We start from the raw sequence: 230,686 nt of genomic DNA, 5'->3' as shown, positions 1-230,686 counted from the left end.
CGCCTTCGTTAAACCATGGGAATATGCCTTGACTGTAAGCGCTTAATAAACGCGCAGCATTTAAATCGCTACCAATCGCAATTAAGCCATTGGGTTCGGTTAATGCCTGGTTTAATGGTGGAAAAGGGCAGTCGTTCTCAATCGCCGCGACTTGTCCAGTCTCTAGTTGGTAATAGCCGATACTCAATTTAACCAAATCCTAATAAATGGACATGCTTAAAGTAACATCCAAGCCGCCATCACTGCCATTAATAGATCTTCAATAATCGTGACAGTAGTCATGGGTAAATTAAAGCCCGTGCCTAAGCAAGCGCAGCGGATTTTCTGTTTATTCATCACAGCTTTAATCACACCAAAGCTAGAGAACAGCATAACGATTAACGTGATTGCATTGACGAGTAGCGGTTTGAAATTGATTAGGTAAGCGATGCCAAGAGCTAGCTCAATAAAGGGATAAATAAAGCCGTAGTTATATACACGTTTTGCCAGCAAATCGTACATGGCATAACTGCTGGCAAAGCCTGCTAAATCCAACATTTTGAAAAACGAAAACACAAGAAAGAAACCCGCCATAAAGTTGGGCATAAAACGATGTAATATAAATTCACCATGCGTGTATTCCACTGCCAAAGTGACTAATAAAATATAGGCAAAAACCAGTATTAAAGGTTTATAAGTGGTAAACCAATTAGTCTTTTCGACCTCAGTTTGCGTGGCTGCTATTGTTGATTTGGCAGCAGGTTGTTCAATCGGATGCAAAACATAATGCCCGACTTTTGCTAGCGCACTATTCAATGTAGTCAAATCTGCAGTTGTACTTTTTAGCACTGCCTGTGGTGGTTCAAGTGTTACTTGGACGGACTCTGAAAATGGCGCCAAAGTTGCTTTAACGCGATTAACGCAACCGCCGCAGGTCATACCTGTTACTGAATAAACAGTTTTCATTGTTTTAATTCCATTGTCTTAAATCTATTGTCAAAATTTTTAATTTGATCCATTGGTGATGATATAACTGTCACAGTTTAGTCAACTATTACCAATTTTTACATCAAACTTACAAATAATAGCTTTTTAATCAAGCAATTAGAGCGTAAAATGCGCGCTTAATATTTGTCTGGCCTATTACTTAGCCCATCATGGAAGTCTACACCAATAATCTAGCGAAACCGATTCATACCTACCGTCCTTATTGGGCGAAGCGTTTTGGCACGGCCAAAATGTTGCCGATGACGCGTGCGGAAATGGATGTATTGGGTTGGGATTCGTGCGACATTATTTTGGTCACAGGCGATGCGTATATCGATCACCCCAGTTTTGGTATGGCTTTAGTGGGCCGCCTGTTAGAAGCACAAGGGTTTCGAGTCGGCATTATCGCGCAGCCAGACTGGCAAAATGCCAGCGCATTTAAAGCATTAGGCAAGCCAAATCTCTATTTCGGCATTACAGCCGGCAATATGGATAGCATGGTGAATCGTTATACCGCTGACCGTAAGATTCGTAGTGATGATGCGTACACGCCAGATGCTGCGCCCAATAAACGCCCCGATCGCGCAGTGCTGGTTTATAGCCAACGTTGCCGCGAGGCATACAGTCAAGTGCCACTGGTTGTGGGCAGTATTGAAGCCAGTTTGCGCCGTATCGCACATTATGATTACTGGTCTGATAAAGTGCGCCGCAGTATTCTGGTCGATTCTAAAGCCGATATTTTGCTTTACGGCAATGCGGAACGTGCGCTGGTTGAGTTGACGCATCGCATCGCTAAAGGTGAAAAAGTCGCGGATATTCAAGATATTCGCGGAACCGCTTTTTTGCGCAAACAGATTCCTGAAGGTTGGGATGAGATTGAAAGTACTAAATTAGATCGCCCTGGCACCATCGACAAACCGATTGACCCGTATGAAATGAAAATGGGCAAAGCGGATGCCAGTTGCGCGACAGAAGAGAGTAGCGCAAAACCAGTATTACCAACAGGCACTAATGTCATCACTGTAGTACGTAAGCCAAAAGCCGATAGAAGCAAACAAGTCGTGCGTTTGCCCGATTATGAGGCTGTATCACGTGATCCGATTTTGTATGCGCATGCCTCGCGCGTGTTGCACTTAGAAGCCAACCCAGGCAATGCGCGTGCGCTGGTGCAAAAACATGGCGATAGGGAAGTGTGGCTGAATCCGCCGCCGATTCCGCTGACGACCAAAGAAATGGATTACGTCTACGATATGCCATATGCGCGTGCGCCGCATCCGATCTACAAAAATGCCAAAATCCCTGCGTGGGAGATGATTCGTTTCTCAGTCAATATCATGCGCGGCTGTTTTGGCGGTTGTACATTCTGTAGTATTACCGAACATGAAGGCCGCATTATTCAAAGCCGTAGTGAAGAATCTATTCTGAAAGAAGTAGAAGAGATTCGCGATAAAGTCGATGGTTTTACTGGCGTCATTTCTGACCTTGGCGGGCCGACTGCCAATATGTATCGCATTGCTTGTAAGTCTGAAAAAATTGAGCAGTCGTGTCGAAAACTGTCCTGCGTTTATCCGGGCATTTGCGAAAACTTGAACACAGATCATAGCGCGCTGATTCAGCTATACCGTAAAGCTCGCGCCATTAAAGGCGTTAAAAAGATATTAGTCAGCAGTGGGTTACGCTACGATTTGGCGGTTAAATCGCCAGAATATGTCAAAGAATTGGTGCAACATCATGTTGGCGGCTATTTGAAAATCGCGCCAGAACACAGTGAAGAAAACGTGCTAAGCAAAATGATGAAGCCAGGCATGGGCGCGTATGATGAATTTAAAGCCATGTTTGAGAAATTCAGTGCAGAAGCGGGCAAAAAGCAGTATTTGATTCCATACTTTATTGCAGCGCATCCTGGCACGACTGATGACGATATGCTTAACCTTGCGCTTTGGCTAAAAAAATACGATTTCAGGCTAGATCAAGTGCAAAACTTTACACCAACGCCAATGGCGATGGCGACTGCGATGTATCACAGCGGTAAAAATCCATTGCGTAAAGTGACGGCAGATTCTGAAGATGTGCCGATTCCAAAAGCGGGCGGCGTACGCAAATTACACAAAGCGTTTATTCGTTATCACGACCCTGCAAACTGGCCAATATTGCGCGAAGCTTTGAAAAAAATGGGGCGCGAAGATTTGATTGGTAATAGCAAAAAACATCTGGTGCCAGCATTCCAACCTGCTGTCATGGGTGCTATCCGTCAATCAGATGGCAGTACGTTTAAATCCAATAAACCCTTGCCAGCCAAGAAATACGGTAGCTTACCGAAATCATTTAACAATATGAAAAACGCGGCAAGGCCAGCGCGTATTAAATAAACCATTGTTAAATAGTTTTTGGGTAGAACAGTTTAAATTCAGCAAACATTGAATCAAGCAGGTTTTTTATCTTGAGCAAACGAAAAGTTAACCACTTTTTAAGCACAAGAAAAGTGTTAACCTTAAGTTTGCTTTGATATTTTAAACTGGCGAATCATGCCAAATCTGAACCAAATGCTGTATTTAAAAGTCTTTAAAGAGCGTTCACTTAAAGGGTTTTGCATGTTTCGCTATCAATCCGCAGCCAAATCAATCGTTATCGGCTTTCTACTCAGCGCATCATTAACATCGCAAGCCACCGAAAAAGGCTTGTTTTGGAAGATGGAATCACCGACTGGCATTGTCAGTTATCTTTTCGGCACTATGCACACGGATGACAATCGCGTGACCGACTTCTCACCTAGCGTGATTGATGCAATCAACAGTGTCGATACTTTCATCATGGAAACCAAGCAGGATAATAAAGACCCTAATGCGTTGCTGATGCAAGACGCTACTTTGCGCGAAATGTTGACTGAGCAAGAGCTTGAACAAGTACGTGAGTTGGCAGATTTTCATGTGATGCATCTGGATGCGGCGCTGCGTATGAAACCCTGGTTGCTGGCGGTGATATTTGATCTGCCCAAACCGCAAACGCCTTTTGCGCAAGATAATTTATTGATGACAAAATCCGAAGAGTTATTAAAGGATGTTGAAGGATTAGAAACCAGCAAAGCGCATTTTGGTGTGATGGATGATTTTAGCCGTGAAGAGCAATTGGTGATGTTGCGCGCCGTGTTAAAACGCACGCAAGCACAAAAAGAAGCAGATTTTGAGCGATTGATAACCGCTTATTTGAATGGCGACTCTGACAAAATTAGTGCGCTGGATGAAAAAATCACTAGCGGCATGTTGCCTAAACCTATTTGGACAAAGATGCGCACTAAGTTACTGGATGAACGCAATCTGGTGATGGCAGAAGGTAGCATTCAAGCGGCAAATGAAAAGCCAGTATTTGTGGCGGTTGGTGCATCACATTTGGCGGGGAAAACGGGTTTGATCAATGCGTTTAAAAAAGCAGGTTTTAAGCTAACTAGAATGACCAAGTAGCGCAATTAATTACCAATATCGCTATTAACTATAAAAAACTTAACTGATTTAATTGAGTAACTTTTAAAACGAATCATTAAATTACTTTGCAAACAATTAAGTCACTGGCAATTTAATGTTGACATAAGTGCTAGATTTTTCTGGCCTGGAACACCACCAAATTAGCCAAATCAATAAAGCTTGTACTGGAAAACGCACAACTAATAGCCATTCTGGAATGCTGGGAAATAAGTTGGGATGTTGATACATATAAATGTTGGCAAGCGTGACGATTGTCGTTAACGCCATTAAGCCATAGCCCGCTAAACTTCTGACAGGCTTAATCCACAAGCCAATTGCGCCTAATAACTCAAACGCTCCGCTGATATATACGCAAGCCAAATGGAACGGAATATACGGCGGCATAATGCGCAAGAAGGGCTCAGGATTGGCAAAATGCATGACGCCGCCAATTACAAACCAAGTTGTTACAAAGATTCTAGCAGCTGTTTTCCAATGTCGATTCTGTTGATAATTAGCGGATTGAAAATCCAAATTATCCTTAAATTCATTCACAGAAATTCACTTAAAAATCCGTTCAATAACATTAACTGCTATATTTTGTTTTAAGCCGCTCGTAATCGCTTAAATAATCTTTGGCTAAGCTGTCTTTTTGCTTATCGCTCAGTAATTTTCCTGATAATTGAAAGAAGGCTTTTTCTTCCTCATCTAAATGATGATGCACTTTATCGCACAAGGCTTTCGCGCGTGTTAACCAGCCTTGCACAGTTGGATCGTTGGTGGTTAATTCTTCCATCAACTCTTCCATTTCATGATGTTCTGACAGCGCGTGACGTGAGATAGAAAGACCAGCATCTTCCATCATAATCGGACAGTACAAAAAGCGTTCTTCAGCCGCGGCGTGCGCTTCTAATTCGACTTTTAATGTTTTAAATAATTGTTTACGCGATTGTGCGTTGGGTTCGCTGGCCAATAATTCATCACAAAGCTGTCTTTGCGTATCGTGGCTTGCTCTTAATGCTTCGTAAATGTTCATATTAACTCCAGCTAATAGAAGTGTGATTAGCAATTCTTTATTATTAACAGATACTTAATGCCTATTGATAGTTAACTTTAAGGCTTACATATGTTCTTCATTTGCGATTTTTTGAATGTAAGCTGAAAAATCGGCATCTTCACCTTGCAAAAGGCGCGGTAACTTGAATCTGAAATCATCGCGTTCACACCATTCGCGCATGTAATCATCCCACGAAGCCCATCTGCGACGTTGTTTGCCAGACATATTGTCTTCATAGGCCAACAAATAAGCGCGTTCAAATAACGAAATCAATATTTCAAAGATCACATGGATACGTTCGCGTTGTTCTTCAGTTAAATCACTGATTTCACTTTGTGAACGTAATTTCAAATCTGGGTTTTGCATCACCAATTTTAAGAAATCGGTATAAGCGTCTGACAACATTTGGTAGACGGCTTCTTCTTCGTTTTCGCGCTCTTTACGTTGTTGCCAAATAAAAGCAAAAATACCTAATGGCAAACCAAAGGCGGTAACGATATAACTAATCAGCTCCCAAGTTTGAATATTTAACATAAGTTTTATACACAAGCCTTTATGCAAAGCTTAACAGTTAAAAATTAAACATTAATTTATACAGCCATTAATGCTGTGCGTTTGAAAATCGATCAGCTTCCAATTCAATTGCTTCAATGGCCAAATCAAAATCCATTGATTTATCAAAGAAATAATGCACGCCTAAACTTTTTGCTAAGCTACGATAATGCGGGTGCGCATGATTCGTTAACATCATCAAAATCGGTTGTGGAAAAGGATAGCCAGCTTTTTGAATATGCCGAATCACTTCAAAACCATTACCTTGTGCCAGTTCAATATCTAATAACAAAATGTCGAATGGTTCTACGTTTAACAACTCCATCGCTCTTAGTTGCGTGTCTGCTGTGCCAGCTACTGCAACTTGCTCCAAGTTGTTAATAGTTTCGAATAATACTTCGCGTAATAAAGTAGAGTCTTCTACTAATAACATTTTCATTGGTTCAAGCTTGCGTTTTGCATCACCTAAAACACTGGTGTTTTGTGCAGATTTGTTCGTTAGATTTTTATTAAAATCTGACATTTTGTATTGTTCGTTATCACTCATTAAATATCCAACACAGATACTACGATATTTAGTATGTCAATACTATCCGCTTCCGTCTTACAGACGGCTACAATTTCTGAAATCAATGACAAAGATTTAATCATGTGATTAGTCCGTTTTTGATCGCATAATAAGTTAGATCAGCATTGGTTTTAAGGCTCATCTTTTCTAAAATGCGTGATCGGTAAGTACTGACGGTTTTAACGCTAATATTTAACTCTTCGCCAATTTCAGTCGCGGTTAAACCGCTGGATAATTTAAAAAATACTTGAAATTCACGGTCGCTTAAGGTTTCGTGCAATTGTTTTTCGGTTGGATGACTGAGTTGCTCGCTCATTAATTCGGCTAATTCGGCTGAAATATAACGTTTGCCGTTAGCGATAGTGCGGATGGCTTTGATGATCTCATCAGAATCCGCATCTTTAGATAAATAGCCTTTACAGCCGTTACGAATGAGATTGAGCGCATATTGCGCTTCGGCATAACCGCTTAAAATTAACACCGGTAAATCGGGGGCAACATGTTTTAAATCATGCAAAGTATCTACGCCATTTTTGTCTGGCATCGAAATATCTAATACGACGATGTCATATTGATTGACGCGTACCATTTTAATGGCTTCTAAACCCGATCCAGCTTCGCCTGTCACAGTTAAATCTGCTTCAAGCGCAATCAGGTTTTTTAAACCTTGACGCACAATGCTGTGGTCGTCAACTAACAGAACATTTTTCATGAATAAGTGAGCCTAAATCCAAATGGTATAGCAGGATAAATACTATTTAACCTGCCAAAGTTAACCTGCAAATTCAATCAAAAAATTATCGATTGGCTTCATCTGAAGTATCCGCTGTGCCATCAAGGCCGTTTTTGAATACTTGCCAATCATTTTCAACTTGTACCATAGATTTTGAAAAAAGCGGTTGTTTTTTCCAAGTGTGGCGGATAGCAAAGAAAATACCTATGCTGACTAATAACGGTAAAATCATTGTTACTCCTAATATTATATCGCGGTGGGGGCTGTTCCATGCTGTTGCAAACAGCCACATTAAAGCCGTTAACCCGGAACATAACAGTGCTAAAAAGATAACCACGAGACCAATAAAACTATTGGCGGCGCGTTTCATATCTTGATTCAATTGCTGTCTAAATAAAGAGGCGTGGCTTTCAACCAGCGCCGCAATATTTCTTTTCACTTCGCTAAAATGACCTGCAGCATTACTTGTAAAATGCTCTTGCGCATCTTGCATACGGTTACGCAAGAATTTGGCAATCAATAATTGGGCAGCTAATTTCAACGCAGTGTTCCACATAAGTCATGTCTCGGGTTAATTTGTCGGATTAATGTTTTTATTGTTTTACTGCAGACTATTATCGATCAGATTGTTTAGAACCTAAAATATAACCCAACAATAAACCAGCACCAATCGCCAAGCCTAAGCTCACTAAAGGTTTATCTTGCACTGTGTGCACGGTACGCTCTTTGCCCGCAGCATAAGCATGTGAAACCTCATCTTTAACAGTGCCTTTTAACTCATAAGCTTTGTCTAAGATTTGATTTTTAATCTGTTCAACGTTTGAAGAGCTGGCATATTGGTTGATCAATGATTTCAAGCTATCAACCACGCTTAAAGCTTCATGTTTAGTTTCTAACGTTTTTTGTTGCAAGTTGCTGCCAACTCTTTCGGCGCTACGTCTAACGTCGTTTGCAACGTCTTCTACATTGTCTTTAACAGTGTCAGCCAAGTTAGCTGCTTTATCTTTTAACTCTTCTTGTTTGTTTGAATTAAACATGGTGAATTTCCTTTATATATGTCAATTTATAAAATACAAATTTATGTAACGATTAAATAAAAATTAAGATAGTTAACGCTATTTTTAGTCAAAAAATTGACCAAAAAATTCAATTAATTAACGTTTTCTACCCATGATGAACGAAATGATAGTCACAATTAAAAATACAAAAAATAGAATCTTTGCAATTTCAGTTGCACCAGCTGCGATACCACCAAAGCCAAAAACTGCGGCAATGATTGCAATGATAAAAAATACCACGGTGTAATGAAGCATTTTGAACCTCCTTATAAAATTATATTATTAATTATGTTGTAAATTAAGTACGTTGAATGCACAGTTGCTACTTTACGTAAATGCCATTTTTGCAATCAGCAGCCTTTATCTGATAGTTTTGTCAGAAAGCGCTTACAAGGCGCTAATTACTTGGCTTCAATTAAAATACCAAGCTAATGCCGAGTACTGCGGCGGCAACAACTAATAGCGCTAAGATAATAAAGATGAAGAAGAAAAACTTAGCGATTTTTGTGGCGCCAGATTCCACACCTTTAAATCCTAACAAGCCTGCAATAACGGCAATAACGAAAAAAACGAATGCGTAATACAGCATAATGGATCCTTTATAAAATCAGTAAGTTAAACCTATGCTCACATCATACCAAGCCAGTTTCAACGGATTAGACGCTATAATCTGATTTTGATGTCAGAGAGCGATTACAAATTTTGAGCACCACTACACAAAAATTTGCCAATAAAGTGTTAGAAAAATTCATGTTCTACATTGATGTATGTTGGCGCGTGTTTGAAAAGCTGATTGTGTTGTTGGGCGGGCGCACCATTGCAATGTTGGCTGTGGCCTTGCTGATTACGATGGTATCTGTGCTGTATAGCGACAATTGGATACTTTCAATCGGCCGTCAAGATATTGTAATCAATCAAATTAGAACCAATATCGTCACCTTAAATAAATTAAAAACCAATTTATATAAAGCCGAAAGTGCACAACGCGGTTATTTACTCACCAAAAGAGAAGAATATATTGAGCCGTTCGAAACGGCGCTAACTGCTGGTAGAGAAAATATCGATAAGATTGAAAAGTTGATTATTAACACTACGTCAGGCAATGAACAAATTGAACAGCGCGAGTGGTTAAAAGCTATTTCTGCGAGCTTAGAGTCAAAAGCCACCGAAATGAAATTGACGCTTAATTTGAGTAGGACAGGCAAACCGCTTGTAGCGCGGCAAGTGATGAGCTTGGATGAAGGTCTACTTGAAATGATGAAGTTCATGGAGCACACCGACATTGTCATTGAAAATCAAAATAATGTTTTAAACGAAAAAACTAAAATTAAACAGCGCACGATTTTAATCGCGCGTATTTCAATCTATGGCAGCGCATTAGTATTAATTTGGATTGTAGTGTTGGTGATTAAGCAATTGCTGGCGGAAATTGTGATTAAAAGTCAGCTGCAACAGCGCGTATCCAAAGAAAATACGATTTATGAAGAAAAGCTGCAGCAACAAACTAAATTGTTGCGTAGTTTGGCGCTTGATTATCAGGCCGATGTGGAGCGTGAGCGACATAAACTATCCCGCGAATTACATGATGAATTAGGTTCTATTTTTACCGCAACCAAAATGGATCTTGCCTGGGTGATTAAGAAGATGAAAGATGTTGTGCCAGAAGTTGCCCAAGAAGTGGTGACTAAGTTACGCAAAACCACTAGTTATGTCGATCAAGGCATTCAATATCAGCGCCATATCGTACAAGAACTGCATCCTGCCATGTTATCTACTTTTGGTTTTTGGCCTGCGTTACATTCGCTGATTCATGATGCGGCTGAACGCAATCAATGGGAACTGGCTGTAAACTTGCCCGATGAAAATACAAAATTGAATGAAACACTGAGTTTAGTCACTTACCGCATTGTGCAAGAAACGCTTAATAACGCGAATAAATATGCCAAAGCTAGCAAAATTTCTGTTGATGTGCTTGTGGATGCGCAGTATATCAAAGTGGAAATCGAGGACAACGGTGTTGGCGTTGATATGAATGCCTTAAATGGAAATACGCATGGTTTGTCTGGCATGCGACATCGTGTATTAGCTATTGGCGGGCATTTTGAAATATCAAGCGAACTAGGCAAAGGCGTTAGAACACGCGCTTTGATTCCTCTTGATTTTGAGGCCTAATTTATAGTTTCATTCAATATTACTCTTCTTAAATTAAATCCAACTAAGCGTATTAACGCTAATGCGCTAAGCATTTTTCTAACATTCTGTAGTCTTAATCTGACAATACAATCAGTATAAGTTGGATGTGTTAAACACGCTCTCCTACGTAATATGGCGACATTACACAAATCAGTGTGCGATTAAATTCGCCAACAGAATCTGGTTTGTGTTTTAAATTAGTTATCAATATTTGGGAGTTATCAATGAATACTTTATCAACACTAAAATCAACAACTTTAGCCATTGCATTGGCATTCGGTGCAACGAGTGTGCAGGCGGCTACATTAGATTCAAACGCTGTTGCAGACTCTGTTGAAAATGGGCGATTTTCGTTGGAAACAGAATTTAAAAAATTAGATACTGATTCAAATGGTTTTCTCAGCCAAACCGAATTTAGTAAAGATGAATTTTTTACCAAAGGCCATTTTACAAAAGCAGATATTGACAAAGACGGTGCCTTAAACCAAGAAGAGTATGTTAATTATAAATCGGGCGCTCAAAAGCAAGCAGTAAAAAGAGTTACTTCAGATAGTGTGATTACGTCTAAAGCAAAAGCAAACCTTTTGGCAGAGAGAAATTTTAAAAGTACACAAATCAGTGTAAAAACTTTCAATGGTGTTGTGATTTTAAGTGGTTTTGTGGATGATGACTTGGCTAAAGCAAAAGCGGAAGCAATCGTCAGCAAAATAGAAGGCGTTAAATCGATTACAAATAGTTTAGTAGTGAAAGGTTAAGTTAATTAGCCAACTTTTTGGGAGTGAATGGTACGGCGCTAAATTTGACACTTTATAGCCACTTAGCACAAGCTAAACTGCTACAAAATACAATTCACTGCTATTAAGGTAACTAGCTAACTTCCCCTTAAAAGCCGCATGCTTAGTCAAGCATGCGGCTTTTTATTGTCTATTGAAAGTATTTATGTTCAAGCATTAACGACGTTTTGTAGTCCATAGCTGACAAAACAATCAGCCCATATTGGATTTTTAGAAATGGTCAACGTGTTTAATATTGTCTTACTGCAAGATTGAATTCATGCACCGTTAAATAAATAGATTTTAATTTAACTTAATTACATGATTTTTTAGGAGCAATATAATGCATACAAATAAATTGATGCGTACTTTTAAACCATTAACCCTAGCGCTTGTTTTAGCATTTGGTGCTGGGACTGCAATGGCCGAAGAGGTAACAGAGCCTGCACGTGCCGGCACGGTTGATGCAAACGACAATACACCTTATGTAGCACCAGTTGAAACTTCTACAAACACTGATTGGATGTCGCCATTAGCGGCTGAGTTTGTTAAGTTGGATAAAACTGGCAATGGTTTGTTATTGCCGTATGAGGCTTCAAAGGATAAAGCTTTTAACAAAAAAACCTTTGCAAAAGCGGATACTAATAAAGATGGTTATATTGATCAAAGTGAATATGTCTACTTTAAAACGGGTAAATTGCCAGATGAGCAGGCTACCAATAACAGTGCTGCACAAGGTCAAATGGCTCTAACTGAACAAGAGTCTGTAGTAGTTCAACAACCTGCAGACTCTACTGCTGTTGCGGCAACTGAATCAAATCGCACAGTGGGCGCAGTTGTAGATGACAGCGTGATTACTGCAAAAGCGAAAGCTAAGATTTTAGGCACTAAACAATTAAAAAGCTTACAAATTAGCGTAGAAACGCGGGATGGCGAAGTGCTATTAAGCGGTTTTGTCGATAGCCTTGCAGCTAAAACTAAAGCGGAACAAGTCGTTTCTCAAATCGCTGGTGTTAAATCTGTTCGAAATAGTTTAGAAATTAAAGGTTAATTTTTAGTTGAATTAAGCTGATTTTAATCATTAATTCTATCTAATTAACTCAAGTTAACCTATAAAGTTAACCAATAAAAACGCCCAATTTATTTGGGCGTTTTTGCGTGTTAAGTAATTGTTTGTTAATGTTTAAGTTTAAGGGTTAACGTGCGGCCCAGCTTTATAGTTGATTATTTCCACAGTTTGCGGCACGTAAATCAATTCATCCGTTGCAAATCCCAGCTCTTTTGCACGTGCAACTAAATGTTGTTTAATCGGGTAAGCCAGTTGTGGCGTGCGCGATAATATCCACAAATAATCCTTGCCGCTAGTCACCATCGCGTAATTGTAATAAGGCCTATCTAAATCGATAATATGGTATGGCGCGTAAAATGGACCAAAAAAAGACACTTTTAATTTGCCAGTATGTGTGCCGTCTTTATTCGCCGGGTCTACAAAATAAGCTTTGCCTTCCGCTTCATTCCACTCATTTTTTTTGGCATTATAACCGCGGTTAATCACCTTAATCGTGCCGTCTGCATTTTGAATGTAATTCGCCGTGACATTTTGTAATCCACGTTCAAAACTATGGTCTAGCCGCGCAATCTCATACCAAGTGCCAACGTATTGATTCGCATCGATATTATCGATTACTTTGATTTCTTCTTGCTCATCAGAACAGGCAATTAGGCTAAAACACAAAGCAATCAATAACATTTTTTGTAGTAGATTTTGCATAGGTTTAATCCTTTTTGTTTTTAAGATAGTGCGCGATAAATTTATCTAATTCCGCTGCAAAAGCTTGTCTGTCAGATTGATTAAATGTGGCTGGTCCACCGATTTCCGCACCTTGGCTGCGTAGCTCATCCATCATATTACGCATTGCCAAGCGTTCTGCAATATTCGCTTGCGAATACATTTCTCCGCGCGGGTTAAGCGCATGTGCGCTTTTTGCAATGACTAGAGCCGCTAATGGAATATCTGCTGTAATCACCAAATCACCGGCCTGCAATGCTTGAACGATAAAATTGTCCGCTACATCAAAACCTTTATCCACCTGAATAGCAAAAATGTTGGGCGATGGCGGCACACGAAGCACCGCATTTGCAACCAACGTGGTATGAATGCCTGTGCGAATAGCCGCACGAAATAGAATCTCTTTAATGACAACAGGGCAAGCATCTGCATCCACCCATACTTTCAAAATTTATTTATCTCTATTCCCACTATGATGCGCAGGCTTGCTTGCATTGGGCTGATTCATATTCTGAAAAGGCTTTTGTTGTGCTGGCTTTTTCGCTTGCGCTGGTTTGTTGCCAGTCGCCTGATTCGCTTTAGGCTGTTTATTTCCAGCGGGTTTATTACCTGCTTGCTTATTTCTCGGCGGCTGATTTCTAGGTCCGCGCGGTGCTTCTGGCTCTAGATGCGTTGGTGCTTGAAAACCTTCTACGGCCACTTTTGGAATCTCACGCTTAATCAGTTTTTCAATATCTTTTAAGTATTTGGCTTCTTCAAAATCCACCAATGAAATCGCAGCGCCACTGCTACCAGCACGGCCTGTACGACCAATACGATGCACATAATCTTCAGGCACGTTTGGCAATTCAAAGTTCACCACTTGTGGCAATTGGTCAATATCCAAGCCGCGTGCAGCAATATCCGTCGCTACTAAAACAGGAATATCACCATTTTTAAACTCGGCTAAAGCTCTAGTGCGTGCGCCTTGGCTTTTATTGCCATGAATCGCCGCGGCAGGAATGCCATCTTTGATTAATTTTTCTGCCAGACGATTCGCGCCGTGTTTGGTGCGGGTAAATACCAATACTTGCTGCCAGTTATTGGTTTTAATCAAATAGCTCATCAAGCTGGCTTTGTGCGCTTGTTTAACCAAATGCACGGTCTGTTCAACCATTTCAGATGCCGTATTGCGGCGCGCGACTTCAATGAAACCAGGTTTATGCAATAAGCCATCGGCTAGTGTTTTGATTTCATCTGAAAACGTAGCAGAGAACAGTAAGTTTTGACGCTGTTTTGGCAACATCGCTAACAGTTTTTTAATATCGCGGATAAAGCCCATATCCAACATGCGATCTGCTTCATCCAGCACCAAAAATTCCACGGCTGATAAATCCACTTTGCGCTGATTGGCTAAATCCAGCAAACGGCCAGGTGTGGCGACCAAGATATCAATCGGCTTAGATAATCGATTGATTTGCGGGTTAATATTCACGCCGCCAAATACCACCATCGATTTTAAGTTTAAATATTTGCCATAAGTTTTAACTGATTCTTCAATCTGTGCCGCTAGTTCGCGTGTCGGCGTCAGCATTAAGCAACGTGGTTGGCCAACTTTATTTTGTTTGGGTTTAGAGTGCAGTAAATGCAGCAAAGGCAAAGTAAAGCCAGCGGTTTTCCCTGTACCAGTTTGCGCACCAGCCAGTAAATCGCCACCGTTTAAAACAACGGGAATCGCTTTCGCTTGAATAGGTGTTGGTGTTGTGTAACCCGCGTCGATAATCGCGCGCAAAATCGGTTCAGCAAGGCCTAACTGATTAAAGTGCAAGTTAACGGTTTCGGCAGGCGTGCCTGTATTAATAGGTTGAGTAGATGCAATAGACAAAGTGAAACTTTCAAAAAACTAAAGTTGGCCTGTTGTTATTGTTAACAACACCAATCGAGACAAACAAATATAAGGGAAATAAAAATATGGCCGCTGCACAGATTGGTTTTTGCAGGGTGAGGGTATTATACGGGGTAGTGCTGAGAACAAGAAAAATAGTTTTAATTAACTAAGAAATTAAATTGCAACTTATTTAATTTGTACAAATGCTTCATCTAACTTGCGATACATGTTCAATGATTTTTCAGATTCACCCTTAATATTTTCATAAAGTGATTCTGCTATTACTCTAATAGCATGTCTCTCTTGACTTGAAAGTTTGGGATAGTTATAAGTTTCCATGTGTTTAAGTATTTTATTTTTTCTTAAAATGAATAGTTTGCTTGAGTCGCCATCACACATATTAGCCAATTGTTTTTCCCAAGAAGCATATTTTTTATTTGAATCCTTTTTTCGTTTATTACAATCATTGCATACTGGTACTACGTTGCCCGGATGATGTAAGCCATATTCTAAACGATTAAACATTATTAGATGTTCAATTTGAAGCTTCCCTTCTTCACCGCAATAGGCACATAAGTCATTAAATTCTTTGCGTATTCCATCCCAGATTTTCTTTCCACTACCTGAGCCAGTATTAAAAGATTTTTTTAAATAATATTCACCGACTGAGGTTAGAAAGGAGCGAACTGCAGTATTAGCTGTATCAGAAGGGGTATTGTATACAGCCATAGTTTATTTTCTGCTTAATGTTGTTGTCTTAGGTTTTGCATATCAGCTTCACTTAACCACTTCCATTCCCCAACTTTTAAATCATCAGGCAGTTTTAACTCGCCAATTTGAATACGTTTTAACGCGTCAACACGATTACTAATGGCGGCGACCATGCGTTTCACTTGGTGATACTTGCCTTCTGCCAAGGTCATGTGAATGACGTTTTCACTGATTCTTTCACAAGCTAGCGCGGCTATTGGTGCATCTTCATCGATTAGCTGCACGCCTTTTAAAATATGTGCGATCTGCTCATCGCTAACGGGGTGTTTGCAGGTGACTTCGTACACTTTTGGTACTTTGTGTTTGGGCGAACTCATGCGGTGGATAAATTGACCGTCATCTGAAATCAGTATCAAACCAGTGGTATCTTCATCCAGCCTGCCAATACATTGTACATCGCGCACTACTAATGGATGCGGCAATAAACTATAAATAGTGGGGTGGTGCTGAGTTTTGTGTGAGCATTCGTAATCGGATGGTTTGTGTAGCATCAAATAAGATTTTTCGCGGTAATCCCACGCTTCACCTTTAACGGTAAAAGTCAGGTTTTCTAGTTCAAATTGCGTATCAGGATCATCACATAATGCACCATTAACAGTGATTTCTTCATTGATAATCATGATGCGGCATTGTTTACGTGTGCCGAAACCTTGCTTGCTTAGAATACGTTCTATATCGAGTTTTTTAGCCATGCGTGCATTATAAAGCACGCTTCATTATCTTGAAAAAGAAAACGCCCGCATCTATCGGGCGGGCGTTCAAGTTTAAGCGTTATCCAGGTTGAATTAGATTAATCTTCTTTACTCAAAAATTTATACACTAGCGCACCAATTACCGCGCCAACAATAGGAGCTAGCCAAAATAGCCATAATTGGTCTAAGGCAATGCCGCCTTCTAATAATGCAGGGCCAGTGCTACGTGCTGGGTTAACTGATGTATTGGTGACAGGGATGCTAATCATATGGATTAATGCAAGTGTAAAACCGATTGCCAATGGAGCCAAGGCTGCTGGTGCGCGTTTGTCTGTAGCGCCCATGATGATGAATAAAAACATGGCTGTCATGGTGATTTCGGTGATTAAAGCCGCTGTCATGCTGTAACCGTGTGGTGAGTGCGCACCAAATCCATTAGACGCTAATCCGCCAGCGTAGCCTTCCATACCGCTTGCAATCGTGCGGATAAGTAGGGCAGCTAGTACAGCGCCAATGACTTGCGCAATAATATAATGCGGTAATTCTGCGGCTTTAAAACGTCCGCCAGCCGCGAGGCCGATTGAAACTGCTGGGTTGAGATGACAGCCTGAAATATGACCGATTGCGTAGGCCATGGTTACAACTGTTAGACCAAAGGCGAACGCAACGCCTAAATAACCTAGCCCTAACTCTGGGATTCCAGCCGCTAAAACCGCGCTGCCGCAACCGCCTAACACCAACCAAAAAGTACCAATTAACTCTGCTATCGAACGTTTTGTTAATGACATTTTAAGCCTCCCAATATAGTGATTTTTAATAGAGTAATGCGCAAAATAATTTACGCTTAATAATGAGAATGAACAAGTTGCTTTGGGTTAAAATGGGTTTAACTTTTGTAAATTTTTGTGTGGATTTCTAATTCCTATTCTTATGAGCTTTAAACATATTACCTCGCGCGACAATCCCATTTTTAAATACCTAAAAAAGCTGGCCGATAACGCACGCGAAAGAAGACAAGAAGGCAAAACGGTTTTAGACGGCGTGCATCTGATTGAGGCTTATTTGCAGACTTTTGGTGAGCCAGAGTTAATCATTATTCCTGAAGGAAAAAGTACGCTGGAAGCCAGCAATTTGATGCAACAGCTTGAACATGTGAATACGATTATGTTTCCAACGCTGATGTTTGCAGAATTAACACCAGTGGCAAGCAGCACAGGTATTTTGGCGATTGTGAAAACGCCTGCTTTAGAAATACCAGCGCAACCGCAATTTGTGCTGATGTTAGAAGATATTCAAGACCCAGGTAATTTAGGCAGCATGTTACGCACAGCGGCAGCGGCAGGCGTACAAGCCGTGTTTTTAAGCAAAGGTTGTACGGATGCTTGGTCACCCAAAGCGTTACGTGGCGGGCAGGGCGCGCAGTTTGTGTTGCCAATAATAGAAGGCGCCGATTTAAGCGCGCAGTTGCAAAACTTTGATGGTAATAGTTACGCCACCACGATGGACGGCGAATCGTTGTACAGCCAAGACCTAACGCAAGCCAGCGCGTTTGTGATGGGAAACGAGGGCGCAGGGTTAACCATTAAAACCATTCAACATTGTAGTAAACGTATTAGTATTCCCATGAGTCAAAGTAGTTTGGCCATAGAATCGTTGAATGCGGCTGCAGCTACGGCTATTTGTTTGTTTGAACGCAAACGGCAATGTGATTAGTCATATTATTAGCCGATGTAATAGATTGGCAGGGAGTTGCAGGGGAAAGTAAAAGGAGTAGAAGTAATGACAGAATTGTTTATAGATACACCGTTAGTTTCAAGTCGATTAACAAAAGCGCAATTGATTCATAAACCGAGTGTTAAACCAAAACAACAAGCTTTTTCAGTGATAGAAATAATGGTTGTGGTCGCCATTATGGCGATATTAGCGATGGTTGCGATTCCGTCTGGCATAGAGCGCATTATCAGAGAACAAGTATCTGCCGCTATTCCGTTGGCAGAAGCAGCAAAAGAGCCAATTGCCGCGCAATGGAAGGCGACAAAGACTTTGCCGGTTGATAATAAAGAAGCGGGTTTGCCCACGCAGGATAAAGTGGTGAGCAATTTGATTGGCGCGCTACAAGTGGATAAAGGCGTGATTCACATGACTTTTGGCAATAAAGCCAGAGCGCAATTGCAAGGTAAGATTTTGACCATTCGCCCAGCGGTAATTGAAGAATCGCAAGCCGTACCAATTGCGTGGGTTTGCGGTAACGCGCAAGCGCCAGCCAATATGACGGTGTTTGGTGAAAACAGAACCAATATTGACGTTAAGTTTTTGCCTTTTGCCTGTAAATAATGGATTAAGTTTTGCTTAAATATTAGTGCTTGGCTTTGCTGATGCTAACAGCTGCTTCAGTTGCCAATAATTGCGCGGTATCTACGGCATCGAATAGATAATGCTTATTACAAAAGTCGCAATTCACTTCAATTTTTCCGAATTCCGCCAAGATACTATTTAGCTCATCTTCACCCAACATACGCAACATGCTTGCTACGCTGCTTTGGTTGCAACTACAGTGAAATTGTGTGGATTTTGGCTCGAACAAGCGCACATTTTCTTCTGCAAAAAGTCGGGTTAACAGTGTTTCAGCAGGCAAATCTTTCAGCTCTTCATTCGTGATGGTATTGGCTAAAACATTCATGCGATTCCACGCATCATCGTCTAATAATGGCGTTGACACATTGCTGGAACTAACGCCGCCTAAATTTCCGCCGAAATCTGGCAGCTTTTGCAACAGCAAACCACTTGCGCTGGTTTCATCAGCATGTAGCCAAAGAGAAGTATCAATTTGCTGGCTGCGCAACATATAGTTTTGCAGCATTTCCGCCACTGTTTCACCCTCAATCGGCACAATACCTTGATAAGCTTCGCCTTCTTTTGGGTCTAACGTAATAATAAATTGACCATTTTTTACCAGATCGAAAAAAGGTTTTTCTGCAATTTTATTGGTCTGTGTTTCATCCCATTTTGCAGTTGCGCGCATATTTAAATCTGAACTGCATTCCACCACCAATAATTTAAGCGCACCTTTGCTTTGTATTTGCAGCACCAAAGCGCCATCCATTTTTAATGTTGCCGATAACAACGCGCTGGCGGCCATTAGCTCGCCCAACGCATGTTTTAAAACACTGGGCAAGGTTTGGTGTTGCAACACTTGCGTGTAAGTAGTATTTAAACGTACCAAATTGCCGCGTATGGGCATGGGCTGATGCAAACTGTCTTCAAATATAAAGTGGTGCAGTGTGTCCGTAAGGTTTTCGGTAAAATTTTCAATAGAATTTTTCATAACGTGTATTTTAACATTGGCTTATGCGTTAACTTAAATTGCGTTTAAAAATAGCAATTAAAATAAATAAAGCCCACGTAAGTGCATGGGCTTTATTAAAACAATCTCTAAAAATAATTGCTAATTAGAAGCTGTAAATCAACGTCGCGCGACCAGTAATTGGTGAGCCCGGTGTGATGTTGTTATTGGTATGTGCATAAAGTGCATATTCTTTATTGGTTAAGTTTTCTAGGTTAACTTGTAAACGTAACTTTTCACTGAATTTTCCGTAAATTGCTGCATCATAACGTGTGTAACCTGGCAATACAGTGCTTGCAGCAGCCGTAGGCAATGCTGCATAACGGTCAGATGTACTCACAATACCTAAAGCTACTGCCCACATATCGTTAATCTCATATTTATTCCATAAAGATAAGGTGCGATCTGGTGTTTGTGCCAATTCTGTGCCTTTTAAGATTGCGCTATTACCAGTGCCTTGCTGCTTAGTAATTTCACCATCTTGGAATGCAACGCCGCTAAACACGCTCCATTTATTCGTAATATTGCCAGAAAGACCTAGTTCAATTCCCTTGGTTTCTTGGCCGTCAACTAAAATGGATTGAGTTGTATCATTTGGATCGGTGATGATGATATTTTCACGTTTTAATTTATAGACTGCTGCAGTTAACGCTAAATTGGAATTAACATCCCATTTAGCACCAACTTCGTAATTAATGAATTTCTCTGGTTTAAAAGTTGAGTTAACGACTGTTAATGAAGTGAGTTGATCACCTGCGCGTGGCACGTAAGAGACGCTGTAATTGGTATAGATTGAAACAGCCTCAACTGGTTTGAAAATCAAGCCAGCACGAGGCGCTAACAAGTTATTACTTACGTTAATATTGCTATTATTGACTAAATCAGTGAAATCGGTATCAAAGTTATCGTTACGTAAGCCAACAATCGCTTGCCATTGCGGTGAAAAAATAATTTGATCTTGCAAATAAAACGCAGCCACGGTTACATCACTTTTCCGATTATTGCCTAATGTATTAAATACAATGCCTGATTGCGTTGGATTAAGGCTGGCAACTGGAACTGCTAAGTTACCACCGGTTGCTGTTAAACGTTTACTAGTAGTGTCTTGTACAGAGAACTCTGCACCTGCCAATAATTTATGTTCAACACTACCCAATTTTGCCGTGTAAGTTAAATCAGTTTGATTGATGAAGTTTTCACGTTTTGTTTCATCACGATAGGCACTAAGTAGCAAAGTGCCGTCATTTCTAACAGCACTATTTGCGAATACGTTTTGGTAATATTTATCATAATTAGCGTAGCGAGAGCTATTTTTAACGGTGATGCCGCTATCAAATGAATGTTCTATTGAGGCATTAAAAGCGACGGTTTCAGTTTCAGTAGGGCTTAAACGGGCATTACCAAAAAAAGTATCTTCATCGCCAATGTTAAATGGGCGATTTTTTAATGTCGAGTTACCTGCGCCATTTACTGATGGCACACCACGATCAGCCACACGTTTGTCTTTGAAATACTCCATGCCAACTACGATTTTTGTATTCTCATCTGGGCGAATCGTGACGGTTGGTGTGATACCAAAGCGTTCTAAATTAACGCCGTCACGGTAAGAATCTGAGTTTTCGTAAACGGCATTTACGCGGAAAGCGATTTCATCATTCAGCGCTTGGCCGTAATCAGCAGCAATACGTTTTTGGTCATAAGCGCCGTAACTAGCAATTAATTCGCTAATCGGTGTCCATCCTGCTTGTTTGCTTACGCGGTTAAGTGCACCACCTGCGCCGCCGCGACCAAATGCCATACCGTTTGGGCCTTTTAATACTTCAATACGATCTGTGTTGTAAATATCGCGATAAGTTTGCACATCATCACGCAAGCCGTCTATAAAAAAATCACCAGTCGTTGCGTTGCCGCGGAAAATCAATGCATCACGATTACCTTCACCTTGTGCGGCTTGCACGCCAGGCACATAACGAATGGCTTCTGAAATGCTTTGAATTGATTGGTCTTTGATTAAGTCTTGCGGAATAACGGTAATTGCTTGTGGCGTATCACGTAATTCTGTTTCTGTTCTGGTAGAAGAGCTGCTTTTTTTCGCGTTATAACCTTTTACTGGTTGCGTGTCGCTAATGCGCTCTGCATTCACATCCACTTGTGGCAGATTGACTGTGCTGGTTTCAGCAAAAGCGGTGGCTGAAAAAAATAGCGTGCTGGTTAACGTACTGCTTAAAGCAATTGCTAATACAGATAACTTGGGTAACTGAGAGTTGCGCGCCAGTTTTTTGGGTGTTGTAGCGTGTTGCATTTGAATCTCCGGATGATTAATTTATTATTTATAATTTTGAACCGGAACTTTAACATTAATGAGAAGTGTTATTGTTTGTGATTAGGTAGGAATAGCTCTTTTAATTAAATATTTTCTTGGCTGTTGTAAAATACACAATTTTGGCGTGGAACGTTGGCTAGTTGCCAATTTTCAATTGCCCAACTCCATATTTCCGCTGGTTGATTCGTCTTTATTTCCACAGGTGGTTGTTGCCCTAAAAAGCTGAGTGCATCAAACAAATTTTGCCCAATCAATTGCATATCAATTGTTGGCGCTTTGGTTTGTTTACTCAGCTTTTCACCTGCTTGATTGGTTGCCACAGGCACGTGGGCGTAAGTTGGGCAAGTTAACCCTAATAATTGCTGCAAATAGTGTTGGCGAGGCGTCGAGTTAAGTAAATCTGCGCCACGCACAATGTGCGTAACACCTTGTGCTGCATCATCGACTACAACTGTTAATTGGTAGGTAAAAAAGCCATCTGCGCGTTTAAGCACAAAATCGCCAATATCTATGTTTAGTGTTTGGGCAATATTGCCTTGTATCGCATCATTAAAACTAATAACTTCAGAGTGTGTTTTAACGCGAAATGCGGCAGCTGTATTAGGTTTAATGGCACGATGCAAACAGGTGTTTGGATACACCAACCCTTCAATACCTAGTTGATGGCTGGAATCTGCGATTTCTTTACGCGTGCAAGTACACGGGTAAATCATCTGTTGTTTTTGTAATTGATTTAATGTGTCAGCATAATATTCGCTACGCTGACTTTGGTAGAGAATATCGCCATCCCACTCAAAACCAAATGCTTCCAGTTGCTGCAAAATGGTATCCGCCGCGCCTTTTACTTCGCGCGGTTTATCGATGTCTTCAATGCGTAACAGCCATTTGCCCTGATTGGCTTTTGCATCGCAATAGCTGGCGACGGCGGCAACTAAAGAACCAAAATGCAATGGCCCAGTAGGTGAGGGCGCGTATCGGCCAATATAATGCATATCAATTTAAAGTGAATGCCAATGGAAAGATTTTTGCTTACATTTTGAGTGTTAAGTCGCTACTGCATAGTCGGTACATAGGGCGGAATATGCCATGTTTGCAGTTGCTTACCCAATAACTGCAAATTACATTCTAAGCGTTCAGCGCCATTTGCCGTTACTTCAAAGACATAAAGCCGTTGTATTTGCGCTTGTCCGCGATTATCGCGTCCTAGTCTTACTTTTTGGCAGGCGACCGTTTCATCTAATAATTGTAGTTGATAGCGTTTTGCCAATTCGCGCCCCAACATGATGGCGATTTCACGTTTAGAAATGGTATCTTGCCAAAACCACGCAATAAATAGCAGAATAATGAGTAATATAAGCTCAAACATATTTTTTACTTTTTTTGATTAAAAATAAACACTTAATTCAGTGTTGTATGAAATGTTTATATTAAATATAAACGTATTAGATATATGCGTTATTTATTATATTTTTCAATAGATTATGCAGTAGAATCTAAAATATAGTTTAACCTATTTTAACAATCTGTCTTTAATCCATTAGCACCTAAATGATGATTCAACAACGTGAACAACAAGCGCTGGAAGTGTATTTTAAACTGTTAACAGTTAAAGGCTTTGGACCTGAAACATTTGTGCAGCGCACCAGTTTTTTAAATAGACTGTTGCCGTTGTTGGCAGATAAGACGACTAATGGTGGCGAATATCGACTGGCGATTGAAACGATGATGGATACAGTCGCAGAGGCCGATTGGCCAGAAAGCTTGGTTATTTCGCGTGAGTATTATCCTTTTTGGATCAATGATTTAAAAGCGGTTGCTAACTTTTGCAAAAGCACGACTAAAGATCAGTTGCCGATAGAATGGAAGCCGGTAGAAGTCACCCTAAGTAATTTGTGGCATAACGTTGACCAAGAAAAGTTTTCAACCACGGATAGCTGGGCTTTAAAAGCCTACACAAAAGCGTTGCGTAACGAAAATGCAGAGCAAACTTTAATTGATACACGTTTAAAACTATCTAAAATTTTGCTGGTGCGTTTGCGCGATGCGCCAGATAAGAGCAATAAAATTTATCGCACTGCTGTCGATGCGACCTTACCTTTGTTTGAAGTAAAGAAAAATCGCCGCCTGTTTTTAGTGGTTGTGCGCGAGTTTTTTCATTTTTGGGCGGGCAATCCAGACGCAGAAAAATACATCTTAAATAACAACACCGTCAGTATGTTATAGCTGAAATAACCTGCACAAATTTAGTGCTACTAATTGTGCATTGCACTTATTTTGTGCAAATCAATCTTCTTTCATTAAAAAATCCCTTAATAATCAAGCCTAATTTAATGGCTTAAATATTGCTTATAATGCCCAGTTTATAAAAAATATTATGAAGATTGTATTTTGAGGGGAGATAAAAATGGAAGCACTCGTTTCGGCGAATGATGTTTTATTTGTATTGTTAGGCGCAATTATGGTGCTGGCGATGCACGCAGGTTTTGCTTTTTTAGAAGTCGGCACGGTTCGTAGTAAAAATCAGGTAAACGCTTTGGTTAAGATCATGGTGGATTTTTCTATTTCTACCATTGCCTATTTTTTCATTGGTTACAGCATCTCGTACGGCGTGAGTTTTTACAGCGGCGCTGAAGTGTTGGCGGCTAAAAATGGTTTTGAATTAGTTAAGTTCTTTTTCTTGTTAACTTTTGCCGCAGCAATCCCAGCAATCGTTTCTGGCGGTATTGCAGAACGCGCAAAATTTAATCCGCAAGTAGCCGCCACATTTTTAATCGTCGGCTTTGTGTATCCGTTTTTTGAAGGCATTGCATGGAACAGCCATTTCGGTTTTCAAGATTGGTTATTAACCAGTTTTGGTGCTAAGTTTCATGATTTTGCTGGCTCAGTCGTTGTGCACGCAATGGGCGGTTGGATCGCTTTAATCGCCGTTGTTTTATTAGGCGCACGCACGGGGCGATACGGCAAAGATGGCCGTTTACATGCTTATCCACCTTCTAATATTCCATTTTTAGCATTAGGCGCTTGGATACTCACAGTCGGTTGGTTTGGCTTTAACGTTATGTCTGCGCAGGCAATACAAGGCATTTCTGGCTTGGTAGCAGTGAACTCTTTAATGGCGCTTGTTGGCGGTACGCTTGCGGCTTTATTAGTCGGCAAAAATGACCCTGGTTTTGTGCATAACGGACCTTTAGCTGGCTTAGTTGCGATTTGCGCCGGTTCTGATGTCATGCATCCACTGGGCGCTTTGGCGACTGGTTTAGTGGCTGGCGGTTTATTTGTGTGGGCATTTAATTTAACGCAAAACCGTTTAAAAATTGATGATGTATTGGGCGTTTGGCCTTTGCATGGATTATGTGGCGCTTGGGGTGGGTTGGCCGCTGGTATTTTTGGCGCAAAAACCTTTGGCGGCATAGGTGGCGTTAGCTTTGTATCACAATTAATCGGCACAAGTTTTGGTGTGCTAGTGGCGGTTGTAGGCAGTTATATCGTGTACGGCTCACTTAAAAAAATCAGCGGAATCCGCATGAGCGCAGAACAAGAGTTTGATGGCGCCGATTTGAGTATTCACAAGATCAGCGCTACCGCTGATGATTAAATAGTCAGCAGCAACTGCTAATGATTGGAAAAAATAAAGTCTGTCAAAAATTGAAACTAAAAAGGCTCTTACTAAGAGCCTTTTTTGATGCTACTAAGAAAATTTAGTCGCAATCCTATTAAGGATATTGGATATCTCTAGAATAACAGTATATTTTTAATATATGCCAACATAAACTTTAAGAGCAAAAATTAAAAAACTAATGTCTCGATTCGGCCCAAAGCAGACATTCAAATAGCCTCGCCACTCACTCTATTTCCATTCAAGTGATCGACAAAATATTCGCATCAAGAATGATGTGAATAGAAACAATTCTAGAACTAATCAATTTTTCTATTTTAGTAAATAGATAGCGAAAACTCAATCAACTGTTAATTAATATTAAATACTTCTGGCAGGCTAACTTATAAGCTAAAGTGCTAAAGGACATAATTTAAATAACAATAACGGGAGCAAGTATGAATCGGTCGTACAAAAGTGTATGGAATACTGCGCTGGGCGCATGGGTGGCAGTGTCGGAAATTACACGTGCGGGCGGCAAGTGCGGCAACACGACCAAAAGCGGCAGCGCAACTAAGGGTGCAAAGGTGGCGGCATGCGCCGTTCCGATCTTTCTGGGTGCCGCGCTGTCAATGGCAACGCTGGCGAATGCAGCAGATAAACATTTCGTTACTACTCCCGGCAATCAGAACTGGGGGAGTTCACCTAACGGCGGTTTTGACCAACCCGTACCCGGCCCCAATGATCGTGCAATATACGATCAAGCAGGTACTGGTATGTCCTACTTTTTTGGTGGGGCTAGGCAGATTAGTCAGTTGGTTTTTCTTGCTCCTTACACCGGATCAGGTTTTGTCAATAATCCCAATAATCTAAACGCCGAGGGAAGCTTGACTATATTGGGCTCAAACGGGCTAGGTATCGACAATCAGGTCAATCAGCAGATTACTCTGAACCGCAAACTCTTGATCTCAGGGAATCAGGAATGGCGTATCAGTAGCGCGACGGGTAGCATCACTCAATTAACCGCAGCTGGCGACAGCAGTTTGAGTTTGGGCGCTAATATGCTGACGCTCAATGCGGTCAATGCGGCAAACTTTTTTCAGCTCAATAATCCGATTACCGGAGCCGGTGGTCTCATCGCAAATGGCGCAGGTACCGTCAGGCTTAACGGAATTAACACATATACAGGCGGAACCACCATGAATGGCGGCACTGTCGAAGTTGCGGCAGACAACAACTTGGGAGATGCAACGGGTGCACTGAGCTTTGGCGGCGGCACGCTGCATACTACAGCCGGTTTTACCATGAACCGCGCAACCACGCTCAATGCAGGTGGTGGCGTTATTGATACTGACGCTGGAACTACACTAGTTCAAAATGCTGTTATCAGTGGTATAGGCGGCTTGGGTAAGGAAGGTGCTGGTACACTGCAACTGACTGGAATCAATACCTACACGGGCGCGACCACGATTAACGCTGGCACGCTCAGCTTGACTGGCACGGGAAGCATCTCTGAATCAAGCAAGGTCGTCGCTAACGGCACTTTCAATATTTCTGGCATTGCGCCTGCCAGTGCTTCTATCAAATCTCTGTCTGGTGGTAGCAGCGGAATTGTTACGCTAGGAGCGAGAACACTTACCATCACCAATGCCAACGATACATTCGCTGGTTCTATTCAGGGAGCTGGGGGTTTAACACTAAATGGTGGCAATTTAACGTTAACTGGCAACAACACTTTTACTGGCGCGCGTAACATTTCTGGCGGCAATCTCCGCATAGAAAGTGGCGGACAGATTTCCGGTACAACGGCTCAAGCATCGAGTATCGGTACAGGAACTAATGGTTCTGTGGTGGTCACAGGTGTGGGTTCATATTTCAAGGCGAATTCTCTACGCGTAGGTGATAGTGCGCAAGGTCAATTTCTTATTGAAAATGGTGCCAAGTCAGAGATGACTAGTACTTTAACGATTGGTGTAGGTGGCGGGACGGGTCGTGTAGTAGTGACTGGCGCTGGCTCTGAGATGACAACTAGCGGTATTGTTATGGGGCAAGGCGCTGGCAGTCAGGGCTTCTTGGATATTACCGATGGTGCAAAAGTTTATTCCAATGGCATTCAGTTCAGTCAGTTCCAGCCTAATGGATGGGGTGTTGCCAACGTCAGCGGCGCTGGTTCTTATTGGCAAGGCACCTCAATTAACGTCAGTAGCGGTATTCTGAATGTCTTGGATCAAGGCGCTGTTCAAGCGACTGGCACACTAATCATTGGCGGGCTTTCCGCTCATTTTGGAGAAGTAAGAGTTGCAGGTGGTTCAACTCTCAACTCAAACGGTGCGATGACTGTAGGCACTCTAGGTAATGGCGTGTTAACTATCGCACAAGGCGGAATAGTCACACCAGGCACTGGTATATTAAATATTGCGACTGGTGCTACAGGTACAGGGATTCTAAACATTGGCGGTACTCAAGGCGGAGCCGCAGAAGCTGCTGGTACATTGACTGCAAACAACGTTATTTTTGGTGCTGGTACGGGCCGAATTAATTTCAACCATACAGATACAAACTATTTATTTAATCCCATTATTTCTGGTAACGGCACAATTAATCAAAATGGCCCAGGTTTAACTAGACTTAATGTCAATAATAGCGGCTTTACTGGCACGACCAATGTTAACGCTGGCACGCTATCCGTGAATGGCATCTTGGGCGGCACCATGCAAGTAAATGGCGGACGTCTGCAAGGCATAGGGCAAGTGGGTAACACCACCAACTTTACTGGTGGCACTATCGCTCCCGGTAACTCTATCGGCACACTGTTGATTGCCGGTAACTACACAGGTAGCGGCGGTGTACTGGAGATGGAAGGCGTATTAGCTGGCACCGGTTCACCGGCCGACCGCTTGCTCATTACAGGCAATGCTACTGGCAATACAATAGTCAATGTCCTCAATACTGGCGGTTCTGGTGCATTAACTGGTGCTGGCAATACCGATGGCATTTCCATTATTCAGGTAGGTGGTACCAGCTCAGCAAGTACATTCCAACTGGCAGGCGGCTATGCCGCAGCTGGTCCATATCAATACAAATTAACAGCATTCGACCCTGCTACTTCTGCAGCAACTGAGGTTGATCCTTTACTGGCTGCCGTCCCATTCTGGGATTACCGTTTACAGTCACTAGTTGATAGCAGCGGAAACCCCGTTGCGGTCCCGCAGATTGCTGGCTATCAAGCCATGCCAACTGGTGCAGTGCGTTACGGCTCATCTCTGCTGGACTCTTTACACAAGCGACTGGGCGAGATTCGCGAAACGGCAACACTGCAAAACCAAATCGGCAGTACAGAACAACGTAGCAAAGAAGTCTTCCTAAGAACGCAAGGTTCCAGCAGTGATGTTTCTGGCAACAGTGCATCAGGCTACGATCAAGATATTTGGTATGTGCAAGCGGGTGGCAATTTGTTTGGGCGTGATATGGCCGATGGTGCCGAACTACGTATCGGCGGCGCATTAAGCATCGGTGGATCCAAACTGAATGCTGATGAATCCAGTGCCAAGGTTGATCTACGTGGTACGACACTCGCACTTACTTCAACCTACCAAGCCGCTACTGGTTGGTATCTGGATGCGGTAGCACAGGGTACACGCTACACCTCCGAAATAACCACCAGCCAACGCGGTGAAACTGGCGACCCAAAAGGCTGGGGCTGGGGACTGTCACTGGAAGGTGGCTATCCATTTGATATGGGCAACGGCTTAATCTTAGAGCCACAAGCGCAATTGACTTACCAACGCATTCGTTTTGACAAATTTACCGATGTCGATCGCATTGATGTCGATTTAAATGGTGGGGAAAGCCTGCGTGGGCGATTTGGCGGGCGTATGCTGAAAACCATCACCACTAACATCGACAGACAGTGGACACCTTATATTGAGGCCAACCTGTTACATGAGTTCCTCAGTGATGGCAGCATCACTGCTAGCAATGTCAGATTTGATTCGGAATCAATGGGTACAAGTCTGCAATTAGGTGGAGGTCTGAATGCACGACTTGGGCTAAATTCATCCGTATTTGCTAGTCTGAGTTATGAGAAAGGTTTGACCAGTGCTTCTGCAGATATTTGGGGAGGCAATGTAGGGGTGCGGGTTGATTTTTAAGCAATTGTTTGAAGACTAACGAAAAGCCCCTTAATTGGGGCTTTTTTTAATGGGAATTTCTATAATTGTAAACTGAAAATGAATGGCGGCTTTGGGCGGCTTAATGACGTAGCTTTCTGTCCTAAGTGGGCATTCATTTCTGTTGTTAATTTCCCTATAAATGTAGTCTTCAATTACAATTAAATTAATCCAAGCTCTCATTAATATATTAAATCAAGTACATGAAGTGGCAAGTATTGGAGGGTAATTTATGTCTGATATGATTTTACTGGGTACTCGCAAGGGCACCATAATATTCGATCGTATAAACGCTAACTGGCGACCCCGTCCAATCGCGCATGCAGGCATTCCTGTGTGTTACGCAGCGCGTGATCCTCGTGACGGTACCTTGTGGGCTTCCCTGGACCATGGGCACTGGGGGCCTAAGTTGTCTCGTTCTCGTGATGGGGGTAAAACCTGGGTCGACATTTCCTCCTTAAAATACCCTGAAGGCGCACGCTATATCGTCAAATACCTACCCACCCCAGATTTCAACCCAGAGTCACCGTCCGCTCAACCAGAGTATGCCGATGCAGCCGTGCTTAAAATCTGGAATATTACGTTTGGGGATGCCAATCAGCCTGGCAGGCTATATGCAGGTACTATCCCTGGTGGTTTATTTGTCAGCGAAGATGGCGGCGATAGCTGGGAACTAAACCGACCACTTTGGAATGATGAGAGCCGCGGTGGTGATTTGTTCGCAGGTGATGCAACATCTGTAAATCAATGGAATGGCACACCTGCGAGTATCGATTATGGCATATTTGAACCCGGCATTCACTCCATTATTGTTGATCCGCGCGATCCGGATCATATGTATGTGGCGGTATCTACAGCAGGGGTTATTGAGACGACCGATGGTGGCCAAAGTTGGCAAAGCCGTAACCAAGGCATGTTGAATGATTACATGCCGAATCCAGAAACCGATTGGTGTCATGACCCGCACTTCGTGACGAGCTGCCCTAGTCAGCCGGATCATCTCTGGCAGCAAAACCATTTCGGTATTTTTTACAGTGATGACGGCGCAAAGAACTGGAAAAAGGTCAGCAGACCCGATCTTGATGTAAATTTTGGTTTTCCAATTGTGGCTGATGCGAATGACGGACGCACCGCGTGGGTGGTACCGGCGCATGCGGATGCAGAACGCATGGCGATTGATGGTGGTTTGTTTGTCGCACGTACGACCGATGGTGGGCAGACTTGGCAAATTTTTCGTAACGGCCTGCCGCAAGAAAACGCCTACGACATCGCCTTGAGGCATAGTCTTGATGTATCGGGTGATTGTTTATGTTTTGGCAGCACCACTGGAAATGTTTACTTCTCAGAAGACCGTGGTGAAACATGGCAATGCCTGGGTAACAATTTTCCACCGGTTTATTCCGTACGATTTGGCTGAATACCATGCCGCGTGTTGAAATGTCGCAAAATCTTTACCGGTTCTTTCCGCAGTTAAAGGACCAAGTGATCATTGTGCCAGCCAGCTCGGTCGCAGAAACTTTACTTGCAATCAACGAGATGGCCCCTGGCTTTACCGACTACGTACTAGACGAACATGGTGCGCTGCGTCGGCATGTGAATATCAGTATTAATGACAGCATAGTGATTGATAAAATCAAACTTTCCGATCGTACACCGGAGGACGGAACTGTTTATATTTTTCAGTCCCTCAGTGGCGGCTGAGTCTAGCAGATTAAGAATCTGACATTTTGATCTGAAAGCGTGAGTCTATCATGGCTCGAACGAACGACTGTTTTGGGCCGTTTAATGTCGCAGCTATCGGCCCAAAGCTGCCATTCAATTTAGGCAATAATTTTCAATCTCTGTAAAAATTCAATTACAATTATTTCAGTCAAGCTGCGTCTCTATATTAATATTTCAATATAGAGACCAAGAAACAATAAAACCAAGAAAAGGCAAGGGATTTCAGCTATGTGTCACGAAAATTCAATTATTAATATACGGACCCATGGGTCTCTATATTAACTGTTAGAATTTTATGTTTACCCAAAAAACTATTGGCACAATATTATTTATAATGCTTTGTTCTTGCAATTCACACATTATAGATTTGAAAAAAATTGAACAGGGCATGAATAAGCAAGTTGGTAAACAATTTAATCAAATGAAAATTCATAAACTCATTTATGAAACAGAGCTATACAAAGAATATGAAACTGATTTAGGAAATGGTTGTACTTGGTCAGTGAATGTTGATAAAAAATCAAACTTGATTCTTAGCTGGAAATTAACATCATCCCGTGAACCATGTGAAGAAGGCGTTGTTTCGAATGGTTAATTTAAGTTGTATTCATTCTAACCCATCATTCAAGCGGGACGCGCTAAAACGCGCCCCTTACTTCAAACGTTAGGCAACCAAAATGTCGGAAACAGAAAATGAAAAAGATTGGAAACTCAAACTCCGTTATGGAAAGCTCACTACGCCATTCCAACACTACACTTTAAATTGGTGAAGGCATAGTGGGTGTTCTTGCACCTGAGTTTTCTTGCCCACAAGGGCCTGCTTTTATGGGCATGAAAACTTGGGCTTTATCATCCGACCAATCAATTGATATGCTCAGAGTAATTGGCGGCCGTATTGGTTTTACTGTTACTGGTAATACTCAAGTTTGGGAAACAGAACCTGAAGATCCTCCAGGTGAAAAACCTTATGGTTATGGCATTAACTTCACTCCATTCACAGATGATGAAAAGTAAATATTGCCTAACCCATTATTCAAGCGGGACTGGCTAAAGCCAGCCCCTTAATTCAAACGTTAGCAACAAACATTAAGCAATAAATATGAGGTATAGAAATTGTACAAAATAGCATTGATTTTAATTGCATTCTTTCTTAGTAGCTGCGGCGCAACAATGAAGTCTCAATTTGGCCCCTTACCCGAGGTTACAACTCAAAATGTTAGTATCATTGATAACCGGCCAATTAAAGAAAAGGAATATCTAAGGCCAAGCATGCTTGGTGTGGTACAAATATTGGGTGACAATAATTTTGACCCCAGTATCGTTAACTTATTCAGTTCTACACTTGAAAAAGAAAGTGCTTCGAGTGGAAAAAAATATCAGATCTCAATTGAAAGATTGAGAGTGATAGATCAGTTTAGGGTAAGGAGAGGTTTTGATGAACCGATTAAGGAAGATTTTGAAGTTGTGGGTTTTGTTTATACTCAATTTAACATTACAAACAGTGATTTTGTTGTGTTTCAATTTGCAGGTACAGTAAACGGACGGTCAGTCAATTTACAAGCTGCCCACCCTTACAAAGCGTCAAATTATTCAACCAATATATTTAATGATGAAAGTTTTAAAAGTGCTGTACGAAAAACAGTTGCAGATGTAGCTTTAAAAATAACAAATTTGTAATGCTAACCAACCATTCAAGCGGGACGTCAAACGGCGCCCCTTAATTCAAACGTTAGGTTTTTTGAGGGGATTTAATTGTATTTTTGGAAAACTCATTTATTAGTGGATAGCCTGAAGCAGGGTTCGATAGAACCAAACGTTCTTAAAAACTATTACTTGGCTAGCTCTTTACTTTATTCAGTTTGCTACTATCTTGCGTTGCTAGTACCACCTACAAATTCAGCAGCTTTAGCCATTGAAGCTATAGGAATATTAACTATCACAGTCTTTGGACTAAATGCAGTTTTTAAGGCCAATGGCGGCTCTAGTGGTATTGGTTTTCTAGAGAAAATAGTTTCTATTTCTTTCCCACTTTTTATTAAAGTGTTTGTTTCTGGTATAGCTCTGGGCATTTTGTTAGAAATATTAAAAGCTCTAGGATTTAGTAAATTTCAAACAGAGTGGCTTACTTCTATTTCCGTTATTTTCATACAGGTAATCTTCTTTTGGCGGTTAGCTGTTCATGTAAAAAATACCAATGCCTAACCCATCATTCAAGCGGGACTGGCTAAAGCCAGCCCCTTAATTCAAACGTTAGGCGTTAAAAGGGTTTTATCGCAAAATGACAAAACATCCAATTGAGCTGGCTATCGAAAAAGCTGACACTGCAATCGTCCAGGAAGATTTTGACACTTTAATTGACATTTACTCTGATGATGCAGTTCTGGTGGTAAAGCCCGGCATGAATGCCACAGGAAAGGTTCAGATTAGAAAAGCATTTGAGGCAATCGCGGCACACTTCAATCACACTTTGCATGTCGTGCAAGCTGGAATGAAAATTTTGGAAGCTGGTGATACCGCCTTGGTCATAGCTAAAACTGTAGTTTCTGCATCCAATATGCCTGCAACCGAAAGAAGCGCTACCTATGTTTTCAAGAAAAGCACCAGCGGCGTTTGGCTATGCCAAATTGATAACTCTTATGGGCATGAATTGCTATTGCCCGAAAATGCCTAACCGCATCCATCAAGCGGGACGCCTAAACTGCGCCCCTTATGTCACACGTTGACTGTCTGCTTTGGGCCGTTTATTACTAATGCCCCAACAATTGATGGTTGTAACCCTCATAATAACTCTTGGTTTAAAACAGTTATTCAATAGTTTCCCTTCCCACTAGCACTAAGTTTCCCAATCTTTTAAAATGGGCTTGCATCAGAGGGCGAATTTAAATCACATTGTTCTAGCAAATCTGCCAAGATATATTTTATCTTTCTCTATTTCGACAGTCTTTATTATTTACGATCACTGCTAATGCTTTATTCAGCAAAGTGATTAGTTAATTATTCTGACAAAATAAACGCCATGCTAAAATAAAGCATGGCGTTTTTTCATGTAATTATTCCAGCGGCTGGCATTGGTAACCGTATGGCTAATGTGCTGCCCAAGCAATATATTGCACTTGGCGGCAAGCCGATGATTTCGCACAGCATTCAAGTTTTTTTCAATCATCCTCGTATTGCGGCGATTCACGTGGCACTAAATCCTGAAGATGATTTTTGGCGTAGCTTAACTTTACAGCCAGAAAGTCGTTTGCATTTGCATTACACTGGTGGCAAAACCAGAGCCGAAACTGTACTCAATACTTTACATGCCATCGCGCCAAAATTGAACGATGACGATTGGGTGTTGGTGCATGATGCCGCTAGGCCTGGCTTGACGCATGCGCTGTTAGACCAATTGATCAATCACTTAGAAAATGATGCGGTTGGTGGATTGCTGGCGTTGCCAGTGGCAGATACTTTGAAGCAATCTGCAGCTGATAATCAAGTTAAACAAACGATTGCGCGCGCTAATCTATGGCAAGCGCAAACGCCGCAAATGTTTCGCTACGGCACATTGAAAAATGCTTTAAGTCAATTTAAAGATAGCGTGACCGATGAAGCCGAAGCGATTGAAGCGTTAGGCCTAAGCCCGAAGTTAGTGCAAGGCGAGCTACGTAATTTGAAAGTGACTTATCCGCAAGATTTGACCTTATTGGAAGCGCTTTTTAGCAAAGAAAATCTATGACTAACAATTTAGTGATTCGCATCGGCCACGGCTTGGATGTGCATGCGTTGGTAGTTGGGCGAAAATGCATCATCGGCGGCGTAGATATTCCGCATGATAAAGGTTTAGACGGTCATTCAGATGCAGACGTCTTACTACACGCGATTTGTGATGCCTTATTAGGCGCAGCGGCGCTGGGCGATATTGGCAAACATTTTCCGCCGAGTGATAATCAGTATAAAGGTATCGATTCGCGACAACTATTGCGCCATGTGGTGGCGTTATTGCAAACTAAAAATTTCGCGGTTAATAATATAGACACTACCGTGATTTGCGAAGCGCCAAAATTATCAGCATATACCGCGCAAATGTGTAGCAATATCGCGGCAGATTGCCAAATTGAAATCAGCCAAGTGAATGTAAAAGCCACGACAACAGAAAAGTTGGGCTTTACTGGCCGCGGTGAAGGCATCGCAGCCGAAGCGGTTTGTACGTTAATTGGCACCTAAAACGAATATATCACAGCGCATTTTTTGATCATTTTTGAGTGTTAAGTATCTGCAATCACTTGCAACCAAAACCTGATTTAATCATCCTAATTGAATGATTTTATAGTCATGCAGTTTAAACGTCATGCTTAATCGTTCCGTTTAATCGACATGCTGCAATATTTAACACTCAAAAATGATCAAAAAATGTCCACCTCAATCACCTCAAAAAAAGTAAAAATGCATGTTTAAATGGTTTGAACAACTAAGCCCACCTTTTTCTGAACGCATCATCACCATTCCACCCAAGAATTTTTGGCAGTTTGCATGGGGCTGTACAAAAGGTTTTCGTCCGTTTTTAGCGGGTATGACATTATTTACTGGCTTGATTGCCGCGTTTGAAGCCTTGCTTTTTGCCATCATGGGCAAGCTGGTCGATTGGTTAAGCAATATTCCGCCATCTGAACTGTGGGCGCGTGAAGGCGAACATCTCATTTGGTTATCTGTACTACTGATTTTTAGCGTGGTATTTATTGCGCTGCAAACTTTATTCAAGCATCAAACGTTGGCGGGCAATTTCCCCATGCGCATGCGTTGGGATTTCCATCGGCTGATGTTGAACCAAAGTATGAGTTTTTACCAAGATGAGTTTGCCGGCCGTGTGGCGGCAAAAGTCATGCAAACCGCGCTGGCTGTGCGCGATGTATGGTTTATTGTGGCAGATATCATGGTGTATGTTGTGGTGTATTTTGGCAGTATGGTCGCCATCGTTGGATTTTTTAACCCGTTGATTATGTTGCCATTTTTGGTATGGCTGGCCGCTTATATTCTGTCACTCAGCTATTTTGTGCCGCGTTTAAGCAAAGTGTCGCAAAATCAGGCAGATGCGCGCAGTTTAATGACCGGTCGCATCACCGATGCTTACACTAATATCAGCACGGTTAAATTATTCTCACACGCGGGGCGCGAGGCGGGATATGCCCGTTCGGCCATGCACGAATTTTTAGGTACAGTGCACGGGCAAATGCGCTATGTGAGCCAAGTGGAAATTGTGAATCACGTACTGAATATGTTGCTGATTATCGCCACTAGTTTGATGGCGTTGTGGTTGTGGAGTAAGGGCGAAGTGACCGTTGGCGGCTTGGCAGCTGCAACCGCGATGGCGCTGCGCTTAAACGGCGTTTCGCATTGGGTGATGTGGGAAATGACCTCGCTTTACGAACAAGTTGGCACGGTGCAAGACGGTATTAACACATTGACATCGCACAATAAAATCATCGATGCGCCAAACGCAAAACCATTGGTTGTGCAAAATGGCGAGGTGAAATTTGATGCAGTAGATTTTGGTTATAACAGCGAAAAGCAAACTGCTAATAAAAAAACCGTATTAGAAGCGCTTAACTTAACCATTAAACCAGGCGAAAAAGTCGGTTTAGTCGGTCGTTCAGGCGCGGGAAAGTCCACCATTGTCAACTTGCTATTGCGCTTTTATGAAGTAGAGGCGGGCAGCGTGTTGATCGATGGTCAAAACGTTAATCTGGTTACCCAAAACAGCCTGCGTGAAAAAATCGGCATGGTTACGCAAGATACCTCGCTTTTGCACAGAAGCGTGCGCGATAATATTTTGTATGGTCGTCCAGATGCGACAGAAGAAGAAATGATTGCCGCTGCAAAACGTGCCGAAGCGCATGAATTCATACTTAATTTAAGTGATGTTAAAGGTCGCACAGGTTACGATGCGCATGTGGGCGAACGCGGCGTAAAACTATCTGGCGGCCAACGCCAACGCATCGCCATCGCGCGCGTAATGTTAAAAGATGCACCGATTTTGCTGTTAGATGAAGCGACCAGCGCATTGGATAGCGAAGTCGAAATTGTGATTCAAGCCAGCCTTTATAATCTGATGCAAGGCAAAACCGTAGTCGCCATCGCGCACAGGCTTTCAACCATCGCCGCAATGGATAGACTGATTGTGCTGGATAAGGGCAATATTATTGAAGAGGGCAGTCATGCCGAATTGCTGAAATTGGGTGGTTTGTATGCCAGCCTGTGGACGCATCAAAGCGGCGGTTTTTTGGGTGAGCAGTAAATCAATTTTATGGGCACATTGCTGCGTTACGCGGTGCTCGAAATCCTCATGTACTTTGTGTACATTCCGGTTTCTGTGCTCCGTGCGCCTTGCACTGTATCCCATAAAATTAATTTAAAAGGAGATTGAAATGTCAGAAAATATTGAAATCAAACCACCTGTGCCGCCATTTACGCGTGAAACTGCATTGCAAAAAGTGCGCATGGCAGAAGATGGTTGGAATAGCCGCGATCCTCAACGCGTTTCTATGGTGTATACGCAAGATTCGCAATGGCGCAATCGCGCAGAATTTCCTAAAGGTCGCGCACAAATCGTCGAATTCTTAACCCGAAAATGGGCGAAAGAACTGGAATATCGACTAATTAAAGAGCTCTGGGCATTTGATCACAACCGTATCGCCGTGCGCTTTGCCTATGAATGGCATGACGATGCTGGCAACTGGTTTCGCTCATATGGAAACGAAAATTGGCAGTTTGATGCAAACGGCTTAATGGAATTACGCTACGCTAGTATTAACGATTTGCCGATAAAAGAAACGGACCGTAAATTCTTTTGGCCATTAGGGCGCAGGCCAGATGAACATGTGGGTTTGAGTGAGTTGGGGTTGTAGTTAACGTAGCGCAGGTACGTCACCTGCGCTATACAGGGATAAATAGGTATTAAACTTCACTACCTTTGGACTTTTTAACACCAGCTTTTTCAAGCAACGCCTGCCCTTGTTCTGTCTGGGCAAACCCTTCAAGCATTGCACCTATGTTAGTGCCACCAGTTGAAGAGAAAATATCCATAATATTTTTCATGCCATTTTCGACATTACCAGCATTAGCGATAACTTTTAAATCTGCTTGAGAAAGCGCTTTCGCTTGTTCAATACCAACAGCTTGAGTAGCTCTTACTTGTTCAATAGTGACTAAATATTGTTGATAACCAGCATTTTCACCAATTTCTTTGGCCAGTACAATCTGCGCTTGTACTGGCGCAAGTTGCATTGCTTTTTCTGCCTCAGCACGCGCTGTACCTTCTACTGCAATACCTTCTGACTCGCGTTTTTTACTTTCTAAGTTACCTTCGGCCACTAGAATGGTGGTTGATTTCGTACCTTCAGCTACCAAAATAGTGGTTTCTTTTTCCTGAGCAGCTTTAATAATCGCCATTTCTTTATTAATCGCAGCAGTTTCTTTGTCCTGATTAGCTTTAACGATTTGAACGTCTTTATTGATGTTCGCTTGCATTACTTCAGAAACTTTGATAATTTCGAGCTCTTTTTGCTTGGTAATTTTTGCCTGTTCTTTGATAGATTGCTGAGAGAGTTCGTTGGCGATACCCACGGCCTGCTCTTTTTCAGCAGTCCTAGAGCCCACTTTTTGTAGTGCATCTTGTGCTTGCACATCTGTTTCACGCTTTGCTTCAATTTCGGCAATATTCGCTTTCTTTAAATTTTCAGCTACTTCAATGCGGCTTTGCATTTCAATCAGCGATTTTTTCTTTTCCATGATATTTTTAATCACAAATGATTCATTAGCGTCCCTAATATCCATAAGCTCGATATTTTTAACAGTTGAAACACCCCAGTTTTTAAGTTGAGCTTCAACTTCACGTGTAAATGATTCGCCGAATTGGCTACGACCTTGCATGATCTCTTCTATATCTGCAGAAGCAAGTATCGTTCTTACCGCACCTTGTAAAATAGCTTTTAATTGGCCGCGAAGTTCATCAAACGAGCTAACGCGTTGCGCAGCCACATTTGAATCTGTGATTCTAAAAAAAGCTTTAACATCCACAACAAAGGGTAGTCTACCTTTATCGTAAGCCTCATATGATTCCAAGTCTTCATCAAATACCGAAACTGGCAATACAAACTTTACAATACCGATTTTTGGAATCCATGAAGGCCATTCATAATAAGTATTGCCAGCAGCATTGTCTTTGCCGTATGAAACCGTTGATTTACCAGACTGGATAATGTGCACCTCGTTGGTAGGTACGACTCTTCTGAGTAAAAGCGCAATAATCAGTATGATAAAAATAAAAGCACTTGCAATAGCGCTAATGATGAAAACGTTTGAAAAAATCATTTTAATTCCCTATTATTTTTGTTGCTTAAGTTTAAAAATGGTTGGTTTTAAGACTTAAAGATTCAGTCTTATCGCGGATTATAGCCGAAAGGCTCTTATCAAAAGTTAAGCTTTTAACAACACAATAACCGCGCCACTTCCACCATCCTCAGGCTTAGCTTGCGCGTAGGCAATCACTTCATCTTTTTGCATTAACCAGTTGCGTAGCTTATGTTTTAAAACAGGTTCTCGATTGCGTGAGCCTAGACCTTTACCGTGCACAATACGCACACAGCGGATATTGCGTTTTTTGCAGCTGCTTAAAAATTCCGCTACATATTCCCGTGCTTCATCACTGATTAATCCATGTAAATCGATTTGCGCTTGAATCACCCAAAAGCCGCGACGTAATTTGCTTAAAACGTTAGGCGATTGGCCTGTGCGCAGGTAAAGCAGTTCTTCTCCGCTTTCTAATTCATGCGCAGGGTAAAAGTCGTCGCTTAAACTATCTCTAAGCGCCTGTTTTTCATCCCGTATAAATTGCTTGGCGATAGGTTTGGGGAAGGTTTTTTCGGAATGTTGCGGTTCTGTATTTAAAGGGCGCGCGTTTTTAACGGCTTCCAAAAATAAGTGCTTATCTTGTTCTGCGGCGGGAATCTCAGCAGTTTTCTGCTGGTTTTTTAATGCCTCTTGTTTAGCTATATTGAGTTGCGCCAGCTCATTTTTGATGGCTATTACTTCAGTTTTTGTGAGCGGTATTGCGTTTAGCGTGACTTTATTTTTCGCCAGTGATTTTGGCGCTAACGATTTTGGAGTTAGCGACTGACTTTTAATCGATGATGGATTCGGTTTTGCCATATTGTCATCATCAATTAAAAGTTGCCCTAATTATTAGGTTAAGTTAACCAGTTATAGTTATTTCAAATTATCCAAATAGCGCTCAGCATCTAGCGCAGCCATACAACCTGTACCAGCACTGGTTACTGCTTGGCGATAGATATGATCTTGCACATCGCCCGCCGCAAAAATACCAGGGATGCTAGTGGCAGTGGCGTTACCTTTGCGACCAGCTTGCGTCACGATATAACCGCCTTCCATTTCTAGTTGGCCTTCAAAAATATCGGTATTTGGTTTATGGCCAATCGCGATAAATACGCCTTTTAAATCAATATCTTTGGTGGTGTTATCTGTCACATTTTTAATGCGCATGCCAGTCACTCCCATATTGTCGCCCAACACTTCATCTAAAGTATTGAAAGTCTCTAATACGATTTTTCCTTCGGCCACGCGCGCGTTCAATTTATCCACCAAAATCGCTTCGGCTTTGAATTTATCGCGTCTGTGTACCAAAGTCACTTTGCTGGCGATATTGGCTAAATAAAGTGCTTCTTCAACTGCGGTATTGCCGCCGCCAATTACCGCAACTTCTTGATTTCGATAGAAAAATCCATCACAAGTGGCACAAGCAGAAACGCCTTTTCCGTTGAATGTTTCTTCGCTTGGAATGCCTAAATACTTAGCGGATGCGCCTGTTGCGATAATCAAGGCGTCACACGTGTATTCGCCACTATCGCCCACTAAACGAATTGGTTTTTCAGTTAAATGCGTGGTATGAATATGGTCAAAAATCATTTCGGTATTGAAACGCTCTGCATGTTTTTGAAAGCGTTCCATCAACTCTGGGCCTTGCACGCCTTCGTTATCCGCTGGCCAATTGTCTACTTCTGTGGTGGTCATCAACTGGCCGCCTTGCGCGATACCAGTGATTAATACAGGGTTTAAATTAGCGCGCGCAGCATAAACCGCTGCTGAATAGCCTGCTGGGCCAGAGCCTAAAATAAGAAGATGAATGTGACGTGTTGCCATGATGTATTGCTTTCTAAATTGACGTTTTGTATAGAATGATATGCGGTTGTATAGGGATTTTTTCAAGGTTAATTAATATAAAAGTTAACCTATAAAACTACTTAACTTTTATATCGTCATTTCCGCATAAGGGAAAAATAGATTGCGCTTATGCGGAATAGTAGACGTTTTAATTTTAAAACTATTTTGCTAAATATTACTTTTCTAAAAGACTACGTAACATCCAGGCAGCCTTTTGGCTTCGGCCGTTCGTTGCACTCTCTTAACCTAAAGGTTAGCCTACACCGAAAGACCCCCTACGTATTTATTTCTCTAATAAGCTCCTTAGCATCCAGGCTGTCTTTTCATGCACTTGCAAACGTTGTGTTAACAAATCAGCCGTTGCCTCATCAGAAGCTTTTTCAGCGGCAGGAAATACGCTGCGAGCAGTGCGACAGACTGCTTCATGTCCAGCGACTAATTCAGCAATCATATCGTTAGCTTTTGGTACGCCATTAGATTCTTTAATGGTCGATAATTTAGCAAATTGGCTATAAGTACCGGGCGCAAATACATCTAAAGAGCGAATGCGTTCAGCAATCAAATCTGTCGCCAGCCATAGTTCGTTATATTGCGTTTCGAACATTAGATGCAATGTGTTAAACATTGGGCCAGTGACGTTCCAATGAAAATAATGTGTCTTTAAGTACAAACTGTAAGTATCTGCCAACAGGTGTGATAAACCTTCTGCAATCGCTTTTCTATCTTTTTCTTTAATGCCAGTGTCCATGTGATACTCCTTTAATCATTTAAATGCAGAATAAAACTTATCAATCAATAATGGTGATATTAATTGTTCAGTTTGGATTGTATTAAATATGAATTACCTTAATATTAATTGTTCAGACATGCTTTGTGCAATTTGATTTTGTTATAATAAATAAATAATTTTTCTCCATCGCCACAGATTAATAACGAGGTTTGTAACGGTTTGTTTTTTAATAAAAAATCTCCAGCAGTGAATGGTCGCTTGCAAGCGCCGCCCAGCCCATCGCAACAACATGGTGCCAGCCTAGTACGTGAGGCTTGGTGGCTAGGTTTAGTCTTAGTCGGCTTATATCTTGCCGTCATTTTGATTAGTTACAACAGCCAAGATCCATCGTGGTCGCATATGGCTTCTGATAACGCAGTCGTGCAAAATGCAGGTGGCGCAGTTGGTGCTTGGATCGCCGATATGATGTTGTATCTATTCGGTTTTTCAGCTTGGTGGTGGGTGGTTTTAGCGTTTTATAGCATGTGGCTGGTGTATTTGCGCTTAGAGTTAACCATCTCAGAACGTCCATTTTTACTCTTCAATCTAGTTGGCTTTGCTTTATTGCTGATTTCGTCTTGCGCGTTAGAAGCAGGGCATTTAGTCACTTTACCAGCCACTTTGCCTTTAACTGGCGGTGGCATGTTGGGCAATGCAGTTGATGGCGCATTGCGTAGCATGTTTGGTTTTGCTGGTTCTAGCATGTTGTTATTGTCATTATTTGCGGTTGGGTTCAGCTTATTCACCGGTTGGTCGTGGATTATGATCACCGAAAAATTAGGCGCACGTTTGATTACTGCTTACGAATGGTCAGTGAATAAATACAACGATTGGCAAGATAGAAAAGCTGGCAAAGTGGTGGTGCAAAAACGCGAAGTATTTGTAGAAGCAGAGCGTAAACGTACTGAAGACCGCGCACCAGTTGAAATCAGAGCGCCAATCGTTGAGATTGCGCAAAGCGAACGCGTGCAAAAAGAAAAACAAACCGCGTTATTTGCTACAGATCTAGATTCTAGTTTGCCGCCATTGCATCTGTTGGATGTTGCCAACAACACAGTGGATTTACCTTCTGCAGAAACGCTGGACTTTACTTCTAGACTAATTGAACGCAAATTAATCGATTTTGGCATTGAGGTAAAAGTGCTTTCTGCGCAACCTGGCCCAGTGATTACACGTTTTGAGTTAGAGCCTGCGGCTGGTGTAAAAGGTAGCCAAATCACGAATCTTGCACGTGATTTAGCGCGCGCGCTTTCTGTGGTGAGTATTCGCGTAGTAGAAACGATTCCGGGCAAAAGCTGTATGGGTTTAGAAATTCCGAATCCAAAACGCCAAATCGTGTTTTTATCCGAAATTATGGGCAGCCAAGTGTATGCGGAAATGCATTCACCGCTGGCAATTGCCATGGGTAAAGATATTGCAGGCAAACCAGTAGTAGCCGATTTGGCGAAAATGCCCCATGTGTTGGTCGCGGGTACGACGGGTTCAGGTAAATCGGTAGCGATTAATGCCTTGATATTAAGCTTGTTGTATAAGTCTGAGCCAAGCAAAGTACGCATGATTTTGATTGACCCAAAAATGCTGGAGCTTTCTGTGTACGAAGGTATTCCGCATCTATTGGCGCCAGTAGTGACCGATATGCGCCAAGCTGCCAATGCGCTGAACTGGTGCGTGGCTGAGATGGAACGTCGCTATAAATTAATGTCGATGTTAGGCGTGCGTAATTTGGCGGGTTATAACCAAAAGATTAAAGAAGCTGAAAAAGCGGGCGAGAAAATCCCTCATCCATTTAGCTTAACGCCAGACGAACCGGAACCATTGGAAGAAATGCCGATGATTGTGGTGATGATTGATGAGTTGGCCGATTTGATGATGGTAGTGGGTAAGAAAGTGGAAGAGTTAATCGCTCGCTTGGCGCAAAAAGCACGCGCTTCAGGCATTCATTTGGTATTGGCAACGCAACGTCCTTCTGTGGATGTGATTACCGGTTTAATCAAAGCGAATATTCCGACACGTGTAGCTTTTCAAGTGTCTAGCAAAATTGACTCACGCACGATTCTTGACCAAATGGGTGCGGAAGCATTGCTAGGCCAAGGCGATATGCTGTATATGCCGCCAGGCACAGGTTATCCGATGCGTATTCATGGTGCGTTCGTGTCCGACCATGAAGTGCATCAAGTGGTGAATCATCTCAAAGCCATGGGCGAGCCGAACTATATAGAAGGCATTTTGACTAACGAAACGGAAGGCGGTGGCGAAGCGGGTGAGTTCAGTAGCGACAGTGGCGCAGAAAAAGATCCGCTGTACGATGAAGCGGTAAATATCGTGTTAACCAGTCGTCGCGCGAGTATTTCATCTGTTCAGCGCCAACTAAGAATTGGTTATAACCGTGCGGCAAGGTTGATAGAAGATATGGAACGCGCAGGTTTGGTTTCCGCCATGCAAAGCAACGGCAATAGAGAGGTGTTGGCAAAAGGTAATGCATCAATTGATTAAAAAAATATTAGTGAGCAGTTTATTCATTGCTTCACAAACAGCTTTTGCGGATGGTGTAGCTAGTCTGAGTGATTTTTTCAATAACACCAATGCGATGCGCGCGAACTTTAGCCAAGTGGTGACTGATACACAAGGCCGAAAAATTCAAGAAGTGCAAGGTTCTATGCAACTGCAACGCCCCAATAAATTTCGTTGGGATTATTCAAAACCGTATGAACAACAAATTATCAGTGATGGCAAACAAGTATTTTTGTACGATACTGATTTGCAACAAGTGACGATTCGCGAACTAAGTAAAACATTAGGCTCTAGCCCCGCAGCTTTGTTGGCAGGTGGCGATGCAGTAGAAAAAAGTTTTACCATTAAAAATGCGACTAGAAAAGATGGCTTAACTTGGGTTTTGGCACTGCCGAAAGAGAAAGAAAGTGGATTTGAGCGCGTTTTATTGGGTTTTAGCGACGGTAAACTGCGAAAAATGGAGCTGTATGACAGCTTTAATCACATTACACTCATCACGTTTGATGCGGTTGAGCGTAATCCTACGTTACAAAACTCAACATTTTTATTTACGCCGCCAAAAGGCGTAGATGTGGTGAGTGAGTAAATTCAAGCGTTTATTTATTACATTCATCGGCCTAGCAATCTTGTGCAAATTCACAATTTAATTGCACCAAAAAATCATTTAAACCGTACAATAAAATTGTAAACTTCAAACTCAAATCAAAGAGAAAATAAGTGAACGACTTATTTCAAACTGTCAGCCCAACTGCGCCATTAGCCGAACGATTACGTCCTAAAACTTTAGATGAAGTGGTTGGGCAGTCGCATTTATTGGGTGAAAGTAAGCCGTTAAGATTAGCGTTTCAATCGGGCAAATTGCCTTCGATGATTCTGTGGGGCCCGCCTGGTGTGGGCAAAACCACATTAGCGCGTTTGATTGCCAACACCGCGGATGCGGATTTTGTGCCCATTTCTGCCGTGTTATCTGGCATTAAGAATATTCGCGAAGCAGTTGAACGCGCGGAATTAACGTTGCAGCAACATGGTCGTAAGACCATTTTATTTGTTGATGAAGTACATCGGTTCAACAAAGGCCAGCAAGATGCTTTTCTGCCATTTGTGGAAAGTGGTTTGATTACGTTTATTGGCGCGACCACTGAAAATCCTTCATTTGAAGTGAATAGTGCATTGTTAAGTCGTGCACAAGTGTTTGTATTAAATGCATTATCAGAAATTGAGCTAGATTTATTGTTAACTCGCGCGCAGCAATTAGTTGCGCCAAATGTTCAGTTTTCCGATGCGGTTAAAGAACAAATACTAACTTACGCCGACGGCGATGCAAGGCGATTACTCAATTTTGTAGAAGGCTTATTTAACGCCGCTGAAGGCGCTAACGTTACCGACATTGACGAAGCCTTTCTGCAAACAACGATGGCAAGCAAACTCCGCCGTTTTGATAAAGGCGGCGAAGCATTCTACGACCAGATTTCCGCTTTGCATAAATCGGTACGTGGCAGCAATCCAGATGCGGCTTTATATTGGTTTTTGCGCATGATAGATGGCGGCGCAGATCCGCTTTATTTAGGTCGCCGCATTATCCGCATGGCGATTGAGGACATAGGTTTGGCTGACCCGCGCGCGCAAACTATGGCGCTGGAAGCGTGGCAGATTTATGAGCGGTTAGGTTCGCCCGAAGGGGAATTAGCGCTTTCCAACATGGTGATTTACTTAGCTGTTGCGCCAAAAAGCAACGCTGCGTATAACGCCTACAATCAGGCAAAAGCGTTTGTGGCACAAGATAAATCTCGCCCTGTGCCATTACATTTAAGAAACGCGCCGACCAAATTAATGAAAGCGCTGGATTACGGCAAAGAATATCGCTATGCGCACAATGAGCCAGAAGCTTATGCCGCAGGCGAGCAGTATTTTCCTGACGACTTATATTTAGATAAGAACGGGGAACAAGATAAAAATGGCCCGCCACGATTTTATAATCCCACACCGCGCGGCTTAGAAGGTAAAATTGGCGAAAAATTGAAGCACCTTAAAGAATTAGATTTAAAAGAACTCGACAAACAAAACTTAAATAGCAAAGCAAAGAAATAATTATGTTAGATATTCAAGCACTAAGAAATGATTTAGACGGCGTGGTTAACCAGTTGAATAAGCGTGGTTTTTCATTTGATTCAGCCGCATTTTCTGCGTTAGAGCAAGAACGCAAAGCAGTGCAAACACGCACGCAAGAGCTACAAGCCAAGCGCAATAATACTTCTAAGCAAATTGGTATTTCTAAATCAAAAGGTGAAGATGTCAGCGCAATATTGGCAGAGGTTGCTGGATTGGGTGAAGCACTAAAAGCAGACGAAACGTTACTAGAAGACTTACAAACACAGCTGCAAAACGTTTTATTGAACGTGCCAAATTTGCCGCATGAAAGTGTGCCGCAAGGAAAATCAGAAGCAGATAACGTTGAAGTACGCAAAATCGGTACGCCCGCTAGTTTTGATTTTGAAATCAAAGATCATACCGATGTTGGTACGCCACTAGGTTTGGATTTTGATACAGGTATCAAGCTTTCAGGCACACGATTTACGTTTATGCGTGGCGGTATTGCTAAATTACATCGCGCTTTGGCGCAATTTATGTTGGATACGCAGACGGAGCAGCATGGTTATGAAGAATGTTATACGCCGTATTTAGTGAACGCAGATACATTAACAGGCACAGGGCAGTTGCCTAAGTTTGAAGAAGATTTATTCAGCTTAAATCATAACGATAGTAAACTTTATTTAATCCCGACTTCAGAAGTCACACTGACCAATTCAGTCCGCGATGAAATCGTGCCTTTAGAATCTTTACCGATTAAGTTGACTGCGCATACGCCATGTTTCCGTTCAGAAGCCGGTTCTTACGGGCGCGATACCAAAGGTATGATTCGCCAGCATCAATTCGATAAAGTGGAAATGGTGCAAATCGTCCATCCAAGTAAAAGCTATGAAGCTTTAGAAGAAATGGTGGGGCACGCCGAAAATATCTTGAAAGCGCTTGATTTACCGTATCGCGTAGTTTCATTATGTACTGGCGACATGGGTTTTGGCGCGGCTAAAACGTATGATTTAGAAGTGTGGTTACCTGCGCAAAATACCTATCGTGAAATCTCTTCTGTTTCTAATTGTGAGGCGTTTCAAGCGCGCCGTTTACAAGCGCGATTTAGAAATGAGCAGGGCAAAACGGAATTTGTGCATACGCTGAATGGTTCTGGTTTAGCGGTAGGGCGTACTTTGGTAGCGGTATTGGAAAACTATCAAAATGCGGATGGCAGCGTGACGATTCCTAAAGTGTTGCAGCCTTATATGAACAATTTAACGGTAATTAAACCTGCTTAATGGCAAGTAAATCAACGCTTAATTTACTTGTAGTGTTTAAAATTTAACACTCAAAATCATACAAAAAATGCCTAATATTTAGGCATTTTTTGTATCCATATATTAATTACTGTTAGTTTGCACTGGCAATTTTAAAGCTATTTTCAATTGAGTTGTAACTCGGTTCAAAGCGTTCCAAAATATTGTAATAACTGCGAATCGATTCCACAAAAATCACTGGCTGGCCACAGCCGCAATAGCCATATTTTGCATTGGTATAATAAGTTGGGTCGTTTAATAAGCCCAAGGTTTTTTTCACATCCGCCCAGCGATTTGGGTCTAATTTCAGACGTTGCGCCAACACACGCGCGTCTTCTACATGCGCATAGCCAATGTTATATGAGGCTAATGCCATATAGGTACGATCAGGTTCTGGTACACGTTCAGGAATCGTTTCTTTTAGCATGTTGATATATTTTGCACCCGCAGTAATGCTCTGCTTGGGGTCTAATCTATCGGTCACATTCATCAAATCGGCGGTACTTTCGGTTAGCATCATCAAGCCGCGCACATTAGTGGGCGAGGTGTTAAATGTATCCCAATGCGATTCCTGATAACTAAGCGCGGCGATTAAGCGCCAATCTAAATCGGTCACTTCTTGCGCTTGCTGGAAAAGCCGTTTGTACTTGGGCAACAGTGTACGGCTACGAATTAAAAAAGTTTTAATATCCACCGGTTTTAAGCGTTTTACATTGCCGTGATAGCGATCGATTAAATTACGCAAAGTACCATCTTTTTTAATGCGGGCAAAAAACGCATTTACTTTCTGTTGCAGTTCGGGGTTTCTATTTTTAGGCATCGCCCAAGCAATTTTTTCGGGCTCACCAATCGCAAACGCTACGCCTAAATGCGGGTAATAATTTTGCATGATAGAAACCAAATGACTATCAGCAATGGTGTAATCGATCTCACCGCGCTCAAGTTCTTGTAATAGTTTCTCTGAGTCAGCATGCGGGCGTTCTTCCCACATTAAGCCCGGCTCGGTGGCTTTTAGTTTGGTTAGGCGTTCTACAAAGCTGGAGTTTGCGGGTAATGAAATGTGTAAACCAACTAAATCTTTTAATTGTTTTGGCGGTTTTTTCTGCTCTTCTTTATTTTTTTCAATGTTATAGACCACTAGTTGCTGCACACCTTGATAATCGACCGAAAAATCAATCATCTGTTTGCGCGCGTTTGTAATGGTGACATCGGCCGCAGCAATATCGGCTTTGTGCTTTAATATGGTGGAAATAACCTGATTAATATTGGTGGCAACAATCAATTTCAATTGTGTGTCATTACCCAGCTCTTTCACAAATAATTTGGCTAAATCGTACTCAAGTCCTGCAAATTCTTTGTTGCCATCTACATAATAAGTGTTCAGGCTGTTTAGCGTGACAAAAGTGACTATTTTGCCTTTTTTTGCATTGGCGGTCGGCTCAATAATGGTCTTAGTATCATCTTCTGTTTTATTACAGGCGGGAATTAATAATAGAATGGATAGTAAAAATGCTAATGGCATTGCGCTGAGAATAGGGCGAGGATATCGCATTAATGCAGCCTGACGCGTTAGCAAAAGTTATTTCCGCTTATCTTTAGAATTAAATTCAGTAGAATTCAGATCAGTCACATTGCCGTTATCTGCAATGAGTACGCTGCTAGTCAATCCATAAAAAATGCCGTGTTCTACCACGCCAGGCGTATTGTTAATCAGTTGATTTAATGCATTCTCAGTCATAGATTTGTCAAAAGTCATATCCAATACCAAGCTGCCATACGATGTAACCGTTAAGCCATCTTTGGCCACGTTCTGGCGCAAATCACCCACGCCACCAGCGGCTTCTAAGCTGCGTTTAACGGCTTTCCAAGCCATCGGCATTACTTCGATAGGAATGGCAAAATTAGTGCCAATGCGGTCCACTAATTTACTTTTATCAGCCACTACTAAAAACTGTTTAGCGGCTTTTGCTAACAACTTTTCCAGCACTAAATCGTAGCCACGGCCTTTTAGCAAAGTCATATCTGGCGTGATTTCATCTGCGCCATCGACATATAAATCAATCTCGGCAATTTGATTCAATGCAATAACATTCAAACCCAAGCTTTGTGCTTTATTCATGCTGACAATCGAGCTGGCAATGGTGGTGATTTTTAGATTTTCTTCAAGCTGGCGACGCGCCAATTCTTCGATAAAATAATTGGCAGTTGATCCTGTGCCTAAACCGACTAGCATGCCATTTTTGACGAAATTGGCTGCATGAATCGCGACCGCTTGTTTATCGTTAACAGGCTTATCGTTCATGTGAGTGAAGCTCCTCAAGACTATTTTATTGGCACTTAACTGCTGTGTATTAATCAATACAGCGTGCTTAATTGTTATGCTTAATTATTATAACGTGTCTTATTCAACACCAAGCTTAGGGTTATAATAGGTAATAAGTCACCATTATCCAAGTCATTTTCAAGCTCATTTATGCAGTTAACTCCCCCCAAAGTAGGTCAAAAAAGTCGTTTTTCTTATGCTGCCAATGGCTTAGATAGCTTATCTCTAGCATCACTTGCATGTCGCTTAAAAACAACACTTTCTGCAAAAAAATCACCATTAGTGGTGATTACGTCAAATGCGTTTGATGCGCAACGACTGTTAGAAGAGATTCCTTATTTTGCGCCAGAATTAAGTGTTAACTTGCTGCCAGACTGGGAAACGCTACCTTACGACGTATTTTCGCCGCATCCTGATTTGATATCAGAACGCTTGGCGACTTTGTACCAAATTAGTCAAAATCAATGTGATGTCATATTAGTCCCGATTGCGACGGCCTTAATCCGTTTGCCTGCGGTGGCGTATTTGGCCGGGCATAGTTTTATGCTCAAAAAGGGCCAAAAACTCAATTTAGAAGCGCTGCGCCATCAATGTGCGCAGGCGGGTTATCATCATGTTAGCCAAGTGATTTCGCCCGGTGAATTTAGCGTGCGTGGCGGGTTAGTCGATCTGTTTCCCATGGGCAGCGTGTTGCCGTATCGCATTGATTTATTCGATGATGAAATTGAAACCATCCGCACGTTTGATGTGGATACTCAGCGCAGTTTGTATCCTGTGCCAGAAATTAAGTTATTGCCAGCGCGCGAATTTCCGCTGGATGACAAAGGCATTGCGACTTTCAGAAGCAACTTTAGAGAGCAGTTTGAAGGCGATCCGCAGCGCGCGACCATTTATAAAAATGTGAGTAAAGGTATCGCCAGTGGCGGCATCGAATGGTATTTGCCACTGTTTTTTGATGAGACTTCTAATCTGCTGGATTACTTACCAGAAAATACCACGCTCTGTTTACACGGCAATTGCGATAAAGCCGCGCAGCAATTTTGGACAGAAGCCAATTCGCGTTACCGATTACTGGCTTATGATGCTGAACGACCGATTTTAAAACCAGAAGTGTTACTGATTAAAACCGATGATTTTTTTGCGCAGACGCAAAACTATCCCGTTTTAACGTTAACCCATGAAGCGAAAAATCCACTGCCAGCTTTAGATATTGAGCGCCGTGCCGAACAGCCTTTGCATAAATTGCAGGCGTTTATCAAAGTCAAAAAGAAGCGCATTTTAATCACTGCAGAAAGTTTAGGTCGCCGCGAAACCATGCTGCAATTGTTTGCCGAACATGGTATTCAAATGCCGACTGGTGAAACTTGGGCAGATTTTCAAACCAGTGATGCGCCTATCATGCTGGGTGTTTCACCTTTGCATCACGGTTTTTATGACGATGCGATTGTCATCACCGAATCTGAATTGTATTCAGGCACAGTGCGTCAGCAACGCCGCCGCGAAAAAGAAAAAGCGCGCAATACAGAAGGCATGCTCAAAGATTTATCTGAGCTGCGTATGGACGACCCGGTGGTACACGAGCAGCACGGCGTAGGGCGTTACAAAGGTTTGATGAATTTGGACTTTGGCGAAGGCGAAACCGAATTTTTGCTGCTGGAATATTTTGGTGACGATAAATTATATGTACCTGTATCGCAATTATTCTTAATCTCTCGCTATTCTGGCGGACCGCCAGAAAGTGCGCCTTTGCACCGATTAGGCTCTGGCCAGTGGGAAAAAGCCAAGAAAAAAGCGCTGAAACAAATCCGCGATACGGCGGCAGAATTGCTTAACTTGTATGCACAACGCGCGGCACGACGTGGACATGCCTTTACTTTAAGCCTAAAAGATTATGAAGCGTTTTGTGAAGGCTTTCCGTTTGAAGAAACGCCAGACCAATTAGAAGCCATTGAAAACGTTATTAAAGACATGCAGTCAGGCCGACCAATGGATAGGCTGGTGTGTGGAGATGTGGGCTTTGGCAAGACAGAGGTTGCATTACGCGCCGCTTTTGTGGCGGTGATGGGCGGTAGACAAGTGGCCGTGCTGGTACCGACGACATTGTTAGCAGAGCAGCATTATCAAAACTTCTGTGACAGATTTGCAGAGTGGCCGATTAAGATTGCCGAAATTTCCCGCTTTAGAACTGCCAAAGAACAAAAACAAGCTTTGGCTGATTTAGCTGAAGGCAAGGTAGATATTATTATCGGCACGCATCGCTTGATTCAAAAAGATGTGGTCTTTAAAAACTTAGGCTTGGCGATTCTGGATGAAGAACACCGTTTTGGTGTGCGCCAAAAAGAGCAGTTAAAAGCGTTGCGCGCAGAAGTGGATATCCTAACGCTAACCGCAACGCCGATTCCACGCACGCTCAGCATGGCGATGGAAGGTTTGCGCGAATTCAGCGTGATCGCCACACCACCACAAAAACGCTTGAGCATCAAAACCTTCCACACTTATTATTCAGACGGCATTATTCGCGAAGCGGTAATGCGCGAATTTAAACGCGGCGGCCAAGTGTACTTTTTGCATAACGAAGTAGACACCATCTTTGTGCAAAAAGAAAAGCTGGAAAAAATCATTCCAGAAGCGCGCATTGCGATTGCGCACGGCCAATTGCGTGAGCGCGAGTTGGAACATGTGATGCGTGATTTTTACCAGCAGCGCAGCAATATTTTACTGTGTACTACTATTATTGAAACTGGGATTGACGTACCTACTGCCAACACAATTATCATGAATCGCGCGGATATGTTCGGCTTGGCGCAATTGCATCAGTTGCGCGGCCGGGTAGGGCGCAGCCATCATCAGGCTTATGCGTATTTGCTTACGGATGAACATCGAAAAATCACACCACAAGCGCAAAAGCGCTTAGATGCGATTCAGTTATTAGAAGATTTAGGCGCAGGTTTTCATCTGGCGATGCACGATTTAGAGATTCGTGGTGCAGGTGAGTTGCTGGGGGATAGTCAAAGCGGCGAGATGCAGGAAATTGGTTTTAGTTTGTATTCCGATATGCTCAATCATGCAGTTAAGCAACTTAAAGCAGGCAAGGAGCCCGATTTAAACGCACCATTGGGTGTGACGACAGAAATTAATTTGCATGTGCCAGCCCTGTTAACTAATGCATATTGCCCAGATGTACACGAACGTTTGGTGGTTTATAAACGCCTAGCGAATGCTAATAACGATGATGAGTTAGATAATCTGCAAGAAGAGCTTATTGACCGCTTTGGCTTGTTGCCAGAACAAGGTGAGGCGTTAATGGCGTGCCATCGGTTACGCATCGCGGCAAAACCATTAGGCATTAATAAAATTGATGCAAGTGATAGCGCCATTCAATTACATTTTGCGCAAACCACTGAAGTCGATCCATTAAAACTGATTGATTTATTGCAACGCGACCGCCGTTGCCGCATGAATGGCCCAGATAAATTGCGTGTGACTGTACAATTGGGCAATGTGGCGCATCGTGCTGAATTTGTTAAAACCTTGTTAAAAGAGTTTGTTTAAACAGAAATTGAAAGAATAAAATGCTAGAAAAACTAATTGCCGTAGTAGCGACCTGGATTATCAGTGTGATATCCAGCATGGGTTATGGGGGCGTTGTGTTGTTGATGGCGATTGAATCGGCTTGCATTCCGTTGCCATCCGAAATCATTATGCCGTTTGCTGGGTTTTTGGTCAGCAAAGGTGAAATGACATTATTGGGCATCGCGTTTGCAGGCGCACTTGGTTGCGTGCTTGGTTCGATTCCTGCCTATTATTTGGGCATGTTTGGCGGCAGACCGTTGGCTGACAAATACGGTAAATATGTGCTCATCAGCAAAAAAGATTTGGATATGGCGGATAGATGGTTTGCGCAGCACGGGGAGATTATTATTTTTATCGCGCGCTTATTGCCTGGCGTGCGCACGTTTATTGCCTTTCCCGCTGGCATGGCACGCATGAATATGACGCGTTTTATTGTTTATACGTTTGTAGGTTCGTTTATTTGGTGTGGCGCGCTGGGTTATATTGGCATGAAGGCCGGTGAGCATTGGGAAGATTTAGAAGTGTATTTTCACAAATCACATTACGTGATTATCGCCGGTGGGTTGGCGTTTGTGGCTTGGTACGTTTGGCACCATTTTAAGCAAGAATAATTGTTTAAAAAGATTAAGTTAACACATTTAATCGAGCAATTTTAATCGACTATCTTTAATCAAGCAGAACTAGTTTCCCATGCGCTAGAAAAAATACCGCTGTTTGAATGGTTAAGTCTTCATTTGCAAACAGCGCTGCATAGCGAGATAGTTGCGGATGATGTTGCTGTGCTTGCAGCGTTAAGTTTTCGGTTAAGGTTGAATCTGCATCAGAAAAAGTCAATTTATAATCCACAATCCATCGCGTTAATGCGCCTGTTTCATTATCTGGCACAATAAACGTCAAATCTAATCGATGCTCTTGCGGCACACCAAAGGCGTCAATTGCGGTGATGCTCAATTCCGATTGTCGGTTTTCTTTAATCTGCATTAGCCAAGCAAAATCTGCGCTATTTATCGTGTTAACTAAAGCATTTATCACTACTTCTACATACGGCTTAACTATGTTTTCCGTATGACCTTTTTGCAACAGCCAAAACAGCATGGCTGGTGAGCAAGCGCGAATGCGGCTTTCAGTCCATATATTTAGAGCGCGATTGGCAATCATTTCCATGTACAAATGCGTCAGCGTGCCAGTATCCGCCGCAATATTTAATAATAGCGGCGAATCAACAAGCGAATTAACTGGATTGAACGAAGAGATATGCGCCGATTGTTCAGATGGATATTGCAGCAACTCAGGCAAACGCGGTGTTTTTAAGCGCATCAATTGCGGTGTAAAATCTTGTAATCCGACAGCAGATTCTGCAGACATGACAAGTGGTGTAGCGGTTGAAAATTGCGCTTCTACACTTGGCCAAAGCAATGATAATAAAGATTTTGAAACAGGTTTTAATTCGCCATTTTGGCTTTGTTTTACTGTTGCAACCAAGTGCAATTTTTTAATGCTACGTGTCGCGGCAACATACAAAAGACGCGCGGTTTCATTATCTACTCGCTCAGTTTCCAACGCTTTTAAAAAATCATAAGTGCTGGCTTTACCCTTTGTTTTTTTGGCGACTGGTGCGGCTAATAATTGGCGCTGGTTACCGACTGGCACTTCTTCCCACAACATCATTGGGCTGTCATTATTGGCTGGTTTTCGGTTTAAAGCAGGCAAAATAACGGTATCGAACTCTAAGCCTTTGGATGCGTGAATGGTTAAAAATTGTAATTGATTATTGGCCGCAATATCAGGCTGGGCATAGAGTTTCAGCATCGCGGTATCTAACTGATTGAAATCCAACACAAAGCCGCGCGCGGTTTTTTCTACTAAATCAAAAAACGCTTGAATATCGCGATTGTCGCCCGCGCTGATTAATGTGTTAGCGCCACCCAATTTAAGCCAAGTGCTTTCCAGCCAGCGACGCAAAGGCATGCGGCCTTGATGTTGAAATGCCTCTAACAAAATATTACGCAAATGCGATAAACGTTGCTGACCATCTGCGCTTAATTTTTGCAGCCGATTCTCATCCTGCATTAATTGCCAAATAGTCGAAAAATGATTGTCATGCGCCAACACGTGTAAATCGGCCAAAACCAGCCCGCACCAAGGTGCGCGCAATACATTCAACCAGTGCACTCGGTCGGCGCGGTGCAGCATCGCACGCGTGAGTGAAAGCGCATCTAAAACCGTTTGTCTGTCATTTAAGCCTTCAATTTCAACGGCTTGAAAGCGAATATGCGCATAATCGCGACGAATCACAGAAACCAGATCGCGCAAATGTGAACGCGAACGCACTAGAACGACCAGCTTGTTTTCAGGATTATTTTGGGTTTCGGTGGTGATTAAATTTGCGACATAACGCGCTTCCAACAACTTGGCTTGCTCACTTTCTTCATCGCTATTGAGCACTAACGGATGCACGGTCACGCCTTCATCTGCAATCGCATCTTTGGTCGCAATAAAAGTGCGATAACGAATCGCTGCTTGCGTAATATTATCCGCAGCAGGAAAAATCGACTCAAAAGTCGTGTTAATCCAATCGACTACTTGCGGATGGCTGCGATTATTTCGCGTGAGTTTAAGCGGCGAAAGCGGCAATTGCCCGATGCCGAACTCGCTGGCGGTTAAAAATAAACTCACATCTGCTTTACGAAAGCGATAAATCGATTGCATCGGATCGCCCACGCAAAATAAAGTACGTCCATCATCAGGCTGCCAGCCTAGTGTTAATTGCTCAATCAAGCGCATTTGAGTCGGGCTGGTATCTTGAAACTCATCCACTAATAAATGTGAGATTTTATAATCTAGTTTCAATGCTAAATCAGTCGCGCCACGCTCATTTTCCAGCGCATAACTGGCAGATTGCGCGATAGCGACAAAATCTACTTCATTCGCGGCTTGAAAAGTCGTCCATAGATGCGCGGTCGCTAACTGCAGTAATTGCGCTAAAGCCTTAATAATCGCGCAGTCTTGGGCAATCACATCTAAGCGCATATTCGGCAGATAACGCACCACATCTAAAGTTTGCGCATCACTTATGATTTCAACAAGCTGCAAAAATTGCTGCTTATATTCATCGTATTCGGGATGGTTTTTATCTTTAGGAGGAAAGCCATTTTTGATATCAACTTTCTTTCTAAACGTGCCTTTGTCAGTAAGCAAAAAATCCGCCAGAATCTGCCAACTGGCTAAATCGTTTGCATTGTCAGAAAACGGTATTTGCCAGTCAGCCAGCATTTGCAGTGCATGATTTTCTTCTAAATTACTGGCAGCAAAACGCACAATTGGCATCAGTTGTGTTTGGATATTGGCAGGAATAGCCTCAATCGTCAGCGCAAGCCGTTGTTCTATTAATGCGTTCAACGCATTGGCTACGCCTGCTGTAATTTCTTCTACCGTAATATTGGCATGTTCACCCACCAACGGCAGCCATTGGTCGCGTTTTGCCAGCATATCCGCTAATAATTCGGTGAGTTTTTCGATATTATTTTGCATGAATCGCAACGCCGTCGTCACGGTGTCATCAGGACTATTTTCACTAGCGATTTGTGCCAATGCTTGTTGCGCCGCCGTTTGGTAATGCGCATTAGCATCTGTGCTAACCACAGGCTGACCGCCAAAACGGCTCAATAACGGCATTTGCCGTGCCAAGCTGCTACATAAAGCATCCATCGTTTGAATGCGCAGCCGTGCTGGTTGCGATAACAGTTGCCAGCCCAGCATATTGGCATGCGCCAGTGCAGCGTTAGCTAAATCACGCGTCACCTGTTTGTGCGGCGCATCAATCTGGGTGTTATTTTCTGCCGCTTCCAGCGACATCAAAATGCGATTACGCATTTCAGTCGCTGCTTTATTGGTAAAAGTCAGCGCGATAATCTCTTCTGGCGCTTCAACCGTGGCGAGTAACTTTAAATAACGCTGTGTCAATAATTCGGTTTTGCCAGCGCCGGCTGGCGCTTCTACAATAAAGTTTTCTAGCTTAAGTGCGTGTTGGCGATTTTGCGTGTCTAGTTTGATTAAGTCTGATTGAATTAAATCTGGCTGAGTGAGTGCGTTGTTCATGGTTTTATTTAACTTATTTTTTCAACGAAGTCTGTTGTTCAAACTGCAGCGCGCGCTCTGGCAAACGCAACAAAGGCCTCACTTCGCAATAAAGCAAATCGGTTTCATTTTCAAATCGCACATTGGCGACACCGGTTTTAATTTCATGTGCAATCACCGTTAAACTTTCGCGCCAATGCAAAATCAACGCTTCAAAATCCGAAAATTCGCTAAAAACAGAGCCGCTACTTAACACATTAAAAGGCTTAATATTTGGCAAAGCGTCATTCTCAGACACGCCACTAAATTGACACTCCAACGGATCGACTTTGGCAAAACAGGCAGCAGTCACTTGCTCGTCTTTTAGTACTAGCGCCGCATATAAAGGAATTTGTGGTTTGGTGATGCGTTCGTCCGCCCAGCTGCTATGGCTGGGTTTGCTGCTACCTGTTTTGTAATCAATAATCACCAATCCGCCATCTGCCAATGCATCGATGCGGTCAATTCTGAGCGTGATTTCTAAGTCTTCAATGATTAGTTTATGCTCAGCTTCACACGCTTCCACAATGAAATCCGCCCGTTGCTTTTCAAGCGCCAGCCAAGTGCTAATGAGCGGTTGCAAGCGTTGCTGCTCGATTTGCAGAATTTGTTTTGGCACGTTTTCGATATTACGCGCGGCATTAAAGGCGGAATCAATCGCAGTCTTAATAGCTGCTTCAAGTTGACTATCTGATAGCGATTTAAGTTGAATAGCGCTTTTACATTTAAGCCAAAATTGTTGCAACACTTCATGGGTTAAGTTGCCGCGTTCTAAACTATCTAAGCCGTCAGTTGGGCTTTGTAGCGATTTTGCGCCCAAGCGATATTGATAAAAAAGCCAAGCAGGGCAGATGGCTTGCGCTTCAAATAGTGCGCTGCCGCCGCGTAGTTTTTCTACCGCAGAAATGGGCGGCGCGATATGGTCGTCTAACAACTCAATCGTCAATTGGCTTAAAACATTTTCGCTAAGTGTTTCAGCAATGGTATTCACACTTTTGACGGAATCCCGAAAAGGCAAATCGCTCAATAATGGTGAAGCGCGCAATTCGCGATCAGCCTCTTTTCGCGCCCAAGAAAACACAATGTTGCTGGCACTATTAATTAAACGCTGCTGCACTTTTTGCGCAAATGCTGCCTGGATATCTGTATCAGCATTTGGCATATTCAAATCGCGTTGTAATTTAACGGGTAACAACGGGTTTGGTCTAGCTGGTGGCGGCCAGTGCTGGTCGTTCATGCCCAGCACCCATGCTCCATCCAACGGTATTGCGCTGGTTTCTAACATGCCCAGTAATTGTAAGCGCGGGTTGCCAGTGGTTTCGGGTAAAAACATGCTGGCTGCACAGATTTGGTTGATTTTATTCACCGCATCTGCCGCTGAAATCGGACCAGTTAATGCATCCAATTCAGCAAAATGTTGTAAAGCTTTTAACCACGATTGTTGCGCTTGATATTCATAACTACTCAAGCTGCGTGTGTTTGCCCAATTGACGTTTGCTAACAATTGGCTAAATTGTCCCGCCCAAAAACTGGGTAGATTTTTGCCGCGCCATTGCGTTTGTGTATTCTGCAGAGTAGCTAAATGGCTTAAAAACTGTATCAATGGATGGATAGATATTGATGCGTTTGAAAGCCCAGCATCCGCTGATTTTTGCGCCAAAATCGTTAGCGACTGCAAACTAACAGTGCGTGTTAATTTTTTGCGCATTTGCGCATCCAGCAAATGGCGAGCATCACTTTCAGTTTCTACGCCCCAATAATTATCCAGCAGCAGCGCGCTTAAGTCGGCTTGCGCGGTGCTTCTGGCGCTGCTCGCCAAACGCAATAATCGTAATGCAGTTGTCACCATCGAGTGCTCACTTAACGGCGCGCCAATCGAAAAATCCACGATGCGTGGCATTTCATACAAGCTGGGATGCAGCGTTTCGGGGTGAAAAATATCGTCTAAAAGATCGGCCAGCTTTGTGCGAAGATTGCCCAATATTGGCGTGATGATGGCTAAGTTAGCTTGCGGATTTTGCGTGAAGGTTTCTTTCGCCCAAGCTACCGCAGCGCGACATTCTGCATCGCAATCATCACATTCAATCTGCTCGGTATGCTGAGCATTTTGATGATGTTGCAAGAAAGTAACTTGCACATTTTTAGCCTGCAGATTGGCGATTAGTTGTTGTTCTAACGGCGTGATGCGGTCAAAACCCGCTAATTCGATTTTGCTTGGCAGCGGTAATGTCGTTGTGGCTAAAAATTCCACTTGCAAAGCCAATATTCGCGCACATTCCAGCGCATTATTCTGCACGCATAAAGTCTGAAACGCTGCGCGCCAGCGCAAAAATTGCCGCGTTTCGACTGATTGAAAATAATCATTCAATTGCGCATCGTTTACTTGCCATTCGATCAATAACTGATTCGCCGCAATCGCCGCATCGGCCAAACTGACTACATCGAATAATTCTGCTAATTCGTGTTTTTGTATGCAACTTTGTATCGCTTGTTGCCAGAGCATTTTTTCAGTGATGGTATTTAAATGGATGCGTGGAAAAGTATGCAAATCCACTTCGCCCGCTAAAAGTCCTTGTTGCATCAACTGACTTAACCATTGTTGCAAGGTCATTATTTGTGGCGTTTGCCATTGCGTTTGCTTCAGCGATAATTGTTGCTGATAGTACAGTTGCAAGCCGCGACTTAAACGCGCTGTCGTGCATAATATTAAATGGGATGTTAAATCTGACATGTCGTTATTGTAGGCGAACTTGCAGTAAAATAGCCGCATAAACTTGCGGATTCAAACATTCGTTATTCAACATAAACTCTGAGGTAAGCGATGGTCAGTAAACTTGCTAAACTATTCAAAATACTCATTTTGGCAATCATTTTCCCGATTGTTTTATTTGCGCTATACACTTGGGCGGCACTTACTTGGGTATATTCAACGGGTGAGCGTGCTGGTTATGTGCAGAAATTTTCAGAAAAAGGCTACGTTTGCAAAACTTACGAGGGCGAATTAGTGCTAGTTTCAATGCCTGGCACACAAGCTGAAAAATTTACGTTCACAGTGAAAGATTTGAAGTTGGTTGAAAAGATCAATGACAGTTTAGGCAAGCGCGTCAGAATCACTTATGAAGAGCACAAAGGGATTCCAGGTAGTTGTTTTGGTGAAACGCCTTATTTTGTCAAAAACGTTCAGTTGTTGAATAATGATTCATTTAATGAGCCATTCAATTAATGACGGGTAAAGTGGTTAGCAATATTTTGATTGGCAGGATTTTAATTGAGTAGTTTGGACGAAAAAAATTACATCACACCACAAGGTTTTGCCGCTTTGCAGGCAGAATTCCATGCGCTATATAAAGTAGAGCGGCCAGAAGTGGTGCGCACGGTTTCTTGGGCGGCTAGTAATGGCGACAGAAGCGAGAATGGTGACTACATTTATGGCAAACGTCGCTTACGCCAAATTGATAGCCGCTGCCGTCATTTAATGCGCCGCATGGATTTAGCCGAAATTGTCGACAGTAGCCTGCAACAGCATTTAGAAAAAGTGTTCTTTGGTGCTTGGGTAACGCTGTTTAATTTGGCAGACGATAGCGAACATGTCTATCGTATTGTCGGCAAAGATGAATTAGAGCCAAACTTAGGCTTTATCAGTTGGGTTTCACCACTAGCAAAAGCGATGTTGGGAAAAGCTTTAGGCGATACTGTGCGTGTGATTACGCCAAAAGGCGACGAAACGTTTGAAGTGATAGATATCCGTTATACGCCAGCTGATTCAATTGCAACTGATATCGTTTAAAATAAATGCTGCTGTTTGAACTAAGTTGATGACTCTGCTATCCTAGATTTCATGTTGAAACGTTATTCACTTTTTTTTGCTTATTTGTTATTGGTATTATTGCCAATGCAAGCTTTGGCGACCGCCAATATGCTGATTTGCAATAGCATGATGCAAGCGAATATTGTGGAAAAATCAGTAGAGTTAATGTCTAGTAACATGCCTTGCCATCAAACTATGCAAAACGACACTTCTGCGGATTCTCATAAAAAAAGTCATCAGCAAGTCTCGCATAAATCTAGTTGCGCGACAGTATGTGCCAATATGTGTGCGTTAACTGCTATGCCTGTCAATATTCAATCGACTTTTGCTTTAAATTTTACACAAATGATTGATTTTAATCATCAATCTTACGCTTCAATCACACTTCCTAATCTGCAACGTCCACCCATCGCTTTTATCTAACACCCTCATTCCGCCCAAAATTTAGGGCGTATTTGTTGATTTGATGACCAGCTTAGTAATTAAAACCTAAGCAATTCAAAGCTAAGTTATCAAAGTTAGATAAAGGAAAATCATGCTTGTCCTACGTTTTAAAATAGCATTGCCATTGCTGGCAATGCTACTCAGCCAATCCGCAATCGCGGGCCCAATGGGTTTTAGTGAATCTTTTATGGCGATGGGCGACTTTAATAGTAATTGGCGCGAGTCATTTGTTAATTATGCCGTTACGCCACGTGATGCTTTTGGTGTAAGTGCGACTTATATGCGCGCTGACGACAAAAGCAAATCTCGTACTTTAGAAGAGTTAACTTACACACGTTTATTGCAGCGCTGGAATCTGCCACATGCGCAAGCCAATTTGTGGTTTCAAGGTGGAATAGGCGCATTGCAAGGTGAGGATAAGTTCATTGGCGAGAACCGTAATTTTGACAAAGTAATGGTCACGCCAGGCGTTCAATTCGATTACGAAACCACGCGTATTTATTTTCAGGCAGCGCATCGTCTGTATCGCGCTTCCGATATTAATCACGATTTCACTTCTGTACGCGCCGGTTTTTCATTCTATGAAAGCGATTATGACAAAACGCAGCCGTGGCTGATTTTAGAAGCGCGCAATATGAATGGCTTATCGGAAAAGATTGAAGTCACGCCAATGGTGCGCTTGGTGAACAAAAGCTTTTTTGTTGAGGCGGGTGTGAATAACTCACGCGAACCACGCTTTAACTTTATGTACGTATTCTAGAATTTATTTAAAGCTTAATTAAAGGAAAATTATCATGAAAAAATTAGTATTAACAACGATTGTATTCTCTGCATTATTCAGCAACATGGTTTTTGCAACACAAACCATCAAGGCCAATGTTAACGGTATGGTATGCGCATTTTGCGCGCAAGGCATTGAGAAGAAAATGCGCGCGCTTTCGCAAACGCAAGATGTTTACGTTAATTTAAAACAGCGTGTGGTCGCGGTTGAACTGAAAGATGGGCAAACACTTTCAAATGAGCAAGTCAAAACCATCATTAAAGATGCGGGTTATGAGGTGACTTCTATTGAAATTTCAGAGCACCCAGTCGCGCATATTAAGGCACAACTTGAAGCCAAACAGGAGGCAAAATAAATGGCAGAAATAACTAATTTAAATAGCGACTTAACTGATTTAAATGCAGTAAAAACCGCTCAAAAAGCCAATATTCTGTCACTTTTCACTAGCGGTTCAACGCTGATTTGTTGCGCGTTGCCAGCTACTTTGGTGGCAATTGGTTCTGCGGCAACCTTAACCAGTTTAATTACACATTTTCCACAACTGATATGGATTAGTGAGCATAAACCGTTGGTGTTTGGTTTGGCCGGTGCGATGCTGGCGATAGCTGGTTATTTGCAGTGGCAAGCACGCAATGTGCCTTGCCCAGCTGATGCCAATTTAGCGGCAGTTTGCGCCAAAACACGACGTAATGCATTGCGTGTTTATTGGTTATCGGTGGTGATTTTTGCAATAGGCGCATTCTTTGCCTTTGTAGCGCCACTGGTTGTTTAAAATTATTTAGTTTATTAGCGGCCAATTGCATCGTAATGATTAATAGTAACCATATACTGTTGCGATTAGCCGCTTTTTCCCGATAAATTTAATAAGCGAACAATCATGATGTATATTCTAGTGAAATATTTGATCACGGCTGCGGTTGTGGTGCTGGTTTCTGAATTCGCCAAAGCGAGTGATAAGTTGGGGAGTTTGGTCGCAGCGCTGCCATTGGTGACTATCTTAACGCTGATCTGGTTGTATGTTGAGCAGCAACCAACGACTAAAATTGCTAATCATGCCTATTACACATTTTGGTATGTGCTACCAACTTTACCGATGTTTCTGTTATTTTCTTTTTTACTGCCTAAGTTTGGTTTTTGGCCAACATTGATTTTGTGCATTGTGCTGACGTTGGTTATTTTCTACATTTATGCGCTGATCATTAAACAATTCGGCATTCATTTACTTTAATGTTAAAGCCTAAGTTACATTGGGATATCTTTTGCAAAATCGTCGATAATTTTGGCGATATTGGCGTCTGTTGGCGGCTGACAAAGCAATTACAAAGCGAGCACAATTTAAGTATTCGACTTTTTATTGATGATTTACAAGCTGCCCAAAAAATCATTCCCAATTTAAACGTTAATTTGAATCAGCAAATTATTGATGGAATTTGCGTGTTAAGTTGGGGCGCAGAAACGGATTTTACAGACGTCGCCGATGTAGTGATTGAAGCATTCGCTTGTAAATTACCAGCAGAATATTTAAGCGCAATGGCGAGAAAAAAATCTGAATCTGACCAACAAACAACGTGGGTTAATTTAGAGTATTTATCTGCTGAATCTTGGGTGGCAGATTTTCACGCAAAACCATCACCACAAGCAAATGGATTAACGCGACATTTTTACTTTCCTGGATTTACAGAAAACACTGGTGGTTTGATTAGAGAAAGCCATCTATTCGATGAAAATCAAAAGCTGGTAAACAGTGAGAGTTGCCAAAATACGTTTTGGCAGGCACTAAACTTAACCAATAATAATCACTTAAAAGTTTCACTGTTTTGTTATCCGCACGTGCCAATCGAATCTTTATTAACTGTTTTGGCTGAGTCGAACCGACCTATAGAATGTTATGTACCAACCAGCAGTATTCTGCCGAAAGTTGGGTCTTTTTTTGGGTTAACTTCTGTGAGTGAGGGTAAAACATATCAGTTTAAAAGCCTTAATTTGCATGTATTACCATTTTTATCTCAAACGGATTACGACCAATTATTAACCGCTTGTGATATTAATTTTGTACGTGGCGAAGATAGCTGGGTACGTGCGATTTGGGCGGGAAAACCGTTTATCTGGCAACCGTATTTTCAGGAAGAAAATACACATATTCAAAAGTTAACAGCATTTTTGGCTTTGTTTTATGCGAATTTCGATACAAAAAATGTCGTTTCCCCAATGCATAATGCTTGGGTTAATGGACAGTTAACTGCGACTATCTGGCAAGATTATTTAAACCAGTTACCTGAGATTTCTGCGGATACTTTGCAACAATCTCAGCAGTTAGCAAAGCAAACTGATCTTGCTGCTAAGTTGGTGATTTTTTGCAATAAAAACTAGTTAAGGTATAATGCGCGGCTTGATTCCAACCCAATTAAACAGTAAGGCAACCCAATGAAAACAGCTCAAGAACTCCGCGCCGGTAACGTGATTATGGCCGATGGCGTACCGTTAGTGGTGGTGAAAGCCGAATACAACAAATCTGGCCGCAGTACAGCCGTTGTTAAAATGAAGTTTAAAAACTTGTTAACAGAAGCGCCATCTGAAACTATTTACGGCGCAGGCGACAAGTTTGACGTGATTGTGCTTGAGAAAAAAGAAGCAACTTATTCCTATTTTGCAGACCCAACTTATGTGTTTATGGACGCAGAATACAACCAGTACGACGTGGATGCAGAGTTTATGGAAGATGCATTACCGTTTATTGAAGATGGCATGCCAGTGGATATTCGTTTTTATGAAGGTAAAGCTATTTCAGTGGAGTTGCCAACAACTGTTGTGCGCGAAGTGACTTACACAGAACCAGCAGTAAAAGGCGATACATCAGGCAAGGTAATGAAACCAGCTAAGTTAGCATCAGGCTTTGAGATTCCTGTACCGCTGTTTGTTGCACAAGGCGATAAAATTGAGATTGATACTAGAACTGGCGAATATCGTAATCGCGTATTAAAATAATTAAACACTTTTTTGTGTAGTCTGATTTAGTAAAAAACTGTTTAAATAGATTTAGTTGTAAATTAAACAATCAAATAAAAGGCCGCATATGCGGCCTTTTATTTGGGCTAAAGAGTTTAAGAAGCTGTTCCACCCACTGTCAACCCATCAATCTTAAGCGTTGGCTGACCTACACCCACTGGTACGCTTTGGCCTTCTTTGCCACAAGTACCTACGCCAGAATCAAGTGTCATATCGTTGCCAATCATTGAAACGCGCGTTAATACATCCGGGCCGTTGCCGATTAAGGTTGCGCCTTTTACGGGGTAGGTGATTTTGCCATCTTCAATCATATAAGCTTCGGCTGCGCTGAATACGAATTTTCCGCTGGTGATATCTACCTGTCCGCCACCAAAATTAGCTGCGTATAAGCCTCTTTTAACCGATTTAATAATTTCTGCAGGATCGCTGTCGCCGTTATGCATATAAGTATTAGTCATGCGCGGCATGGGGATATGTGCGTAGCTTTCGCGGCGGCCATTGCCAGTTAACGGCATGTTCATTAATCGCGCATTTAAGCTATCTTGAATATAGCCGCGCAAGATGCCGTCTTCAATCAACACAGTTTTATTGGTTTGATTGCCTTCATCATCCATCGTTAATGAACCACGTCTGTCGGTTAATGTACCGTCATCTACAATGGTGATACCTTTAGCGGCGACTTGTTTGCCCATCATATTGGCAAAAGCGCTGCTGCCTTTGCGGTTGAAATCGCCTTCCAAGCCGTGTCCAATCGCCTCATGCAATAAAATGCCTGGCCAACCTGCGCCAAGTACAACTGTCATGCTGCCAGCTGGGGCAGGGCGTGCATCTAGATTAACCAAGGCTTGATGCACGGCTTTTTGTGCATAATCTTGCAATACCTCATCGGTAAAATAGCTGTAATCAAAACGACCGCCACCACCGCTGGAACCTTGTTCACGGCGACCATTGTGTTCTACGTGCACTTGCACTGAAATACGCACTAAAGGGCGTACATCGGCCGCCATTACGCCATCGCTACGTGCCACCATAATCACTTCGTATTCGCCCGCAATGCTGGCCATCACTTGAGTAACACGCGGGTCAACTTTTTTAGCAAACTGTTCTAAACGTTCCAGCAATTTTACTTTTGCATCGGCTGATAAGCTAGCAATTGGATCTTGTGGTAAATAAAGTTGCTTATTTTGATTAGTTACAATGCTCTTGCCAGTTTGTTCTAAACCTAAAGCGGCAATCGATTTGGTCGCATTGGCAGCTTGTTGCAAAGCACTCAAGTTAATGTCATCAGAGTAGGCAAAAGCGGTTTTTTCACCGCTGACTGCGCGCACACCAACGCCTTGATCGATACTGAAATTGCCCGATTTGACTTGACCTTCTTCTAAGCCCCAAGATTCGCTGCGGCTATATTGAAAATATAAATCCGCGTAATCCACCTGATGCGACATGATGTTGCCAAGTACACCTTGTAAAGCGCTTGTATCAAGCCCTGTCGGTTTTAATAGCACATCTTGTGCGGTATCAAAGTGGCTGGCTTTAGTTAAATTTGGCTGTTCTATTTTCATAATCTATATATGGTGACGTAAGTTAAATTTACTATACTCGCACAGCAATAATCACGCTAAATATATTCTTGATTAATGAGTGCTTAACATTGACGACTAGCTAAATCGCTTTAATTGTTTTGTGCTTAAGTGCCGGTAAACTCTGGCGCAAGCTGGTTTGGTAATCACGATTGACATTGGCGATGACGACTCCGGAGCCACGTGGTAATCTGTCTAAAATCACGCCCCATGGGTCTACAATCATACTGTTGCCGTGTGTTTCGCGGCCTGAGACATGATAACCGCCTTGAGCTGGCGCAATCACATAACATAAATTTTCAATGGCACGCGCACGGATTAAACTTTCCCAGTGCGCTTTGCCAGTCGTTTCGGTAAAAGCAGATGGAATCACAATCATATCCACTTCGCCCATGGCACGATATAACTCTGGGAAGCGTAAATCGTAGCAAACAGACAAGCCGATTTTGCCGTAGGGCGTTTCCACAACCACAACGCTGTCACCGGGTTCAATCGTATTTTCTTCATGATAATGTTCTGTGCCTAAATCTAACCCAAATAAATGGATTTTATCGTAGCGCGCAACTTGCTCGCCTTTATCGTTAAAGACCAAACAGCTATTACGCACTTTATTGGCAAAATTACTTGTTAATGGAATCGTGCCGCCGATAAGCCAGATTTTATGCACTTTGGCCATTTTAGATAAAAATCGCTGAATAGGGCCTTCGCCCAACTTTTCACGTACCGCGACTTTATCCGTTTCTTTCACACCCATAATGCAAAAATATTCGGGCAACACAACAATCTTTGCGCCTTGCGCAACGGCAAGTGCAATTAAACGTTCCGCTTCAATTAAATTAGCACTTACCTGTGGGCTAGAAGCCATTTGAATGCCAGCAACTTTTACTGTGCCTGTTGTTGGTTTTTTTGATTGCATGGATGGTTTTTTAGTGACGTTAATCATGGTTTATTCAAGTGTGGTTAATGTGCAGTAGTGAGTTAATGATATATTCTTAAATATGGCTGAATCAATGTAGCGGTGATTTGTTATCGGGTTTTTCCACAGCGTCTTTTTCAGCACCAGCTTCAATCGGATTATCCCAAGTACCTTTAATAACATATTCACTGGAGGCGATTTTATTAAAAGGATCTTTCAATATTTTTTGCGCAATAAAAGCCGCCGCGCCAACAATCGGACCGCCCGCAAGTGCAGCAAGCGATAAACTATCACTAATATGCGGTATGACTTTTACGGTTAGGTGTTGTGTTTCAGCCTTTAAATCTGTTTCACCTTTAATACTTGCTTCTGCCGCTGGACCAGTCATAAAAAAGTCATCGCTACGCACAATGCCGCTATTGATTCGGGCAGTTGCACTAATTTTATCAAAAGCAAATCCATCACTGAATAAATCTCTGAAATCTAAACTTAAACGCCGCGGTAAACTTTGCAAAGTAACCAAGCCAAATAAACGACCAACACCTGGCTGCACTTTTAAAATTTGACCTTTAGTGGCTTCAAAAGTCAAACTGCCATCTAAACGTGTCACGTCAAATTCACGCGGGCTACCAGCCCAATTGATTTGCCCATTTATTTTTGCTTCGCCGCCCCTAATCGTATCGGCTTGACCGAAGCGGCTAAATGTTTTGCCAATATTATTGGTGTTAAGTGACACAATTAAACTGGTATTTGGATTGCGCGTCCAATTATGCCAGTTGCCTTGTATAGAAAGCGTGCTGTCCGCATTGGTGATATTGAGTTTCTGGATGACCCAATCTTCACCATTTTCAAACGCATTTAAAGCTAAAGCGCCTAATTTTAAAGTTTCCGATTTTGAAGCCTCAGTTTTTTCAGTTCCTAATTCAAAATTATCCGCCACAATATCCAGCGCAGGATAGGTTTGCGCTTGTTTTCTATATTCTTTTTTAGCATTATTTTTATTTGCGGCAGTCAGTGTGCTGGGAATAGTTAACCGTTTAAGTCGGGCAATAATTTTGCCATTATCCGCGTCTTGCCATTCCACATTACCACTCATTTCCTGCGCATCTACAAGCATTTTTAAGCCTGTGCGGTTAGGTATCGCAATCACTTTGAGCGCATTGATGGAGCGATCGAATATCGTCAATTTTTGCACGTTCAAATCGGCTTTAGTCAGCATGCTTAAGTCGAGCTTATTGTTAGCAGGAGCGTTAACATTGGTTTGCGCAGAAGATTGTTCACTTAGTAGCGCTAACCATTCATCCGCATCCAACTCTTCCAATTTTCCACGAATCGATAATCCAGATTGCAGTGGATTCACGGCGGCTGTGTTAATGCCGATATCACCACGTTCGAAAACCAGTTGATCTGCTTTTAAGCTACGTAATATTTTGGCTGATACAAGCTGACCATAATTGATATTAATCGAATCTTTATCTATAACACTTTGTTTTTTATCAACGTTAAGCGAGATTTCTTGGCTGGCTGATTTGTTAAATGGCGGCGGTAAGTCAATCGCTAAACCGACCAAATTGGAGCGAAAATTGAAATCGACCAATGGTTTTTTAATGACGATTTCACCCGCCCAATTTGTATTGCCACTGAGTTGATTGGTGAATGCATTAGGTATGAGATTTTTAATGCCAGCATCATTTATTCTGCCATTAGCGACCACTTTAATCGCTTTATCTGCACCAGTATTCAAGCTAAATTGTGCAGGGCCACCTAATACTTCTGCGCTGATATTATTAGCGGATAAGCCTTTTTCATTAAAAATTAAGCTGCCATTTAATTTGGTTAACTCTGGTAAACCAAGTGCGGCATTGGCAAAAATAGTACCGTTAGTGACTTTATAGATGCCCTTGTATTTTGATTGCTCAGAGTCTTCTAATGGAATATCCAGCGTGAGTTGTAAATTGCCACGGCCAGCCGTTTTAAGGTTGTCTGTAAAACCTAATGTCACTTGTTGTACAGGGCTTTCATTCACAAATTTAATGCCATCAGATACTAAACCTTCTGCCTCGCTGACAATATGCAATATCGGCCAGTCTGCATCTAATTGCGTAATTTCAGCCCGGCTTTTAAGGATTTTTTTGCCAGAAATTCGGCCAGAATTTGCTTCCAGCAACATGCGTTTTCCTTCAAACAGCAGGTCTAAGTTTAAATTGTCGATACCAGGCCAGCCATTACCATAATGCAATATCGCATCGCTGATTTTGGCGGTCACTTTAAATATGCCCAATTGATTATCTGGCTTATTTTGACTATTAACAAAAGGAAAATCGGCTAAATGACCTTTTACTGTCAGCAATACATTATCAGCACGACCGGCTAATATTGAGGTATCCAGCCAATGTATCGTATCTTCACCTAATATAATCGGGTAATAAAATGGTGCGTATTTGGCGTTGCCTTTGTCAAACTTGCCAGTTAGATTCAAATGGCCGCCTTTAATGCCATTCATGTCATAACTGGCATTGACCGTGCCGGTTATGTGCGGGCTGGAGATAAAGATATCTTTGGCATTGATAAGCGCTTTACCTTGACGGATTTTCCAATTGATGTCGCCTTTTAATTGGCTTGCAGGTATTGGCCAACGCAAGATATCTTTAAAATCTAGCGTGGCATTTTGCGATGCAAGGATGACTTCTCCGCCATCTTCATCCGCTTTAAGCGTACCAGTCAGATTGCTGAATCCTGGTATTTTTTGAAACGCTTGAATACCCAATTGCTTAAATTGTGCATTCACTAAATAGCTTTCTGGTTTATTGGCAGTGCCTTCCCAGTTGAAATTTACTGCCTGTAACATGCCAACTGGCGCAAAGCCATTCAGTTGCGCCAAGATGTTTTTGGGCAAATGAATATGCGATGCGATCTGTTTTAACATCGCCAAATTCAATTGATTCAAACGTACATTGGCTTTAATCCAGGGTTGATTATTTTTGATTGAGCTGACATAGGTGGCGCTACCATCTTGAATATTTAAGCCAGTATTGGTATTAAGTTGAACATGTTGCGCAATGAAAGTTTGCGTGTTATTTAAGCGGCTCCACAATAGATCACCCGCGAATTTCGTTGCAACTAGCGGCGTGGTTTCATTTTTAGTCACAAGCGCCAAATTGCTAATGGCCACATTGCCTTTTACGCTGAGAATCTGTGCGTTACCAAAAGTCAGATTAATTTTTGCGTTAGCTAAACCGTTTTGAATGTTAATCGGATAATCTAGCCAAGGTTTAAAAGCGGCTAATTCTGTTTGCGCCAGCGCTGTAATTACTTCGCCATGCCAGGTTTTTGCTTTGCTGACATCATGACCAATAAAATGTCCGCTAACGTTAATTTTTTGCGCTGACCCAGTAGAAACTAAGCTGGATATTTCAAAGTTGTGTTGTCCCAACAGGCTATTTAATATGGGTCTGGTGAGTGTTAAGTTGAACTGATTTAATGACAGTTCGGGTGCTTGGCGCAGATCGTCCTGCCAAATAATTTGCGCATTTTCTACGATTACATTGCGCTGTTTTAATAGCCAATTAGCAAATGCAGGTTTGGATTCACCAGCCAAATTGATGCCAGCCAAATAAATGCTGCCGTCTGCGTTGCGCCGAATAGTTAACGCAGGATTATGGATTAATAATTGGGTTAACTTCGGCTGTAACATCGGCACACTCAGCCAGGAAAGGCTGGCTTCTACATTATTTAAATGTAGCGCAACACGATTTTCTGCATCAAATACGTCTACATTCAGTAATTCCACGTGCGGCGAAATATCGTCCCAACCAGTAACGATATCGCCAATCAATACTTTTTGACCCATTTTTTGCGATGCAAAAGTCGCAATGTCATCTTTATATTGATGGATGTTAGGAAAGATCACAAAACGTATCACTAACGCTGCAATCACAATTAAGCTCAGCAAAAAAGCAAACACGTACAACACCCAGCGAACTGTTTTTTTAATGGCGATCATTTTCTGGGTATGGTCATTTCTAATGAGTGGATATTTCTAACGAGTATGGAATGAGAGCCTGCAAAACGGATTAAGTTGACTTTTTATAGCCAAAATATAGTTAAGTGTTTATTTTACTTGAAAATTAGCAACTTGCTTGTAAACCAAACGTAAACATGTTTAAAAGGATATTCACCCATTATTAAGCCAGATTAATTAATTCAAATAATTAACCCCAAATAACTCACCTCAAAATAATTAACTCGTTTTGATTAGCAAGGTTTGATTTAGAATAACGCCTTTTGACGAATTTGCGTTTGCATGCATTTAGCGGCACATTTTTCCGATTCGTCACTGTATTGATTTTTAGTATTTATTTTTACTGTTTTTAACTGGACTTGTATTGATTCAATTTAGAAATTTAAGTTTAACTCGCGGTGTAAAAGTGCTGATTGAAGCCGCGGCTTTTCAATTGCATCCTGGCCATAAAGTGGGCTTAATCGGCGCAAATGGCGCGGGTAAATCATCCATTTTTGCCTTATTGCGCGGCGAATTGCAGCAAGAAGTCGGTGATTTGGAAATCCCACCTAACTGGGTCATCGCGCACGTGGCGCAAGAAACGCCGAGTTTAAATTTGGCAGCTTTGCAATTTACCTTAGAAGGTGATGCAGAATTAACCGAAGTGGAAGCTGCACTACAAGCTGCAGAAACCCAGCATCAAGGCGAAAAAATTGCTGAATTGCATCAGCGTTTAAGCGATATCGAAGGCTACTCTGCCAAAGCGCGCGCATCCAGTTTGCTGGATGGTTTAGGTTTTAGCCAGGCTGACTTAACACGTCCCGTAAGTGATTTTTCTGGCGGCTGGCGTGTGCGATTAAATCTAGCGCGCGCGTTGATGTGCCGCAGTGATTTATTGTTACTGGATGAGCCAACCAACCATTTGGATTTGGATGCGGTGATTTGGCTGGAAAGCTGGTTGCGCGATTATCGCGGTACGCTATTATTGATTTCGCATGATCGCGATTTTCTGGATAACGTGATTGATAACGTTTTGCACATCGAACAGCAACGTATCACTTTATACCGCGGTGGTTACAGTGATTTTGAGCGCCAGCGTGCTGAAAAACTGGCACTGCAACAAGCCATGCATGAAAAGCAGCAGCGTAAAGTCGCGCATTTACACAGTTATATTGACCGTTTTCGTGCACAAGCAACCAAAGCACGTCAGGCACAAAGCCGTATTAAAGCCTTAGAACGCATGGAAATGATTTCTGCTGCGCATATCGACTCACAGTTCAGTTTTGAATTTCGAGCGCCGGTATCTGCGCCTGATCCATTGCTGGTGTTGGATGAGGTAAGTGCAGGTTATGCGGATAAACCCATATTAAGCCAAGTGGTTTTGGCGATTCGTCCGGGCGAACGTATTGGCTTGTTGGGTAAAAATGGTGCTGGTAAATCAACCCTTATCAAATTGCTTGCTGATGAATTAAAACCACTAAGCGGCAAGCGCGTGACTGGTAAAGATTTAAATATCGGCTATTTTGCCCAACATCAATTAGAGCAATTGCGGCCAAATGAATCGCCGTTGCAACATATGATGCGTTTGGATCCAGCAACTAGAGAGCAAGAACATCTCAATTATTTAGGCGGTTTCGATTTTAAAGGCGACATGGCGAGAAGTAGCTGTGAAAACTTTTCTGGTGGTGAAAAATCGCGCTTGGCTTTGGCTTTACTGATCTGGACGCGACCTAATCTATTGCTGCTGGATGAGCCGACCAACCATTTGGATCTGGAAATGCGTCATGCGTTAACGCTGGCCTTGCAAGATTATCAAGGTGGTGTGATTTTGGTTTCGCATGATAGAGCTTTGCTGCGCGCAACTTGTGATAATTTCGTATTGGTCGCAGATGGTGCGGCGAAAGCATTTGATGGTGATTTGGACGATTATAAAAATTGGCTGGCGACTTCAAAAACTCAAGCAGCAAAAACACAAAATAACGAAATAGTTAACGCTGAAACAACACCCAAAAAGAATGATTACGCACAAAGTAAAGCAGAGCGTCAGGCGCGTGTTTTGGCGCGTAGGCCATTATTAAAAGAAACTGAAAAGCTTGAAAAGCAGCTTGAGCAAATCGCTACTGAAAAAGCGACCCTAGATATCAGAGCGGCGGATGTAGAGCTGTACGATATCGCTAATAAAGATGAGTTGCAAAACTTGCTAAAACGCCAAGCAGAATTGACGGGCTTAGTAGAAGCGGCGGAATTGCGCTGGTTAGAATTGCATGAACAATTAGAAGCTTTGCCTGAAACCGCTAATTAATCATAAGCGCTATTGTTTAAAGATACCTAATTAATACTTAACCATAAATTTGATTCAATAATTGAAGGATGCTGGTAGCAAATCATGGACTATTCAAAACGACTAACTTTATTGCATGCGCTGTGTTTGGCGGATACTTATAGTGATGGCGCAAAGCCCAATAGTAATTTGGACGATTATAAAGCAATCGATTCGGCGCATTATTTAGCCAGTTATATTACCTTCAGCGCCATTCAAGCGGCGATGCGCCAGCCTGCGGATGAGCGACATAACAACTTTGATATGCTCAGTGTGTACCAAGCTTATGCCATGCTGATTTTCGCGTTTTTAACGTTGCCGCTGACGCATGAGCTAGCAGTAGAAGGTGAGGCTGCGCCAGATTTAACTGCCGCGCAAGTCATCATTGCGAAAACCTTATTTGCAGGTATCAGCGATGCAGAGTTGATGGAAATCATTGAATCAGGCTTTAATAAATTTCAACTCATTGGCGATGCAGAAGCGGAACATTGGGCTGAGTTTAGAGAGAATCTGGATAAATTAACGGTGAGCTTTGTGGTTGCAGGCACCGATGATGATAGCCCGCATAGCAAAGAAGAAGTGTTGCCATTTTTTGGTCAATTATTAAGTCAGTTATGTGAAGCATTTGAGCGTGATTAACCCTCAAAAAGATGTAAAAAGCCTGCATGATTAAATGCAGGCTTTTTTGTTTAAACAGTATTTAAAATACTGATGATTAACTGTTTGTAGGTTTTACAGCTGGCGCTGGTTTTTGTTTAAAGCGTGCTGGCTCATTTCTGCCACGGCCTTCTTTATCCCAACCACCACGATCTGCTGCTTTAAATTCACGCGCTTTTGCACGTTGTTCAGGCGTTAAGACTGCGTTAATTTTAGCTTCAGTTTTAAGGCGACTCAACACTTTTTCTTTCTCTAATTTACCCAATTGATCCGCTAGTTGTTGCGCTTTCGCTTCGTCGAATTTATCTGCTTGAGCAAGTGTACTTAATGCTTCTAACGTTTCACGTTGTTGTTTATGTTGTGCATATTTTGCTGGTGCCTGTTCATGCGCAATCGCAAAGATTTTGTCTTGTTGATCTTGGGTTAAGTTAAGCGCGTGCAAGTGACGTGGCACGCCAGGCTCGCCAAAATTTTCACCATGTCTAAAACCATGACCACGTTTGTCATCATGTCTGCCGCAATCTTTACCTGGCTCTGCGTGGCTTAACGCTGAAAATGGTAAGGCAATTGCCAAAGTTGAAATCGCCAATAATTGTTTAATCGATAGATGTTTCATTTGCTTATTCCTTTTTAGTTAACATTAAAAATGTCTGTTGCAAAAATCCTATTTCTGTTGCGTTTTAGGATGTTGCCATTGTGCAATCGCTAGTTGTAAAACGCTGTTAAGAGTGTGTAAATCTGCGTAAAGGTTGGTGAATAAGCTTGTTGATGGTTTTGTGACTGGTTATGATGCGTTAACACTTTGAAGTATAAGATTTAAAATTAATATATATCTAAGTACACATTATGGATAAAATTTTACTGATAGATGATGACGTTGAGCTGGTTGAGATGCTCAAAGAGTATATCGACCTTGAAGGCTTTTCTGCCAGTACCGCGCATGATGGCGAAGCTGGGTTACAAGTCTTGCAAGCAGATACTTATGATTTGGTAGTGTTAGACGTGATGATGCCGAAGTTAAATGGTATCGATACATTGCGACGTATTAGGCAAACCAGCAATATGCCGGTGATTATGCTCACTGCCAAAGGTGATGACGCAGACCGTATTGTTGGTTTGGAACTGGGCGCGGATGACTACGTACCAAAACCCTGTACGCCGCGCGAGCTGGTTGCGCGCATCCGCGCGATTTTGCGTCGTGCAAAGCCGCAAGCTAATCAGGCAAAAACCATCACGTTAAATGAACTGACTTTAATGCCGGAACAACGGCGTGTGGAGTGGTCTGGCGTGCCGTTGGTATTGACTAGCACCGAATTTAATCTGCTGGAAGTATTAGTAGAGCGTGCGGGAAATGTAGTGAGCAAACAAATGTTATCTGAATTGGCGCTTGGCAGGCCGATGGCTAAATTTGACCGTAATATTGATGTGCATATGAGCAGTGTGCGGCAGAAGTTAACGGCTGCAGCTGGCGGAAAACAGTTGATTCAGACTGTGTATCGCCTAGGTTATCAATACTTAAAATAGACTAATCCATAGAAAAAAATAGATACATAATCATGGGCAGACTTTATTGGAAATTTTTTCTATTTTTCTTTTTTGCGCAACTAACCGCCGTGCTGGTGGTGAGCCTAGCTATTGGTGTGGTGAACGATAAGCGTGAAAGAGAAAGACGCCTGATTGACGCTGCGCCACCAGCCAAAACAATGGTGTTCGCAGCGGCGAGCACATTAAAGATAAGCGGTATTGCATCGCTAAAATCGATGCTAACTATATGGTTAAGTGAGCCGATGCCACAACTATATGCAGTAAATGAAGACGGTATCGATTTATTGAAACGAGATTTACCCAAAGGCATCAATAAAGAATCGCTGACGGCTTTAACCGCCGATAATGAAAGCCGCGCGATTGAACACGTACGTGCCAATGACGGACACCAATACTGGCTTTTTGTGGAACCACGCAACAAAAGACCGCCTCCCACTTATTTTAATGGCGCTAAAATTCCGAACAATCTGAAATATTTATTTCCTGCAATGCCGTTGATTGTCGGTGCTTTAGTCAGTTTGTTATTTGCAGCCATGCTGGCTTGGTATTTTTCAAAACCCATCAAACAACTGAGATTCGCTTTTGAAAGTGCTGCCAGTGGAAATCTAGATGCGCGCGTTGGAACGGTTATGCAGGGTAGACGCGATGAGTTAGCTGATTTGGGTAGCGCTTTCGATGTGATGGTTAGCCGTGTGAGTCAGTTGATTCAGAGCCAGACACACTTAATGCATCAGGTTTCGCACGAGTTGCGTTCGCCTTTAGCTCGTTTACAAATTGCCATTGGCTTGATCAAGCAGCAATCAACACAGTCAGATGCAGCACATCAAGTGAATGAAAAAATTAGCACATCACTGAATCGTATTGAGACGGAATCGGTACGTATGGACCATCTGGTAGGTGAGCTGCTGACATTATCGCGTTTGGAATCTGGTGTAACTGCATTGCAAAAAGAGCGTGTTGATTTAAATGAATTGCTGCAAGAATTGGTGGAAGATGCAAACTTTGAAGGCATCGCTAACAATATCAAAGTAGAGTACGCGCCAATAGAAAATATTTACATAGAAGCGCAGGCCGATTTATTACAGCGTGCGATTGATAATATTCTGCGCAATGCTGTTAAATACACGCCAGAGAATACGGTGGTGGTACTTACAACGGCTATCAATCAAATAAACAAAAGCGTCGTTTTAACGGTAAAAGATGCGGGTAATGGCGTGACAGAAAATGAGTTGGAAGAGATTTTTAAACCTTTTTATCGTGCAAATACTAGTGAAGCTACGCGTGGTTATGGCTTAGGTTTGGCAATTGCAAAACAAATCATTGAGTCACATGCGGGCACGGTGACGGCGGAAAATATCGCTAATACTGGCTTGCAGGTGACGATTGTATTGCCAGTGATTGAGTGAAGCGGTGATAGTTAACAGTAAAAAATAAGTCATTAATATTGGAGGGTTTAAATCTAAATCGCATCAAATGCCGTATAAGAATTAACATATTTACGAACATAGACTTGTTTAAAGCAATGTTTGAATTAGGTCTAAGATAGATACACGCGATAAACTCTAATACTTACTTTTAAACTGATTAAATGCTTAAACCAATTAAATCCATGCTGGGTTTTGTCTTGCTGATGACTACTAGCGCCTGTAGTCCCATTAAACTTTTAAATGCGGTTGTTCCAGAAAGTACATATCAGCTGCACTCTGCAGTAGCTTACGGCGATTTGCCGAGACAAAAGTTAGATATTTATATTCCTAGCCAGATATCTCCAGCTAATTCTACAACCCGAAAAGTAGTGATATTTTTTTACGGCGGCAGTTGGGATTCTGGTAATCGTGGCGATTATAAATTCGTAGGTGAAGCGTTAGCATCACAAGGTTTTATCGTCGTAATTCCCGATTATCGTGTTTATCCAGAGGTGTTATTTCCGGCTTTTATGGCAGATCCTGCGCTAGCCGCACGCTGGGTGAAAGACAATATCCAACAATATCAAGGTGATACACAGCAAGTATTTTTGGCTGGACATTCTGCTGGAGCGCATATTGCGGTTATGCTGGGCGTCAATGCAGAATATTTAGCAAAGCAATTTCTTAAGCTTAGTGATTTTGCTGGGATTATTGGTTTAGCAGGACCATATGATTTCTTACCTTTGAAATCAGAACGGCTAAAAACTATATTTGGGCCAAGCTCGGAACAATGGAGATCTCAACCAATCAATTTTGTAGACGGTAAAAATCCACCGATGCTACTTGCTGTGGGTACCAAAGATGACACAGTTTGGCCACGTAATACTTACAATATGGCCGAAAAAATCAAAAAGAACAATGGCTTAGTCAAAGTCGTCACCTTTGAAGGCTATGGGCATATCGATATGGCAGCAAAATTAGCTAAGCCGTTACGTGGTGATGGCGAGCTATTAAAAGCAGTTACTGATTTTATAAAACATACCAACACCACTAACTAAATAAATTAACACATTTTTGTTGTTAACTAATCTCTCTCGTCGCCAAAAACTGAATGTCAGGATAGCGTTCTTCTGCCATCTGTAAATTCACACGGTTTGGCGCTAAATAAACGTATTCTTCATTACCATCTAAACCTACGTTAAAGCCATACTTATCGGCAATCGCACGCAAATCGGAATCGCTGCCACGTAGCCAGCGCGCAGTGTAGCAATCGTAACTCTCAAATACTACATCTACACCATATTCATGCTCTAAACGATGCGCGACTACGTCAAATTGCAACAAACCAACCGCGCCTAAAATAAGATCATTTGATAACAGCGGACGAAATAATTGTGAAGCGCCTTCTTCTGCCAATTGTTGCAAACCTTTTTGCAATTGCTTCATTTTAAGCGGATTTTTTAAGCGTGCACGACGGAAAAACTCAGGTGCAAATGACGGGATTCCAGTAAATTTAAGCTCTTCACCTTCACTAAAGGTATCGCCGACTTTAATCGTGCCATGATTGGGAATGCCGATAATGTCGCCAGAATAAGCTTCATCCATCGTGGTGCGGTCGCGCGCCATAAAAGTAATCGCGTTATTCACTGCCATTAATTTACCGGTAGAAACTTGCTTGATTTTCATGCCTCGCTCAAAACGCCCGGAACATACGCGTAGAAACGCAATACGGTCACGATGTTTTGGATCCATATTAGCTTGAATTTTGAAGACAAAGCCTGAAAACTTAGGCTCATCAGGTGGAATCTCACGACTAGAGGTTTGGCGAGTAAGTGGAGCAGGGGATAAATCTACCACCGCATCCAATAGTGATTGCACGCCAAAGTTATTCACGGCTGAGCCGAAAAACACAGGCGTTTGCTTGCCGCTTAAATAGCGTTCCGCATTAAATACATTCGATGCGCCACGTACTAACTCGATATCAATCCGCAATTCTTCAGCTTGTCGGCCAATCAATTCATCTAGGCGCGGATTATCTAATCCTTGAATGGTCTCAGAAGTCCCTTTATCGGCACGTGGATCAAAAAATAAAATACTGTCGGTGACTAGATTATAGACACCACGAAAAGACTTACCCATGCCGATTGGCCAAGTCATCGGTGCGCATTCCATGCCTAATGTGGTTTCAATTTCATCCAACAATTCAATCGGCGCACGACTTTCACGGTCTAATTTATTAATAAACGTAATAATCGGCGTATCGCGCATGCGGCATACATTCAGCAATTTAATCGTCTGCGCCTCTACGCCATTGACTGAGTCAATCACCATCACAGCCGAATCCACTGCGGTCAATGTGCGATAAGTATCTTCGGAAAAGTCATCATGGCCAGGTGTATCAAGCAGATTCACCATATGGTCACGATAGGGAAACTGCATGACAGATGAAGTCACTGAAATACCACGTTGCTTCTCAAGCTCCATCCAGTCAGAAGTAGCATGACGCGCAGCCTTACGTCCACGCACTTCACCCGCCACTTGAATAGCACCTCCAAACCATAATAGTTTTTCGGTAAGCGTGGTTTTACCAGCATCGGGGTGGGAAATAATGGCAAATGTACGGCGGCGGGTGATTTCTTGTTGAAGTGAACTCATGCAATATACTTAAAAGTCGCAAAACGTGTATTTTACATTAGCATGGCAACTTACGCGATTGACGATTTATTTCAATTTGCGATAGATGATTTTAAAATTAGTTTTTTTGTAACCTGAATGCTTTGAAACTTATTAATGACGTTAATAATTACAGCGTTGATTTGAGTTTGGATTTTAAATATTTGATGAATGGTCTGCACAAATAAAACAAAGCAGATTTTAATTTTGTTTGTAAAACAACAGGCTCTTCAATTGACGAGTAATGTTTTTTTTGAAAAATACCATGATGGCCACCATAAGGATTTTCAGGGTCTATAGCGCAATAGATTAGACCTAATTCAATATGATCCTTTTCCATTCGATGTGGATATTGAGATAATAACGGATAGATTGCTTCAGTGTAGGCAATTGGACCCGTTAAATTAAAAACGCCCCAAGAGCTAAAATCGTGAAAGAATGGATTGTATTTGGCAATATTGCTGCAAACATTATTAATCACAGACTTTAAAAATGGATGACCAGCGACTGAGATAATATGCCATTGTTGATATTCACCAGTGGGATTACTAATACCTTTATGTTGACCCTGCATGATCTTTGGATAGTGCCTAGGCCAATACGAAATAATATATTGGTCATTGTTTGCAATAATTTCGCTAAGCGGTTTTTCTGAACCGCTTTTAATATCAAGATATACACCACCGTCTTTGTACATCACTAAATATCTAAAAAAATCAGCTTTCGCTGCACCATATTTAGGATTGATTTTTTTGTAGGTTGCGAATAATTGTGGGAAATGAGATTGGATATATTCTTCAATATCTTGATCATCATATAAACGAAAATCCCAGTCGGGATTATCACTTTTTAATCGATTAATATTCGTCTGAATTTGGATGGGTAAGTTTTTGTTGTAATAAGTTTGATGAATAATTTGGGGTATCTGCTCACCCATTTTTATATCTGCAACAAAATCACGATCGCTAGGTTTGTTTAAAGAACCTCTTAAATTAAGGGCTAGCTTAGCAAGAATATTCATAATTATTTTCAAAACGTAAAATTAATTAGCTGAAATCAATCATACCTTAAAAATTTATGGCTATCTTTAAGAAGTTTAATTAAACGCAGTGAATATTTTGTGAAAACTTATTTGCCCCGCATTAAAAAGAAAGCCACCAGAATAAAAGCGACTAATACCAGTAAGCCTTCCATGATTTATAAATAATCCTACTTCACCACTTCTTTTAACTGCTCTAAAATCGCCGGATTATCTAGCGTCGAAATATCAGATGTGATTTCTTCGCCTTTTGCTAGCGAACGTAAGAGCCTGCGCATAATCTTGCCGCTACGGGTTTTGGGTAGATTATCACCAAAGCGTATTTCGTCTGGCTTGGCGATTGGGCCGATTTCTTTACCTACCCAATCACGCAAGTTAGCGACGATTTTTTTGGCTTCTTCACCAGTAGGCCTGGCACCTTTTAGCACTACATAAGCAACAACAGATTCACCTTTGATGTCATGCGGTTTACCAACTACGGCAGCTTCTGCCACTAATGGATTTGAAACCAGTGCCGATTCAATTTCCATCGTGCCCAAGCGGTGACCTGATACGTTTAATACGTCATCGATACGTCCCATAATGGTGAAATTTCCTGTGTTGGCATCGCGAATTGCGCCATCGCCGGCAAGATACAATTTGCCACCTAAATCTACAGGATAATAGCTAGTTTTGAAGCGTTCTGGGTCATTGTAAATATTACGAATCATCGATGGCCATGGCTTTTTAATCACTAACAAACCACCTGTACCCCAAGGCAAATCCTTGCCAGTTTCATCTACTACATCAATGGCAATGCCTGGAAATGGCATAGTACAGGAGCCAGGCGTTAATGAATGCGCACCAGGCAGCGGCGTAATCACATGACCGCCCGTTTCCGTTTGCCAGAAAGTGTCGGCGATAGGGCAGCGACCACCACCAACTTGCTCAAAATACCACATCCATGCTTCTGGATTAATCGGCTCACCCACAGTGCCTAATAATCGCAAACTACTTAAATCATAATTTTTAGGATGCGTGCTTGGATCGGTTTCGCTGGATTTGATGAGTGAGCGAATCGCAGTTGGCGCAGTATAAAAGATGGATACTTTATGTTTTTCAACCATCTGCCAGAAACGCCCAGCGTTCGGGTAAGTTGGAATGCCTTCAAACACCACTTGTGTTGCGCCCATCGCCAATGGACCATAAGTGATGTAACTATGGCCTGTAATCCAGCCAACATCCGCCGTACACCAATAAACATCATCGGCTTTTACATCAAAGGTCCAGCGCATCGTGTTCATCGCGTGTAACAAGTATCCGGCAGAACTGTGTTGTACGCCTTTTGGTTTGCCGGTTGAGCCGCTGGTATAAAGCAAAAATAGCGGATGTTCCGCATTCACCATCACAGGCTCACATTCTTGTTTTTGCCCAGCGATTAAGTCACTCCACCATACGTCTTTTGTGTTCCAAGCGACTTCTTGTCCTGTTTTTTTCAGTACAATTACTTTTTTAATGCCGTCCCAGCCGTGCTCACTTTTTGCTTGGGCAATACCTTCATCCACAGCCTGTTTTAACGGTAATGTTTTACCACCGCGGAACTGACCATCTGATGTAATCACCGCAACCGCGCCTGCATCAATCATGCGCTCATTCAAGCTTTTGGCTGAAAAACCGCCAAATACTACAGAATGCGTTAAACCCAATCGCGCACAGGCTTGCATCGCCACAATTGCCTCAATGCCCATCGGCAAATAAATGATGACGCGTGAGCCAATCGCTAGATTCAGCGTTTTTAAGCCGTTAGCAAACTGGCAGACTTGATGGTATAACTCTTTGTAAGTGACCGTTTTCGTATCGCCGTTATCTGCTTCAAAAATAATTGCAGTTTTATTAGGAATCGTCGCTAAATGTTTATCTAGACAGTTGACTGAAATATTCAACTCGCCGTCTTCAAACCACTTATAAAATGGTGCATTTTCTTCATTTAGCGTTTTAGTAAATGGCTGATGCCAAACTAATAATTCGCGTGCTAACTTTGCCCAAAAACCTTCGTAATCGGCTTCAGCTTCTGCACAAAGTGCATTGTAGGCATCTAAGCCAGAAACATTTGCTTGTGCTTTAAATTCCTCACTCGGATGAAATACGCGGTTTTCGGTTAAAACAGATTCAATAGCCATGCAACTCAACTCCCAAATTTGTCATTAATCAATTAGTCGTTAATTAAGGACATTCACTTTTTTATAATAGGTTTAAGGTAAGATGTAACACAATTGTTAACCATCATATTACCTTAAAAAACTCATGCAATCACTGGATAAATACTTATCGTCAACTCAAGCGCCAACGGCTTTTGAAGCGGGATTACAGCACTTAGTTAATTGTAGTTTGTATGCAGCGCGACTATTGTCAAAAAATGCCTTATTGCTAGAAGATTTGCTAGAGAATCATGCGCAAACTTACACGCGTGACAGCATGCAAGCATTTTTAGATGATGCACAAAATAATGCAGTAGTGACCGAAGAAATTGCCTTAAAAAAAGTGTTAAGGCAATTGCGTCAGCATGTGATGTTGAGAATAATTTACCGCGATTTGAATCAATTGGGCGATTTAAACGAAGTGATGCAAACCACTTCTGATTTGGCGGAAATCACCATTCAAACAGCGGTTAATTTTCATTATGCATTGTTGGCAAACAGTTACGGAAAGCCTTGCAATAGCGATGGGAAACCACAGGAATTAATTGTGGTAGGAATGGGCAAGTTGGGCGGCTGCGAGTTGAATGTGTCTTCAGATGTGGATTTGATTTTTAGTTTTGAAGGTGTGGGCGAAACACAAAATACTGCTAATCCAACTAATGTCATTAGTAACCAGGACTTTTTTAATAAGCTGGGTAAAAAAGTTATTGCCGCTTTGGATGATGTAACTGAAGATGGTTTTGTATTCAGAATGGATATGCGCTTGCGGCCGTTTGGCTCTGAAGGCGTATTGGTGCCAAATTGCGATGCGCTGGAAGAATACTATCAAAATAATGGACGCGAATGGGAGCGTTATGCGTGGATAAAAGGCCGCGTGGTGACTGGGCCAAAAGCGCTGATTACCAAGCTATTAAAGCCATTTGTGTTTCGAAAATATCTGGATTACAACGCGTTAACTAGCTTGCGTGATTTAAAAATGCAAATCCAGCGCGATGTGCTGCAAAAGGGCATGCAGGACAATATTAAATTAGGTCGCGGTGGCATACGTGAGATTGAATTTATTGCCCAAGTTTTTCAGTTAATACGTGGCGGAACAGATGCTAGTTTGCAAATAAAACCCACTTTATCTGTGTTGAAACTATTACAAAATAAAGGCTTATTGCCAGAAAAGACTGTAAATGAATTAACGTCCGCTTATGTGTTTTTAAGGAATTTAGAACACAGATTAATGTATGTAGATGACCAGCAAACGCAAGATTTACCTAAAAGCGATATAGCACGCGCGCGTATTGCCAGCGCCATGCAGTTTCTCAGTTGGGATAGTTTTTTAACGCAATTGAATGTGCACAGGCAAAACGTACAGCAACATTTTGATGCGACTTTTAACAATGAAGCATCATCAGGCAGCGCTAAAAATAATCAATCTGGCGAATATGAGATAGAAATCGCGCTTTGGCAGCAAACGCTTGATAGCAATGTTGCGTTGCAAGCCTTATCTGATGCGGGTTATAGCGATGCCAATGAAGCTTTGCAGCGTTTAAAAATGCTGCGCGCCAGTAGTCGTTATCAACAGCTACCCGAAAGTAGCCGCCAGCGCTTTGATCGCTTAATGCCATTAGTGATTGCGATTGCCGCGCAAGAGGAAAATAGCGATATCGCGTTACTCCGTACAATCAGCCTACTGGAAAATATCTGCCGCCGCGCAAGCTACCTAGCGCTACTGGCCGAGTATCCGCAAGCCTTGAATCTGGTGATTAAGCTGTGCGCCGCCAGCCCTTGGTTGGCACAATATTTATCTGCGCATCCTATTTTGCTAGATGAGTTATTAGATCCGCGCACTTTGTATGCAGAGCCGGATTTTGCCTTATTAAAAGCGGAATTGATTGAAAAAATGCAGCATCTGCAAGGGGATACCGAAGCGCAAATGGATGCGATGCGCCACTTTAAACATGCCACCATTTTAAAATTTGCTGCACAAGACGTGTCAGGTGCATTGCCGCTAGAAATCCTGTCGGATTATCTCAGTAATCTCGCCGATGTCATCGTGCAAGTAAGCTTACAAATCATTTGGGATAGCCTGAAATTTAAACATATCGATACCCCACATTTTGCCGTTATCGGTTACGGCAAGTTAGGCAGCAAAGAATTAGGCTATATGTCTGATTTAGATATCATCTTTCTTTACGACAATACGGCTGAAAACGCTAGTGGCGATAAATTGCAAAGCAGCGGAAATAGTGCAGAAATCTATGCGCGTTTTGCACAACGCATCAATAACTGGTTTAACAGCATCACTAACGCAGGTTTGTTGTACGAAACCGATTTACAGTTGCGGCCAGATGGAAGAAGCGGCTTATTGGTCAGCAGTATCGCTGCATTCAAAGAATACCAACTCACCAAAGCGTGGGTGTGGGAACATCAAGCACTGACCCGCGCACGATTTATTGCAGGTGATGTCAATATTTGTAAGGCATTTGAGCAAGTGCGTGTAGAAGTGCTGAGTCAGCAACGCGATGTAGAAACGCTGAAAAAATCTGTGGTAGAAATGCGCGAAAAAATGCGCGCCAGCCATAAACCGCAAGTGGGTTTGTTCGATATTAAACATGACGCCGGCGGCATTATTGATGTGGAATTTTTAGTGCAATTTTTAGTATTAAGTCATGCCAATAAACATCCAGAATTAACCGAAAATATTGGTAATATCGCGTTACTAAAACTGCTGGCGTCACTGGATATTATTGAAACAGAAGCGGCAGAAAATGTTGCTGTTGCTTATAGAGAATACCGAAAAATGCAACATGCGCTTAAGTTGCAAGGTGTGACGCATAGTAGGGTGGAAACGGTTTTAGTTACGGCGCATATTGTTGCGGTTACGGATTTATGCAAGAAAGTATTTGTTTAAAATTGCTGGCATTAACACTTATTCTCCCTAACTTCGTCATACCAGCGGAGGCTGATATCCAGTCAAGATGGCATTCATGACTGGTGATTTTTGATAAATAATCTAGTATTGACGTGGTCTGGATTCCGTCCTGCGACGGAGTGACATCTGTGAAAGAATGAGTTGTTATTTCGCAGGCCTACACAATGCCGGAAAGTCTGAATACAACTCTGAGAATCCACTTTGATTAGTGGCATTCCTTAACAAGTAACCTTTTGGTTCAATGAAGCTGTGAATTGTTTTTTTAGGTTTTTCATGCCAACTGATATTAAATGCACAAATAGCAGGAAAAAATTGCAGTTCACTATATGGAAGATAGTCATGAATCCAATATGCAAGGGCACGCCAATCGGTGCCATTTGTATATTTGTCAGTAAACCAAGGAATAGCAATACATGCGGTAGCACCTTTTAAACCGTCTGCATCAAGCCTATCCCAAATGTGACCAGCATAATTGGATTCATTTTTTGCACAACCGTAATCAAGCTCGTTACAAAGTTGGTTGATTTAACATGAGCGAAATGCGGAGCGAATTGCAATTCGGCCAAAAGTGGCATTTAGTGGTTCTAAAAGCTTCTCACAAAGCTTACGACCCACTTCAATTGCAAGATCTGGATTATCAGGAATATTTGATTTTGCATGAAAATTAGCCGTTTCACTGTATAAAAAATCACGCATATAAAACGAATTTGAAAGGCGAACCATTCCTAATTTTTCAAGTGCATCAACAGATTGTGGTTTACGCATAATTACTCCTAGCTTGATTTATCTCCAAACCTTACCATAAGCCTCAAGCAAACGTTGATGCATGACGCTACCTTCCATATTTGCGCCCAACAACTCTAAACCAAAATACTGCTCTTCACGGTTCAATAATTTCTGTGCTTGTTGCAATGTCTCTGTGCCATACATTAATGTCAAATTCTCTTCAAACGCAGATGTATCTTCCGATTCTGCGATCTCTTGAAGTTGCACAATATTGTCAATGCAACGGTAAACGCGGGCACGTTTTTCGGGCAATTCGCCAAATTGGGCAATCCAAGCGCAGCCGTTTAAAATCTCATCGGTATCACCAGCAGCAAGAGCGGCAAGGCCTTTCAGTTCACCAGCGCGCAAATCTACCCATGTTGTATTTGGATCTGCGCAAAGACCGATTAATGTGGTCACTGGCAGTTCATCTGCTAACTCTAAATCCAGTAAAGTTTCTAGTAACTCGGCAGATTCTGTTTGGCTTAACTCTGGCAAACGTAACGCAAAAGGGCGCACCAAATTACCGACTGTGTTGTTTTCCCATTGCAATTCTTCTACTGGGTAAATCTCACTCATGCCCGGTACAAAAATGCGGCAGGCATATACGTCTAAATGTGTGAAGTCGGCGATATACATATCATGTCCGCTGTTATGAATGGTATTCACGCACCAGTTGTAATCTTCCTGTGTAGTTGTACCAAAGTTCCAATCCGCAAATTCGTAATCTGGCGTACTACGTAAAAAATCCCAGCTAATCACGCCGCTGGAATCCACAAAGTGAATCTCTAAGTTTTGTGAATCGGCGATTTCTTCCATATCAAAACCTGGTGCAACAAAGCCTTTTAAGCTATTCATCGCGCGGCCTTGTAATAGCTCAGTCAATGCACGTTCTAGCGCGACTTCAAAACGTGGGTGCGCGCCAAAGCTGGCGAAGCAACCTTGATCTTCTGGATGCAATAACGTGACGTTCATCACTGGATATTGTCCGCCAAGTGAAGCGTCTTTCACTAAGATGCCGTAACCTGCATCGCGCAAACCTTTAATGCCGGCGGCAATGCGTGGGTAACGATTTAATACGTTTTCAGGCACATCTGGCAAACAAATGCCTTCGCGAATGATTTTGTATTTGATATCGCGCTCAAAAATCTCTGCTAATGCCTGCGTACGCGCTTCCATCATGGTGTTGCCCGCGCTCATGCCGTTGCTTACATACAAATTGCCGATTAGATTCACTGGAAACAATACGCTTTTGTCATCACGCAAACGTGTGTAAGGAATGGCACAAATGCCACGTTCTTTGTTGCCGGAATTTAAATCAATCAAATTGCTGGCAGGGCAAGTGCCTTCTGGGTTATAAAACTCTTGCAATTCAGGTGTTAATAATTCTTTAGGCCATTTGTCGCCTTTTAACTTAATCCATTGCTCATTCGGATAATGCACAAAGTCTTTATTGGCGATTTTTTCGCCTAAGTAAAAATGCGTCCAAAAATAATTGGTACTTAAACGCTCAAAATATTCGCCCAATGCGCTGGCTCTGGCAGCTAATTGCGATGCGCCTTTACCGTTGGTAAATAAGCGTGGACAGTCTTTGTCGATGACATGCACAGACCAAATACCTTCAATCTCATTCAACCAAGATTTCTCTTCTGTATGAATGTTAAGTGCCAATAATTTGGCTTGCAGAGTAACGATAGAAGATTCGAGTGAGGCATCTTTGCTCGGAATAAACGTTTCGTTTTCCCCAGATTGAGAAGCAATAAAGGTTTCGGTATTTGTCGTCATGATATGAATAAGCTAAATAAATTAAGGCTAGCAGAATATCATGCGCGCGTGAAAAGCTCTTACATAATGTTTTGAGTTAATATGCGGCTTAAACAAACAATGAATGAAAGCGCAGAATGAAAGTAATCGACAAAGCACCGATTTGGGTAACGCTGGCTTATGCCAATGTGCACACACGTAAAATGGCGTTAATCATGGTGATTTTCTGTGTGGTATTTGCTTTGTATTGCGTACCTTGGGTGCAGTTTTCACAAAATGCAGTAGTGGGTAAAGTATTTTTAATTCACGATTGGAGCTGGTTTTTGTCGATGATTCCACTGACTGTCTGGTATTGGGCAGGCATGAAATGGGTGGATAAACATGCCGGCTGGGAATCTTAATTTAACTTAGTTGACTTTACATACCCCAGCGCAATGCTGCTGTGTGAACTGGGCTATCCCAGTGTTGTTTGATTTCATCATCCAATAAACACAAGGTGATTGAAGCGCCCGCCATATCTAGCGCCGTGACGTAATTGCCAACCAATGAACGGCTGATTTTAATGCCGTTTTCTTCAAGCAATTTTGCGGCGGCGTTGTAAATCAAATAAAGCTCCATCAACGGTGTTGCGCCAAAACCGTTGATCAATAGCAATGTTTCGTTAGGTAAATCTTTGCTAGTTAACACATTTTTTAACGTAATATTTCTAGCTTTAAAATCCGCCAAAATAGCATCGACCATTTCTTTGACAATATCATCCGCTTCGCGCATTGCTTCACGTTTTCGGCCTGGTTCACCGTGAATACCCACGCCCATTTCAATCTCTGTGTCGCTAATATCAAAGGTAGGGCGGCCAGCGGCTGGCACTGTGCAACTGGTTAATGCCACGCCGATACTGGCTGTGCGATGATTCACTTTTTCACCTAACGTTTTACAGGCTTGTAAATCTGCGCCTGTTTCTGCCAAGCTGCCCACACATTTTTCGACAATCATTGTGCCAGCCACGCCACGGCGACCTGTTGTGTAAGTGCTGTTAATCACGGCGCAATCGTCGCTGGTTAGAACTGTGGCGTTTTCAAAAGGCAACATTTCGGCCGCCATTTCGAAATTCATCACATCGCCCGCATAGTTTTTAACGATGAATAAAACGCCTTTATCATTATTTACTGCTTCTGCTGCGGCAATCATTTGGTCTGGCGTGGGCGAGGTAAACACGTGGCCAGGGCAAGCGGCATCTAACATGCCAAAGCCGATGTAACCTGCGTGTAGTGGCTCATGCCCAGAACCACCGCCAGAAATAATCGCGACTTTACTTTTTGGGGTATTTTTAACTGTTAAGTTTTTACGTGTTAAGTAATTGGGTTCTAAATACAGTGTGACTAGATCGTTATGTGCGCTGGCAAAGCCAGATAAGCTTTCTAGTAAAAGATTATCGACATTGTTAATAAATTTTTTCATGTGCTGTACCTTTTAATCTCTTTTACCTTTAATCCTAAGACAACTAATCTTAAATCAACAAATCGCACACGGTATGCACCATCACTTGGCTACTTTTTGCACCTGCGTCCAAATGCCCAATTGCGCGTTCGCCTAAACCAGCGGCGCGCCCTTTGGTGGCGATTAAATTGCGGGTTGATTCTAAGCCTGTATCGGCTGCCAGCTTAATCGCAGTGCAAATCTCAGCCAAACTTTTACCTTCTGCCGCACTTAAAGTGAATGTGGTGGAAACGGGAATTAGCACATCTAACATGGTTTTTTCGCCTAAATTGGCTTTGCCACGCTGCATAATGCTTTGTACGCCAGCGGCAAACGCTGCTGCGATTTCAAGCGGATTGTTGCCGCCGTTCTGTTTGATGACTTTTGCCATGCTAATAAAAAAACTGGCAAATAATGGCCCGGATGCGCCACCGATTGTGCTTAATAATTTCATGCCGATTTTGTTTAAAACTTCATCAGCTGGCAGCGGCAATAGCTCGTTATACATACCTGCAATGATTTCGGTGCCGCGCTTCATGTTGATGTAATGGTCGCCATCGCCAATGGCGCGATCTAATGATTCTATTTCAGATTCGTTGGCGACAATCGCGGCGTGTATTGCAAGGCTGGCGGATAATATAAAAGCAGTTTTCATTAGAGCAGTGTAAAACTAAAGCGGCATTTTTTGAACATTTTTTTAAATCACGCTTTTAAACTTAACCATTTATTTAAGCTGAAAATTTAGGTTAACTTGTTGCAAAACCAAGAGCCTAGAGTTTGAATCATGCCACTTATTCATGGCAAGCAACTTGTGATGTCTGTATTTTATGATTTAAAACCGTGTTAACTAAATGCTTGTGGGTTAAGTAAGTTATTGGATATTTTTTAGAGTTAACTGTTAAGGCTGTGTTAAATTATTGCTATTACTTTAAAGGTTTTTGACATGCCAAATTTACAGCAATATCGCGTTAATTCTAAAAAATTCTCATTAAAAAATATTAAGACAGATGACAAATCCGAGCGCGGTGCGACTAAAGAAGAGGACATATTGGAGCTGGGAAAATTAGCCAGCAAGATTAACGCGTTGCAAGATATTTTGTATGCGCAGGGCAAACATAAAGTTTTGCTGATTTTGCAGGGTATGGATGCCAGCGGCAAAGATGGCACGGTGCGGCATGTATTTAGCGAGTGCGATCCGCTGGGAATCCGCTTGGCAAGTTTTAAAGGTCCAACTGAAGAGGAGTTAGCGCACGATTATTTGTGGCGCGTACACAAACAAGTGCCGCAAAAAGGCGAGATTGTGATTTTTAACCGTAGTCATTATGAAGATGTGCTAATCGTGAAAGTGCATGATTGGATTGATGATGCGGAATGTAAACGCCGTTATGCGCAGATTAATGCGTTTGAAAAACAGTTAACGGAAACAGGCACGGTGATTATTAAATGTTTCCTACATATTTCAAAACAAGAGCAAAAAGCGCGTTTGCAAGATAGATTGAATGATGCGACCAAAACGTGGAAATTCAACCCAAACGATCTAAAAGAACGCGCACTCTGGCCGAAATATATGCAGGCATATGAAAATGCCATGACGGCAACCAGCACGGCTCATGCGCCTTGGTTTGTGGTGCCAGCAGATTCAAAAACGAATCGTAACTTACTGATTTCACGTTTGTTATTTAGCGCGCTCAAAAAGCTGCAGTTAGAATATCCACCTGTGCCAGCTGAATTTAAAACGATTACGATTGATGATTAATTCAATACGGCCTGTTTAATCTGACCTGCAGGCAACTATTTATAGCGCTTGCAGGGCGGGTGTTTCTAATTCGACAATTGAGTATTAGGTAATTAAAACAACCAGCATCTATGTAGGCTTGCACAACACTGTCAGCACATGCTTAGGTGGCATATAAAAACCATCGCCACTGCTTGCGTATTCTATTTTATGTGATTGATTTGCAATAATTGAAAAGCCTTCACTACAAGTAATCTCTGCTTTTTTTATACAATTTTCATCTGTGCCGTTGATGCTATGGCAGCTAATGGTGTGACTGCCGTCAATATTCGCCTGTGTCTGCATGCTACTACACCCAGTTAATACTGCGAGTGATATTAAAATAAGGCCATTTTTCATTATTATTCCCTTCACCGTTTAAATATTTTCCTTGCCATCAACTTTTGTGTCATCAATTTGTAATATTGGTGTGCTAAGCAAAAATATGATAACGATAGGATACCTTTTTATGACTCAAAGTTTCATGAACTTATTGTGACAGTTGATTTGCGCAAAACAGACGCTGATTGCATGGTTTCAAGTGGCTGAAGAAAGTTCAGCATGACAATTAAATGTAATTGGCTATAATCCGAGTATGAGCCTGCGTTTTCGATTGAATCTGCTGATTACTACTTTGCTACTGTTGTTTATGCTGGCGGTGGGATATGTGATTTTAAAAGGTACCAAATCGTCTATTCAAGAAGGCGTAGAAGCCGCAACCAGAGTGACCGTGCAGTTGCTGGATACCGTTGTAGTAAGTTCGATTCAGAACCCAGAATGGGGTTACACGCACGATGTGATGCGCCGTTTTTTGGAACATTTGGGTCATGTGCGCAGTAATGAAATCTATCTCTATAGTTTGAATGGCGCATTGCTTTTTCAATCGCCGCCATCTAAATATCGCGCAGACATAACACCGCCGCAGTGGTTTGAAAATATGCTCAATCCGCATGAAGAATCAGTGACGCGTTTGATCCGTTTTGGCAAGTTAATCGTCAATCCTAATCCAGCAGGTGCAATACGTGAGGCTTGGGGCAAAATGCGTATTTTGTTTTGGGTTGGTCTTGGTTTTTTTATTGCATTAAATGTGATTGTGTATTGGATGCTAGGCCGCTGGTTGCAACCTTTGCAGCCGATGTTAAAAGCGATTAACCGAATGGAGCAGGGCGATTTGTCGGCGCGTTTGCCGCATTTTAATTTGCCAGAATTTGGTTCGATTGCGCAAAATTTTAACTTAATGGGCGAATCGCTACAAAAAAGCACGGCTGAAAATCAGCGTTTAGCATTAATTGCGCAGCAAACGGCGGATGCGATGATGATTCACGATTTGAACGGCAATATTTCGTTTTGGAATATGGCGGCACAAAAAATATTTGGTTATGCGCCGCAAGATATCATCGGAAAGTCTGCCAGCACCTTGATACCAAAAGGCCAAGAGCGTGATTTAATTGAGAACAGGCGTGCGATTAATGACAGGCAAAATGTAGATAACCACGATACGCAACGACTTGCGCGTGATGGCAGAATTATTGATGTATCGATTTCTGCCGCGCCATTGATTGACCCAGTAACCAACAAAGTGATTGGTGATATTTCTAGCATGCGTGATATTACCGAACGCAAACAGGTGGAAATTGCAGAACGCAAAGCAGCAGCGGCGGAAAGTAAATTAGAAGAAAATCGGCAAGTGACGCATCTCATTCAAAAACATATCGAAGATGAGCGTCGCAGTTTAGCGCGTGAATTGCATGACGAACTTGGGCAATATGTGACGGCGATTAAAACGTTTGCCGTTGCCATTGCCAATAAAACCAAAGAAAAAGCGCCAGAAGTAGAAGCCAGCGCACAAACGATTGTGGCTGCGGCTAATCATATCTATGACGGAATGCACAATATCATTCGGCAATTGCGGCCAGGCTCGCTGGATAATTTGGGCTTAAGCGAGACCTTGAAAGACGCGATTAATAATGTGCAAAAACAACATGCTGGTATAAAAATCCATTTAGATTTATCAGGCAATTTAGAAAGTTTAGGCGAAAGTTTAAATATTAATATTTATCGTATTGTGCAGGAATCCATCAACAACGCGATTAAGCATGCTAGCGCTAAGAATATAGATATTAAGCTGGCTGTAAATGAAAAAGGTGAGTTGGATCTGACGATTAAAGATGATGGAATCGGCATGGATGTGGATGCGGTTGATCAAAGTAACCATTTTGGCTTATTGGGCATGCGCGAACGTGTGCAAGGTTTTAAGGGCAGTTTTACGGTGGATTCTGAACCTAATCAGACATTGACAACCAAAGATAGCAGTAAGTCTTTAAGCGGTAAAAAAACGAGTAGTAAAAATCCAAACGCAAAAAAAACAGGTACTGCGATTTACATACATATTCCGCGGACGATTGAAATTTAAAAGCCAATTAAATGAATATACCAAACATACTGACAACTATAAAAATAACTAATGAGGATAAAGAATGAGTCCAATCAATGTGATGCTAGTCGATGACCATGCGGTAGTGCGTATGGGTTTTAAAATGTTACTCGAATCGGCCAGTGAAATTAAAGTGATTGCAGAGGCTGAAAATGGCGAAGCGGCGATTAAAAATTACATGGAATTTAAGCCAGATGTCGTGGTGATGGATATAACGATGCCGGGTATTGGCGGCATGGAAGCGATAGAACGCATTTTAGCCAAAGAAAGCCATGCAAAGATTTTAGTGTTATCCGCGCATGAAGATTCAGTGCATCCCAAGCGTGTGCTGAATGCAGGTGCGATGGGTTATTTAACAAAGCGTAGCGCAGCCGAGGAGTTGATAAAAGCCATTCGCACTGTGGCAAGTGGCAAAAAATATATTGAGGCGAGCATTGCGCAGCAAATGGCCATACAGCAACTATCCGGTGAGCAAAATCCAGTAGATGTATTAAGTGAGCGTGAATTTGAAGTGTTTATGTCGTTGGCAAAAGGCAAAACCACCAATGAAATTGCAGAGACTTTGTTTTTAAGCCCGCGTACAGTTGGCACGCATTTATATAATATCAAGCAAAAATTAAACGCGAATAATTCGGCCGAAATCGCGTTGATTGCGATGCGGAGTGGCTTGATTGACCCTTGATTAATTAACTAGATTATTGAATAAATTTTAGATTTGAATTAGGCAAAAACTTAACCCTATTTTAGCGTTAAGTTTTTGCCTAATTGATTTTGTAGCGCGCGATATTTAACTCGCCAGGGCTAGCTATCTCAACCAAAGCGATACCGCCGCTTGGCAATCGACCGAATTCTGGCGGGATTAAAAACGTAATGATCTGCTGTGAATCTGTTGAATCATTTGGATTGTTAAGCGCTAGATTATTTGTGCTCACTGATTTAATCGTATTAGTTTTTTCCGCGCTGGTTTTTATTGCGTTATTTTTTACACCACCAGTCGCCACACGCCATAATTTCCACTCACGTTGTTTCGGCAATGAAGTAGCGCCCAACAATTGCGCTTTCGTATAAACAGCGGCTTTTTCTTCACCAATTAATAGATTAAACAATTCCACTTGCACTAACCGATTTTGTATTAGCTGATTATCTTGTAATGGCGGGCTATTTTGTAGCATGACAATTGGCGCTGCAATTGCGGTTTCGACTACTGTTAGCTGTTCTGGCAGTGGTTCCAAAGTGGGTTTTAACTCTTCAAAGCGAGCACTGACAAAAGCCAGTCTGTAAGGGTCTGGCGGCGTATCTTTTAATATATTGGCATTTTGTTGTAAAGCGGTATTTTGTTGAAGGCTTGAGTTAGCTTGCAGGCCACCATTTTTTTGCGATATTGAGTTTTGTGTCGATAGCGTATTTTCTGCTATCAGAGTTTTTTTCTGTAATGCATAGCGGTCTTGTTGTTCCAACTCTTGCACATCCATGGCATTGGCAACGGCTGAATCTGCCATGCTAGTGGCGATAGAGCGTGCAACTTGCTGGGCAATGGTTCCGCCCAAACAGCCAGAAAGCATGATGCTAATGCTTAGCAGAACAATTGGCTTAGAGATGATAATGAACTTAACCATTTAATTTGAGTGAATTTGAATGAGTAATAATGTGCGAAAAGTGACATTACTGCTAACTTAAACAAAAGTCTAGAGACTTAATTGTGCAAACAAACAACGAGTACACTTAACGATTAAAACTGATGTTTTTAAGTAGAAAACCTCTGATTATTTAGGCATTTTTGCTGGGTTTTTAGTGACATTCGCGCTAACGATGCCGCTGATGATAATAATGCCAATAGCAACGTATTCAGATAATGACAACGTTTCTTGCCAGAAAAGTACACCAAATAAGCTGGCAAATATCACTGTTGTATAAGCCAAGCTTGCCACAGTGAGCGTTTTTCCAGTGCGATAAGCGCGTGTCATGGCTAACTGTGCGATGGTGGCAGATGTACCTAAACCCAGTAAAGTTGGCATATCTCGCCATGTGATTGGCGTGTAAGTTTGCAACAACATCCAAATGCCGCTGGCGATGGTAGAAATTAGTGTGAAATAAAACACTGTACGCCAATCCGGCTCACCTAGATTGCCCAATTGCTTAACATGCACATAAGCAAATGCCGCGCCGAAGCCAGAAGATAATCCCACTGCGCCAGCGATTAAATCTTGCTTGGCGAAGCTGGGTTTTAATAACAATACTACGCCGACAAAGCCCAATAGAATCATGGCATACAAAATTGGTTTGGGTTTTTCGTGCAGCATTAATGGCATTAATAACGCCAAAAATAAAGCAGAAGTGTAATTAAGCGTGACGGCAGTTGCTAAAGGTAAATGTGCGATTGCATAAAAAAATAAAACCAGTGCTACAAAACCGACTAAACCGCGCGACATTTGTTTGCCCATTACTGGGGTGGCAAGCGGTAGTTTTTTGGCAAAAATATAAGCATAAATAACCATTAAACCAAAAATAGAACGATAGAAAACCAGCTCGGCACTGCTAAATTTGGTTGCACCCACTTTGACTAATGCGCCCATTACCGCAAAGCCAAGCGCAGCGATTAACATCCAAAAACTACCTAAATTGGGTAGCCTCACTTGTTTGTAGTTTTCATTGGTTTAACCATTTATTTATACCGCGTTATTCGTGCTGCGCTAGATGCTGTTCCATTTGCCTACGATACCATAGATGAAAATGCTCTAAGCCGCTTTCTAGCGGATGTTGGTAAGGCCCGGTTTCGTTTAAGCCAAGCGCAAATAAACCTTTGCGGCCATCATGCATGCGCTGGCAAATCTCTTTGTCTTCCACTGCAGTTTCAAAGTACGCCGCCTGTTGTGCTTTGACATATTCGCGTTCAAATAAAGCAATATCTTCTGGATAATAAAATTCAACCACATTACTGCAAGTGTCCACGCCAGTTGGGATTAAGTGTGAAACAACCAGCACATTCGGATACCATTCAATCATTAAGAATGGATAAAATACAAACCAAATAGCGCCATGTTTTGGCGGCATTTTGCCGTGATAATTGCTAACAACTGATTGCCATGCTTGATAAGTTGGCGATTGGTGCGAGTCGCTTGCAGGTTTATAACCGACCGTTTGCGCACTGTAATTTTCACCAAAATCCCAGCTTAAATTATTGCAATCCACAAACGCATTCAGGCCAGGATGAAATGGCCCAACGTGATAATCTTCCAAGTACGCTTCAATAAAGGTTTTCCAGTTGAAGTTGTAATGTTCAACATTCACGCTATCCAAATGGTAATTGGTAAAGTCGAAATCTTGTTTACAACCCAGTTGATTCAATTCTTTGATCAGACTGCGGGATTTGTTAGATGGACTAGCATCTTCAAATAACATGCCTTGCCAATTAACCAGCGGCGTTTTGTGCAAATGCAAACAAGGGTTTTGCGCAAAATGCGGTGCACCTAATAACTGACCATTTAAATCATAGGTCCAGCGATGCAACGGGCAAACAATGTGGTTGGTATTGCCGCTGCCAGTAAGCATAACGGCTTGACGATGGCGGCAAATATTGCTTATTAACGTAATTTCGCTTGCTTGATTGATGAGCGCTTTTGCATTGTGCAGCCAATCTAGCGTGTAGTAATCGCCAGCATTTGGCACCATTAAGGCGTGACCAACGTATTTTGGCGCATTGCAAAAAAGATATCGCTGTTCCAAGCTGTAAACCTGCGGATTGGCATACCAGCTAACGGGTAATTGGGAAGGTGTTTTAGATTGTTGCGTTAATGTTGCGACTGAAGCCATAAATATAATTGCGTTTGAAAATCAGACTATTTATTCGTTAAAACTAATTTTTAAACTAAATTTGAAAAGCAGAATTTTGCACTATTGGCATTAAATTGACTATAAAATTTAAGTGCTTAGTCATACTTAACCCTCAAAATAGTCTAAAAAATGCGGCAATTCACACGATTAATTGGCACTTTTAAAGTGTTTAAGTCATCAAGAATGAGTAATAAAGTAACAAAACTGGTTCAATAAAGCTGCTCAATAAACGCAGATAATTAGGTCGAGATTATTTTATATTCTTAACTGAGGTGAATACAAAGTTGCTGAAACTACCGATTCAACATTTTTACCTACGGATTTGAATACAAAGCAGAAATGACCTTAATTTAACCGTTAACTCATGCCAAAATCTTGCTAAAAAACGGGTTTTAAGCTAATCTCAACACTCATCAAAATTAACAACAAAATCAGTACAATAATAACGAAATTATCAGGGAGCAATTGCAATGAAAAATCCACTTGAATCAGTTGCAGGCACGATTATTTCTGGGCTAATACTCACTTTTGTATTGGTGTTTTTCCTCAAAAACTTTCTAGTTGCGGGAGTTTAAAATGGACATCATGCCAGGAATCATGCGTTGGATACACTTATTGGCCGGCATTACGTGGGTTGGTTTGTTGTATTATTTTAATTTAGTGCAAATGGCAGCATTGAAAGATGCAGCCGCTGACGGCACAGCTGCTGGTATTACCAAGCATGTTGCGCCACGCGCTTTATTTTGGTTTCGCTGGTCTGCAGTGGTCACGTGGGTTGCAGGTGCGGGATTATTAGGTGCAGGTTTTACAGATGCGTTCTTGCTACGCAACGGTTACGAAGGCATTGGCATTGGTGCTTGGTTGGGTACGATTATGTTGATTAATGTTTGGGTACTTATTTGGCCGAATCAACAGAAGATTTTGGGCTTAGTGCCTGCTGATGACGCTGCCAAAGCTGGCGCACGCCGAGTTGCGATGCTAGCATCACGCACGAATATGATGCTGTCTATTCCGATGTTGTTTTTTATGGCAAACGGACTATCGCATCGCGCAGTTTTAGGATTGTAATTACGATTAAGGCAATAACGGCGGCCTTAGCCGCCGTTTTGTTTTTCGGTTTTGTAACGTGTTTTACACGTAGTTAACCTGTATATTTATCTAATTTTTTATACATTTTTTTAGAGTAGAAATAAACGATGTCAAATTTGACCACTAATAGTCATTTAATGAACACTTACAGTAGACAGCCAGTCACTTTTGTAAAAGGTGAGGGCGTTTGGTTGTGGGACGAACAAGGCAACAAATATTTAGACGCACTTGCAGGCGTGGCGGTAAATGGTCTTGGTCACGCGCACCCAAAATTGGTGAAAGCCATTTCTGAGCAAGCGGCTAAGTTGATTCATGTGTCTAATATTTATCATATTGCCGAGCAAGAAGCTTTAGCTGATAAGTTAGCTGAAATATCCGGCATGGATAAAGTGTTTTTCTGTAACTCAGGTTGCGAGGCGAACGAGGCTAGCATTAAGTTGGCGCGTCTTTATGCACACAACAAAGGTATAGAAAATCCTGAAATCATTGTGATGGAGCGCTCTTTTCACGGCCGTACGATGGCAACGCTTTCTGCTACTGGTAATCGCAAAGCACAGGCGGGATTTGAGCCGCTGGTGTCTGGTTTTATTCGCGTGCCATATGATGATTTAGAAGCGATTAAGCAAATTGCATCGCGTAAAAATAACGTGGTGGCTATTCTGGTTGAGCCGATACAGGGCGAAGGCGGTATTCATATTCCGGCTGATTTGGAAAACTATTTTCAAGGTTTGCGTCGCGTTTGCGATGAAAACGGCTGGTTGCTGATGTTAGATGAAGTGCAAAGCGGCATTGGCCGTACAGGCACTTGGTTTGCCTTTCAGCATACTGGCGTGATGCCAGATGTGATGAGCTTGGCAAAAGGTTTGGGTTCTGGTGTGCCGATTGGCGCCTGCGTTGCAAAAGGGTTAGCGGCGGAGACGTTCACTTACGGCAAACATGGTTCTACATTTGGCGGTAATCCGCTTGCGACGGCTGCTGGATTAACTACTTTGAATGTGATTAAAGACGAAAGTCTGCGTGAAAATTCGCTAAAAATGGGCGATTTGATCGTTGATAAGTTAAAAGCCGAATTAGCCGACACCAAAGGTGTTGCGGTTATTCGTCATGCGGGTTTGATGATTGGTATCGAGTTAGATAAACCGTGTGCTGAAATAGTAAAAATGGCGTTAGACACACATTTGTTGATTAATGTGACGGCTGAAAAAGTGGTGCGTTTGTTACCCCCGTTAATTATTAACGAAGCAGAAGCGACTGAATTAGCAACACGTTTGGCGAAGCTGATTAAACAGTTTCTGAGTCAGTAATCAGGCGTAGCTTGGTTTAGTAAGACTTACGTTGTTCGCATAAAACAAAAAAGAAATTCGAGTTTTAAATATGGCTGAAATTAAACATTTTTTGCAATTCAATGATTTAACTACTGATGAGTTAAATCATATATTTGCGCGCACCAAATGGATCAAGCAGCAGTTTAAAACTTATCAGCAATATTGGCCATTGCAGGATCGCACTTTGGTGATGATTTTTGAAAAAGCCAGTACACGTACGCGTTTATCGTTTGAAGCGGGCATGCATCAATTAGGAGGGGCGGCGATTTATTTAAACACGCGTGACTCACAGTTGGGTCGTGGTGAGCCGGTAGAAGATGCGGCACAAGTGATTTCGCGCATGTCAGACATTGTGATGATACGGACCTTTGAGCAGGATATTATTGAACGCTTTGCCGCTAATTCGCGCGTGCCAGTGATTAATGGCTTAACGAATGAATATCATCCTTGCCAGATTTTGGCGGATATTTTTACCTTTATCGAACAAAAAGGCTCGATAAAAGGCAAAACGGTCGCTTGGATCGGTGATAGTAATAATGTCTGCAATACATGGTTGCAAGCGGCAGAGGTGCTGGATTTTAATGTGCATGTTTCTACGCCGCCAGGTTATGAAGTAGAAGTGGAACGCGCTAATTTGTATGGCGACGATCATTTTGAAACGTTTGCGGATCCAATGGAAGCCGCGCGCGGTGCAGATTTAGTGACCACGGATGTATGGACTAGCATGGGTTTTGAGGCCGAAAACGAAGAGCGTATGCGCGACTTTGCCGATTGGCAAGTCGATGCTGACATGATGAAGGTTGCTGCTAAGGATGCGCTATTTATGCATTGTTTGCCTGCACATCGTGGTGAAGAAGTAGCGGCCGAAGTGATCGACGGCGCACAATCGGTTGTATGGGATGAAGCGGAAAATCGTTTGCATGTGCAAAAAGCCTTAATGGAATATTTATTGTTGGGAAAAATAAGCAGTTAATGGTCAACAAAGTAACAGACATCTCGCGCCATATACTGCCAGTGTCTTCTACGATGGTGGGTGTTTGTATGACCGTCATTACCGTGATGCAACTTGTGCCTCAGGGTAAGGTTGCCAGTTGGGCGGATAATTTAATTGCGATTGATGGATTGTTTTTTTTGGCCAGCACCATATTGTCTTACTGGTCGCTGCGCTCTGACAATAACACGGCAAAAGTAGAAACTTTTGCGGATAGATTGTTTTTGTTAGGCATGGTTTTGATGGTGATAGTGAGTTTTTTAGTGGCTTTTGAACTGCTTGTGAATTGAAGGGTTAAGTAAGTAATGAGTAAAGTAAACAAAGTGGTGCTTGCCTATTCTGGTGGCCTAGATACATCGGTTATTTTGAAGTGGTTGCAAGACGAATATAAATGCGAAGTGGTGACTTTCACTGCCGATTTAGGCCAAGGTGAAGAGTTAGAGCCGGCGCGCGCAAAAGCGAAAGCAGCGGGCGTTAAAGAGATTTATATTGATGATGTGCGTGAAGAGTTTGTGCGCGATTTTGTGTTTCCAATGTTCCGCGCCAATACGGTTTATGAAGGTGAGTATTTATTAGGCACTTCAATTGCGCGCCCGTTAATCGCAAAACGTCTAATTGAAATTGCAGCCGAAACCAATGCTGATGCGATTTCGCATGGCGCAACGGGCAAAGGCAATGACCAAGTACGTTTTGAACTTGGTGCATATGCATTGAACCCAAATATTCAAATCATTGCGCCATGGCGTGAGTGGGATTTGTTAAGCCGTGAAAAATTGATGGCGTATGCTGAAAAAAATGGCATTCCAGTTGAGATGAAACATAAGCAAGGCGGCAGTCCGTATAGTATGGATGCTAATTTATTGCACATTTCTTACGAAGGTCGTCACCTAGAAGACCCGGCGGCAGAAGCTGAAGAAACCATGTGGCGTTGGACAGCAAGCCCAGAAAAAGCGCCAGATGCTGCTGAATATTTAGACATTGAATACGTGAATGGCGACCCAGTTTCATTAAACGGTGAGACGATGAAGCCACATGAATTATTGGCGCAATTGAATAAAATTGGCGGTAAGCATGGTATTGGCCGTTTAGATTTGGTGGAAAATCGTTATGTAGGCATGAAATCACGTGGTTGCTATGAAACGCCAGGTGGCACGATTATGCTAAAAGCGCACCGTGCGATTGAATCCATCACATTGGACCGTGAAGTAGCACATTTAAAAGATGATTTAATGCCGCGCTACGCCAGCATGATTTACAACGGTTATTGGTGGAGTCCGGAGCGCATTGCCTTACAAACGTTGATCGATCATACACAAAGCTCAGTTAACGGATGGGTGCGTGTGAAGCTTTATAAAGGTAACGTGATTATTACTGGGCGTGATAGTAAAACCAATTCGCTATTTGATTCAACGATTGCTACTTTTGAAGATGACAAAGGCGCGTATGATCAAAAAGATGCGGGTGGATTTATTAAATTAAACGCGTTAAGAATGCGTATTGCGGCTAATTTAAAGAATAAACAGCGTTAAGTTAACCTAATAAAAAAGCTTAAAATTAAATACGATTAATAATACCAATAACTAAAATACTGAGACTGAGGAGTTAAGAATGGCGCAATTTGACAATGTAAGTGTAAAGAAAAAAGCAAACATATATTTTGATGGTAAATGTGTCAGTCATACCGTGTTGTTTCCTAATGGAACGCGCAGCACGATTGGCGTGATTTTCCCAAGCCTGCTCACTTTCAACACAGCCGCGCCAGAGTTAATGGAAATTAATTTAGGCGTCTGTAAAGTGCGCTTGCAAGGTGAAGAGTCATGGAAAACTTACAGCGCAGGTGAGAAATTTACTGTACCAGGTAATTCCAGTTTTGATATTGAAGTGACTGAAACCTTAGACTACGTCTGCCATTTTGAATAGTTAGTGCTTGGCTCTGCGGCGTTATTTCGTGCTTGTCGTACTGTCTACGCACTCATGCCTTGCATAGCCTGCGCTTAAAGAGTTATAAAGGATTTATATGCCTAGTTTTGATATTAGTTCGGAAGTCGATATGGTTGCCTTAAAAAACGCCATTGATACAGCTGGTAAACAAATTACCAATCGCTACGATTTTAAAGGTACATCTGCCAAGGTTGAATTAAACGAAAAAGACAGCATTATTACTTTGTATGGTGATAATGATTTCCAGTTAGATCAGATCAAAGATATCTTGTTGCCAGGCATGGAAAAAAAAGAGCCAGATTCTACTAAGCGCTTGGAACACAAAGATGTGCAAAAAGTAGGCGGCAATAAAGTCAAACAAGAGCTGAAAATTCGCGCAGGTATTGATAGTGAATTAGCTAAACGCATCGCCAAATTGATTAAAGATTCTGGTTTGAAAGTGCAAGCAAGTATTCAGGGTGATGAAGTGCGTGTGAACGGCGCGAAACGCGATTTACTGCAAGAAGCCATCGCATTTTGTAAAAAAAACGTAACCGATTTTCCGTTGCAGTTTGGTAACTTTCGGGATTAGTAACATTAGGGATTAAAAGTTAACACATTTTAGTGGTTAAGTTAGGTTTATAAATGGTAGCAAAAACGCTTTACGATAAATTATTCGATTCTCACGTGGTGCATGAAGAAAATGGCACCGCGCTGATTTATATCGACCGTCATTTAGTGCACGAAGTCACCAGTCCGCAAGCGTTTGAAGGTCTGAAATTAGCAAATCGTAAAGTATGGCGTGTTAACTCTATTTTAGCTGTACCGGACCATAATGTACCAACGACGGAAAGAAGCTCGGGTGTTGCGGGTATTAGTGATCCAATCTCGCGTTTGCAAGTGCAGACATTAGATGAAAACTGTGCCGAGCATGGCGTGACTGAATTCAAAATGAATGATTTACGCCAAGGTATCGTGCATGTGATTGGACCTGAACAAGGCGCGACATTACCGGGTATGACCGTGGTTTGTGGGGATTCACACACCAGCACGCACGGTGCGTTTGGTGCTCTAGCACACGGTATCGGCACATCTGAAGTCGAGCATGTGATGGCGACCCAATGCTTAGTGCAGAAAAAATCTAAAACTTTACAAGTATTGGTAGAAGGCAAGTTAGGCCATGGCGTAACAGCAAAAGATGTTGCGTTGGCGATTATCGGCAAAATCGGTACAGCGGGCGGAAACGGTTATGCGATTGAATTCGCAGGCTCAGCGATTCGCGGATTAAGCATGGAAGGCCGCATGACTTTGTGCAATATGGCGATTGAAGCAGGAGCACGTGCTGGCATGGTGGCGGTAGATGAGACGACGATTGATTATGTCAAAGGTCGTCCATTTTCACCCAAAGCAGAGCAGTGGGATGCGGCGGTTGCTTATTGGAAAACTTTGCATAGCGATGACGGCGCAAAATTTGATACGGTTGTGATGTTAAGTGCGCAAGATATTCAGCCACAAGTCACTTGGGGAACGTCGCCAGAAATGGTGGTTGGCGTTGATGGCAAAGTGCCAAGTTTAGATATGGCCAAAAATGAAGTGCAACGCAGCGATTGGGAACGTGCTTATGCGTATATGGGTTTAATACCCAACACGCCGATTGATGAAATTAACATTGATAAAGTGTTTATTGGCTCTTGCACCAATTCACGTATTGAAGACTTACGCGCCGCGGCTGCAGTTGCAAAAGGTAAACATATTGCGCCAAATGTGAAGTTAGCATTAGTTGTTCCAGGTTCTGGTTTGGTAAAAGCACAGGCCGAGCTTGAAGGTTTAGACAAGATTTTTACTGACGCAGGTTTTGAGTGGCGTGAACCAGGTTGCTCAATGTGTTTGGCAATGAACGCGGATCGATTAGAGCCTGGTGAACGTTGTGCATCGACCAGTAACCGTAACTTTGAAGGCCGCCAAGGACAAGGTGGGCGCACGCATTTAGTCAGTCCAGAAATGGCAGCTGCAGCTGCAGTTGCTGGTCATTTTGTAGATGTCAGGCAATTTGTCTAGACTTAATATCAGGAGATTAAATATGAATAAATTATTTGTATTGTTGACGCTTTGCTTTGCAGTTGTGTTAACGGGTTGCAACACTTGGCACGGTTTTGGTAAAGATGTGGAAAAGGTGGGTGAGAAAATCAAAAAATCACCTAACAACTAATGCACCCGTTTACCCAATTAAATGGCTTAGTCGCGCCGTTAGACCGCGCAAATGTAGACACGGATGCGATTATTCCAAAGCAGTTTTTAAAGTCAATCAAGCGCTCGGGCTTTGGCCCTAATGCTTTTGATGAGTGGCGTTATCTTGATCATGGTGAGCCTGGAATGGATAATTCCAAGCGTCCGCTGAATCCGGATTTTGTGCTGAATCAAGCTCGGTATCAAGGTGCAAGTGTGCTGCTGACACGTGAGAATTTTGGTTGCGGATCAAGTCGCGAACATGCACCGTGGGCGTTGGAAGACTATGGATTCAAAGTGGTGATTGCATCAAGCTTTGCCGATATTTTCTTTAATAACTGCTTTAAAAATGGCATGTTGCCAATCGTCTTGTCTGCTGAAGCTATAGAAAGCTTATTTAACGAAGTGACGACGACTGAAGGTTATCAATTGAACGTTGATTTGGCTGCGCAAACCGTCACAACGCCAAGTGGACAATTTTACGCTTTTGATGTGGATGCAGTAAGGAAACATAACTTGCTTAACGGCTTGGATGATATTGGTTTAACCATGCAGCAACAGGATAAAATCAAAGCATTCGAAATTCAGCATAAGCAAGCACAGCCATGGTTGTTTAACTAAAAGTTGTTTAATTAAATTTTAAAAGTTAGAAAGTTCTTCATGAAAATCGCAGTATTACCTGGTGATGGTATTGGGCCGGAAATTGTTGCACAAGCCGTTAAAGTACTTAAAGCATTAGATCTAAATTTAGACATGACAGAGGCACCAATTGGTGGCGCAGGTTACGAAGCATCAGGTGATCCATTGCCTGATGCAACTTTAAAATTGGCAAAAAAGTCTGATGCGGTTTTGCTGGGTGCGGTTGGCGATTGGAAATACGATAAATTAGAGCGTCATTTACGCCCAGAACGTGGTTTGTTGCGCATTCGTAAAGAATTGAATTTATTCGCTAATTTGCGTCCCGCGCTGCTTTATCCTGAATTGGCGGATGCTTCTACATTAAAGCCAGAAGTGGTTTCTGGCTTAGACTTGATGATTATTCGCGAACTTACGGGTGATATTTACTTTGGTCAACCACGTGGTATTTCAACCCTAGAAAACGGCGAGCGCGAAGGTATTAATACCATGCGTTATAACGAATCCGAGATTCGTCGCATTGGCCGTGTGGCGTTTGATATTGCCATGAAGCGTAATAAAAAAGTCTGTTCAGTTGATAAGGCTAACGTATTAGAAACCACTGAACTATGGCGCCAAGTCATGATTGAATTAAGTGCTGAATATCCAGAAGTAGAGTTAAGTCATATGTATGTGGATAACGCGGCAATGCAGTTGATTCGCGCGCCAAAACAGTTTGATGTGATGGTGACAGGTAATATTTTCGGCGATATTTTGTCGGATGAAGCTTCTATGTTAACTGGCTCAATCGGTATGTTGCCGTCGGCTTCGCTAGATGCGAATAATAAAGGCATGTACGAGCCTAGTCATGGTTCTGCACCTGATATTGCTGGCAAAGATATTGCGAATCCACTGGCAACGATTTTGTCAGTTGCCATGATGTTACGTTATACCTTTAATGATGAAACTAATGCGCTCAAGATTGAAAGTGCGGTTAAAAAAGCGTTGGCGCAAGGCTATAGAACGGCTGATATTGTGACCGAAGGTTGTAAAAAAGTTGGCTGCAATGCGATGGGCGATGCAGTTGTTGCAGCGCTCAATTAATTTAAATAAAACAGTTAAGTTTCAATAATAATAAAGCCAAGCAGTAGCAAGATTAATTTGGGATAACAAAATGTTAAAAGTTGGATTTGTAGGTTGGCGTGGCATGGTTGGTTCCGTGCTGATGCAACGCATGATGGAAGAAAATGACTTTGCGCTCATTGAGCCACAATTTTTCACGACTTCTCAAATTGGTGGTAAAGCGCCAAATATTGGTAAAGACTCAGCATCATTAAAAGATGCAAAAAATATTGCTGATTTAAAAGTGATGGATGTCATCATTTCTTGTCAAGGCAGTGATTACACCGCTGAAGTCTTTCCAGCATTGCGCTCTGCGGGCTGGAAAGGGCATTGGATTGATGCGGCAAACAAATTGCGCATGGAAAAAGACGCGGTAATTATCTTGGATCCAGTAAATATGGCGCTTATTCAAGATGCCTATTCAAAAGGAAATGTTAACTGGGTGGGCGGAAACTGTACCGTTTCACTCATGTTAATGGCATTGAACGGCTTATTTAAAGCTGATTTGATTGAGTGGGCTACTTCAATGACTTATCAGGCAGCATCGGGTGCCGGCGCCCAAAATATGCGCGAATTACTCAAACAAATGGGTGAGGCGCATCTTGCTGCCAGTGATTTGCTAAAAGATCCAGCATCGGCGATCTTAGATATTGATCGTGAAGTTGCAGGTACTTTGCGTGATGAAAAATTCCCTAAAGCGCATTTTGGAGTACCGCTGGCTGGCAGCTTAATCCCATGGATTGATAAAGATCTAGGCAATGGGCAAAGCAAAGAGGAATGGAAAGGCGGTGTTGAGACAAATAAAATTTTAGGTCGCGAGGCTAATCCTATCCACATTGATGGACTTTGCGTGCGTATTGGCGCGATGCGTTGCCATAGCCAAGCTTTGACTATTAAGCTTAGAAAAGACGTGCCATTAGATGAGATCAACCAAATGCTAGCCGAAGCGAATGAATGGGCAAAAGTCATTCCAAATGAGCGTGAAATCAGCATGCAAGCATTAACTCCTGCAACTGTAACAGGCAAACTTATTACACCAGTAGGACGTCTGCGTAAATTAAATATGGGCAACGATTATTTGTCCGCATTTACTGTGGGCGATCAGTTGCTATGGGGCGCGGCTGAACCATTAAGACGCATGTTGCGCATATTAATCGAACGCTAATTGCTTGTAATGAAAATTAACGTTGATAAAAACCAACAATTAGCACTTACAACCACATAGCTAGCACATATAATGTGTATGATGAGCTTGCAACTCTAACTAATTGATGTTATTTTTGTTATTGCAATATTAAGTAAATATTTAAGGGTGGAATAGTGCACAGCTCAAAACTAAAGAAAATGACAGCTGCTTTATGCATGGCATTAATACCAATTTCAGTATTTGCCGCAGGTTTAGGCAAATTAAATGTGAATTCTGGATTAGGCGAACCACTAAGAGCTGAAATTGAATTGCTGTCAGTTACACCCGATGAATTAAATAGTATTGTCGCTAATATCGCTTCTGAAGAAGCTTATGCAAATCAAGGCATAGAGCGTCCGGCTTCTCACAAGACCATCAAAATTGAAATCGTCAAAAACGCGTCTGGCACTTCTACCTTAAAATTAAAATCGTCACAACCTATTAGTGAGCCATTTTTAGATATGCTCATCCAAGTGGATTGGGCTTCTGGGCGGCTTTTACGTGAATATACCGTATTGCTAGATCCGCCTGGTTATATTGGTGAAGCCGCTGCGGATTCATATAGCCCAGCTACTTCAGGTCAAACGACGCAAGCACCTGTAATTAGGTCAACTAATTCTGCCGCGACAGGTACAGCGACACAAAGTAGAAACTCAAATCGTAATAATCGTGCAAAACCAGTTGCAAATGTAAAGTCTGAAGCTTCAAATGAATCTTCAGGACAAGAGTATGTGACCCAACGTGGGGATTCATTAGCCAAAATCGCGCGTGACATGAAGCCGGAAGGTATTAGTCTTGATCAAATGTTGATTGGCTTATACCAAGCAAATCCTAATGCATTTGATGGTAAAAATATTAACCGCTTAAAAGTAGGAAGAATCATTCGCCAGCCGAGCGAGCAAGAATTAGCTTCTGTCTCACGCCAACAGGCATCAAAAGAAGTGAAAGTGCAGTCCGCAAATTGGAATGCATACCGTAATAAATTAGCGGGAATTGTGGCTGAATCAGAGCCTGGTGACTCTGAAGCAAGTACACAATCGGCTGATGGAAAAATTAAAAGTGCGGCTGAAGATAAGTCGCTACCGGCGCAAGCAGGGCCTAAAGATGTTGTTAAGCTTTCAGCCGGTGAGGCAACTTTAACAAAAAAGGAAGCTGAAGATGTAAAGTTTTTGCAGGCTAAAATTACTGCTTTGCAGGAGGAATCTACCGCACGCGAAAAAAGCGTGAAAGAGGCACAAGATAAAACGGCTGCCTTAGAAAAACAAATAGATGACATGCAAAAGTTACTCGCTTTAAAAAATGGTGCAATGTCAGAAATACAAAAACAGGCGGAGTTACAAGCAGCACAAGATAAAAGTAATGCAGAGCAAGCTAATCCAGTTGTAGCAGAAACACCAGCGCCTGTAGAGGCTGTGCCAGCCGAATCGGTTAATGACAAGCCAGTTAAAGTTGAGCCACCAGTTGTAACTACCGAGGCAAATAAACCTGTAGTAAAAGTTAACCCTGCACCAGTTGTTGCGCTTGAGCCAATTGCCGAGCCAAGCATATTAGACGAGCTAGATTTACCTTTAGTCGGAAGCGTTGCTGGTTTATTAATCTTATTGGGCGGCGGATGGTTGTTTTTACGGAACAAACGTAAGCGCAATTTGGCAGATTTTGAACAAGGCATTATGACTTCAGGTGGTCTTAAAGCCAATACTGTTTTTGGTAATACGTCCGGTTCTAGTGTAGATACTGGTGACACTTCATTCTTGACCGACTTTTCTCAAAGTGCGAATGGCGGCATGATTGACACAAATGATGTTGATCCGATTGCTGAAGCTGAAGTGTATATGGCTTATGGGCGTGATGCACAGGCAGAAGAAATTCTAAAAGATGCGATTTCAAAAGAGCCTAAACGCTATGAGTTGCATCTTAAATTATTGGAAATGTATGCGGCAAACAAAAACGTTTCTGCTTTCGAAACCATAGCAGGTGAGCTTTACACAACACTTGGTGCAGAAGATCCAACATGGGAAAAAGTGTCTGAAATCGGTCAAAAGTTGGAACCAAGTAATCCACTTTATCAAGTCAATACTGCGCATTCAAATGTGAGTGAAAGAGCTTCGAGTGAAAAATTAGATGCTAATGACTTTTCTGATTCTCCAATAGCGAGTGAAACAGATTTAGACTTTTCGTTTGACAACGAGGCATTACTAAAAGACTCAGCAACTTCAAAAGATGCGTTCGACTTTGATTTAGATAGTTTAAATTTAAATTCTGAAAGCCCCTCTAAGCAAGAAAACTTAAGGTCTGCAAATTTAGATGACACCGATACCTTAAATGTTGCCAGTGATTTGGACGCCATTCGTTCAGATGATTTAGCATTTAACACGCTGTCAGATGCAAATGAATCTAAATTAGATATACCGACAATATCTGAAAGCGAAGCTGAAAGAATTTCAAAATTAGTAAAAACTGACGAAGTCTTAGATTTTGATTTTGGGCAGTTATCAAGCAAACTTGAAACAACAGCCGAGACTAAATTGGCAGACTCAGATTCGGCTTTCGGACACACAATGCCAGGTTTGGATATGTCCAGTTTCAATACGCCAAAAGATGAGTTAGATGCAGCGTCTGATTTAGATGAGATTAATGCAAATAAAAATACAAGCGAAATAGAGTTTGTAAATATAAAAGATGCTTCAGAATCAATTGAATTTCCAAAAATTGATGAGCCAGATTTACATGCGTTAAATGTGGATAAAATTGATTTGTTAGATGAAAATGTAGCTGCAGAAACAGACTTTAATTTTGACTTAAGTACCTTGTCACCTGAAGCCGCTAGTTACGTTGACGATGAAGAAGCCACTGTTAATACTTTTGATTTATCAACCATCAATTTAGAAATGGAAGATGCCGTTACTGATAGTGCGGCTGCTTATTCATCTGTTGATGAACCTATTGAGATTGAAACTAAATTGGATTTAGTCGCTGCTTATTTGGATATGGATGACAAAGAGGGTGCTAAAGAATTGTTGGACGAAGTGCTTAAAGAAGGCAGCTTAAATCAACGTAAGCGAGCTGAAGCACTTTTAGCAAAAATTGCTTAATTTTAATCGTTAAGATTTTAATTGTAAGTTAAGCCAATAAAAAGCCGGGTTAGTTGCTCGGCTTTTTTGTTGAGCTTAGCTTTATAGATTCTTAGAATGCGCTAAAATGTTTGAATTTATCTCCATAATGAACATCATTACGCATCCGTCTAATTCCATTAGTTTTGCAATAATCGATATTGTATGAAGGTTTTGGTTTAAATGCGTATTGCCTTAGGTGTGGAATATGATGGTGCGCATTTTTGCGGTTGGCAAAGTCAGCCACAGAAATGCGGCGTACAAGACAGTTTAGAAGAAGCCATTGAGCATATTGCTGAGCAATCTGTGCGTGTACATGCTGCCGGGCGTACGGATACAGGCGTGCATGCGCTGATGCAAGTGGTGCATTTTGAAACAGAAGTGACTCGACCGTTAACTGCTTGGGTACGCGGCGTGAATGCTTTTTTGCCAGCAACGGTGCGTGTTATTTGGGCGCATCATGTGGATGAGGATTTTCACGCACGCTTTTCTGCCACACAGCGACATTACCAATATTTATTGATTAACCAACCTACAGCATCGGCGATTTTTGCAGATAAAGCTGGCTGGTATCATTCGCCGTTAGATGTTGCGGCAATGCAAGCTGCCATTGTTTATTTGCAGGGGGAGCATGATTTTAGTGCTTTTCGTGCCAGTGAATGCCAAGCCAAAACGCCAATCAGAAATTTAACAAAGGCCACAATCGCAACGCATGGCGAATCGATTATATTTAATTTTTCAGCCAATGCTTTTTTGCAGCATCAAGTGCGTAATATGGTTGGTGCGCTTATTTATGTTGGCAACGGAAAATATCCGCCAGAATGGATTAAAAGCTTATTAGCGGAAAAAAATCGGACTTTATCGCCACCTACTTTTTCGCCTAACGGTCTATATTTAACTGGTGTGGTTTATGATGCCAAATATTCTTTACCCAATACGCAACGCCAATTAAACTTTATGTGTTAATTACGCTCTTTTAAGGGCTACAGCAAGGTTATTCAGTTCAAATATTAATCAAAAGAAAGTGTTAAGTTGAGAACAAGAGTCAAAATTTGTGGCATTACTAATGCTGAAGATGCGCGGAGTGCAATCAAATATGGCGCTGATGCGATTGGATTAGTGTTTTATGCGTCCAGTCCGCGTTGTGTCACCATCACTCAAGCGCAACAAATTGTTGCGGCGATTCCGCCTTTTGTCAGTGTTGTTGGTTTGTTCGTCAATGCAACAACAGCCGAAATCGAGGCAGTGTTGTCGCAAGTGCACATCGATATCTTGCAATTTCACGGTGATGAAAATGCCGCGGAATGTGAAAGAATAAAGTTACCTTATCTAAAGGCAATTCGCGTAAAAAATGATACTAATTTGTTACAATACGAAGTTGAGTTTAGCAGCGCAAAAGCCTTATTGCTGGATACTTATTCAGAAGCTGCTTTTGGTGGCACAGGCCATGTATTTGACTGGAAATTGATTCCAGAAAACTTAAAAATGCCAATTATTTTAGCCGGCGGTTTAACTGCTGAAAATGTAGCAGATGCGATTAAGCAAGTGCAGCCTTATGCGGTCGATGTAAGTGGTGGTGTAGAAGTAAGCAAAGGCATAAAAGATGTCTCAAAGATTGCGGATTTTATGCAGGCTGTGAATGTAAGTGGCAAAACAAATGAGGAATTTTAGGTGGGAGTAAATGACATGCAAGTATATGACATGCCTGATGCACGTGGTCATTTTGGTCAATTTGGCGGCACTTTTGTAGCGGAAACATTAATCGAAGCGCTTGAAGAGTTGCGTGTGATGTATGAAAAGTATCGTTTCGATGAGACTTTTTTGGCTGAATATGCCCACGATCTTAAACATTTTGTTGGCCGTCCAAGCCCGATTTATCATGCTAAACGTTGGTCTGACAAAGTAGGTGGTGCGCAAATTTACTTAAAGCGTGAAGACTTGAACCATACTGGCGCCCACAAAGTGAATAACACCGTTGGGCAGGCGTTATTAGCCAAACGCATGGGCAAGCCGCGCGTGATTGCTGAAACCGGTGCCGGGCAACATGGTGTCGCTACTGCTACGATTGCCGCCAGAATGGGCTTGGAATGTGTGGTATACATGGGTTCCGAAGACATCAAACGCCAAGCGCCAAACGTGTATAGAATGAAGCTGCTTGGCGCAACTGTTGTACCAGTTGAAAGTGGCTCAAAAACGTTAAAAGATGCATTGAATGAAGCGATGCGTGATTGGGTAACCAATATTGAAAATACTTTTTATATCATCGGCACAGTTGCTGGCCCACATCCTTACCCGATGATGGTGCGTGATTTTCAAGCGGTGATTGGCGTTGAAGCCAAGCAACAGATGCAGGAAATGGTTGGTCGTCAACCCGATGCGGTGGTGGCTTGCGTTGGCGGTGGCTCTAATGCGATGGGTATATTTTATCCGTATATTGATGTGCCAAATGTGCGCTTGATTGGTGTTGAAGCGGCAGGGCACGGATTAGATTCTGGCATGCACGCAGCGCCGCTTACAACGAATAGCCCAGTGGGTGTCTTACATGGTAACCGTACTTATTTGATGCAGGATGCAGATGGCAATATTGTAGAAACACATTCAGTGTCTGCTGGCTTGGATTACCCAGGCGTTGGACCAGAACACGCGTGGCTAAAAGACATTAAGCGTGCAGAATATGTAGCGATTACCGATGATGAAGCGATGGCAGCTTTTCACAGCTTATGTCGTACAGAAGGTATTATTCCTGCATTAGAATCCAGCCATGCTTTAGCACATGCAGAGAAGATGGCTAAAACCATGCGTAAAGATGAAATTATCTTGGTTAATCTATCTGGTCGTGGTGATAAAGATATTAATACCGTCGCCAAACTAGCCAACATCACTTTGTAAATCGAAAATCCCGTCATCATGCTGTGTTACTTCACAAAAAACCAAAAACTCACATATAAAACATATGCTTCGTTTTTATTTTTTGTTCGCGCCTTGCCTGATTTAGTGCTTTTCAATTTCCAACTCTCTCCGAATCAATTGCCAATTTAAATCTATGTCACGCATTCAAACCGTATTTTCCCATCTAAAAACGATCCATAAAAAGGCGTTAATTCCTTACATTACAGCGGGTGATCCGCACCCAGATCATACCGTTAACTTAATGCATGCAATGGTGTCAAGTGGTGCAGATATGATTGAGTTGGGTGTTCCATTCTCTGACCCAATGGCAGATGGCCCAGTGATCCAGCGCGCGAGTGAGCGTGCATTGGTGCATAAAGTTGGCCTAAATAAAGTGTTAAGTTTAGTAGCAGAGTTTCGGAAAACTGATGACAAAACACCCGTTATATTAATGGGTTATGCCAATCCGATTGAAGCGATGGGTGTTGAGAAGTTTACCCAATCAGCTAAAGCTGCTGGTGTCGATGGCGTGATCACGGTTGATTATCCACCGGAAGAATGCAAAGAATTTATTAGTCAATTGCAAGCAAATGGCATGGATAGTATCTTTTTATTATCGCCAACAACCCATGCGGCACGTGTGGATTTAATTGTAAGTCAAGCTAGCGGTTTCTTGTACTATGTGTCGCTTAAAGGCGTGACAGGATCTGCAAATTTAGATGTAGAGCAAGTAAAAGCGCGTGTTGCAGAGATTAAACAAAAAACCAATTTGCCGATTGGCGTGGGTTTTGGTGTGAAAGATTCTATTACCGCAAAAAATGTAGCTGCGTTTGCAGATGCGGTCGTCGTGGGGAGTCGCATGGTGCAGGTTGTAGAAAATTCGACAGATGATAATTTATTAACAAACGTCAGTAATTTAGTGGCTGAATTGCGTCAAGCAATTGATGCTTAAGGAGTAAAAAATGAGTTGGTTAGAAAAAATTCCGCAAAAAATTCAACGTGTTGTTGGTGTCGTTAATAAGAAAAATGTGCCAGAAGGTTTATGGAGCAAATGTGATTCGTGCCAATCTGTGTTGTATAAAACGGATTTAGAATCGAATTTAGAAGTCTGCCCAAAATGCGCGCACCATAATCGTATTGGTGCACGAGCTAGACTTAACCAACTTTTAGATCCAGATTCTAAAACAGAAAAACGTATTGAAATTGGCGCGAATGTTGAGCCGATTGACCCGTTAAAATTTAAAGATAGCAAAAGCTATGCGGATCGCATGAAATCAGCCCAAAAAGAAGTGGGCGAAAAAGATGCTTTAATCGTTATGCAAGGCAGCATTCATACGGTGCCTGTGGTGGTTGCAGCGTTTGAGTTCAAGTTTATGGGCGGTTCGATGGGTTCTGTGGTTGGCGAGCGATTTGTACGCGGAATTGATGCTGCAATTAAGAATAAAGCTGCTTTTATTTGTATTTCTGCCAGCGGCGGCGCGCGTATGCAAGAAGGTTTGTTATCGCTGATGCAAATGGCCAAAACTAGCGCTGCATTAACTAAGCTTTCACAGGCTGGATTGCCTTACATTTCAGTGTTAACTGACCCAACAATGGGTGGCGTTTCGGCTAGTTTTGCGATGTTAGGCGATGTGATTGTTGCCGAGCCGAACGCGTTAATCGGCTTTGCCGGGCCAAGAGTGATTGAGCAAACTGTGCGTGAAACATTGCCAGAAGGCTTTCAGCGAGCAGAGTTTTTAGTCGAGCATGGTGCTGTAGATTTGATTATTGATCGCCGTGAAATGCGCCAACGATTAGCGAATATTTTATCTGGCTTAATGAAGTTGCCTAAAGCAGCTTAAGTTTTAAGTTGGCTGATTTTAATTATCTTAAATTTTTCTTGAATTGTTAAAGTACGGCCTAACGTGACCAATATCCAATCTAAGCCAACCAATGCAAAACAATGGTTGGCTTACATCGAAGCGCAACATCCCACAGCTATCGCAATGGGCTTAGACAGAGTTGATGTTGTTGCCAAAAATCTACAACTAAAACCAACATTTCCCATCATTACGGTTGCTGGCACCAATGGTAAAGGTTCTACCTGCGCGCTATTAAGCCAAGTTTATATTGAGGCGGGTTACCGCGTCGGTTGTTACACTTCGCCACATTTGATGCGTTACAACGAACGCGTGCGTGTGAATGACCTTGAAATCTCTGATGACGATTTGTGTATTGCTTTTGAAGCTATTGAACAAGCGCGTGGCGATATCGCCTTAACTTATTTTGAAATTGGCACATTAGCGGCTATGTGGCATTTTTGTCAGGCACATTTAGATGTGGTTATCTTAGAAGTGGGTTTGGGCGGCAGGCTAGATGCGGTGAATATTTTTGATCCCCGTTGCAGTATTGTGACAACGATTGACTTGGATCATATGGATTATTTGGGCGATACGCGTGAGAAAATTGGTTTTGAAAAAGCTGGCATTTTTCGCAACGGTGCATTAGCCATTTGTGGCGATGAAAATCCACCGCAAAGCTTGATTGATTACGCTGCAAAAGTGCATGCGCCACTACGTTTAATTAACCGTGATTTTAGTGTAAAAAAAACAACGCAGCATTGGCAATATTTGGCAGAAGGCTTTGAATTAACGCTGCCTAATTTGGGTATGCATGGCGATTTTCAACTGAATAATGCCGCGTGTGTAGTTTGTGCGACGCAATATTTAAATAATGTTTTGCCTGTGTTGCCGACTAATATTCATGCGGCATTTCAATCGGTGACTTTAATCGGTCGTTTTTATCAAATTCAATCGCAACCGACTATTATTGTGGATGTTGCACACAATCCGCACGCAGCCATTTCACTTGCGCATAACTTGCAAATGACACCTTGTGTGGGAAAAACATTCGCGGTATTTGCGATGTTGGCAGACAAAGACATCGATGGTGTTATTAAGGCAGTAGCGCCTAATATTCAGCAGTGGTTTATTGCGGATAATCATAGTCCGCGTGGCGCAAAAGCTTTTGATTTGAATCAAAAGTTAATAAAAAATGACCCGAAATCAGTGGTTAACTCATTTGCGGATGTCTCGTCTGCGCTTATTTCAGCCTGTAAAACCGCGACCAAAAATGATAGAATAATCGTGTTTGGTTCCTTCTATACGGTTGCAGATGCGATGAACACGGTATTGCAAAATAGTACATCAACCCCATAAAAAGTTATTGCTAAACAGTTGCCTGAAAGTGAAACATGCAAAAAGACATAAATGATCAAGAGTTAACCTTGAAAAAACGTGCAAGACGCCGTTTAGTGGGCGCGATTGCACTGGTGTTATTCATGGTGATTGTGTTGCCAATGATATTAAAAGATCGTTCTAATAAGCAACCTGCTGATGAAGTGACGATTACGTTGAACGATAACAAGCCTGCCGTTTTGCCTGAAGTGTCTGATTTTGATTCTAATATAGTACCGTCTAATACAGTGCCATTTAGCGAAGAGTCAGTAGATTCAATTACGCAACAATCTGCTGATCAATCAGAAACTGCAGAAGATGATGCTGAAGCATCGCCTAAACCACAAGTTGAATCTAAAAGTAACGACAATCAAAAAGCAGCAGTTAAACTGCCTGCCGTTAAACAAACTGAAACACCAAAAACTGATAGCAAAAAAAGTACGTCAAACGCAAAATTCTATGTACAAATTGGTGTGTTTTCAGATGAGGCGAATGTTAAAAAGCTGCAAGCCAAATTAACCGATTTAGGTTACAAATCACAAACTGAAAAGATAGATACCGCAAAAGGTAAAAAAATTCGTCTACGCACACAATTATTGGGTGAGCGTAATGACGCCGCTATCGCCTTGCAGAATATCAAAGACGCTGGACTTACTGGCATGGTGGTCAGTCAATAATGGCGGTTCAAATAGGCTTTTTTAAAACATGACAAGTTTTGATTACGCCGTATTAATCATTGTCGGCATTTCAATTGTCATTAGTATGATGCGTGGTGCAGTGCGCGAAATGTTATCCATCATTGGTTGGTTTGCGGCTTTTTATGTCGCTAAAACGTATGCTACGCAGTTAATACCTTTATTACCGCAAGATATTCCAAATGACCAATTACGTGTTTTGGCCGCTTTTTTAATATTATTTTTGGGCGTGTTGCTGGTGGTTGCTTTATTATCCATCGCGCTTTCCAGCATCATTAATAAAATTGGTTTAAGTTGGCTTAATCGGTTTTTTGGCGCATTATTTGGTTTTGCAAAAGGCCTATTCATTGTTTGTGTTTTAGTATTTTTAGCGGGCTTAACGAGCTTTCCTCAGGACAATCGTTGGACAAATGCCATGTTCAGTTCGCCGCTTGAGGCGCTTGTGAAAACAGCCTTACCGTGGATGCCGCAAACTGTCGCTAAGCATGTTAAATACGATTAACTAAATTCATTATTTAGATAGTATTAAGTTACACAGTATTAAAACCGTTTAATTAAGGACACTCAATTTATGTGCGGAATTTTAGGCATTGTCGGCAAAAATCCAGTTAACCAACTTTTGTATGATGGTTTACTCGTATTGCAACATCGCGGTCAAGATGCCGCAGGTATTGTGACCTGTGACGGAAATACGTTTTTTATGCACAAGAATAATGGCTTGGTAAAAGATGTATTTCAAACGCGCCATATGCGTAGCTTGGTCGGTAATGCTGGCATAGCACATGTGCGTTATCCAACTGCAGGTTCTTCTAGCGCGGCAGAGGCACAACCTTTTTACGTCAATTCGCCATTCGGTATTGTGTTGGGCCATAACGGCAACTTAACCAATTCTGAACAGTTAAAATCAGAAATGTTTCGCCAGGATTTACGCCATATCAATACCAGTTCAGATTCTGAAGTGTTATTAAATGTGCTTGCACATGAAATCGAGAAAACCTCACGCAATGCAGTATTAAATACAGACATGGCATTTGATGCAGTTTCTGGGGTACACAAGCGTTGTAAAGGTGCTTACGCAGTCGTTGCCATGATTGCCAATTTTGGCCTATTGGCGTTTCGCGATCCGAATGGCATTCGTCCGTTAGTGATTGGCAAACTAGACACCGATAAAGGCACCGAATATATCGTTGCATCTGAAAGTGTGGCGCTAGATGTTTTAGGTTTTCAGCTGATGCGTGATGTTGAGCCAGGCGAAGCGGTATTTATTGATATGGATGGCAATCTATTTAGCCGCCAATGCGCAGAAGCACCGACATTAACACCTTGTATTTTTGAGTATGTTTATTTAGCGCGCCCAGATTCTGTGATTGATGGTGTTTCGGTCTATCAAACACGGTTAGATATGGGCACAAGTTTGGCTGAAAAAATCAAACGCGAATGGAGTCATTTAAAAATTGATGTGGTGATTCCAATTCCTGATACTAGTCGTCCAAGTGCGCTACAACTCGGCATTACGCTGGGCTTAGATTATCGTGAAGGCTTTATTAAAAATCGTTACATTGGCCGTACTTTTATCATGCCAGGTCAAGCCCTACGTAAAAAGTCCGTGCGTCAGAAATTAAATCCTATTGGGATTGAATTTAAAGGAAAAAATGTACTGTTGGTCGATGACTCCATCGTTCGTGGTACAACATCGCAACAAATTGTGCAAATGGCACGTGATGCAGGCGCAAATAAAGTTTACTTCGCTTCCGCAGCACCACCAGTAAGATTCCCCAATGTGTACGGCATTGATATGCCAAGCCGTGATGAGTTGTTAGCGACTGGCCGTACAGACGAGCAAATTTGTCAGGAGATTGGTGCAGATGCGCTGATTTATCAAGATTTAGATGCTTTGATACATGATATTGCTAATTTAAATCCTAAAATGAAAGTATTTGATAGCAGTTGTTTTGACGGTAAGTACGTGACAGGTGATGTAGATGCTGCTTATTTGAATCGTATTGAATCTGCACGTGGTGATTTTAATAAAAAACAAAAGCCCAGTAACTCAAGTACACAGTTGGATTTAAATTTAATTGATGCTGAAGAAGATGAGGCCGTAGAGCAGATTTCTTAAGTTTATATTTGGTCAGCAGATACCCATTTGGGTCATCGCTTTCAGGGGGCTAAGTCAGCTGTAAAATGTAGTGTTGAAAGTGATGGGTACCAAAGCACTATCTGATTTTTTAATCAGCAATCTGCTTGACATGATCATGTTAAGGGCGTTAAATGTAATTGCGCTGATTTGAGTGGCCAACTTTAAACAAAGCCTTACTCAGCTTGCGGGCGCATAATAAATTCTGCTAAAGCGAGAGCCAAAACCCGTTTTAGCTTATTCTTTAGCTAACTCGGGTTTTTTAACGCCCAAATATTTAACCTAAGTATATTAAGCTTAACTATTTAAGTGATTTGACATTATGACGACACAGAAAACCTATCATCCTGAGACTTTAAGTTTACGTGCTGGTACAGAGACGACTGAGTTTGGAGAGAACTCGGAAGCTTTATTTTTAAATTCAAGTTTTAAATTTAAAAATTCCGCCCAGGCAGCGGCACGTTTTGGTGGTACAGAGCCAGGTAATATCTACTCGCGCTTTACTAATCCAACTGTCACCATGTTTCAAAACAAATTGGCCGCATTGGAAGGCGCAGAGCAATGCGTAGCAACATCCAGTGGTATGTCAGCAATTTTGGCTTGTGTGATGGGTTTATGCAGTGCTGGCGACCACGTTGTAGCGTCGCGTAGTGTTTTTGGTACAAGTGTTCAACTATTCGGCAATATTCTTAAACGTTGGGGCTTGGAAGTCACTTTTGTGTCGCTGACAGACCCATCTGAATGGCAAGCCGCAATTCAGCCTAAAACTAAATTGTTTTTTGTTGAAACGCCCTCCAATCCGCTCACTGAAATATGCGATATCAAAGTGTTGGCAGATATTGCGCATCAAGCAAATGCCTATTTGGTGGTTGATAATTGCTTTTGCACGCCGGCTATTCAAAAGCCATTAGATTTAGGTGCAGATATCATTATCCATTCCGCTACTAAATATATTGACGGGCAGGGCAGATGCTTGGGCGGAGCTGTGCTGGGCAGCAAAACTTTAATGGAACTTGTATATGCATTCTTGCGTACAGCAGGTGTGACCATGAGTGCTTTTAATGCGTGGGTGTTCTTAAAAGGATTGGAAACGCTGCATATCCGTATGGAAGCGCATGCGCGTAAAGCTTTGGAATTAGCAACGTGGCTTGAAACACAACCGCAAGTTGCACGTGTTTATTATCCTGGATTAGCCTCGCATCCACAGTATGCGTTAGCGAAAAAACAGCAGCTAAGTGGTGCGGCCATTGTCACTTTTGAAGTCAAGCCTAAAGCTGGCCAGACTTTGACAGAGGCCGCTTGGGCGCTGATTGATGCGACGGAGCTAATTTCTATTACTGCCAATTTAGGCGATGCTAAAAGCACGATTACACACCCAGCCACAACCACTCACAGTCGTATCTCACCAGAAGCAAGGCTAGAAGCCGGAATCAAGGATAACTTAGTGCGAATAGCGGTGGGTTTAGAACATGTAGAAGACTTGAAAGCGGATTTGCATTTTTAAGTGTTTTTGAGGGTTAACTTTTGAAAGTTAACCAGTTAAATCAGGCAAAATGCGATGATGTTGCCAGTGATGCGTTTAAATAATCTTAAGCTTGGTTTTACAATCTAATCACCACTTCATTCATCACTGTTTTAATGTCTTACAAGCGTTTTCTATGGAGAATAACACTGTAATAACACTGGTTAAACGTGTTAAAATCGACGCATTAAAAATTAAAAGCAGCCATCTACAGGCCATCATAAAAAGCTTAATTCACGGAAAATCTAATGGATCAATTCGCTAAAGAAACCCTACCAATCAGCCTAGAAGATGAAATGCGCCGTTCATACCTTGATTACGCCATGAGCGTGATCGTAGGGCGTGCGCTTCCTGATGTGCGTGACGGTTTAAAACCTGTGCATCGCCGCGTTTTATTTGCGATGCATGAGCTGAGCAATGACTACAACAAGCCGTATAAAAAATCTGCGCGTATCGTTGGTGATGTGATCGGTAAGTATCATCCGCATGGCGATACTGCGGTGTATGACACGATTGTTCGTATGGCGCAAAATTTCAGTTTGCGTTATATGCTGGTCGATGGTCAGGGTAACTTTGGCTCTGTCGATGGCGATAATGCAGCAGCGATGCGTTATACGGAAATCCGTATGTCGAAGATTGCGCATGAGTTATTAGCGGATATTGATAAAGAAACCGTCGATTTTGGCCCTAACTATGATGGTAGTGAGAATGAGCCGCTTATCATGCCGGCACGTATCCCAAATCTACTAATCAATGGTAGTTCTGGCATTGCTGTGGGCATGGCGACGAACATCCCGCCACATAATATTAACGAAGTATTAGATGCCTGTTTTGCGCTACTTAAAGACCCTGAAACGGGGATTGAAGAGCTAATTGAATTAGTACCTGCGCCAGATTTCCCAACTGCTGGCATTATTTACGGCACGGTTGGCGTGAAAGAAGGCTATCGCACCGGCCGTGGTCGTGTGGTGATGCGTGGTCGTACCCATGTAGAAGACATGGATAAAAGTGGTGGTCGTCAGATGTTGATCGTCGACGAATTACCATACCAAGTGAATAAGAAAACTTTCGTTGAGAAAATCGCTGAATTAGTTAACGAGAAAAAAATCGAAGGTATTTCTGATTTACGCGATGAATCCGATAAATCGGGCATGCGCGTGGTGATTGAGCTGAAACGCGGTGAGATTGCAGAAGTGGTGCTGAATAATCTATATAAGCAAACGCAATTGCAAGATACGTTTGGTATGAATATGGTGGCTTTGTTAGATGGTCAGCCACGTTTACTTAACCTAAAACAAATGTTAGAAGCGTTTTTACGTCATCGCCGTGAAGTGATTACACGTCGTACCGTATTTGAGCTGAAAAAAGCCCGCGCACGTGGTCACGTATTGGAAGGTCTGGCAGTTGCACTGGCAAATGTAGATGAGATGATTGCGTTAATTAAAGCTGCACCAACGCCGCCAGAAGCAAAAATTTCTTTGATGGCTAAAACATGGCAATCTCCAGTGGTGGAAGAGATGCTGAAACGTGCTGCGATGGAAGCGTCACGTCCAGAAGGCTTAAGTGTCGATTTTGGCTTAACACCCAATGGCTACCGATTAAGCGATGTACAAGCGCAAGAGATCTTGCAAATGCGTCTACAACGCTTAACTGGGCTTGAGCAAGATAAGATTGTGTCTGAATACAAAGAGGTGATGGATATTATTGCTGATTTGTTGGATATTTTAGCCAATGCTTCACGCGTGACAACGATGATTACTGATGAGTTAACTGAAATTCGTAAGCAATTTGGCGATAAACGTCGCAGTGAAATTGTCGCAAATGCGCAAGATTTATCACTGGAAGATTTGATTACGCCGCAAGATGTGGTGGTCACGCTATCGCATACCGGTTATGTGAAATCACAACCGTTGGATGAGTATCGCGCTCAGCGTCGCGGTGGTCGTGGTAAACAAGCTGCTCCGACTAAAGAAGATGATTTTATCGACAAAATGTTTGTGGCGAATACACATGATTACATTCTGTGCTTCTCAAGCCGTGGTCGTGTGTATTGGTTGAAAGTTTACGAAGTACCGCAAGGTAGTCGTATTGGCCGTGGCAAACCGATTGTTAATCTATTCCCGCTTGAAGAAGGTGAAAAAATCAACGCGATTTTAGCGGTGAAAGAGTTTGACGAAAATCACTTTATTTTCATGACAACTGCACGCGGTACCGTTAAGAAAACTGCATTGAGTGAATTTGCGAACCCACGTAAATCAGGCATCATCGCCATTAACTTGGATGATGATGATTACTTAATCGGTGCAGAAGTGACCAACGGTAAAAACGATATTGTGTTGGTTTCCAATGGTGGTAAAGCCGTGTGGTTTACTGAGGATGACGTACGTCCAATGGGTCGCGCAACACGTGGTGTTCGCGGTATGAAGTTGGCGGCTAAACAACAAGTGTTGTCATTGTTAATTGCGGATAATGATCAACAAACAGTGTTGGTTGCGACTGAAAATGGCTATGGCAAACGTACAGTGCTGGCTGATTTCCGTCACTCTGGTCGTGGTACACAAGGCGTTAAGGCAATTGCTGTGAGTGAGCGTAACGGTTTAGTTGTCGCAGCCAAACTGGTGAATGAAGATGATGAAATCATGCTGATTACTACAGGCGGCGTGCTGATTCGTACGCGTGTGAAAGAAATTCGCGAGCTAGGCCGCGCAACGCAAGGTGTGACGCTGATTAACTTGGGCGAAGGTGAGAAACTATCTGGGCTTGAGAAAATTGTTGAAACAGATGAAGAGTTACCTGCTGAAGAATAACGATTTTATTTAAGAGTAATATGAAGCAAATTTATAATTTTTCTGCAGGCCCTGCAGTACTGCCAAAACCTGTATTAGAACGCGCGCAAGCTGAAATGCTGGATTGGCATGGTAGTGGCATGAGCGTGATGGAAATGTCACACCGTGGTAAAGAGTTCACCAGCATTTTAGAAAAAACAGAAGCAGATTTGCGTACTTTGTTAAGTATTCCAAATAACTACAAAGTGCTATTTTTGCAAGGTGGCGCAATTGCAGAAAATGCCATTATTCCGCTAAATTTGCTGTCCAATAAAAGTGCTGATTATGTTGTTACTGGTGCCTGGAGTAAACGCAGTGTTGAAGATGCGCGTGCATTCGGTACCATTAATATTGCGGCGACCAGCGAAGCAGATGGTTTTACGCGTGTGCCCGACTTTTCAAGCTGGCAATTGAATAAGGATGCGGCGTATGTGCATATTTGTACCAATGAAACCATTCATGGCGTTGAGTTTGATGGCATTCCAAACGCAGGAGATGTGCCGATTGTAGCGGATATGTCTTCACACATTTTGTCACGACCAATTGATGTGAGCCAATATGGCGTGATTTATGGCGGCGCCCAAAAGAATATTGGGCCAGCTGGTTTATGTATTGTGATTGTGCGTGAAGATTTATTGGATAGGGCAAGCAAACTGACGCCTGCTGTATTCAACTGGAAAACGCAGGCAGAAAATCATAGCATGATCAACACGCCGCCTACTTATAGTATTTATATTGCAGGGTTGGTGTTTGAGTGGTTGTTAGCGCAGGGCGGTGTAGCAGCGATTGAACAGAAAAATATTGCCAAAGCCAAACTTTTTTATGATTATGTGGATAACAGCGATTTTTATAGCAACAATATTGCATTGAATAATCGCTCACGCATGAATATTCCATTCAAGCTGCAAGATGAAAAGCGCAACGATGCCTTTTTAAAAGGAGCGGAAGCACAAGGTTTGCTGCAATTAAAAGGTCATCGGATTGTTGGTGGCATGCGCGCCAGCATGTATAACGCCATGCCAATCGAGGGCGTACAAGCACTGATCGACTATATGAAACAGTTTGAACGTGCATAAAATAGTTAAGATATGAGTGAACAGTTAAAACAACACAGAGACCAGATTGACGCCATTGATGAGCAGATTTTAAAGCTTGTTAATGAGCGCGCATCACTCGCGCACGCGATTGGTGGCTTGAAAGGTGACGGTGTCATTTATCGGCCAGAGCGTGAAGCACAGGTTTTACGCCGTTTACAAGCGAATAACAAAGGTCCTTTGTCGAGCGAGGCAGTTAGTCATATCTTTCGCGGCGTCATGTCTAATTGTCGTGCCTTGGAAAAAGAGCTTTCCATCGCTTTTTTAGGGCCACTTGGTACATATAGCGAAGAAGCTGCGCTTAAACAATTTGGATTAGGACGTGGTGCTGTCGTTTGCGCCAGTATTGATGAAGTATTCCGTACTTTAGAAGCTGAACAAGCGGATTACGGCGTAGTGCCTGTTGAAAATTCGACCGAGGGCGCAATTGGCTTGACGCTGGATTTGTTGTTAGCGAGTCCGCTAAAAATCTGCGGCGAAGTCACTTTGCCAATCCATCATTGTCTGCTGTCAAAGCAAACTGACATCAGCCAGATTTCGCATGTATTTTCGCATAGCCAGTCGTTATCACAATGTCATGAGTGGTTGAACAAAACATTGCCACGTGCGCAACGTGAGCCAGTCACCAGCAATGCATTTGCCGCACAAATGATTCATAACTTGGTTTCAACTGATAATACGTTTGCCGCCGCTATTGCCAGCAAACGTGCTGCTGAGCTATTTAATTTATATGTGTTGGCTGAAAATATTGAGGATGATCCTAAAAATACTACGCGTTTTTTAGTGTTAAGTAGACACGAAGTTGCGCCTTCCGGACATGATAAAACCTCAGTTGTGATGACTACACAAAATAAACCAGGCGCAATGCTAGCATTGTTGGAACCATTGTCTCGGTATGGCGTCAGCATGACTAAATTTGAATCACGTCCTTCTAAACAGGGTTTATGGGATTATGTTTTTTTCGTGGATATCGAAGGCCATCAAACAGACGAAAAAGTGAAAGCCGCTTTGCAGGATTGCAAAATGCGCGCCTCTTTCCTTAAGGTGCTGGGTTCTTATCCAGTTGCCGTTGTTTAAGCCAGTTGTTAAAGTAAGTGTCGTTTAAGTCAACGTTTTAGCTATTCTAGGGTTTTCTGTATGCAATCATCCGAAGTCAATTTAGCTGAATTAGCGCCTGAATACGTACGTGCCATTGCGCCGTATCAAGGTGGAAAGCCGATTAGCGAACTTGCGCGCGAAATGGGTTTAAATGAGGCGGATATTGTCAAACTCGCTTCAAATGAAAATCCTTTAGGCATCAGCCCCAAAGCGCAAATGGCGATTGAAGATGCGATTGGCGATATCGCGCGTTATCCAGATGGCAATAGTTTTGCCTTGCGCGATGTGGTGAGTAAAAAATTCAATGTCGCGCATAATCAGATCGTATTTGGTAACGGATCGAACGATATTTTAGAATTATCGGCACGTGCATTTTTGCGTGCAGGCGATGAAGCCATTTATTCGCAACATGCTTTTGCGGTGTATCCATTGGTGACGCTAGCAGTTGGCGCGACTGGTGTGGTGATTCCCGCTAAAAACTATGCACATGATTTAGATGCGTTTGTTAAGGCTATTACGCCCCAAACACGTTTAATATTTATAGCAAACCCCAATAATCCAACAGGTACCTTAATTGCTAAGAACGAGCTAAAAACGTTTTTAAAACAAGTGCCTAATCACGTATTGGTGGTGTTGGACGAAGCGTATGATGAGTATTTGTCTGCTGATAATAAATCTGAAGCAATTGAATGGTTAAGTGAATTTAATAACCTGATTATTTCACGCACTTTTTCAAAAGCTTATGGCTTGGCTGGTTTGCGTATCGGTTTTGGTTTGATGCATGCCAGTGTTGCCGATATGCTGAACCGGGTGCGCCAGCCATTTAATGTGAATAGTATTGCGCAAGCGGCGGCAATTGCTTCGCTCAATGATGAAGATTTTGTCGCGCGCAGTTATGCATTAAATCAGGCGGGTATGGTGCAATTGACACAAGGCTTTCATCAGCTGGGTTTAGAGTACATTCCATCGTATGCCAATTTTATCAGTTTTAAAATTGCCAATGCTGCAGCAGTTAACCAACAGTTGCTTAAAAATGGTGTCATCGTGCGGCCAGTTGCCAATTACGACATGCCCGATTATTTACGTGTGAGCATTGGATTATTTAGCGAGAATGCAAGATTTTTAGAAGTATTAGAACAGATTGTCAAAAATGACTGAGCAAGATAATTTAATAGTCGGAAAAGCAGCATACGAAAAACTGGCGACAGATGACGTTCGTATCAAAGAGATTAAAACGTTGATTACGCCATCAGCGTTATTGGCACGCTTTAAAGAAAGTGCAGAATCGACCCATAATATTCTGCAAACGCGCACAGCGATTCACCGCATATTGCACCAAACAGATGATCGGTTATTGGTCATTGTAGGGCCGTGTTCGATTCATGATGTGAAGGCAGGGATGGAATATGCGCGCCGTTTACTGGAAGTGCGTAAGACTTTAGCCGCCGATTTATTGATTGTGATGCGCGTGTATTTTGAAAAGCCACGCACTACAGTGGGCTGGAAAGGTTTGATTAACGACCCGCACTTAGATGGCAGTTATCAGATTAATGAAGGTTTGGAAATCGCGCGTAAATTTTTGCTGGATGTAAATGAAATCGGCATGCCCGCTGGCGCTGAATTTTTAGATACGATTACACCGCAATATACGGCTGACTTGGTTAGTTGGGGCGCAATTGGCGCACGTACGACAGAATCGCAAGTGCATCGCGAATTAGCATCAGGCTTGTCTTGTCCGATTGGATTTAAAAACGGTACAGATGGCAGTGTGCGCGTGGCGACCGATGCCATTAAAACGGCAGCCAGCCCACACCATTTTTTATCGGTAACCAAAGAAGGCCAGTCCGCTATTATTTCGACGACAGGCAATGAAGATTGCCATGTGATTTTGCGCGGTGGGAAAGTGCCGAACTATGATGCTGACAGCGTTGACGAGGCATGTGACCAACTTACAGAAGCCGGACTTGTGCCAAGGCTGATGATTGATTGCAGCCATGCTAATAGCAGTAAGCTATATAGCAAACAAAAAGAAGTAGCGCAGGACGTGGCGAATCAAGTCAGTACTGGGGATGCGCGGATTATCGGTTTGATGATTGAATCACATTTGGTAGAAGGTCGCCAAGATCACGCACCAGGTTGCGATTTGGTTTATGGGCAATCGATAACGGATGGTTGCATTAGCTGGCAAGATACAATTAATGTTTTGGAAGAGTTAGCAACTGCCGTGCGCAAACGTCGCCATCAAAGATTAAGTGAAGAAGTTTAACGCTCTATTGTTGGAGTGATAGTGGTCATATAGGCATCATGAATTTACTTAGTGTTTATTCGGTATCTTTGCGGTGTTGATAAAACTAATTAGCGCGCAAAATTCGTTTCACGTTGTAGCAATAGTTAATTGACAACGAAACTTAATATTTACTTAAAGGAAAATTATCATGTGGACAACACCAGCAGCTACAGAAATGCGTTTTGGCTTTGAAGTAACAATGTACGTAATGAATAAATAATTAGTGTTTTTTTGCTAATTAGTGAAAAAAGGCTGCCGCAAGACAGCCTTTTTTTATAGAAAAGCTCTCTTTAGTGAAATAAAGCTAAAGCTTTTCTATAAAAAAAGTAATTGTAACAATAGTAAAATTTATAGCTTATTCATTCGGTAAAGAATCTCATGCATATTCACGTTTTAGGTGCCGCAGCTGGCGGTGGTTTCCCACAATGGAACTGTAATTGTTTCAACTGTGACGGCTTAAGAAAAAAAACAATCAAAGCAACTAAGCGTACGCAGTCTTCCATCTGCGTCAGTGGCGATGGCGTTAACTGGGTTTTATTTAATGCATCACCTGATGTATTACAACAGATTCAGGATTTCGCGCCCTTACAACCGGGGCGCAATATCAGGGATTCAGGTATTCAAGCAATCATCTTGATTGACGCACAAATCGATCATACGACAGGTTTATTCATGTTGCGTGAAGGTCAGGTAAAACGTGAAATTTACTGTACTGATATGGTGTATGAAGATTTAACCAGTGGTAATCAAGTGCTGAATATTCTCGGTCACTATTGTGGTATTAATCGTCATGATGTGCCTATCGACGGTAAACAAAGCTTTACTATTCCCAATGTTCCGAACTTAAAATTTACTGCTGTTGCATTAAAAAGCGCCGCGCCACCATATTCACCACATCGTAACGACCCGCATCCTGGCGATACGATTGGCGTATTGATTGAAGAAATCAGCACTGGTAAAAAATGCTGGTATTCCCCTGGTTTAGGCGAAATTGAACCGCATTTGCCAGAGCTAATGAGCCAAGCCGATTGCATCATGGTGGATGGCACGTTCTGGACCAATACTGAGATGATTGATATGGGATTGATGACTAAAACGGCACGTAGCATTGGCCATAATCCACAATCAGGTGAGGGTGGCATGATTGAGAAATTGAGTGAGTTTGGTCAAGACAAAGAAATACGTAAGATATTGATTCATATTAATAATACCAATCCTATCTTACGTGAAGATTCGGCTGAACGCGCGATACTGAATCAATATAAGATTGAAGTGGCGTATGACGGCATGGACATAATATTGTAAGGAAATAGGATGAACGCACTCACTAATAATCTACCTTGGACACGTGAAGAATTTGAAGAAAAGCTACGTGAAAAAGGGCATGGCTATCATATCTACCATCCGTTTCATGTGATGATGTATGAAGGTAAGTTAACCAAAGATCAGCTGCAATGTTGGGTAGCGAATCGTTTTTACTATCAAATTTCGATTCCGATGAAAGACGCAGCGATTTTATCGAATTGTGATGATGTAGAGGTAAGAAAACAGTGGATAGTGAGGATTACTGACCACGATGGTGTTGATATAGACGGAAAAAAAGCCGTTGGTGGGATTGAGGCATGGATTCAGCTAGGCGAAGCAGTTGGCTTAACACGCGAGCAAATCACTTCACTTAAAATGGTGAGCCCCGGTGTGAAGTTTGCGGTAGATGCGTATGTTAACTTCGCCAAACAGCGCAGTTGGCAAGAGTCTGTCTGTTCCAGTTTAACCGAGTTATTTGCGCCGCATATTCATCAGCAACGCATCAGTTCGTGGCCAACCATGTATCCGTGGATTAAAGAAGAAGGTTTAAGCTATTTTAAAAAACGCCTGACAGAAGCGCGCCGTGATGTTGAGCAAGGGCTTGGCGTCACGCTGGATTATTTTAGTACCTCGCGTGAAATGCAACTTAAGGCGCTAGATATTCTGCAATTTAAACTCAATGTGCTGTGGGTGATTGCCGATTCGATCATGTTAGCTTCGACGGTTGATGTGAAAGTGGCAGGTAAAGATTATTTTCATCAGCCAGTGATTAACTTTGAATAGACTAATTTTGAATAAGAGCAAAAAATGACAGATAACACCATTCTAGATTCAGACGTTTTTGCGATTGCGTTACACCATCGTTTTCAGTGGGAAGAAGCACAGCAAAGTTACGTGATACTTTTTCCTGAAGGTATGGTCAAACTGCATGGTGGCGCAGGCGAAGTGATTAAGCGTTTAGATGGTAAAGCAACAGTAGGTGAGATTGTGGCAGATTTGAAACTCGCTTTTCCAGACGCTGAGAATATCGAAAAAGATATTATTGGTATGTTTGAAATGTCGTATGGTAAGGCATGGATTAGAAAAATATAAATTAGAAATGGTTAAGTGTACTTAAAAGTTGATGTAAAAAATTGGTTAAGTAGCACTATCAAGGAGTAGCAAATGACACAGACATCGTTAGGTGAGTCAGTTGTACAGAAGGAAATACACAGCCAAGCTAAGAATAATGGCGTTGCGGCGAACATCACGCATACGCAGCCGCTTTGGTTGCTGGCAGAAGTGACCTATCGCTGTCCTTTACATTGTGCATTTTGCTATAACCCGACGGATTACGATAAACACACGCAAAATGAGCTGACGACTGAACAGTGGATTCAAGCGTTACGTGATGCGCGCAAAATGGGCGCGATTCAGCTGGGGATATCAGGTGGTGAGCCGTTATTGCGTGACGATATTGAAGATATTGTCATTGAAGCCAAAAAGCTGGGTTATTACAGCAATCTCATTACTTCAGGTGTTGGTTTAACTGAGAAACGTATTCAGGCATTTAAAGATGGCGGCTTAGATCATATCCAACTTTCTATGCACGATATTACCGAAGAGATTAATAATTTCATCACCAATACGCGTACGTTTGAGCTGAAGAAAAAAGTTGCCGCCATGATTAAAAATCATGGCTATCCGATGGTGTTAAACGTGGTGATTCACCGCTACAACATTGGGCATATCAAAGAAATTTTGGAAATGGCCGAAGCGCTAGGTGCAGATTATGTTGAGCTGGCAAATACGCAATATTATGGCTGGTCTTTGGTGAATCGTAGCCAGTTAATGCCGCTTAAAGAGCAAATTGACGAAGCGGAAAGAATCACCAACGAATTCCGTGAAAAAGTCGGCAACAAAATGAAAATATTTTTTGTGGTGCCAGATTACTTTGGTAATCGTCCAAAAAAATGCATGAACGGCTGGGGCGAAGTGTTTATGATTGTGACAGCTAATGGCGATGTGTTGCCCTGTCATTCTGCGCGCGTGTTGCCCAATATGCAGTTCCCAAATGTGCGTGAAAACGGTTTGGAATATGCATGGAAAGAAAGCCCAGCATTTAATAAATACCGCGGTACGGCTTGGATGAAAGGGCCGTGCGTTACTTGTCCCGAGAAAATGAATGATTTAGGTGGTTGTCGCTGCCAAGCATTTTTACTCACTGGCGATGCGGAAAGTGCCGACCCAGTTTGCTCATTGTCGCCTAATCATCATTTAATTGAAAAAGCGATTGAGGATTCTAAAAATCCTGTATTGGCATCACAACCGATTATCTTTAGAACGGATAAAAACTCTAAAAAATATGTCGCTGGCGATAAAGAGCGTGTAGAAGAATTTCACGCCTTGCCGTAAGGCTTGCAAGATATAATACAAGGCGCATTGAGTTGCGCCTTTTTTATTGATGGTCATAAATGTGAAAACACACTCAGTATTTTTAGTCTATGTATTAGCTAGTTTGGCTGCGCTTGCGCCTTTCGCTATTGACACCTATTTGCCAGCGTTTCATGCAATGGGTGCAGATTTACAAACGTCTGACTTACATATTCAGCAAAGCTTAACGGTTTATTTGCTGCCATATGCTTTGATGACGCTGTGGCATGGCGCTATTTCGGATGCGATAGGGCGTATTACCACCATCAAATGGGGCTTGAGCATTTTTGTACTGGCTTCAATCGGTTGTGCTTTTGCGCCGAATGTTGAAACCTTATGGTTTTTTAGAGCGCTACAAGGTGCAAGCGGCGGGGCAGGTAATACGGTTGCACGCGCTATGGTGCGCGATTTGTTTGAAGGCGCAGCGGCGCAAAGAGTGATGGCGACTGTGCAAATGTTGTTTGGCATCGCGCCTGCAGTTGCGCCGATTATTGGTGGTTTTTTACTGGGAATCCATTGGCAGGCGATATTTATTTTTCTGGCGATATATGCAGGCGTAACCTTATGGGCATCAGTGACTTTTCTGCCCGAAACCATGCCGCCAGAAAAGCGACTGAAATTATCGGCAAAAAATGTGTTAACCAGTTATAAAAGCATATTTGGCGATACTGAGTTCGCTAAATTAAGCATCACGATTGGCGCCTGCTTTTCTGCCTTTTTTGTCTATGTGCTGGCGAGCCCAGTTTTTTTGGGCAAACATTTAGGGTTAACTCCGCAACAATATGGCTATTTATTCATCCCGACTGTTTGCGGCATGATGATCGGCTCTTATCTGGCGAAATATGTGGCCGGGAAATATACTGCACAAAAAGTGCTTAAGGTGGCTTTTGCGTGGATGCTTGCGATTGTTAGTGCGAATATTCTTGTGTGTGCTTTCTTGCCATTAAACCCAGTGAATAACATTTTACCCATCGCATTATTTAACGTAGGAATGGCCTTAGTGATGCCAATATTGTCACTGGCCGCGCTGGATCGTCATCCTAGAATCCGCGGTACTGCTGCATCAGGGCAGGCATTTATTCAAATGTTGCTATCAACCGTGTCGGCTGGCTTGATTGTGCCTTTGGTGTGGGGCAGTGTGATGGGTTTGGCGCTTGCTATGATGGTTTATTTGATTATTGCGCTTTTGGTGATTAGCCAGACACAACTATGGAAAAGCCTAAAGGTTTAATTGATTTTAATTCCGCCAATTATCAGGTAGCATTTTTGGTTTATTGAACAGGATTAAATCCTAGACGTACGACAAACGAATCAGTTAGTATGTTGCTGGTTCACTTGATTAATCAACACAAAGGAAAACTCAAATGTTAAATACTCAATCTTGTGCAAAATGGACACCTCATGTTTTAGGTTTATTACGTATCATCACTGGTTTTCTGTTCCTGCAGCATGGCTCGGCAAAGCTTTTAGGTGCGCCGCATATTGCCATGTTTGATGGCTTGCAGCTGATGTCTTTAATGGGAGTAGCGGGTGTACTTGAGTTGGTGGGTGGTGCGTTAATATTACTGGGTTTATTTACGCGACCTGTCGCCTTTATACTTTCTGGCCAAATGGCTGTTGCGTACTTCATGGCACATGCACCTGGCGGCTTTTTACCTATTTTAAATGGCGGTGAATTAGCTACTTTATATAGCTTTGTATTCTTATACTTTGCTTTTGCAGGTGCTGGAAAATTCAGTTTAGATAGCGTTTGGTGTAAAAAATCTGCTTAAACAATTTATCTCAATAATCACATCATGGCGCCAGTAGTTTAGGCGCCATTATTTTAATTGCCACTTCATTTTTCCAAAGCAAATAAACCCGGCAATCAAACTCTAATTGATGGTAAGCGGGTTCCATGTGCTGACATAGCTGGTAAAAAGCTTTGTCGTGATTGCGTTCTTTAAGATGTGCCAGTTCATGCACAACAATCATTCGTAAGAAATCACTAGGTGCAGTTTTAAAAAACGAAGAGATTTTAATTTCTTTTTTGGCTTTTAGCTTACCGCCTTGCACACGCGAAATTGCTGTGTTCAATCCAAGCGCATGATGTTCTATACCAAGCCTATTATCGTAATGCACTTTATCCAGCAACGGAGCGGTGCGTAAAAACGCCTGCTTAATCTCATTCGCATAAGTGTAGAGGGCTCTATCGGTTTGAATTGTATGCAACTGAGGATAACGTATTGAAATGTACTCACCAAGCAAGCCCTGTTTTTGCAGTTGCCTAATTTTATCTTGCAGAGCAAGCGGGTAGTGTTGTAAATATTTAAGTGCTGGTGTCATTAAAACTGCTTTTTATTCAATTCGTATTGTTAATTAAAAAAGATTCATGTAATAAAACAAAAGGAGGCAATTGCCTCCTTTGTATTGTTACATTATTTTAAGTTGATAAATTTAAATGCTAAGAATTAAGCTTCCTCAATTAAAAGATCACGTTTACCTGATGCGCCATTCATAGCTTCTGCATCTGGCAGCGCTTCTTTTCGGCTGGTAATCGTTGGCCACAATTCAGCCAAGCGCGCATTTAATGCAATATACTCCTGCTGATCTGCTGGCACATCGTCTTCTGCAAAAATAGCTTCTGCAGGGCATTCGGCGACACACAGTGTGCAATCAATACATTCATCCGGGTTAATGGCTAAAAAGTTAGGGCCTTCTACAAAACAATCCACTGGGCATACATCAACGCAATCGGTAAATTTGCATTGGATACAGTTTTCGGTGACTACGTAAGTCATTTTTCTTCCTTCTACTAAATCTTACTAATTAATCTTATTCAATTCTAATCATTTTTTTGATTTATACAATCATGCCAGCGCCGACAGTGTTGTTTGTACTTTCATCAATCACAATAAAAGCACCAGTTGCACGATTTGTGTTGTAGCTATCGACCATTAACGGTTGCGCAAGCTTAAAATTAATACGTGCAATGTCGTTCATTTTGAGTTCAGTCGTAGGTTGTTGTTCCAACGTGTTAACGTCTACTTTGTATGAAATATTGCCAACTTTTGCTTTTGATTCGCGCGTGGTATGACGAATAACATAAGTGCGGGCAGGTGATAACGGCGTTTCAGATAACCAGCAAACAAATGCTTCAATTTGCTTGACTGGTTGAATAGCGCTGCCAGATTTAACAATCATATCGCCGCGTGAGGTGTCGATTTCATCTGCTAATAATAGTGTGACTGATTGCTCACTTTGCGCACTTTGTAGATGCGTGTCACCCAATTGAATAGCTTTTACGGTTGATTGATAGCCGTTTGGCAATACGGTAACGGCGTCACCAACCGCAATGTTACCACTTTCAATACGACCCATAAAGCCTCTAAAGTCGTGTAGATCAGCATCCGCGCTTGCATGTGGGCGACAAACAAACTGTACTGGAAAACGGAATTCTTCATCTACATCAACATGTGCAGCGGGTGCGGATTCTAATATTTCTAGTAACGTTTCATTGGTATACCAAGGCATATTATCCAAACGGTCAACCAACATATCGCCATTTAAGGCAGACAATGGAATAAAACGAATTTCTCTCGATTGTGCAAAACCGATTTCAGTCGCAAATGCTAAGTAGTCCGAGCAAATCTTGTCATAAACGGCTTGATCATAATTGACCAAATCCATTTTATTCACCGCTACGACAATGTGCTGAATCCCCACCAAATGTGCTAAATAGCTGTGGCGACGCGTTTGTGTGAGCACGCCACGACGGGCATCAATCAAAATGATAGCTAAATTGGCAGTAGACGCTGCAGTCACCATGTTGCGAGTATATTGTTCGTGGCCAGGCGCATCGGCAATAATGTATTTGCGTGTACCGGTACTAAAATAACGATAGGCAACGTCGATGGTAATACCTTGTTCGCGTTCTGCTTGCAAGCCATCGGTTAACAATGATAAATCAACGGCTTCCATGCCACGTTTTTTTGATGTGTTTGAGATTTGTGTGAGCGTATCGGCCAAAATCGTTTTGGTATCAAATAGTAAGCGACCAATCAGCGTGCTTTTGCCGTCATCAACACTGCCGCATGTCATAAAGCGCAAAAGGCTATCGTTATGGATGTTGATATTATTTGTTGTGTTGATACTGCTCATTAGAAATAACCTTCTTTTTTACGCTGTTCCATGCTGGCATCTGATGTTTGATCGTCTAAACGCGTTGCGCCACGTTCTGTAATGGTTGTCGTTGCGGTTTCTACCACGATTTTTCTAACACTATCAGCATCACTAATCACTGGTGCCGTGCAAGTAATATCACCAACTGTTCTAAAACGTACTTGCATATTGATGATTTCTTCACCGTTTTTCGGTTGGTTAATCACTTCGCCGTTTGCTAATTTTACGTTGGCAGGATACATATCACCACCGCGCATAAATATATCGCGTTGATGTGCAAAATAAATGCTAGGTAATTCTAAGTTTTCACGTTCGATATATTGCCAAACATCCATTTCTGTCCAGTTTGAAATAGGGAAGGCGCGGATATTTTCACCTTTATGTGAACGGGCGTTATACAGATTCCATAATTCTGGACGTTGATTTTTTGGATCCCATTGACCAAATTCATCACGGAAACTCATGATACGTTCTTTAGCGCGTGCTTTTTCTTCGTCCCGGCGCGCACCACCAATACAACAATCAAAACCAAACTCTTCAATCGCTTCAAGCAACGTAACAGACTGATGTTTGTTGCGTGGCTCATCAGCGCTTTTTAATACCACAGTGCCGCGCTGCATTGAGTCTTCAACAGAGCGCACAATGAGTCGCTCACCTAATTCAGTGGCACGCTGATCTCTAAAGTTAATCACTTCTTGATAGTTATGCCCAGTATCAATGTGCAAAAGTGGAAATGGAAAACGACCAGGACGGAACGCTTTTTCAGCTAAGCGTAAAATACAAAGTGAATCTTTGCCGCCTGAAAATAGTAATACAGGATTGCTGCATTGACCTGCCACTTCACGCAAAATATGAATGGCTTCAGCTTCTAGCCAATCTAAATGCGATAATGGTTTATGGGTATTATTTAACATATTCAATAATTTACTTTATATAATTAATGTATTACTTTAAAAATTTATGCATCTGACCATACAGCAAATTCATTGCCACTAGGCTCTAAAAATTGAAAACGACGACCGCCAGGAAAGTCAAAAATATCTTTACTAATAACACCGCCAGCTTGCTTTACTTTGCTAAGCGTTGCCTCTAAATCGCTACTATAGAACACCAATAAAGCACCGCCATTTTGGGTTGTAGAAGCATGGTTAGAGGTAAAGAATCCACCATCTAAGCCTTCATTTGAAAAGGCTACATAATCGGGGCCGTAATCCATGAATTCCCAAGAAAAAGCGGTTTCGAAGAAATGCTTAGTTGCCGCGATATTTTGTGCAGGATATTCAACGTAATTTAATTTTTCATGTAGATGCATAAAAATATTTATTTTTTAACATGCAGACCGCATTCTTTGCTGGTTGGGTCTTCCCACCACCAACGGCCGGCACGCACGTCTTCACCCATTGCAATGGCACGGGTACAAGGTGCGCAACCGATACTTGGATAAAATTGGTCGTGCAATTTGTTATATGGCACGTTATACATGCGGATATAAGCCCAAATCTCTTGTTCAGACCAATCACTTAACGGGTTAAATTTCTCTAATCCGTTAGCATCATCAAATTCGCGCACGGGTAAGCTAGAACGCGTGGTTGCTTGCGCTGCGCGCATACCTGTCACCCAAGCTTTTTTATCTTTAAGCGCGCGTTGTAAAGGTTCTACTTTACGCATGTGGCAGCAACTTTTGCGTAATTCAATCGATTCATAAAAGGCATTAATGCCATTTGTTTTCACATAAAATTCGACGGTTGCTGCCTGTGGAAAAAACACATTTAACTTGGTGTTGTAATGCCGTTCTGTTTCTGCAATTAAGTCATACGTTTCAACAGGTAAACGACCAGTATCTAGTGAGAAAATCTCGATAGGTAATTGATTTTTTGCAATAATATCAGTCAGCACCATATCTTCTGCGCCAAAGCTATTAGCAAAAGTGATGCTGACTAGCTCATTTGAAGCATTTTTTAATAGAGCTAATACTTGATCAGTTTTTGCGTTCACACTGGCTTGCAACGCATCAGTTAGCACCGGCTGTGTGGCTGGATTAATTGCGGTAGGCTTTAAGAATGAAACCTCGCCTGACATTATGCTGTCCTGTTATAACGCGCAAATACTGGGCGTGGCTCATCTACAGCACCTTGGTAAGGTGCTGTGAAATCTTTCAAACTGGCTAAAGCATCGTTGGCTGAGCGATCGGCGCGAATTAAATAACTATTAAAGCCGCTACGTTTTAAGAAAAACAATTGATCTCGCAACACATCACCAATAGCGCGCAACTCATTTTTAAAGCCATAACGCGTGCGCAATAGGGTGCCCAGCGAGAAAATACGGCCATCAGCAAAACGCTCTACATGCACCGCGATAATAGGTAGCACATTTAAGTCGACTTGATCGTTAACTAAATCTGCTAATACTTCATGCGTATCTATCCATACGCCAACTTCACCATTTGAAATGCGCGTTAACAATTCGCCTTTACGCGCAATAAACACGCTTAAAGGCACAATGATTTTGCCTGTCGCTGGAATTGCCGTATCAGCAATTTGTGTTTCAGTAACGGTAGCTTCACCTGTTAATTTAAACAGAACAACCTTACCAGCTTGTTTGCGCGCCTCTACGTTGCTGGGCGGAAGTTGTACCGTAACCCAAGTATTTTCTACAATGCTAGCAGCATCATTATTATTAAGTTGAATTAAATTACTCATACAGATGCAATCTCTTCATTTTTGGCATAAACATGCGCTTTAAACGGTGCAATACCAAGACGACGTGTTGTGTCGATGAATAGCTCTTCTGGAGTGCGCTCTTTAATATAAAGATCAATCAGTTTTTGTACAACGCCAGGCATTTCATCTGCAGAGAATGCAGGGCCAATCACTGTGCCAAGGCTGGCATCATTGCCTTGTTTGCCGCCGATGGATACTTGATACCATTCCGAACCGTCTTTATCTACGCCTAGAATGCCGATATGACCAACGTGATGGTGACCGCAAGCATTCATACAACCTGAAATGTTGAGTTCAATATCGCCAATGTCATGCAAATAATCTAAATTATCGAATTGCATTTGAATCGCTTCTGCAATTGGAATGCTTTTAGCGTTTGCCAAGCTACAAAAATCACCGCCTGGGCAGCAAATAATATCGGTGAGCAAGCCAATGTTCGGCGTCGCCAAACCAGCAGCGCGCGCTTTTTCCCAAACGCTATACAAATCACTTAACTTAACATCTGCCAAGATTAAGTTTTGTTCATGCGAAACGCGCAGTTCACCAAAGCTATATTGTGCGGCTAAATCCGCGACCACATGCATTTGCTCGCTAGTAGCATCGCCTGGTGCTTTGCCATGCGGTTTCAGTGATAGCGTTACAGCGCGGTAACCTGCTTGTTTATGCGCATGCACACAACGTTTCACCCAAGCAGCAAAGGCAGGGTTGCTTGCGATTGCAGCATCAAAGTTTGAATCGTGCGCATTCAAGTTTTCGTAAGGCATCGCCTCGAAATGCTTGCCAACGCGGGCTAATTCAGCTTCCGTAATAGTATTTGGTGCGTCTTTTAAGTGCACCCATTCGGCTTCGACTTGATTTTTGAATTCTTCAATACCAAGTGCTTTCACCAAAATCTTAATGCGTGCTTTGTATGAGTTATCGCGACGACCGTGTAAGTTATACACACGAACAATCGCTTCGCAATAGGTGAGCGCATGTTGCCACTCTAAATGTTCGCGGATAACAGAGCCTAATATTGGTGTGCGGCCTAATCCGCCACCCACCCAAACCTTAATCGCTAATTTACCCGCAACGTCGGTATAAAACTCCATGCCAATATCGTGTGCTTGTACAATCGCTCGGTCTTGTTTGGTGCCCGAAACCGCAATTTTAAATTTGCGTGGCAACAAAGCGAACTCTGGATGGAATGTACTCCATTGGCGCATGATTTCAGCCATTGCACGTGGATCAATTACTTCATCAGGCGCGATGCCTGCAAATTGATCGGTCGTAATGTTGCGTATGCAATTGCCAGAGGTTTGAATTGCGTGCATTTCAACCGTGGCGAGTTCAGCTAGAATATCTGGCACATCTTCTAATTTGGGCCAGTTGAGTTGCAGATTTTGGCGCGTACTAAAGTGACCATAATCTCTATCGTATTTTTTTGCGATGTCGCCAAGCTTGTGTAATTGTTTGCTAGACAACATGCCATAAGGCACGGCAATGCGAAACATCGGCGCGTGGCGCTGAATATACAAGCCATTTTGCAAGCGTAATGGGCGAAACTCTTCTTCAGTGAGTTCACCTGCTAAAAAGCGGCGGGTTTGGTCGCGATATTGTGCAACGCGCTCGTCGACAATTTGTTGGTCTAATTTATCGTACTTATACATAATTTTTCTGCTGCATTTCTTCCGTGCTGATAGTTTCTATGGCTAACATTTGTTTGGCTAAAAAGCTAACCTGATATTTTAATCTAAAATCAGGTTTAATCCAAAAACTGCTTGTATAAATAAAGCTTTTATTCAATAAACTTAACAATAAATTCAGTCTAAAAACTCAAAGCTAAGATATTTGCTTTAAGACTCTTTAAAACTTAACTGTTTTAATGCCACCAAAAACAATATGATTGAAATGCCAATCAACTGATTGAATTCAGGAAAGGCTAATTTTTGGCCGACATATACTAAAATTAAAGCGAGCAGCGTGCGCACCCAATGTTCAGCTACTTTAGAACTTAAATGGCTACCAATCCAAATGCCAGGAATAGAGCCTATCAGTAGTGTGCCAAGTAGGCTGTAATCCACAGTGCCTAAACTGGCGTGGCCTAAGCCAGCAACCAAAGTGAGCGGTACAGCATGTGCGACATCGGAGCCAATGATTTTAGTAATGGGGGTTTTGGGATATAAAATCAATAGTGCAGTCACTCCTAACGCACCCGCACCAACCGAAGTTAACGTGACTAAAAAGCCTAAAACTACCCCTAAAATAACTGTTAAGCTTGGCGTGTATTTAGGGTTGATCCATTCGCCGGTTTTGGATAGTTGGGCTAATTGATTACGGAATAGTACAGACAACGAAGTGAGCAACAATGCGATGCCCAGCCAAAATTTAATATTATTAACCGCAGCGTCAGAGGCAATATTTAAATCTTTTAAATATAAAACTGTGATGATTGAGGCAGGAATGCTACCAAAAGCCAATAAGCGGACGATTTTCCAGTCAATATTGCCGAGTTTGCCATGTGCAAAGATACCTACGCTTTTGGTGATTGAAGCATAAAGTAAATCTGTGCCAACTGCGACTGCCGCTTTTACATTGAAAAAGATAAGCAAAATGGGTGTCATTAATGAGCCCCCGCCAACGCCTGTTAATCCAACTAATAAACCAACTACAAATCCTGCAAATATATAAGAAATCAAATCCACGCGCGGCGCATACCTAAATGGTAGTAAACCCGCACAATATAGCAGAAATTGATATAATTATTTAATAACACATTATTATTTTAGTATATGATTTGCTTATAACGATTATTTTGAGCCAAGGGTGCATGAATGAAGCTACACCAACTGAAGTATATACACGAAGTGGCACGACAAGGTCTCAATATTTCAGCCGCAGCTGAAGCGCTCCACACATCGCAACCCGGTGTCAGCAAACAAATTCAAATGCTGGAAGACGAATTAAAATTACAGATTTTTCAGCGCAATGGCAAGCGTTTAACTGGTATTACTGAACCAGGTAAACATATCGTAAAACTGGCAGCCACTGTGATGCTGGAAATGCAGAATATCAAACGCGTGGGCGATGAGTTCAGTAAAGTAGAAACAGGTACGTTGACAATTGCTACTACTCACACGCAAGCGCGTTACACTTTACCCGCAGCCGTTAAACAGTTTATTCATGCTTATCCGCATGTTAAGTTGAATATTCACCAAGGCGATCCATCGCAGGTGACTGCGCAAGTAGCCAGTGGCGAGGCGGATATTGGTATTGCGACAGAAAAAATTAGTTTAGATGACCGTTTACTTTGCTTACCTTGTTATGAGTGGAATCGTTGCATCGTTGTACCAAAAGGTCATCGTTTAATTGACGCGCTGCCGCTCACTTTGTCTAAAGTCGCTAGTTTTCCATTGATTACTTATGACTTTGCTTATACGGGCAGCATTACAGTAGCAAAAGTATTCCACGATGCCGGCGTAATGCCGAATATTGTATTGAGCGCAATTGATGCTGACGTGATTAAGACCTATGTTGGATTGGGTTTGGGCGTTGGTTTGATTGCCAATATGGCGTATGATGAAGAACGTGATAAGGATTTAGTGCGTTTAGATTGCAGCCATTTATTCCCAGCCAGCACAACTTATTTGGGTGTACGTAAAGATGCGTTTTTACGCAACTATATTTACGGCTTTATCGAATTGCTAATACCAAAATTTGATCGTAAAGCGGTGGATGAAGCGTTAAAAGTTTATCGGGCTAGTTAGTTTTTGGTTAGTTGCGCTGGCTAAACTCCATTACTAGACCGTACATGTTAATAGTGGTTAATTTATATTATTAGCAAGATTAGTTAACCGAATTTGGGGCAAATAATGTGGTTTAGGCATTTGTTTTATTTATTCATATTCGTTGCATTAAGCGCCTGTGCTAACACCCAAACCACCTCAGCCACCTCCACCAAAGACATGCCAAATGGCTTGCCGCCAATTGATTTAACCAGCGCTATATATGAATTACCAGTAAAAGAAGGTGTCAGTTATCAAGATGTTCTTGATAGCTTAAAATCACTTTCTGAAGGCATGAATTTTGTAAATCCGGCTAATTTTCCTATTGCCGAAAATATGAAGTTGCGTGGTATTGATCCGCAAGGCATTAAAGAAGTGCATAGTTTCTGTAATTTAAGTCTTGGCACTGAAATCATGCTCGATCATCCCGAATTTTTGGTTTTTGCCCCGTGCAGAGTCGCGCTTTATGAAAAGCCTGATGCCAACAAAAAGCTGCGATTATTTTTGGCTTTAGATAGGCCAACTTATGATTTAAAAAGCATCAAGAATCCAACCGCGCGGGCGCAAAAATCGGCGCAAGAGTTAGAGAATGTATTAATTAATTTGATGGAAAAAGCCAGTCGCGGCGATATTTAATTAGACCATTTAGTTGATATCACTTAATCCGTAAAGATTAGGTGATAATCTACAATATCGAATGAATAATTAGTCATCAGATTACAAAAAACAGACAAACAATTTGAACCACTATCAATAGCCTTAAATAAACGAAAATCCTCATTATGACGAATCCTATCCGCGTTGCGAAAGCAGAGCAGTTTTTAAATATCTTACCCAAAATGGCCAATCGCCACGGCTTGATTGCGGGCGCTACCGGCACTGGTAAAACCGTCACGTTGCAAACATTAGCAGAAGGTTTTTCTAAACTCGGCGTGCCAGTATTTATGGCAGATGTGAAAGGCGATCTAGCGGGTATCAGCCAAATTGGCGGCGGCAATGCGAAAATTGACGCGCGTGTTGCTCAGTTGGGAATGGATGATTTTAAACCACAAGCTTCAACTGTTGTATTGTGGGATGTGTTTGGCGAAAAAGGTCATCCAGTCCGCACCACAGTGGCGGAAATGGGGCCATTATTATTAGCGCGTTTATTGAATTTAAATGATGTGCAAGCTGGTGTGATTAATGCGATTTTTAAGATTGCCGATGATAAAGGTTGGTTGTTGTTAGATTTAAAAGATCTGCGTGCTATGTCGCAACACGCGGCAGAAAATGCGGCGGAATATCAAACGACTTATGGCAATATTTCAGCCGCCAGTGTTGGCGCATTACAGCGTTCGCTTTTACAGCTTGAGACCGAAGGCGGTGATTTGTTATTTGGTGAACCCGCATTGAATCTGGAAGATTTAATGCAAACCGATAGTCAAGGGCGCGGTGTCATTAATATTTTAGCGGCGGATAAACTATTCAACTCGCCACGTGTATATGCGACTTTATTGCTTTGGCTATTATCGGAATTATTTGAAAAACTGCCTGAAGTGGGCGACTTAGAAAAACCTAAATTGGTATTTTTCTTTGATGAAGCACATTTACTGTTTAGCGATGCACCACCTGCATTGTTGCAAAAAATTGAGCAAGTTGTAAGGTTAATCCGTTCAAAAGCGGTTGGCGTTTATTTTGTCAGCCAAAATCCTTTAGATATTCCCGATATCGTGCTCGGCCAATTAGGTAACCGCGTACAACATGCTTTGCGCGCATTTACGCCACGCGATCAAAAAGCCGTTAAATCAGCTGCAGAAACATTCAGAAGCAATCCAAAAGTTGATGTGACGACTGCTATTACTGAGCTTGGCGTTGGTGAGGCATTAGTATCATTTTTGGATGAAAAGGGCGTACCAACGCCAGTTGAACGCGCTTTTGTTTGTCCACCAGAAAGTCGAATCGGTGCGCTAACAGATGCCGAGCGCACGGCCGTGATTGCTGGCTCTAGCATCGCAGGTTTTTACGAAAAACAGATTGATCGTGAATCGGCGTATGAAATTTTAAAAGCGCGCGCAACTGAATCTGCCGAGGTAGTAAAAGAAGAGGATAAAGGGTTTGATTGGGGCGGCATGTTGGGTGGCGTTTTAGGCGGAAAAAAAACCAGTCGCTCAGATAGCATTTTAGAAAGTGCGGCTAAATCTACCGTGCGCGCAGTGGGTTCGCAATTAGGGCGTAGTTTAGTGCGCGGAATTCTTGGTTCAATTTTAGGCGGTCGTAAATAATTGACTGACAGTTGGAGCATTGTTGATGTTATCTGATATCGATATTGCACAAGCGGCAAAATTAAAGCCGATTGTTGATGTTGCTCAAACACTCGATATTGCTACAAAAGATTTGATTCCGTACGGCCATTCTATTGCCAAATTAAGCGCAAACTTCTTAAAAGAATTACATCCCTCGGACCAACTTGAATTAAAAACTGACCAAACCAAATCAAAAACTAAACTAGCTCACTCAAAAGTAAAGGTTAAGCCAAACGGTAAACTTATTTTAGTTACGGCTATTAGTCCAACGCCTGCTGGTGAGGGTAAAACGACGACGACTATAGGTTTGGCAGACGCACTTAACCATTTATTTAGGCAAGAAAATACCGATAAACACGCAATGGTTTGCATTCGCGAGCCGTCGTTAGGGCCAGTATTTGGTATAAAAGGTGGCGCGACAGGCGGTGGTTACGCGCAAGTGGTGCCGATGGAAAATATCAATCTGCATTTTACTGGCGATTTTCATGCCATCACTTCTGCTAATAATTTACTGGCCGCTTTAATCGATAACCACATTCACCATGGTAATTTGTTAAATATTAAAGAAGTGACTTGGCGTCGTTGCATGGATATGAATGATCGTGCTTTGCGGCACATCACAACGCATGATGCTGCGCATACCGAACACGATATCGCAACGAGTTTTAACATTACCGTGGCCAGCGAAGTGATGGCTATTTTTTGTTTGGCTGAAGATTTAGACGATTTAAAAACGCGCTTAGGTAATATTCAAGTGGCGACTAATATGGCTGGCAAGCCAATATTGGCCAGCGATTTACAAGCACAGGGCGCAATGACTGTGTTGCTGAAAGATGCGTTTCAGCCGAACTTAGTACAAACATTAGAACATACGCCCGCACTGATTCATGGCGGCCCATTTGCCAATATTGCACATGGCTGTAATTCAGTCGTGGCGACAAAAACTGCTTTAAAGCTAGCTGATTATGTGGTGACTGAAGCAGGTTTTGGTGCAGATTTAGGTGCAGAAAAGTTTTTTGATATTAAATGCCGCAAAGCCAGTTTGCAGCCAGATTTGGTAGTGATTGTCGCCACGATTCGCGCACTTAAATATCATGGCGGTGCGACGCTGAATGAACTCAATAAAGAAAATATCGCTTTTTTAAATTTGGGTATGGCGAATTTGATCAAGCATCTGACCAATCTGCATCAGCATTTTGGCATGCAAGTGCTGGTAGCGATTAACCACTTTACGCATGACACACAATTAGAAATCGACACCTTAAAATCCGCGCTGGCAGAGTTGGGTTTTAAAGCTATCGTCTGCAAACACTGGGCAGACGGCGGTGCTGGCGCAGTTGGTTTGGCACGTTCGGTTGTGGATTCTATCGCCAATACACAGTCTAACTTTAAGTTGTTGTATCCAGATTCGCTGCCTTTAATCGATAAGTTAAACACAATCGCCACTAAGATTTATGGCGCAGCAGGTGTTAAGTTAAGTGAAAAAGCAGCTAAAAAACTGACTGTACTAGAGCAAGAATACGCATATTTGCCAATTTGCATTGCAAAAACACAATATTCATTTTCATCAGATGCTTCTATCAGAGGTGCGCCTACTGAGCACCATTTACAGGTGGAAGATTTACATCTATCGCGTGGTGCAGGCTTTGTTGTGGCAATCTGTGGAAAGATTATGACCATGCCTGGCCTGCCAAAGCAGCCAACCAGCCAATATATCGATGTGAATGCATCTGGCAATATTGTTGGTTTATCGTAAGTTTTGGTCTATATTTTTTGGACTATTTTTAGCGTTAACTTTCAGCGATGGTAACCATTGAAAAAACAGGCTCAGCCGAACAAACGATTCAAAAATCGCGATTTTATGCGTTTGCAGGACATTGCCAAACAGAGCGCGAAGTCGGACTTTTCTTAAGACAAGCAGCTGCACAACATCAAAACGCCCATCATTTGGCTTACGCATTCAGAATCAAAACAATGGATGGCATTATTCCGCGATTCTCAGATGCGGGCGAACCGAGTGGCACAGCAGGAAAACCGGTATTACAAATGCTAGAAGGCCGCGATTTGATTAATGTCGCGGTTGGCGTGATTCGATATTATGGTGGTATCAACTTGGGCACTGGCGGATTAGCGCGTGCTTACGGCGGCACAGCAAAAATGGCGCTGGATGCCGCACTGGTTATCCCTTTTGTTGAAATGAAAGAGTTCAGTTTAAGCGTGCAATATAACCGTGTAGATGAGTTAACAAGAGTGGTTTCGCAATTAAAAGGCAAAGTGTTAGATAAACATTTTGATCAAGCAGTCCATGTTAAAATCAGTTTGCCAGCGACAGAAGTGAGCACATTTGTTGGCAGATTTAGCTGATGGATGCTTTGCCAATTAAATCTTCACAAGTTGGTATTTAATCATTTAAATTTAATCGTTTTAAATTAAGCTTCAAGTATAAAAAGCCGTTAATTGCGCAAGATTCATCGTATTCATTCAGGACGATTCAATTAAAAGTTATGCAAAATAATCCTAACGAAGTGTTATCCATGAAATTTGATATTGCCTCATGGATATTGATTGGCGTGGCGATGATATTAGTTTTAACCTTTCGCTTACTGCCTGCATTATTAGCTGGCTTGCTAGTGTACGAATTAATTCGACTCTTGACGCCGCATATCGAACGTAAATTCCCCCGTACACGCGCAAAGTTGATTGCAATTGCCCTGTTAAGTATCGTCATCGTCAGCTTGTTAAGCCTTGCCGGCGCTGGCTTAGTCGCATTTTTCCGCTCAGAGTCTGGCAGCATCACTGTATTGCTGGCCAAAATGGCACAGATTCTTGAAGACTCACGCAAGATTTTGCCATCGTGGATATTAGAGCGTTTGCCGTCTGATGCGATAGCCTTTAAAGAAGAAGCCACCATCTGGCTGCGCTCCCATGCGAATCAATTGCAAGTAGTGGGCAAAGAAGCGGGGCGTATCACTGCGCATGTGATTATCGGCATGATTATCGGCGGCATGATTGCGTTGCGTGATGCCGCAAAAGATGATCACTACAAACCATTTGCTCGTGCTTTGGCACAACGTGCTTGGCTGTTTGGCGATGCATTTAAACGCGTAGTGTTCGCACAAGTGCGTATCGCCTCGATTAACGCACTTTTTACTGGCGTTTATTTAGCCATCATCATGCCAACTCTGGGCGTTGAATTGCCTTTGGTTAAAACCATGATCGCCATTACTTTTGTGGTCGGTTTGATTCCTGTGGTCGGCAATCTGATTTCAAACACGGTGATTGTGGTTGTCAGTCTAAGTCAATCATTGGGCGTCGCAATCGGTTCACTTTTGTATTTAGTAGTGATTCATAAACTGGAATATTTTTTAAACGCGCGCATCGTCGGCGGGCAGATTCGCGCCAATGCGTGGGAATTGCTGATTACGATGCTGTTGATGGAGTCGATTTTCGGGCTTGCTGGAATTGTCGCCGCGCCAATTTATTATGCCTATATTAAAAGCGAGCTTAGAGCGCGCAATTTAGTCTAGCTAAAATAATATCGTTAAATAAAAACATTAATAAAAGCACAAATGAGTTAACACATAATTTGCCATCAATTATGTGTTAACTCATTTAAATCAATATATTAACGTTATTAATTTGCTAATTTATAAAACCTATCTTCAAGCGTTTTACCCGCTTTAATATTATCCAGTTTACTACCGGCGCTATCACCCAGTTTAGTCAAACGTTCGTCTGGATGCGGATGCGTTTTAAATAATAGCGCGACGCTGTTGTCCGTTTTGTTGGTTTGGCCGATTTTCTGCAATACTTCTGGCAAGCCAAACGCGTCATAACCCGCGCGTGCGGCTAGCACTACGCCCATTCTGTCCGCCTCATATTCTGCGTCTTTATCCAAACTGCGCGCACTGATTTCAGCGCCACTGCCAATCGCTTTTTGTGCGATTTTATTATCCTTGCCAAATTTATCGGTAATCAAACCAGCACCAATATTCACCAGCTGCTGTTTTTGTAATACTTTAAGCTGATGTTTTTGCACGATATGCGCAATCTCGTGACCTAAAACGCCTGCCAATTGGGCTTCATTAGTCAATTGCTGGTACAAGCCTTTAGTGATTAACACATAACCGCCAGGTGCCGCAAAAGCGTTTAAATCGCTGCTTTCAATTACGCCAAATTTCCAAGGTAAATCAGCACGTTCCGATTGGCTAGCGACCCAGCGGCCGACTTTGTTCACGTATTGCTGCAATTTGTCATCTTTAACCAAAGCCGCCGCACCTAAAATGCTGCCGCTGATTTCACGTCCCAATGCAATTTCTTCGGCCTTACTCGGGTTCTTCCAGTTAAAGGCTTTTTCGTCATTTGCTGAAGCAGATTCAGTGGCATTTTTTGTTGCGTCTGATTCGGCTGATGTTTTCGATTTGTCTGTGTTGACAGATTCACCATTCGTCATAGAGTTGCCATTTTTTAGCTCTTCTACTTTCTTTTTTGCAGCATCTTCTAACGCTTTGCCAAAATCTAAGGCCAAAGCTTGCATTGAAAAGAGTCCTGTTGAAAGTATCAATCCAATCAACAAGTTATGCTTGATTTTGAGTTTAAACTGATGCATTATTTAGCTCCTGTGAAGTAAGGGAGTTTTGAAGCAGTTAACCCGCCAGCCGTGGCAAATTTTTGACCATCGCTAGCTGTTAATGTGTAACTCTCTAATTTTTTCATTTCAGTTTCATTAAATTGGGCGGTTTTCAGTTCTTCTGCACTTAAGCCGCGAATGCCTGTGGTAGAAACCACTTTTCCCGTACCAGCGCGTCCGCTAGCCACATCTGCAAGACCTTTAACTTGATTGCTACTGGAAACGCCGCCACGTTTAACCGATAACAAACGTACCCAGCCGGTGCTTTTTGTGGTTTTTACTTGTAACCAAGCGCCTTTTTTCGCCAAAATATCCACCGCATCATTCTTGCTCAACGTCCCCACTGATTTGGCATCCGCAAAAGGTGTGGCGCGTAAAGTGTCTGCCTTCAATGCAGTGCCAGCTTCGCCGCTAATCGCTAAAATAGGGCTTGCTAGGCCGATTACGAATAATGCTTTTAGGGCAAATATTCTTAAGTCTGATGTTTTTTGATGATTTTTGAGGGTTAAGTCAGGTTTCATAGCAAGTCCTTTATTAATTCTGGTGTGTCTGTTTTTAAAGTTCTAGTTTTTAAGTGCTGGTTTTTGAATGATTAGTTTCTAAATTGCCAGCCTCTAATTGAATAACGGCTTGTGCGAACAATATACGCCATTGCGATGCTAAAGAAATCGCAGAATCTGTTGTTTGCAATTGTGCCAGTTTGCCCGTATGCAGCGTGTAACGCGTCACCGTTGTGCTGGGTAGACCGCAATGGTTGATTAAGTCCGGTAGCTTTTCGGCAAGCTGAGATGCGTCTTTACGCGCTGTTTCAGCATATTCGGGCTTATTGTTTGCAAACATCCAGCTCACTACAATCATGTCGCCAAATAAGCCCCAAATGCCGCTTTGCGTGCCATGAATAGCCTCAATACTATTCGGCGATTTGCTATTTAACTCGATCTCACGTTTTAGTTTTTTTAGCATCGCAGGGCTTAAAGCTTCATTGCTTTCCACTAAAATCGGCATGATTAATACGCTAGATTCAGCTGCATCAGCTTTCAAACCGAATGCCAGCCAGCGTTGTAGCGCACGGTCTGTGGCTAAAGCATAGATTTTAGCGATACCGAACAATGCGACTGCCCACAAAATGGGTGCAGTCAAATCGAGATAAGTGTTGGTCAGATTGATCGCCACATACGATAACACCAGCAAACCAATTTGCCCGCCAGTGAAAATTGAGTTGAATCGGTCTCGGTCTACCTTAAAGTAAAACGCCAGCGTGGTCGCCCAAATCAACAATAAACTGAGCAATATATAAGGTATTTTACCGCGCCACACTTTTAAATAGTCGCCATGTTTTGCGTTATCAATCGCGGTCGCCAGAATTTCTACGCCTGGAAATTGTTTGTCCATTGCCGTTGCTTTGATATCAAACAAACCGGGCGCGGTAGAACCAATAATGACGATTTTGTTGGTAAATTCATTGGCTGGGCGTTTTTTATGTTCGCTGGCTAAATCAGTAAACACATCGCTAAACGTGGTGTAAGTGTAAGTAAATGGTTTGCCGCGCCAGTTAATCAGCATATCTTGTGGCAGGTTTTCAATAGGCTGATTATTAGCAAACTGCGCAACCACTAAAGGTAGAGAAGGTAAACGCCAGCCAGCGTTGTCATGATACATGCGATATTGGCGCACAATGCCATCGTTATCCGGATACACATTGTGCGTACCTAAACGATTAGGTTTAAGCGCGGCTTCAAAATACGGCAATATGGCGGCTACAGTTGCATGTTGACTATCCACATTTTTTTTGGCCTCAGCATTTTGAGTTAACCCCGGAATCTGTGCATATTTTAATTGGCTGGATGTGTCTTGGCTGGCATCTAAACGCAAAATAGGGAAAAAAGTATTGTCGGATGCGGCAATCACCTCATTAAAATAAGCGTCACTGTCCGCGTTATAGATATCCGCATCACTGAACACAATATCAAACACAATAGCCTTAGGATTTTGTGCTTGAATATTCTCTACAAATTCACCTAAAACTTGTCGCGGCCAAGGCCAGCGGCCATACTCTTTGGCAAACGCCGCTAAGCTCGCTTCGTTAATATCCACAATCACGATATCTTTGTCTGCACTTGGCTGAAATACACGATTCTTCACCATAAAATCGAATGCCTTATCGCGCATATTCAGCCCAACATTAAACACACCAGCATCCAGCAACACCAGCAAAGTGAACATGGTGGCGAGGTAAATGTAAAAGTTGTTTTTAAGCTTGCGCGTCAAGTTGGCAAGCCATTGGCCTAAAAGCAGTTTGAGTTTATTCATATGATTTTATTTATAAAGGTGAAAGCCACACTGGTTTATAATGTTCTGTATGAACGAAATTATAGTCTTACTTTTAGTTTTAACGCTTATTTTGCTGGCTTGGCTGGCGTGGCGCGAGTTTTCCAGCAGCAAAAATAGCGCATTGCTCAATCAGTTAGAAGATAAACATCGCTTGATGTTATTGGATTTAAATGACGGCTTAAATAAGTTGGCAGATCGCTTGAATGTTGTGTCGCAAGATAATAGTGACAGATTGAAAGCGCAGGTTTCGCTAGAACTGCAAAGTACACGCAACGCCATGCAAGAATTACAATTGGCGCAAAATACCAGCTTGGCACAAACGCGCGAAACCGTTTTGGAAACGCTGCACAAAACCTTAAGTGAGCAGGGCAGAGAACAGCAATCACTAATCAACAATACGATGCTAAAAGCTACTACAACGTTGACGCAAAGTGTCGAAAGTTTGGGCAAAATAGTCGACAGCCGTTTAGAGCAAATAGGCGGCAAAGTGTCGGAACGATTAGACGAAGGTTTTAAAAAGACCAACGAAACGTTTATTAGCGTGATGGAACGCTTAGCCACGATTGATGAAGCGCAAAAGAAAATTGATGGCTTAACGGTGAATATGGTTAGCCTGCAAGAATTGTTGGGCGATAAACGCAGTCGTGGTGCTTATGGCGAGGTGCAGTTAGAAGGTTTGGTGCGTAATGTATTACCAAACGATAGCTTTAAAATGCAGCATACCTTTGAAAACGGCGTGCGTGTGGATTGCGCACTTTTCCTGCCGCAACCAACGGGTACTGTTGCCGTGGATAGCAAATTCCCACTGGAAAACTATCACAGAATGTTTGATAGCAGCTTGAATGAGATTGAGAAAAGTTTAGCTAAAAAGCAGTTTAAAGCGGATATTAAAAAGCATGTAGATGATATTGCGAGCAAATATATTATTCCGCATGTGACCAGCGATGGCGCAGTGATGTTTATTCCAGCGGAAGCGGTATTTGCTGAGATTCATGCTTATCATCCAGAGATTATCAATTACGCCATGAATAAACGCGTTTGGCTGGTTTCACCAACTACATTGATGGCGGTGTTAAATACCGCGCGCGCTGTGTTAAAAGATGTGGAAATGCGCAAACAGGTGCATATTATTAAAGATGAACTTGGTAAGTTAAGCAAAGATTTTGAGCGCTTTGATGTTCGCATGAAAAAATTAGCGGATAACATTCGTCAAGCACACGATAACGCGCAAGAAGTACATATTAGTAGCCAAAAAATCACGAATCGCTTTAAACAAATTGAGCGAGTTGAGTTAAGCAATGAGCCAATAGATTTACTGGATGTTATTGACGAAACCGATAGTTAGTCCATTAAGTTAACCAATAATTTACATTAATTAATAATCCTAAATAATTGAATTAAAATGAAAATAAAAGTTTTATATTTTGCCAGAATCAAAGAAGCAGTGAATTACTCGACAGAAGAGTTGGATTTGCCAAGTGACATTTCAACCATCACTGCGCTTAAAAACTGGTTGGCTTTACGCGGAGATGTGTGGGCTAATTTGTTCGATGGTAAGCAGGTTGTACGTGCTGCGATTAACCATAATTTGGTAGATGATTTAGCTAAGATTCAAGCTAATGATGAAGTAGCGTTTTTCCCACCTGTGACGGGTGGCTAGTAATTGAATAGCTTAGAAATTGAATGGGCGACTGAATGAGTATTCAAGTACAAACTGAAGACTTTGATGTTGGTTTATTATTGAACCAGTTACGTCTTGCTAACCCAAGCGCTGGTGCGCTGGTGAGTTTTGTCGGCCAAGTGCGCGATATGAATGATGGCGATTCTGTCAATACGCTGACTTTGGAGCATTATCCGGGCATGACAGAAACTGCGCTGGCGGCGATTGAAACTCAGGCGCATGCGCGTTGGAATCTGATTGATACTTTGGTCATTCACCGAGTTGGAACACTTAAGCCGCTTGACCAGATTGTACTGGTGGCGGTGTTAAGCGCGCATCGCGGTGAGGCATTTAAGGCTTGTGAGTTCATCATGGATTATTTAAAAACCCAAGCGCCTTTTTGGAAGAAAGAAATCACGCCAACTGGTGAGCGCTGGGTGGATGCTAAATTGAGTGATGATGAATCGCTTGAAAAATGGAGTAAGTAATTAATAAACATATAGTTAAAGTATTTTTATAATAAATTACATTAAATATTCTCTGTGTAAATCTGTTAAATAACCAATCATCTTTAAGTCATTTATAAAATAGAAAATCCGCAAATTGATGCAAAAATTAACCGCAAACGATTTAAATGCCAGCATTCCGTTAAACGAGTTAACGTTTAATAACACACAAGAATTGCTAGAAAATGGCGCTGAATCTCCACTAAATATATTGCAGACCAATACGTTGCAACCAAATGCGCACGGCTGGGTCGCGCAAAGTGAAGCAAAAAAATCTGCGTTGTTTGGTTTGAATATGCAGCAAACAGGTTTTAATGTATTAGTGCTTGGTGCGCACGGCAGTGGCCGTACTTCGCTGATGCATAGCGCGATGTTAGACATTGCCAGGCAGGCAAAAACAGTTAATTCAAAAGATTTAGATTTATTAGGTTTAAGGGATTTGGTCTCGATTTACAATTTCGAGCAGATTAACCTGCCAAGTTTAATTAAATTACCAGTAGGAATGGCGAATAAACTGCGCGTTGAAATGGACGGTTTTGCACGTGCATTAATGACAGAGCTACCTAATTTTGTGGCGGCAGATAATCAAGAGACGATTTTAACAGCCGCAGAACAATGGCTAAGTGCAGCGATTTTGCAACTGGAACAAGCTTTTGATGAGCCAACTTTAAAAGCATATTTTAAGATGGTTAATCAAGAAACATTGTCCTATTTAAAAGCGTGGCAACCAGCAGTGAGTGCAGATGCGGAAAGCAATTTAGAAGGGTTAATCAGCGAACCGTTTTTTGCACGCTTTCGCGTCAACGTGTTGGTGGATAATCGCGCAACACAAGCGCAATCGCTGAGCCAGCCTGTCATTTACGATAACGATCCCAGCATACAATCACTATTTGGAGGCGTTGAAAGTGCTTCGGATAGTTCGGTTTCACCAGATTTTTCTAGGTTGCGTGCAGGTAATCTGCACAAGGCTGATGGTGGTATGTTGTTATTGCATTTGCGTGATTTGTTAAATGATGAACAAAATGGCACACAAATCATTGAAAAACTGCATCGGTTTCTGCGCAATGGCACTTTGCAAATTGAGGATGCAAGTAGCAACGCGCAAAGCACGAGTTATGTGGCGAATAACACGCTTTTGCCGTTGCAAGTGAAACTGGTGTTGATTGCCACGCGTGAAGATTTTTACGATTGTTTGGATGAGCAGCCAGATTTCTTCAATTATTTTCCGATTAAAGTGGAGTTTGCAGAGCGCATTTCGGCAACGCCTGAAAATTATGCCGCGATTGCAGGATTTATCGCGCAGAAATCAGTGCAACATGGCACGGCTCATTTTACAAAAGACGCGGTTGCCGCCTTGATTGGCGCGTTGCAGCGTTTGGAGGAAGACCAAACGCGCATCAGCACAAACTTTGCGTTTTTAGAGCGCTTGATGTTGGAAAGTGCCGCTTTTGCACATGGTGAGAGCTTAGTTGCCGCACAACATGTGCAGGCAGCGATTCAAGCTAAATCGACGCGTAATCAATATTTCGAGTCACAAATTCGTGATTCAATCATTGATAACGAGTTGCTTATTCAGGTACATGGCGATGTAGTAGGGCAAGTGAATGGCTTGACGCATATTGAGCTAGGCGATGCTAGTTTCGGCTCGCCGATTCGCATTACCGCGCGCTGTTATCCAGGCGGAAAAGGCCTGATTAATATTGACCGCGAAGTGAATATGAGTGGCCCGAATCATGATAAAGGCATTTTTATCCTGCAAAATTGGTTAAGTGCCAGCTTTAGCCATTTGGCACCATTAAGTTTGAATGCGTCATTGGTTTTTGAGCAGGAATATAATGGCGTAGAAGGTGATTCTGCTTCGTGCGCGGAATTGTTTGCCTTGCTTTCCGCCTTGGCTGGCTTACCGATTAGCCAAGGCATTGCCGTAACTGGTGCGCTGAATCAATTTGGCGAAGTGATGCCGATTGGCGGCGTGAATGAGAAGATTGAAGGTTATTTCCGCGTATGCCAAGCGCTTGGACTTAACGGCAAACAAGGCGTGATTATTCCTAAACGCAATCAACGCCATTTGCTGCTGGATACAGCCGTAGTAGAGGCGGTTAAACAAGGCCAGTTTCATATTATTACCATTGACCACGTGCTAGAAGGTATTGAGTATTTAACTGGGCTGGCAGCAGGGCAGCAAGATATGGCGGGCATTTACGCCCCAAATACTGTCATGGGACACGTGCAAGAAGAATTGGCAAATTACCGTAAAACGCTGGAAAGTAACCAGCCGTATCAGCAACAAAAGCAGCTTAATTTGATTTAGTTTTAATTTGGAATATTTTCATTAATATTGAAGTAGGTTTGCTTGAAAGAAAAAACTGAAAAATCGGAAAGCGCTGACGAAAAATGCCGTTTAGATAAGTGGCTGTGGGCGGCACGCTTTTTTAAAACTCGTAGCATTGCAGTAGATGCCGTTGATAGCGGAAAAGTGCGTGTAGATGGCGACCGCGCCAAGCCTGCCAAAGAAGTCAAAATAGGCATGTTGATTAATATGCGCAGTAAAGAGTTTGAAATAGAAGTGAGTGTAACGGGATTGTCTAACATTCGCCGTGGTGCGCCAGAAGCGGCACTTTTATATGTTGAAACTGAGCAAAGTAAAACCAAGCGTGAAAACGCCATAATCACGCGTGAGGCAGATCATGGCATTAGGGAAAGAGGCGCAGGGCGACCTACTAAACGCCAACAACGCGATATTAAGAAGTTTACTGGAATAGGCTAAATTAAAATTAATTGAGCTAAAAATAGTGTTAAGTCATTGCAACTAAATCAATGGCTTAGGTACAAAATTAAAAGTACTACTTGCATGGATGGACTGAAGGTTGTTACACTGGCGTTCAATTGATGAACGGTTGATTTGACTCGTGTTAACTGACGAATACCGCTATAAAATTTTAAAAATATTAGAAGCTAATCCAGAGATTAGCCAACGCGATTTAGCGCGCGAATTGAGCATCAGTTTAGGTCGCGTGAATTTTTGTCTTAAGGCATTGATAGAAGTGGGCTTATTAAAAGCTACAAACTTTCATCATAATAAAAACAAACTCGGCTATATGTATCTTTTAACGCCTAAAGGTTTAGAAGAAAAATCCGTGATTACTGCGCGATTTTTGAAGATGAAATTGCAAGAACATGCTAATTTACAAGCTGAAATAGAAGAGCTGCGTAAAGACGCTAACCAAACGATTAATATCAAATTCCATCAAATGGAGATCAATCAATCATGAGCGCGCAATTAAACCGTTATGCGATTATTTTATGTGGCGGCTCTGGCACGCGCTTGTGGCCACTATCACGTACATTACGTCCTAAGCAATTATTGGCATTAAATGGCGATTTAACTTTGTTGCAGCAAACCACACAGCGTTTGTTAGCGCATGTTTCTGCCGCCAATTTGTTTACGGTTACGCACGAAGATCATAAATTCGAAGTAAAAGGTCAATTGGCAGAAATCGCGCCTGAATCTGTGAGTAATGTGTTGGCAGAGCCTTGCGCCAGAAATACTTTACCTGCGATTGCTTGGGCAGTGAATCAAATCAATCAGCAAGATCCAAACGCGTTGATCGGTGTGTTTGCCTCTGATCATGCCATCGATAAAACCGATGCGTTTTTACAAGCTTGGCAAACCGCTGAATTAGCCGCGAATGATGGCTATTTAGTATTGCTCGGCATTAAGCCGCATGAGCCTGCAACTGGTTATGGTTATATTAAGACTGGACAGCAACTGACATACAATGGCGCGCTGCCGTTGTTTAAGGTCGATAAGTTCGTCGAAAAGCCTGATGTGGAAAAAGCCAAACAATTTGTCAGCGATGGCTATTTGTGGAATAGCGGTATGTTCGTGTTTAAATCACAAGCATTTATGAATATGCTGAAACAATATCAACCAGAAATGGCGCAGCAAGTGGTTAGTCTGAATGAGGAAAACTTTTCAGATACTTATGCGAACTTTGATAATGTATCGATGGATTATGGCTTGGCAGAACTGGCAGAAAAAGTGGCGGTAGTGCCAGTGGATATGGCATGGAGCGACTTAGGTAGCTGGGATTCTATTTACCAACGGCATGAAAAAGACGCGCAAAACAATGTGACGCACGGCCAAGTGTTATCACAAGAAACAACCAATAGTTTGCTGTGGACAGAAACAGGTTTGCTGGCAATTTTGGGCGTAGATAACATCGCGGTTATTCAAACTGCAGATGCTACTTTGATTTGCGATAAAAACCGTAGTGAAGACATTAAAGCGCTAGTTGCACAAGTGAAAATTCACAATCCCGTTTTAACTGAAATCCATCAGACGGTTTATCGCCCATGGGGCAGTTACACTGTCCTAGAAGAAAGTATCAACTTTAAAATCAAGCGCATTGTAGTGAATCCAGGTGCAAAATTATCCATGCAAATGCACAAACATCGCGCTGAACATTGGGTAGTCGTTTCTGGTATTGCCACCATTACCAATAACGAAATCGAATTCACCTTAAACGAAAACCAATCCACCTATATCTCAAAAACGCATCGCCATCGCTTAGAAAATAAAGGTAGTGAACCGTTAAGTATTATTGAAGTACAGTGTGGTGATTATGTAGGCGAAGATGATATTATTCGGTTTGATGATAGTTATGGAAGAGTAGTTAATTAATGAAAGCAGTAATTTTGGCGGGTGGTTTAGGCACCCGTATCAGTGAAGAGACATCAGTTCGACCAAAGCCTATGGTTGAAATTGGCGGCAAGCCTGTTTTGTGGCATATCATGAAAATGTATTCTGCTCATGGTATTCATGACTTTGTGATTTGCTGTGGCTACAAAGGCTATGTCATTAAAGAATACTTTGCTAACTATTTTTTACACACTTCAGATGTTACTTTTGATATGCAAAATAACAAAATGGAAGTGCATCAGCGTTATGCCGAACCGTGGAAAGTAACTTTGGTCGATACTGGCGAAGAAACGATGACAGGTGGTCGTTTAAAGCGTGTAGCAGATTATATAAAAGATGAAGAGGCTTTTTGTTTTACTTATGGAGATGGAGTCAGCGATGTCAATATTACTAAACTGATTAAATTCCATAAAGCACAGGGACTTAAAGCTACTCTAACAGGGACAATTCCTCCAGGACGTTTTGGTGCTTTAGATTTAAACGGCGTAAAAGTGAATAGTTTCCATGAGAAGCCCAAAGGTGACGGTGCAATGATAAACGGTGGTTTTTTTGTATTGTCACCACAAATTCTTGAATATCTTGTGGATGATAAAACTACTTGGGAACGCGATCCATTAGAGCGATTGGCAGAAGAAGGCCAGTTAGCCGCATTTCAACATCATGGATTTTGGCAGCCAATGGACACCTTGCGTGACAAGATACATCTTGAAGAACTATGGCAGTCAGGTAAAGCGCCGTGGAAGGTATGGTCGTGAATCACGAGTTTTGGAAAAATAAGCGCGTTCTTTTAACAGGACATACTGGTTTTAAAGGCAGTTGGTTATCTTTGTGGTTGCAATCGATGGGTGCTAATGTTGTGGGTTATGCTTTAGCTCCATCCGCTAAACCAAGCTTATTTGATGTTGCAAATGTTAGTAAAGGTATGACTAATATTGTTGGCGATATTCGTGATTTAGCAGGCTTGTCTGCAGTCTTTGCTGAACACAAGCCTGAGATTGTTTTTCACATGGCAGCACAAGCTTTAGTACGTCAATCCTATATTGATCCAGTTGAAACTTATTCTACAAACGTAATGGGCACCGTAAATTTGCTTGAGGCCGTGCGAAATGCCCCAAGTGTCAAGGCTGTAGTAAACGTTACAAGTGACAAGTGTTATGAAAATCGCGAATGGGTGTGGGGATATCGTGAAAACGAAGCGATGGGTGGTTATGATCCATATAGTAATAGTAAAGGCTGTTCAGAGCTTATAACTGCTGCATATCGAAGCTCATATTTTCACTCAGGTAAATATGAAATCCATGGAGTTGCTTTGGCTTCTGCCCGTGCGGGTAACGTGATTGGCGGCGGTGACTGGGCATATGATCGACTTATTCCTGATATTGTGCGAGCCATCACATTAAACAATCCAGTCAACATTCGAAATCCTTTAGCTGTACGCCCGTGGCAACACGTGTTAGAGCCATTGTCAGGCTATTTATTATTGGCTGAAAATTTATATCAACATGGATCAGCGTATGCTGAGGGATGGAATTTCGGCCCCAATGACGATGATGCTAAGCCTGTGCAATGGATTGTGGAAAGGTTTGCAAAAGATTGGGGTGAAGGTGCGAGTTGGTCATTAGATAGCGGCAATCATCCTCATGAAGCGCATTATTTGAAACTTGATTGCTCTAAAGCAAAGATGCTTTTGAATTGGCAACCAAGATGGAAGTTAGCTGAAGCGATAGATAAAATTTGTGTTTGGCACAAAGCGCATCAAGCAAATGCTGATATGCAAACTTTATGCTTAGAGCAAATAAAACAATACGAATCAGCAATATTGTAATAAACATAGCTATTTATTTTAAATAATCAACAATTAAACCATAAAAATTATAAGGAAAACGTTTTGGATAGACCTTTAGAAATCCGCCAGCAAATTGCTAAACTGGTTGACGAGTATGCAGCAATTAAATATGAGCCTAAAGCTTTTGAAGCAGGTAAAACTATTATTCCACCTTCTGGAAAAGTGCTTGATGCTGCTGAGCTTAAAAATATGGTTGAAGCTTCACTTGATGGTTGGTTAACAACAGGTCGGTTCAATGAAGCCTTTGAAAAACGCTTGGCTGACTATTTGGGCGTAAAGTTTCTAATTACTACTAATTCTGGCTCATCTGCTAACTTACTTGCCTTTACCGCACTCACATCACCAAGATTAGGCGCGCGTGCTATTAAGCCTGGTGATGAGGTAATTGGCGTGGCAGCAGGTTTCCCTACTACCGTAAATCCTATACTTCAGTTTGGCGCTGTTCCTGTATTTGTTGATATTGAGCTGACTACACATAATATCGACGCCAGCAAAATTGAAGCTGCAATTAGTCCTAAGACTAAAGCAATTATGCTCGCACACTCGTTAGGTAATCCATTTAACATTAAAGTGGTTAAAGAGATTTGTCAGAAATATAATCTATGGTTGGTTGAAGATAATTGTGATGCTTTGGGTTCACGATACGAAGGACAGCTCACGGGTACATTTGGTGATATTGGCACGCTCAGTTTCTATCCCGCTCACCATATTACAATGGGTGAAGGTGGTGCAGTGTTTACCAACAATCCTGAGTTGAAATTAATCGCAGAATCTTTCCGTGATTGGGGTCGTGATTGCTATTGCGCACCAGGAAAAGACAACACATGTGGCAAGCGTTTTTGTTGGAAATTAGGTACCTTGCCTGAAGGTTACGATCATAAATATACCTATGCACATTTAGGTTATAACCTAAAAATTACAGATATGCAGGCAGCTTGTGCTTTAGCTCAAATGGATAAACTTGATAGCTTTGTACAAGCACGTAAAGATAATTATGCTTATTTAAGAAATAGACTTTCTTCTTGTGAAGAATTTTTAATTCTTCCAGAAGCTACACCTAATAGCGACCCTTCCTGGTTTGGTTTTTTAATGACGATTCGTCCAGAAGCCAATATTAACCGTGTTGATTTACTGAATTATCTTGATCAAAACAAGATTGGCACTCGGTTATTATTTGCGGGCAACTTAACTAGGCAGCCTTATATGATAGGGCGCAATTATCGAATCAGTGGCGAGTTAACAAACACGGATAAAGTTATGAATGATAGCTTCTGGATTGGCGTTTATCCTGGATTAACAGAAGAAATGCTGGATTTTTCTGCCACTAAAATCGAAACATATCTTGGCTTAAATTTCGATTAGCAAGCAGATGAAACAAAAAGTACTTGTTTTTGGTGCAAGCGGCGCTATAGGCACAGCAATACATCAGCGATTCAACAATCAAGATTGGGAAGTTGTATGTGTTTCACGTCAACTTGCCACGCTTGATAATACAATTTGCTGGAATCCGCTGGTTGAAACTAACGCTGAAGTAATCAGCAAGCTTCACTCTTTTGGTCAATTTGATGCGGTATGTTGGTCTCAGGGTGCAAATTGTAATGACAGCATTTATGCGTTTAATGCCGATAAGCATCGTGAAATTTATGACATTAATGTTGTATATATTATCCAGTCATTAAATCTTCTTTTAAAAGAAAGACTATTAAAGAAGTCGGCAAAGCTCTGTATTATTAGTTCAATTTGGCAGAATATTTCACGTCAAAATAAATTGTCATACGGCGTTACAAAGTCGGCACTTAAAGGCTTGGTACTTTCTTTAGCTAATGACCTTGGCGCAGATGGTTATTTAGTTAATGCGGTACTTCCTGGTGCGCTCAATACACCGATGACGCATCAAAATTTGTCAGTCAATCAAGTTAACAGCATTAAATACGCCACACAATTTTCACGTTTAGCAGAATTAGCGGATGTCGCTAATTCTGTTTATTTTTTATGTTCCGCAGATAACTCAGGAGTAACTGGGCAGTTTGTTAAGGTAGATCTTGGATTCTCCGATGTCCGTATCATTTGAAATTGCATCAAGCGTAAAAAACTATCAAGTTCAGATAGTCGATAATTTACCTAAAGTAACAAATGCTAACAAAGAACAAAGTTATGTTCTGATTGATGCCTATGTACTCGAGCTTTATCCTTTTCTATCAAATGAGCGATGTATCGCTATTCCCGCCACTGAAGAGTCCAAGACATTAGAAGTAGTTGGTTCTGTTATTGAACAATTAAGAGCATTAGGAGCAAGCAGAAAAAGCCATCTGGATGCTATAGGGGGCGGAGTGATACAGGATGTTGCGACTTTTGTGGCATCAATTTACATGCGTGGGATTAGCTGGACGTATTATCCAACCACTTTACTTGGTATGGTTGATTCTTGCTTAGGTGGTAAATCTTCTATTAACGTAGGGCAGTATAAAAATATTGCAGGTAACTTTTATCCACCAGATGAAATTTTTATTCATACAGAATTTTGTGCCACATTATTAAAAGATGAGGTGATTGCTGGTTTGTGTGAGGCAGTCAAAATTTGTTTTGCCAGTAATGATGATGCCTTTGAACGGTTTTTACACATCGTGCAAACAGACGGTAATGTTCATCAAACTCATTTATCACAAGCAATTTCCTTAACGTTAAAAACAAAAAAGAAATTTATTGAGGAAGATGAATTTGATCAAGACATTCGACTGCTGTTGAATTTTGGGCATACTTTTGGACACGCAATAGAGTCAGCTAGTCATTTTGCAATAACACATGGTGTTGCAGTTGGATTGGGTATGTTAATAGCAGTGGATTTTTCCACAAAATTGAATCCTTCATTAAGCAACAATACAAGAGTGCAAGCTTTATTTAAGTACGTTAAGCTCATACTGAGTAATATTTCTACATTGAGTCAAAATTTAAAGCAAATGTCGTCAGCAAATGCTTTTGAAAAATTCAAATCTGATAAAAAACATCGTAAAGATGAATTTGTTATCATCATTCCAAATGAGAACGGTTATTTGTATCGTCAATTTATTCCCATTAACGATCAATCAGCACATGATTTGAAAGCATCATTCGATTATATAAAGGCGTTTTATGAAGTATAGCGATCAGATAACTGATTGGTTAGTGCAAATGAATTACACCCATTGTTTTTATGTGGGCGGCGGAAATATCATGCATTTAATTGAAAGTTTTAGTCATAAATTAGTTTGTATTCCTGTAATACATGAAGTTGCAGCCGGTATTGCCGCTGAATATTTTAATGAAAGCAGTAATGGCAAAAAAGCAGTGGCATTAGTCACTGCAGGACCTGGGTTAACTAATATTGTGACAGCCGTTGCTGGCGCTTTCCTGGAGAGCCGAGAATTGTTAGTGATAGGCGGGCAGGTCAAAACGGCTGACCTTGCAAAAGGTAAATTACGTCAGCGTGGCATACAAGAAATCGATGGTGTATCCATCGTTAAACCAATCGCCGTGAGATCTGTGTTGTTAGAAGAAGCAGTTGATTTCAGTGATTTTTTTGACTTAGTTAACCACGTAGGTGTTTTTAGGAAAGGCCCAGTATTTATTGAAATGCCTATTGATGTACAAGCGCGTGATGTGCAGTTTTCATCACAAATACATCATAACAATGTGGCCCTAGACTATCCGCAAGCTGATGACAATCAAATTAGTAAAGTAATAGAAAAAATAAACGCCGCAAAACGCCCTTTGTTGTTAATTGGCGGCGGAGTCAATAGAGCAACAACCAGAAAGTTAAAACAAGTACTAGCAAGCTTACAAATTCCAATTGCAACCACTTGGAATGCCGCTGATCGTATACCGTCGAATCAGCCAAATTATGTTGGGCGACCTAATACATGGGGGCAGCGCAGCGCTAACTTAATTCTGCAACAAAGTGATTTAGTCATTGCAGTTGGTACTAGATTAGGCATGCAACAAACAGGTTTCAATTGGCAATCGTTTGTTCCTAAGGGAGAAGTGATTCAAATTGATATTGATCAAGCTGAATTGGATAAAGCGCACCCTAAAGTAGCATTTCCAATATTGGCAGATGCGAATGCGTTTTTAAGCAAGCTTGTAAATAACAATTTCTCTGCTAATGAAAATGCCACACATTTAGATTGGCTTGCTTACACAGGATTAATTAGGGCATCTATACCTTTAGTTGAGCCTATCAATCAAACTCGAAGTGAATATCTCTCGCCTTACATTTTTGCAGAAAAGCTATCACAATTGAGTGCAGAAAATGATGTAATTGTGCCTTGTAGCAGTGGTGGAGCATTTACAATCATGATGCAGGCTTTTGAGCAAAAATCACAGCAAACTATAGTGACCAATAAAGGTTTGGCATCTATGGGGTATGGCTTATCAGGCGCAATCGGGGCTGCATTCGCGCATCCTGATAAACGAGTTATCCTGGTTGAAGGTGATGGCGGATTTTCTCAAAATATTCAAGAAATCGGTACTGCTTCCATTAATAAATTAAATTTGAAAATCTTTATTTTTGATGACTCTGGCTATGCCTCTATACGTGCTACGCAAAGGAATTACTTTGGTGGTAGATATGTGGGTTGCGATCGAACTACTGGATTAGGCTTGCCTAATTGGGAAAAACTTTTTATGGCATGGGGGGTGCCATCGATAAGAGTAAATGTGGGTTATGAATCGGATGAGCAATTCAAAAAAATGTTTGATAGTAAAGAAACTTGTGCATTTATTGTTTCCATTGATCCTGAACAAACTTACTTTCCTAAAATAACCAGTAAAATTACTACTAATGGTGCAATGGAGTCTAATTCGTTACATTTAATGACGCCGAACTTGCCAGAAGATCAATTTTCGGCTTTAGCTAAATATCTAATTAATTAAAAAGAAAAAATTATGAATAATCGCGAATATCAAATGCTTGAATGTTTAAAAAAGCTGAAACAAGAACATGGAGCAGTTTCAGTTAAGGCGGAATTTGAAGCTGAAGGAACTAGGGTAGATGAGTTATTAAGGTTAATTGAAATTGCACGTAAAGCTGATTTAAAGATTGGTTTAAAAATTGGTGGTTGCGAAGCAATAAGAGATTTAATGGAAAGCAAGCAGCTTGGCGTGGAATATATTATTGCGCCAATGGTTGAGACACCTTATGCGCTTTCGAAATTTATTGATGCCAAAAATAAAATATATAGCATTGAAGAGCAAGCTGACACAGACTTTTTATTCAATGTTGAAACCATCACTGCATTTAATCATATAGAAGAGATGGCAAAAATCGCATCTACAGATAATGCATTAGATGGCATGGTTTTTGGCAGGGTCGATTTTTCTGGCTCAATGGGTTGGTCAAGAGAAGTAATCAATACCGATGCTGTTACAGACTATTGTGTTAAAGCCAGTAAAGTTTGCTTAGACAATAAAATCGATATGGTTGTAGGTGGTGCAGTATCAATCGACGCGTTATCAATGCTAAAGAAAATTCACGCAACAAACTTAACCCGGTTTGAAACTAGAAAGGTTATTTTTGATGCGACAACAGCAATAAATGATTGCGATATTGAAACGGGCTTGCTTTTGGCGGTTAAATTTGAATTGCTTTGGTTGTTAAATAAACGTGACTATTACTCAATGATTATGCAAGAAGATGATAAAAGAATTGAATTGCTAGAAAGTCGGTGGAAAGTTTTATCTTAAATAGCCGTCAAATTTAATATCAATATATGATGAAGACACTATTAATTATCGGCGGCACTGGTTTTTTTGGTAAATCTATTTTAGATGCCTTTAGTCGGGGCTTACTAGAGCCTTGGCAAATTGCCAAAGTCATCGTAATGTCTAGAAATACACAGGTCCTTAAAACAGAAGCACCGCAATTACTAAATGCGAACGTTGAGCTATTATCCGCAGATATTACTACCACAGATTTTTTGCCTAATGCTGATTATGTTATTCACGCGGCCGCTTCAACTGATGTAAGAAACTATATTACTCAACCAGAAACTGAGAAAAAAAATATACAAGCGGGTACCTATCACTATTGTGAATTGGCTAAAAAATTTCATCTTAAAAGTAAAATTGTTTATACAAGTTCTGGCGCTGTATATGGTACCCAGCCTTCGAATATTCCGCAAATAAATGAGTATGAAATGCCAAGTGGATTGGTGCACATGGATATTGCGAAACAAAGTTATGCGGTTGCTAAGCATGATGCAGAGCTGGCAATAAAGCAATTGGGTGCTGAGGGATTAAATGTCAGTATCGCACGATGTTTTGCTTTTGTTGGGTGTTGGTTACCCAGAAATCAACATTTTGCGATTGGGAATTTTATTGAAGATGCGATCAATAAGCGACCAATTGTTGTAAAAACTACCCATAAAGTTTACCGTAGCTATATGTATGCAGATGATTTGGTTGAATGGTTAATGACGATGGCAGATTCTGCTTCATCCGATTGTCCCATTTACAATGTTGGTTCAGACCATGCAGTTATTTTAGGGGATTTAGCCACTACAATAGCTTCACGTTCTCAAACACAAGCAGACGTGCCATCAATATCCGAGTCAAAAATAGACCGCTATGTGCCATCAACTGAAAAAGCGAAAAAAGTGCTAGGGTTAACTTTAAAATACGATTTAACGGCTTCGATTGATGCAACCATCCAAAAAATTAATCAGTAACTCAATAGTTAAGAAAAATATGAATAAAAAATTAATATCTATTGTCATTCCCGCTTATAACGAACAAGACAATATCAGTGAATTAACATCACGCTTGCAAGCTGTATTTGGAACAAATTCAAATTACGACTTTGAAGCAATTATTGTTGAAAATGGATCGCAAGATAATACGTACGAAAAATTGCTGTTGGCTCATCAAACAGATAAACGGTTTAAAATTTTACAATTAGCCAGAAATTTTAGAATGGACGGTGGCATTACAGCTGGGCTTAACTTTGCATCAGGCGATGCTGCAGTCATCATGACAGCTGATCTACAAGACCCGCCAGAATTAATTACCCAATTTATACAGAAGTGGGAAGAGGGTTACGAAAACATATATGGCATCGTCACCAAACGTAACGGCACAGGCATTATTCGTCGATTTAATTCACAGTTATTTTACAGAGTTGCAAATGCATTAACAGATGGAAAAATACCCAGCAACGTAAGTGATTTTAGATTAATTGACAAAAAAGTGTATCAAACCATTAACTCTATACATGAGCGTAATCGCTTTGTACGCGGGCTTTTTGCGTGGGTGGGATACAAATCAGTTGGTATAAAACATGAGCGCGCAGAGCGATTTGCCGGAGTTTCAGGCGCGCATACATTTAAAGTTATAGATTTAGCAATAAAGGGCATTTTTGCTCATTCATATATTCCTTTAAAGCTTATTACCTTTATGGGGATTTCGGTTTCAATGCTTTCATTTGCACTATTAGTTGTAACCATTATTAAAGCATTGGTTTGGGGTGTGCCTTTTGCTGGCTATGGCACGATTATGACTGTCGTATTATTAATGTTTGGTATTTTATTCACCATACTAGGCGTAATGAGTGAATATATTGGCCTTATTTATGAAGAGGTAAAACAACGGCCAAATTTTATAGTAAAAAATCAAGTGGGCTTAAATTGATCAATATTTTGAATCTAGAGAGAAGCCAAGGATGATGCGACTACTGGATTTTGCCAAAAACTCTTCTCCAAATACTCAGAAAAAATTAACCTACGTTGCAGTAGGTGCATGGAACACGCTATTTTCTTATGTCGCTTTTCTGTGTTTATATTATTTAACACACGACTCTCTACATTACATGCTGGTATTAGTGTTAAGTCAAATAGTTGGTTTAACTAATGCATATATTTGTTACAAATTTTTAGTGTTCAAAACTAAAGGGAATTATTTAAGAGAGTACTTAAGATTTTATGTTGTATATGGCACTACATTTATCGTTAACCTTATATTAATCGGTTTTTTTGTCGAATTTATAGGGCTTAATCCAGTTGTTTCACAAGCACTTATTGCAGTCTTAGTTGTTGCAATGGCATATTTTGGTCATAGTCGTTTTTCTTTTAAATCCAATTAAATCAATAGTGTCCTTTTGAAAAAATATAATTTATGAAGAATGAAAATATACGTTCAATTTGGATCACTGGCGCATCCTCTGGAGTCGGTGCGGCTTTAAGTGAGCTTTATGCTAAACCAGGCGTCGCGATGGGCCTATTAGCGCGTCGTAAGTTAGAGTTGAATATAGTATCAGAGCGGTGTCGCGCAAAAGGTGCAGTAGTCTATGAATATGTTGCAGATGTGACAGACGATTCGCTATTGAAAAAGTTATCGAACGATTTTTTAGCAACAGTTGGTCATATTGATATTGTCATTGCTAATGCAGGCATACGTGGGGAAGAGGATCAAGAATATCAAGAAAATCAAATAGCTGAAGAATTGATGAGGGTGAACTATTTTGGATTAATTAATACAATAACGCCTTTTATCAAAGAGATGAAAGCTGCTGGTAAAGGTCAAATAGTTGCTATTTCAAGTATTGGGTCTTTTCGGGGAACACCAAACTCAGGCGCTTATTCTGCATCAAAAGCAGCAGTAAATGTTTGGACAGAAAGCCTCAGGTTAAGATTAGTATCTCACGGAATTAGTGTTACAACGATTGGCTTAGGTTTTGTAGATACCGCAATGACGGAGGGGTTACCTTTTTGGATACCTGGAATTCTATCCCCTCAGAAGGCCGCAATATTAATTGAGAAAAAAATTAAGAATAAATCAAGATTACCAATTATTCCGTGGCAATCACGTTTGATTTGGAATGGATTTCGAATATTGCCTGGTGTTGTATACGATAAGTTGATTACATGGGCAAAAGCTCATGGCCCTAAACGTTAAATAGAAACTGAGATAAAAATGGATTTTAATGAATACTCAAGGACATTTCTGCATTTTCATACAGAGGAAATTCCTGAAATGGTAAGAGATTTTTTAAAGGGTAAAGAAGTTGACCTTGCAGATTTGGGTGCGGGTGACGGTGCTCTTTTGGTTGCATTGAAATTGGGCGGTTATTTAGTAAAGGCTAAGAATGTTGTTGCCGTTGATTTGTCACCTGAACGTTGTGAACGACTAAAACAATATACAGACTTTAAAGTTTTTTGCTCAGACGTTACATCCATTCCAGAAATTGATAATAATAGCTTTGACTTTATTGTATGCACTCAAGTAATTGAGCATGTTGATCAAGACAAATTACTAAAAGAGATAAAACGAATTCTAAGGCCAGGCGGCACACTTTATATTGCATCACTAGTGAGGAAGTCTTATGGTTGGTGGTATTACAAAACTGCTGATGGAAAATGGGCTATGGATCCAACACATCTCAGAGAATACGCATCAAAAGAAGAGTTTGAGACTGTTATTAGTAGTGCAGGATTTGAAATAGAAAAAACAGTACTTTCCCCATTAAAATTATCAATTTTAGAATTTTTTACAAGAAGAGTGATAGTTCCATTATTCCAACCGAAAGAAGTTAATTCATTCTTTGTAAAACATCCAACGATTAATTATTTAAGAAGAAAAATTAACATACATCCACCAAGATATTTTATTGTTGAAACTATGGCAAAAAAACTCAGAGGGGAGTAAATTTTACTAAAAATAAATTAGGTTATTCGCATTTTTCAATAACATGCTAGTAAGTTTAGTAAGTAATTTTATAGGTTTAATGAGTTAAATAATGGTAACTAATACAATCTGAAGTTTTAGACTTAATCTAAAATAGATTGCTAGATATTTATAAACTATGGATGCTTAGCATTTAGTAAAGGCTTTCTGATGATTAGTGACCTAATCCGTAATGGTTTTTTTGGTAAATTTTTCGAGAGAATTTCAACACGAAATTTACTGATTTCACATTTTGCTATCAACAGCCTAGGGCTAATAGCAGTCTCAATTTTCATTGCATCAACTTTAGCAAATATCCTTTCTCCTTCAATTTACGAATCTGCAAGCTTTTATTCTTGGGCAAAACCAACGGGAGGAGTAGGGCTAAAGCTAACCTCACTATTGCAGTATGTATTGTCCATTATTGCTTTGTTGACTAATTATGGTGCATATCTGCTTATAAGCAAATCAATGCCCAGTGCTGATTCGATATTGCAACAGCATAAAGTAAGCAAAACGCTTTTTTACTTTATTGGAACAGTCTTTATTAATGTAGTTATTCTTTCCATTAACTTGAATCGGTATTCAGTATTCATTGTTTTATGGCTACTTTTGTTTTGTTGGTTTCCTTTTTATGTTTTAGGCATGTCAGCTCCTAAAATTGCGATACCTCGATGGATTTTTAAAGTCTTTTTTGTCATTTTGTTGATTCAATATACATTTATTTTTTTACCACTCGTTTTAAAGCCGATGGTGATAAAAAATGACTATATAAATATTTCAGAAAGAACCATTTTAAAATCGGGCAAAGTAGTAGATAACTTAGATTATATTAATGCACATAAAATTGCAGGATTGCAAATAAGCGATCCGCGTAAATCGCATGCCTTAAATGAAACCAGCACAGTCTACTCTGTACAGAGAATAGAGAGTTGCCAATTGGTTCTTAAGGCGCTAATTTCAGTAAATAATGAAAATGAACATCAATTTTTTTGTGATAAAGATAATAATTTTGTAACAAAAACATCCTTTTCTATTAATGAAAAAACTTTATTGGCTACATTGGAGTTATCCAAAAAGGACAAAGAAAGTATTGATAAGCTATTTATCAATAGCATGAATTTAAGTGAGGGTATACAAAGTCGTCTATATAATTCAGAAGAGCGGGATTTCTTACGAATAAATGCAGTTGAGTTAGTTAACCAATCTAAAGCGGGTTCTTTTTTATATCACCATGGATATAATTTCGGTGTGATGAATGCGCTTAATCTAGGTGCTACTCCCTATAGCCAAACAATGGTTTACGGTTGGTTAAGTACTACACTCCAAGCAAAATTGCTTAAAGAATTTGAATCATCAAATTATCACAGCTATTTCAGATTGTTTTTTGCCAACTATCTAGTTTATTTTGCAGTTTTTTTATTAAGTATATTTGCAATATTTAAACGATTTAACACCTTGTTTTTTGCAACCTTGTTAACTGTTACCGCGCTTGTTTTTTTGGGTCGGGATCTCATACATCTAGCATCAGGTTTTAATCCAATCCGTCATTTTTTTGATGCAATCATTTTTTATTTTTTCTACCAATACTTGAAGAAAAATAGCTGGCTCTATTTTATATGCGCATTAATGCTTTCGCTATTTTCTATATTGTGGAGTAAAGATTTTGGGCTGTTTATTACTTTGTCTTTAGCGGGAGCTATAATATTTAAAGGTATAAAAGATCAAAAAGTGCAAACATTATTATTGGTATTCGGTGTAGGGTTGGCAATTATCGGACTGTTTTTCTACCTCTACCCATTTCCTGGCGCTAATCCTACGGCAATTTACATGCTTTTAGGTGTGGGATCGCCGCAGGCAAATACTAAAAGCATTTTCATACTTTTAGTACTAGTTAGTATGTTGCTTTACGCTAATGTAGTCATCAAGCAAAATAATTCACTGACTGTACTTTCAGTAGCAATGGCTTTTTATTTTGTACAAAGTCTAACCTACTATATATGGTATCCACAAATACATCACATATTGGGCGTTGCACCCGTATTTATTTTTTGGCTAACAATACTTTTTCATGGTCTGTGTGACTCTGCTAAGGAAACTAACGGTAGGAAGTATAGTGTCCTCTTAATTTCACCTATTATTTTAATCTATGCGTTGGGTTCAATTAATTTCTACTGGAAAAATTATGTATCTTACAAAGCATTTAATCATCATAAGGTGTATGAATGGAGTTTTGATACTGCGAAACTTAAATCGACAATGGACCCAATGCTTTTTGAAGAAAGTGTGAAGCTTATAAAAAAATATAGTACCAATCAAAACGCTATTTTCATTATTTCTAAATACGATCATATCCTACCAATTTTAGCTAATAAGTATAGTGCTATGCCATACAATGAGTTGCTCACAAACATAGTTTCCCCTAAAGAGGCTATGGTTGCATCGAATCACATATTTAAAAATAATCCTGATTTTGTATATGTAGACACTGATATAGATAAAAATTTAAATGGTGAGCTGCCAGTAGAGCTAGATCCAGCTACAATTCAATTGCCAGCACTTTTGGGAGAGGCAAAGGCGCGTATCAAAGTCATGCAAGGCTTGAAAGAGGTTTATGCACTTGTGGAAACGAAATATGAGCTTTGTGAGACTGGCAGATTGATTTCTGTGTATTGTCGTAAACAAAATTAGTATTTTTAAATTATCAGTGTATCAATTTTTTATGGTAATTTTGTTTTTATGTACGTAACAAGGTAGATGATGCAGTCAGAAATTTTTTGGGATAATAAAAAGCTTGAGCCTGTATTAGTCACATACAACCGCTCAGAAAACTTGGAAGACACCCTTAATGCTTTTATTAAAGCAGGGCTTACAGATATTAAGTTACACATTCTTGATAATGCCTCCACAGACAATACTAGAGAAGTTGTTTCGATGGTCAAGGATAGTTGGCCCAATTTAACCTACCATCGAAATCATTATAATATTGGCGGTAACGCCAATATTATGAGGGCTGTTGAATTAACATCTTCAGAATACTCATGGATAATTGGTGACGATGATGAATGGTTTTTAGAAAATATAAATGAATTAAAAGCTGTTTTACAAAAAGCGCAAGCTGATATTATTAGATTGGGTTGGCTTGTGTCGCCAAAAAGCCGCGGTAAGTATACAGAAGCAATTCAGTTAGTAAAAAATGATCAGCTTTTTTTTGCAAGTGTGAGTATGATTTCTGCAACGATTGTTCGGCGGTCAATCATTACAAAAAGCTTGCCTTATGCCTACATGGCAATTGGAGATTCTTATCCTCAGCTGATTTCAATTTTACGGGTGCTGACCAGCCAGCCACTTCAGGTTTACTCATTAAGCAAAGACATCGTGTTGCATACACCTAGTACGGTACCAGGATATTTTGCGGGTGATTTGGAATGGTATAACGGATGGTTTAGGACAAGCCGATTTATTAAAGATAAAGATCTGCGAGAATGCTTTATAAATGACATATTTGTTTATATAACGCGTGATGGATCAAAAATAAGAAATGAATTTTTATGGCTTTTAATAGTGGTTCTTAATTTTAAGGCCTTAGAAGTGAATCAAATGCCATATTTACTTAATATGTTGGCTTATGGAAAAGGGTGGCGTTGTCGATTATTAATTATCACGAGTTGCTATTTAATGATGCCAACGTTCATTGCGAAATGGGCGAGGAAATTCGCTTTTCGTGTTTCCGGACGTACTGATAAAGGTTTGCGTGTTGATAAATCCAGAATTTAGTTTATTGAGCAATTGTAGTATCGATGTATAAAATAATGAATCAGATTACTCGTTTGGTAGGCATTAACCAAGCGGTAGGATTTTCTTTATTAGCGAGAAGTTGGCAAATTGTTGCTGGCCCAGTTACTTTGCTATTAGTTGCTAGTTATTTTAATGTGGCAGAGCAGGGTTTTTTTTATACGTTTAGCAGTGTGCTTGCTTTGCAAGTTTTATTTGAATTGGGCTTGGCATTCGTTATTAATCAATTTGCTAGCCATGAATTTACACTACTTTCCTGGGGAAAGTCCGGTGATATTTTGGGCGCTAAACACGCAAAAGACCGCATGCATGCGATTATAAAACATGCTGTCAGATGGTATCTTGCCGTAGCCATATTAATATTGTTGTTTGTATTGCCATTTGGGTTATATTTTTTTGGTAAACACGAGGTTGTTAGTTTACAAGTTTCTTGGCATTTACCTTGGATACTCTTGGTGTTTGCGGCCGCAATGTATTTGCCAATTATTCCCATTTTGGCTGCGATTGAAGGCAGTGGACAAGTTGCACAAATTAATCGACTACGACTTGTTCAAGGTTTTTTTGCAAGTTTACTGACGTGGGCTGCAATATATGGTGGATTAGGTCTGTATGCAGCGGCAGTTACATTCCTAGTTAACGTGCTATTTAGTTTAACTTGGATGGTACGCAACTATCGTATTTTATTGGTCGAAGCTGTGTTTAAGAAGAGCAGTCATAATAAGTCTGCTTTTTCTTGGGGAAAAGAAGTTTGGCCAATGCAATGGCGTATAGCCGTTAGCTGGGTATCAGGCTACTTTATATTTCAGCTTTTTACACCTATTTTATTTTACTTTCATGGCCCTGCAATTGCTGGGCAAATGGGCATGAGTTTGGTCGTAGCAAACGTTATAACCATCATTCCACTCATCTGGCTGCAAGCAAATTCTCCAGCAATGGTGAAGTTAGTATCAAACAAAAATTGGCCTGCTTTAGATGCACTGTATGCCAGAGTGTTTTGGCAGTCAACTATGGTAAGCTTAATAGGAGTGATTGTATTGAGTGTTTTGTTATATGTATTTTCAGCCCACCCGCTAATCCATCGCTTATTACCACTAGTCGATATGATTTATTTATTCGTTGCATTTTTTTTATCACACGCTATTGGTGCTTTAGCTCATTATCTTCGCATGCATAAACGTGAGCCATTTATGGTTTTGTCATTAATTGGTGCAGTGTTAACTGCTTTATCAATGTGGTTTTTTGGCCGCTTATATGCAAGTACGGGAATGGTGATATCTTTAATGCTGATTAATTTGGTGTATGGATTGCCAAGCGCATTATGGCTATGGAACCGTTCGCGTAAGCTTTGGCATAATTAATTGAAGTCTAAATGATGAATGAAATCATTCTTTCCATTGCTATACCTACTTATAACCGCGCCAATTGGCTTAAGTTATGTCTAGATGAATTACTGCCTCAAGTTATAGCAGTCGGCAATAATGTTGATGTCACTGTTTATGATAATGCATCACCTGATAATACCGCCGAGGTAGTGCAGACATATCTTGATAGCGGCTTATCTCTGAACTATGTGCGCAATGCCGAAAACATAGGATCTGATAGAAACATTGCTCAATGCTTTAACTTTGCAAAAGGGCGTTATGTGCTTATTTTAGGTGATGATGATGTTGTTTTGGAAGGTGCGTTACGCAAATTAACGGATTTACTTTCAGCAGGTAATTACGGTGCTGTTTTTATTAGTGCTTATGGGTACAATAATAATTTTAAAAAAGAAAAACCTAAGCAATCAGTTGTAAAGCCATTAGCATTTGAAAGTAATAATGCTTTTGTAGAAAAATGTGCTACTAATGCCGCATTTATATCATCATTAGTTATCAATCGAAATAGCATGATGGGTATTGATGCTAATCAATTTGTAGGAACTGCATTAGTACAGACCTACTTATTTTATGAAGCGATTAGTAGAAACTCTAATACTTTGTACGTGAATGAATACTTGGTAGCTGCTAAACGCATTGAGAGTAGAGATTACAACGTAATCAATATTTTTACCATTGAATTCAATAATGCATTGCAATACCTTATGCTTAAAGGGCTTGATAAAGCAACTATTAATCGTATTAACAGAAAATTATTATGGTATTTTTTACCAATCCATCTTATTAATTTAAGAAAAACGCAAAAAAAAGTCGGTACTGAGGCTTCTTTTATTGCTTTGCACCAGTTATATAAGCATGAAATATTATTTTGGATATGTTGTATGCCTATATTAAAGTTTCCCAAGTGGATTGCATGTTTTTGGGGATATGCATTATTAGCACTAGGGCGCGTTAGTAATGGCGAATTCGGTAGGCTTTGGGTAGCTTTTCGTGAGGTAACACTTAACGCAAAATCAAAGTTATTTTAATTTGATGGATCAATACCCGCACCCTAAAGTATTGGTACTTTTGGCAACTTTTAATGGTGCCAATTATTTGCCAGCACAGCTTGATAGTATTTTAAATCAACAAAAAGTTGCTGTTCACATCGTTATTTCTGATGACCAATCTAGCGATGACACCCCCAATGTTTTGAGTAAATTAAGTGACGAAAGATTTGAAGTATTACCATCAGTTACAATATTGGGGTCAGCAGGGAAAAATTTTTATAGATTGATTTTGGATGCAAAAATTGATGGCTATGATTACATCGCTTTTGCTGACCAAGATGATATTTGGGGACAAGATAAGCTAATAAATCATATTCAATTGGCGAAATATAATCAAGCGGACGGGGTTTCTTCAAATGTAATGGCTTTTTGGTCAAATGGTGAAAATAAAGAAATTATTAAATCGCAACCTCAAAAAAAATGGGATTTTTTGTTTGAGTCAGCAGGACCAGGATGTACGTTTTTAATGACACCTTGGTTAATTAACAAAGTGCGCGAACAATTGATGGACGCGCAAAGCCCTGCACGGCAGGTTATATTACACGATTGGCTCACCTACGCGATATGTAGGGCGCATGGACATAAGTGGATAATTGATTCCACGCCTTCAATGTTATATCGACAACACTCCAATAATGTTGTGGGTGCTAATATTGGATTAAAGGCAAAACTTGCCAGACTGAAAAAACTCAAGCAAGGTTGGTATCGTGCAGAAGTGATTAAAGTTGCGGCAGTGGTGGCATTAATTTCAGACAACGCAGGTTTAAAAAAACTAAATAAATTGTTAAATCAAAAAAGCTTTATTTCCCAAATTAAACTACTCCTATATGTGCCGCAAGCAAGAAGATTTGCTTTAGATCGGTTTGTTTTGTTTGTTTTAATTGCAAGTTTTGTATTTTGATTTGTTAATGATGAAAATTTTAGTAACTGGTGCATCGGGATTTATTGGACAATCACTCATTCCAACTTTAAAAGATCAGAATATTCAAGTGTTGCAAGTAACACGTCAACAAACTGATTCAAATATGAACAGCTTTTTTATTCCTGATTTTGCTGCAAAAGATGCTTGGCAGAGTGCATTGTCAGGTTGTGATGTTGTAATCCATTTAGCTGCTCGCGTGCATGTGATGCAGGATAACGCAATCAATCCTTTAGAAGCTTTCTTAGCCGTTAATTTGCATGGCACTGTTAATTTGGCTAAAGCGGCTGTAAAGGCTGGTGTTAAAAGATTTGTATTTGTAAGCTCTATTAAGGTGAATGGCGAGCTTACTGAAATGCAGCCATTTACTGAAAATGATTTGCCAAACCCGCAAGATCCATATGCCGTTTCAAAATATGAAGCTGAAAAAGCATTGAGACAAATAGAAAAAAAAACGGGGATGCAAGTAGTAATTTTGCGGCCACCATTAATTTATGGGACAGGGGTTAAAGCGAATTTCGCAGCGTTGTTGAAGTTGCTCAATAGAAAGCTACCTTTACCATTGGCGAATATTAATAATAAACGCAGCTTTATTTATGTGAGTAATTTTGTAGATGCGATTATTACTTGCGCTACTCATTCAAAAGCCGCAGGGCAGACATATTTGGTGAGTGATGGGGAGGATGTCTCAATGCCGCAATTAATCAAGAAAATAGCTGTTGCATTAAATAAACCAAGTTATCTTTTCCGTTTCCCAATATCCATCATGCGTTTTTTTGCAAAGTTGGTTGGTAAAGCTGCCAGCGTTGATAGACTAACGCAGTCTTTGGCCATTGATAGTTCAAAAATTCGTCAAGAGCTTGGCTGGAAGCCACCTTTTACAATGGCAGAAGGTTTGAAAGTGACGGCTAATTGGTATCGTCAATCACTAAAAAATGAACGTTCTTAATATGCAATATTTGTTTCTATCATTTTTAATCACTTTTTTTGCGGTGATTTTAATATTAAAAACACGCATCGCCAATATTGCATTAGATGAACCCAATCAACGTTCGTTACATACCAAGTTAACGCCACGTATTGGTGGGCTGGCGATTATGGCCGGTATATTGATTTCGTGGTTAGCGAGTGCCTGGTCAGTAAGCGCGACTAATTGGTATTGGGTATTATTTCCTTTCATTTTGATGTTAACTTCATTAACGGATGATATTTATCAACTATCGGTTAAATGGCGATTACTGATTCAGCTCACAGCAAGTGCTGTGTTTTTGTTGGTGATTTTGCCACATCAGGCATTGTGGTTAATCATATTGCTGACATTGCTCATCACATGGATGACCAATTTATTTAATTTTATGGATGGCTCTGATGGCTTAGCTGGTGGAATGGGTTTATTTGGCTTTGCCACTTATGCGATTGCTGCATATTTGATGGGCGATATGCATCTGGCTTTAATGAACGGTGTCATTGTTGCCGCCTGTTTTGCGTTTCTGCTTTTTAATTTTCATCCTGCAAAGATATTTATGGGCGACTCTGGCTCCATACCGTTAGGATTCCTTGCTGGATCCATTGGCGTGTATGGTTATTTTAATGCTTTGTGGCCTGTATGGTTTCCAATATTGGTATTTTCTCCATTTATAATGGATGCGACGGTAACGCTGATTAAACGGCAGATGGCTGGTGAGAAGATTTGGCAGGCGCATCGTAGCCATTATTATCAGCGCTTGGTGCAAATGGGTTTGGGGCACAAGAAAACGGCAATAGTTGAGTATTTTTTAATGTTAAGTATTGCCGTTACGGCTATTCTATTGCTGAAGCAGTCTATTATTTACATCTTATTAGCACTGTTTTTTTGGGTAATTGCTTATTTAATCATCATGCGATGGATTGATAAATGTTGGGTGCAAACTCAAAAAAGCGCTTAAGCCTAAAAAAGTGAATAATTAGGTAAAATGTACTTATTACTAAGCTATTTTTACCAAACTAAAATACGAATAAATTAAAACATGGTTAAAAGATTATTTAATTGGCGAATAGCGTCAGCATTTATCCACGATTTACTTGCGGTCAGCTTTGCGTGGATACTGGCTTATCTGCTTCGGTTTAACTTCAATATTCCACCAGAGTTTATACTTTCGCTTACGCAGGTGATGTTGTGGGCCGTGCCGCTACAAGTGGTTTTCTTTGTACAGTTTGGCCTTTACAAAGGCGTATGGCGCTTTGCCAGTTTGCCGGATTTACAACGTGTTCTAAAAGCGGTTTTAGCTGCTGCATTGCTGGTGGTGACATTGCTGTTTATGTTTAAACCGAGTAATTTCGTACCGAGATCCGTTCTGATTCTTGACCCAATTCTATTGATTTTAATGGTTGGCGGTAGTCGCTTTGTATACAGAGCTTGGAAAGATTATGCGTTGTATGGGCACACGCATATGCGAGGTGAGCCAGTATTGCTGCTAGGTGCAGGCGAAGCGGCAATTGCGTTGGTAAAAGATTTAGCCAGAAGTACAGAATGGCGCGTAGTTGGATTGTTGGATGATAATAGCGCGATGCATGGCCGCCAATTGCAAGGTGTAAAAGTGCTGGGCGGACTGAATCGATTAGCACATTATGCCGATTCTTTAGGGGCAAAGCACGCTATTGTTGTTATGCCGTCTGCATCACATAGCGCCAGAAAACATGCGGTTCAATTAGCGAATGAAGCAGGGATAGCGGTATTAACAGTACCTGCTTTTGACGATTTAATGAGTGGAAAAGTGAATATTTCGCAAATTAGAAAAGTGGATGTAGAAGATTTACTGGGACGAGATGCGGTTAAATTAGACAATACTGGTTTGCAGCATTTGATTGAAAATCACACAGTGATGGTGACTGGCGCAGGCGGATCGATAGGCTCAGAGTTGTGTCGGCAAATTATTAAATATAAACCTAACACATTGGTTTGTTTAGATATTTCTGAGTATGCACTGTATAACATTGAGCAAGAATTCAGTCGACAAGGGTTAACGATTAATTTGGTGTATAAAACTGGTGATGTTAAAAGTACTTATCGCGTAACAGAGTTACTGAGACAGTTTCAACCTTCTGTTGTGTTTCATGCAGCAGCGTACAAGCATGTGCCGCTGATGGAAAATGGTAATGTTTGGGAAGCATTAGCCAATAATGTGATTGGCACCCATACGCTGGCCAAAGCTTGTATGGATAATAAGGTGGCAAAATTCGTTTTAATTTCAACCGATAAAGCGGTTAACCCAACCAATGTGATGGGCGCTAGCAAACGGCTTGGTGAAATGGTCTGTCAGGGTTTACAAGGACATGAATTGGATTTTGGTGATAGCACGCGATTCGTAATCGTGCGCTTTGGTAATGTTTTAGGTAGCAGCGGCAGTGTAATACCCAAATTTAGAAAGCAGATTGCTAAAGGCGGGCCAATTACCATTACACATCCTGAAATCACACGTTATTTTATGTCTATTCCCGAAGCTGCGCAGTTGGTGATGCAAGCAGGGTTAATGGGTAACGGCGGCGAGATTTTTGTGCTGGATATGGGCGAGCCAGTTAAAATCGCTGCATTGGCCGCCGATATGATTCGGCTTTCTGGCTTGCAAGTAGAGGATATTAAAATTGAGTATGTTGGCTTGCGTCCGGGTGAGAAGCTTTATGAGGAGTTGCTTGCAGATGACGAGCATACGATTAGCACGCCGCATGAAAAATTACGCATAGCGTTAGCCAGGCCTGTTGATAAAGTTTGGGTTAAAAAACTATTGAAATGGATAGAACATTCTCAAGGGTTAAATGAAGAATTGATTAAGAATGAGTTAAAATTTTGGGTAGAAGAATATAGTCCGCAGCTACAAAGCGTTACGCATACTGAAATAGTGACTGAACAAATTACATTGCACTGAAAGATAATTAATATGACTACCATTACAAAAGCAGTTTTCCCTGTTGCAGGATTAGGTACACGTTTTTTACCAGCGACTAAAGCCAGTCCAAAAGAAATGTTACCAATAGTTGATAAGCCACTGATTCAATACGCCGCTGAAGAAGCAATAGCCGCAGGCGCCACAGAGCTTATTTTTATTACCGGGCGAAATAAACGATCCATTGAGGATCATTTTGATAATGCCAGTGAATTAGAAGCATCGCTGGAGGCTAGTGGTAAAAAAGCGATGTTAGAAGTGTTAAAAGCTATTTTACCGTCACATGTCTCTTGTATTTTTATTCGTCAGCCTAAAGCGCTTGGGCTTGGCCACGCTGTGCTTTGCGCTAAACCAGTGGTGGGAGATAATCCTTTCAGTGTAATTTTGGCAGATGATTTGATTGATGCGCCAATTGGTGCTACTGCACAAATGGCGGCAGTTTATGCGAGCAAGAAGGCGTCAGTATTGGGTGTTGAGGATGTGTTGCCATCAGAAACAGCCAGTTACGGTATTGTGGATGCATTTAATGTGGCTGAAAATTTACTACAATTAAAAAGCATTGTTGAAAAACCCAAGCCAGCAGACGCACCTTCAAATTTGGCAGTAGTAGGGCGCTATATTTTAACGCCTAAAATATTTGATTGTTTAGAGAAGGTTAAGCCTGGTAAAGGCGGAGAAATTCAGCTGACGGATGGTATTTCAGACCTTATGCAATTAGAACCTATTTTTGCTTATCGATTCGCAGGCAAGCGATTTGATTGTGGTAGTAAACTCGGCTTTATGAAGGCGAATGTGGAGTTAGCACTTCAACACCCAGAAATTGCAAAAGATTTCGCTGAGTACTTAAAGACTATTAAGTAAAGACATTGCTAAGCTGATGAGCACTGATGATCCGCAACGCTATATTCAAAATGCTGAGCTAATTTATGATGAGCACACTGTCAGCCAAGCTATTTCGTCAGTAGCCAAGCAGCTTAATACCTATTATGCGAATGAGTCGCCGGTGGTGCTGTGTGTAATGGGCGGCGGCGTTTTTTTTACTGGGCAATTGTTACCACAATTACAATTTTTGCTGGAATTTGATTATTTGCACGCCACTCGCTATCACGGTATTGAGGGCAGCGCAGTGGAATGGCTGGTAAAGCCTAAAAAAAATATTAACGCTAGAAAAGTATTAATATTAGATGATATTTTGGACGAAGGTATCACTTTAAAAAACATAGTGGATGAATGCAAATTATTAGGCGCAGCCGAAATTAAAGTAGCTGTTTTAGTCGAAAAAAAACTTGAAACGACTAAGCCAATTAGCGCGGATTATGTAGGGCTAATCGTACCAAATCGCTATGTGTTTGGATGTGGTATGGATGTATATGGATGGTGGCGAAATTTGCCTGCTATTTACGCTTTATAATAAAACGATTATTGTTAAAAATTATTAATTATTAAGAGACGTTAATAATTTGTTGTACAGTATTAAAACTGCATAGTGTCGAACAGATGACATCACTGATGATGCATTATCATAATACTGATATTTTTTACCATGATAAATATCATAACCAATTGATTTTAATCAATAATAAAACAAATTAGAAAGTTGGTATTAAAAATGCAATTGTATCCTCATCTAATCGATATGAATCGTGAGAGGCATGCAGTGATGGAAAATAATACAACAAACCAAAATTGGGAACAGGTTTTTAGAGTGATTCAAAAATCATTTTCTGTTCAAAAGCACGTTGATTTTTTTAATTGGTTACAAGGCAGTGTGAATGAGGTATTACCGCATGATATTTTAGTGGCTGCTTGGGGTGATTTTGCGACAGGTGATCTTAACTTTGATGTGTCATCGAATATCGATGATATTCGTACACAAAAACTAATTGATGCGCCGGGTGTATTTGCTTATTTGATGTCAAATTTGCATCAACGCTGGTTAGATAATGGCGAAAGATGGTTTCGGATCAACTTTTTTGATGCTGCCGGTATCAATGCGCAGTCGCCAACGCCTTTTACGCGTAAGTTGGTTGGAATGAACTCTTTGTTAGTTTATGGTGTGCGCGATACACGCGGAAAAAATGATTGCATCTATGTGTTTTTCGACAAGTCGCGTGAATTTCAAGTGCAACATTCAGTTTTGGGTCTATTGATGCCACATGTCGATTCTGCCTTACGACGTGTTGAATATATGGAAACACCAGTGACAGAAGAAGAGTTGATTGAAGAGTTGAATTTGGGTGGTTTGAGTGAGCGTGAGCATGAAATTTTACATTGGGTTAAAACAGGTAAAACTAATTTTGAAATCGGCATGATTTTGACGATTAGTCCCAATACTGTTAAAAATCACTTGAAGCGTATTTTTCAAAAATTAGATGTATCTTGCAGGGCGCAGGCTGTTGCTAAATACACGCCGCATAAGTTAGCTTAGGTTCTCATTTAGTATTATGGTTATTCGATCTAAATCCAGATCTGTGCTGCAGCGCAGACGAAGCCTCATTAATATATTGCAGCCATTATTAGATGGTGTTGCCATATTAGGTGTGGCATGGTTTTTTATTCAACTCAATGTTGGATATCTTACGCAGGATTACATCATTTTATTACTAGTCTTGCTCGGCTTGGTTTCTGTAATGTACGATCGGTTTGCAATTTATCGCACCAGTTCGAGTTTTGTAGCCAAATTATTTAGTTTATTCAATGCCTGGTCTATTAGTTTCTTAGCACTATTTGTATTAGGTTTTTTAACCAAACAAAGTCATGTTTATTCCCGTGTTTTCATTACGGAGTTATTTTTAGTAGGCTTTATTGCGCAGAGTATCATTCATTTTTTCATTAGAATCGTTAACCGCCGTATCAATAAACATTCTCATGTGACAGATAACGTCATTATTGTCGGACAAGGTCAATTAGCAAACTATTTAGAGCATAAAATAACTTCAAATCCTTGGTTAAATGAGCGTGTGATTGGAAATGTCTCGATCGAAGAAGAAATAAAGCGTAAGCGTAAAGCGCAAAAATCAGAACTTAATGATTATCCAACAAGCCGTACTATTCATCTAGGTAAAGTGGCTGAACTGCCTGATTTGATTGATGAACATGACATTAATACTATCTATATAGTGACGCCATTAGAGTCATCTAGAGTTTTAGAAGAGCTGTATTTTGTTTTACTTGATAAGCATGTAACTATTCATTGGATTCCGGATATTTTTTCACTTAGACTTATTAATCACAGTGTGAAAGAAATTGCAGGTATACCTGTATTAACCCTTTCTGAAACACCATTAACTGGTGTGAGTAAGCTGGGTAAAGCGATTGAAGACAAAGTACTTTCATTCTTAATTTTATTACTAATCACGCCAGTGCTAATCGTTGTGGCAATTGTAGTTAAACTCGATAGTCCTGGACCTGTCTTCTTTAGGCAAGATAGAACTGGTTGGAATGGCAAAACGTTTAGTATTTGGAAATTTCGTAGCATGCGCGTAAACCAACAAGTGGCGAATAATCAGCCACTTGAGCAAGCTAAAAAAAATGACTCACGTATTACTAAGGTAGGGGCTTTTATACGTAAAACTAGCTTAGATGAGTTGCCGCAAGTATTTAATGTGCTTAAAGGCGATATGTCATTGGTTGGACCAAGGCCGCATGCTGTACAGCATGATGAAGTTTACTCTCGACGCATCAGTGATTATTACGCACGACACAACATTAAGCCTGGTATCACAGGTTTAGCTCAGGTAAGAGGTTATAGGGGAGAAACAAAAGAAATAGACCAAATGACCAAACGTATCGAATCAGATATTGAGTATATTAATAACTGGTCGATCTGGTTAGATTTGTCTATTTTGATGCGTACAGTAACTGCTTTTACGGGCAAAGGTGCTTATTAATAATTTGTCGTTGATTATTTTGCTGTTACCCAGTTGGGCTATTGAGTAATTAGTTTAAAAATATAAGATTAAGTATTGAATTTGATTAAATTTAACGATATTTTTTGTATTAAATGATACATTTAGCAAAAATATGATATAAATCACTTTAATTACGTACTTTTTACAATAGAAAGGGCGACAAGCCCTTTTTATATATTATTGTTTCATCTAATATCATCTGTTTTACGGGGAGTAACACATGAACATCAAGCATTATTTTTCAGTTTTATTAGCTGGACTTTTATACGCGAATATTGCATTCAGTGTTGAGCTTCCAGAGTCTTATACGTTGCGCGAAGGTGATGTATTGGATGTATCGGTTTGGGGCGAAGAGACGCTAAAAAAAGAAGTTAAAGTATTGCCAGACGGTAGTATCACATTTCCATTAGCTGGTCGTGTAGATGTTTCAAATGCAACAACAACAGAAGTTGAAAAGCGCATTACTGAGAAGCTGAAAACTTATTTACCTGATCCACAGGTGACTGTTGTGATATCAAGTATCGAAGGCAACCGAGTTTATGTGATTGGTAAAGTGCTTAAGCCAGGCCCGATCTTATTAATTAGTCCCATGACAGTTATGCAAGCACTCAGTCAGGCTGGTGGCTTAGATAAATTTGCCGATTCTGATGATTTAAAAGTATTGCGTACTACTAAGGGAGTTCAAAACACTATTTCTGTCGATTATGATGATTTGATTAATGGAAAAAATTTGGATTCAAACATTCTGTTAAAAACAGGCGATACAATATTAGTCCCTTAAACTCGAACTCTCAAAACTATTGTCAGCCGCTACATGCATAGCTTTATGCAAAATATACGAATAGCTCTAAGAATGTATAAAATTGATTAGTAAATTAAATATTAAATTTTTACTTGCGAGCATGGTGATGTTTTCTTCATCTGCTGGAGCGGTTATCGTTTTGCAACAGGCGTCTTCCTCTTTTGACACCCAATATGACACCAATCCTCTTTTGAGGGAAGATAAACAGTCTATTTGGCGTTATACAATCACGCCTAGATACACAGTTGCTGCGGTGGAAGATCAGAATAGATGGTATGCCAATGGTGCTTTGGCTATACAGCGTAATTCAGACAAAAGAATTGTACAAGATCGAGAAGATCCGAGTCTTGATGTTGGTTGGCAGCGCGAGTATGAAAAAGGACGGTTTTTAATTGCTGCACGTTATGACAAAAGAAGTTCTCGCTTTAGTGAGTTTAATCAAAATGGTTTTGTAGATATTGATGGTAGTGCAGTGACAAGATCAGTTAACGCTAGTTGGACGCGTGCAATTACAGAACGATTGAATTATTCATTAGGTACAGAATACAAAAAAACTACTTACGACTCTTCACAGTTTTCCGACTCAGTTTCAAAGAGCATCAATTCTTCGTTCACTTATGAGTTTAATGAAAGAGTAAGTCCTTTTGTCCAAGTCGGGTATACAGATTTCAAATCTGACGGTGTAATAACGGGGAACGGATTACTTATTAATAATGGTAATGGTTTTTTTATTAATAATAATGTTGGTAATGGCGGTAGTAGTAAATCTAAAAACATATCTATTGGCGCAACAATTTATTTAAGTCCAAAATGGACGTTTGTTCCTAGCATTGGTGTTAATAAGGTGGACTCTGCAAGTCAGAACGCAAATACAGTATTAGGGGCCGCGTCGGGATCCGGCAGTATCGGTAATTTTGCATTACTTTACAAAGCAGAGAGAGCAAATTTAAAAGGCGTACTATCTCGCTCAGTATCCCCTAGTGGAGTGGGAGGTTTTGTTGAGTCAGATCAATTTAATTTGGCATATGACTACTTACTTACGGAAAAAAGCAGTCTGGGTGCTGGCTATAACATCAACAAAAATAAATCAGATTTTGATTCTAAATCGACACAAATTTCAGCTTGGTACACTAAAGAGTTGACTGAAATGTGGCAAATGCGATTTTCAGTCGAAAGTAGAAATCAGAAAAATTTCAATCAAGATGTTAACGGAAATGTGGTCGGACTCACATTTACTTACAGTACACCAGAGTTTTAAGAAACCCAATACGATATGGCGAATGAATACGAACTAACCCTTGGCGATTATCTATCTATTTTGAAACGTAGATGGCTACAAATGCTAGTGGTTTTCATCTTGATTTTAATGGCGGCAGTTTCTGTAGCGGTGTTTTTTCCGCCAACTTATCAGTCAACCGGCACTATTTTAATTGAATCGCAACAAATCCCTGATGACGTAGTTAAAGCAACTGTTACAAGCTATGCAGGTGAACGTATTGAGGTTATTAAGCAAAGGGTGATGACCAGAGATAATTTGTATCGCATTATCCAAAAATATAATTTATATCCTAAAAAGATTGACTCAGAAACTACCTCAACATTAATTGATGGTATGCGTGAAAGCATTTCAGTTGTTTTGGTCAATGCGGATGTTGAGCGCAGTGGTGGTGGCCGGGCGACGATTGCATTTAAAGTGGGCTTTGAATATGAAAGGCCTGAAGTTGCACATAAAGTCGCTAATGAAATAGTCACGTTATTTTTAGATGAGAATGTAAAAGCACGGACTGCGCGCGCAACTGAAACAACAGAATTTCTGACACAAGAGGTAGAGAGTTTAAGAAAAGAATTGGAAGGTGTAGAAAATAGAGTTGCTACTTATAAGCAAGAGCATTCAAACTCATTGCCAGAGCACATGGAAATGCACATGACTTTGTTGCAGCGAGCAGAGTCAGATATAAAAGAGGTTGATCGTGACTACAAATCAACGCAGGAAGAATTAAGGTATTTGGATGTTGAGCTGGCTTCAGCCAAGGCGAATATAAAGACCAATGCAAATGGTGAAGTGATTAGTCCTACATCAGAGTTAGAAAAATCAAAAGCTGAACTTGAACGTTCATTAGGTTTGTATAAAGAAACACATCCAACCATTCGTGCGCTTAAAAGAAAAATTGAAGCTTTAGAAAACTCCACAGAAACAAAAGTCGATGCAAAACCTGTTAAAAGCGATATTGCATCTGATTTAGTTACGGCTAAGGTTCAAGCGCAAATCGAAGCGGCAAAGGTTAGACTAAATTCCTTGGCGCAACAAAGAAAATCCCTTGAAAGCAAAGTGGATCAGCTGCAAGCTCAAGTAACATTAAGCCCTCAAGTAGAGAGGGGTTTATTTACTTTAATGAGAGATTATGAGAATGCTAAAACTAAGTACGAAGAGGTCAAATCTAAACAAATTAATGCAAAAATTGCAGAAAATTTAGAGCAAGAAAATAAGGCTGAGCGCTTTTCAATGTTGGAGCCGCCTATTTTTCCTGACAAACCGATTAAGCCAAATAGAAAAAAAATAATTGCATTAGGCTTTGGTGGCGGATTGGTAGGCGCGCTCGCTTTAGCGCTGTTGCTTGAGTCATTAGATAGAAGAGTACGTGGAGTGGAAGCTTTAACCTCACTGATCAACATGAGACCTTTAGTGATTATTCCTTACATTTCAACAAATAACGAATTAAAGCGTAGAAAAAACTTTAATAAATATATATTGGTATCAATATTGGCTACTATCATAGTCTCACTATTAATTATTCATTTTGTTTTTATGCCGCTTGATTTGTTAATAGTTAAGTTAATGGCTAGATTCGCATAGAGATTGTTATGGAAAAAATTAAAGACGCACTTGCTAAAGCAAAAGTAGAAAATGTCGGGAATAGAGTAAATGCTCGAGTTGCTCAATCGGAAGTTGTCACGCAACAAACTATTAAAGGCTTTCCGAACACCGAAAATGAACTAGGTATGATTGCCTATTTAAATACGCCGATTATCAAGTTAGATAGCACACATTTAGAAAAGAACAGAATCGTTGCACACACTAAAAGCGATGTAAACAGTTATAGCTTCGATTCTTTAAGAACGCAAATTCTACAAAAAATGGAAGAGAATAATTGGCGAACGATTGCTGTTGTTTCTCCAACACCACAATCCGGCAAAACATTAATTTCGATTAATTTGGCAATTAGCATCGCACATCAGCCACAAAAAACTGCAATTTTGGTAGATTTTGATTTGCGTAGACCCAAAGTAGCAACCTACTTGGGTATACATACAGAAAAATCAATGAACGATTATCTACAAGATAAAGCGCTACTTAAAGATATTATGATTAATCCTGGTATTGATCGCTTGGTTGTGGTTCCAACAATGAAACCAGTTTCAAAATCAGCTGAGATGCTTTCATCAAGAAAAGTGACTAACCTTATAGCCGAGTTAAGGGATCGTTATGAATCAAGAATAGTTATTTTTGATTGCCCGCCTGTACTGAACTCTGATGATGCGATGGTGTTGCTACCACAGGTGGACTGCATATTGTTGGTAATAGCCAATGGCATGTCTACACAATCTGAAATTGAAGAGACCTTACATCACCTGCCAAAAAACAACCTATTAGGCGTCGTCTTAAATAAAGCCGAAATGGAATCAAAAGCTTATTACTACTGAGTCTTCTAACTATTGGGGCAGCTTAATCTATTAAATAACTTTTTAATTTATCAACGGTGTTTTTTAAAGTAATTAGATTTAATCAACTAAGCTTTCTTCTATGTTTTGACTCAGTAACAACTTAATGGGCTATTGCTAGTCTATCGTGAATGTTATAAATTGTATTAACATCTATTTTTGATTCAATTTTCAGGACTTTAGTATGTTTCAGCAAGCAACAATGCCAATTACGATGAGTGACGGCGTGCAATTAGACGTTAAAGAAGCTCAAAAGTATGGGGAAAATTTAAGCGGTGATTACTGCTTTGCAGAGCCGTTTCCGCATATTGTGATTGATAACTTTCTACCTGAAGCATTGATAGATAAGATTCTTGAAAATTTTCCTAAGGAAAAACTCGCAAACGATGTAGTGTTTGAAATGGGCTATGCAGGGTTACACAAAAGACAAGTAGCGCCAGCGGATTGCAATGGGTTTTGTCGTGAAGTATTCGGCTTTTTTAATTCTTTACCAATGGTACAATTTTTGGAGTCACTTACAACCATTCAATCTTTAATCCCCGATCCGCATTTCACAGGTGGTGGATTCCACGAAACTTCCACTGGCGGAAAATTAGGCATACATGCCGACTTTAGAGTGAATGAGCAGCTACATTTAAATAGACGAATAAATGTAATTATTTATTTAAATAAAGAGTGGAATGAGGATTTCGGTGGAAAACTAGAGTTGTGGGACAAGAGCATGCAGAATAAAGTGCATAGTATTGCGCCAATTTACAACCGTTGTGTGATATTTAACACAGATGCCGACAGTTTTCATGGGCATCCTGATCCGTTAGCTACACCGGAAAACGTTAAACGCAGATCATTAGCGCTTTATTATTACACTGCTTCCAAACGTATTTATGATGAATCAGTTTCTCATTCTACAATGTATAAAGCTAGGGCAAATGAAGATGCCGCGACTAGAAGAGAAATCAGACGTTCAACAATCGATAACTATCTAAAAGATTTAACACCACCAATTTTTTTTAGAATTTTCACAAGAGTGCGGGATAAGTTGGGGTTTTAAATTAGTAACATTTGTGTGCTAAGAGCGGTGTCTAAGCCTCAACGCAAGTTTTAAACTTAAACAATATTAATCTACAAAGAATATAGGCTCTGTGCAAACTATTCAGACAGCAGTTGGTATAGTCATCATAGGCCGCAATGAGGGTTCACGCTTGGTGCGCTGTTTAGACTCATTGTCTGACTTTGCACCACAAATGATTTACGTCGATTCGGCATCAACTGATCATTCATTAGCTGAGGCGAAAACTCGCGGTGCGCATGTGGTTTCATTAGATATGTCACAGTCTTTCACTGCAGCAAGAGCTAGAAATACAGGCTTTGACGCAATTACTGCACTTTTCCCAGAAATAAAATTTGTGCAATTTGTGGATGGTGACTGCATCGTGAATAGTCAATGGATAAAAACAGCCGTTGATTTTTTGTATAGTAATCCAGAAGTTGCCGTGGCTTGTGGTCGCCGGCGAGAGCTTTTTCCACAGCATTCTATTTATAATCAAATGTGCGATCAAGAGTGGAATACACCGGTCGGTGAAGCGAAAGCATGCGGCGGAGATGCTTTAATGCGTGCCGATGTAATGAAATTAGTAGGTGGGTACAACAATCATTTAATTGCGGGTGAAGAGCCTGAACTATGCATTAGGATAAGAAAAGCAGGTTATCGTATATGGCGAATTGATGCTGAGATGACTTTACACGATGCGGCAATTACAAAGTTTGGCCAATGGTGGAAGCGCGCTATGCGTACTGGATATGCTTATGCAGAAGGATCTCATTTGCATGGAGCTGCACCAGAATGTCACTGGGTTGCAGAATCAAGACGTGCTTGGATTTGGGGACTTTTGCTACCATTCTTTATATTATCAGCTTTCACTGTGAGTTACACTCTAGGTTTGTTGTTATTTTGTATATATCCCTTACAAGTGTTACGACTGACATTTAAAAATAAACAATTAAATAAAAGTGCATTCGTATATTCTTTTTTTATGATTATGGGTAAGTTTGCAGAAGTTATAGGCCAAGTTAAATTTTGGTCTAATAAATTCTCAAATAAAAAAGGTAAAATAATTGAGTATAAGTGATCAAATCTCAGACATACAACCAGATTGGACTAGAGAACATAAAAGTTTGATGTCTTGGGATCCATCTAGGTCACTTTTAGCGAGTATTAGAGCTTATCAAAAATATAGTCATAGCCCATCTTTTTTCATATTTAGAAAAATAGCTGTGTTTAGATATCGTTTTTGGAGCATTGTAACTGGGACGGATATTGCAATTAATTGTCAATTGGGAGGAGGGCTGTTGATGCCTCATCCTAACGGCGTTGTGATACATCCACAAGCGATAATTGGCCCTAATTGTCTTATATTTCAACAAGTTACAATTGGAACGGTTGAAGGCTCCAAACACCCATTTATTGAAGGGCATGTTGATATTGGAGCTGGAGCTAAGATTTTGGGGGGTATTCACATAGGCGCACACGCAAAAATCGGTGCTAATGCGGTAGTTTTAATTGATGTTCCTTCTGGAAAAACAGCTGCTGGTATTCCAGCCAAAATTAAAAATTGAATTAATCATATTAAATGTATGGTTTATCACATCTTCTTTTGATTAAGTTAAATTAAATTATGCGTGTTGCTTATATCCTTAATCAATATCCTAAAGTTAGTCATACTTTTATCCGTCGTGAAATTTTAGCATTAGAGCGCTTAGGTATTGAAGTGCAGCGTATTTCAATGCGCGGTTGGGATGAAAGTCAAATTGATAGCGATGATATCAGTGAGCAAGCTAAGACTCAGTATGTTTTAAAAGAGGGCGTATTTCCTCTGTTATTTTCTGCTTTAAAAATACTGTTAACTAAGCCGATAGCTTTTATTACAGCCTCAAAACTAGCCATTAAGATGAGCATTAAAGCAGATAGAGCTTTAATTTATCATTTGATTTATTTGTTTGAAGCTTGCCAAGCTTTTAATTGGTCCCAACAATTTAAAGCAACGCATATTCACGCACATTTCGGTACTAATCCTAGTGAAGTTGCTATGTTAATGAGTGTGCTTAGTAACGTGCCCTATAGTTTTACGGTGCATGGGCCAGAAGAGTTCGATCGGCCGAAATTTTTAAAAATTGACGAAAAAATTAATCGAGCAAAATTTGTAGTGGCAATTTCATCGTTTGGTAAAAGTCAGTTACAGCGTTGGGTTGATTTTTCACAATGGCAAAAAATAAAAATCGTGCATTGTGGTTTGGAGTCAAGCTTTTATAAGATTGACGCAGTCACGTTTCCTATTAAGCCAAAATTTGTTTGTGTTGGACGTTTATGTGAGCAAAAAGGCCAGCTTATATTGGTAGAGGCCGCAAAAAAATTAGCGGATGCCAATGTGGATTTTGAGCTGGTTTTAGCAGGTGATGGCGAAATGCGGCAACAGATTAAAGCATTAATTGCACAATATGCATTGCAAAATCGCATAACAATCACTGGCTGGATCAGTAGCGAGGCCGTTAGACAGTATATATTGGATTCGCAAGTGTTAGTGTTGCCAAGTTTTGCAGAGGGCTTGCCCGTTGTTATTATGGAAGCGATGTCGCTTAAACGACCTGTTATTTCAACTTATATTGCTGGCATTCCTGAATTAATTAAACATGCTGAAAATGGCTGGTTGTGTGTTGCAGGAGATGTTGATGATTTAACTCAAACCATGCAGCATGCTTTATCGACACCACTAGAAAAGTTGCAGAAAATGGGTGAAGCTGCTTACACTAGCGTTATTGCTCGGCATGATATTGATATTGAAGCCGCAAAACTAGCAAATCATTTTAGGCAATAATTTAAGTATCAATATGATTATATTACAAACGGTATTGCTGATCATCACTGTAGTTATAGCGATACCCGTCTTGGTGTTGTTCATGCAGGTTTTAGCATCGCTATTTTGGTCAAAGCGTCAAGACTCAATTCAGGCGACAAACAGTCATCATTCGATTGCAATCATCATCCCAGCACATAATGAGTCAACTGGAATTGTGGCAACGATACAATCTATATTGCCACAATTAAAATCTCAAGATCGACTGATTGTGGTGGCAGATAACTGTACGGATGATACAGAAAAAGTGGCGCGCGACTCAGGTGCAATTGTTGTTGTTCGGGAGAACAAAGAATTACGTGGCAAAAGCTATGCACTTGATTTTGGTTTGCAATCTCTTAAAAACAATCCGCCACAAATCGTCATTATTATTGATGCAGATTGCACAGTTTCTGAAAATGCTATTCCTGCGCTGGCGAATGCTTGCGATTTTTATCAAAGACCAATACAGGCACTTTATTTAATGTCTTCGTTGTCTAACTCCAGTCTTAAAACAAAGATTGCTCAGTTCGCTTGGGTTGTTAAAAATCAAGTACGCCCACTTGGTTTTAAAGTTTTAGGCCTGCCATGTCAGTTAATGGGAACAGGAATGGCGTTTTTGTGGAATGATCTCGCGCATACGCAGCTAGCCAGCGGTCATATTGCTGAAGACATGAAGTTGGGCATAGATTTGTGTAGAGTAAATAAGGCACCGTTGTTTTTCCCACAAGTGCTTGTATCGAGTTTTTTTCCGACAGCGCAAGATGCAGAAAAAAGTCAGCGAGCCCGTTGGGAACATGGGCATTTAGGGATTATATTAAGTGATGCGCCAGCATTATTTATTGAAGCCGTCAAAACTAAAAATTTGCAAATGTTAGGAATGGCTTTCGACTTAATTGTGCCGCCATTAGCAGCGCTTGCTTTAATCTGTTGTTTTTTGTTTTTAACTGTTCTGACTATTCAGCAAATAATCCCCATTAACATCGTATTAATCAGTGCCAGTTTGGTTCTCATCGCCTTAGTGATTGCAGTTTTGGTTGCTTGGTTTTTCTTTGGCAGGAGCATCATCAGTTTTAAACAGCTTTGTTATGCGCCTATTTATGCGCTCATTAAAATCCCACTTTATCTTAAATTTTTTGTTAATCGCCAAGTAGAATGGGTTCGCACTAAGCGAGATTGATTGATAAAAATAAGATGTGGTACGCTAATTGCTATGTTCTATTTGGCAGTCGAATTAGTAATGTTACAAATAAGTATTAATTAAGGTGTAATCGTTTGGTCATTTCAGTCATATTAATCAGTTATAACACCGCAGAAATGAGTGTTGAAGCACTTAACGCTTTATTTGCATCTCAAGGCGAATTCACCTTAGAAGTATTTGTAGTTGATAACGCCTCTAAAGACGATTCTGTGGCCAGGATAAAAAAAGCCTTTCCTCAAGTTACCTTGATTGAGAATATTGTCAATGTGGGCTTTGGTCGTGCTAATAATCAAGTATTAGATTTAGCCACCGGTGAGTATATTCTTTTGTTGAATACAGACGCATTTGTACAGCCTGACACCATCGCAAAAACTATTCAATATGCAGAATCACAGCCTAGATGCGGCGTGTTGGGTGTTCGACTAGTCGGACGTGATGGTGAGCAACAGCCTTCTTGTCGTTATTTCCCCACACCTTTTAATTTATTTGCGTTCCGATTGGGTTTGACGCGTTGGTTTTCAAAACTACAGATGGTTGACGATGTAGATTGGAATCCTTCAATTACTGAAAGCTGTGATTGGGTGCCAGGTTGCTATTACTTGATTCGCAAGGAAGTGATTAATCAGGTGGGACTTTTTGATCCAATATATTTTTTATATAGCGAGGAAGTTGACCATTGTTTTGCAGTAAAAAAAGCGGGCTGGGATGTTATTTATTTCGCTGATGCTTCTGTTGTACATATTGGTGGGGAAAGTGCCAAGTCTGATGGGAAAGTGACAACAAGTGGCAAGCAATTAAGTGTGCTTCAAGCAGAAAGTGAATTACTTTACTTTAGAAAAAATCACGGATTTTTAAGCGCTGTTTTAAATATAATGTTAGTTTTATTAGCAGATTTCATTCAGCTTATAAAAGACTTAATCAGATTGAAACTACATAAAAATAGTCCTTTTTTTGTTGGTAGCAAACTTACATTAATCAGTGCATTTAAAACGCGTATAGGTAGTATCCCTGTCAGATAATGGCGCTACAATTCACACATGTTTAATCACATCAAACAAGATTTAAAGAATTATCAAGGTAACTGGGCAGCACAGGGGTTTTGGGTGATGCTGGTGTATCGGTTTGGTAGATGGCGTTACACCTTGAATAACGCAATCCTGCGCAAATTTTTCTCATTTTTATATAAATTATTGTATAAATTTGCACAAATTATCACAGGCATAGAACTGCCTTGTGAGGTGGAAGTTGGTGAGAATTTTTTGATTGATCATTTTGGCGGCGTTGTGGTTAGCGGTTATGCGAAATTTGGCGATAACTGCAGAATTAGAAACGGTGTGGTAGTCGGACTTAAAAGTGTGACTGATCCATGCGCCCCCCAAATTGGTAATAATGTGGATATTGGTGCAGGTGCTAAACTGCTTGGCAACATTAAAATTGGTAACAATGTGAGTATTGGCGCTAATGCAGTTGTATTGATTGATGTGCCAGATAATGCAATTGCAGTAGGTGTTCCTGCGGTGGTTAAAATGAAAAAGCTAAGTTAACCATGATTCAATCATCAAAAAAGCGCGTGCGTTTATTTGGGGCAGATATTGATCCACTTAATATGCAAGAAACAGTTAGTTTAATTAACAGCTGGATTGCACAGCCACAAAACCAGTGTCATTTCGTTGTGACACCTAATGTCGATCATATCGTCAAACTGCAAACTGATGTTGGTTTGCAAAAAGCCTATAAAGACGCGTCACTGGTTGTGACGGATGGTAGACCTGTAGTTTGGGCGGCTGATTTGTTAGGCGTGAAATTACCGGGAACTGTGCCAGGTAGTGATTTGGTGCCAGCACTTTTTGAACATGCGCAGGCAAATCATCAATCATTAACGGTTTTTTTATTGGGTGCAATGCCAGGAGTTGCTGACCGCGCTAAGGATATTATTCATGCAACTTGGCCAATGGTAAAAGTGGTTGGTACATTAAGCCCTGATTTTGGTTTTGAGAAAAAACCAGTTGTATCAAAAGCTATCTGTGAAGCCGTAAATGCAAGCGGTGCGGATTTATTGCTACTAGGTTTAGGCGCGCCAAAACAGGAGTTGTGGATTGCTCAACATTCGACAGAACTATCTGTAAAAGTAGCTTTGTGTATTGGTGCCACGATTGATTTTATAGCAGGCGAGAAATCGCGTGCACCAGTTTGGATGCAGAAAATAGGCTTGGAATGGTTGCATCGTATGCTTTCTGAGCCCAGAAGACTGGCTAAGCGTTATATTATAGATGCGATTATATTTCCTAAGTTGATTTTTAATGAGTGGCTTTTGCGTCGACAATTACCTTCTGATCGTCAGGCTAATGTTGATTAAAAAACAGATTAAACGGCTGTTTTATTTAGTTGCTAATAAGTTTGGCGCGCTGTCTGAAATTCGATTTTTGGTGATTTTGGGTCTGTTATTTTCGGTTAATGTATCAGCTGGTGAACCTTCAACTTCAACTTCTACTTTTACGGCAAATAACGTCGCGGTGATTGTGAATGTAAATGATGCTAATAGCATTGCTATTGGCGATTATTATATTAATGCGAGAAATATCCCTAAAAAAAATCTCATCACTGTCGATATACCTACGGGGGTTGCGGCATTAAGCGAAGTGCAGTTTAAATCGCTTCGTGAAAAGATTTTTTCTAATATTGGAGATGATATTGAGGTGATTGTATTGGCTTGGACAAGGCCGTATGCGGTTAATTGTAATGCCATTACTGCTGCGATTACATTGGGATACCAAGCCAAGCAATGTGAAGATAGCTGTGCAGTTGGTATTGATAATCCATACTTTAATAGTCATACACACAATCCAAAAAAAGATTTCAACATGCGTTTATCCATATTGTTGCCGACTGATTCGATTGAAGTTGCAAAAAATATGATTGATAAAGGTGTGTTAAGTAGCTTTAAGCTGAACGAATCAACCGCATACTTTTTAAAAACCAAAGATGAAGCTAGAAGCAAGCCACGGGAAGCATTTTTTCCAAAGGACTTAACGAAAGTAGAGTCTAAAAAGTTGTGGATACGCACAATAAGTGCTGACAGTATCAGAGATAAAAAAGATGTGATGTTTTATTTTACAGGTGCAGTTTCTGTACCTTACTTAGAAACGCTTAATTTTATGCCAGGCGCTGTGGCTGATCATTTAACTTCAGGCGGTGGCGTACTGGTAGATGGTGGACAAATGTCTAGTTTAAAATGGCTGGAGGCTGGCGCTACAGGTACTTTTGGCTCAGTTTCAGAGCCTTGTAATTATTGGCAAAAATTTCCTAATCCAGCTGTATTGCTCACGCATTATTTGGCCGGGGAAACATTAATTGAATCTTATTGGAAAAGTATTTACTGGCCGACCCAGGGTTTGATTTTGGGTGAGCCATTAGCAGCGCCTTATTCCGCAATTACTTCTGGTTTTTAAGTGATGGTAAATTAAGTTGTAATTAGAAATTAACGTTAATAAATTAGTTAACACATAAAATTGATTAACTTTCTCAACTGATTGATTAAAATAATAAGATTGAATCAAATAGCCCATATGGGTGTTTGTTGCACCATTGTTATTTTTTACTGATAAACTGATACATAAATCATTAGATATATTCATAATTTAGATTGCTGAAGAAGATTCAAACATGAAAAATGCACTAGTTAGCTTACTGATTACACTCGGGTTGATCTTAACCGTTTCTGGCTGCTCATCGCCTGAAGAAAAAGCAGAGAAATACTATCTAAAAGGTATGGAGTTGCTTGAGAAGGATCCTGATAAAGCAAGGCTAGAATTTCAAAATGCATTGCAAATGAAAAAAGTAATGCCTAAAGCCACCTATGCTTTGGCTTTAATCGCAGAGCGTAAAGGCGATTTTAAAACGACGTATGCATTGATGAATCAAGTGCTTGAAAGAGAACCAACAAATATAGATGCGCTGGTTAAAACGGGGCAAATATTATTAGCTGCAGGTAAGGTTGATCTTGCGCTTGAAAGAAGTAACAAAGCATTTGAAGTCGATAAAAACAATGTGTCAGCGCTTAATTTGCGTGCAGCTATTCAGTTGAAGTTGAACGATACGAAAGGTGCGCTAGAGTATGCAAATTTAGCTTTAAGCAAAGATCCTAATAATCAAGATGCTTATATTTTATTGGCGACTGAGCGATTATCAGCTAAAGACAACCTTAAGGCTATGGAGTATTTAGATCAGGCTTTATCCAAAAACGAAAAAAATCTTGCCGTGCAATTGATTAGAATCAAAGTATTAGAAGATTTATCTAAAGTACAAGAAGCAGATCAATCTTTTCAAAAAATGATTATTTTGTTTTCAGATAAAAGCATTGTGAGAAAAAGCTATGCTCAATTTTTGCTTAAATATAATCGTCAGCCAGAAGCAGAACAGCAATTACGTGCGATAGCAGAAATGTCGTCTGATGTAGCACCAAAATTAGATATTGTTCGATTCGTTATTGCGACTAAAGGACCAGATGCAGGGCGTTTAGAATTAGAAAATTTTGTAAAAAAAGAGCCTAATAATTATGAGCTAGCTTTTGCTTTGGTAAATTTATATCAACTGCAAAAAATGCCGCAACAAGAAGATAAATTACTAGGAGAAATCAAAGATAAAGCGGGCAATACACCTGATGGCTATAAGGCGCAAAGTATGATTGCGTACAAGCTGATTCAAGCTGGCAAAAAAGAAGAAGCAAGTAAGATGCTAAATGCTATTTTAAAAGCTGATAAAAGTAATGGACAAGCATTAACATTAAGAGCAGGTATAGCTTTAGAAGCGAAAAATTATGATGCTGCCATTAGTGATTTAAGAACGGTAACACTCGATTCGCCAACTGCTTTCGGTGCTATGGTGATGTTGGCATCAGCACATGAGAATTCTGGATCACCACAGCTGGCGGAAGAACAATATGTTAAAGCGTTTGAAACGAGCAAATTTTCGCCCACCTATGGTATTCCTTATGCACAGTTTTTAATGCGCCGCAAACAACCAGAGCGTGCTGAAAAAGTCTTTGAAGATATGTTGACAGCAAATCCTAATAATCCTGTTGTGCTACGCTCACTTGCACAAGCTAAAATTGCACGTGGAGATTATGCTGGTGCTCAAGCGCTTGCAGACCGAGCAAAAAACCAGAATGATAAAAATCCATTAGCTGATCAAATTGAAGGTGCTATTTCGATTGGTCAAAATGATTTAGAAGGTGCGTTAAGTGCATTTAAACGAGCACATGATGCCGCGCCAAATGAAACACAGCCTATTGTTGCTGTTGTTAGAACATATATGCGCGCAGGTAAGCCGAAAGAAGCGCTTGCATTTATTGATAGCGTATTAAAAGACAATCCTAATAATGCTGAAGCGCAACTGATTAAGGGTCAGATTTATTTAAGTTCTGGCAATATACAGGGAGCACAACAAATACTCTCTAGCTTTGTACAGGCGAATCCGAAAAATCCTACTGGCTATCAGCAGTTAGCAATTGCGCAACAACAGGCAAATCAGCTGGCAGAAGCTGAAAAAACGATTCAAGCGGGATTGAAAGAGTTACCTAATGACTTTAATTTGATGTTAACTCAAACTGAATTGCTTGTAGGTGCTAATCGTATTGATGATGCAATTAAAGTGTATGAAGATATGTTAAAACAGCGTCCAGAGTTTGAAATTGCAAGTAATAATTTAGCAAATCTTTTACTGGATTATCGTAACGATCAAGCCAGCTTTGCACGCGCACATACTTTAGCAAAAGATTTAAAAAATAGTACAACACCACAATTTTTAGATACATATGGTTGGGCGAGTTACAAAGTCGGAGAGTTTGATGCTGCGAAGAAAGCATTAGAATCTGCGATTCAGAAAGCACCTGAAATTGCCATATTTCAATATCACTTGGCTAAAATTTATATTGCAAAAAATGACCCTGTGTCCGCAAAGCAAGCATTACAAAAATCCATCAAACTATCTGAGAATCAACCCCTTTCTCAAAAAGAAAAAGATGATGCCATTGCCTTACTTAAAACCTTATAGCCGCATAGTCTGGACAACACAAAATGTATGAAAGCTTTTACGGTTTAAAAGAAAAACCTTTTTCAATTCAACCAGATCCGGAATTTTTATTTTTTAGTCTTCGCCACAGCATGGCATATGCAATGCTTGAATACGGCGTTCAGAACCGTGCAGGTTTCTCTGTGATTTGCGGCGAAATAGGCTGTGGTAAAACAACGTTAGTGCGTCATTTACTCAATAATCTAGGTGATGAGCTAACTGTCGGTATTGTTTACAACACTCACGAGCATATTGATGACTTACTCGGCTGGATAATGCTTTCGTTTAATCAGCCGTATGAAGGTAAATCCAATTTAGCGCTTTATGATGCTTTTCAACAGTTTTTAATCAAATGTTACACCGAAAATAAACGTGTAGTGTTGATTGTTGACGAGGCGCAAAACTTAAGCCCTGCAGCGTTAGAGTCACTTCGCATGCTGTCTAATATTAATGCGGATAAAGATCAATTATTGCAAATAATATTGGTTGGGCAGCCTCAATTAAGAGATTTACTCCGTAGACCAGATTTGCAGCAATTTTTCCAACGTGTTTCGGTGGACTTTTTTATTCCACCTTTAGAGTCTTTCGAAGCCGATAAATACATTCATCATCGCCTTCATGTAGCAGGGCGTGATGCACTTTTATTTACGCCCGCCGCAACGCGTTTAATTGGCGAGGCAGCTAAGGGCATTCCACGTAGTATTAATATTCTTTGCGATACGGCGTTGGTATATGGTTACTCAACCAACGCAGAGAAAATTGATGTTGGACTAGTGCGTGAAGTGATTAAGGATAGAGCAGAGTTTGGCGTACTGGGCATTTAGTACATTTTAGTATTTAAAAACAGTCGTCAATTATGCGAAATTTAAAGATATTAATTGTTTGTGAGCATGCGTCTAATATTTTTGGCGGCGAAGCAATGTTGCCACTTAATTATTTCAGGTACTTAGCAAAAACTCAGCATGAGGTTTATTTAATCACACATGCGCGCGTAAAAACGTCGGTTTCAAAATTAGCTGATATTAATCAAGAAAATGTTTTTTATATACCAGACACAGCTGCACATAAATTTTTAAATAAGTGTGGAAACCTCTTGCCAGAAAGAATCAGTATTTTGACAGTTGGTTTTGTCATGCACTTGATTACGCAGTTTTATCAATGGAAACTAGCAAGAAATATCGTTAAAGAAAAAGAAATCGATGTTATTCATGAGCCAGCACCTGTGTCTGCGGTGCAGCCATCAGCCATGTTTGCTTTGGGTATTCCAGTAGTTATTGGTCCAATGAATGGTGGTATGTCATTCCCCATTGCATTTAAGCATATGGCCGGAAAGTCTGAGCGTATTTTATATCATGTAATACGCGTGTTTTCATCGATTTATAATTTATTGATACCAGGAAAGTTTTTCGCTAAATATTTATTGGTCGCAAATCAAAGAACGCATGATGCTTTACCTAAATTCCGACTTGGGAAAGTGGTTGAAATTGTAGAGAATGGTGTATTTTCAGTAGTAGATGCACCCAAAGAAGCCTCTCAGCCTAGCGTTATCAATGTGCTTTTTGTAGGTAGGCTAGTTGACTGGAAGGCAATTGACATTTTGATTGATGCAATTAGCCAGTGCCAAGCGCCAGTTAAACTGACTATATTAGGTGATGGCGTATTAAGAAGTAAGCTTGAGCAATATGCCCAAAGGAAAGCGCCGAATAAAGTCTTGTTTTTGGGTTTAGTATCGCATGCAGAAACAAATGATTATTACGATAAAGCGGATATTTTTGTACTGCCTAGCATTAGAGAGTGTGGCGGGGCGGTTGTTTTAGAAGCGATGTCGAGAGGTTTGCCTGTAGTCGCAACCGCTTGGGGCGGTCCAATGGACTACATCACCAATGAAACGGGCTACTTAGTTGAACCGCAATCAAGAGAATATATGGTTGAACAGTTTTCAAGCATTATCGATAAGTTAGCATTAGATCCGCATTTACGCTATCAATTAGGACAAGCGGCTATTGCTCGAATTAAACAACATTTCTTGTGGGACAAAAAAACGCAGGAAATGATAACAATTTATAAAAAAGTAGTTGGAGATTTAGCTTGATAAAAATAATTGACTGGTTAAAGAGCCATATCAGATCAGTGCTTTATGTATTACTGGTGATATTTTTAGTCATCACTTTTAAAGATGCATTACATGAACAATTAATAAGAGTAACGCACGAGGAGCGTTATTCGCATGCACCATTAGTCTTTTTTATGGCGCTTTATCTTATTTGGATTAAGCGTTTTGAGATTCAAAATCATAATAATAGTCCTTGGATTGGTGTAGCAATTACCATTTTCGCAGGAGCTGCCCTGATTATTGGCGAGCTCAGTGCTATATGGACCATTGTTCAATATGGCACGCTACTAATGTGTTTCGGGCTAGCCTGGGTCATGATAGGCAAGCAAATCCGGAAAATATTGGTTCCATTTCTACATCTGTTTTTAGTGATTCCCTTACCCTACATGCTAGACGTCATGCTTTCAGGCAAGATGCAACTTATCTCCTCTGATTTGGGTGTTGCAATCAGTCGTTTACTTGGAATGACGGTTTTCCAAGATGGCAATATTATCGATTTAGGCATATACAAGCTGCAAGTAGTTGAAGCTTGTAGCGGGCTTAACTATATGTACCCATTAATGACCATTGGTTTAATGATGGGTTATATGTACAAAGCCCCATTTTACGCTCGTGCGATGCTATTTTTATCCAGCGTGCCAATCAGCATTGTGATGAATAGTGCGCGAATTGCAGTTGTTGCTATCTTAGTAAATCATTCTGGCATTGAAGCTGCAGAGGGCTTTATGCATTATTTCGAAGGCTGGGTGATATTTTTAATTTGTATAGGACTGCTTTTATTAGAAGCCAAATTATTAAATATTGCATTGAAAATGAATGACAGAACCTTGGCTAACTCTTTTGACTATTTAGAAACTAATCATCCCGCTAAAGATACCGATATAAAAGGAAATGTTCAGCCCTTACCCATTATTATTGGCATTTCCATTGTCATTTTAGCCTCACTATCAACCTTCACGATTAAACATCGGGATGAAGTGATCCCAGAGAGAGCCAATTTCAGTTCTTTCCCTTTAGAAATCGATGGTTGGAAAGGTAGAAAATATGATTTTGAAAATGGCGAAAATCAAATATTACAATTAAAAGATTATTTATTAGTTAACTACAATAAAGCGAATACTAACGTTAACCTGTATGCGGGTTATACCGATTCACAACGCTCAGGTTCAGTTCCACATTCACCTAAAGCTTGTATTCCTGGCGGTGGGTGGGAAATCACCAACACTAAAATACATGAAATTGTTATTAATGATCAAAAAACGATTAAAGTGACACGCATGCTTATCTCGAAAGGTGAGTCTAAACAACTGGTCTATTATTGGTTTCATCAACGTGGCCGCGATTTATCTAATGAATTCTCAATGAAATTTGCATTGCTTTATGATGCCATCACGATGAATAGAACAGATGGCGCGATAGTGCGTTACACAGTGCCAGTATATAAATCTGAAGCAGAGTCTGATCAAGCATTAGGGGAATTCATTCGTGAAAGTTATCCACTATTACCGCGTTATATTCCAGATTAAATTAGACTTTTAAATATAGAATCTGACATTTATCCAAGTTTATGGTACTTGTCCGGTTGATATTTCCATTTCAAATTATTTGTAAATAAGTAAAGTTTTGAGCGATTTGCTGTAGTTGCAACCTAGTCTTTATCAGCGCTTAAACTATTAAACTTAGTGGTTTGGAATTTAACTAAATCATTCTTTTTATAAGCACTCGTCCTATTTCAAACAATTCCTTCAGAATCTGTTTCTACAGAAACAATTATATTTTTTCCTGTTGCATATTAATCAATATATTAATCGTAATTTTTTAATCCATTGATTAATAAGTATATTTTTATTGGCATATTTCCTGCTGTTTGTACCTGATTATAGGTTACCCACCTATGCAGCATTGCGTACCAATTATTGGGTAGTTAATTATTATAAACAGGGAAGTTATGAATAAGTTTCGAATATTATGGTTGGCTGTTATGGCGGCAACCTTGCCTTACACAAGCGTATTTGCAGAAGAGGATGCGCTACTGGGTGAGGTTGTTGTAACGGAAAAAAATCAGTCTAAAGGTGCATTAAAGTTAACTGATACAAATAAGACGGGAAGTCGGTTAGGCTTAACTGCGCTTGAAACACCGGCCAGTATAGAATCAATTGATATTTCTACTATTCGGTTGCGCGGAGATAATAATGTACGTGAGGCCGTTTCGCGCTCAACGGGCATCACCGACATCAGCAATCTGGGTACAGGCGTCGCCTTTTCTGCGAGAGGTTTTACAGGTAACAATTCTGTAGGACAAGCTGAAGATGGTATACGTTTACAGACGGCCGCAAGCACATTGACTTACCCATCTGATACTTGGGGTTACCAGCAGTTCGATATTCTGCGTGGTCCGGCTTCTGTGTTGTTTGGAGATGGTACTGTTGGCGGCATCATCAATAGCATTCGCAAAGCGCCAAGCCGCGAAAGTCAATTTGAAGCATTGGTCGGGGTAGGTACGCTTGGGGTTTATCGCACAGGTATTGGCGGAAGTGGCGCATTAGGAGAAGCCGGGGCATATCGAGTGGATGCTTCTGTTACTGGTGGTAATGGCTATGTTAATCACGGTGATTACGACAGCGCAAAGTTAATGACTGGGATATTGCTGAATGTTAATGAAGATTTACGCATTAATTTTACCGCTGATGTTGCGAATGAAAATCCAACTCGCTACACGGGCATTCCTCTCAGAAATGGCCGTATCGATGAATCTTTACGCAATCAAAATTACAATGTCCGTGATAGCAAACAACATTTTGAAGATACACGTTTGCGCGCAAAACTGGATTGGGATATTAGCGATACGACCAAACTGAGCAATATCAGCTACTGGTCTAAGGCTGATCGACATTGGCGAAATGTGGAGTACTTTGCGATTGACGACGCAAGCAATACCGTTGATAGGTTCGGCTATACCGAAATCAAGCATAAACAAAAGCAACTTGGCGATCGATTAGAGTTGGCTTCAACCGCAGACCTATTTGGACATCATAATCGTTGGGCGGTTGGCTACGAAATTTCACGTGTTGATTTTAGTTACTATGATAATTTTTATGATGGTAACGATCCAAGCACCAACGTACCGATTAAAAATTTCCCGCGCGGATATTTCACGACTATTGACCCAACAGTAAAAGATTTTGCTTCAACAACGCAACAACAAGCATTCTTTGCTGAGAATGCTTTGGATATTACCGAGAAGATTAAATTTATTACAGGCTTAAGACAGGACTGGATAGATGTTGATCATGAAAGTAGACTTGGTCGTGCTAATCTGGATGCGGACTATGCACCTTTCTCATATCGCGTGGGGGCAGTATTTCAGCCGACGAAGTCATCTTCCTTGTATGGACAATTTAGTCGTGAGTCTGACCCAGTATCATCTATCGTCTCGATTCGGCCTAGCAGTGGTGCGTTTAAGCTAACCTCGGCACAACAAGCAGAAGTTGGTGTTAAACATGTGTTGGCAGATGGAAAAGGGGAGTTAACTTTTGCGCTTTATCATATTGCTAAAGATAACATTATCACGCGTGACCCTAGCAACTCAACCTTACGTGTTCAAGGTGGCAAGCAGTCATCACGCGGCGTAGAGCTTGCAGCAAGTCTTTTCCCAATACAGCATTGGCGCACGGATTTAAATGTGGCTTTACTGGATGCACGTTATGACAAGTTAACTGAAGGTGGTGGAGTAAATCGCGCAGGAAATACGCCGATAGATGTTCCAGAAAAAACAGCCAATTTGTGGCTTTATTATCAACAACCCGATTGGGAAGCTGGAATTGGCGCAAGATTAGTTGGAAGACGCTATGCCGATAATGCAAATACATCGATTATGCGTGGTTATACGATTTATGACGCGAATGTCGCTTGGAACGTAAATCCGAAAACCACCCTCAGGGCAAGTTTGCGCAATTTAACAGACAAAGTTTATGCGCCGGTTTCTTATGATACTGAACAATTTATTTTGGGTGAATCACGCCGAGTTGAGCTTACTGCCGAATTGAAATATTAAGCCAGTTTAGCGATGATTAAATTTGCAACTCGCTATCTGTCCCTGTGGCATCGGTGGCTAGGTATTTTTGCCTGCATTTTGTTTATGCTATGGTTTGCCACAGGCTTGGTTCTACATTTCGTGCATTTTCCTGAGTTAAGTGCTGAGGAAAAGTTTGCCGGATTAAAGCCAATTGCCATGCAAAATGTAAAACTTTCCTTGTATGAGGCAATTCGCTCTTTGCCTTATTTTGAGCGCATAACAAGAGCAAAATTAGTCATGTCTGGCAATCGCCCCGTTTATGTTGTGCAGCATGATAAAAACGTAAATGGCATATATGCCGACACAGGTGAAGTGCTGCAAACAATTTCAACAAATGCTGCGCTTGTCATTGCTAATCAATACGCTGAGCAACATGGCATTGATGTACAAAAAAAAGCCTACGCGTCGCTGGATGATGTTGACCAATGGACAGTCTCGAATGGATTGGATGCTTACAGACCATTGCATCGTGTACTGATCAACGATGATGAAAAAACAGAGCTATACATCTCTGATATCACAGGAGAAGTGGTGCGTGATACCACCCAGTTTGAAAGGGGCTGGAATTACGTTGGCTCAGTTGTCCATTGGATATATCCTACTTTCCTAAGGAAGCATTGGGATATTTGGAATTGGCTGGTTTGGACGCTGTCATTGATTGCATTAATCGCAGCAATTACTGGCATTATTTTGGGAGTTATGCGCCTACGATGGAATCACGTTAAATCTATTTCACCATTTCGCGGTATGCATTATCTGCATCACTTAGGCGGTGTATTGGTAGCCACCTTTCTGCTTACTTACATATTAAGTGGCTGGTTATCGATGGATCACGGCTTATTGTTTTCGCGTAACAATATAACTGCAACTCAAAGAATAGTTCTTACAGGTGGAAAAATAAATTGGCAGAAGTTTAATTCTGTTGATACCTCGTTTGTGGCAGGGGCAAAACAATTAGAATGGGTTCAATTGGCTGGTAATCCTTATGTCATTGCAACCTTTAACCAAGACTCTCAAAAAGTTTTAAGCCAACTTGGCGTAAGTGACGATTTTGCATTCTCAGCATTTACATCGCAAAGTACGCAGCTTTTAGAAGGCGCTAATTGCACAATACCAATTCTGGTAGATAAAAATGACGCCTATCGGAGTGCAACGGCTAAGCCCAGCGCGCAATTGCTACGTGTTGTCTGCGACGATGCTAAAAAAACTTGGTTTCATATTGATGGATCCAATGCGCAAATCATTGAGAAAATTGATCATTCAAGACGCTGGTATCGCTGGTTATACGGCGGGCTTCACACATTAGATTTTCCGGTTCTAGATACTCATCCTCAGTTTAAAACTGCTTTAGTTATGATTTTTTGCGTGTTGGGATTCATGTTTAGTCTTACAGGAGTTGTCTTAAGTTTGCGTCGTTTAAGACTTACAACAAAATATTTGTTGTAAAGTTAGTTAAATTTTCCAAGGCAATATATTATTTAATTATTAAAGTATAATTTTATATTATTTAAAAATATAACTACATGCTGTTATATTTCCGTTTTGTTAGGAATCACACCCAAAATGTACGGAATTCACATTGATAGAAAAGCTAGCGTAGACTCAGCTAATACGGAATCAGAATGGGCTAAAAAGTCGATCATTCAATTTCCAGATCCTCAAAAAATTAGCTTATCAATCAGGGCAAGTGCGCTTATATTTGCTGATGAAAAGTCTCAACAATTACTGTCTCTTATTGAAAAAATAGCGCCAAGCAATGCAACTGCTTTAATTAAAGGCGAAACAGGTACAGGTAAGGAGTTAGTCGCAAGGCATTTACACAATCTTAGTCCACGTAAAGACGGCCCATTTGCAGCGATTAATTGCGGCGCGTTTTCAGAGGCGCTGGTAGAAAGCGAACTGTTTGGCTATGAACGCGGTGCATTTACCGGAGCAGTTGGTTCTAAAAAAGGATGGTTTGAAACAGCCAATGGCGGTACATTATTTTTAGATGAAATTGGGGATTTGCCTTTATCTACTCAGGTTAAGTTATTGCGTGTATTACAAGAAAGAGAAGTCATTCCAATTGGCTCGCGCAGACCAATCCCAATTGATGTTCGGTTAATTGCAGCAACCAATGTGAATCTTACTGAAGCAGTGAAAGCTGGTCGTTTCAGGGAAGATTTATATTATCGAATTAAAGTCGTACCGATTGAAATACCGCCCTTAAGAGAACGAAAGGGTGATATTTTGCCTTTGGTTGAGCATTTTCTTGAGGTGTATCGCAATCGTTTGCATACAACAAAACCTGAGTTAACACCTGAAACAGTCAATAGTTTAATTGACTATCCATGGCCAGGTAATATTCGCGAACTTGAAAATGTGATTCACAGAGCGCTCTTGGTTTGCGATGGTAGAGTATTAAGGCCATTAGATTTAAGTTTGCCTATCATTAAACATGGCAATGAGTCTGATGAGAGCTATGTACAAAGTACAGATGAAAGACTAGAAAACGCTATCAATGCATTAATTCATGAAGAGCCAGATCAACTTTATGACTTGGTTATACAAAAAGTTATATTGCAAACGTATGAATATTGCAAAAACAATCAAGTGCAGACAGCAAGAGTACTAGGCATCAGCCGAAATGTTTTACGTGCATTATTAAAGCAATTTGGTTGCATTCAATAAATTTCATCATTAATCATAGATGCCCGCATTAATTAAAAGTTAGTGCGGGCTTTTTTGTGCCTATCAATTTTAATATCTCAATTTTTCTTAAATTAACGACAATAGCCCATCAGATGATTTGTAAATGTTGATATTTAAGCATCCCGTTTTGTTAGTTGTTTCTGAAGCAACAGCTTATGGGGAATTATTCATTAATAAATTACATAACAATTTGATTTTAATGGATAAATAATACTGGCATACGAATTGCTAACTTAACTATAGATATGAATCATTATTTGAAGTGTTAGGAAACGTTAGTGAGTATATTGAATAAATATTTAAAAAATCTTAAGCAAGAAGGTTGGTCTCCAAGCCGGTACTACGAAGACTCACAATTAATTATTGGCGTGTTTGTGCCTGTTATATTAGGGCGCTAATTATGTCGAGTACATTAAGTTCTTATATTTCAGCACCGGTAGAGGGTGTGGGTTTTATCAAATCAAGTGAATCTTTAGGCCAGAAGGATGAACGTTTAAACTTATTAAAGTTGCGAAAAGTAAAAGCCTATGACAAAGAGGTGAATGCAAGCGCCAAATATTGGTCGATTGCCGCCATCATCGGCTTACATATTGCTTTAATAACGCTATATGTCAATCGCGATCAAACACCCTCTGTACCGATTAAAAAGCATGAAGTAGCAATTGAGTTCATCAAGCCGGAAATTGAGCCGCCTCCGATTGAGCCGCCAAAACCGCCACCACCCAAGGTTCAAAAAGCACCACCGCCACCTGCTTTGAGAACGCCTGTGGCAACTCAAGATATTGCGCCAAATGATATTGTGGTGCAAGAGAACACTCAGGCGCCAGTTTCCAGTGGCCCAGTGGTCGCTGCTGAAGAGCCAACACCACCAGCGCCGCCTGCACCAGTTGTAGAGGAGCCAGTGACAGAAGCGTCAGCAAATGCTGGGTACTTAAAAAATCCGCCTCCTGAATATCCGGCTAGGGCAACTCAGATGGGCTGGAGTGGAACGGTTATTTTACGTGTGAGAGTGTCTGCAGATGGCAGTGCTCAGAGCGTAAGTGTGAAAAAGTCGAGTGGCCATAAGGTGCTGGATGATTCGGCAGTTACAGCCGTAAAAAAATGGACGTTTGTTCCTTCAAAGCGTGGAAACACGGCAATTGATGGATGGGCAACAGTGCCGATTATATTTAATTCTGAACAATAGATAATTTTGAATAAAGTGAGGTAAGAAAAATGTTTAATTTAGACCCAAATGCATCACCAATAGTAGTTAGTGTTTTAGTGGCGTTAGTTTTAGCGTCTGTCGTTACTTGGACTATCGTGTTACTCAAAACAATTCAAGTATGGCGCATGCGTCGGCAAAACAATAAGTTTCGCGCAGCTTTTTGGGCAGCAAAAGATTTACAGCAAGCAGCAAATCTTGAAGGATTCGGCGGCCCAGTTTATCGCGTTGCTCAAGTTGGATTCCATGCGCTGAATGAGGCAGATTCTGTTGAGGATTTACGTCATTCAGGTGACCGCCAAGAAGTATTAGAGCGTTCATTGCGTCAACAAATTCAAAAAGAGCGCGTCACGCGCGAAAGTGGATTGGTTGTGTTGGCCAGTATCGGTAGTACATCGCCCTTCATTGGTTTGTTTGGTACGGTATGGGGCATTATGCACGCGCTAACAGACATCAGTAAGTTAGGCAGTGCAAGTTTAGATGTGGTTGCTGGGCCAATTGGTGAAGCTTTATTAGCAACTGGTGTTGGTATTGCAGTAGCAGTGCCAGCTGTACTTGCCTATAACTTTTTCTTAAGACGTTTAAAAACTAGCAGCAACAACTTAGATGATTTTGCTGAAGATTTGATTAAAGTATTACGTCGTGTTTCATACCGCAAAGTTGTAGATGCCAATGGTAAGGCTGATGCATCAAGCGCGGGCGTAGTGCATAACTTGAAAGGAGCGGCTGCGTAATGGCTTTTTCTACCCAAAGTGATGGTGATGAGGTGATGAGTGAAATCAACGTCACGCCATTAGTGGATGTGATGTTGGTTTTGTTAGTGGCATTTATTGTTACTGTGCCAGTAATGACCAATGCAATTCAGGTTAATTTACCTAAAACAGCAGCTACAAAACCGCCTGAGCCTAGTAAGCCGATTACGATCAGTGTGAATGCTGAAGGTAATGCTTTTATTAATCAAACACAAGTTGAGTTGCCTCAGCTTGAAACTGAGTTAATTGCAAGGCAGGCTGCTAATCCTGAGCAAGTTTATCACTTGAGTTCTGATGAATCTGTGAAGTATGGCAGCGTGGCTAAAGTGATGGCGGTGATTGAGCGATCAGGCATCACAAAGCTCGCAGTATTAACCCAAAACCAATAAGTAATTATAAAAATAAGTAATATTTAAGTGGGTTACATCACAATTTCAACAGATAGGAAAAACAATGTTTAATAAAACTATAGCAGGAGCGTTAGCAGTTCTGGGTGTGGTTGCAAGTGCTTTACCAGCAAATGCGCACCATGCGTTTTCAGCTGAATTCGATGCCGCAAAACCAATTACGGTAAAAGGTATCGTCACCAAATTCGAATTAGTCAATCCACATAGCTGGTTATATATCGATGTGACCGGCCCCGATGGAAAAGTAACGCAGTGGGGCTTTGAATTCGGCGCGCCATTTGGTTTGAAAGAAAAGGGCATCACAAAAAAAACATTGGCAGTTGGCACGGAAATCACCATCAATGGTTACAGAGCGAAAGCGGACCAGAATTTTGGCTATGCGGTGGAAAGCACCTTGGCTGATGGCAGGACCATTAAAACTGGCGGGGCACAAGATGCGCCAACAGCGCAGCCTGCAACCAATAGATAAGTAATAAAAAACGCGATTACTGCAGATAACCGGAGAATTTCTTGAATACATCCCAAACTTACAGGCCATCCACGCCAAATCAATCTCGGCTACAACAATCATGGCTTAAATTACCTACTTTAAAAAATGATAAGTTAAAAAAAATGGGTTCGGCATTGTTATTACTCATCAGTGTATTTACATTTTCACTAGTGACTACCAGTGCTGATGCGCATGACAGTACCAAAATACCTCGCTTGGCTAATGGCAAGCCGGATTTCTCCGGTATTTGGCAGACAACCAGCGCTGCAGACTATGATTTGGAACCTCATTCCAATCGTAAAGATGCACCACCTGGTCCAGGTATTGTTGAAGGCGGCGAAATTCCTTACCTGCCCAAAGCATTGGAAAAACGTAAGAAGAACTTTGAAAATCGCGCAACTGATGATCCGGCACTAAAAGGTTATACCTTGGGTGTGCCGCGCGCCGTTTATTATCCTGAACCATTCCAGATTTTTCAGCGTGCGCGTGATTTGACGCTTGTGCCACAGTTTGGTCATTCAGTCAGAACCATCCATACCAATAATACAGAACACCCAGAGGATCCGAATGACTGGTGGCTGGGCGACTCAAGAGCCAAATGGGAGGGCGATACGCTAGTTGTGGATGTTAAACATTTTAATGACAAAACATGGCTGGATCGTTCCGGTAATTTCCACAGCGATGCTTTGCAAGTGGTGGAGCGTTGGAAGTTTCTTGATTCCAACACCATCGAATACAAGGCAACTTTAAGTGATGAACAGGTTTTCAGTAAGCCATGGAATATCACCGTTATTTTGTACCGTCATCGTGAAAAGAATTTCCAGTTGATTGAAGACTACCGATATACCCTGGATTACGACCAATACTATCCACCAAAACCGGATCAAAAATAGGCTGATATCAATAGAGCTTAATGTCGTATTACTTAAAACGGGAACAATATGTATAGCAATTCAGGAAAATGGCAGGTAGAGGTTTCTGCTTTAGTATTCGGGGTTTTGATGGGCGCTTCGTCACTTGGCATTGCAGCGGATGAAAAGTTAACAGAAAAAAAACCACAGTCTTCCCAAGAAAATAAAACCGAGGCACAAAAGAAGGAAACTGCAACTCCTGCGCAAACTACTCCAGCGCAAACCAGAAGGCCACGAGAAAAATCCTTCCCTAAAATTGCCTCAGGCAGTTGGACTGGCTCGCGTTTGGCGGATGGACAGCCGGATATCAGTGGTTTTTGGTCTAACACCATCGGTAATCATGGTAATTTGACAGACCCGCAAGGGGGAGTTATCGGTGAAGCAAGACGTACACCTTTAGGACCAAGAGAAGAGCGTGCCCCAAGTCGTGTCAGTGACCCTGCTGATGGGCAGTTCCCGTTCCAGCCTTGGGCATTAGCGAAAGTGAAAGAGTTTCAAGTTGGGTTTCATAATCCTACCAATCCTGCGCATGTAGAACCGAATGCACGTTGCGCGCCGGGTGGCATACCTAAGTCTCTCTATTGGCATGGCTATGATATTTTGCAATATCCGGGTTATGTACTGTTCGTATTTGACAATGGTTCGCGCATAATTCATTTGGATAAAAACAAACCTCACCTGCCAGAAAAACTTAAATTGTGGAATGGTGACTCGCGCGGTCATTGGGAAGGCAACACTTTAGTAGTTGATGTGAGCAACCATAACGGCAAAGCTTTGTTTGGCCGCTCCGGCGAGTTCGTCAGTGAGAGTGCTACGATCAAGGAAAAATATATCTTTGCAAATGATGGATCACGTTACAACTATGAAGGTACTTTCACAGATCCAACGGTTTATACGCGCCCATTTACCATCACAATACCTGCCATTAAATATACCCGTGAGGAAGAAACGGATGGCTGGAATTTAGAGGCTCGTTGGGCGAAGCACACTGGAAAAACACAAATTCTAGAGCACGATGAACGTATTTGCCATGAAAACAATGGTGGCTTTGGATTAGGTGCCACACCAAAATAATCACTTAAATGTCGATGAGTAACAAATCGAAGTATCAATATCCATTGGTTAATGAATGCATGAACTGAATATGATAAGAGGGAATATGAAGAATAATGTGAGTCATTTCAAATTAAAGCTTAGTATCAAAAGCTTAGCTATCATGACTTTCGTCACAGTGCCATTGTTGGCGACCTCTGCAGACGATGTCAAAACAAAAGATGCTAAGCCACAGGCGGCGGCTGCACCAGCAACAGAAGGGCCAAACTACAGAACTGAAGCATCATTTCCTAAAATTGCTTCAGGTAAATGGACTGGTCCAAAACTAGCCGATGGCCAGCCTGATATTAGCGGGCATTGGTCTAATACGATAGCAAATCATAATAATTTTACCGATCCACAAGGCGGCATTCCAAACGACCCTGCGGCAGGCCGTACGCTTTTGGGTAAGCGCGAAGATCGTGCGCCTAGCCGAGTCAGCGACCCAGCTGATGGACAAGTGCCTTTCCAGTCTTGGGCATTAGAAGAGGTGAAGAAATTTCAAGTTGGATTCCATAATCCGACTGAACCAAAATATATTGAGCCATTAGCTCGCTGCGCACCAGGCGGCGTGCCTAAATCTTTGTATTGGCATGGGTATGAAATTGCGCAATATCCAGGTTACGTATTGTTTATCTTTAACAATGGCATTCGCATTATTCATTTAGATGGCAAGCCACATTTACCTGAGAAAGTGAAGTTATGGAATGCAGATTCACGTGGCCATTGGGAAGGAAATACCTTAGTGGTAGATGTTAAGAATCACAACGGTAAAGCGCTATTTGGGCGTTCAGGTGAATTCATCAGTGAAAACGGTACGATTCAGGAAAAGTATATTTTTTCAAGCGATGGCAAACGTTATAACTATGAAGCAGTGTTTACTGACCCAACAGTCTATACACGCCCGTTTACTGTGACGATTCCAGCGAGATTATGGACAGCTGAAGATAAACCAAATGGTTGGCACTTTGAAGCGCACTTAGCAAAACATGTTGGTAAAGAGCCGATTGTAGAACGTGAAGAACGTATTTGTGCTGAAAATAATGGTGCTTTTGGATTAGGCGCACGCAAGTAAATTGTTATTTGTAATAAAAACGCTACGGTCTTGGACTGCAGCGTTTTATTGTAATTTATTGTACAGAGTCACTTGTCTTGTTGACAAGTAACTCTGCATGACTTCTGCATACTGCTAAGTCATGCAAATTTAATTAATGCGACAACTAAAAGGATAAATATGCATTATAAAAAAGCGTTAACTTTATTGAGTTTATGTAGCTTTAATATTTTGGGATTTGCAGCAGAAGCAGTTGAATCTGCACCAATTAAAGCAGAAACAATACCCACAGCCAATCCTGCACGAGTGCCTGCTGCTAAAGGGCCATCTTTAGAGTTGGCAGTTGAAGCAGCAAAGGTAGCCATTGAAACCTGTGCGGCAGAGGGTGGGCAAAAAATCGGAGCTAGCGTTGTGGATTCCGCTGGCGTACTTAAAGTGCTGTTAGCCGCAGATGGTACTTCACCACGCGGCGTTTCTTCTAGCAACAATAAAGCAGTGACCGCGCTGCAATTTAAAAAGAGCACCAGTGCTTTAGCTGAACAAATCAAAACTGATAAAGTCTTGGCTGACACTATTGCTGCAACATCTACATATAACGCTAGGCCGGGTGGTATTTTGATTCAAGTTGGTAATGAGGTTATCGGCGCAATTGGTGTTGGCGGTGGTAAAACGGATGAGCCGTGTGCGCTAGCTGGTTTAAATAAAATTCAAAGCAGACTTTGATTAATATGCAGAAGATGTTTTATTCCAACTGGCTAAAAGTACTTTGTTTGGCATTGCTGTTCAATGTTCCAACAGCATGGGGCGCATCTCATCAAGCTAGCACGCCACAAGTGCAAGCTGAATTGGTTTCATCTGCTCAACAAGTGGTGGCGGGTGAAACCATTACTTTAGGCGTGCACTTAAAGATCATTCCACACTGGCACACTTATTGGCAAAATCCTGGTGATTCTGGCATTGTGACGACGATTGATTGGCAGTTCTCACGACCTTCAGAAGTCAGCGAAATTTTGTGGCCAATACCCACTCGCTTCAAACTTGGGCCTATTGTCAATTACGGCTATGAAAATACAGTTACTTTACCCGTTAAGGTAAAAGTCGCAGCCGATGCAAAAATAGGCGAGATTTTTAAAACCACGGCAGTTGTCGATTGGTTAGTCTGTAAAGAAGAATGCATACCGCAACAAGTCACATTGACGCTTGATTTTCCGGTAGTCGCTGCAATATATCAACAATCAATTAATAATCCATCGCTAGACGAGGCTTCATCGCAACAGCCACAAAATACCGCATGGAAACTTAAGTTAGAAGCTGTGAAAGATGGAGTGGAACTGCACATTCCTCACACAAGTTTGCCTGTTGAGGCCATTCAAGATACTTGGTTTTACCCTTATCAATGGGGAAAAATCGCCCAAAGTATTGACCAGATTAAAACCGTTAATGCAGATGGTATCAAACTGACATTTAAAAATGGCGATGATCCCTTAAAAGCGAATGATGCATTAGACGGTGTATTAGTCGTGAAAGAAAAACGTGGTAATAATCTAATCGCACGCGGCTATGTCATTCATCCAAAATTAACTGTTGCTTCTTCGCTACCAAATAGCTCGGCAGTTGATGCAACACTTACTCCACCAGCGTCAAATTCAGGTATTGCAGACTTAGGGATTGTCAGCGCATTGTTACTTGCCTTGATCGGTGGTGTCATTCTTAATTTAATGCCGTGCGTATTTCCAGTTTTATCTATAAAAGCACTGTCATTGGTGACACATAGTCAGTATTCACAACGTGAAATATTATGGCAGGGGATAGTCTACACATTAGGCGTGTTAGCTAGTTTCGCCTTTTTGGCAGGCTTGCTTATTGCGCTTAAAGCAGGCGGCGCACAAATTGGCTGGGGTTTTCAATTTCAATCGCCGCTGTTTGTGATAGCAGTCGCATATCTGATGTTTGCAGTGGGTTTGAGCTTGTCAGGTGTATTTACGATTGGTAGCTCGATTGCTGGATTAGGCGGCACATTAGCTGACAAACCAGGTTACGCAGGTAGTTTCTTTACTGGGGTATTAGCCACGATTGTTGCTACGCCATGCACGGCACCTTTTATGGCGGCGGCACTTGGTTACGCTTTAGCGCAGCCAGCTTTGCAGCTCATATTAATTTTCCTCAGTTTAGGTTTAGGTCTGGCGCTGCCGTATTTGTTATTAACTGCATGGCCTGCATTGCATCGCAAGTTACCACGGCCTGGAGTATGGATGGAGCGTACTAAACAGGTGTTTGCTTTTCCGATGTATCTAGCGGCAGTGTGGTTAGTTTGGGTGCTTGCACAACAAAGTGGGGCAAATGGTGTGGCAATCGTATTAGGTGGCATGGTACTGATTGCATTTGCCGCATGGTTATATGACAGCACACGTTATGTGGGCATTAAAGCGCAAATTATTGCAAACATAGGTGTAGCAGCATTGCTGATTAGCACACTGTTTATCAGTTATAACTATTTAGAGAATGCGGCTGAAACGACAAAAAATGCAGTCAAATCTAGTGTTAATAAGCATTGGGAGGCTTATTCCCCGGAGCGGTTGGAACAATTGCTGGCTGAAGGAAAACCTGTTTTCCTTAACTTTACTGCAGCTTGGTGCATCAGTTGCCTAGTGAATGAGCGTGTGGCATTAAGCCAGCCAGAAGTGATTGCAGCATTTAAGAAAAACAGTGTGACTTACCTAAAAGGTGATTGGACTAATAAGGACGCGCAGATTACCGATGTACTGACAAAGTTTGGGCGAAGTGGTGTGCCGCTCTATGTGTTTTATCCAGCGGGCAAGGGCGCTAAGTCCGTTGAATTACCGCAAATTCTTACACCGTCGATTGTGTTAAGTCAGCTTCAATCGTCACATTAATTTTTAACACTGAATTTTTAATCAAAAGGAGTTTTTATGAAATTTAAACAATTAATCGCGACTAGTTTAGTCACCGTTGCATTTACGTTCATCAGCACTAGTGTATTTGCAGACACAGTTATAGATAAACCAGCACCAGCTTTTACAGGTAATACAGCAGATGGTGGCAAATTAAGCCTGGATTCGTTACGAGGCAAAACGGTTGTATTGGAATGGACAAATAACGAGTGCCCATTTGTCGTAAAGCATTATGAGAGTGGCAATATTCCACAATTGCAAAAAGATGCTGCAAGTAAAGATATTAGCTGGGTGCAAATCATTTCATCAGCACCAGGAAAACAAGGTCATGTAGACGGCGCAACAGCATTGAAATTAAACGAAACGCGCGGTGCTAAACCAGCTTATGTTGTATTGGATGAAGATGGGAAAATCGGCAAACTATATGGCGCGCAAACCACGCCACATATTTATGTAATCGATGCAAAAGGCGTATTGGTTTACAAAGGTGGAATCGACAATATCCCTACCGCTAAGAAAGAAGACTTAGCAAAAGCCACCAATTATGTAAGAGAAACATGGGTTGCTTTGGCTGATGGTAAAAAAGTGCCGCATCCAAGCACAAAACCTTATGGTTGCTCAATCAAATATCCTAGTTAATCAATATTGATGCATAAATATCGTTAAGTATTCCGCATGTGAGACTTCTGGCTCGCATGTGAGCTTAACAAACAAGGCTCTAGATATGTCACACATTACTGAAAATAAGAAAAAACTATCCGCACGTATTAGCCGTATTAAAGGACAAGTAGAAGCCATTGAAAAATCATTAAATGTTGGTGTGGAATGCACGCATTTTTTACACCAGATTGCCTCAGTGCGTGGTGCGATAGATGGCTTGATGTCAGAAGCATTAGAAGGCCATATTCGTGAACATTTAGGCCATCGCCAATTATCACATCATGGGCATGAACATGATGAATCAAACCATCATAACGACTCAAAACAGGATGACTTGGAAGAGGTCATCAACGTGTTAAAAACTTATCTCAAATAATAACTGTTTTTAAATAGCGCTTAGCATTGTGCTGTTGAATGGGCCAATTACTAAACGGTCTTAAGTTGGTTTTCTACAAACAGAGGTGTTTTGAATCTGCTGGATATCCAGCAATTTAAAACACCTCTTTTTTTTGCATAATTGTATAAAAGTTAACATTAAATATATTTACATATGAAATCAAATACTTATGTGTTTTTTATAAAATAGCTAAACAATTTTTAGATAAAAAAATGTTGGCATGCGCTTTGCGATGCTTTTAATGAGTACCGAATAGTTCTGGGTTAAATCCGGCTATCAATAAAATAACTTTAAACGCATCACGAGGACATCACATGAAAAAAATTAACGTATTAGTCGCTTTATTATTTATTGCTGCATCGCCTTTATCCATGGCGGGTGGCGCAGTGGCAACGCCAGCTGGTGATACAAAAGCGGCAACACAAGAAGCTAAAAAACCACCTATTTCAAAAAAATTAAGTCTTGCGGAAGTAGACGCTCTATTGGCTAAACCAAACGAAGTAGTGTTCATTGATCTACGTCGTCCAGATGAACTGATCAAAATCGGTGGCTTTCCAGTCTATTTGAATATTCAATTAAGTGAACTTGAAAAATATTCTGCTTATATCCCTAAAGATAAAACGGTTGCGACTATTTCTAACCATGCAGGTCGCGCCCATACAGGTGCAGATTTATTAATCAACAAAGGCTTTAAAGTAGCCGGTGCGATTGGTGTCCAGGATTATGAAGCTGAAGGTGGTGTCTTGACTAAAATCGCGCCGCCGACACCAAAATATGAAGTGAATAAAGACATTCCTGGTGTAATTGCTAAAGGCACAAAATATGAGTTCTTATATGAAGGCTTTGAGGGTACAGAAGGCCCGATTGCTTTGCCAGACGGTACAGCTATTTTCACTGAAACACGTGCTAATCGCATTACACAGTTAAAAGATGATCGCGGTATTTCAATCTTTTTGCAAAACAGCAATGGCTCAAACGGTTTAGCTTTTAACCCTAAAGGGGAATTGATTTCAGTACAGAATTTAAAGCCACAAGTGGGTATTATTTATCCAGCGGGCAAAGAAAAAGTATTGTCGAATCAATTTGATGGCAAACCTTTCCAGCGTCCTAACGATTTAGTGTTAGATAAAAAAGGTGGTATTTACTTTACTGATATAGGCATTGTCCCAAAACCAGAAGATAAAGCTGCAGAAGCAGCAAGGCCAGCTGTTTATTACATTACGCCAGATGGCAAAACCACACGCGTGATTAATGATCTTAAACGTCCAAATGGCGTGCAACTGAGCACAGATGAGAAAACACTATACGTAGCCGATACAGCAAATGAATTCATTATTGCTTACGATATCAAAGGCGATGGCTCTTTAGGCACAAAACGTAATTTTGCCAAATTAGCTGGTTATGCAAAGAATGCAACAGGTGAATATTCTAGTGGCGCAGATGGCTTAGCAGTTGATGCAGAAAACAGACTGTATGTAGCCTCTAATGCTGGCGTAGAGGTATTTAGTGCAAAAGGTGAAACCTTGGGCGTGATTGTATTGCCAAACAAACCACAGAATTTAGCATTCTCTGGTAAAGACAAGAAAACCTTGTTTGTTGTTGGTAGAGGCGCAGCATATCGCATTCCTTTATTAGCACAAGGCTATTTAGGCCGTGTTAAATAAGCCAGTTAATAAATAGTGAGTTAATTAAGAAATTGTTGGAGATAACATGACACGCAAAACAGCAGAAGATTTTTCCCCAGAAGTGCTGGGTTTATTTGACCAGTTTGTTCATGGTCAAATTTCGAGAAGAGACTTCTTGAATCGTGCAGGAAAGTTTGCCGCCGCCGGTGCTTCTGCAGCAGTTTTACTGCAATCGCTTAGCCCGAACTTTGCAGAGGCTAAACAGATTGATGAAAATGATGTGCGTATTAAAGCAAGATATGTAGAGTATCCATCGCCTAACGGCAATGGTAAGTTGCGCGGGTATTTGGTGTATCCAGCCAATGTAACGACAAAACTGGCTACAGTACTAGTGGTGCATGAAAATCGTGGCCTTAATCCACATATTGAGGACATCGCAAGACGTATAGCGATTGATGGTTTTATTGCCTTTGCACCCGATGCGTTATTTACATTGGGCGGCTACCCTGGTGATGAGGATAAAGCACGTGAATTATTCCAAAAACTGGATCAAACTAAAACGCGTGAAGATTTTATCGCTGCGGCAGATGTGCTTAAAAAGCTACCAGAAGGCAATGGAAAAGTCGGCGTGGTTGGTTTTTGTTACGGAGGTGGCATTGCAAACTTTTTGGCAACACGTTTGCCCGATTTGGGTGCGGCCGTGCCTTTCTATGGCGGACAGCCTAGTGATGAAGATGCTGCAAAGATTAAAGCACCATTATTGCTTCAATACGCAGGCAAAGATGAGCGCATTAATGCTGGTTGGCCAAAATACGAAGCGGTTTTAAAAGCGGTTAAAGTAGATTACCAAGTGTTTATTTATCCAGAAGTACAACATGGTTTTAATAATGACACGACCCCACGTTATGACGCAGCCGCGGCTAAGTTAGCATGGGATCGCACCATCGGTTTTTTCCGTCAACACCTAGTTTAATTATTCACGATGATTTAATTTTATTTGACACGTCCCAACCTGCAAGAGCCGACAGCGGCATTGCTTTAGCGCGCATGTATTTGAGCTCAAAAGAAAGTCTTTCCATCTCAATACATGCGCCATTTTTTAATGGTTTAAGTTATTGACGCTACAAGGCTACTTCAGTTCTGACAGGTTTCTTTCAAATTAGTAGTTGTTTCCCAATTGTTTAAACAACAACACTCATTCCAAAGGTTGCTTCTAAAGCAACAATTTTCACTATCATTTTTAATTCAATGCCATTCAAATTTCAGTAATATTTTTTTAAATTTATTGATAAAAATCAAATGGTTAATATTTATATTTTACTATTTCTTTTGATTGATAAAGATTGGCACAGCGGATGCTATAGAAATAGGGGTGGGGCCTATATTAAAAGCTTAATTGCAGTTAAAAGTTCTAAGAATTTAAAAGGGGAGTTGGATGTCAGTCGTATCAATTTTGCAAGTAATGCATGATTCAGAGTTTGGAACAGCACTCAGAGAGTCGCTTTATATGTTCCCGTTGATTGAGGGGATACACCTGATAGGTCTAGCGCTATCAGTTGGTCTAATTATCGTGACCGATTTGCGTCTTATTGGCGGTTTTCTGAAAGAGGTGCCAGTGGTCGAAGTGCTTAAGCAATTAAGGCCGTGGCTATTAATAGGATTCGTAATTACTTTTGTGACGGGTATTTTATTACTTTGGGCAGAAGGTCCAAGAATGTGGGCGATTCCTGTGTTTCCAATTAAATTAATTTTAATTGTGTTGGCTGGGTTAAACGCCATTTGGTTCGAATATAAATACGGTAGAACTGTACATGATTGGGGTACACATGTGCATTTTCCTAAAGGTGCAAAATTGGCGGGTTGGGTTTCGCTCGTTTCTTGGTCGGCTGTAGTTATTTGCGGACGCCTAATCCCATACCTAGAAGCGACACAACATTAATTTTACTGACGAGAAAGCATTGATATGAGTACAGAATCATTATTTAAAGAGTTACAAAATAGCAGCTTAAGCCAATCTATCAGCCAGCTGGATTCAATTACGGGTGCATTCGCACAATTATTTCATATTGCCGGTTTTTTGCTGATTTTAACGGCTGTTTTATTGGTTAATTTAAGGCTGGTTGGCTTGGGCTTAAATCGACAAACAATTCCTAATCTGGCAAAAGCAACTAAACCACTGGTGATCTATGGATTTGTGTTACTGCTATTTTCCGGGCTGTTTACTTTTCTACCCAGCGCCACGCTTTATTATCCCAATCCTGCTTTTTGGCTAAAGTTTATATTGCTGGGTTTTGCACTGATTATTCAATTTACTTTATATAGAAAAGTAACCAGTGTTGAATCTCCAAATCGTATCTTGGCAGGATTTACGGCTGTACTGTCTCTAACTTTATGGTTTGGCGTAGCGTTTGCGGGACGCGCCATTGGATTTTTAAATTAATAATTAAAAGGATTGGCGTGATGAATAGCAACAAAATAATGTTAGTTTTTATATGGTTAAGTCTTGGCTTGCAGGCAGCTTGTAGTAGTTCAAATAATCAAGACAAAGACGCTACAACTATAAAACCAGTTGCTACATTGCAGGAAATTATGTTGTCAGTCATTGATCCAAATGTAGATCCTATTTGGAACTCGGTATCCACAGTGGGTACCAAAGATGGAGTGGTTGAAAAAGTACCTTCTACGGATGAAGAGTGGAATACTTTAAAGAATCACGCAATTGTGTTGATTGAAGCTGGAAACCTTTTGCAAATCCCTAATCGTCATGTCGCCCATGCAGGAGCTATCACATCAATCCATCCTGTTGAGTTGCAGCCCGCAGAAATTGAAAAGTTGATTCAAGAAAATCGAAAAGACTTTAACGATAAAGCCATTAACTTGCAGAATGCAGCAAAGCTAGCATTAGTAGCGATTAGAGAGAGAAACCCAGACTCGTTGTTACAGGTTGGTTCGCAAATTGAACACGCTTGCGAGCAGTGTCATTCAGCTTATTGGTATCCAAATGACAAACGACCAGTTGCATCGAACACTTTAGGATTTAAATCCAAAAATCCTACTTATGTATTGTTACGCAATGCGCCTCAAAAAATTGCACTGGTCTCATTGAGTGACTGACTTAATTCACCCAATTCAGTATTAAATTTAAACAAAATTTCTAATTAATGCATATTTATGTGGTGGTTATATTCAGCCATCTACAACCAAATTTTATTAATTACAACCAATTTAACTGCCATTTAAAATGAGTAAACTTAATTAAAACAGTAGCTTAGTAATTCCCCATTTTTAGGCATGCATTTTGCACCTTACTCTTGCGAACCATTAGCATTATTTAAGGATAAAAAAAGCATGATGCAAAATACTTTGGTAGGAAATTTCTATATGGAGCACAATTCCTGGCTCCATACTTGGCTATCAAAAAAAGTAGGCTCTACTTTTGATGCGGCTGATTTAATGCAAGACACGTTTATTCGCATGCTTTCTAAGGTGGAAGCTGAACAGATTGTTGAACCGCGGGCTTACTTAACTAAAATTGCGCATGGTTTGATGGTTAACTTTTTGCGCCGACGCGATATGGAAGCCGCTTATATGGCCGCCATGATCAATTTTGGCGAATCGCAAGAAAAACTATTCCCTTGTACAGAATCGTATCTGATCAATTTAGAAAAATTGGTGACTATTGATCAAATGTTAGATGGTTTGCCTGCTAAAGTGCGTACCGCATTTCTGATGCATAAACTGGATGGGCTGACTTATCCAGAAATAGCCGAGGAGATGGGCATGAGTGTCATCTCAATTAAAAAATACATTGCAAGAGCTTTAATGCATTGCGCTTCTGAGCGATAAACCCTGCAGAAATAAACTCCGCACAATAGATACAATTTTAAATAAATTATTCACCTCAATCTTTTTTACTTAATATATTGAATATGTCTAATCCAATTGCTATTGCCTCAGAGTGGTATGTAAAGCTGAATGAATCTGATTGCAGTGAAGAGGATCGTGCTGCTTTTGAGGCATGGAAAGATGCGTCAAGCCTCAACTTAAATGCATGGAATCGTATTCTGCAAGTGAGTAAACCTTTTGATGGTTTAGAGCCTGTTATCAGCAAGGAGGTGTTACTTCAACGTAGGACATTTTCTTTATCAAGAAGGCACCTGTTAAAAAATCTCGGCATTGTTGCAGTGGCAACTGGCACAGGCTTAATTGCTTATCATCAAAAGCCATGGCAAGCCATGTTGGCAGATTACACCACGCACAAGGGCGAGATTAAAACGCTGTATTTATCAGACGAAACGATGCTGGTATTAAATAGCGATACCGCAATTGATCAACAATATGATGATAAAAATCGAACGATTAAGTTGATTAAAGGCGAGGTTTTAATTGAAACTGGCCATGGAAAGGGCGCTTCAAAGCCTTTTAGCGTACGCACCAAATACGGAACTATCACAGCATTAGGCACAAGATTTAGTGTTCGGCAGCACCGTGATTACGTTTCAGTTAACGTTTACAAAGATGCTGTTTCTATCCAAACTTTTGCAAATAATGGCTTTAAACAAAAGCTATATGAAAATCATACGACCATTTTTAACGACCAAATCTTACCTGGAATTAAGCCATTAAGATTCGGTACGGATTTATGGACTAAAGGCATCTTAAGTGTTGTAGATATGCCGCTAAATGAATTTCTAATTGAATTAGATCGCTATTACATAGGCTATCTACGTTGCGACCCAGCTATTGCCAATGTTTTGGTATCTGGCTCATTTCCACTTAATGATATAGATGCAATATTCTCTAGCCTTCAACATACCCATTCACTGCGTATTCACACTGTGAGCAAATACTGGGTTACCTTCAAACCTGTTTAGGTTATCAATATATCCTGAGTCAAAGGATACGTTTCAAATGTCATTCAAACACTAATACAAGCCGACCTTTAGCAAGCAAAAAAGCACTTTTACTTACTTTTTATAAATATATTCAAAATATTTATAAAAATCTTTATACCTTTTCGATTCTCGTTTGGCGTATCTAGCATAAAACATAATTATTTAAAGTTTGTTTAATGGGAGAAGTGTGTGGCTAGATCAGTAAACCAAACATTTAGATTTGGTAAGTGTGGTTTTGCAAAAAAATCACAAAATATTATAAGTTTATCCATCATGCTTATGATGGCTCAGGCGTCCAATAGCTTTGCGGACGAGCTTGTCAAAACCATCCCGCCACAATCATTTAATATCCCCGCAGGTGATTTAACAAAAGCACTATCTGAATATTCAGCTACTGCTGGTGTACTGCTTTCATTCGATTCTGACCTAACCCACAACAAAAACACGCAGGGCTTAAAAGGCCAATACACGGTTAAAGACGGTTTTACTACGCTGCTTAAAGATTCCGGGCTTGAGATTATTAACAATAAGAAAGGTGAGCTGGAGCTCAGAAAAGCCCCGGCAGTTAAAGTCAGCGATAACACTTCTACAAATGTAGAGTTGAAAGAAGTAAAAGTACGCGCCAAACGCTTTAAACAAATCGGTCCAATGCCTGGACTTGACCTCACTAAAGAGCAGATTGCGGGCAATATCCAAAGCATTTCTGCAAAAGAAATCAAAGAAGCGCACTCACTTAGTTTGGCCGATTTATTAAATTCCAAATTGCAATCGGTCAATGTCAATGATTACCAAGGCAATCCATTTCAAATGGATGTTACCTATCGTGGATTTACCGCTAGTCCGCAGATCGGCTCACCGCAAGGGTTATCAGTATTTTTTGATGGTATTCGTATTAATGAACCTTTTGGGGATGTCGTTAACTGGGACATGATTCCCATGAATGCGCTAGGCGGTTTTGATTTAATTCCTGGTTCAAACCCCTTATACGGATTAAACACGCTGGGTGGCGCGCTCACAATGAAAACAAAAAGTGGTTTTACCGATGCAGGTGTTTCTGCTGAAGTGTTAACAGGTTCATTTGGTCGCAAACAACTGCAAGCATCAGGTGGTTGGAATAACGCCATTAAAGAAGAGGGTAGCTGGGATACAGCAGGTGATTACGCAGCATTTGGTGCGATCAATGTATTTATGGAGGATGGCTGGCGTGACAATTCACCCAGTAAAGTCAACCAAGCCTTTGGTAAATTAGAATGGCAAGGCGAGCGTGCATCGATCGCTTTTTCCACCTTAGGTGTTGTAAACAAGTTAACAGGTAACGGCACTGTGCCACAGGAGTTATATCGACAAGACCCAAGCGCAGTATTTACTTCGCCAGATGTTACCAAGAATAAATTAATCCAGTTTCAAATTGCGGGTGCTTTTGATGTCAATGACACGGTCAATGTCACTGGGATGGTCTATCACCGACAAAGTAATCGTAGGTCGAGTACAGGCGATATTATTCCGCGAGAAGAATTTGAAAATTCCAACTTTGATGGGCCTTACAGAGCTGAA

Annotated in this window: 213 protein-coding genes (2 of these 213 only partly in view); 157 read left to right on the top strand and 56 right to left on the bottom strand. The window is 41.1% G+C overall.

Annotated features, from left to right (window positions below; translation table 11 throughout):
* Window positions 1-196 carry the start of a leucyl/phenylalanyl-tRNA--protein transferase gene (gene aat / locus METVE_RS0111940; RefSeq protein WP_020168722.1) on the bottom strand. It extends 503 nt beyond the left edge of the window, so the window shows 196 of its 699 coding nt (coding positions 1-196); its start codon is at window positions 194-196; its stop codon lies off the left edge, out of view.
* 20 nt (window positions 197-216) lie between these two features.
* The gene (locus METVE_RS0111935; RefSeq protein ID WP_020168721.1) at window positions 217-945 is read right to left on the bottom strand and encodes a heavy-metal-associated domain-containing protein; all 729 of its coding nucleotides are present in this window, start codon (window positions 943-945) and stop codon (window positions 217-219) included.
* A 191-nt stretch (window positions 946-1,136) separates the two neighbouring features.
* On the opposite strand from METVE_RS0111935, the gene METVE_RS0111930 reads away from it, so the two are divergent.
* Together METVE_RS0111930 and METVE_RS0111925 are read left to right on the top strand one after the other, a co-directional pair.
* Entirely contained in the window at window positions 1,137-3,335 is a 2,199-nt protein-coding gene (locus METVE_RS0111930) for a YgiQ family radical SAM protein (protein ID WP_020168720.1), read from the top strand.
* A gap of 156 nt (window positions 3,336-3,491) precedes the next feature.
* Entirely contained in the window at window positions 3,492-4,424 is a 933-nt protein-coding gene (locus METVE_RS0111925) for a TraB/GumN family protein (protein ID WP_020168719.1), read from the top strand.
* 96 nt (window positions 4,425-4,520) lie between these two features.
* Here the strand turns inward: METVE_RS0111925 and METVE_RS12630 are convergent, their stop codons facing one another.
* From METVE_RS12630 to METVE_RS12745, 9 genes are all read right to left on the bottom strand, one after another.
* Entirely contained in the window at window positions 4,521-4,979 is a 459-nt protein-coding gene (locus METVE_RS12630) for a DoxX family protein (protein WP_020168718.1), read from the bottom strand.
* 31 nt (window positions 4,980-5,010) lie between these two features.
* Window positions 5,011-5,460, bottom strand: coding sequence for a hemerythrin domain-containing protein (locus METVE_RS0111915; RefSeq protein ID WP_020168717.1), 450 nt, complete (start codon window positions 5,458-5,460; stop codon window positions 5,011-5,013).
* 84 nt (window positions 5,461-5,544) lie between these two features.
* On the bottom strand, window positions 5,545-6,015 hold the full coding sequence (locus METVE_RS0111910; RefSeq protein ID WP_020168716.1) for a hypothetical protein: 471 nt from the start codon (window positions 6,013-6,015) through the stop codon (window positions 5,545-5,547).
* Window positions 6,016-6,082: 67 nt separating this feature from the next.
* Window positions 6,083-6,580, bottom strand: a complete 498-nt coding sequence (locus METVE_RS0111905; RefSeq protein ID WP_232415338.1) for a response regulator — start codon at window positions 6,578-6,580, stop codon at window positions 6,083-6,085.
* A 100-nt stretch (window positions 6,581-6,680) separates the two neighbouring features.
* Window positions 6,681-7,313 carry a response regulator gene (locus tag METVE_RS0111900; RefSeq protein WP_020168714.1) on the bottom strand — a complete coding sequence of 211 codons (633 nt, stop codon included), beginning with the start codon at window positions 7,311-7,313 and terminating at the stop codon, window positions 6,681-6,683.
* An 85-nt stretch (window positions 7,314-7,398) separates the two neighbouring features.
* Complete coding sequence (locus METVE_RS0111895) at window positions 7,399-7,875, bottom strand: phage holin family protein (RefSeq protein ID WP_232496453.1); 477 nt, start codon at window positions 7,873-7,875, stop codon at window positions 7,399-7,401.
* A gap of 73 nt (window positions 7,876-7,948) precedes the next feature.
* Window positions 7,949-8,371 (bottom strand): DUF883 C-terminal domain-containing protein, encoded by a 423-nt coding sequence (locus METVE_RS0111890; RefSeq protein WP_020168712.1) that lies wholly within the window; start codon window positions 8,369-8,371, stop codon window positions 7,949-7,951.
* Window positions 8,372-8,488: 117 nt separating this feature from the next.
* Complete coding sequence (locus tag METVE_RS12750) at window positions 8,489-8,647, bottom strand: DUF1328 domain-containing protein (protein ID WP_020168711.1); 159 nt, start codon at window positions 8,645-8,647, stop codon at window positions 8,489-8,491.
* A gap of 160 nt (window positions 8,648-8,807) precedes the next feature.
* Window positions 8,808-8,981 carry a DUF1328 family protein gene (locus METVE_RS12745; RefSeq protein WP_020168710.1) on the bottom strand — a complete coding sequence of 58 codons (174 nt, stop codon included), beginning with the start codon at window positions 8,979-8,981 and terminating at the stop codon, window positions 8,808-8,810.
* Between the two features lie 113 nt (window positions 8,982-9,094).
* On the opposite strand from METVE_RS12745, the gene METVE_RS0111875 reads away from it, so the two are divergent.
* The 3 genes from METVE_RS0111875 to METVE_RS0111865 all read left to right on the top strand — a co-directional run bounded on the left by METVE_RS0111875 (window position 9,095) and on the right by METVE_RS0111865 (window position 12,409).
* Complete coding sequence (locus METVE_RS0111875) at window positions 9,095-10,564, top strand: CHASE3 domain-containing protein (protein ID WP_020168709.1); 1,470 nt, start codon at window positions 9,095-9,097, stop codon at window positions 10,562-10,564.
* 245 nt (window positions 10,565-10,809) lie between these two features.
* On the top strand, window positions 10,810-11,340 hold the full coding sequence (locus METVE_RS0111870; RefSeq protein WP_020168708.1) for a BON domain-containing protein: 531 nt from the start codon (window positions 10,810-10,812) through the stop codon (window positions 11,338-11,340).
* A 361-nt stretch (window positions 11,341-11,701) separates the two neighbouring features.
* Window positions 11,702-12,409: a BON domain-containing protein gene (locus METVE_RS0111865; protein ID WP_020168707.1), complete on the top strand. Its 708-nt coding sequence runs from the start codon at window positions 11,702-11,704 to the stop codon at window positions 12,407-12,409.
* Between the two features lie 138 nt (window positions 12,410-12,547).
* Here METVE_RS0111865 and METVE_RS0111860 read toward each other — a convergent pair whose 3' ends face one another.
* From METVE_RS0111860 to aqpZ, 6 genes are all read right to left on the bottom strand, one after another.
* Window positions 12,548-13,129 (bottom strand): lipocalin family protein, encoded by a 582-nt coding sequence (locus tag METVE_RS0111860; RefSeq protein ID WP_020168706.1) that lies wholly within the window; start codon window positions 13,127-13,129, stop codon window positions 12,548-12,550.
* Between the two features lie 4 nt (window positions 13,130-13,133).
* Complete coding sequence (locus METVE_RS0111855) at window positions 13,134-13,595, bottom strand: YaiI/YqxD family protein (RefSeq protein WP_026362125.1); 462 nt, start codon at window positions 13,593-13,595, stop codon at window positions 13,134-13,136.
* A 3-nt stretch (window positions 13,596-13,598) separates the two neighbouring features.
* Window positions 13,599-15,011, bottom strand: coding sequence for a DEAD/DEAH box helicase (locus tag METVE_RS0111850; protein ID WP_020168704.1), 1,413 nt, complete (start codon window positions 15,009-15,011; stop codon window positions 13,599-13,601).
* Between the two features lie 189 nt (window positions 15,012-15,200).
* Entirely contained in the window at window positions 15,201-15,743 is a 543-nt protein-coding gene (locus METVE_RS0111845) for an HNH endonuclease (RefSeq protein ID WP_020168703.1), read from the bottom strand.
* 14 nt (window positions 15,744-15,757) lie between these two features.
* A complete protein-coding gene (locus METVE_RS0111840; RefSeq protein WP_020168702.1) occupies window positions 15,758-16,477 on the bottom strand; it encodes a pseudouridine synthase in 720 nt (239 codons plus the stop codon).
* A 98-nt stretch (window positions 16,478-16,575) separates the two neighbouring features.
* Window positions 16,576-17,265: an aquaporin Z gene (gene aqpZ / locus METVE_RS0111835; protein ID WP_020168701.1), complete on the bottom strand. Its 690-nt coding sequence runs from the start codon at window positions 17,263-17,265 to the stop codon at window positions 16,576-16,578.
* 142 nt (window positions 17,266-17,407) lie between these two features.
* Between aqpZ and METVE_RS0111830 the strand changes: the two genes are divergently transcribed.
* Both METVE_RS0111830 and METVE_RS0111825 read left to right on the top strand, forming a co-directional pair.
* Window positions 17,408-18,190: a TrmH family RNA methyltransferase gene (locus tag METVE_RS0111830; protein WP_020168700.1), complete on the top strand. Its 783-nt coding sequence runs from the start codon at window positions 17,408-17,410 to the stop codon at window positions 18,188-18,190.
* Between the two features lie 66 nt (window positions 18,191-18,256).
* A complete protein-coding gene (locus tag METVE_RS0111825; protein WP_020168699.1) occupies window positions 18,257-18,811 on the top strand; it encodes a pilin in 555 nt (184 codons plus the stop codon).
* Between the two features lie 22 nt (window positions 18,812-18,833).
* Here the strand turns inward: METVE_RS0111825 and hslO are convergent, their stop codons facing one another.
* From hslO to METVE_RS0111805, 4 genes are all read right to left on the bottom strand, one after another.
* Window positions 18,834-19,802 carry an Hsp33 family molecular chaperone HslO gene (gene hslO, locus METVE_RS0111820; RefSeq protein ID WP_020168698.1) on the bottom strand — a complete coding sequence of 323 codons (969 nt, stop codon included), beginning with the start codon at window positions 19,800-19,802 and terminating at the stop codon, window positions 18,834-18,836.
* Between the two features lie 124 nt (window positions 19,803-19,926).
* Entirely contained in the window at window positions 19,927-22,122 is a 2,196-nt protein-coding gene (locus METVE_RS0111815; protein WP_020168697.1) for a TonB-dependent receptor, read from the bottom strand.
* 104 nt (window positions 22,123-22,226) lie between these two features.
* Window positions 22,227-23,135 carry a tRNA glutamyl-Q(34) synthetase GluQRS gene (gene gluQRS, locus METVE_RS0111810; protein ID WP_020168696.1) on the bottom strand — a complete coding sequence of 303 codons (909 nt, stop codon included), beginning with the start codon at window positions 23,133-23,135 and terminating at the stop codon, window positions 22,227-22,229.
* 59 nt (window positions 23,136-23,194) lie between these two features.
* On the bottom strand, window positions 23,195-23,509 hold the full coding sequence (locus tag METVE_RS0111805; RefSeq protein ID WP_020168695.1) for a DUF3301 domain-containing protein: 315 nt from the start codon (window positions 23,507-23,509) through the stop codon (window positions 23,195-23,197).
* A gap of 182 nt (window positions 23,510-23,691) precedes the next feature.
* Here METVE_RS0111805 and METVE_RS0111800 point away from each other — a divergent pair, with 182 nt between their 5' ends.
* From METVE_RS0111800 to METVE_RS0111725, 14 genes are all read left to right on the top strand, one after another.
* On the top strand, window positions 23,692-24,366 hold the full coding sequence (locus tag METVE_RS0111800) for a hypothetical protein (protein ID WP_020168694.1): 675 nt from the start codon (window positions 23,692-23,694) through the stop codon (window positions 24,364-24,366).
* 181 nt (window positions 24,367-24,547) lie between these two features.
* Window positions 24,548-25,738 carry an ammonium transporter gene (locus tag METVE_RS0111795; RefSeq protein ID WP_020168693.1) on the top strand — a complete coding sequence of 397 codons (1,191 nt, stop codon included), beginning with the start codon at window positions 24,548-24,550 and terminating at the stop codon, window positions 25,736-25,738.
* A gap of 458 nt (window positions 25,739-26,196) precedes the next feature.
* Window positions 26,197-29,889, top strand: coding sequence for an autotransporter outer membrane beta-barrel domain-containing protein (locus tag METVE_RS0111790; protein WP_020168692.1), 3,693 nt, complete (start codon window positions 26,197-26,199; stop codon window positions 29,887-29,889).
* A 577-nt stretch (window positions 29,890-30,466) separates the two neighbouring features.
* Window positions 30,467-31,324 carry a WD40/YVTN/BNR-like repeat-containing protein gene (locus tag METVE_RS0111780; RefSeq protein ID WP_232415335.1) on the top strand — a complete coding sequence of 286 codons (858 nt, stop codon included), beginning with the start codon at window positions 30,467-30,469 and terminating at the stop codon, window positions 31,322-31,324.
* Between the two features lie 5 nt (window positions 31,325-31,329).
* Window positions 31,330-31,608: a MoaD/ThiS family protein gene (locus METVE_RS0111775; protein ID WP_020168689.1), complete on the top strand. Its 279-nt coding sequence runs from the start codon at window positions 31,330-31,332 to the stop codon at window positions 31,606-31,608.
* A gap of 316 nt (window positions 31,609-31,924) precedes the next feature.
* A complete protein-coding gene (locus METVE_RS0111770) occupies window positions 31,925-32,224 on the top strand; it encodes a hypothetical protein (protein WP_020168688.1) in 300 nt (99 codons plus the stop codon).
* 182 nt (window positions 32,225-32,406) lie between these two features.
* Window positions 32,407-32,643, top strand: a complete 237-nt coding sequence (locus tag METVE_RS0111765) for a hypothetical protein (RefSeq protein WP_020168687.1) — start codon at window positions 32,407-32,409, stop codon at window positions 32,641-32,643.
* Between the two features lie 99 nt (window positions 32,644-32,742).
* A complete protein-coding gene (locus METVE_RS0111760) occupies window positions 32,743-33,306 on the top strand; it encodes a hypothetical protein (protein ID WP_232415333.1) in 564 nt (187 codons plus the stop codon).
* A gap of 75 nt (window positions 33,307-33,381) precedes the next feature.
* Window positions 33,382-33,831, top strand: a complete 450-nt coding sequence (locus METVE_RS0111755; protein ID WP_232415332.1) for a hypothetical protein — start codon at window positions 33,382-33,384, stop codon at window positions 33,829-33,831.
* A 76-nt stretch (window positions 33,832-33,907) separates the two neighbouring features.
* Window positions 33,908-34,300 (top strand): YybH family protein, encoded by a 393-nt coding sequence (locus METVE_RS0111750; protein ID WP_020168684.1) that lies wholly within the window; start codon window positions 33,908-33,910, stop codon window positions 34,298-34,300.
* Window positions 34,301-34,660: 360 nt separating this feature from the next.
* A complete protein-coding gene (ispD, locus tag METVE_RS0111745) occupies window positions 34,661-35,350 on the top strand; it encodes a 2-C-methyl-D-erythritol 4-phosphate cytidylyltransferase (protein WP_020168683.1) in 690 nt (229 codons plus the stop codon).
* Window positions 35,347-35,838 carry a 2-C-methyl-D-erythritol 2,4-cyclodiphosphate synthase gene (gene ispF / locus METVE_RS0111740; protein ID WP_020168682.1) on the top strand — a complete coding sequence of 164 codons (492 nt, stop codon included), beginning with the start codon at window positions 35,347-35,349 and terminating at the stop codon, window positions 35,836-35,838. The genes ispD and ispF overlap by 4 nt, the downstream gene beginning before the upstream one ends.
* Before the next feature lie 223 nt (window positions 35,839-36,061).
* Complete coding sequence (locus tag METVE_RS0111730; RefSeq protein ID WP_020168681.1) at window positions 36,062-37,906, top strand: ABC transporter ATP-binding protein; 1,845 nt, start codon at window positions 36,062-36,064, stop codon at window positions 37,904-37,906.
* A 130-nt stretch (window positions 37,907-38,036) separates the two neighbouring features.
* Entirely contained in the window at window positions 38,037-38,516 is a 480-nt protein-coding gene (locus tag METVE_RS0111725; protein ID WP_020168680.1) for a nuclear transport factor 2 family protein, read from the top strand.
* Between the two features lie 49 nt (window positions 38,517-38,565).
* Here the strand turns inward: METVE_RS0111725 and METVE_RS0111720 are convergent, their stop codons facing one another.
* The 4 genes from METVE_RS0111720 to METVE_RS0111705 all read right to left on the bottom strand — a co-directional run bounded on the left by METVE_RS0111720 (window position 38,566) and on the right by METVE_RS0111705 (window position 42,595).
* Complete coding sequence (locus tag METVE_RS0111720; protein ID WP_020168679.1) at window positions 38,566-39,981, bottom strand: SPFH domain-containing protein; 1,416 nt, start codon at window positions 39,979-39,981, stop codon at window positions 38,566-38,568.
* Between the two features lie 105 nt (window positions 39,982-40,086).
* Entirely contained in the window at window positions 40,087-40,617 is a 531-nt protein-coding gene (locus METVE_RS0111715; RefSeq protein ID WP_026362122.1) for a Smr/MutS family protein, read from the bottom strand.
* A gap of 258 nt (window positions 40,618-40,875) precedes the next feature.
* Window positions 40,876-41,826: a thioredoxin-disulfide reductase gene (trxB, locus tag METVE_RS0111710; RefSeq protein WP_020168677.1), complete on the bottom strand. Its 951-nt coding sequence runs from the start codon at window positions 41,824-41,826 to the stop codon at window positions 40,876-40,878.
* Window positions 41,827-42,130: 304 nt separating this feature from the next.
* Window positions 42,131-42,595: a Dps family protein gene (locus METVE_RS0111705; protein WP_020168676.1), complete on the bottom strand. Its 465-nt coding sequence runs from the start codon at window positions 42,593-42,595 to the stop codon at window positions 42,131-42,133.
* Between the two features lie 201 nt (window positions 42,596-42,796).
* On the opposite strand from METVE_RS0111705, the gene METVE_RS0111700 reads away from it, so the two are divergent.
* The 4 genes from METVE_RS0111700 (at window position 42,797) to serS (ending at window position 48,495) form a co-directional block, all read left to right on the top strand.
* Window positions 42,797-45,109 carry a DNA translocase FtsK gene (locus tag METVE_RS0111700; RefSeq protein WP_020168675.1) on the top strand — a complete coding sequence of 771 codons (2,313 nt, stop codon included), beginning with the start codon at window positions 42,797-42,799 and terminating at the stop codon, window positions 45,107-45,109.
* A complete protein-coding gene (gene lolA, locus METVE_RS0111695; RefSeq protein WP_020168674.1) occupies window positions 45,093-45,713 on the top strand; it encodes an outer membrane lipoprotein chaperone LolA in 621 nt (206 codons plus the stop codon). The genes METVE_RS0111700 and lolA overlap by 17 nt, the downstream gene beginning before the upstream one ends.
* A gap of 131 nt (window positions 45,714-45,844) precedes the next feature.
* The gene (locus METVE_RS0111690) at window positions 45,845-47,215 is read left to right on the top strand and encodes a replication-associated recombination protein A (RefSeq protein ID WP_020168673.1); all 1,371 of its coding nucleotides are present in this window, start codon (window positions 45,845-45,847) and stop codon (window positions 47,213-47,215) included.
* Window positions 47,216-47,217: 2 nt separating this feature from the next.
* Window positions 47,218-48,495 (top strand): serine--tRNA ligase, encoded by a 1,278-nt coding sequence (serS, locus tag METVE_RS0111685; RefSeq protein ID WP_020168672.1) that lies wholly within the window; start codon window positions 47,218-47,220, stop codon window positions 48,493-48,495.
* Between the two features lie 112 nt (window positions 48,496-48,607).
* On the opposite strand, the gene mltF is transcribed toward serS, so the two are convergent.
* Together mltF and rpiA are read right to left on the bottom strand one after the other, a co-directional pair.
* Window positions 48,608-50,035 carry a membrane-bound lytic murein transglycosylase MltF gene (gene mltF / locus METVE_RS0111680; protein ID WP_020168671.1) on the bottom strand — a complete coding sequence of 476 codons (1,428 nt, stop codon included), beginning with the start codon at window positions 50,033-50,035 and terminating at the stop codon, window positions 48,608-48,610.
* Between the two features lie 57 nt (window positions 50,036-50,092).
* Window positions 50,093-50,815, bottom strand: a complete 723-nt coding sequence (gene rpiA / locus METVE_RS0111675; RefSeq protein WP_020168670.1) for a ribose-5-phosphate isomerase RpiA — start codon at window positions 50,813-50,815, stop codon at window positions 50,093-50,095.
* A gap of 171 nt (window positions 50,816-50,986) precedes the next feature.
* Here rpiA and mfd point away from each other — a divergent pair, with 171 nt between their 5' ends.
* Complete coding sequence (gene mfd, locus METVE_RS0111670; protein ID WP_020168669.1) at window positions 50,987-54,388, top strand: transcription-repair coupling factor; 3,402 nt, start codon at window positions 50,987-50,989, stop codon at window positions 54,386-54,388.
* Window positions 54,389-54,408: 20 nt separating this feature from the next.
* Window positions 54,409-55,020: a DedA family protein gene (locus tag METVE_RS0111665; protein ID WP_020168668.1), complete on the top strand. Its 612-nt coding sequence runs from the start codon at window positions 54,409-54,411 to the stop codon at window positions 55,018-55,020.
* A 55-nt stretch (window positions 55,021-55,075) separates the two neighbouring features.
* Here the strand turns inward: METVE_RS0111665 and METVE_RS0111660 are convergent, their stop codons facing one another.
* A complete protein-coding gene (locus METVE_RS0111660; protein ID WP_020168667.1) occupies window positions 55,076-58,507 on the bottom strand; it encodes a UvrD-helicase domain-containing protein in 3,432 nt (1,143 codons plus the stop codon).
* A 13-nt stretch (window positions 58,508-58,520) separates the two neighbouring features.
* Window positions 58,521-61,256: a PD-(D/E)XK nuclease family protein gene (locus METVE_RS0111655; RefSeq protein WP_020168666.1), complete on the bottom strand. Its 2,736-nt coding sequence runs from the start codon at window positions 61,254-61,256 to the stop codon at window positions 58,521-58,523.
* A gap of 90 nt (window positions 61,257-61,346) precedes the next feature.
* Between METVE_RS0111655 and METVE_RS0111650 the strand changes: the two genes are divergently transcribed.
* The 9 genes from METVE_RS0111650 (at window position 61,347) to efp (ending at window position 66,543) form a co-directional block, all read left to right on the top strand.
* The gene (locus tag METVE_RS0111650; RefSeq protein WP_020168665.1) at window positions 61,347-61,748 is read left to right on the top strand and encodes a hypothetical protein; all 402 of its coding nucleotides are present in this window, start codon (window positions 61,347-61,349) and stop codon (window positions 61,746-61,748) included.
* A 45-nt stretch (window positions 61,749-61,793) separates the two neighbouring features.
* Complete coding sequence (gene greB, locus METVE_RS0111645; protein ID WP_198290309.1) at window positions 61,794-62,312, top strand: transcription elongation factor GreB; 519 nt, start codon at window positions 61,794-61,796, stop codon at window positions 62,310-62,312.
* A 51-nt stretch (window positions 62,313-62,363) separates the two neighbouring features.
* Window positions 62,364-62,756, top strand: coding sequence for a CopL family metal-binding regulatory protein (locus tag METVE_RS0111640; RefSeq protein ID WP_020168663.1), 393 nt, complete (start codon window positions 62,364-62,366; stop codon window positions 62,754-62,756).
* 112 nt (window positions 62,757-62,868) lie between these two features.
* Entirely contained in the window at window positions 62,869-63,537 is a 669-nt protein-coding gene (locus METVE_RS0111635; protein WP_020168662.1) for a hypothetical protein, read from the top strand.
* A gap of 34 nt (window positions 63,538-63,571) precedes the next feature.
* Window positions 63,572-63,913 carry a heavy-metal-associated domain-containing protein gene (locus METVE_RS0111630; protein ID WP_020168661.1) on the top strand — a complete coding sequence of 114 codons (342 nt, stop codon included), beginning with the start codon at window positions 63,572-63,574 and terminating at the stop codon, window positions 63,911-63,913.
* Complete coding sequence (locus tag METVE_RS0111625) at window positions 63,914-64,330, top strand: hypothetical protein (protein WP_020168660.1); 417 nt, start codon at window positions 63,914-63,916, stop codon at window positions 64,328-64,330.
* Window positions 64,331-64,435: 105 nt separating this feature from the next.
* Window positions 64,436-64,786: a DUF3147 family protein gene (locus tag METVE_RS0111620; protein ID WP_020168659.1), complete on the top strand. Its 351-nt coding sequence runs from the start codon at window positions 64,436-64,438 to the stop codon at window positions 64,784-64,786.
* Window positions 64,786-65,928, top strand: coding sequence for an elongation factor P maturation arginine rhamnosyltransferase EarP (gene earP, locus METVE_RS0111615; protein ID WP_020168658.1), 1,143 nt, complete (start codon window positions 64,786-64,788; stop codon window positions 65,926-65,928). The genes METVE_RS0111620 and earP overlap by 1 nt, the downstream gene beginning before the upstream one ends.
* Before the next feature lie 54 nt (window positions 65,929-65,982).
* Complete coding sequence (gene efp, locus METVE_RS0111610) at window positions 65,983-66,543, top strand: elongation factor P (RefSeq protein ID WP_020168657.1); 561 nt, start codon at window positions 65,983-65,985, stop codon at window positions 66,541-66,543.
* Window positions 66,544-66,659: 116 nt separating this feature from the next.
* On the opposite strand, the gene tldD is transcribed toward efp, so the two are convergent.
* The 3 genes from tldD to METVE_RS0111595 all read right to left on the bottom strand — a co-directional run bounded on the left by tldD (window position 66,660) and on the right by METVE_RS0111595 (window position 73,063).
* Complete coding sequence (gene tldD, locus METVE_RS0111605) at window positions 66,660-68,126, bottom strand: metalloprotease TldD (protein WP_020168656.1); 1,467 nt, start codon at window positions 68,124-68,126, stop codon at window positions 66,660-66,662.
* Window positions 68,127-68,226: 100 nt separating this feature from the next.
* Entirely contained in the window at window positions 68,227-69,060 is an 834-nt protein-coding gene (locus tag METVE_RS0111600) for a carbon-nitrogen hydrolase family protein (protein ID WP_420038365.1), read from the bottom strand.
* 91 nt (window positions 69,061-69,151) lie between these two features.
* Window positions 69,152-73,063: a YhdP family protein gene (locus METVE_RS0111595; RefSeq protein WP_020168654.1), complete on the bottom strand. Its 3,912-nt coding sequence runs from the start codon at window positions 73,061-73,063 to the stop codon at window positions 69,152-69,154.
* Window positions 73,064-73,445: 382 nt separating this feature from the next.
* Here METVE_RS0111595 and METVE_RS0111590 point away from each other — a divergent pair, with 382 nt between their 5' ends.
* Window positions 73,446-75,362 (top strand): ATP-binding cassette domain-containing protein, encoded by a 1,917-nt coding sequence (locus METVE_RS0111590; RefSeq protein ID WP_020168653.1) that lies wholly within the window; start codon window positions 73,446-73,448, stop codon window positions 75,360-75,362.
* 84 nt (window positions 75,363-75,446) lie between these two features.
* Window positions 75,447-76,019, top strand: coding sequence for a hypothetical protein (locus tag METVE_RS0111585; RefSeq protein ID WP_020168652.1), 573 nt, complete (start codon window positions 75,447-75,449; stop codon window positions 76,017-76,019).
* Window positions 76,020-76,095: 76 nt separating this feature from the next.
* On the opposite strand, the gene METVE_RS0111580 is transcribed toward METVE_RS0111585, so the two are convergent.
* Window positions 76,096-76,653 carry a Spy/CpxP family protein refolding chaperone gene (locus METVE_RS0111580; RefSeq protein WP_020168651.1) on the bottom strand — a complete coding sequence of 186 codons (558 nt, stop codon included), beginning with the start codon at window positions 76,651-76,653 and terminating at the stop codon, window positions 76,096-76,098.
* Between the two features lie 230 nt (window positions 76,654-76,883).
* Between METVE_RS0111580 and METVE_RS0111575 the strand changes: the two genes are divergently transcribed.
* From METVE_RS0111575 to METVE_RS0111565, 3 genes are all read left to right on the top strand, one after another.
* Window positions 76,884-77,561 carry a response regulator transcription factor gene (locus METVE_RS0111575; protein WP_020168650.1) on the top strand — a complete coding sequence of 226 codons (678 nt, stop codon included), beginning with the start codon at window positions 76,884-76,886 and terminating at the stop codon, window positions 77,559-77,561.
* A 32-nt stretch (window positions 77,562-77,593) separates the two neighbouring features.
* Window positions 77,594-78,988, top strand: a complete 1,395-nt coding sequence (locus tag METVE_RS0111570) for an ATP-binding protein (RefSeq protein ID WP_020168649.1) — start codon at window positions 77,594-77,596, stop codon at window positions 78,986-78,988.
* A 182-nt stretch (window positions 78,989-79,170) separates the two neighbouring features.
* Window positions 79,171-80,046: an alpha/beta hydrolase gene (locus METVE_RS0111565; RefSeq protein ID WP_020168648.1), complete on the top strand. Its 876-nt coding sequence runs from the start codon at window positions 79,171-79,173 to the stop codon at window positions 80,044-80,046.
* Between the two features lie 22 nt (window positions 80,047-80,068).
* Here METVE_RS0111565 and METVE_RS0111560 read toward each other — a convergent pair whose 3' ends face one another.
* The 3 genes from METVE_RS0111560 to acs all read right to left on the bottom strand — a co-directional run bounded on the left by METVE_RS0111560 (window position 80,069) and on the right by acs (window position 84,859).
* Window positions 80,069-81,643 carry a peptide chain release factor 3 gene (locus METVE_RS0111560; protein WP_020168647.1) on the bottom strand — a complete coding sequence of 525 codons (1,575 nt, stop codon included), beginning with the start codon at window positions 81,641-81,643 and terminating at the stop codon, window positions 80,069-80,071.
* Between the two features lie 148 nt (window positions 81,644-81,791).
* A complete protein-coding gene (locus METVE_RS0111555; RefSeq protein WP_020168646.1) occupies window positions 81,792-82,682 on the bottom strand; it encodes a glycosyltransferase family 32 protein in 891 nt (296 codons plus the stop codon).
* Between the two features lie 188 nt (window positions 82,683-82,870).
* Window positions 82,871-84,859: an acetate--CoA ligase gene (gene acs, locus METVE_RS0111550; protein WP_020168645.1), complete on the bottom strand. Its 1,989-nt coding sequence runs from the start codon at window positions 84,857-84,859 to the stop codon at window positions 82,871-82,873.
* Window positions 84,860-84,983: 124 nt separating this feature from the next.
* Between acs and glnE the strand changes: the two genes are divergently transcribed.
* On the top strand, window positions 84,984-87,779 hold the full coding sequence (gene glnE / locus METVE_RS0111545; RefSeq protein ID WP_020168644.1) for a bifunctional [glutamate--ammonia ligase]-adenylyl-L-tyrosine phosphorylase/[glutamate--ammonia-ligase] adenylyltransferase: 2,796 nt from the start codon (window positions 84,984-84,986) through the stop codon (window positions 87,777-87,779).
* A gap of 546 nt (window positions 87,780-88,325) precedes the next feature.
* On the opposite strand, the gene METVE_RS0111540 is transcribed toward glnE, so the two are convergent.
* Both METVE_RS0111540 and ycaO read right to left on the bottom strand, forming a co-directional pair.
* Entirely contained in the window at window positions 88,326-88,565 is a 240-nt protein-coding gene (locus METVE_RS0111540) for a hypothetical protein (RefSeq protein WP_020168643.1), read from the bottom strand.
* A gap of 18 nt (window positions 88,566-88,583) precedes the next feature.
* Complete coding sequence (gene ycaO, locus METVE_RS0111535; protein ID WP_020168642.1) at window positions 88,584-90,350, bottom strand: 30S ribosomal protein S12 methylthiotransferase accessory factor YcaO; 1,767 nt, start codon at window positions 90,348-90,350, stop codon at window positions 88,584-88,586.
* A 116-nt stretch (window positions 90,351-90,466) separates the two neighbouring features.
* On the opposite strand from ycaO, the gene METVE_RS0111530 reads away from it, so the two are divergent.
* Window positions 90,467-90,730, top strand: coding sequence for a hypothetical protein (locus tag METVE_RS0111530; protein WP_020168641.1), 264 nt, complete (start codon window positions 90,467-90,469; stop codon window positions 90,728-90,730).
* Window positions 90,731-90,746: 16 nt separating this feature from the next.
* Here METVE_RS0111530 and dhaK read toward each other — a convergent pair whose 3' ends face one another.
* Both dhaK and dhaL read right to left on the bottom strand, forming a co-directional pair.
* Entirely contained in the window at window positions 90,747-91,787 is a 1,041-nt protein-coding gene (gene dhaK, locus METVE_RS0111525; protein ID WP_020168640.1) for a dihydroxyacetone kinase subunit DhaK, read from the bottom strand.
* 49 nt (window positions 91,788-91,836) lie between these two features.
* Window positions 91,837-92,460 (bottom strand): dihydroxyacetone kinase subunit DhaL, encoded by a 624-nt coding sequence (gene dhaL / locus METVE_RS0111520; protein ID WP_020168639.1) that lies wholly within the window; start codon window positions 92,458-92,460, stop codon window positions 91,837-91,839.
* Between the two features lie 288 nt (window positions 92,461-92,748).
* Here dhaL and METVE_RS0111515 point away from each other — a divergent pair, with 288 nt between their 5' ends.
* The gene (locus METVE_RS0111515; protein ID WP_020168638.1) at window positions 92,749-93,561 is read left to right on the top strand and encodes a polyphosphate kinase 2 family protein; all 813 of its coding nucleotides are present in this window, start codon (window positions 92,749-92,751) and stop codon (window positions 93,559-93,561) included.
* 108 nt (window positions 93,562-93,669) lie between these two features.
* On the opposite strand, the gene METVE_RS0111510 is transcribed toward METVE_RS0111515, so the two are convergent.
* On the bottom strand, window positions 93,670-93,939 hold the full coding sequence (locus tag METVE_RS0111510) for a hypothetical protein (protein ID WP_020168637.1): 270 nt from the start codon (window positions 93,937-93,939) through the stop codon (window positions 93,670-93,672).
* 235 nt (window positions 93,940-94,174) lie between these two features.
* Between METVE_RS0111510 and METVE_RS0111505 the strand changes: the two genes are divergently transcribed.
* Together METVE_RS0111505 and METVE_RS0111500 are read left to right on the top strand one after the other, a co-directional pair.
* Window positions 94,175-95,992 (top strand): PAS domain S-box protein, encoded by a 1,818-nt coding sequence (locus METVE_RS0111505; RefSeq protein WP_020168636.1) that lies wholly within the window; start codon window positions 94,175-94,177, stop codon window positions 95,990-95,992.
* Between the two features lie 64 nt (window positions 95,993-96,056).
* Entirely contained in the window at window positions 96,057-96,695 is a 639-nt protein-coding gene (locus METVE_RS0111500; RefSeq protein WP_020168635.1) for a response regulator, read from the top strand.
* A gap of 79 nt (window positions 96,696-96,774) precedes the next feature.
* Here the strand turns inward: METVE_RS0111500 and METVE_RS0111495 are convergent, their stop codons facing one another.
* From METVE_RS0111495 to METVE_RS0111485, 3 genes are all read right to left on the bottom strand, one after another.
* Complete coding sequence (locus tag METVE_RS0111495) at window positions 96,775-97,629, bottom strand: hypothetical protein (protein WP_020168634.1); 855 nt, start codon at window positions 97,627-97,629, stop codon at window positions 96,775-96,777.
* A 147-nt stretch (window positions 97,630-97,776) separates the two neighbouring features.
* Entirely contained in the window at window positions 97,777-98,646 is an 870-nt protein-coding gene (locus METVE_RS0111490; protein ID WP_026362120.1) for a DMT family transporter, read from the bottom strand.
* 43 nt (window positions 98,647-98,689) lie between these two features.
* Entirely contained in the window at window positions 98,690-99,823 is a 1,134-nt protein-coding gene (locus METVE_RS0111485) for an aromatic ring-hydroxylating oxygenase subunit alpha (RefSeq protein ID WP_020168632.1), read from the bottom strand.
* A gap of 597 nt (window positions 99,824-100,420) precedes the next feature.
* Between METVE_RS0111485 and METVE_RS0111480 the strand changes: the two genes are divergently transcribed.
* From METVE_RS0111480 to METVE_RS0111310, 35 genes are all read left to right on the top strand, one after another.
* Complete coding sequence (locus METVE_RS0111480) at window positions 100,421-100,912, top strand: urate hydroxylase PuuD (protein WP_020168631.1); 492 nt, start codon at window positions 100,421-100,423, stop codon at window positions 100,910-100,912.
* Between the two features lie 128 nt (window positions 100,913-101,040).
* Window positions 101,041-102,237, top strand: coding sequence for an aspartate aminotransferase family protein (locus METVE_RS0111475; RefSeq protein WP_020168630.1), 1,197 nt, complete (start codon window positions 101,041-101,043; stop codon window positions 102,235-102,237).
* Window positions 102,238-102,307: 70 nt separating this feature from the next.
* A complete protein-coding gene (gene argF, locus METVE_RS0111470) occupies window positions 102,308-103,231 on the top strand; it encodes an ornithine carbamoyltransferase (protein WP_020168629.1) in 924 nt (307 codons plus the stop codon).
* Window positions 103,231-103,539, top strand: a complete 309-nt coding sequence (locus METVE_RS0111465) for a hypothetical protein (RefSeq protein ID WP_020168628.1) — start codon at window positions 103,231-103,233, stop codon at window positions 103,537-103,539. Before argF ends, METVE_RS0111465 begins: the two co-directional genes overlap by 1 nt.
* 15 nt (window positions 103,540-103,554) lie before the next feature.
* Window positions 103,555-104,778 (top strand): argininosuccinate synthase, encoded by a 1,224-nt coding sequence (locus METVE_RS0111460; RefSeq protein ID WP_020168627.1) that lies wholly within the window; start codon window positions 103,555-103,557, stop codon window positions 104,776-104,778.
* Window positions 104,779-104,857: 79 nt separating this feature from the next.
* Window positions 104,858-105,169: a pyrimidine/purine nucleoside phosphorylase gene (gene ppnP / locus METVE_RS0111455; protein ID WP_020168626.1), complete on the top strand. Its 312-nt coding sequence runs from the start codon at window positions 104,858-104,860 to the stop codon at window positions 105,167-105,169.
* Window positions 105,170-105,266: 97 nt separating this feature from the next.
* Entirely contained in the window at window positions 105,267-105,761 is a 495-nt protein-coding gene (locus METVE_RS0111450; protein WP_020168625.1) for a YajQ family cyclic di-GMP-binding protein, read from the top strand.
* 53 nt (window positions 105,762-105,814) lie between these two features.
* Window positions 105,815-107,227 carry a 3-isopropylmalate dehydratase large subunit gene (gene leuC, locus METVE_RS0111445; RefSeq protein WP_020168624.1) on the top strand — a complete coding sequence of 471 codons (1,413 nt, stop codon included), beginning with the start codon at window positions 105,815-105,817 and terminating at the stop codon, window positions 107,225-107,227.
* Between the two features lie 22 nt (window positions 107,228-107,249).
* Complete coding sequence (locus tag METVE_RS0111440; protein WP_020168623.1) at window positions 107,250-107,378, top strand: entericidin A/B family lipoprotein; 129 nt, start codon at window positions 107,250-107,252, stop codon at window positions 107,376-107,378.
* Entirely contained in the window at window positions 107,378-108,016 is a 639-nt protein-coding gene (gene leuD / locus METVE_RS0111435) for a 3-isopropylmalate dehydratase small subunit (RefSeq protein WP_020168622.1), read from the top strand. Before METVE_RS0111440 ends, leuD begins: the two co-directional genes overlap by 1 nt.
* Before the next feature lie 39 nt (window positions 108,017-108,055).
* Window positions 108,056-109,114: a 3-isopropylmalate dehydrogenase gene (gene leuB / locus METVE_RS0111430; protein ID WP_020168621.1), complete on the top strand. Its 1,059-nt coding sequence runs from the start codon at window positions 108,056-108,058 to the stop codon at window positions 109,112-109,114.
* 70 nt (window positions 109,115-109,184) lie between these two features.
* Window positions 109,185-110,297, top strand: coding sequence for an aspartate-semialdehyde dehydrogenase (gene asd / locus METVE_RS0111425; RefSeq protein ID WP_020168620.1), 1,113 nt, complete (start codon window positions 109,185-109,187; stop codon window positions 110,295-110,297).
* Between the two features lie 197 nt (window positions 110,298-110,494).
* Window positions 110,495-113,410 carry a FimV/HubP family polar landmark protein gene (locus METVE_RS0111420; RefSeq protein ID WP_232415330.1) on the top strand — a complete coding sequence of 972 codons (2,916 nt, stop codon included), beginning with the start codon at window positions 110,495-110,497 and terminating at the stop codon, window positions 113,408-113,410.
* 201 nt (window positions 113,411-113,611) lie between these two features.
* Window positions 113,612-114,394, top strand: a complete 783-nt coding sequence (gene truA / locus METVE_RS0111415; protein WP_020168618.1) for a tRNA pseudouridine(38-40) synthase TruA — start codon at window positions 113,612-113,614, stop codon at window positions 114,392-114,394.
* Between the two features lie 66 nt (window positions 114,395-114,460).
* Entirely contained in the window at window positions 114,461-115,099 is a 639-nt protein-coding gene (locus tag METVE_RS0111410; protein WP_020168617.1) for a phosphoribosylanthranilate isomerase, read from the top strand.
* Between the two features lie 15 nt (window positions 115,100-115,114).
* A complete protein-coding gene (trpB, locus tag METVE_RS0111405; protein WP_020168616.1) occupies window positions 115,115-116,317 on the top strand; it encodes a tryptophan synthase subunit beta in 1,203 nt (400 codons plus the stop codon).
* A gap of 154 nt (window positions 116,318-116,471) precedes the next feature.
* The gene (gene trpA, locus METVE_RS0111400; protein ID WP_020168615.1) at window positions 116,472-117,269 is read left to right on the top strand and encodes a tryptophan synthase subunit alpha; all 798 of its coding nucleotides are present in this window, start codon (window positions 116,472-116,474) and stop codon (window positions 117,267-117,269) included.
* A 10-nt stretch (window positions 117,270-117,279) separates the two neighbouring features.
* A complete protein-coding gene (gene accD / locus METVE_RS0111395) occupies window positions 117,280-118,158 on the top strand; it encodes an acetyl-CoA carboxylase, carboxyltransferase subunit beta (protein WP_020168614.1) in 879 nt (292 codons plus the stop codon).
* Between the two features lie 63 nt (window positions 118,159-118,221).
* On the top strand, window positions 118,222-119,514 hold the full coding sequence (gene folC, locus METVE_RS0111390; RefSeq protein WP_020168613.1) for a bifunctional tetrahydrofolate synthase/dihydrofolate synthase: 1,293 nt from the start codon (window positions 118,222-118,224) through the stop codon (window positions 119,512-119,514).
* 35 nt (window positions 119,515-119,549) lie between these two features.
* Entirely contained in the window at window positions 119,550-120,209 is a 660-nt protein-coding gene (locus METVE_RS0111385; protein ID WP_020168612.1) for an SPOR domain-containing protein, read from the top strand.
* Window positions 120,210-120,237: 28 nt separating this feature from the next.
* Window positions 120,238-120,729, top strand: coding sequence for a CvpA family protein (locus METVE_RS0111380; protein WP_020168611.1), 492 nt, complete (start codon window positions 120,238-120,240; stop codon window positions 120,727-120,729).
* Window positions 120,730-120,798: 69 nt separating this feature from the next.
* Window positions 120,799-122,346 carry an amidophosphoribosyltransferase gene (gene purF / locus METVE_RS0111375; RefSeq protein WP_020168610.1) on the top strand — a complete coding sequence of 516 codons (1,548 nt, stop codon included), beginning with the start codon at window positions 120,799-120,801 and terminating at the stop codon, window positions 122,344-122,346.
* Window positions 122,347-122,686: 340 nt separating this feature from the next.
* On the top strand, window positions 122,687-123,868 hold the full coding sequence (locus METVE_RS0111365) for an O-succinylhomoserine sulfhydrylase (RefSeq protein ID WP_020168608.1): 1,182 nt from the start codon (window positions 122,687-122,689) through the stop codon (window positions 123,866-123,868).
* A gap of 266 nt (window positions 123,869-124,134) precedes the next feature.
* Window positions 124,135-126,693, top strand: coding sequence for a DNA gyrase subunit A (gene gyrA, locus METVE_RS0111360; RefSeq protein WP_020168607.1), 2,559 nt, complete (start codon window positions 124,135-124,137; stop codon window positions 126,691-126,693).
* A gap of 20 nt (window positions 126,694-126,713) precedes the next feature.
* On the top strand, window positions 126,714-127,787 hold the full coding sequence (gene serC, locus METVE_RS0111355) for a 3-phosphoserine/phosphohydroxythreonine transaminase (RefSeq protein ID WP_020168606.1): 1,074 nt from the start codon (window positions 126,714-126,716) through the stop codon (window positions 127,785-127,787).
* 12 nt (window positions 127,788-127,799) lie between these two features.
* Window positions 127,800-128,882 carry a prephenate dehydratase gene (pheA, locus tag METVE_RS0111350; RefSeq protein ID WP_020168605.1) on the top strand — a complete coding sequence of 361 codons (1,083 nt, stop codon included), beginning with the start codon at window positions 127,800-127,802 and terminating at the stop codon, window positions 128,880-128,882.
* Window positions 128,883-128,942: 60 nt separating this feature from the next.
* Window positions 128,943-130,061, top strand: a complete 1,119-nt coding sequence (hisC, locus tag METVE_RS0111345; protein ID WP_020168604.1) for a histidinol-phosphate transaminase — start codon at window positions 128,943-128,945, stop codon at window positions 130,059-130,061.
* Window positions 130,054-131,169: a 3-deoxy-7-phosphoheptulonate synthase AroG gene (gene aroG, locus METVE_RS0111340; protein WP_020168603.1), complete on the top strand. Its 1,116-nt coding sequence runs from the start codon at window positions 130,054-130,056 to the stop codon at window positions 131,167-131,169. Before hisC ends, aroG begins: the two co-directional genes overlap by 8 nt.
* A 169-nt stretch (window positions 131,170-131,338) precedes the next feature.
* On the top strand, window positions 131,339-131,410 hold the full coding sequence (gene pqqA / locus METVE_RS12920; RefSeq protein ID WP_012777389.1) for a pyrroloquinoline quinone precursor peptide PqqA: 72 nt from the start codon (window positions 131,339-131,341) through the stop codon (window positions 131,408-131,410).
* A 158-nt stretch (window positions 131,411-131,568) separates the two neighbouring features.
* On the top strand, window positions 131,569-132,495 hold the full coding sequence (pqqB, locus tag METVE_RS0111335) for a pyrroloquinoline quinone biosynthesis protein PqqB (RefSeq protein ID WP_020168602.1): 927 nt from the start codon (window positions 131,569-131,571) through the stop codon (window positions 132,493-132,495).
* Between the two features lie 9 nt (window positions 132,496-132,504).
* Window positions 132,505-133,278: a pyrroloquinoline-quinone synthase PqqC gene (gene pqqC / locus METVE_RS0111330; protein WP_020168601.1), complete on the top strand. Its 774-nt coding sequence runs from the start codon at window positions 132,505-132,507 to the stop codon at window positions 133,276-133,278.
* A 24-nt stretch (window positions 133,279-133,302) separates the two neighbouring features.
* The gene (gene pqqD / locus METVE_RS0111325; RefSeq protein ID WP_020168600.1) at window positions 133,303-133,587 is read left to right on the top strand and encodes a pyrroloquinoline quinone biosynthesis peptide chaperone PqqD; all 285 of its coding nucleotides are present in this window, start codon (window positions 133,303-133,305) and stop codon (window positions 133,585-133,587) included.
* Window positions 133,588-133,659: 72 nt separating this feature from the next.
* Window positions 133,660-134,889 (top strand): pyrroloquinoline quinone biosynthesis protein PqqE, encoded by a 1,230-nt coding sequence (pqqE, locus tag METVE_RS0111320; RefSeq protein WP_020168599.1) that lies wholly within the window; start codon window positions 133,660-133,662, stop codon window positions 134,887-134,889.
* Between the two features lie 49 nt (window positions 134,890-134,938).
* Window positions 134,939-136,138 (top strand): multidrug effflux MFS transporter, encoded by a 1,200-nt coding sequence (locus tag METVE_RS0111315; protein WP_020168598.1) that lies wholly within the window; start codon window positions 134,939-134,941, stop codon window positions 136,136-136,138.
* A 133-nt stretch (window positions 136,139-136,271) separates the two neighbouring features.
* A complete protein-coding gene (locus tag METVE_RS0111310; protein WP_020168597.1) occupies window positions 136,272-136,679 on the top strand; it encodes a DoxX family protein in 408 nt (135 codons plus the stop codon).
* 22 nt (window positions 136,680-136,701) lie between these two features.
* On the opposite strand, the gene METVE_RS0111305 is transcribed toward METVE_RS0111310, so the two are convergent.
* From METVE_RS0111305 to METVE_RS0111260, 9 genes are all read right to left on the bottom strand, one after another.
* Complete coding sequence (locus tag METVE_RS0111305) at window positions 136,702-137,232, bottom strand: M48 family metallopeptidase (RefSeq protein ID WP_020168596.1); 531 nt, start codon at window positions 137,230-137,232, stop codon at window positions 136,702-136,704.
* Between the two features lie 125 nt (window positions 137,233-137,357).
* Window positions 137,358-137,687, bottom strand: coding sequence for a ferredoxin FdxA (gene fdxA, locus METVE_RS0111300; protein WP_020168595.1), 330 nt, complete (start codon window positions 137,685-137,687; stop codon window positions 137,358-137,360).
* Between the two features lie 61 nt (window positions 137,688-137,748).
* Entirely contained in the window at window positions 137,749-139,047 is a 1,299-nt protein-coding gene (locus tag METVE_RS0111295) for a sulfate adenylyltransferase subunit 1 (RefSeq protein WP_020168594.1), read from the bottom strand.
* Complete coding sequence (gene cysD, locus METVE_RS0111290) at window positions 139,047-139,982, bottom strand: sulfate adenylyltransferase subunit CysD (RefSeq protein ID WP_020168593.1); 936 nt, start codon at window positions 139,980-139,982, stop codon at window positions 139,047-139,049. The genes METVE_RS0111295 and cysD overlap by 1 nt, the downstream gene beginning before the upstream one ends.
* 44 nt (window positions 139,983-140,026) lie before the next feature.
* Entirely contained in the window at window positions 140,027-140,380 is a 354-nt protein-coding gene (locus tag METVE_RS0111285; protein ID WP_020168592.1) for a VOC family protein, read from the bottom strand.
* 8 nt (window positions 140,381-140,388) lie between these two features.
* The gene (locus METVE_RS0111280) at window positions 140,389-141,147 is read right to left on the bottom strand and encodes a phosphoadenylyl-sulfate reductase (protein ID WP_020168591.1); all 759 of its coding nucleotides are present in this window, start codon (window positions 141,145-141,147) and stop codon (window positions 140,389-140,391) included.
* On the bottom strand, window positions 141,147-141,767 hold the full coding sequence (locus tag METVE_RS0111275; protein WP_020168590.1) for a DUF934 domain-containing protein: 621 nt from the start codon (window positions 141,765-141,767) through the stop codon (window positions 141,147-141,149). Before METVE_RS0111275 ends, METVE_RS0111280 begins: the two co-directional genes overlap by 1 nt.
* Complete coding sequence (locus tag METVE_RS0111270; RefSeq protein ID WP_020168589.1) at window positions 141,764-143,437, bottom strand: nitrite/sulfite reductase; 1,674 nt, start codon at window positions 143,435-143,437, stop codon at window positions 141,764-141,766. Before METVE_RS0111270 ends, METVE_RS0111275 begins: the two co-directional genes overlap by 4 nt.
* A 186-nt stretch (window positions 143,438-143,623) precedes the next feature.
* Window positions 143,624-144,472, bottom strand: coding sequence for a sulfite exporter TauE/SafE family protein (locus METVE_RS0111260; RefSeq protein ID WP_020168587.1), 849 nt, complete (start codon window positions 144,470-144,472; stop codon window positions 143,624-143,626).
* Window positions 144,473-144,601: 129 nt separating this feature from the next.
* Here METVE_RS0111260 and METVE_RS0111255 point away from each other — a divergent pair, with 129 nt between their 5' ends.
* From METVE_RS0111255 to METVE_RS0111230, 6 genes are all read left to right on the top strand, one after another.
* A complete protein-coding gene (locus METVE_RS0111255; RefSeq protein WP_020168586.1) occupies window positions 144,602-145,534 on the top strand; it encodes a CysB family HTH-type transcriptional regulator in 933 nt (310 codons plus the stop codon).
* A gap of 105 nt (window positions 145,535-145,639) precedes the next feature.
* The gene (locus METVE_RS0111250; RefSeq protein WP_020168585.1) at window positions 145,640-146,188 is read left to right on the top strand and encodes a DUF302 domain-containing protein; all 549 of its coding nucleotides are present in this window, start codon (window positions 145,640-145,642) and stop codon (window positions 146,186-146,188) included.
* A 146-nt stretch (window positions 146,189-146,334) separates the two neighbouring features.
* Window positions 146,335-147,813, top strand: a complete 1,479-nt coding sequence (locus METVE_RS0111245; RefSeq protein ID WP_020168584.1) for a helicase HerA-like domain-containing protein — start codon at window positions 146,335-146,337, stop codon at window positions 147,811-147,813.
* Between the two features lie 25 nt (window positions 147,814-147,838).
* Window positions 147,839-149,590, top strand: coding sequence for a formate--tetrahydrofolate ligase (locus METVE_RS0111240; RefSeq protein WP_020168583.1), 1,752 nt, complete (start codon window positions 147,839-147,841; stop codon window positions 149,588-149,590).
* A gap of 47 nt (window positions 149,591-149,637) precedes the next feature.
* Window positions 149,638-150,198, top strand: a complete 561-nt coding sequence (locus tag METVE_RS0111235) for an IMPACT family protein (RefSeq protein ID WP_020168582.1) — start codon at window positions 149,638-149,640, stop codon at window positions 150,196-150,198.
* Window positions 150,199-150,338: 140 nt separating this feature from the next.
* A complete protein-coding gene (locus METVE_RS0111230; protein WP_020168581.1) occupies window positions 150,339-151,361 on the top strand; it encodes an AI-2E family transporter in 1,023 nt (340 codons plus the stop codon).
* A gap of 107 nt (window positions 151,362-151,468) precedes the next feature.
* On the opposite strand, the gene METVE_RS0111225 is transcribed toward METVE_RS0111230, so the two are convergent.
* The 3 genes from METVE_RS0111225 to METVE_RS0111215 are packed head-to-tail and all read right to left on the bottom strand — an operon-like array spanning window position 151,469 to window position 154,774.
* Window positions 151,469-152,443 carry a M48 family metalloprotease gene (locus tag METVE_RS0111225; protein ID WP_020168580.1) on the bottom strand — a complete coding sequence of 325 codons (975 nt, stop codon included), beginning with the start codon at window positions 152,441-152,443 and terminating at the stop codon, window positions 151,469-151,471.
* Entirely contained in the window at window positions 152,443-152,985 is a 543-nt protein-coding gene (locus METVE_RS0111220) for an SH3 domain-containing protein (protein WP_020168579.1), read from the bottom strand. The genes METVE_RS0111225 and METVE_RS0111220 overlap by 1 nt, the downstream gene beginning before the upstream one ends.
* A gap of 49 nt (window positions 152,986-153,034) precedes the next feature.
* Window positions 153,035-154,774 carry a CHASE2 domain-containing protein gene (locus METVE_RS0111215; protein ID WP_020168578.1) on the bottom strand — a complete coding sequence of 580 codons (1,740 nt, stop codon included), beginning with the start codon at window positions 154,772-154,774 and terminating at the stop codon, window positions 153,035-153,037.
* A gap of 49 nt (window positions 154,775-154,823) precedes the next feature.
* Here METVE_RS0111215 and METVE_RS0111210 point away from each other — a divergent pair, with 49 nt between their 5' ends.
* From METVE_RS0111210 to METVE_RS0110850, 70 genes are all read left to right on the top strand, one after another.
* Window positions 154,824-156,140 carry a DNA recombination protein RmuC gene (locus METVE_RS0111210; RefSeq protein WP_020168577.1) on the top strand — a complete coding sequence of 439 codons (1,317 nt, stop codon included), beginning with the start codon at window positions 154,824-154,826 and terminating at the stop codon, window positions 156,138-156,140.
* 57 nt (window positions 156,141-156,197) lie between these two features.
* Window positions 156,198-156,455, top strand: coding sequence for a molybdopterin converting factor subunit 1 (gene moaD / locus METVE_RS0111205; RefSeq protein WP_020168576.1), 258 nt, complete (start codon window positions 156,198-156,200; stop codon window positions 156,453-156,455).
* Window positions 156,456-156,490: 35 nt separating this feature from the next.
* Complete coding sequence (moaE, locus tag METVE_RS0111200) at window positions 156,491-156,943, top strand: molybdopterin synthase catalytic subunit MoaE (protein WP_020168575.1); 453 nt, start codon at window positions 156,491-156,493, stop codon at window positions 156,941-156,943.
* Window positions 156,944-157,061: 118 nt separating this feature from the next.
* On the top strand, window positions 157,062-159,272 hold the full coding sequence (locus tag METVE_RS0111195; RefSeq protein WP_020168574.1) for a Lon protease family protein: 2,211 nt from the start codon (window positions 157,062-157,064) through the stop codon (window positions 159,270-159,272).
* A gap of 42 nt (window positions 159,273-159,314) precedes the next feature.
* Window positions 159,315-159,728, top strand: a complete 414-nt coding sequence (locus METVE_RS0111190; protein ID WP_020168573.1) for an RNA-binding S4 domain-containing protein — start codon at window positions 159,315-159,317, stop codon at window positions 159,726-159,728.
* A gap of 142 nt (window positions 159,729-159,870) precedes the next feature.
* Window positions 159,871-160,233, top strand: a complete 363-nt coding sequence (locus METVE_RS0111185) for a MarR family EPS-associated transcriptional regulator (RefSeq protein WP_020168572.1) — start codon at window positions 159,871-159,873, stop codon at window positions 160,231-160,233.
* Window positions 160,230-161,645 carry a mannose-1-phosphate guanylyltransferase/mannose-6-phosphate isomerase gene (locus METVE_RS0111180; protein ID WP_020168571.1) on the top strand — a complete coding sequence of 472 codons (1,416 nt, stop codon included), beginning with the start codon at window positions 160,230-160,232 and terminating at the stop codon, window positions 161,643-161,645. Before METVE_RS0111185 ends, METVE_RS0111180 begins: the two co-directional genes overlap by 4 nt.
* Window positions 161,645-162,418, top strand: a complete 774-nt coding sequence (gene rfbF / locus METVE_RS0111175; RefSeq protein WP_020168570.1) for a glucose-1-phosphate cytidylyltransferase — start codon at window positions 161,645-161,647, stop codon at window positions 162,416-162,418. Before METVE_RS0111180 ends, rfbF begins: the two co-directional genes overlap by 1 nt.
* Entirely contained in the window at window positions 162,409-163,488 is a 1,080-nt protein-coding gene (gene rfbG, locus METVE_RS0111170) for a CDP-glucose 4,6-dehydratase (RefSeq protein ID WP_020168569.1), read from the top strand. The genes rfbF and rfbG overlap by 10 nt, the downstream gene beginning before the upstream one ends.
* Before the next feature lie 63 nt (window positions 163,489-163,551).
* Window positions 163,552-164,871 carry a lipopolysaccharide biosynthesis protein RfbH gene (gene rfbH, locus METVE_RS0111165; protein ID WP_020168568.1) on the top strand — a complete coding sequence of 440 codons (1,320 nt, stop codon included), beginning with the start codon at window positions 163,552-163,554 and terminating at the stop codon, window positions 164,869-164,871.
* A 7-nt stretch (window positions 164,872-164,878) separates the two neighbouring features.
* Window positions 164,879-165,580, top strand: coding sequence for an SDR family NAD(P)-dependent oxidoreductase (locus METVE_RS0111160; RefSeq protein ID WP_020168567.1), 702 nt, complete (start codon window positions 164,879-164,881; stop codon window positions 165,578-165,580).
* On the top strand, window positions 165,552-166,649 hold the full coding sequence (locus METVE_RS0111155) for a 3-dehydroquinate synthase (RefSeq protein ID WP_232415329.1): 1,098 nt from the start codon (window positions 165,552-165,554) through the stop codon (window positions 166,647-166,649). The genes METVE_RS0111160 and METVE_RS0111155 overlap by 29 nt, the downstream gene beginning before the upstream one ends.
* A complete protein-coding gene (locus METVE_RS0111150; RefSeq protein ID WP_020168565.1) occupies window positions 166,639-168,417 on the top strand; it encodes a thiamine pyrophosphate-binding protein in 1,779 nt (592 codons plus the stop codon). The genes METVE_RS0111155 and METVE_RS0111150 overlap by 11 nt, the downstream gene beginning before the upstream one ends.
* A 12-nt stretch (window positions 168,418-168,429) precedes the next feature.
* Window positions 168,430-169,227: an aldolase/citrate lyase family protein gene (locus METVE_RS0111145; RefSeq protein ID WP_020168564.1), complete on the top strand. Its 798-nt coding sequence runs from the start codon at window positions 168,430-168,432 to the stop codon at window positions 169,225-169,227.
* Between the two features lie 29 nt (window positions 169,228-169,256).
* On the top strand, window positions 169,257-170,210 hold the full coding sequence (locus METVE_RS0111140) for an NAD-dependent epimerase/dehydratase family protein (RefSeq protein ID WP_020168563.1): 954 nt from the start codon (window positions 169,257-169,259) through the stop codon (window positions 170,208-170,210).
* On the top strand, window positions 170,182-171,168 hold the full coding sequence (locus tag METVE_RS0111135) for a glycosyltransferase family 2 protein (protein ID WP_020168562.1): 987 nt from the start codon (window positions 170,182-170,184) through the stop codon (window positions 171,166-171,168). The genes METVE_RS0111140 and METVE_RS0111135 overlap by 29 nt, the downstream gene beginning before the upstream one ends.
* A 34-nt stretch (window positions 171,169-171,202) precedes the next feature.
* A complete protein-coding gene (locus METVE_RS0111130) occupies window positions 171,203-171,619 on the top strand; it encodes a GtrA family protein (RefSeq protein WP_081621898.1) in 417 nt (138 codons plus the stop codon).
* Between the two features lie 32 nt (window positions 171,620-171,651).
* Entirely contained in the window at window positions 171,652-172,431 is a 780-nt protein-coding gene (locus METVE_RS0111125) for an SDR family NAD(P)-dependent oxidoreductase (protein ID WP_020168560.1), read from the top strand.
* 18 nt (window positions 172,432-172,449) lie between these two features.
* Complete coding sequence (locus tag METVE_RS0111120; RefSeq protein ID WP_020168559.1) at window positions 172,450-173,181, top strand: class I SAM-dependent methyltransferase; 732 nt, start codon at window positions 172,450-172,452, stop codon at window positions 173,179-173,181.
* A gap of 189 nt (window positions 173,182-173,370) precedes the next feature.
* Entirely contained in the window at window positions 173,371-175,890 is a 2,520-nt protein-coding gene (locus tag METVE_RS0111115) for a hypothetical protein (protein ID WP_020168558.1), read from the top strand.
* A gap of 69 nt (window positions 175,891-175,959) precedes the next feature.
* The gene (locus METVE_RS0111110) at window positions 175,960-176,976 is read left to right on the top strand and encodes a glycosyltransferase family 2 protein (protein ID WP_232415327.1); all 1,017 of its coding nucleotides are present in this window, start codon (window positions 175,960-175,962) and stop codon (window positions 176,974-176,976) included.
* Window positions 176,977-177,011: 35 nt separating this feature from the next.
* Window positions 177,012-178,352, top strand: coding sequence for a lipopolysaccharide biosynthesis protein (locus METVE_RS0111105; RefSeq protein WP_020184126.1), 1,341 nt, complete (start codon window positions 177,012-177,014; stop codon window positions 178,350-178,352).
* A 14-nt stretch (window positions 178,353-178,366) separates the two neighbouring features.
* Window positions 178,367-179,401, top strand: coding sequence for a glycosyltransferase family 2 protein (locus METVE_RS0111100; protein ID WP_020168555.1), 1,035 nt, complete (start codon window positions 178,367-178,369; stop codon window positions 179,399-179,401).
* A 4-nt stretch (window positions 179,402-179,405) separates the two neighbouring features.
* Window positions 179,406-180,323, top strand: a complete 918-nt coding sequence (locus METVE_RS0111095) for a glycosyltransferase (protein WP_020168554.1) — start codon at window positions 179,406-179,408, stop codon at window positions 180,321-180,323.
* A 10-nt stretch (window positions 180,324-180,333) separates the two neighbouring features.
* Entirely contained in the window at window positions 180,334-181,290 is a 957-nt protein-coding gene (locus METVE_RS0111090; protein ID WP_036297983.1) for a UDP-glucose 4-epimerase family protein, read from the top strand.
* A 1-nt stretch (window position 181,291) separates the two neighbouring features.
* Entirely contained in the window at window positions 181,292-182,266 is a 975-nt protein-coding gene (locus METVE_RS0111085) for an MraY family glycosyltransferase (RefSeq protein ID WP_020168552.1), read from the top strand.
* 81 nt (window positions 182,267-182,347) lie between these two features.
* A complete protein-coding gene (locus tag METVE_RS0111080; protein ID WP_020168551.1) occupies window positions 182,348-184,243 on the top strand; it encodes a polysaccharide biosynthesis protein in 1,896 nt (631 codons plus the stop codon).
* 12 nt (window positions 184,244-184,255) lie between these two features.
* The gene (gene galU, locus METVE_RS0111075) at window positions 184,256-185,122 is read left to right on the top strand and encodes a UTP--glucose-1-phosphate uridylyltransferase GalU (protein WP_020168550.1); all 867 of its coding nucleotides are present in this window, start codon (window positions 184,256-184,258) and stop codon (window positions 185,120-185,122) included.
* A 16-nt stretch (window positions 185,123-185,138) separates the two neighbouring features.
* Entirely contained in the window at window positions 185,139-185,672 is a 534-nt protein-coding gene (locus METVE_RS0111070) for a hypoxanthine-guanine phosphoribosyltransferase (RefSeq protein ID WP_020168549.1), read from the top strand.
* Window positions 185,673-185,870: 198 nt separating this feature from the next.
* Window positions 185,871-186,689, top strand: coding sequence for an XrtB/PEP-CTERM-associated transcriptional regulator EpsA (epsA, locus tag METVE_RS0111060; protein WP_232415326.1), 819 nt, complete (start codon window positions 185,871-185,873; stop codon window positions 186,687-186,689).
* 76 nt (window positions 186,690-186,765) lie between these two features.
* Window positions 186,766-188,151, top strand: a complete 1,386-nt coding sequence (locus METVE_RS0111055; RefSeq protein ID WP_232496452.1) for an undecaprenyl-phosphate glucose phosphotransferase — start codon at window positions 186,766-186,768, stop codon at window positions 188,149-188,151.
* A gap of 241 nt (window positions 188,152-188,392) precedes the next feature.
* Entirely contained in the window at window positions 188,393-188,953 is a 561-nt protein-coding gene (locus tag METVE_RS0111050; protein WP_020168545.1) for a polysaccharide biosynthesis/export family protein, read from the top strand.
* An 82-nt stretch (window positions 188,954-189,035) separates the two neighbouring features.
* Window positions 189,036-190,232 (top strand): hypothetical protein, encoded by a 1,197-nt coding sequence (locus METVE_RS0111045; protein WP_232415325.1) that lies wholly within the window; start codon window positions 189,036-189,038, stop codon window positions 190,230-190,232.
* Window positions 190,233-190,247: 15 nt separating this feature from the next.
* Entirely contained in the window at window positions 190,248-191,828 is a 1,581-nt protein-coding gene (locus METVE_RS0111040; RefSeq protein WP_020168543.1) for a GumC family protein, read from the top strand.
* An 8-nt stretch (window positions 191,829-191,836) separates the two neighbouring features.
* Entirely contained in the window at window positions 191,837-192,676 is an 840-nt protein-coding gene (locus METVE_RS0111035; protein WP_020168542.1) for a CpsD/CapB family tyrosine-protein kinase, read from the top strand.
* 202 nt (window positions 192,677-192,878) lie between these two features.
* Window positions 192,879-193,745, top strand: a complete 867-nt coding sequence (locus tag METVE_RS0111030) for a 2OG-Fe(II) oxygenase (RefSeq protein ID WP_020168541.1) — start codon at window positions 192,879-192,881, stop codon at window positions 193,743-193,745.
* A 91-nt stretch (window positions 193,746-193,836) separates the two neighbouring features.
* Window positions 193,837-194,823 (top strand): glycosyltransferase, encoded by a 987-nt coding sequence (locus METVE_RS0111025; RefSeq protein WP_020168540.1) that lies wholly within the window; start codon window positions 193,837-193,839, stop codon window positions 194,821-194,823.
* Window positions 194,824-194,872: 49 nt separating this feature from the next.
* On the top strand, window positions 194,873-195,310 hold the full coding sequence (locus tag METVE_RS0111020; protein WP_232415324.1) for a serine O-acetyltransferase: 438 nt from the start codon (window positions 194,873-194,875) through the stop codon (window positions 195,308-195,310).
* Window positions 195,311-195,369: 59 nt separating this feature from the next.
* On the top strand, window positions 195,370-196,566 hold the full coding sequence (locus METVE_RS0111015; RefSeq protein ID WP_020168538.1) for a glycosyltransferase family 4 protein: 1,197 nt from the start codon (window positions 195,370-195,372) through the stop codon (window positions 196,564-196,566).
* 13 nt (window positions 196,567-196,579) lie between these two features.
* Window positions 196,580-197,764, top strand: coding sequence for a glycosyltransferase family 2 protein (locus METVE_RS0111010; RefSeq protein ID WP_020168537.1), 1,185 nt, complete (start codon window positions 196,580-196,582; stop codon window positions 197,762-197,764).
* A gap of 95 nt (window positions 197,765-197,859) precedes the next feature.
* Window positions 197,860-198,804, top strand: a complete 945-nt coding sequence (locus METVE_RS0111005) for a glycosyltransferase family 2 protein (protein WP_020168536.1) — start codon at window positions 197,860-197,862, stop codon at window positions 198,802-198,804.
* 18 nt (window positions 198,805-198,822) lie between these two features.
* Window positions 198,823-199,329, top strand: coding sequence for a serine O-acetyltransferase (locus METVE_RS0111000; RefSeq protein ID WP_020168535.1), 507 nt, complete (start codon window positions 198,823-198,825; stop codon window positions 199,327-199,329).
* Between the two features lie 2 nt (window positions 199,330-199,331).
* The gene (locus METVE_RS0110995) at window positions 199,332-200,141 is read left to right on the top strand and encodes a WecB/TagA/CpsF family glycosyltransferase (protein ID WP_020168534.1); all 810 of its coding nucleotides are present in this window, start codon (window positions 199,332-199,334) and stop codon (window positions 200,139-200,141) included.
* A complete protein-coding gene (locus tag METVE_RS0110990) occupies window positions 200,131-201,234 on the top strand; it encodes a TIGR03790 family protein (RefSeq protein ID WP_020168533.1) in 1,104 nt (367 codons plus the stop codon). Before METVE_RS0110995 ends, METVE_RS0110990 begins: the two co-directional genes overlap by 11 nt.
* Before the next feature lie 214 nt (window positions 201,235-201,448).
* Window positions 201,449-203,836 carry a tetratricopeptide repeat protein gene (locus tag METVE_RS0110985; protein ID WP_020168532.1) on the top strand — a complete coding sequence of 796 codons (2,388 nt, stop codon included), beginning with the start codon at window positions 201,449-201,451 and terminating at the stop codon, window positions 203,834-203,836.
* Between the two features lie 23 nt (window positions 203,837-203,859).
* Window positions 203,860-204,678, top strand: coding sequence for an ExeA family protein (locus METVE_RS0110980; RefSeq protein ID WP_020168531.1), 819 nt, complete (start codon window positions 203,860-203,862; stop codon window positions 204,676-204,678).
* A 32-nt stretch (window positions 204,679-204,710) separates the two neighbouring features.
* Complete coding sequence (locus METVE_RS0110975) at window positions 204,711-205,946, top strand: glycosyltransferase family 4 protein (RefSeq protein ID WP_020168530.1); 1,236 nt, start codon at window positions 204,711-204,713, stop codon at window positions 205,944-205,946.
* Window positions 205,943-207,493, top strand: coding sequence for a VPLPA-CTERM-specific exosortase XrtD (gene xrtD, locus METVE_RS0110970; RefSeq protein ID WP_020168529.1), 1,551 nt, complete (start codon window positions 205,943-205,945; stop codon window positions 207,491-207,493). Before METVE_RS0110975 ends, xrtD begins: the two co-directional genes overlap by 4 nt.
* A gap of 422 nt (window positions 207,494-207,915) precedes the next feature.
* A complete protein-coding gene (locus METVE_RS0110965; protein ID WP_020168528.1) occupies window positions 207,916-210,021 on the top strand; it encodes a TonB-dependent receptor in 2,106 nt (701 codons plus the stop codon).
* 12 nt (window positions 210,022-210,033) lie between these two features.
* The gene (locus METVE_RS0110960; protein ID WP_020168527.1) at window positions 210,034-211,488 is read left to right on the top strand and encodes a PepSY domain-containing protein; all 1,455 of its coding nucleotides are present in this window, start codon (window positions 210,034-210,036) and stop codon (window positions 211,486-211,488) included.
* Window positions 211,489-211,605: 117 nt separating this feature from the next.
* The gene (locus METVE_RS0110955; RefSeq protein ID WP_020168526.1) at window positions 211,606-212,712 is read left to right on the top strand and encodes a sigma-54 interaction domain-containing protein; all 1,107 of its coding nucleotides are present in this window, start codon (window positions 211,606-211,608) and stop codon (window positions 212,710-212,712) included.
* Between the two features lie 421 nt (window positions 212,713-213,133).
* Window positions 213,134-213,919, top strand: a complete 786-nt coding sequence (locus METVE_RS0110945) for an energy transducer TonB (protein WP_020168524.1) — start codon at window positions 213,134-213,136, stop codon at window positions 213,917-213,919.
* A gap of 29 nt (window positions 213,920-213,948) precedes the next feature.
* Complete coding sequence (locus tag METVE_RS0110940; RefSeq protein ID WP_020168523.1) at window positions 213,949-214,671, top strand: MotA/TolQ/ExbB proton channel family protein; 723 nt, start codon at window positions 213,949-213,951, stop codon at window positions 214,669-214,671.
* Window positions 214,671-215,078 carry an ExbD/TolR family protein gene (locus METVE_RS0110935; RefSeq protein WP_020168522.1) on the top strand — a complete coding sequence of 136 codons (408 nt, stop codon included), beginning with the start codon at window positions 214,671-214,673 and terminating at the stop codon, window positions 215,076-215,078. Before METVE_RS0110940 ends, METVE_RS0110935 begins: the two co-directional genes overlap by 1 nt.
* A 64-nt stretch (window positions 215,079-215,142) precedes the next feature.
* Window positions 215,143-215,565: a DUF6152 family protein gene (locus METVE_RS0110930; RefSeq protein WP_020168521.1), complete on the top strand. Its 423-nt coding sequence runs from the start codon at window positions 215,143-215,145 to the stop codon at window positions 215,563-215,565.
* Between the two features lie 41 nt (window positions 215,566-215,606).
* Entirely contained in the window at window positions 215,607-216,479 is an 873-nt protein-coding gene (locus tag METVE_RS0110925; RefSeq protein ID WP_232415322.1) for a hypothetical protein, read from the top strand.
* 108 nt (window positions 216,480-216,587) lie between these two features.
* Window positions 216,588-217,571: a hypothetical protein gene (locus METVE_RS0110920; protein WP_232415321.1), complete on the top strand. Its 984-nt coding sequence runs from the start codon at window positions 216,588-216,590 to the stop codon at window positions 217,569-217,571.
* Window positions 217,572-217,713: 142 nt separating this feature from the next.
* Complete coding sequence (locus tag METVE_RS0110915) at window positions 217,714-218,664, top strand: hypothetical protein (RefSeq protein WP_020168518.1); 951 nt, start codon at window positions 217,714-217,716, stop codon at window positions 218,662-218,664.
* Window positions 218,665-218,823: 159 nt separating this feature from the next.
* Window positions 218,824-219,366 carry a heme-binding protein gene (locus METVE_RS0110910; protein WP_020168517.1) on the top strand — a complete coding sequence of 181 codons (543 nt, stop codon included), beginning with the start codon at window positions 218,824-218,826 and terminating at the stop codon, window positions 219,364-219,366.
* 5 nt (window positions 219,367-219,371) lie between these two features.
* Entirely contained in the window at window positions 219,372-221,537 is a 2,166-nt protein-coding gene (locus METVE_RS0110905) for a protein-disulfide reductase DsbD family protein (RefSeq protein WP_198290308.1), read from the top strand.
* A gap of 36 nt (window positions 221,538-221,573) precedes the next feature.
* Complete coding sequence (locus METVE_RS0110900) at window positions 221,574-222,194, top strand: redoxin family protein (RefSeq protein ID WP_020168515.1); 621 nt, start codon at window positions 221,574-221,576, stop codon at window positions 222,192-222,194.
* A gap of 85 nt (window positions 222,195-222,279) precedes the next feature.
* A complete protein-coding gene (locus METVE_RS0110895) occupies window positions 222,280-222,591 on the top strand; it encodes a metal/formaldehyde-sensitive transcriptional repressor (RefSeq protein ID WP_020168514.1) in 312 nt (103 codons plus the stop codon).
* 335 nt (window positions 222,592-222,926) lie between these two features.
* Window positions 222,927-224,276, top strand: coding sequence for an SMP-30/gluconolactonase/LRE family protein (locus METVE_RS0110890; protein ID WP_020168513.1), 1,350 nt, complete (start codon window positions 222,927-222,929; stop codon window positions 224,274-224,276).
* Between the two features lie 46 nt (window positions 224,277-224,322).
* Window positions 224,323-225,210, top strand: coding sequence for a dienelactone hydrolase family protein (locus tag METVE_RS0110885; protein WP_020168512.1), 888 nt, complete (start codon window positions 224,323-224,325; stop codon window positions 225,208-225,210).
* A gap of 462 nt (window positions 225,211-225,672) precedes the next feature.
* Complete coding sequence (locus METVE_RS0110875; RefSeq protein ID WP_036297855.1) at window positions 225,673-226,176, top strand: DUF6644 family protein; 504 nt, start codon at window positions 225,673-225,675, stop codon at window positions 226,174-226,176.
* Window positions 226,177-226,200: 24 nt separating this feature from the next.
* Window positions 226,201-226,677, top strand: a complete 477-nt coding sequence (locus tag METVE_RS0110870) for a DUF6644 family protein (RefSeq protein ID WP_020168509.1) — start codon at window positions 226,201-226,203, stop codon at window positions 226,675-226,677.
* 38 nt (window positions 226,678-226,715) lie between these two features.
* Window positions 226,716-227,351: a hypothetical protein gene (locus METVE_RS0110865; protein ID WP_232415320.1), complete on the top strand. Its 636-nt coding sequence runs from the start codon at window positions 226,716-226,718 to the stop codon at window positions 227,349-227,351.
* Between the two features lie 234 nt (window positions 227,352-227,585).
* Entirely contained in the window at window positions 227,586-228,083 is a 498-nt protein-coding gene (locus METVE_RS0110860; RefSeq protein ID WP_232415319.1) for a sigma-70 family RNA polymerase sigma factor, read from the top strand.
* 83 nt (window positions 228,084-228,166) lie between these two features.
* On the top strand, window positions 228,167-229,111 hold the full coding sequence (locus tag METVE_RS0110855; protein WP_020168506.1) for a FecR domain-containing protein: 945 nt from the start codon (window positions 228,167-228,169) through the stop codon (window positions 229,109-229,111).
* A 210-nt stretch (window positions 229,112-229,321) separates the two neighbouring features.
* On the top strand, window positions 229,322-230,686 hold the beginning of the coding sequence (locus tag METVE_RS0110850; protein WP_020168505.1) for a TonB-dependent receptor domain-containing protein. The gene runs 2,781 nt beyond the window's last position; the window shows 1,365 of its 4,146 coding nt (coding positions 1-1,365); its start codon is at window positions 229,322-229,324; its stop codon lies off the right edge, out of view.

It is taken from the genome of Methylotenera versatilis 79 (assembly GCF_000384375.1).
GTDB classification, from domain to species: Bacteria; Pseudomonadota; Gammaproteobacteria; order Burkholderiales; family Methylophilaceae; genus Methylotenera_A; species Methylotenera_A versatilis_B.
This window is presented reverse-complemented; position numbering and strand designations above follow the sequence as displayed.

Excerpts from the sequence above, each read along its gene's own strand:
- METVE_RS0111905 (WP_232415338.1), bottom strand. The coding sequence starts at position 6,580 with ATGAGTGATAACGAACAATACAAAATGTCAGATTTTAATAAAAATCTA.
- asd (WP_020168620.1), top strand. The coding sequence starts at position 109,185 with ATGTTAAAAGTTGGATTTGTAGGTTGGCGTGGCATGGTTGGTTCCGTG.
- METVE_RS0111385 (WP_020168612.1), top strand. The coding sequence starts at position 119,550 with ATGCAAAAAGACATAAATGATCAAGAGTTAACCTTGAAAAAACGTGCA.
- ispF (WP_020168682.1), top strand. The coding sequence starts at position 35,347 with ATGACTAACAATTTAGTGATTCGCATCGGCCACGGCTTGGATGTGCAT.
- METVE_RS0111505 (WP_020168636.1), top strand. The coding sequence starts at position 94,175 with ATGAGCCTGCGTTTTCGATTGAATCTGCTGATTACTACTTTGCTACTG.
- METVE_RS0110940 (WP_020168523.1), top strand. The coding sequence starts at position 213,949 with ATGTTTAATTTAGACCCAAATGCATCACCAATAGTAGTTAGTGTTTTA.
- METVE_RS0111870 (WP_020168708.1), top strand. The coding sequence starts at position 10,810 with ATGAATACTTTATCAACACTAAAATCAACAACTTTAGCCATTGCATTG.
- METVE_RS0111130 (WP_081621898.1), top strand. The coding sequence starts at position 171,203 with ATGCGACTACTGGATTTTGCCAAAAACTCTTCTCCAAATACTCAGAAA.
- aqpZ (WP_020168701.1), bottom strand. The coding sequence starts at position 17,265 with ATGTCATTAACAAAACGTTCGATAGCAGAGTTAATTGGTACTTTTTGG.
- trpB (WP_020168616.1), top strand. The coding sequence starts at position 115,115 with ATGCAAGTATATGACATGCCTGATGCACGTGGTCATTTTGGTCAATTT.
- METVE_RS0111010 (WP_020168537.1), top strand. The coding sequence starts at position 196,580 with ATGATTATATTACAAACGGTATTGCTGATCATCACTGTAGTTATAGCG.
- METVE_RS0111035 (WP_020168542.1), top strand. The coding sequence starts at position 191,837 with ATGGAAAAAATTAAAGACGCACTTGCTAAAGCAAAAGTAGAAAATGTC.
- moaD (WP_020168576.1), top strand. The coding sequence starts at position 156,198 with ATGAAAATAAAAGTTTTATATTTTGCCAGAATCAAAGAAGCAGTGAAT.
- METVE_RS0110965 (WP_020168528.1), top strand. The coding sequence starts at position 207,916 with ATGAATAAGTTTCGAATATTATGGTTGGCTGTTATGGCGGCAACCTTG.
- METVE_RS0111845 (WP_020168703.1), bottom strand. The coding sequence starts at position 15,743 with ATGGCTGTATACAATACCCCTTCTGATACAGCTAATACTGCAGTTCGC.
- serC (WP_020168606.1), top strand. The coding sequence starts at position 126,714 with ATGAAGCAAATTTATAATTTTTCTGCAGGCCCTGCAGTACTGCCAAAA.
- pqqE (WP_020168599.1), top strand. The coding sequence starts at position 133,660 with ATGACACAGACATCGTTAGGTGAGTCAGTTGTACAGAAGGAAATACAC.
- fdxA (WP_020168595.1), bottom strand. The coding sequence starts at position 137,687 with ATGACTTACGTAGTCACCGAAAACTGTATCCAATGCAAATTTACCGAT.
- lolA (WP_020168674.1), top strand. The coding sequence starts at position 45,093 with ATGCATCAATTGATTAAAAAAATATTAGTGAGCAGTTTATTCATTGCT.
- METVE_RS12745 (WP_020168710.1), bottom strand. The coding sequence starts at position 8,981 with ATGCTGTATTACGCATTCGTTTTTTTCGTTATTGCCGTTATTGCAGGC.
- cysD (WP_020168593.1), bottom strand. The coding sequence starts at position 139,982 with ATGTTAAATAATACCCATAAACCATTATCGCATTTAGATTGGCTAGAA.
- METVE_RS0110920 (WP_232415321.1), top strand. The coding sequence starts at position 216,588 with ATGGGCGCTTCGTCACTTGGCATTGCAGCGGATGAAAAGTTAACAGAA.
- METVE_RS0111365 (WP_020168608.1), top strand. The coding sequence starts at position 122,687 with ATGACGACACAGAAAACCTATCATCCTGAGACTTTAAGTTTACGTGCT.
- METVE_RS0111515 (WP_020168638.1), top strand. The coding sequence starts at position 92,749 with ATGCCAAATTTACAGCAATATCGCGTTAATTCTAAAAAATTCTCATTA.
- METVE_RS0111730 (WP_020168681.1), top strand. The coding sequence starts at position 36,062 with ATGTTTAAATGGTTTGAACAACTAAGCCCACCTTTTTCTGAACGCATC.
- METVE_RS0110960 (WP_020168527.1), top strand. The coding sequence starts at position 210,034 with ATGATTAAATTTGCAACTCGCTATCTGTCCCTGTGGCATCGGTGGCTA.
- pqqD (WP_020168600.1), top strand. The coding sequence starts at position 133,303 with ATGACAGATAACACCATTCTAGATTCAGACGTTTTTGCGATTGCGTTA.
- METVE_RS0111600 (WP_420038365.1), bottom strand. The coding sequence starts at position 69,060 with ATGCAATCAAAAAAACCAACAACAGGCACAGTAAAAGTTGCTGGCATT.
- METVE_RS0111115 (WP_020168558.1), top strand. The coding sequence starts at position 173,371 with ATGATTAGTGACCTAATCCGTAATGGTTTTTTTGGTAAATTTTTCGAG.
- METVE_RS0111910 (WP_020168716.1), bottom strand. The coding sequence starts at position 6,015 with ATGTTAAATATTCAAACTTGGGAGCTGATTAGTTATATCGTTACCGCC.
- ispD (WP_020168683.1), top strand. The coding sequence starts at position 34,661 with ATGGCGTTTTTTCATGTAATTATTCCAGCGGCTGGCATTGGTAACCGT.
- METVE_RS0111750 (WP_020168684.1), top strand. The coding sequence starts at position 33,908 with ATGACAAAACATCCAATTGAGCTGGCTATCGAAAAAGCTGACACTGCA.
- METVE_RS0111225 (WP_020168580.1), bottom strand. The coding sequence starts at position 152,443 with ATGCATCAGTTTAAACTCAAAATCAAGCATAACTTGTTGATTGGATTG.
- METVE_RS0111285 (WP_020168592.1), bottom strand. The coding sequence starts at position 140,380 with ATGCATCTACATGAAAAATTAAATTACGTTGAATATCCTGCACAAAAT.
- METVE_RS0111890 (WP_020168712.1), bottom strand. The coding sequence starts at position 8,371 with ATGTTTAATTCAAACAAACAAGAAGAGTTAAAAGATAAAGCAGCTAAC.
- METVE_RS0110975 (WP_020168530.1), top strand. The coding sequence starts at position 204,711 with ATGCGAAATTTAAAGATATTAATTGTTTGTGAGCATGCGTCTAATATT.
- leuB (WP_020168621.1), top strand. The coding sequence starts at position 108,056 with ATGAAAATCGCAGTATTACCTGGTGATGGTATTGGGCCGGAAATTGTT.
- METVE_RS0111840 (WP_020168702.1), bottom strand. The coding sequence starts at position 16,477 with ATGGCTAAAAAACTCGATATAGAACGTATTCTAAGCAAGCAAGGTTTC.
- METVE_RS0111145 (WP_020168564.1), top strand. The coding sequence starts at position 168,430 with ATGAATAATCGCGAATATCAAATGCTTGAATGTTTAAAAAAGCTGAAA.
- METVE_RS0111305 (WP_020168596.1), bottom strand. The coding sequence starts at position 137,232 with ATGACACCAGCACTTAAATATTTACAACACTACCCGCTTGCTCTGCAA.
- dhaL (WP_020168639.1), bottom strand. The coding sequence starts at position 92,460 with ATGAAAACTGCTTTTATATTATCCGCCAGCCTTGCAATACACGCCGCG.
- METVE_RS0111790 (WP_020168692.1), top strand. The coding sequence starts at position 26,197 with ATGAATCGGTCGTACAAAAGTGTATGGAATACTGCGCTGGGCGCATGG.
- METVE_RS0111565 (WP_020168648.1), top strand. The coding sequence starts at position 79,171 with ATGCTTAAACCAATTAAATCCATGCTGGGTTTTGTCTTGCTGATGACT.
- rfbF (WP_020168570.1), top strand. The coding sequence starts at position 161,645 with ATGAAAGCAGTAATTTTGGCGGGTGGTTTAGGCACCCGTATCAGTGAA.
- METVE_RS0111015 (WP_020168538.1), top strand. The coding sequence starts at position 195,370 with ATGCGTGTTGCTTATATCCTTAATCAATATCCTAAAGTTAGTCATACT.
- METVE_RS0111485 (WP_020168632.1), bottom strand. The coding sequence starts at position 99,823 with ATGGCTTCAGTCGCAACATTAACGCAACAATCTAAAACACCTTCCCAA.
- METVE_RS0111580 (WP_020168651.1), bottom strand. The coding sequence starts at position 76,653 with ATGAAACATCTATCGATTAAACAATTATTGGCGATTTCAACTTTGGCA.
- METVE_RS0111585 (WP_020168652.1), top strand. The coding sequence starts at position 75,447 with ATGGACTATTCAAAACGACTAACTTTATTGCATGCGCTGTGTTTGGCG.
- METVE_RS0111815 (WP_020168697.1), bottom strand. The coding sequence starts at position 22,122 with ATGCAACACGCTACAACACCCAAAAAACTGGCGCGCAACTCTCAGTTA.
- METVE_RS0111630 (WP_020168661.1), top strand. The coding sequence starts at position 63,572 with ATGAAAAAATTAGTATTAACAACGATTGTATTCTCTGCATTATTCAGC.
- truA (WP_020168618.1), top strand. The coding sequence starts at position 113,612 with ATGCGTATTGCCTTAGGTGTGGAATATGATGGTGCGCATTTTTGCGGT.
- METVE_RS0111460 (WP_020168627.1), top strand. The coding sequence starts at position 103,555 with ATGAGTAAAGTAAACAAAGTGGTGCTTGCCTATTCTGGTGGCCTAGAT.
- METVE_RS0111215 (WP_020168578.1), bottom strand. The coding sequence starts at position 154,774 with ATGAATAAACTCAAACTGCTTTTAGGCCAATGGCTTGCCAACTTGACG.
- METVE_RS0111665 (WP_020168668.1), top strand. The coding sequence starts at position 54,409 with ATGCTAGAAAAACTAATTGCCGTAGTAGCGACCTGGATTATCAGTGTG.
- galU (WP_020168550.1), top strand. The coding sequence starts at position 184,256 with ATGACTACCATTACAAAAGCAGTTTTCCCTGTTGCAGGATTAGGTACA.
- METVE_RS0111440 (WP_020168623.1), top strand. The coding sequence starts at position 107,250 with ATGAATAAATTATTTGTATTGTTGACGCTTTGCTTTGCAGTTGTGTTA.
- METVE_RS0111635 (WP_020168662.1), top strand. The coding sequence starts at position 62,869 with ATGCTTGTCCTACGTTTTAAAATAGCATTGCCATTGCTGGCAATGCTA.
- METVE_RS0110935 (WP_020168522.1), top strand. The coding sequence starts at position 214,671 with ATGGCTTTTTCTACCCAAAGTGATGGTGATGAGGTGATGAGTGAAATC.
- METVE_RS0110900 (WP_020168515.1), top strand. The coding sequence starts at position 221,574 with ATGAAATTTAAACAATTAATCGCGACTAGTTTAGTCACCGTTGCATTT.
- ycaO (WP_020168642.1), bottom strand. The coding sequence starts at position 90,350 with ATGACGACAAATACCGAAACCTTTATTGCTTCTCAATCTGGGGAAAAC.
- epsA (WP_232415326.1), top strand. The coding sequence starts at position 185,871 with ATGCAATTGTATCCTCATCTAATCGATATGAATCGTGAGAGGCATGCA.
- METVE_RS0111805 (WP_020168695.1), bottom strand. The coding sequence starts at position 23,509 with ATGTTTGAGCTTATATTACTCATTATTCTGCTATTTATTGCGTGGTTT.
- METVE_RS0111560 (WP_020168647.1), bottom strand. The coding sequence starts at position 81,643 with ATGAGTTCACTTCAACAAGAAATCACCCGCCGCCGTACATTTGCCATT.
- METVE_RS0111795 (WP_020168693.1), top strand. The coding sequence starts at position 24,548 with ATGGAAGCACTCGTTTCGGCGAATGATGTTTTATTTGTATTGTTAGGC.
- METVE_RS0110995 (WP_020168534.1), top strand. The coding sequence starts at position 199,332 with ATGATTCAATCATCAAAAAAGCGCGTGCGTTTATTTGGGGCAGATATT.
- METVE_RS0111705 (WP_020168676.1), bottom strand. The coding sequence starts at position 42,595 with ATGGACACTGGCATTAAAGAAAAAGATAGAAAAGCGATTGCAGAAGGT.
- METVE_RS0111095 (WP_020168554.1), top strand. The coding sequence starts at position 179,406 with ATGGATCAATACCCGCACCCTAAAGTATTGGTACTTTTGGCAACTTTT.
- efp (WP_020168657.1), top strand. The coding sequence starts at position 65,983 with ATGAAAACAGCTCAAGAACTCCGCGCCGGTAACGTGATTATGGCCGAT.
- METVE_RS0111180 (WP_020168571.1), top strand. The coding sequence starts at position 160,230 with ATGAGCGCGCAATTAAACCGTTATGCGATTATTTTATGTGGCGGCTCT.
- METVE_RS0111310 (WP_020168597.1), top strand. The coding sequence starts at position 136,272 with ATGTTAAATACTCAATCTTGTGCAAAATGGACACCTCATGTTTTAGGT.
- METVE_RS0111500 (WP_020168635.1), top strand. The coding sequence starts at position 96,057 with ATGAGTCCAATCAATGTGATGCTAGTCGATGACCATGCGGTAGTGCGT.
- METVE_RS0111070 (WP_020168549.1), top strand. The coding sequence starts at position 185,139 with ATGAGCACTGATGATCCGCAACGCTATATTCAAAATGCTGAGCTAATT.
- METVE_RS0111295 (WP_020168594.1), bottom strand. The coding sequence starts at position 139,047 with ATGAGCAGTATCAACACAACAAATAATATCAACATCCATAACGATAGC.
- METVE_RS0111420 (WP_232415330.1), top strand. The coding sequence starts at position 110,495 with ATGGCATTAATACCAATTTCAGTATTTGCCGCAGGTTTAGGCAAATTA.
- METVE_RS0111085 (WP_020168552.1), top strand. The coding sequence starts at position 181,292 with ATGCAATATTTGTTTCTATCATTTTTAATCACTTTTTTTGCGGTGATT.
- METVE_RS0110885 (WP_020168512.1), top strand. The coding sequence starts at position 224,323 with ATGACACGCAAAACAGCAGAAGATTTTTCCCCAGAAGTGCTGGGTTTA.
- METVE_RS0111495 (WP_020168634.1), bottom strand. The coding sequence starts at position 97,629 with ATGGTTAAGTTCATTATCATCTCTAAGCCAATTGTTCTGCTAAGCATT.
- METVE_RS0111555 (WP_020168646.1), bottom strand. The coding sequence starts at position 82,682 with ATGAATATTCTTGCTAAGCTAGCCCTTAATTTAAGAGGTTCTTTAAAC.
- METVE_RS0111040 (WP_020168543.1), top strand. The coding sequence starts at position 190,248 with ATGGCGAATGAATACGAACTAACCCTTGGCGATTATCTATCTATTTTG.
- METVE_RS0111275 (WP_020168590.1), bottom strand. The coding sequence starts at position 141,767 with ATGAGTAATTTAATTCAACTTAATAATAATGATGCTGCTAGCATTGTA.
- METVE_RS0111575 (WP_020168650.1), top strand. The coding sequence starts at position 76,884 with ATGGATAAAATTTTACTGATAGATGATGACGTTGAGCTGGTTGAGATG.
- METVE_RS0111000 (WP_020168535.1), top strand. The coding sequence starts at position 198,823 with ATGTTTAATCACATCAAACAAGATTTAAAGAATTATCAAGGTAACTGG.
- METVE_RS0111315 (WP_020168598.1), top strand. The coding sequence starts at position 134,939 with ATGGTCATAAATGTGAAAACACACTCAGTATTTTTAGTCTATGTATTA.
- METVE_RS0111480 (WP_020168631.1), top strand. The coding sequence starts at position 100,421 with ATGGACATCATGCCAGGAATCATGCGTTGGATACACTTATTGGCCGGC.
- METVE_RS0111930 (WP_020168720.1), top strand. The coding sequence starts at position 1,137 with ATGGAAGTCTACACCAATAATCTAGCGAAACCGATTCATACCTACCGT.
- METVE_RS0111530 (WP_020168641.1), top strand. The coding sequence starts at position 90,467 with ATGAAAGTAATCGACAAAGCACCGATTTGGGTAACGCTGGCTTATGCC.
- METVE_RS0111800 (WP_020168694.1), top strand. The coding sequence starts at position 23,692 with ATGATGATTCAACAACGTGAACAACAAGCGCTGGAAGTGTATTTTAAA.
- METVE_RS0111110 (WP_232415327.1), top strand. The coding sequence starts at position 175,960 with ATGCAGTCAGAAATTTTTTGGGATAATAAAAAGCTTGAGCCTGTATTA.
- METVE_RS0111240 (WP_020168583.1), top strand. The coding sequence starts at position 147,839 with ATGTTATCTGATATCGATATTGCACAAGCGGCAAAATTAAAGCCGATT.
- METVE_RS0111135 (WP_020168562.1), top strand. The coding sequence starts at position 170,182 with ATGCAACCATCCAAAAAATTAATCAGTAACTCAATAGTTAAGAAAAAT.
- METVE_RS0111125 (WP_020168560.1), top strand. The coding sequence starts at position 171,652 with ATGAAGAATGAAAATATACGTTCAATTTGGATCACTGGCGCATCCTCT.
- pqqB (WP_020168602.1), top strand. The coding sequence starts at position 131,569 with ATGCATATTCACGTTTTAGGTGCCGCAGCTGGCGGTGGTTTCCCACAA.
- METVE_RS0111655 (WP_020168666.1), bottom strand. The coding sequence starts at position 61,256 with ATGTCAGATTTAACATCCCATTTAATATTATGCACGACAGCGCGTTTA.
- leuD (WP_020168622.1), top strand. The coding sequence starts at position 107,378 with ATGCACCCGTTTACCCAATTAAATGGCTTAGTCGCGCCGTTAGACCGC.
- METVE_RS0111510 (WP_020168637.1), bottom strand. The coding sequence starts at position 93,939 with ATGAAAAATGGCCTTATTTTAATATCACTCGCAGTATTAACTGGGTGT.
- gluQRS (WP_020168696.1), bottom strand. The coding sequence starts at position 23,135 with ATGCATTATATTGGCCGATACGCGCCCTCACCTACTGGGCCATTGCAT.
- METVE_RS0110930 (WP_020168521.1), top strand. The coding sequence starts at position 215,143 with ATGTTTAATAAAACTATAGCAGGAGCGTTAGCAGTTCTGGGTGTGGTT.
- METVE_RS0111720 (WP_020168679.1), bottom strand. The coding sequence starts at position 39,981 with ATGATTTTTTCAAACGTTTTCATCATTAGCGCTATTGCAAGTGCTTTT.
- METVE_RS0110915 (WP_020168518.1), top strand. The coding sequence starts at position 217,714 with ATGACTTTCGTCACAGTGCCATTGTTGGCGACCTCTGCAGACGATGTC.
- METVE_RS0111120 (WP_020168559.1), top strand. The coding sequence starts at position 172,450 with ATGGATTTTAATGAATACTCAAGGACATTTCTGCATTTTCATACAGAG.
- METVE_RS0111465 (WP_020168628.1), top strand. The coding sequence starts at position 103,231 with ATGGTCAACAAAGTAACAGACATCTCGCGCCATATACTGCCAGTGTCT.
- dhaK (WP_020168640.1), bottom strand. The coding sequence starts at position 91,787 with ATGAAAAAATTTATTAACAATGTCGATAATCTTTTACTAGAAAGCTTA.
- METVE_RS0111620 (WP_020168659.1), top strand. The coding sequence starts at position 64,436 with ATGATGTATATTCTAGTGAAATATTTGATCACGGCTGCGGTTGTGGTG.
- acs (WP_020168645.1), bottom strand. The coding sequence starts at position 84,859 with ATGGCTATTGAATCTGTTTTAACCGAAAACCGCGTATTTCATCCGAGT.
- METVE_RS0111540 (WP_020168643.1), bottom strand. The coding sequence starts at position 88,565 with ATGCGTAAACCACAATCTGTTGATGCACTTGAAAAATTAGGAATGGTT.
- METVE_RS0111380 (WP_020168611.1), top strand. The coding sequence starts at position 120,238 with ATGACAAGTTTTGATTACGCCGTATTAATCATTGTCGGCATTTCAATT.
- serS (WP_020168672.1), top strand. The coding sequence starts at position 47,218 with ATGTTAGATATTCAAGCACTAAGAAATGATTTAGACGGCGTGGTTAAC.
- METVE_RS0111030 (WP_020168541.1), top strand. The coding sequence starts at position 192,879 with ATGTTTCAGCAAGCAACAATGCCAATTACGATGAGTGACGGCGTGCAA.
- METVE_RS0110855 (WP_020168506.1), top strand. The coding sequence starts at position 228,167 with ATGTCTAATCCAATTGCTATTGCCTCAGAGTGGTATGTAAAGCTGAAT.
- METVE_RS0111250 (WP_020168585.1), top strand. The coding sequence starts at position 145,640 with ATGTGGTTTAGGCATTTGTTTTATTTATTCATATTCGTTGCATTAAGC.
- METVE_RS0110955 (WP_020168526.1), top strand. The coding sequence starts at position 211,606 with ATGTACGGAATTCACATTGATAGAAAAGCTAGCGTAGACTCAGCTAAT.
- METVE_RS0111050 (WP_020168545.1), top strand. The coding sequence starts at position 188,393 with ATGAACATCAAGCATTATTTTTCAGTTTTATTAGCTGGACTTTTATAC.
- METVE_RS0110990 (WP_020168533.1), top strand. The coding sequence starts at position 200,131 with ATGTTGATTAAAAAACAGATTAAACGGCTGTTTTATTTAGTTGCTAAT.
- METVE_RS0111140 (WP_020168563.1), top strand. The coding sequence starts at position 169,257 with ATGAAGACACTATTAATTATCGGCGGCACTGGTTTTTTTGGTAAATCT.
- METVE_RS0111105 (WP_020184126.1), top strand. The coding sequence starts at position 177,012 with ATGAATCAGATTACTCGTTTGGTAGGCATTAACCAAGCGGTAGGATTT.
- pheA (WP_020168605.1), top strand. The coding sequence starts at position 127,800 with ATGAGTGAACAGTTAAAACAACACAGAGACCAGATTGACGCCATTGAT.
- METVE_RS0111090 (WP_036297983.1), top strand. The coding sequence starts at position 180,334 with ATGAAAATTTTAGTAACTGGTGCATCGGGATTTATTGGACAATCACTC.
- METVE_RS0110985 (WP_020168532.1), top strand. The coding sequence starts at position 201,449 with ATGAAAAATGCACTAGTTAGCTTACTGATTACACTCGGGTTGATCTTA.
- hisC (WP_020168604.1), top strand. The coding sequence starts at position 128,943 with ATGCAATCATCCGAAGTCAATTTAGCTGAATTAGCGCCTGAATACGTA.
- METVE_RS0111450 (WP_020168625.1), top strand. The coding sequence starts at position 105,267 with ATGCCTAGTTTTGATATTAGTTCGGAAGTCGATATGGTTGCCTTAAAA.
- METVE_RS0111650 (WP_020168665.1), top strand. The coding sequence starts at position 61,347 with ATGGTCAGTAAACTTGCTAAACTATTCAAAATACTCATTTTGGCAATC.
- leuC (WP_020168624.1), top strand. The coding sequence starts at position 105,815 with ATGGTAGCAAAAACGCTTTACGATAAATTATTCGATTCTCACGTGGTG.
- hslO (WP_020168698.1), bottom strand. The coding sequence starts at position 19,802 with ATGAAAAATTCTATTGAAAATTTTACCGAAAACCTTACGGACACACTG.
- trpA (WP_020168615.1), top strand. The coding sequence starts at position 116,472 with ATGTCACGCATTCAAACCGTATTTTCCCATCTAAAAACGATCCATAAA.
- METVE_RS0111660 (WP_020168667.1), bottom strand. The coding sequence starts at position 58,507 with ATGAACAACGCACTCACTCAGCCAGATTTAATTCAATCAGACTTAATC.
- METVE_RS0111640 (WP_020168663.1), top strand. The coding sequence starts at position 62,364 with ATGTTGAAACGTTATTCACTTTTTTTTGCTTATTTGTTATTGGTATTA.
- METVE_RS0111280 (WP_020168591.1), bottom strand. The coding sequence starts at position 141,147 with ATGTCAGGCGAGGTTTCATTCTTAAAGCCTACCGCAATTAATCCAGCC.
- METVE_RS0111220 (WP_020168579.1), bottom strand. The coding sequence starts at position 152,985 with ATGAAACCTGACTTAACCCTCAAAAATCATCAAAAAACATCAGACTTA.
- earP (WP_020168658.1), top strand. The coding sequence starts at position 64,786 with ATGTTAAAGCCTAAGTTACATTGGGATATCTTTTGCAAAATCGTCGAT.
- METVE_RS0111570 (WP_020168649.1), top strand. The coding sequence starts at position 77,594 with ATGGGCAGACTTTATTGGAAATTTTTTCTATTTTTCTTTTTTGCGCAA.
- METVE_RS0111270 (WP_020168589.1), bottom strand. The coding sequence starts at position 143,437 with ATGTATAAGTACGATAAATTAGACCAACAAATTGTCGACGAGCGCGTT.
- METVE_RS12750 (WP_020168711.1), bottom strand. The coding sequence starts at position 8,647 with ATGCTTCATTACACCGTGGTATTTTTTATCATTGCAATCATTGCCGCA.
- METVE_RS0111230 (WP_020168581.1), top strand. The coding sequence starts at position 150,339 with ATGCAAAATAATCCTAACGAAGTGTTATCCATGAAATTTGATATTGCC.
- METVE_RS0110890 (WP_020168513.1), top strand. The coding sequence starts at position 222,927 with ATGAAAAAAATTAACGTATTAGTCGCTTTATTATTTATTGCTGCATCG.
- accD (WP_020168614.1), top strand. The coding sequence starts at position 117,280 with ATGAGTTGGTTAGAAAAAATTCCGCAAAAAATTCAACGTGTTGTTGGT.
- METVE_RS0111860 (WP_020168706.1), bottom strand. The coding sequence starts at position 13,129 with ATGCAAAATCTACTACAAAAAATGTTATTGATTGCTTTGTGTTTTAGC.
- METVE_RS0111725 (WP_020168680.1), top strand. The coding sequence starts at position 38,037 with ATGTCAGAAAATATTGAAATCAAACCACCTGTGCCGCCATTTACGCGT.
- gyrA (WP_020168607.1), top strand. The coding sequence starts at position 124,135 with ATGGATCAATTCGCTAAAGAAACCCTACCAATCAGCCTAGAAGATGAA.
- METVE_RS0110980 (WP_020168531.1), top strand. The coding sequence starts at position 203,860 with ATGTATGAAAGCTTTTACGGTTTAAAAGAAAAACCTTTTTCAATTCAA.
- glnE (WP_020168644.1), top strand. The coding sequence starts at position 84,984 with ATGCAATCACTGGATAAATACTTATCGTCAACTCAAGCGCCAACGGCT.
- METVE_RS0110875 (WP_036297855.1), top strand. The coding sequence starts at position 225,673 with ATGTCAGTCGTATCAATTTTGCAAGTAATGCATGATTCAGAGTTTGGA.
- moaE (WP_020168575.1), top strand. The coding sequence starts at position 156,491 with ATGAGTATTCAAGTACAAACTGAAGACTTTGATGTTGGTTTATTATTG.
- METVE_RS0110860 (WP_232415319.1), top strand. The coding sequence starts at position 227,586 with ATGATGCAAAATACTTTGGTAGGAAATTTCTATATGGAGCACAATTCC.
- METVE_RS0110905 (WP_198290308.1), top strand. The coding sequence starts at position 219,372 with ATGCAGAAGATGTTTTATTCCAACTGGCTAAAAGTACTTTGTTTGGCA.
- purF (WP_020168610.1), top strand. The coding sequence starts at position 120,799 with ATGTGCGGAATTTTAGGCATTGTCGGCAAAAATCCAGTTAACCAACTT.
- METVE_RS0111245 (WP_020168584.1), top strand. The coding sequence starts at position 146,335 with ATGACGAATCCTATCCGCGTTGCGAAAGCAGAGCAGTTTTTAAATATC.
- aroG (WP_020168603.1), top strand. The coding sequence starts at position 130,054 with ATGACTGAGCAAGATAATTTAATAGTCGGAAAAGCAGCATACGAAAAA.
- METVE_RS0111195 (WP_020168574.1), top strand. The coding sequence starts at position 157,062 with ATGCAAAAATTAACCGCAAACGATTTAAATGCCAGCATTCCGTTAAAC.
- METVE_RS0111210 (WP_020168577.1), top strand. The coding sequence starts at position 154,824 with ATGAACGAAATTATAGTCTTACTTTTAGTTTTAACGCTTATTTTGCTG.
- METVE_RS0110870 (WP_020168509.1), top strand. The coding sequence starts at position 226,201 with ATGAGTACAGAATCATTATTTAAAGAGTTACAAAATAGCAGCTTAAGC.
- METVE_RS0111770 (WP_020168688.1), top strand. The coding sequence starts at position 31,925 with ATGTTTACCCAAAAAACTATTGGCACAATATTATTTATAATGCTTTGT.
- METVE_RS0111235 (WP_020168582.1), top strand. The coding sequence starts at position 149,638 with ATGGTAACCATTGAAAAAACAGGCTCAGCCGAACAAACGATTCAAAAA.
- METVE_RS0110910 (WP_020168517.1), top strand. The coding sequence starts at position 218,824 with ATGCATTATAAAAAAGCGTTAACTTTATTGAGTTTATGTAGCTTTAAT.
- METVE_RS0111150 (WP_020168565.1), top strand. The coding sequence starts at position 166,639 with ATGAAGTATAGCGATCAGATAACTGATTGGTTAGTGCAAATGAATTAC.
- METVE_RS0111925 (WP_020168719.1), top strand. The coding sequence starts at position 3,492 with ATGCCAAATCTGAACCAAATGCTGTATTTAAAAGTCTTTAAAGAGCGT.
- METVE_RS0111595 (WP_020168654.1), bottom strand. The coding sequence starts at position 73,063 with ATGATCGCCATTAAAAAAACAGTTCGCTGGGTGTTGTACGTGTTTGCT.
- trxB (WP_020168677.1), bottom strand. The coding sequence starts at position 41,826 with ATGGCAACACGTCACATTCATCTTCTTATTTTAGGCTCTGGCCCAGCA.
- pqqC (WP_020168601.1), top strand. The coding sequence starts at position 132,505 with ATGAACGCACTCACTAATAATCTACCTTGGACACGTGAAGAATTTGAA.
- ppnP (WP_020168626.1), top strand. The coding sequence starts at position 104,858 with ATGGCGCAATTTGACAATGTAAGTGTAAAGAAAAAAGCAAACATATAT.
- METVE_RS0111080 (WP_020168551.1), top strand. The coding sequence starts at position 182,348 with ATGGTTAAAAGATTATTTAATTGGCGAATAGCGTCAGCATTTATCCAC.
- METVE_RS0111830 (WP_020168700.1), top strand. The coding sequence starts at position 17,408 with ATGAGCTTTAAACATATTACCTCGCGCGACAATCCCATTTTTAAATAC.
- rpiA (WP_020168670.1), bottom strand. The coding sequence starts at position 50,815 with ATGAACGATAAGCCTGTTAACGATAAACAAGCGGTCGCGATTCATGCA.
- METVE_RS0111900 (WP_020168714.1), bottom strand. The coding sequence starts at position 7,313 with ATGAAAAATGTTCTGTTAGTTGACGACCACAGCATTGTGCGTCAAGGT.
- METVE_RS0110895 (WP_020168514.1), top strand. The coding sequence starts at position 222,280 with ATGTCACACATTACTGAAAATAAGAAAAAACTATCCGCACGTATTAGC.
- METVE_RS0111865 (WP_020168707.1), top strand. The coding sequence starts at position 11,702 with ATGCATACAAATAAATTGATGCGTACTTTTAAACCATTAACCCTAGCG.
- METVE_RS0110865 (WP_232415320.1), top strand. The coding sequence starts at position 226,716 with ATGTTAGTTTTTATATGGTTAAGTCTTGGCTTGCAGGCAGCTTGTAGT.
- mfd (WP_020168669.1), top strand. The coding sequence starts at position 50,987 with ATGCAGTTAACTCCCCCCAAAGTAGGTCAAAAAAGTCGTTTTTCTTAT.
- METVE_RS0111020 (WP_232415324.1), top strand. The coding sequence starts at position 194,873 with ATGTCTTGGGATCCATCTAGGTCACTTTTAGCGAGTATTAGAGCTTAT.
- METVE_RS0111100 (WP_020168555.1), top strand. The coding sequence starts at position 178,367 with ATGAATGAAATCATTCTTTCCATTGCTATACCTACTTATAACCGCGCC.
- METVE_RS0110945 (WP_020168524.1), top strand. The coding sequence starts at position 213,134 with ATGTCGAGTACATTAAGTTCTTATATTTCAGCACCGGTAGAGGGTGTG.
- tldD (WP_020168656.1), bottom strand. The coding sequence starts at position 68,126 with ATGAAAATAGAACAGCCAAATTTAACTAAAGCCAGCCACTTTGATACC.
- METVE_RS0111915 (WP_020168717.1), bottom strand. The coding sequence starts at position 5,460 with ATGAACATTTACGAAGCATTAAGAGCAAGCCACGATACGCAAAGACAG.
- METVE_RS0111160 (WP_020168567.1), top strand. The coding sequence starts at position 164,879 with ATGAAACAAAAAGTACTTGTTTTTGGTGCAAGCGGCGCTATAGGCACA.
- METVE_RS0111825 (WP_020168699.1), top strand. The coding sequence starts at position 18,257 with ATGACAGAATTGTTTATAGATACACCGTTAGTTTCAAGTCGATTAACA.
- METVE_RS0111775 (WP_020168689.1), top strand. The coding sequence starts at position 31,330 with ATGCCGCGTGTTGAAATGTCGCAAAATCTTTACCGGTTCTTTCCGCAG.
- mltF (WP_020168671.1), bottom strand. The coding sequence starts at position 50,035 with ATGCCATTAGCATTTTTACTATCCATTCTATTATTAATTCCCGCCTGT.
- METVE_RS0111255 (WP_020168586.1), top strand. The coding sequence starts at position 144,602 with ATGAAGCTACACCAACTGAAGTATATACACGAAGTGGCACGACAAGGT.
- METVE_RS0111625 (WP_020168660.1), top strand. The coding sequence starts at position 63,914 with ATGGCAGAAATAACTAATTTAAATAGCGACTTAACTGATTTAAATGCA.
- argF (WP_020168629.1), top strand. The coding sequence starts at position 102,308 with ATGGCTGAAATTAAACATTTTTTGCAATTCAATGATTTAACTACTGAT.
- rfbG (WP_020168569.1), top strand. The coding sequence starts at position 162,409 with ATGGTCGTGAATCACGAGTTTTGGAAAAATAAGCGCGTTCTTTTAACA.
- METVE_RS0111935 (WP_020168721.1), bottom strand. The coding sequence starts at position 945 with ATGAAAACTGTTTATTCAGTAACAGGTATGACCTGCGGCGGTTGCGTT.
- METVE_RS0111475 (WP_020168630.1), top strand. The coding sequence starts at position 101,041 with ATGTCAAATTTGACCACTAATAGTCATTTAATGAACACTTACAGTAGA.